219 protein-coding genes, 1 tRNA gene and 2 pseudogenes (2 of these 222 only partly in view) are annotated in these 228,547 nt (G+C 61.2%); 92 read left to right on the top strand and 130 right to left on the bottom strand.

From position 1 onward, the window contains the following. The 3 genes from BW989_RS05810 to BW989_RS05800 all read right to left on the bottom strand — a co-directional run. Positions 1-773: the 5' portion of an efflux RND transporter periplasmic adaptor subunit gene (locus BW989_RS05810; protein WP_076586232.1), read on the bottom strand. Its footprint begins 415 nt before the window's first position; 773 of the gene's 1,188 nt are visible here — the first part of the coding sequence; it begins with the start codon at positions 771-773; its stop codon lies off the left edge, out of view. Between the two features lie 79 nt (positions 774-852). Next, a complete protein-coding gene (locus BW989_RS05805) occupies positions 853-1,650 on the bottom strand; it encodes a hypothetical protein (protein WP_076586230.1) in 798 nt (265 codons plus the stop codon). Positions 1,651-1,712: 62 nt separating this feature from the next. Continuing rightward, the gene (locus BW989_RS05800; protein WP_076586228.1) at positions 1,713-2,501 is read right to left on the bottom strand and encodes a TatD family hydrolase; all 789 of its coding nucleotides are present in this window, start codon (positions 2,499-2,501) and stop codon (positions 1,713-1,715) included. Between the two features lie 61 nt (positions 2,502-2,562). Between BW989_RS05800 and hrpB the strand changes: the two genes are divergently transcribed. Then, positions 2,563-5,067: an ATP-dependent helicase HrpB gene (gene hrpB / locus BW989_RS05795; protein ID WP_076586517.1), complete on the top strand. Its 2,505-nt coding sequence runs from the start codon at positions 2,563-2,565 to the stop codon at positions 5,065-5,067. Between the two features lie 222 nt (positions 5,068-5,289). Then, complete coding sequence (locus BW989_RS05790; protein WP_076586226.1) at positions 5,290-5,610, top strand: hypothetical protein; 321 nt, start codon at positions 5,290-5,292, stop codon at positions 5,608-5,610. Positions 5,611-5,679: 69 nt separating this feature from the next. On the opposite strand, the gene BW989_RS05785 is transcribed toward BW989_RS05790, so the two are convergent. From BW989_RS05785 to BW989_RS05760, 6 genes are all read right to left on the bottom strand, one after another. Beyond that, positions 5,680-6,816, bottom strand: coding sequence for a hybrid sensor histidine kinase/response regulator (locus tag BW989_RS05785; RefSeq protein WP_083688276.1), 1,137 nt, complete (start codon positions 6,814-6,816; stop codon positions 5,680-5,682). A 78-nt stretch (positions 6,817-6,894) separates the two neighbouring features. Then, positions 6,895-7,455, bottom strand: coding sequence for a pseudouridine synthase (locus BW989_RS05780; protein WP_076586224.1), 561 nt, complete (start codon positions 7,453-7,455; stop codon positions 6,895-6,897). Between the two features lie 71 nt (positions 7,456-7,526). Next, positions 7,527-8,399, bottom strand: coding sequence for a class I SAM-dependent methyltransferase (locus BW989_RS05775; RefSeq protein WP_207551618.1), 873 nt, complete (start codon positions 8,397-8,399; stop codon positions 7,527-7,529). A gap of 119 nt (positions 8,400-8,518) precedes the next feature. Next, a complete protein-coding gene (locus BW989_RS05770; protein ID WP_076586222.1) occupies positions 8,519-10,747 on the bottom strand; it encodes an NADP-dependent isocitrate dehydrogenase in 2,229 nt (742 codons plus the stop codon). 193 nt (positions 10,748-10,940) lie between these two features. Further along, on the bottom strand, positions 10,941-11,420 hold the full coding sequence (locus BW989_RS13020) for a hypothetical protein (RefSeq protein ID WP_076586220.1): 480 nt from the start codon (positions 11,418-11,420) through the stop codon (positions 10,941-10,943). A 52-nt stretch (positions 11,421-11,472) separates the two neighbouring features. Further along, positions 11,473-11,757 (bottom strand): LysM peptidoglycan-binding domain-containing protein, encoded by a 285-nt coding sequence (locus BW989_RS05760; protein WP_076586218.1) that lies wholly within the window; start codon positions 11,755-11,757, stop codon positions 11,473-11,475. Positions 11,758-12,008: 251 nt separating this feature from the next. Here BW989_RS05760 and BW989_RS12585 point away from each other — a divergent pair, with 251 nt between their 5' ends. The 3 genes from BW989_RS12585 to BW989_RS05745 all read left to right on the top strand — a co-directional run bounded on the left by BW989_RS12585 (position 12,009) and on the right by BW989_RS05745 (position 14,658). After that, positions 12,009-12,374 (top strand): hypothetical protein, encoded by a 366-nt coding sequence (locus BW989_RS12585; protein ID WP_076586216.1) that lies wholly within the window; start codon positions 12,009-12,011, stop codon positions 12,372-12,374. Next, positions 12,367-14,004 (top strand): PA domain-containing protein, encoded by a 1,638-nt coding sequence (locus BW989_RS05750; protein ID WP_076586214.1) that lies wholly within the window; start codon positions 12,367-12,369, stop codon positions 14,002-14,004. The genes BW989_RS12585 and BW989_RS05750 overlap by 8 nt, the downstream gene beginning before the upstream one ends. 111 nt (positions 14,005-14,115) lie before the next feature. Next, entirely contained in the window at positions 14,116-14,658 is a 543-nt protein-coding gene (locus BW989_RS05745) for a hypothetical protein (protein WP_076586212.1), read from the top strand. Between the two features lie 29 nt (positions 14,659-14,687). On the opposite strand, the gene queF is transcribed toward BW989_RS05745, so the two are convergent. After that, on the bottom strand, positions 14,688-15,509 hold the full coding sequence (gene queF / locus BW989_RS05740; protein WP_076586210.1) for an NADPH-dependent 7-cyano-7-deazaguanine reductase QueF: 822 nt from the start codon (positions 15,507-15,509) through the stop codon (positions 14,688-14,690). A gap of 65 nt (positions 15,510-15,574) precedes the next feature. Between queF and BW989_RS05735 the strand changes: the two genes are divergently transcribed. Then, complete coding sequence (locus tag BW989_RS05735; RefSeq protein WP_076586208.1) at positions 15,575-17,407, top strand: monovalent cation:proton antiporter-2 (CPA2) family protein; 1,833 nt, start codon at positions 15,575-15,577, stop codon at positions 17,405-17,407. Here BW989_RS05735 and BW989_RS05730 read toward each other — a convergent pair. The 6 genes from BW989_RS05730 to BW989_RS05705 all read right to left on the bottom strand — a co-directional run bounded on the left by BW989_RS05730 (position 17,386) and on the right by BW989_RS05705 (position 23,656). Continuing rightward, the gene (locus BW989_RS05730) at positions 17,386-18,645 is read right to left on the bottom strand and encodes an amidohydrolase (protein WP_425476650.1); all 1,260 of its coding nucleotides are present in this window, start codon (positions 18,643-18,645) and stop codon (positions 17,386-17,388) included. The genes BW989_RS05735 and BW989_RS05730 overlap by 22 nt on opposite strands. Before the next feature lie 85 nt (positions 18,646-18,730). Continuing rightward, positions 18,731-19,450, bottom strand: a complete 720-nt coding sequence (locus BW989_RS05725) for an SIMPL domain-containing protein (protein ID WP_083688272.1) — start codon at positions 19,448-19,450, stop codon at positions 18,731-18,733. A gap of 35 nt (positions 19,451-19,485) precedes the next feature. Next, entirely contained in the window at positions 19,486-20,577 is a 1,092-nt protein-coding gene (gene zapE, locus BW989_RS05720; protein WP_076586202.1) for a cell division protein ZapE, read from the bottom strand. Further along, positions 20,574-21,248 (bottom strand): alpha/beta hydrolase, encoded by a 675-nt coding sequence (locus tag BW989_RS05715; RefSeq protein ID WP_076586200.1) that lies wholly within the window; start codon positions 21,246-21,248, stop codon positions 20,574-20,576. Before BW989_RS05715 ends, zapE begins: the two co-directional genes overlap by 4 nt. A 35-nt stretch (positions 21,249-21,283) precedes the next feature. Further along, positions 21,284-22,999, bottom strand: coding sequence for an ExeM/NucH family extracellular endonuclease (locus tag BW989_RS05710; protein ID WP_076586198.1), 1,716 nt, complete (start codon positions 22,997-22,999; stop codon positions 21,284-21,286). 138 nt (positions 23,000-23,137) lie between these two features. Beyond that, a complete protein-coding gene (locus BW989_RS05705; RefSeq protein ID WP_076586511.1) occupies positions 23,138-23,656 on the bottom strand; it encodes a c-type cytochrome in 519 nt (172 codons plus the stop codon). Positions 23,657-23,813: 157 nt separating this feature from the next. On the opposite strand from BW989_RS05705, the pseudogene aqpZ reads away from it, so the two are divergent. Then, positions 23,814-24,570: pseudogene (aqpZ, locus tag BW989_RS05700) on the top strand (aquaporin Z). Between the two features lie 54 nt (positions 24,571-24,624). Here the strand turns inward: aqpZ and BW989_RS05695 are convergent. Together BW989_RS05695 and BW989_RS05690 are read right to left on the bottom strand one after the other, a co-directional pair. Then, positions 24,625-25,635, bottom strand: a complete 1,011-nt coding sequence (locus BW989_RS05695) for an NAD-dependent epimerase (protein ID WP_076586196.1) — start codon at positions 25,633-25,635, stop codon at positions 24,625-24,627. Next, positions 25,632-26,915: a nucleotide sugar dehydrogenase gene (locus BW989_RS05690; protein ID WP_076586194.1), complete on the bottom strand. Its 1,284-nt coding sequence runs from the start codon at positions 26,913-26,915 to the stop codon at positions 25,632-25,634. Before BW989_RS05690 ends, BW989_RS05695 begins: the two co-directional genes overlap by 4 nt. A gap of 248 nt (positions 26,916-27,163) precedes the next feature. Between BW989_RS05690 and BW989_RS05685 the strand changes: the two genes are divergently transcribed. Continuing rightward, positions 27,164-27,240 (top strand) — tRNA-Arg (locus BW989_RS05685). 187 nt (positions 27,241-27,427) lie between these two features. Next, positions 27,428-28,174, top strand: a complete 747-nt coding sequence (locus BW989_RS12330; protein ID WP_083688268.1) for an ASCH domain-containing protein — start codon at positions 27,428-27,430, stop codon at positions 28,172-28,174. A gap of 157 nt (positions 28,175-28,331) precedes the next feature. On the opposite strand, the gene BW989_RS05670 is transcribed toward BW989_RS12330, so the two are convergent. The 3 genes from BW989_RS05670 to BW989_RS05660 are packed head-to-tail and all read right to left on the bottom strand — an operon-like array spanning position 28,332 to position 29,901. Then, entirely contained in the window at positions 28,332-28,613 is a 282-nt protein-coding gene (locus BW989_RS05670; protein ID WP_076586193.1) for a hypothetical protein, read from the bottom strand. Beyond that, positions 28,610-28,930 carry a WDGH domain-containing protein gene (locus tag BW989_RS05665; protein WP_076586191.1) on the bottom strand — a complete coding sequence of 107 codons (321 nt, stop codon included), beginning with the start codon at positions 28,928-28,930 and terminating at the stop codon, positions 28,610-28,612. The genes BW989_RS05670 and BW989_RS05665 overlap by 4 nt, the downstream gene beginning before the upstream one ends. Continuing rightward, complete coding sequence (locus tag BW989_RS05660) at positions 28,927-29,901, bottom strand: SOS response-associated peptidase family protein (protein ID WP_076586190.1); 975 nt, start codon at positions 29,899-29,901, stop codon at positions 28,927-28,929. Before BW989_RS05660 ends, BW989_RS05665 begins: the two co-directional genes overlap by 4 nt. Positions 29,902-30,067: 166 nt before the next feature. Between BW989_RS05660 and BW989_RS05655 the strand changes: the two genes are divergently transcribed. The 3 genes from BW989_RS05655 to BW989_RS05645 all read left to right on the top strand — a co-directional run bounded on the left by BW989_RS05655 (position 30,068) and on the right by BW989_RS05645 (position 33,334). Then, entirely contained in the window at positions 30,068-30,538 is a 471-nt protein-coding gene (locus BW989_RS05655; protein WP_083688266.1) for a LexA family protein, read from the top strand. Then, positions 30,531-31,829, top strand: a complete 1,299-nt coding sequence (locus BW989_RS05650) for a Y-family DNA polymerase (RefSeq protein ID WP_076586186.1) — start codon at positions 30,531-30,533, stop codon at positions 31,827-31,829. Before BW989_RS05655 ends, BW989_RS05650 begins: the two co-directional genes overlap by 8 nt. A gap of 68 nt (positions 31,830-31,897) precedes the next feature. After that, positions 31,898-33,334, top strand: coding sequence for an IS1182 family transposase (locus BW989_RS05645; protein ID WP_076586185.1), 1,437 nt, complete (start codon positions 31,898-31,900; stop codon positions 33,332-33,334). A gap of 111 nt (positions 33,335-33,445) precedes the next feature. Here the strand turns inward: BW989_RS05645 and ligD are convergent, their stop codons facing one another. The 5 genes from ligD to BW989_RS05620 all read right to left on the bottom strand — a co-directional run bounded on the left by ligD (position 33,446) and on the right by BW989_RS05620 (position 40,564). Beyond that, entirely contained in the window at positions 33,446-36,028 is a 2,583-nt protein-coding gene (gene ligD, locus BW989_RS05640; protein WP_076586183.1) for a DNA ligase D, read from the bottom strand. Positions 36,029-36,037: 9 nt separating this feature from the next. Then, positions 36,038-36,214 carry a DUF3606 domain-containing protein gene (locus tag BW989_RS05635; RefSeq protein ID WP_076586181.1) on the bottom strand — a complete coding sequence of 59 codons (177 nt, stop codon included), beginning with the start codon at positions 36,212-36,214 and terminating at the stop codon, positions 36,038-36,040. Positions 36,215-36,238: 24 nt separating this feature from the next. After that, positions 36,239-37,156, bottom strand: coding sequence for a non-homologous end joining protein Ku (gene ku / locus BW989_RS05630; RefSeq protein ID WP_076586179.1), 918 nt, complete (start codon positions 37,154-37,156; stop codon positions 36,239-36,241). Between the two features lie 305 nt (positions 37,157-37,461). Next, positions 37,462-39,855, bottom strand: a complete 2,394-nt coding sequence (locus BW989_RS05625; RefSeq protein ID WP_076586177.1) for a catalase — start codon at positions 39,853-39,855, stop codon at positions 37,462-37,464. A gap of 100 nt (positions 39,856-39,955) precedes the next feature. Next, on the bottom strand, positions 39,956-40,564 hold the full coding sequence (locus tag BW989_RS05620) for a spore coat protein (protein WP_076586175.1): 609 nt from the start codon (positions 40,562-40,564) through the stop codon (positions 39,956-39,958). A 74-nt stretch (positions 40,565-40,638) separates the two neighbouring features. On the opposite strand from BW989_RS05620, the pseudogene BW989_RS05615 reads away from it, so the two are divergent. Together BW989_RS05615 and BW989_RS05610 are read left to right on the top strand one after the other, a co-directional pair. Continuing rightward, positions 40,639-41,130: pseudogene (locus tag BW989_RS05615) on the top strand (DUF6766 family protein); the annotation flags it as partial. Positions 41,131-41,139: 9 nt separating this feature from the next. Continuing rightward, complete coding sequence (locus tag BW989_RS05610) at positions 41,140-41,697, top strand: cysteine hydrolase family protein (RefSeq protein WP_076586173.1); 558 nt, start codon at positions 41,140-41,142, stop codon at positions 41,695-41,697. A gap of 7 nt (positions 41,698-41,704) precedes the next feature. On the opposite strand, the gene xth (BW989_RS05605) is transcribed toward BW989_RS05610, so the two are convergent. Then, positions 41,705-42,499, bottom strand: a complete 795-nt coding sequence (gene xth, locus BW989_RS05605) for an exodeoxyribonuclease III (RefSeq protein ID WP_076586171.1) — start codon at positions 42,497-42,499, stop codon at positions 41,705-41,707. Between the two features lie 147 nt (positions 42,500-42,646). On the opposite strand from xth (BW989_RS05605), the gene BW989_RS12580 reads away from it, so the two are divergent. Continuing rightward, the gene (locus tag BW989_RS12580; RefSeq protein WP_165688562.1) at positions 42,647-42,823 is read left to right on the top strand and encodes a hypothetical protein; all 177 of its coding nucleotides are present in this window, start codon (positions 42,647-42,649) and stop codon (positions 42,821-42,823) included. A 1-nt stretch (position 42,824) separates the two neighbouring features. Here the strand turns inward: BW989_RS12580 and BW989_RS05595 are convergent, their stop codons facing one another. Further along, complete coding sequence (locus BW989_RS05595) at positions 42,825-43,829, bottom strand: magnesium transporter CorA family protein (RefSeq protein WP_165688561.1); 1,005 nt, start codon at positions 43,827-43,829, stop codon at positions 42,825-42,827. 29 nt (positions 43,830-43,858) lie between these two features. Here BW989_RS05595 and BW989_RS05590 point away from each other — a divergent pair, with 29 nt between their 5' ends. Continuing rightward, on the top strand, positions 43,859-44,122 hold the full coding sequence (locus BW989_RS05590; RefSeq protein ID WP_076586165.1) for a hypothetical protein: 264 nt from the start codon (positions 43,859-43,861) through the stop codon (positions 44,120-44,122). On the opposite strand, the gene BW989_RS05585 is transcribed toward BW989_RS05590, so the two are convergent. Continuing rightward, complete coding sequence (locus tag BW989_RS05585) at positions 44,123-44,395, bottom strand: hypothetical protein (protein ID WP_076586163.1); 273 nt, start codon at positions 44,393-44,395, stop codon at positions 44,123-44,125. It abuts the gene before it with no gap. A gap of 265 nt (positions 44,396-44,660) precedes the next feature. Between BW989_RS05585 and BW989_RS05580 the strand changes: the two genes are divergently transcribed. After that, on the top strand, positions 44,661-45,569 hold the full coding sequence (locus tag BW989_RS05580) for an NAD(P)/FAD-dependent oxidoreductase (protein WP_076586161.1): 909 nt from the start codon (positions 44,661-44,663) through the stop codon (positions 45,567-45,569). Between the two features lie 440 nt (positions 45,570-46,009). On the opposite strand, the gene BW989_RS05575 is transcribed toward BW989_RS05580, so the two are convergent. Genes BW989_RS05575 through BW989_RS05555 form a run of 5 tightly spaced genes read right to left on the bottom strand, consistent with a single transcriptional unit; the run spans position 46,010 to position 54,869 of the window. Beyond that, positions 46,010-48,046, bottom strand: coding sequence for an AIPR family protein (locus BW989_RS05575; protein WP_076586159.1), 2,037 nt, complete (start codon positions 48,044-48,046; stop codon positions 46,010-46,012). After that, the gene (locus BW989_RS05570) at positions 48,039-49,034 is read right to left on the bottom strand and encodes a PD-(D/E)XK motif protein (protein ID WP_341349902.1); all 996 of its coding nucleotides are present in this window, start codon (positions 49,032-49,034) and stop codon (positions 48,039-48,041) included. Before BW989_RS05570 ends, BW989_RS05575 begins: the two co-directional genes overlap by 8 nt. Further along, the gene (locus tag BW989_RS05565) at positions 49,015-51,753 is read right to left on the bottom strand and encodes a Z1 domain-containing protein (RefSeq protein WP_129582829.1); all 2,739 of its coding nucleotides are present in this window, start codon (positions 51,751-51,753) and stop codon (positions 49,015-49,017) included. The genes BW989_RS05570 and BW989_RS05565 overlap by 20 nt, the downstream gene beginning before the upstream one ends. Positions 51,754-51,766: 13 nt before the next feature. Beyond that, complete coding sequence (locus BW989_RS05560; RefSeq protein WP_076586153.1) at positions 51,767-53,263, bottom strand: ATP-binding protein; 1,497 nt, start codon at positions 53,261-53,263, stop codon at positions 51,767-51,769. Between the two features lie 19 nt (positions 53,264-53,282). Beyond that, positions 53,283-54,869, bottom strand: coding sequence for a DNA cytosine methyltransferase (locus tag BW989_RS05555; protein WP_076586151.1), 1,587 nt, complete (start codon positions 54,867-54,869; stop codon positions 53,283-53,285). On the opposite strand from BW989_RS05555, the gene BW989_RS12900 reads away from it, so the two are divergent. Beyond that, the gene (locus tag BW989_RS12900) at positions 54,756-55,148 is read left to right on the top strand and encodes a very short patch repair endonuclease (protein WP_341349901.1); all 393 of its coding nucleotides are present in this window, start codon (positions 54,756-54,758) and stop codon (positions 55,146-55,148) included. The genes BW989_RS05555 and BW989_RS12900 overlap by 114 nt on opposite strands. 304 nt (positions 55,149-55,452) lie before the next feature. Here the strand turns inward: BW989_RS12900 and BW989_RS05545 are convergent, their stop codons facing one another. Next, on the bottom strand, positions 55,453-55,704 hold the full coding sequence (locus BW989_RS05545) for a helix-turn-helix domain-containing protein (protein WP_076586147.1): 252 nt from the start codon (positions 55,702-55,704) through the stop codon (positions 55,453-55,455). A 124-nt stretch (positions 55,705-55,828) separates the two neighbouring features. Here BW989_RS05545 and BW989_RS05540 point away from each other — a divergent pair, with 124 nt between their 5' ends. The 5 genes from BW989_RS05540 (at position 55,829) to BW989_RS05520 (ending at position 59,450) form a co-directional block, all read left to right on the top strand. After that, positions 55,829-56,065: a hypothetical protein gene (locus tag BW989_RS05540; RefSeq protein ID WP_076586507.1), complete on the top strand. Its 237-nt coding sequence runs from the start codon at positions 55,829-55,831 to the stop codon at positions 56,063-56,065. Continuing rightward, positions 56,058-57,362, top strand: a complete 1,305-nt coding sequence (locus tag BW989_RS05535; protein WP_076586145.1) for an Arm DNA-binding domain-containing protein — start codon at positions 56,058-56,060, stop codon at positions 57,360-57,362. The genes BW989_RS05540 and BW989_RS05535 overlap by 8 nt, the downstream gene beginning before the upstream one ends. Further along, positions 57,349-58,227, top strand: a complete 879-nt coding sequence (locus BW989_RS12325; RefSeq protein ID WP_165688560.1) for an HD domain-containing protein — start codon at positions 57,349-57,351, stop codon at positions 58,225-58,227. Before BW989_RS05535 ends, BW989_RS12325 begins: the two co-directional genes overlap by 14 nt. A 3-nt stretch (positions 58,228-58,230) precedes the next feature. Beyond that, positions 58,231-58,575 (top strand): hypothetical protein, encoded by a 345-nt coding sequence (locus BW989_RS12400; RefSeq protein ID WP_129582828.1) that lies wholly within the window; start codon positions 58,231-58,233, stop codon positions 58,573-58,575. Positions 58,576-58,703: 128 nt separating this feature from the next. Then, entirely contained in the window at positions 58,704-59,450 is a 747-nt protein-coding gene (locus BW989_RS05520) for an HD domain-containing protein (RefSeq protein ID WP_076586139.1), read from the top strand. A 152-nt stretch (positions 59,451-59,602) separates the two neighbouring features. On the opposite strand, the gene BW989_RS05515 is transcribed toward BW989_RS05520, so the two are convergent. Continuing rightward, positions 59,603-59,908: a helix-turn-helix domain-containing protein gene (locus BW989_RS05515; RefSeq protein ID WP_076586136.1), complete on the bottom strand. Its 306-nt coding sequence runs from the start codon at positions 59,906-59,908 to the stop codon at positions 59,603-59,605. Positions 59,909-60,000: 92 nt separating this feature from the next. On the opposite strand from BW989_RS05515, the gene BW989_RS05510 reads away from it, so the two are divergent. The 8 genes from BW989_RS05510 to BW989_RS05475 all read left to right on the top strand — a co-directional run bounded on the left by BW989_RS05510 (position 60,001) and on the right by BW989_RS05475 (position 72,413). Beyond that, positions 60,001-60,843 (top strand): hypothetical protein, encoded by an 843-nt coding sequence (locus BW989_RS05510; RefSeq protein ID WP_129582827.1) that lies wholly within the window; start codon positions 60,001-60,003, stop codon positions 60,841-60,843. A 515-nt stretch (positions 60,844-61,358) separates the two neighbouring features. After that, on the top strand, positions 61,359-64,442 hold the full coding sequence (locus tag BW989_RS05505) for a UvrD-helicase domain-containing protein (RefSeq protein WP_083688256.1): 3,084 nt from the start codon (positions 61,359-61,361) through the stop codon (positions 64,440-64,442). Positions 64,443-65,276: 834 nt separating this feature from the next. Beyond that, a complete protein-coding gene (locus BW989_RS05500) occupies positions 65,277-65,972 on the top strand; it encodes a DNA-binding response regulator (protein WP_129582826.1) in 696 nt (231 codons plus the stop codon). Further along, complete coding sequence (locus BW989_RS05495) at positions 65,972-66,553, top strand: hypothetical protein (RefSeq protein ID WP_076586128.1); 582 nt, start codon at positions 65,972-65,974, stop codon at positions 66,551-66,553. The genes BW989_RS05500 and BW989_RS05495 overlap by 1 nt, the downstream gene beginning before the upstream one ends. Positions 66,554-66,650: 97 nt before the next feature. Beyond that, complete coding sequence (locus BW989_RS05490) at positions 66,651-69,974, top strand: UvrD-helicase domain-containing protein (RefSeq protein ID WP_207551617.1); 3,324 nt, start codon at positions 66,651-66,653, stop codon at positions 69,972-69,974. A gap of 87 nt (positions 69,975-70,061) precedes the next feature. Further along, entirely contained in the window at positions 70,062-70,817 is a 756-nt protein-coding gene (locus BW989_RS05485; RefSeq protein WP_076586124.1) for a multiubiquitin domain-containing protein, read from the top strand. After that, the gene (locus BW989_RS05480) at positions 70,792-71,967 is read left to right on the top strand and encodes a ThiF family adenylyltransferase (protein ID WP_076586122.1); all 1,176 of its coding nucleotides are present in this window, start codon (positions 70,792-70,794) and stop codon (positions 71,965-71,967) included. The genes BW989_RS05485 and BW989_RS05480 overlap by 26 nt, the downstream gene beginning before the upstream one ends. After that, positions 71,964-72,413 (top strand): ubiquitination-like system serine protease family protein, encoded by a 450-nt coding sequence (locus tag BW989_RS05475; RefSeq protein WP_207551616.1) that lies wholly within the window; start codon positions 71,964-71,966, stop codon positions 72,411-72,413. Before BW989_RS05480 ends, BW989_RS05475 begins: the two co-directional genes overlap by 4 nt. 198 nt (positions 72,414-72,611) lie before the next feature. Here BW989_RS05475 and BW989_RS05470 read toward each other — a convergent pair whose 3' ends face one another. From BW989_RS05470 to BW989_RS05455, 4 genes are all read right to left on the bottom strand, one after another. Then, positions 72,612-73,358 carry a hypothetical protein gene (locus BW989_RS05470; protein ID WP_076586120.1) on the bottom strand — a complete coding sequence of 249 codons (747 nt, stop codon included), beginning with the start codon at positions 73,356-73,358 and terminating at the stop codon, positions 72,612-72,614. A gap of 28 nt (positions 73,359-73,386) precedes the next feature. After that, positions 73,387-78,477: a hypothetical protein gene (locus BW989_RS05465; protein WP_076586118.1), complete on the bottom strand. Its 5,091-nt coding sequence runs from the start codon at positions 78,475-78,477 to the stop codon at positions 73,387-73,389. A gap of 709 nt (positions 78,478-79,186) precedes the next feature. Next, on the bottom strand, positions 79,187-79,738 hold the full coding sequence (locus BW989_RS05460) for an NADPH-dependent FMN reductase (protein WP_076586116.1): 552 nt from the start codon (positions 79,736-79,738) through the stop codon (positions 79,187-79,189). A gap of 31 nt (positions 79,739-79,769) precedes the next feature. Beyond that, positions 79,770-80,729 (bottom strand): pirin family protein, encoded by a 960-nt coding sequence (locus BW989_RS05455; RefSeq protein WP_076586114.1) that lies wholly within the window; start codon positions 80,727-80,729, stop codon positions 79,770-79,772. A 109-nt stretch (positions 80,730-80,838) separates the two neighbouring features. Here BW989_RS05455 and BW989_RS05450 point away from each other — a divergent pair, with 109 nt between their 5' ends. Next, positions 80,839-81,744 (top strand): LysR family transcriptional regulator, encoded by a 906-nt coding sequence (locus BW989_RS05450; RefSeq protein ID WP_076586503.1) that lies wholly within the window; start codon positions 80,839-80,841, stop codon positions 81,742-81,744. 39 nt (positions 81,745-81,783) lie between these two features. Further along, positions 81,784-82,692 (top strand): 4-hydroxybenzoate octaprenyltransferase, encoded by a 909-nt coding sequence (ubiA, locus tag BW989_RS05445; RefSeq protein WP_076586112.1) that lies wholly within the window; start codon positions 81,784-81,786, stop codon positions 82,690-82,692. Between the two features lie 55 nt (positions 82,693-82,747). Here ubiA and BW989_RS05440 read toward each other — a convergent pair whose 3' ends face one another. After that, positions 82,748-83,314, bottom strand: a complete 567-nt coding sequence (locus BW989_RS05440; protein ID WP_076586110.1) for an HdeD family acid-resistance protein — start codon at positions 83,312-83,314, stop codon at positions 82,748-82,750. 92 nt (positions 83,315-83,406) lie between these two features. Further along, complete coding sequence (locus BW989_RS05435) at positions 83,407-84,144, bottom strand: ComF family protein (RefSeq protein ID WP_076586107.1); 738 nt, start codon at positions 84,142-84,144, stop codon at positions 83,407-83,409. Between the two features lie 42 nt (positions 84,145-84,186). Between BW989_RS05435 and bioB the strand changes: the two genes are divergently transcribed. The 6 genes from bioB to BW989_RS05405 all read left to right on the top strand — a co-directional run bounded on the left by bioB (position 84,187) and on the right by BW989_RS05405 (position 89,796). Continuing rightward, entirely contained in the window at positions 84,187-85,236 is a 1,050-nt protein-coding gene (gene bioB / locus BW989_RS05430) for a biotin synthase BioB (RefSeq protein ID WP_076586105.1), read from the top strand. After that, positions 85,233-86,432, top strand: coding sequence for an 8-amino-7-oxononanoate synthase (gene bioF, locus BW989_RS05425; RefSeq protein ID WP_076586102.1), 1,200 nt, complete (start codon positions 85,233-85,235; stop codon positions 86,430-86,432). The genes bioB and bioF overlap by 4 nt, the downstream gene beginning before the upstream one ends. Next, positions 86,429-87,427 carry a multidrug resistance efflux transporter family protein gene (locus tag BW989_RS05420; protein ID WP_076586502.1) on the top strand — a complete coding sequence of 333 codons (999 nt, stop codon included), beginning with the start codon at positions 86,429-86,431 and terminating at the stop codon, positions 87,425-87,427. Before bioF ends, BW989_RS05420 begins: the two co-directional genes overlap by 4 nt. A gap of 2 nt (positions 87,428-87,429) precedes the next feature. After that, on the top strand, positions 87,430-88,194 hold the full coding sequence (bioH, locus tag BW989_RS05415) for a pimeloyl-ACP methyl ester esterase BioH (RefSeq protein WP_076586500.1): 765 nt from the start codon (positions 87,430-87,432) through the stop codon (positions 88,192-88,194). After that, complete coding sequence (locus tag BW989_RS05410) at positions 88,191-89,108, top strand: methyltransferase domain-containing protein (RefSeq protein ID WP_076586099.1); 918 nt, start codon at positions 88,191-88,193, stop codon at positions 89,106-89,108. The genes bioH and BW989_RS05410 overlap by 4 nt, the downstream gene beginning before the upstream one ends. Before the next feature lie 82 nt (positions 89,109-89,190). Further along, positions 89,191-89,796 carry a hypothetical protein gene (locus BW989_RS05405; RefSeq protein WP_129582825.1) on the top strand — a complete coding sequence of 202 codons (606 nt, stop codon included), beginning with the start codon at positions 89,191-89,193 and terminating at the stop codon, positions 89,794-89,796. 23 nt (positions 89,797-89,819) lie between these two features. Here the strand turns inward: BW989_RS05405 and BW989_RS05400 are convergent, their stop codons facing one another. Then, positions 89,820-90,248, bottom strand: coding sequence for a ketosteroid isomerase-related protein (locus BW989_RS05400; protein WP_076586095.1), 429 nt, complete (start codon positions 90,246-90,248; stop codon positions 89,820-89,822). A 3-nt stretch (positions 90,249-90,251) separates the two neighbouring features. After that, the gene (locus tag BW989_RS05395; protein WP_076586093.1) at positions 90,252-91,229 is read right to left on the bottom strand and encodes a pyridoxal-phosphate dependent enzyme; all 978 of its coding nucleotides are present in this window, start codon (positions 91,227-91,229) and stop codon (positions 90,252-90,254) included. A gap of 157 nt (positions 91,230-91,386) precedes the next feature. Here BW989_RS05395 and BW989_RS12665 point away from each other — a divergent pair, with 157 nt between their 5' ends. The 3 genes from BW989_RS12665 (at position 91,387) to BW989_RS05380 (ending at position 95,606) form a co-directional block, all read left to right on the top strand. After that, positions 91,387-91,971, top strand: a complete 585-nt coding sequence (locus BW989_RS12665; RefSeq protein WP_076586091.1) for a hypothetical protein — start codon at positions 91,387-91,389, stop codon at positions 91,969-91,971. Positions 91,972-92,454: 483 nt separating this feature from the next. Continuing rightward, positions 92,455-94,344 carry a tRNA uridine-5-carboxymethylaminomethyl(34) synthesis enzyme MnmG gene (gene mnmG, locus BW989_RS05385; RefSeq protein ID WP_076586498.1) on the top strand — a complete coding sequence of 630 codons (1,890 nt, stop codon included), beginning with the start codon at positions 92,455-92,457 and terminating at the stop codon, positions 94,342-94,344. A gap of 8 nt (positions 94,345-94,352) precedes the next feature. Beyond that, complete coding sequence (locus tag BW989_RS05380) at positions 94,353-95,606, top strand: hypothetical protein (protein ID WP_076586089.1); 1,254 nt, start codon at positions 94,353-94,355, stop codon at positions 95,604-95,606. Position 95,607: 1 nt separating this feature from the next. On the opposite strand, the gene BW989_RS05375 is transcribed toward BW989_RS05380, so the two are convergent. The 4 genes from BW989_RS05375 to glyQ all read right to left on the bottom strand — a co-directional run bounded on the left by BW989_RS05375 (position 95,608) and on the right by glyQ (position 104,405). Further along, positions 95,608-99,549 (bottom strand): translocation/assembly module TamB domain-containing protein, encoded by a 3,942-nt coding sequence (locus tag BW989_RS05375; protein ID WP_129582824.1) that lies wholly within the window; start codon positions 99,547-99,549, stop codon positions 95,608-95,610. Beyond that, on the bottom strand, positions 99,546-101,321 hold the full coding sequence (locus tag BW989_RS05370; protein ID WP_076586087.1) for an autotransporter assembly complex protein TamA: 1,776 nt from the start codon (positions 101,319-101,321) through the stop codon (positions 99,546-99,548). The genes BW989_RS05375 and BW989_RS05370 overlap by 4 nt, the downstream gene beginning before the upstream one ends. Before the next feature lie 82 nt (positions 101,322-101,403). Further along, positions 101,404-103,476: a glycine--tRNA ligase subunit beta gene (glyS, locus tag BW989_RS05365; protein ID WP_076586085.1), complete on the bottom strand. Its 2,073-nt coding sequence runs from the start codon at positions 103,474-103,476 to the stop codon at positions 101,404-101,406. Further along, complete coding sequence (gene glyQ, locus BW989_RS05360) at positions 103,476-104,405, bottom strand: glycine--tRNA ligase subunit alpha (protein ID WP_076586083.1); 930 nt, start codon at positions 104,403-104,405, stop codon at positions 103,476-103,478. The genes glyS and glyQ overlap by 1 nt, the downstream gene beginning before the upstream one ends. Before the next feature lie 60 nt (positions 104,406-104,465). Here glyQ and BW989_RS05355 point away from each other — a divergent pair, with 60 nt between their 5' ends. Next, positions 104,466-105,188 carry a glutamine amidotransferase gene (locus tag BW989_RS05355; protein WP_076586081.1) on the top strand — a complete coding sequence of 241 codons (723 nt, stop codon included), beginning with the start codon at positions 104,466-104,468 and terminating at the stop codon, positions 105,186-105,188. A 39-nt stretch (positions 105,189-105,227) separates the two neighbouring features. Continuing rightward, positions 105,228-106,142 (top strand): hypothetical protein, encoded by a 915-nt coding sequence (locus tag BW989_RS05350; protein ID WP_076586078.1) that lies wholly within the window; start codon positions 105,228-105,230, stop codon positions 106,140-106,142. A 23-nt stretch (positions 106,143-106,165) separates the two neighbouring features. Here BW989_RS05350 and BW989_RS05345 read toward each other — a convergent pair whose 3' ends face one another. Genes BW989_RS05345 through BW989_RS05325 form a run of 5 tightly spaced genes read right to left on the bottom strand, consistent with a single transcriptional unit; the run spans position 106,166 to position 109,128 of the window. After that, positions 106,166-106,882 (bottom strand): RDD family protein, encoded by a 717-nt coding sequence (locus BW989_RS05345; RefSeq protein WP_076586075.1) that lies wholly within the window; start codon positions 106,880-106,882, stop codon positions 106,166-106,168. Then, positions 106,857-107,621: a twin-arginine translocase subunit TatC gene (gene tatC, locus BW989_RS05340; RefSeq protein ID WP_129582823.1), complete on the bottom strand. Its 765-nt coding sequence runs from the start codon at positions 107,619-107,621 to the stop codon at positions 106,857-106,859. The genes BW989_RS05345 and tatC overlap by 26 nt, the downstream gene beginning before the upstream one ends. Further along, a complete protein-coding gene (tatB, locus tag BW989_RS05335; protein ID WP_076586071.1) occupies positions 107,614-107,973 on the bottom strand; it encodes a Sec-independent protein translocase protein TatB in 360 nt (119 codons plus the stop codon). Before tatB ends, tatC begins: the two co-directional genes overlap by 8 nt. A gap of 30 nt (positions 107,974-108,003) precedes the next feature. Further along, positions 108,004-108,228 (bottom strand): twin-arginine translocase TatA/TatE family subunit, encoded by a 225-nt coding sequence (gene tatA, locus BW989_RS05330; RefSeq protein WP_076586069.1) that lies wholly within the window; start codon positions 108,226-108,228, stop codon positions 108,004-108,006. Between the two features lie 60 nt (positions 108,229-108,288). Next, positions 108,289-109,128 (bottom strand): lipid-binding SYLF domain-containing protein, encoded by an 840-nt coding sequence (locus BW989_RS05325; RefSeq protein ID WP_076586067.1) that lies wholly within the window; start codon positions 109,126-109,128, stop codon positions 108,289-108,291. 129 nt (positions 109,129-109,257) lie between these two features. Here BW989_RS05325 and hemH point away from each other — a divergent pair, with 129 nt between their 5' ends. Then, a complete protein-coding gene (hemH, locus tag BW989_RS05320) occupies positions 109,258-110,235 on the top strand; it encodes a ferrochelatase (RefSeq protein WP_076586065.1) in 978 nt (325 codons plus the stop codon). After that, positions 110,232-111,086 carry an alpha/beta fold hydrolase gene (locus tag BW989_RS05315; RefSeq protein ID WP_076586063.1) on the top strand — a complete coding sequence of 285 codons (855 nt, stop codon included), beginning with the start codon at positions 110,232-110,234 and terminating at the stop codon, positions 111,084-111,086. Before hemH ends, BW989_RS05315 begins: the two co-directional genes overlap by 4 nt. Positions 111,087-111,114: 28 nt before the next feature. On the opposite strand, the gene acs is transcribed toward BW989_RS05315, so the two are convergent. The 4 genes from acs to BW989_RS05295 form a co-directional block, all read right to left on the bottom strand. Then, positions 111,115-113,076 (bottom strand): acetate--CoA ligase, encoded by a 1,962-nt coding sequence (acs, locus tag BW989_RS05310; protein WP_076586061.1) that lies wholly within the window; start codon positions 113,074-113,076, stop codon positions 111,115-111,117. Positions 113,077-113,751: 675 nt separating this feature from the next. Continuing rightward, the gene (locus BW989_RS05305; RefSeq protein ID WP_076586494.1) at positions 113,752-114,066 is read right to left on the bottom strand and encodes an EF-hand domain-containing protein; all 315 of its coding nucleotides are present in this window, start codon (positions 114,064-114,066) and stop codon (positions 113,752-113,754) included. A 26-nt stretch (positions 114,067-114,092) separates the two neighbouring features. Continuing rightward, entirely contained in the window at positions 114,093-115,028 is a 936-nt protein-coding gene (locus tag BW989_RS05300) for an MBL fold metallo-hydrolase (RefSeq protein ID WP_076586059.1), read from the bottom strand. Positions 115,029-115,105: 77 nt separating this feature from the next. Further along, positions 115,106-116,299: a DesA family fatty acid desaturase gene (locus BW989_RS05295; RefSeq protein ID WP_076586057.1), complete on the bottom strand. Its 1,194-nt coding sequence runs from the start codon at positions 116,297-116,299 to the stop codon at positions 115,106-115,108. Positions 116,300-116,444: 145 nt separating this feature from the next. On the opposite strand from BW989_RS05295, the gene mutM reads away from it, so the two are divergent. Genes mutM through BW989_RS05280 form a run of 3 tightly spaced genes read left to right on the top strand, consistent with a single transcriptional unit; the run spans position 116,445 to position 120,774 of the window. Continuing rightward, positions 116,445-117,257, top strand: a complete 813-nt coding sequence (gene mutM / locus BW989_RS05290) for a bifunctional DNA-formamidopyrimidine glycosylase/DNA-(apurinic or apyrimidinic site) lyase (protein WP_076586055.1) — start codon at positions 116,445-116,447, stop codon at positions 117,255-117,257. A gap of 35 nt (positions 117,258-117,292) precedes the next feature. Then, positions 117,293-117,871: an ECF-type sigma factor gene (locus tag BW989_RS05285; RefSeq protein ID WP_076586053.1), complete on the top strand. Its 579-nt coding sequence runs from the start codon at positions 117,293-117,295 to the stop codon at positions 117,869-117,871. Then, entirely contained in the window at positions 117,868-120,774 is a 2,907-nt protein-coding gene (locus BW989_RS05280) for a serine/threonine-protein kinase (protein WP_076586051.1), read from the top strand. Before BW989_RS05285 ends, BW989_RS05280 begins: the two co-directional genes overlap by 4 nt. Here the strand turns inward: BW989_RS05280 and BW989_RS05275 are convergent. Genes BW989_RS05275 through BW989_RS05265 form a run of 3 tightly spaced genes read right to left on the bottom strand, consistent with a single transcriptional unit; the run spans position 120,707 to position 122,959 of the window. Further along, positions 120,707-121,333 carry a thymidine kinase gene (locus BW989_RS05275; protein WP_076586049.1) on the bottom strand — a complete coding sequence of 209 codons (627 nt, stop codon included), beginning with the start codon at positions 121,331-121,333 and terminating at the stop codon, positions 120,707-120,709. The genes BW989_RS05280 and BW989_RS05275 overlap by 68 nt on opposite strands. Positions 121,334-121,359: 26 nt before the next feature. Then, positions 121,360-122,133: an SEL1-like repeat protein gene (locus BW989_RS05270; protein WP_165688559.1), complete on the bottom strand. Its 774-nt coding sequence runs from the start codon at positions 122,131-122,133 to the stop codon at positions 121,360-121,362. A gap of 55 nt (positions 122,134-122,188) precedes the next feature. Further along, on the bottom strand, positions 122,189-122,959 hold the full coding sequence (locus tag BW989_RS05265; protein ID WP_129582820.1) for an SEL1-like repeat protein: 771 nt from the start codon (positions 122,957-122,959) through the stop codon (positions 122,189-122,191). A gap of 73 nt (positions 122,960-123,032) precedes the next feature. On the opposite strand from BW989_RS05265, the gene BW989_RS05260 reads away from it, so the two are divergent. The 5 genes from BW989_RS05260 (at position 123,033) to BW989_RS05240 (ending at position 130,197) form a co-directional block, all read left to right on the top strand. Beyond that, entirely contained in the window at positions 123,033-125,009 is a 1,977-nt protein-coding gene (locus BW989_RS05260) for a UvrD-helicase domain-containing protein (RefSeq protein ID WP_076586492.1), read from the top strand. A 60-nt stretch (positions 125,010-125,069) separates the two neighbouring features. Next, a complete protein-coding gene (locus BW989_RS05255; protein WP_076586043.1) occupies positions 125,070-125,987 on the top strand; it encodes a 5'-nucleotidase, lipoprotein e(P4) family in 918 nt (305 codons plus the stop codon). 239 nt (positions 125,988-126,226) lie between these two features. After that, entirely contained in the window at positions 126,227-127,144 is a 918-nt protein-coding gene (locus BW989_RS05250) for a hypothetical protein (RefSeq protein ID WP_083688252.1), read from the top strand. Positions 127,145-127,152: 8 nt separating this feature from the next. Further along, a complete protein-coding gene (gene plsB, locus BW989_RS05245) occupies positions 127,153-129,879 on the top strand; it encodes a glycerol-3-phosphate 1-O-acyltransferase PlsB (protein ID WP_425476642.1) in 2,727 nt (908 codons plus the stop codon). 126 nt (positions 129,880-130,005) lie between these two features. Continuing rightward, on the top strand, positions 130,006-130,197 hold the full coding sequence (locus BW989_RS05240) for a hypothetical protein (RefSeq protein WP_076586037.1): 192 nt from the start codon (positions 130,006-130,008) through the stop codon (positions 130,195-130,197). Positions 130,198-130,310: 113 nt separating this feature from the next. Here the strand turns inward: BW989_RS05240 and BW989_RS05235 are convergent, their stop codons facing one another. Continuing rightward, complete coding sequence (locus BW989_RS05235) at positions 130,311-130,532, bottom strand: YdcH family protein (RefSeq protein WP_076586035.1); 222 nt, start codon at positions 130,530-130,532, stop codon at positions 130,311-130,313. Positions 130,533-130,600: 68 nt separating this feature from the next. Between BW989_RS05235 and ttcA the strand changes: the two genes are divergently transcribed. From ttcA to BW989_RS05220, 3 genes are read left to right on the top strand one after another with little or no spacing between them, the layout of a single operon-like run. Next, positions 130,601-131,521 (top strand): tRNA 2-thiocytidine(32) synthetase TtcA, encoded by a 921-nt coding sequence (gene ttcA / locus BW989_RS05230; protein ID WP_083688250.1) that lies wholly within the window; start codon positions 130,601-130,603, stop codon positions 131,519-131,521. A gap of 42 nt (positions 131,522-131,563) precedes the next feature. After that, entirely contained in the window at positions 131,564-132,475 is a 912-nt protein-coding gene (locus tag BW989_RS05225) for a recombination-associated protein RdgC (protein ID WP_076586033.1), read from the top strand. A 9-nt stretch (positions 132,476-132,484) separates the two neighbouring features. After that, positions 132,485-133,270, top strand: a complete 786-nt coding sequence (locus BW989_RS05220; RefSeq protein ID WP_076586031.1) for a M48 family metallopeptidase — start codon at positions 132,485-132,487, stop codon at positions 133,268-133,270. A 64-nt stretch (positions 133,271-133,334) separates the two neighbouring features. Here the strand turns inward: BW989_RS05220 and BW989_RS05215 are convergent, their stop codons facing one another. The 7 genes from BW989_RS05215 to BW989_RS05185 form a co-directional block, all read right to left on the bottom strand. Further along, positions 133,335-134,702: an FAD/NAD(P)-binding protein gene (locus BW989_RS05215; protein ID WP_076586029.1), complete on the bottom strand. Its 1,368-nt coding sequence runs from the start codon at positions 134,700-134,702 to the stop codon at positions 133,335-133,337. Between the two features lie 122 nt (positions 134,703-134,824). Beyond that, positions 134,825-134,989, bottom strand: a complete 165-nt coding sequence (gene rpmG, locus BW989_RS05210) for a 50S ribosomal protein L33 (RefSeq protein ID WP_076586027.1) — start codon at positions 134,987-134,989, stop codon at positions 134,825-134,827. Positions 134,990-135,001: 12 nt separating this feature from the next. Beyond that, positions 135,002-135,238: a 50S ribosomal protein L28 gene (gene rpmB / locus BW989_RS05205; protein WP_076586489.1), complete on the bottom strand. Its 237-nt coding sequence runs from the start codon at positions 135,236-135,238 to the stop codon at positions 135,002-135,004. Between the two features lie 192 nt (positions 135,239-135,430). Continuing rightward, the gene (locus BW989_RS05200) at positions 135,431-137,251 is read right to left on the bottom strand and encodes a DUF885 domain-containing protein (RefSeq protein WP_076586025.1); all 1,821 of its coding nucleotides are present in this window, start codon (positions 137,249-137,251) and stop codon (positions 135,431-135,433) included. 45 nt (positions 137,252-137,296) lie between these two features. Beyond that, complete coding sequence (gene cysN / locus BW989_RS05195) at positions 137,297-139,186, bottom strand: sulfate adenylyltransferase subunit CysN (protein ID WP_076586023.1); 1,890 nt, start codon at positions 139,184-139,186, stop codon at positions 137,297-137,299. After that, positions 139,186-140,106, bottom strand: a complete 921-nt coding sequence (gene cysD, locus BW989_RS05190) for a sulfate adenylyltransferase subunit CysD (RefSeq protein WP_076586021.1) — start codon at positions 140,104-140,106, stop codon at positions 139,186-139,188. The genes cysN and cysD overlap by 1 nt, the downstream gene beginning before the upstream one ends. 38 nt (positions 140,107-140,144) lie before the next feature. Continuing rightward, the gene (locus BW989_RS05185) at positions 140,145-140,900 is read right to left on the bottom strand and encodes a sulfite exporter TauE/SafE family protein (protein ID WP_076586019.1); all 756 of its coding nucleotides are present in this window, start codon (positions 140,898-140,900) and stop codon (positions 140,145-140,147) included. Between the two features lie 155 nt (positions 140,901-141,055). Here BW989_RS05185 and BW989_RS05180 point away from each other — a divergent pair, with 155 nt between their 5' ends. From BW989_RS05180 to BW989_RS05170, 3 genes are read left to right on the top strand one after another with little or no spacing between them, the layout of a single operon-like run. After that, positions 141,056-142,894, top strand: coding sequence for an assimilatory sulfite reductase (NADPH) flavoprotein subunit (locus tag BW989_RS05180; RefSeq protein ID WP_076586017.1), 1,839 nt, complete (start codon positions 141,056-141,058; stop codon positions 142,892-142,894). Next, a complete protein-coding gene (gene cysI / locus BW989_RS05175; protein ID WP_076586015.1) occupies positions 142,894-144,594 on the top strand; it encodes an assimilatory sulfite reductase (NADPH) hemoprotein subunit in 1,701 nt (566 codons plus the stop codon). The genes BW989_RS05180 and cysI overlap by 1 nt, the downstream gene beginning before the upstream one ends. Continuing rightward, positions 144,591-145,331: a phosphoadenylyl-sulfate reductase gene (locus tag BW989_RS05170; protein WP_076586013.1), complete on the top strand. Its 741-nt coding sequence runs from the start codon at positions 144,591-144,593 to the stop codon at positions 145,329-145,331. The genes cysI and BW989_RS05170 overlap by 4 nt, the downstream gene beginning before the upstream one ends. A 37-nt stretch (positions 145,332-145,368) precedes the next feature. On the opposite strand, the gene BW989_RS05165 is transcribed toward BW989_RS05170, so the two are convergent. Next, positions 145,369-146,352 carry a LysR substrate-binding domain-containing protein gene (locus BW989_RS05165; RefSeq protein ID WP_076586011.1) on the bottom strand — a complete coding sequence of 328 codons (984 nt, stop codon included), beginning with the start codon at positions 146,350-146,352 and terminating at the stop codon, positions 145,369-145,371. Positions 146,353-146,527: 175 nt separating this feature from the next. Here BW989_RS05165 and cysG point away from each other — a divergent pair, with 175 nt between their 5' ends. Continuing rightward, on the top strand, positions 146,528-147,973 hold the full coding sequence (gene cysG, locus BW989_RS05160; RefSeq protein ID WP_076586009.1) for a siroheme synthase CysG: 1,446 nt from the start codon (positions 146,528-146,530) through the stop codon (positions 147,971-147,973). Positions 147,974-148,030: 57 nt separating this feature from the next. After that, entirely contained in the window at positions 148,031-148,990 is a 960-nt protein-coding gene (gene cysK / locus BW989_RS05155) for a cysteine synthase A (protein ID WP_076586008.1), read from the top strand. A 37-nt stretch (positions 148,991-149,027) separates the two neighbouring features. On the opposite strand, the gene BW989_RS05150 is transcribed toward cysK, so the two are convergent. From BW989_RS05150 to BW989_RS05125, 6 genes are all read right to left on the bottom strand, one after another. Beyond that, entirely contained in the window at positions 149,028-149,351 is a 324-nt protein-coding gene (locus BW989_RS05150) for a lipid-A-disaccharide synthase N-terminal domain-containing protein (protein ID WP_129582850.1), read from the bottom strand. A gap of 41 nt (positions 149,352-149,392) precedes the next feature. Then, entirely contained in the window at positions 149,393-150,118 is a 726-nt protein-coding gene (locus BW989_RS05145) for a glycosyltransferase family 2 protein (protein ID WP_076586006.1), read from the bottom strand. 33 nt (positions 150,119-150,151) lie between these two features. Next, complete coding sequence (locus BW989_RS05140; RefSeq protein WP_076586004.1) at positions 150,152-151,081, bottom strand: ParB/RepB/Spo0J family partition protein; 930 nt, start codon at positions 151,079-151,081, stop codon at positions 150,152-150,154. Beyond that, on the bottom strand, positions 151,078-151,875 hold the full coding sequence (locus BW989_RS05135; protein WP_076586002.1) for a ParA family protein: 798 nt from the start codon (positions 151,873-151,875) through the stop codon (positions 151,078-151,080). Before BW989_RS05135 ends, BW989_RS05140 begins: the two co-directional genes overlap by 4 nt. 74 nt (positions 151,876-151,949) lie before the next feature. Next, positions 151,950-152,594 carry a 16S rRNA (guanine(527)-N(7))-methyltransferase RsmG gene (gene rsmG, locus BW989_RS05130; protein ID WP_076586000.1) on the bottom strand — a complete coding sequence of 215 codons (645 nt, stop codon included), beginning with the start codon at positions 152,592-152,594 and terminating at the stop codon, positions 151,950-151,952. Next, positions 152,591-153,184, bottom strand: coding sequence for a 4'-phosphopantetheinyl transferase family protein (locus BW989_RS05125; RefSeq protein WP_083688248.1), 594 nt, complete (start codon positions 153,182-153,184; stop codon positions 152,591-152,593). Before BW989_RS05125 ends, rsmG begins: the two co-directional genes overlap by 4 nt. Positions 153,185-153,258: 74 nt before the next feature. On the opposite strand from BW989_RS05125, the gene BW989_RS05120 reads away from it, so the two are divergent. Together BW989_RS05120 and BW989_RS05115 are read left to right on the top strand one after the other, a co-directional pair. Beyond that, complete coding sequence (locus BW989_RS05120; RefSeq protein WP_076585995.1) at positions 153,259-154,626, top strand: AMP-binding protein; 1,368 nt, start codon at positions 153,259-153,261, stop codon at positions 154,624-154,626. Between the two features lie 179 nt (positions 154,627-154,805). Further along, positions 154,806-155,078 carry a GlsB/YeaQ/YmgE family stress response membrane protein gene (locus BW989_RS05115; protein ID WP_076586487.1) on the top strand — a complete coding sequence of 91 codons (273 nt, stop codon included), beginning with the start codon at positions 154,806-154,808 and terminating at the stop codon, positions 155,076-155,078. A gap of 87 nt (positions 155,079-155,165) precedes the next feature. Here the strand turns inward: BW989_RS05115 and xth (BW989_RS05110) are convergent, their stop codons facing one another. Next, a complete protein-coding gene (gene xth / locus BW989_RS05110; protein ID WP_076585993.1) occupies positions 155,166-155,945 on the bottom strand; it encodes an exodeoxyribonuclease III in 780 nt (259 codons plus the stop codon). Positions 155,946-155,983: 38 nt separating this feature from the next. Here xth (BW989_RS05110) and ltaE point away from each other — a divergent pair, with 38 nt between their 5' ends. Then, positions 155,984-157,006: a low-specificity L-threonine aldolase gene (gene ltaE / locus BW989_RS05105; protein WP_129582819.1), complete on the top strand. Its 1,023-nt coding sequence runs from the start codon at positions 155,984-155,986 to the stop codon at positions 157,004-157,006. Between the two features lie 10 nt (positions 157,007-157,016). After that, a complete protein-coding gene (locus BW989_RS05100) occupies positions 157,017-157,568 on the top strand; it encodes a gamma carbonic anhydrase family protein (protein ID WP_076586485.1) in 552 nt (183 codons plus the stop codon). Here BW989_RS05100 and BW989_RS12785 read toward each other — a convergent pair. Genes BW989_RS12785 through aroE form a run of 3 tightly spaced genes read right to left on the bottom strand, consistent with a single transcriptional unit; the run spans position 157,565 to position 158,994 of the window. Further along, positions 157,565-157,819 carry a YkgJ family cysteine cluster protein gene (locus tag BW989_RS12785; RefSeq protein ID WP_076585991.1) on the bottom strand — a complete coding sequence of 85 codons (255 nt, stop codon included), beginning with the start codon at positions 157,817-157,819 and terminating at the stop codon, positions 157,565-157,567. The genes BW989_RS05100 and BW989_RS12785 overlap by 4 nt on opposite strands. Further along, positions 157,819-158,157, bottom strand: coding sequence for a hypothetical protein (locus BW989_RS12575; RefSeq protein WP_076585989.1), 339 nt, complete (start codon positions 158,155-158,157; stop codon positions 157,819-157,821). Before BW989_RS12575 ends, BW989_RS12785 begins: the two co-directional genes overlap by 1 nt. A gap of 3 nt (positions 158,158-158,160) precedes the next feature. Further along, positions 158,161-158,994 (bottom strand): shikimate dehydrogenase, encoded by an 834-nt coding sequence (gene aroE / locus BW989_RS05085; protein ID WP_076585987.1) that lies wholly within the window; start codon positions 158,992-158,994, stop codon positions 158,161-158,163. 35 nt (positions 158,995-159,029) lie between these two features. On the opposite strand from aroE, the gene BW989_RS05080 reads away from it, so the two are divergent. Next, the gene (locus BW989_RS05080; protein ID WP_076586481.1) at positions 159,030-159,920 is read left to right on the top strand and encodes a TolB family protein; all 891 of its coding nucleotides are present in this window, start codon (positions 159,030-159,032) and stop codon (positions 159,918-159,920) included. A gap of 7 nt (positions 159,921-159,927) precedes the next feature. Here the strand turns inward: BW989_RS05080 and BW989_RS05075 are convergent, their stop codons facing one another. The 5 genes from BW989_RS05075 to BW989_RS05055 form a co-directional block, all read right to left on the bottom strand. Continuing rightward, entirely contained in the window at positions 159,928-160,377 is a 450-nt protein-coding gene (locus tag BW989_RS05075; RefSeq protein WP_076585985.1) for a GNAT family N-acetyltransferase, read from the bottom strand. Next, on the bottom strand, positions 160,374-161,363 hold the full coding sequence (hemB, locus tag BW989_RS05070) for a porphobilinogen synthase (protein ID WP_076585982.1): 990 nt from the start codon (positions 161,361-161,363) through the stop codon (positions 160,374-160,376). The genes BW989_RS05075 and hemB overlap by 4 nt, the downstream gene beginning before the upstream one ends. A 40-nt stretch (positions 161,364-161,403) precedes the next feature. After that, positions 161,404-161,652 (bottom strand): hypothetical protein, encoded by a 249-nt coding sequence (locus BW989_RS05065; protein ID WP_076585980.1) that lies wholly within the window; start codon positions 161,650-161,652, stop codon positions 161,404-161,406. Between the two features lie 66 nt (positions 161,653-161,718). After that, on the bottom strand, positions 161,719-162,720 hold the full coding sequence (locus BW989_RS05060) for a chorismate transformation FkbO/Hyg5 family protein (RefSeq protein WP_165688558.1): 1,002 nt from the start codon (positions 162,718-162,720) through the stop codon (positions 161,719-161,721). Beyond that, the gene (locus tag BW989_RS05055; RefSeq protein ID WP_076585978.1) at positions 162,717-164,033 is read right to left on the bottom strand and encodes an NAD(P)/FAD-dependent oxidoreductase; all 1,317 of its coding nucleotides are present in this window, start codon (positions 164,031-164,033) and stop codon (positions 162,717-162,719) included. Before BW989_RS05055 ends, BW989_RS05060 begins: the two co-directional genes overlap by 4 nt. A gap of 121 nt (positions 164,034-164,154) precedes the next feature. Here BW989_RS05055 and BW989_RS05050 point away from each other — a divergent pair, with 121 nt between their 5' ends. The 9 genes from BW989_RS05050 (at position 164,155) to BW989_RS05010 (ending at position 171,208) form a co-directional block, all read left to right on the top strand. Further along, on the top strand, positions 164,155-164,424 hold the full coding sequence (locus BW989_RS05050) for a phosphopantetheine-binding protein (RefSeq protein ID WP_076586477.1): 270 nt from the start codon (positions 164,155-164,157) through the stop codon (positions 164,422-164,424). Positions 164,425-164,429: 5 nt separating this feature from the next. Further along, positions 164,430-165,146, top strand: coding sequence for a COG4648 family protein (locus BW989_RS05045; RefSeq protein WP_076585976.1), 717 nt, complete (start codon positions 164,430-164,432; stop codon positions 165,144-165,146). 42 nt (positions 165,147-165,188) lie between these two features. After that, positions 165,189-165,470, top strand: a complete 282-nt coding sequence (locus BW989_RS05040) for an ApeI family dehydratase (RefSeq protein ID WP_425476649.1) — start codon at positions 165,189-165,191, stop codon at positions 165,468-165,470. Further along, complete coding sequence (locus tag BW989_RS05035; RefSeq protein ID WP_076585972.1) at positions 165,467-166,480, top strand: lysophospholipid acyltransferase family protein; 1,014 nt, start codon at positions 165,467-165,469, stop codon at positions 166,478-166,480. Before BW989_RS05040 ends, BW989_RS05035 begins: the two co-directional genes overlap by 4 nt. Next, the gene (locus BW989_RS05030; RefSeq protein ID WP_341349900.1) at positions 166,371-167,039 is read left to right on the top strand and encodes a LolA-related protein; all 669 of its coding nucleotides are present in this window, start codon (positions 166,371-166,373) and stop codon (positions 167,037-167,039) included. The genes BW989_RS05035 and BW989_RS05030 overlap by 110 nt, the downstream gene beginning before the upstream one ends. Before the next feature lie 75 nt (positions 167,040-167,114). After that, positions 167,115-169,463, top strand: coding sequence for an MMPL family transporter (locus BW989_RS05025; protein ID WP_076585970.1), 2,349 nt, complete (start codon positions 167,115-167,117; stop codon positions 169,461-169,463). Beyond that, positions 169,456-169,899 (top strand): hotdog family protein, encoded by a 444-nt coding sequence (locus tag BW989_RS05020; protein ID WP_076585968.1) that lies wholly within the window; start codon positions 169,456-169,458, stop codon positions 169,897-169,899. Before BW989_RS05025 ends, BW989_RS05020 begins: the two co-directional genes overlap by 8 nt. Positions 169,900-169,940: 41 nt before the next feature. Then, positions 169,941-170,678, top strand: a complete 738-nt coding sequence (gene fabG, locus BW989_RS05015) for a 3-oxoacyl-ACP reductase FabG (RefSeq protein WP_076585966.1) — start codon at positions 169,941-169,943, stop codon at positions 170,676-170,678. 32 nt (positions 170,679-170,710) lie between these two features. Next, positions 170,711-171,208, top strand: coding sequence for a hypothetical protein (locus BW989_RS05010; RefSeq protein WP_076585964.1), 498 nt, complete (start codon positions 170,711-170,713; stop codon positions 171,206-171,208). Between the two features lie 63 nt (positions 171,209-171,271). Here the strand turns inward: BW989_RS05010 and BW989_RS05005 are convergent, their stop codons facing one another. From BW989_RS05005 to BW989_RS04990, 4 genes are read right to left on the bottom strand one after another with little or no spacing between them, the layout of a single operon-like run. Next, a complete protein-coding gene (locus BW989_RS05005) occupies positions 171,272-172,888 on the bottom strand; it encodes an NAD(P)/FAD-dependent oxidoreductase (protein ID WP_076585962.1) in 1,617 nt (538 codons plus the stop codon). 2 nt (positions 172,889-172,890) lie between these two features. Then, on the bottom strand, positions 172,891-173,700 hold the full coding sequence (locus tag BW989_RS05000) for a glycosyltransferase family 2 protein (protein WP_076585960.1): 810 nt from the start codon (positions 173,698-173,700) through the stop codon (positions 172,891-172,893). Positions 173,701-173,715: 15 nt separating this feature from the next. Next, complete coding sequence (locus tag BW989_RS04995) at positions 173,716-174,504, bottom strand: beta-ketoacyl synthase chain length factor (protein ID WP_076585958.1); 789 nt, start codon at positions 174,502-174,504, stop codon at positions 173,716-173,718. Next, positions 174,501-175,700 carry a beta-ketoacyl-[acyl-carrier-protein] synthase family protein gene (locus BW989_RS04990; RefSeq protein ID WP_076585956.1) on the bottom strand — a complete coding sequence of 400 codons (1,200 nt, stop codon included), beginning with the start codon at positions 175,698-175,700 and terminating at the stop codon, positions 174,501-174,503. Before BW989_RS04990 ends, BW989_RS04995 begins: the two co-directional genes overlap by 4 nt. Positions 175,701-175,830: 130 nt before the next feature. On the opposite strand from BW989_RS04990, the gene BW989_RS04985 reads away from it, so the two are divergent. The 6 genes from BW989_RS04985 (at position 175,831) to BW989_RS04960 (ending at position 182,273) form a co-directional block, all read left to right on the top strand. After that, entirely contained in the window at positions 175,831-176,517 is a 687-nt protein-coding gene (locus BW989_RS04985; protein ID WP_076585953.1) for a YdcF family protein, read from the top strand. A gap of 85 nt (positions 176,518-176,602) precedes the next feature. Then, positions 176,603-177,031 (top strand): hypothetical protein, encoded by a 429-nt coding sequence (locus BW989_RS04980; protein ID WP_076585951.1) that lies wholly within the window; start codon positions 176,603-176,605, stop codon positions 177,029-177,031. A 121-nt stretch (positions 177,032-177,152) separates the two neighbouring features. Continuing rightward, on the top strand, positions 177,153-179,510 hold the full coding sequence (locus BW989_RS04975; RefSeq protein WP_076585949.1) for a S9 family peptidase: 2,358 nt from the start codon (positions 177,153-177,155) through the stop codon (positions 179,508-179,510). Then, the gene (locus BW989_RS04970; protein WP_076585947.1) at positions 179,507-180,082 is read left to right on the top strand and encodes a biliverdin-producing heme oxygenase; all 576 of its coding nucleotides are present in this window, start codon (positions 179,507-179,509) and stop codon (positions 180,080-180,082) included. The genes BW989_RS04975 and BW989_RS04970 overlap by 4 nt, the downstream gene beginning before the upstream one ends. Then, positions 180,060-181,565 (top strand): GAF domain-containing protein, encoded by a 1,506-nt coding sequence (locus BW989_RS04965; RefSeq protein WP_076585945.1) that lies wholly within the window; start codon positions 180,060-180,062, stop codon positions 181,563-181,565. The genes BW989_RS04970 and BW989_RS04965 overlap by 23 nt, the downstream gene beginning before the upstream one ends. Before the next feature lie 75 nt (positions 181,566-181,640). Further along, a complete protein-coding gene (locus BW989_RS04960) occupies positions 181,641-182,273 on the top strand; it encodes a TIGR00645 family protein (RefSeq protein WP_076585943.1) in 633 nt (210 codons plus the stop codon). A gap of 9 nt (positions 182,274-182,282) precedes the next feature. Here BW989_RS04960 and BW989_RS04955 read toward each other — a convergent pair whose 3' ends face one another. Continuing rightward, the gene (locus tag BW989_RS04955; protein ID WP_076586473.1) at positions 182,283-182,978 is read right to left on the bottom strand and encodes a glutathione S-transferase N-terminal domain-containing protein; all 696 of its coding nucleotides are present in this window, start codon (positions 182,976-182,978) and stop codon (positions 182,283-182,285) included. Positions 182,979-183,031: 53 nt separating this feature from the next. Here BW989_RS04955 and uvrD point away from each other — a divergent pair, with 53 nt between their 5' ends. Continuing rightward, positions 183,032-185,206 carry a DNA helicase II gene (uvrD, locus tag BW989_RS04950; protein ID WP_076585941.1) on the top strand — a complete coding sequence of 725 codons (2,175 nt, stop codon included), beginning with the start codon at positions 183,032-183,034 and terminating at the stop codon, positions 185,204-185,206. A gap of 222 nt (positions 185,207-185,428) precedes the next feature. On the opposite strand, the gene BW989_RS04945 is transcribed toward uvrD, so the two are convergent. The 7 genes from BW989_RS04945 to BW989_RS04920 form a co-directional block, all read right to left on the bottom strand. Beyond that, positions 185,429-186,202: a hypothetical protein gene (locus tag BW989_RS04945; protein ID WP_076585939.1), complete on the bottom strand. Its 774-nt coding sequence runs from the start codon at positions 186,200-186,202 to the stop codon at positions 185,429-185,431. 118 nt (positions 186,203-186,320) lie between these two features. Continuing rightward, positions 186,321-186,614, bottom strand: a complete 294-nt coding sequence (locus BW989_RS04940; protein WP_076585937.1) for a DUF2782 domain-containing protein — start codon at positions 186,612-186,614, stop codon at positions 186,321-186,323. Next, on the bottom strand, positions 186,598-187,803 hold the full coding sequence (locus BW989_RS04935) for a TPM domain-containing protein (RefSeq protein ID WP_076585935.1): 1,206 nt from the start codon (positions 187,801-187,803) through the stop codon (positions 186,598-186,600). The genes BW989_RS04940 and BW989_RS04935 overlap by 17 nt, the downstream gene beginning before the upstream one ends. A gap of 32 nt (positions 187,804-187,835) precedes the next feature. Further along, entirely contained in the window at positions 187,836-188,246 is a 411-nt protein-coding gene (locus tag BW989_RS12570) for a hypothetical protein (RefSeq protein WP_165688557.1), read from the bottom strand. Between the two features lie 20 nt (positions 188,247-188,266). After that, entirely contained in the window at positions 188,267-188,437 is a 171-nt protein-coding gene (locus BW989_RS12565; RefSeq protein ID WP_165688556.1) for a hypothetical protein, read from the bottom strand. Next, entirely contained in the window at positions 188,434-188,688 is a 255-nt protein-coding gene (locus BW989_RS04925; protein ID WP_129582817.1) for a hypothetical protein, read from the bottom strand. The genes BW989_RS12565 and BW989_RS04925 overlap by 4 nt, the downstream gene beginning before the upstream one ends. A 5-nt stretch (positions 188,689-188,693) precedes the next feature. Continuing rightward, entirely contained in the window at positions 188,694-189,050 is a 357-nt protein-coding gene (locus BW989_RS04920) for a DUF3667 domain-containing protein (protein ID WP_165688555.1), read from the bottom strand. Positions 189,051-189,179: 129 nt separating this feature from the next. Here BW989_RS04920 and polA point away from each other — a divergent pair, with 129 nt between their 5' ends. Then, positions 189,180-191,939, top strand: coding sequence for a DNA polymerase I (gene polA / locus BW989_RS04915; protein WP_076585927.1), 2,760 nt, complete (start codon positions 189,180-189,182; stop codon positions 191,937-191,939). Between the two features lie 302 nt (positions 191,940-192,241). On the opposite strand, the gene BW989_RS04910 is transcribed toward polA, so the two are convergent. The 18 genes from BW989_RS04910 to BW989_RS04825 form a co-directional block, all read right to left on the bottom strand. Continuing rightward, positions 192,242-192,817, bottom strand: coding sequence for a hypothetical protein (locus BW989_RS04910; RefSeq protein WP_076585925.1), 576 nt, complete (start codon positions 192,815-192,817; stop codon positions 192,242-192,244). A 41-nt stretch (positions 192,818-192,858) separates the two neighbouring features. After that, positions 192,859-193,485 carry a TadE/TadG family type IV pilus assembly protein gene (locus BW989_RS04905; protein WP_242651320.1) on the bottom strand — a complete coding sequence of 209 codons (627 nt, stop codon included), beginning with the start codon at positions 193,483-193,485 and terminating at the stop codon, positions 192,859-192,861. 65 nt (positions 193,486-193,550) lie between these two features. Continuing rightward, positions 193,551-193,940, bottom strand: a complete 390-nt coding sequence (locus BW989_RS04900; RefSeq protein WP_076585921.1) for a DUF192 domain-containing protein — start codon at positions 193,938-193,940, stop codon at positions 193,551-193,553. After that, positions 193,937-194,827, bottom strand: coding sequence for a type II secretion system F family protein (locus BW989_RS04895; protein ID WP_076585919.1), 891 nt, complete (start codon positions 194,825-194,827; stop codon positions 193,937-193,939). The genes BW989_RS04900 and BW989_RS04895 overlap by 4 nt, the downstream gene beginning before the upstream one ends. Beyond that, positions 194,824-195,672, bottom strand: coding sequence for a type II secretion system F family protein (locus tag BW989_RS04890; RefSeq protein WP_076585917.1), 849 nt, complete (start codon positions 195,670-195,672; stop codon positions 194,824-194,826). The genes BW989_RS04895 and BW989_RS04890 overlap by 4 nt, the downstream gene beginning before the upstream one ends. Next, a complete protein-coding gene (locus BW989_RS04885) occupies positions 195,669-197,363 on the bottom strand; it encodes a TadA family conjugal transfer-associated ATPase (RefSeq protein WP_076586471.1) in 1,695 nt (564 codons plus the stop codon). The genes BW989_RS04890 and BW989_RS04885 overlap by 4 nt, the downstream gene beginning before the upstream one ends. A gap of 53 nt (positions 197,364-197,416) precedes the next feature. Then, on the bottom strand, positions 197,417-198,940 hold the full coding sequence (locus tag BW989_RS04880) for a type II and III secretion system protein family protein (RefSeq protein WP_076585915.1): 1,524 nt from the start codon (positions 198,938-198,940) through the stop codon (positions 197,417-197,419). Positions 198,941-198,945: 5 nt separating this feature from the next. After that, a complete protein-coding gene (cpaB, locus tag BW989_RS04875; RefSeq protein WP_076585913.1) occupies positions 198,946-199,776 on the bottom strand; it encodes a Flp pilus assembly protein CpaB in 831 nt (276 codons plus the stop codon). An 18-nt stretch (positions 199,777-199,794) separates the two neighbouring features. Next, the gene (locus BW989_RS04870; RefSeq protein WP_076585911.1) at positions 199,795-199,980 is read right to left on the bottom strand and encodes a hypothetical protein; all 186 of its coding nucleotides are present in this window, start codon (positions 199,978-199,980) and stop codon (positions 199,795-199,797) included. Then, positions 199,977-200,498 carry a hypothetical protein gene (locus BW989_RS04865; RefSeq protein ID WP_129582816.1) on the bottom strand — a complete coding sequence of 174 codons (522 nt, stop codon included), beginning with the start codon at positions 200,496-200,498 and terminating at the stop codon, positions 199,977-199,979. The genes BW989_RS04870 and BW989_RS04865 overlap by 4 nt, the downstream gene beginning before the upstream one ends. Positions 200,499-200,649: 151 nt before the next feature. After that, positions 200,650-201,471 carry a TadE/TadG family type IV pilus assembly protein gene (locus BW989_RS04860; RefSeq protein WP_076585909.1) on the bottom strand — a complete coding sequence of 274 codons (822 nt, stop codon included), beginning with the start codon at positions 201,469-201,471 and terminating at the stop codon, positions 200,650-200,652. After that, the gene (locus BW989_RS04855; RefSeq protein WP_076585907.1) at positions 201,471-202,343 is read right to left on the bottom strand and encodes a hypothetical protein; all 873 of its coding nucleotides are present in this window, start codon (positions 202,341-202,343) and stop codon (positions 201,471-201,473) included. Before BW989_RS04855 ends, BW989_RS04860 begins: the two co-directional genes overlap by 1 nt. Further along, positions 202,340-203,806 carry a pilus assembly protein TadG-related protein gene (locus BW989_RS04850; RefSeq protein WP_083688238.1) on the bottom strand — a complete coding sequence of 489 codons (1,467 nt, stop codon included), beginning with the start codon at positions 203,804-203,806 and terminating at the stop codon, positions 202,340-202,342. Before BW989_RS04850 ends, BW989_RS04855 begins: the two co-directional genes overlap by 4 nt. A gap of 75 nt (positions 203,807-203,881) precedes the next feature. After that, positions 203,882-204,166: a pilus assembly protein gene (locus tag BW989_RS04845; protein WP_076585905.1), complete on the bottom strand. Its 285-nt coding sequence runs from the start codon at positions 204,164-204,166 to the stop codon at positions 203,882-203,884. A 207-nt stretch (positions 204,167-204,373) separates the two neighbouring features. Then, the gene (locus tag BW989_RS04840; protein ID WP_076585903.1) at positions 204,374-205,375 is read right to left on the bottom strand and encodes an OmpA family protein; all 1,002 of its coding nucleotides are present in this window, start codon (positions 205,373-205,375) and stop codon (positions 204,374-204,376) included. Positions 205,376-205,460: 85 nt separating this feature from the next. Further along, positions 205,461-205,781 carry a hypothetical protein gene (locus BW989_RS04835; protein WP_129582815.1) on the bottom strand — a complete coding sequence of 107 codons (321 nt, stop codon included), beginning with the start codon at positions 205,779-205,781 and terminating at the stop codon, positions 205,461-205,463. Positions 205,782-205,999: 218 nt separating this feature from the next. Beyond that, a complete protein-coding gene (locus BW989_RS04830; protein WP_076585899.1) occupies positions 206,000-206,770 on the bottom strand; it encodes an ABC transporter permease in 771 nt (256 codons plus the stop codon). After that, positions 206,767-207,732 (bottom strand): ABC transporter ATP-binding protein, encoded by a 966-nt coding sequence (locus BW989_RS04825; RefSeq protein WP_076585897.1) that lies wholly within the window; start codon positions 207,730-207,732, stop codon positions 206,767-206,769. The genes BW989_RS04830 and BW989_RS04825 overlap by 4 nt, the downstream gene beginning before the upstream one ends. Before the next feature lie 81 nt (positions 207,733-207,813). On the opposite strand from BW989_RS04825, the gene BW989_RS04820 reads away from it, so the two are divergent. The 7 genes from BW989_RS04820 (at position 207,814) to BW989_RS04790 (ending at position 213,179) form a co-directional block, all read left to right on the top strand. Further along, positions 207,814-208,578, top strand: coding sequence for a ferredoxin--NADP reductase (locus tag BW989_RS04820; RefSeq protein WP_076585895.1), 765 nt, complete (start codon positions 207,814-207,816; stop codon positions 208,576-208,578). A gap of 98 nt (positions 208,579-208,676) precedes the next feature. After that, complete coding sequence (locus tag BW989_RS04815) at positions 208,677-208,889, top strand: hypothetical protein (protein WP_076585893.1); 213 nt, start codon at positions 208,677-208,679, stop codon at positions 208,887-208,889. Continuing rightward, on the top strand, positions 208,886-209,482 hold the full coding sequence (locus tag BW989_RS04810) for a hypothetical protein (protein ID WP_129582814.1): 597 nt from the start codon (positions 208,886-208,888) through the stop codon (positions 209,480-209,482). The genes BW989_RS04815 and BW989_RS04810 overlap by 4 nt, the downstream gene beginning before the upstream one ends. Next, entirely contained in the window at positions 209,479-209,673 is a 195-nt protein-coding gene (locus tag BW989_RS04805; protein ID WP_076585889.1) for a helix-turn-helix transcriptional regulator, read from the top strand. Before BW989_RS04810 ends, BW989_RS04805 begins: the two co-directional genes overlap by 4 nt. Before the next feature lie 67 nt (positions 209,674-209,740). Beyond that, on the top strand, positions 209,741-211,264 hold the full coding sequence (locus tag BW989_RS04800; protein WP_076586465.1) for an alpha/beta fold hydrolase: 1,524 nt from the start codon (positions 209,741-209,743) through the stop codon (positions 211,262-211,264). Continuing rightward, complete coding sequence (locus tag BW989_RS04795; RefSeq protein WP_076585887.1) at positions 211,261-212,016, top strand: ABC transporter ATP-binding protein; 756 nt, start codon at positions 211,261-211,263, stop codon at positions 212,014-212,016. Before BW989_RS04800 ends, BW989_RS04795 begins: the two co-directional genes overlap by 4 nt. Then, the gene (locus tag BW989_RS04790; RefSeq protein WP_076585885.1) at positions 212,013-213,179 is read left to right on the top strand and encodes an ABC transporter permease; all 1,167 of its coding nucleotides are present in this window, start codon (positions 212,013-212,015) and stop codon (positions 213,177-213,179) included. The genes BW989_RS04795 and BW989_RS04790 overlap by 4 nt, the downstream gene beginning before the upstream one ends. 63 nt (positions 213,180-213,242) lie before the next feature. Here the strand turns inward: BW989_RS04790 and BW989_RS04785 are convergent, their stop codons facing one another. The 16 genes from BW989_RS04785 to rpmH form a co-directional block, all read right to left on the bottom strand. Then, on the bottom strand, positions 213,243-214,295 hold the full coding sequence (locus BW989_RS04785) for an energy transducer TonB (RefSeq protein ID WP_076585882.1): 1,053 nt from the start codon (positions 214,293-214,295) through the stop codon (positions 213,243-213,245). 125 nt (positions 214,296-214,420) lie between these two features. Further along, the gene (locus BW989_RS04780; protein WP_165688554.1) at positions 214,421-215,089 is read right to left on the bottom strand and encodes a helix-turn-helix domain-containing protein; all 669 of its coding nucleotides are present in this window, start codon (positions 215,087-215,089) and stop codon (positions 214,421-214,423) included. A gap of 129 nt (positions 215,090-215,218) precedes the next feature. Then, the gene (locus tag BW989_RS04775) at positions 215,219-215,968 is read right to left on the bottom strand and encodes a sulfite exporter TauE/SafE family protein (RefSeq protein WP_242651317.1); all 750 of its coding nucleotides are present in this window, start codon (positions 215,966-215,968) and stop codon (positions 215,219-215,221) included. Then, positions 215,934-216,116, bottom strand: a complete 183-nt coding sequence (ccoS, locus tag BW989_RS04770; protein ID WP_076585876.1) for a cbb3-type cytochrome oxidase assembly protein CcoS — start codon at positions 216,114-216,116, stop codon at positions 215,934-215,936. The genes BW989_RS04775 and ccoS overlap by 35 nt, the downstream gene beginning before the upstream one ends. Then, positions 216,116-218,515, bottom strand: coding sequence for a heavy metal translocating P-type ATPase (locus BW989_RS04765; RefSeq protein WP_076585874.1), 2,400 nt, complete (start codon positions 218,513-218,515; stop codon positions 216,116-216,118). Before BW989_RS04765 ends, ccoS begins: the two co-directional genes overlap by 1 nt. 8 nt (positions 218,516-218,523) lie before the next feature. Continuing rightward, positions 218,524-219,036: a FixH family protein gene (locus tag BW989_RS04760; RefSeq protein ID WP_076585872.1), complete on the bottom strand. Its 513-nt coding sequence runs from the start codon at positions 219,034-219,036 to the stop codon at positions 218,524-218,526. Then, complete coding sequence (locus BW989_RS04755) at positions 219,036-220,595, bottom strand: 4Fe-4S dicluster domain-containing protein (protein WP_076585870.1); 1,560 nt, start codon at positions 220,593-220,595, stop codon at positions 219,036-219,038. Before BW989_RS04755 ends, BW989_RS04760 begins: the two co-directional genes overlap by 1 nt. A 10-nt stretch (positions 220,596-220,605) precedes the next feature. Continuing rightward, on the bottom strand, positions 220,606-220,902 hold the full coding sequence (locus BW989_RS04750; protein WP_076585868.1) for a hypothetical protein: 297 nt from the start codon (positions 220,900-220,902) through the stop codon (positions 220,606-220,608). Beyond that, positions 220,902-221,870, bottom strand: coding sequence for a cytochrome-c oxidase, cbb3-type subunit III (ccoP, locus tag BW989_RS04745; protein WP_076585866.1), 969 nt, complete (start codon positions 221,868-221,870; stop codon positions 220,902-220,904). Before ccoP ends, BW989_RS04750 begins: the two co-directional genes overlap by 1 nt. Then, complete coding sequence (locus tag BW989_RS04740; protein ID WP_076585864.1) at positions 221,867-222,049, bottom strand: cbb3-type cytochrome oxidase subunit 3; 183 nt, start codon at positions 222,047-222,049, stop codon at positions 221,867-221,869. Before BW989_RS04740 ends, ccoP begins: the two co-directional genes overlap by 4 nt. A 1-nt stretch (position 222,050) precedes the next feature. Then, positions 222,051-222,683 carry a cytochrome-c oxidase, cbb3-type subunit II gene (ccoO, locus tag BW989_RS04735; protein ID WP_076585862.1) on the bottom strand — a complete coding sequence of 211 codons (633 nt, stop codon included), beginning with the start codon at positions 222,681-222,683 and terminating at the stop codon, positions 222,051-222,053. Between the two features lie 11 nt (positions 222,684-222,694). After that, positions 222,695-224,137, bottom strand: coding sequence for a cytochrome-c oxidase, cbb3-type subunit I (ccoN, locus tag BW989_RS04730; RefSeq protein WP_076586462.1), 1,443 nt, complete (start codon positions 224,135-224,137; stop codon positions 222,695-222,697). A 147-nt stretch (positions 224,138-224,284) separates the two neighbouring features. After that, positions 224,285-225,634 (bottom strand): tRNA uridine-5-carboxymethylaminomethyl(34) synthesis GTPase MnmE, encoded by a 1,350-nt coding sequence (gene mnmE, locus BW989_RS04725; protein ID WP_242651313.1) that lies wholly within the window; start codon positions 225,632-225,634, stop codon positions 224,285-224,287. Between the two features lie 51 nt (positions 225,635-225,685). After that, complete coding sequence (gene yidC / locus BW989_RS04720) at positions 225,686-227,404, bottom strand: membrane protein insertase YidC (RefSeq protein ID WP_076585860.1); 1,719 nt, start codon at positions 227,402-227,404, stop codon at positions 225,686-225,688. After that, positions 227,401-227,853: a ribonuclease P protein component gene (gene rnpA, locus BW989_RS04715; RefSeq protein ID WP_076585858.1), complete on the bottom strand. Its 453-nt coding sequence runs from the start codon at positions 227,851-227,853 to the stop codon at positions 227,401-227,403. Before rnpA ends, yidC begins: the two co-directional genes overlap by 4 nt. Positions 227,854-227,920: 67 nt before the next feature. After that, positions 227,921-228,061: a 50S ribosomal protein L34 gene (gene rpmH / locus BW989_RS04710; protein WP_076585856.1), complete on the bottom strand. Its 141-nt coding sequence runs from the start codon at positions 228,059-228,061 to the stop codon at positions 227,921-227,923. Between the two features lie 229 nt (positions 228,062-228,290). Here rpmH and dnaA point away from each other — a divergent pair, with 229 nt between their 5' ends. Continuing rightward, positions 228,291-228,547, top strand: partial view of a chromosomal replication initiator protein DnaA gene (dnaA, locus tag BW989_RS04705; RefSeq protein WP_425476648.1) — the beginning only. Its footprint extends 1,048 nt past the window's final position; only the first 257 of its 1,305 coding nucleotides appear in the window; its start codon is at positions 228,291-228,293; its stop codon lies beyond the right edge, outside the window.

Raw genomic sequence — 228,547 nt, 5'->3', positions numbered from 1 at the left:
GGGCTGACCGCGCGAACGCGCCCTTCGACCGCATCACCTGTGGGCGATGTGAGACGAATGATGTCGCCCGGCTTGACCAACGCCAATTGCGAGGCAGGTAGTTCTGCGCGCCACTCCAGGCGGCTGTCCTTGATGAGATGCATCAAGGGCGTGCCCGCGGCGACCACTTGGCCCGGCTGTACGAGGCGCTTGCTGATCAGGCCATTGGCCGGCGCGCGCAAATCCGCGAAGCTGCGGCGCAACGCGACGGCATCGCGAGCGGCGCGGGCCGTGCCCAGTCGTGCTTCGGAGGCAGTGCGATTGGCGCGCAACTCATCCAGCGCCATCGCGCTGATGTACTTGCCCGAGGCGAGTTGTTGGCCACGCGCCAGATTGGAGCGCGCAAGGGCCGCGCCGGCTTCGGCCTCGCGCAGGGCAGCGTTTGCCTGCGCCAGATCGGAATCCAGCGTGCGATGGTCCAGCGTCAGCAACACCTGGCCGCGACGGACCGACTGGCCCACATCGACATTGAGTGCCGTCACGCGCAGGCCCGTGACCTCGACGCCCAGCTGCATTTCTTCCACCGGTGACACCGGGCCGGAGACGGTCAGGGCTCGCGGCATCTCACGGGTCACCACGGGTGCCGTGCTAACCGCCATCGCGGAAGCCGCAGCTTGCTTGGCAGCATCAGCTTCGGACTCATCCTTCTTGCAGGCCGGCAGGGCCGTGGCGATGGCCAGCGCCAACAGGGCGGCACGATAGGGGCGGAGGCGGGCGATGTTGGGCACGGACATGTCGGTTAGCGCACCGGGAGGGGACGCTAGTGTACCGACAAGTTTAGTAATTGTGCGTGCCGGCCTACGTGCGCCCCTTTTATGTCTTTTCGGCACCACGGGCGGCATTGGGCAACAGCCCGCCCGGATGACGCATGCGCAACCAGAGGGTTTGCGCTGCCATCACGATCGCGATGACCAACGCCGCCCAAGCCAAGGTCTCGGCACCCGTCAGCGACGACGAAGATTGCTTGATGTAGACCGCCACCAATCCCCACAACGCTGCGAGCGTGTAATCGATGTTGCCGCGCATGCGCTGGTTCATCCAGAGCAGCAAGGCAGCGGCGAGTGCGAGCAAGACCAGCGACCACACCGTCATGTCATCAGTCGGCATAAGCTTGAAGGCCACGATCACCTGCGCCAGATTGAGGAAGGCCGCCAACGACAGCCAGCCCGCGTGCAACGAGAGCGGCGTCCACGCCCACAGCCATTGCCCATGCTGGGGGGTGTCATCGAGCGAGAGGATCCGCGCGCAGCGCAGCAAGCAGAACAGCGCGCCGAAGATCACGACCAGGCACAGCCAGAAGATGCCCGGCTGCGTCGCGCCCATCGAGAACAGTGGCATCCAGATCGTGGTCAGGGCGAAACCTGCCGCGGCCCAAGGCGCGACCTTGGCCAGCGTCGGGTCATCACGCAGTGTGCGGCGTGATTGCCAGAACGCGTAGACAAGATCGAGCAGGAAGATCAGCCCCCAGATCGCGAAGGCGTAACCCGCCGCCACTAGCAAGGTCGGGTATTGATCGGACACCGTGCCATTGTCGGGACCGAAGCGCCCGCTGTTGGACAGCCACGCCACCAAGGGCATGGCCAGGGCGAACAGGATGACGAGGATGCGCATGCGACGGCTCCGGCGGGAATGCGCGGAGTATCCGCAGCCGCCGTGACGGCCAGATGGAAGCGTCAGCCCGGCAGGCGGAAGAAGGCCGTCGCGGCGCCGGTGGTCGCCGTCGCCACGGCTTCGAGGCTTTCGCCGCGGTCACGGGCGACTTCCTCAGCGATGTGCGCAAGGTACATCGGCTCGTTGCGCCGGTCCTTCGGCATCGGCTGCAGGTTGCGCGGCATCAGGTAAGGCGCATCGGTTTCAATCATCAATCGATTCGCCGGGATGTGTTTCACCAGTTCGCGCAAGTGCGCGCCGCGGCGCTCATCGCACAACCAGCCGGTGATGCCGATGTACCAATCCTGGTCGAGATAATCGAACAGCTCCTCGCGCGTGCCGGTGAAACAATGCACGACCGCGAGGCCCAACTTGCCATCGAAATTCTTCATCATCGCCATGAAGTCCGCGTGCGCATCACGCTGGTGCAGGAACAAGGGTTTGCCGGTGTCCACGCCGATCTGCAACTGGCGCTCGAACGCCTTGCGCTGCATCGGCCGCGGCGAGAAATCGCGGAAGTAATCCAGCCCGGTTTCGCCCACCGCCACCACCTCGGCGTGCGCGTGCAAGGCGCGCATCTCGATGTCGCATTCCTCGGTGTATTCGCTCGCGTGGTGGGGATGCACGCCGGCGGTCGCGAACAATTCGCCGGGATGCGTCTTTGCCAGCTCCAGCGCCTTGGGCGAATGCTCGCGCGAGGCACCGGTGATGATCATCCGTCCCACGCCCGCAGCGCGTGCACGCTCGATCACCTCCCCGCGGTCGCGGTCGAAGCTGTCGTGGGTCAGATTGGCACCGATATCGATGAGCATGGAGATGTCGCAAATTCGCAAGGCGCGAAGGATACCCGACCTGCCACGTATCCTTGTCCAGGTGAGCACACCCGCCTTCCCGATCAACGACGTCATCCCCGCCATCCGAGATGCGCTGGCGACGCAGTCGCGACTGGTACTGGAAGCGCCGCCCGGCGCCGGCAAGACCACGCAAGTACCGTTGGCCTTGCTGGACGAAGCGTGGCTGGGCGGCAAAAAGATTCTGATGCTGGAGCCTCGTCGCGTCGCCGCGCGTGCCGCCGCGGGTTTCATGTCCAAGCAACTTGGCGAGGCCGTTGGCGAAACCGTCGGCTACCGCATCCGTTTTGAAAACAAGGTGTCGAAAGCGACCCGCATCGAGGTTGTGACCGAAGGCATCCTGACGCGCTTGCTGCAAGACGATCCATTGCTGGAAGGCATCGGCGCGATCTTGTTCGATGAATTCCACGAGCGTCATCTCGCTGGCGATCTAGGCCTTGCGCTCGCGCTCGACGTGCAGGCCAGTGTGCGTGACGACCTGCGCATCGTGGCGATGTCGGCGACGCTGGATGGCGAGCGGCTTGCGAATTGGCTGGATGCGTCCCGCATCACCAGTGGCGGGCGAAGCTTCCCGGTCGACATTGCGCACTTCCCTGCACGTCGTGACGAAGCGTTGGCACCACTGGTCAAGCGTGCAGTGGAGCATGCGCTGATGTTGCATCCCGGCGACATTTTGGTTTTCTTGCCCGGCATTCGCGAGATCAGGCAAGTCGAAGCATCGCTCGAAGGCGTGGCTACTGCTTCCTCCATCGAGGTGCTGACCCTGCACGGCGACTTGCCGGTGGAAGCGCAAACCCGCGTGCTGCAGCCCGCAAGCGATGGCCAACGCCGTGTCGTGCTGGCGACCAATGTCGCCGAATCCAGTGTCACCCTGCCCGGCGTGCGCGTGGTGATCGATGCAGGTCTGGCGCGTGAGCCACAGTTCGACCCCAACTCGGGTTTCTCCCGACTGGATGCGGTGCACATATCGCAAGCCTCGGCCGATCAACGCGCGGGGCGTGCGGGGCGCCTCGGCCAAGGCTGGGCGTATCGACTGTGGCCGGAGTCACAACGACTGGCGCCGCAGCGTCGCGCCGAAATCGCGCAAGTCGAACTGGCGGGCCTGGCGCTGGAAATCGCCGCATGGGGCAGCGATGACTTGCGCTTTCCCGATGCACTGCCCCCGGGCGCACTGGCCGCCGCACGTGATTTGCTGTGCAGGCTGGATGCACTGGATTCAAATAACGCGATCACCCCGCTGGGTCGCCGCATGTTGTCGCTGGGCACGCATCCGCGCTTATCGGCAATGTTGCTGGCCGCACGAGACGATGCCGAATGCGCGTTGGCTTGCGACCTGGCGGCCTTGGTCGAAGCGCGTGATCCGCTGCGTACACGTAGTGATGCCTTGGCAGAGCGCTGGCAGGCGCTGGCCGCATTCCGGCAAGGTCGCGCCCCTGCCGATGCCAACCGCAGCACGCTGGCGGCGATCGATGCAGCGGCAAAGCAGTGGCGGCGACGTTTACGTGTGGAGGTCATGCCGCCGGCACACGTACCCGCCCATATGCTGGGTGATTTGCTGGCGCATGCGTATCCAGATCGCATCGCCTACCGGCATGCCAACGACCGCCATCGTTATCAACTCAGCAATGGCCGCATGGCGAAGTTGTTCGATGACAGTGCGTTGATCGGCGAGCCTTGGCTGGTCGCCAGCGAGTTGCGCTTCGACACCCGCGATGCGCTGATCATGCGTGCTGCACCGGTGGATGAGCAGCACCTGCGTGATGACTTCGCCACACATTTCCGTGAAGGTGATGAAGTGCGCTGGGACGCGGAGCGTCGCGCCTTGGTCGGTGAGCGCATCGCCCGCTTTGATGGAATCGTGCTGTCATCCAAGCCGGCTGGCAAGGTAGACCCTGCGCTCGCAAACCGGGCATTGGCCGATGCCGTACGCAGCTTGGGCCTGGGTGCCTTGCCGTGGAGTGAAGCCACATCGCAATGGCGAATTCGCGTCCAATGCCTACGCGCATGGATGCCCGAACTCGTCTTGCCCGACCTATCAGATGAGGTCTTGCTCGACACTTTGGATGATTGGCTCGCGCCCGCCTTCGCAGGCAAAACCCGGCTGGATGCGCTGTCCGCCGATGAGCTTGCCGAAGCATTAAAGTCCGGCATCGATTGGGCGACACGAAACCGCATCGACCAATTGGCCCCCACGCGCATCGACGTGCCCTCCGGATTGGCTCGCAACATCGACTATCGACTCGATGACCGTGGCGATGCCGCGCCGCCTGTATTGGCGGTGAAGCTGCAGGAATTGTTTGGCCTGGCCGAGACACCGCGCATTTGCGATGGACGCGTACCCCTGATGTTGCACCTGCTATCTCCTGCCCGACGCCCTTTGCAGGTTACGCAGGATTTGCGCAGCTTCTGGGAGCGCACCTATCCGGAAGTCAAGAAAGAAATGAAAGGACGTTATCCGAAGCATCCTTGGCCGGATGATCCTTGGAATGCGATGGCTACACATCGCGCCAAGCCTCGTGGCACATAAACCGGCCGCTGCAAGAATCGTCGCCCGTGGCGACGGCGGACGGTCGTCGTTGCAAGCGCGCTGACGGCGGGGCCACGCACCGCGCCAAGTCTCGCGGGTCTCGAGCAAGATCATTCAGCCATCAGCCGGTTTCACCTCCCAGCCCTCACGAAAATGCAACGCCGCGCCGCTCACACTCGACGGCAACATTCATCAATAGCGCAACGCGCTGACGGAGCCGACATGAGCAAGCTTGAAGACATCACCGGTCGCGCCACCCAATTGGCCAGCCAGTTGGGTGAAGGCCTGAAGGGTTCGTTGCCGGACAAGGCGATGAAACTGATCGAAACCGGCGCCGCGATTGGCGCGGTCAAAACCGGCACGCGCGTCGCCACGCGTTTCGTGCGCCGCAACCCGGCCATCGCTGTCGCCGCAGCCGCGGGTGCTGGCTTGCTTTGGTATGCAGCCCGCCAGCGCGCCAAGAAACAGGCCGAGGCACCGATCGAAGGCCAGTCCCGTCGCGTCGAAGCCAAGCGTGGTTCAGCACGTCGTCGCTCGTCCTGATCGCCCACACTTCGAAAAAAGAACGCCGCCTCTAAGGCGGCGTTTTTCTCTGCGCACTCACTGGCTATGTCAGGCCACGACCTCGGTCTGCACTTCAGCGATCACATTGTTGACCGCAGGCAACTCGATCACAAAGCGAGAACCGCCACCTTCGCGATCTTCGTAAAACAGGTGTCCGCCGGCGTTCATGATGATTTGGCGCGCCAGCGACAAGCCCAGCCCGCTGGAATTCTGGTCGGTATCGTCATAGCTCAAGCGGGTGAAGGGCTTGAACAACTCACGCTGCTTGAAGGCGGGAATGCCCGGCCCGCGATCAGACACCAACAACTGCCAATAACCTGGTGCGCCTGCGCGGATCTGGAAATCCAACTCGCCGCCGCCCGACGCATACTTGCCGACATTGGTCACCAAGTTCTCAGCGACTTGTCGGAGCACCATCGCATCGATTCCGACCTTGCACGGGCGATCCGGCACCTGGGTGGTGATGCGGATGCCGCGCGCTTCCAGTTGCAGGGCATAGCGCGCTACCAGCCACTCCACCGCTTCGCTCATTGAAGCGACGGGCGGCGGGCCTTGCTGGTCACGATGCTGCCTGCGCGATTGCGTTTCCAGATAGCTGCGGATGTAACCGATCGCGTCTTGCGTGGCTTCGTGGATAACTTGCAGGTAGCGTGGCGCGCGCTCGGGGTTGCAGTCGTCCTGCATCAGCATCTCGCTGGCAAACAACACGCTGGTCAGCGGATTCTTGAGATCGTGCGCGACCAGATTCACCAGGTTCTGGCGCTCCTGTGCGACGCGCTCAAGTCGATCACGCGTCAGCTTGAGCACAATGTGTGCGTTGACGCGGGCCAACAACTCTTCGGGGATGAAGGGCTTGGTGACGTAATCAACCACGCCTGCATCGAATGCGCGCAATAACATCTCGCGATCCTGCGCTGCGGTGAGGAACACCGTGGGGATCCGCATCAAGCCGGGATCCAATTTGATTTCGCGCATGAATTCGAAGCCATCCATCCCCGGCATCATCATGTCGAGCAGAATGAGATCGGGCTTGAAGCCGTGACAGCTTTCAAGCGCAGCATTCCCATCACTGGCCGTGGTCACGTGGTAACCCTGCCTCTCCAGCAGGGTGGTAACCACGCGCAGGTTCGCGGGCTGGTCATCAACCAGCAAAATGCGTCCTGCAATGGCAGTCGAGTTAGACAATCGGTATCCCCGCGGCAGACAGATGCGCCTGCATGCATTGGATTATAGGAAGGCTTTCATCGGGCTGATACTGCTTTCTTAAGCTGAATGGTTCATCGTACGACCGGTTTCAGCACGCCATTTGCCGGGTGAAAGCTCATTGAGGCGAATCGATCCCATCGCCACCCGCACCAATCGCAAGGTGGGCAAACCCACGGCGGCGGTCATCCGTCGCACTTGCCGATTACGGCCTTCGCGCAGGGTGATCTCGAGCCAGGCATCCGGCACGGTCTTGCGGAAACGCACGGGCGGATCGCGCGGCCACAAATCCGGCGCATCGATCTCTTCTGCCAGCGCAGGCAGCGTCGGCCCATCCTTCAACACCAATCCATTACGCAACTGTTGCAACTGGGGTGGCGTGGGTACGCCCTCGACCTGAACCCAATACGTCTTGGGTTCTTTGTGGCGCGGATCGGTCAGCCGGTGCGCCAACAGGCCGTCATTAGTCAGCAACAGCAAACCTTCGGAATCGAAATCAAGCCGCCCTGCCGGATAAACATCCGGCGGCAGTCCATACCCTGCGAGCGTGGGGCGCGGTGGATCGCTTTGATCAGTGAATTGGCAAAGCACCCCGAAGGGCTTGTTGAATGCGATCAGCATGGAGGTGGGCGAGGCGGGCAAGTCGTTGACGCGGGCCGCGGCGGCAGCATCATTGCCGTGGCGGCGGCACGTTAGCGAAGGCGCGGTTTGACGAACCGCAGCGTCATCCGGTCGCTTTCACCCACCGCGGCGTATTTGGCTGCATCCTTCTTGTCGTGGCGATTGGTTGGCGGCAAGGTCCATACGCCATTGGGATGATTGGCCGTGTCCTTGGCGTTCGCGTTGATCTCGCTGCGTGCATCCAGACGGAAGCCGGCGCGCGTGGCAAGCTCGATGACCAGGTCTTCGCTGAGGTAGCCGGACTTCTTCATGTCCGCAAGCGAAGTGCCAGGCTTGGCACGGTGATCGACCACGCCTAGCACGCCACCCGGCTTCAATACATCGTAAAACGCCTTGAAATAAGCATCCGCATTGTCTGCCGCGACCCAGTTGTGCACATTGCGGAACGTCAGCACCACGTCAACCGAGCCGGGCGCACCCAATGATGGCGTCTTGCCGTCGTATTCCAGGTATTGCGCACGGTCGTAATGTTCGGCATCGGCGGCAAACTTGGCTTTCAGACCTGCGTTGCGCTTGCCTGCGCCGGTGTCTGCCGGCGCGCTTGCCGTGGCCGCGATATAGGCACCCGAGTCACGCAGATAGGGTGCCAGGATCTCGGCGTACCAGCCTGCGCCGGGACTGATCTCGATCACGCGTGCACGGCTGCCAACTCGAAAGAACTCCAGCGTGGCTTGCGGATGACGATATTCATCGCGAACACGACTGCTTGCGCTGCGCCATGAATCGTTGATCGCCTCGGCAAGCAACGGGCCATCGGCCACCGCCCAGGCTTGGTCCACTTCCGCGGCGGCTTGAGCACGTGTTCCCGGCATTGAGGCGCAGGCCAGGAGCGAGGAAGCCAGCGCGATGCCGACGGCGATACGAATAGCATGATGTGCAGGCATGTCGATTCCCCTTGTCTGAAGTTGCAAGATTAGCGCGATGCTGATGGCGGCGTCGTGGCGGCGCACAAAAACGAAGCCCGGCATGTGCCGGGCTTCGTGTGCCACGCAATTAACGTTGATCAGCCTTGCAGCGATGCCAGGGCAGCGTTGAGCGTTGCGCTCGGGCGCATCGCTGCATCGGCCTTGGTGGTGTCAGGTCGGTAATAGCCACCGATATCGACCACCTTGCCCTGCACGCCGATCAATTCCTCGAGGATCTTCGCTTCGCCATCGACCATGGCCTTCGCGACCGGCGTGAACGCGGCCTTGAGTTCGGCATCACTGTCCTGCGCGGCCAGCGCTTCGGCCCAGTAGCGCGCCAACCAGTAATGGCTGCCGCGATTGTCGATGCCGCCCAGCTTGCGTGACGGCGACTTGTCGTTGTCCAGGAACCGACCGTTGGCGACATCCAGTGCATCAGCCAATACGCTCGCGCGCTCATTGCCGGTGGTGTTGGCCAGATGCTCCAGCGAGGCCTGCAGGGCGAGGAACTCGCCCAGCGAGTCCCAGCGCAGGTAATCCTCGGCGACGAACTGCTGCACGTGTTTGGGTGCGCTGCCGCCTGCGCCCGTTTCGAACAAACCGCCACCCGCCATCAACGGCACGATCGACAGCATCTTGGCGCTGGTGCCGAGCTCCATGATCGGGAAGAGATCCGTCAGGTAGTCACGCAGCACGTTGCCGGTGACTGAGATCGTGTCTTCGCCCTTGCGGATGCGTGCGAGCGAGAACTTCATCGCCTCGACTGGCGAGAGGATGCGGATATCGAGGCCACTGGTGTCGTGGTCCCGCAGGTAGTGTTCGACCTTCTGGATGATTTCGCGGTCGTGTGCACGATTCGCATCCAGCCAGAACACCGCGGGCGTGTTGGACAGGCGCGCGCGATTGACCGCCAGCTTCACCCAGTCGGCTACGGCGGCATCCTTGGTCTGGCACATGCGGAAAATGTCGCCGGCGTGCACGTCCTGCTCCATCCAGACCTTGCCCGTGTCATCGGTCACTCGCACGGTGCCGTCGTGCGGGATGCGGAACGTCTTGTCGTGGCTGCCGTACTCCTCGGCTTTTTGCGCCATCAAGCCGACATTGGGCACGCTGCCCATCGTCGCCGGATCAAACGCGCCGTTCGCCTTGCAATCATCGATCACCACTTGGTAGATGCCCGCATAGCAGCGGTCCGGAATCACCGCCTTGGCATCCTGCAGTTCGCCCTTCGCGTTCCACATGCCGCCGGAGTCGCGGATCATCGCCGGCATCGAGGCATCGACGATCACGTCGGACGGCACGTGCAGGTTAGTGATGCCCTTGTCGGAGTTGACCATCGCCAAGCCCGGGTTTGCTGCGTAGATCTCGGCGATGGTCGCTTCGACTGCGGAGCGCTCTGCCTCGCTCAATTCACCCAGCTTGGCGTACAGGTCGCCGATGCCGTTGTCCGGTTCGAAGCCGATGCGCGCAAGCAGCTTGCCATGCTGGTCATACAACTTCTTGTAGTAACGCTGCACGGTGATGCCGAACATGATCGGGTCGCTGACTTTCATCATCGTGGCCTTGAGGTGCAGCGAGAACAGCGTGCCCTGCGCCTTCGCATCGGCAATCTGTTCGTCGATGAACTGCGCCAGCTTGTCGGCGCGCATCACCGCGCAATCCAGCACTTCGCCCGGCAACACCTTGGTCTTGGCCTTCAGGATCACATCGGAGCCATCGGTACCCAAGAGTTCGATCTGCACCTTGCCATTGTGGTCGAAGGTGACGGATTTTTCGCTGGCGAAGAAATCGCCATCGTCCATATGCGCGACATGCGACTTGGATGCCGCATTCCACTTGCCCATGCGATGCGGATGCTTTTTGGCGTAATTCTTAACCGAGAGCGGCGCACGGCGATCGGAGTTGCCTTCGCGCAACACCGGGTTGACCGCACTACCCTTGACGCGGTCGTAGCGCGCCTTGGCATCGCGCTCGACGTCGGTCTGCGGGTCTTCGGGGTAGTCGGGAATGGCGAAGCCCTGCTTCTGCAACTCCGCGATGGCCGCTTTCAGCTGTGGCTCCGAGGCGCTGATATTGGGCAGCTTGATGATGTTGGCTTCGGGCGTCTTCGCCAGTTCACCCAGTTCGGCCAGATCGTCGTTGACCTTCTTGTCGCCCAGGATCTCCGGGAACTGCGCCAGGATGCGCGCGGCCAGTGAGATGTCACGCGTGTCGACATCGACGCCGGCGCTGCCTGCGAAGGCCTGCACGATCGGCAGGAAGGAATGCGTGGCCAAGAGCGGCGCTTCGTCGGTGAGGGTGTAGAGGATCTTGGGGGTGTCGGTCATGTGGGCCTCGTGGGCGTGGGCGATGCAGTCAGACTGCGTTCGCGTGAGGGAATCAGCAAGTAAACCGCCATTGTCACCGCTGCGGCGTTCACGGGCAAAGTGCGGCGGCGTATTGCCGAATGGCGCACTGGAATGTGCAGTGAAAAAAAAGGCGCGACTCGCGTCGCGCCCGGCTCGCCCTTGGGCTAAGTGATTACTTGACCTCGAATTCGCGGGTCTGCAGCTGGCTGCCATCAAGCGTCACATCGACCTTGTACTTGCCGACCGGCCAGCCCTTCGGGTTCTGGATGTGGAATTCGTAGATGGTGTCAGCGCCTTCCATCGCCTTGTCTTCCGTATGGACGGTTTGGCCATCCTGATAGGACCACTTGGCGTTGAGCTTGCTGCCGGCCGCGGCCGCGCCGCCGGTGTTGACCGAGGCGTAGATGGTGTCGGTCGTGCCGAATACGGCATTGGCCGAGGTCACCTTGTTGTCCGCGCCAATGGCATTGCCCAGCTCGATCGCAAGGATGGTGGCCGGGGCAGCGGCCGGTGCGGCCTCAACCGGGGCAGGTGCAGGCGTTTCGGCTGCCGGTGGCGCAACCACGGCTTCTTCTTTTTTCTTGCAGCCGGTGATGCCAACGGTGGCGATCAGGGCCGAAGCCAGTGCGATCGTGAGGTGTTTGCGATTCATGGGAACTCCTGTGGAAATGGGATGATGCGGATGACTAACCTGAAACGCGTACTCAGGGAATCTTGAACGTCTGCCCGGGGAAAATCTTGTCCGGGTCATCGATCTGGTCACGATTGGCTTCAAAGATACGCTGCCATTGACTGGCATCACCATAAACCTGCTTGGCGATCTTGGACAGCGAATCGCCGGATTGCACCGTATAGCTCTGCACGCCGCCGCCCGCACCGACCACAGCGCTGCTGCCTCCGGTCACGGCCGAGAAGTCGGCCTTGTCATTGGCGCTGCTGCTGCCGCCAGCAAGCGAGAGCTTGTTCGGGTCGTTGTTCGCGTTGGCCATGGAGCCTCCAATCTGGGATATCACGGCCGCAGGCTCGCATGACGCCTGTTAAGAAAACATCGTGCCCGGGTGAAGCGGCATGGGTTTTGCTGGCGCAGCCCAATGCTGCAAGGCAGCGTGAGCCGGATGAACAGCCTGTTTACTGTCTGAGTCGATATCGGGATCCCCCACCACGCGGGCTGCAGCAGCCGGCCATCGTTGACACCGCGATATCGACATCCCCACCCACTCCTCCAACCAAGGTGCTCAACATGTCCCCGAACCATTACAAACGCGTATGGGTGGCTATCGCCGCCATAAGCGGCATCGGTGCTATGACAACGGCTTTTGCCCAGCCACCCGAATTCGTCAAAGCCGAGCTGCAGCGCAAGGCGTTCGTTCGCGCACAGGCCTCGTCGAAGGCCTCACGCCCAGCCCAGCCCGCCAATGAGGCAGAGGCCGTTGCGCAAAAGAAGATGGTTCGTGAAGGCATCATCGAAATCCCGCTGCCTGAGGACCGAATGCTTTATACGCAGCGCACCGTGGATGCACAGGGCAAGGCTCATGTGGGTCATGTCGAATCCAAATCGTCCGCCCATACGCACTCCACCCACGCCGAGGAGAAGCCGAATGAATAAGACCCTCCTCGCGGCAGCTCTGGCCGTTGCGACATCCTTTGCAGCGCCGCTGTCCCAAGCTGCCGACATCGTCCCGATCAATAACGATCCAGCCGGCCAAGGCCTCAACGATCCGACGCCGATCAGTCCGCAAGGCGGCAACTCGGGTACGACGGTGGGCGAACAGCGCCGCATCGTCTATCAATTTGCTGCGGACCTGTGGGGCGCGGTGTTGCAAAGCGATGTACAGATCCGTGTCGGCGCGAGCTTCCGGCCTTTGCGTTGCGACTCCACGGGGACAGTGCTCGGCTCTGCCGGTGCGGCAGCGATCTACGTGCTGACCAGCAATAACGATCCCTCGACCGCGATGCTTTATCACGGCGCCCTGGCCGACGCCTTGATTGGCGAAGACCTGCAGGCTGGCGCCGGGTTGGACATCAATACCAACTTCAACTCCGCCTATGGCAATACCAATCCCGATGGTAGCCCGTGCTCACCGGGGGCTGGCTGGTATTACGGTCTGGATGGCAAGACGCCGGAAGGCAAAACCGACTTCCTCAACGTGGTCATGCATGAAATCGCGCATGGCCTTGGTTTCTCGGGGTTCGGCAGTGTGTCCACCGGCGCGCCGCTGGCTGGCTATCGCGATATCTACTCCAGCTACGTCTTCGATAACCGCACCAATCTGGCCTTCTACCAGCTGCCGACCAACGCCGCACGGCGCGAGGCGATCACTGGCGGCAACCTGGCCTGGACCGGTCCCATGGTGACCGCGCAAGTGCCCAACCTGCGTTCGCTGAAAACCGTACTGCGCGTTTCGGGAACGCTCTCGGCCGCCTACGATTTCGGCACGGCCGCATTTGGTCCGGAAGCTGCCGCGTCCAACTTCGATGGCGACGTCGTTGCGGTGAATGACGGCAGTGCGAGTCCCAGCCTTGGCTGCGCGGCCTCGCCTGCAGGCGCGTACCTGGGCAAGGTCGCCCTGGTCAGCCGTGGTGGTTGCAGCTTCGAGATCAAAGCCAAGCACGCGCAGGATGCCGGGGCTTCAGCGGTGGTGATCGCCAACAATGTCTCCGGCACCATCAATATGGCGGCCGATGACACGGTGGAGGCGACGGTGCCGACCATCATGGTTTCGCTGGCTGATGGACAGGCGCTACGTGCAGCGATTCCGGGTGTCCGGGTGGCGATAGGCACTGTTCCCGGGGTGCTGGCAGGCGCAGATCGTCGGGGCCGCGCCTTGCTGTTCTCGCCCAACCCGGTACAGCCAGGCTCAAGCTTCTCGCATTTTGATACCTCGTCTTCACCGAATGCACTGATGGAGCCGGCGATCACCCGCACCCTGATGTCGAATCTTGATCTGGACCTGACCCCATCGCTGTTTGCGGATGAAGGTTGGCAACTCAATCCCGGCAACGCCACGATTGGCGCCGACTGCGATACCGGCATCCCGGCCGTCTCAGCCGATGGCGTCATCGTCGGTGCCAATATCCAGGCTTGGGATCGTGTGTGCGCGGCAACCGCTACTCACCGTGGCGAGTACGTCTCCTGCATGGTGCAGCACCGTAATTTGCTCCGTGAAAGCGGCTTGATCACCAACCAAGATGCCCTCCGTCTCGCTCGCTGTGCGGCTAGTCGAAAGGGTTTGTAAACCAGCATGGCAACAGGCAGCCGTTCATTGCGAACGGCTGTCCTGCCCGAACGCTGATCAACCCAGGCTGATCAGCGTCACTCGTTGAATGCTGTTGAAAGGATCCATGAAATGAACCGCCCCTACCGACTTCGGTTGCAACCCCTGCTCATCGCACTCATCGCGCTACCCGTGGCGCTGCTCGCCAGTTGTACGCGCGCGCCCTCACAAGAAGACACTTCAGTGGCAGCCGGCAACGCACAAACCCCGGCAAGCGAAACGCCTGCCGAAGTCACAGGCAGCGATGCCGCTCCAGGCCCCGCTGGACCTGTGACCGTCGAGCCACCACGTCCTCAGGTGATGGAAGGGGTTCCCACCAAGATCAAGATGCCGCCGCCAACCACGCACACCCCGCCCGTCGCCTTGGGTGCGGCGATTGATTACGGCTGTGAAAGCGGCTCGACGCTGCGCGTACGCTATGGCAATGGCGTCGCTGAAATCGCCTGGACCGGTGGCGATCACCTGCGCCTCACCGCCCAGGCAGCAGATGCAGGCGGCGGAGAACTGTACGCGGGCGATGGCTACCAATTACGTCGATTGGGGAGCGCCGTGCAATTGCAGCCCAGCGGTGGTGGCAGCGAATGGCGCTGCGTTGAAACCAATGCCAGCGCCTGACGCAACATCTCGCCAACAACGAACAAGTGTTACTGCCTAAGCACGCGCAGATCAGGCGGCGGTAGCCGATCCGGGGTGCCGCGCCACGGATTGATATCGACACCGCCGCGCCGGGTGTAATTGGCCTGCACCGATAGCGACTGCAGGCGGCAATGAGTCATCAAATCGATGAAAATTCGCTCGACACATTGCTCGTGGAATTCCCGATAGTCTCGGTAGCTGGCCAGATACTTGAGCAGCCCCTCACGCTCGATCCGCGGCCCGCGATAATCAATCGACAGCGTCGCCCAATCCGGCTGACCGGTCACCGGGCAATTGGATTTCAGCAGATCGCTTACCAAGGTCTCGTTGACATGACTGCTGTCGTCAGCCTGCAGTAGGCGGGCATTCGGCGGCCCGTACTCGTTGATGTCTACGTCAACGAAATCGATGTTCTCCCCCGCAATCACACCCATCCCAGGCAAGCCGAACACCATCGAGACCGGCGCGCCCGCGGTGGCGGAGAGATCGCGCTCAATCCGAGCCTGCAGACTTTCGGCATCTGCCAAACGCTCGCTATTGAACGAGTTGAGATACAACTTGAGCGATTTGGATTCAATCAGATGCGGGGAGTCCGCCGGCACGGTGAGCCGACCCACGGCCACCTGCGGCTTGCCGCGCAAATCCAGCCAGCTGAGCTCGTAGACATTCCAGCCATCGTGGCCCGTGAACGGTAACGCCTGATCATCAACGCCGATCTGGGCGCGCGCAGCCGCGCGTGGAATCGGGAACAGGAGTGCGGGATCGTAGCGGTCGGGGTATGCAGTTTCGCGGCCCAACTGGCTGTCGGCGGGGGTGTTGAAGTTGCCCATCCACACATTATCCGCGCTTGTGCGCCTAACCGCCTGCATAATCGTCAGCCATACTGGAGAGAGCTATGCACGGTGGTGGTCTAGAGCTTGCGTTGGTATTTCTGCTGGCTGCGGTGATCGCCGTGCCGGTATTCAAGCGTTTTGGCCTGGGCGCAGTGCTCGGTTATCTCGCTGCCGGCGTGGTGCTGGGCCCGTATGCGATGAAAGTGGTGCCGAACCCCGAGCCGGTGCTGACCGCCAGCGAGATCGGCGTGGTGATGATGCTGTTTGTCATCGGCCTGGAGTTGTCGCTGCCGCGCCTTAAGCTGATGCGCAAGCCGATCTTCGGCGTCGGTGGCCTGCAGGTCTTGCTGAGCGCCCTGGCACTCGGCGTGATCGGCTATCTCTTCTATGACGTGCATTGGCGCGCGGCGATCATTGTTGGCGCGGCACTGGCGTTGTCATCCACCGCGGTCGGCCTGCAGCTGCTGTCTGAGCGTGAAGAGCTCAATGAAGACCATGGCCGGCTCGCCTTTGCGATTCTGCTCTTCCAGGACCTGGCCGCGATCCCGCTGCTGGCCGCGATCCCGCTGCTTGGCGGCGTGGCCGCTGCCGATGGCGAGGCGCAAGGCTGGGCGGTTGCGAAAGCCATCGGCGCGATTGCGCTGTTGGTAGTGGGTGGCCGCCTGCTGCTGCGAGAACTGTTCAACCGCATCGCGCGCCTGGAGATGCCGGAGGTGTTCACCGCGACCGCCTTGCTGGTGGTGCTGGGCAGCGCCTGGCTGATGCAACTGGTGGGCCTCAGCGCCGGCATTGGCGCGTTCATCGCTGGCGTGATCCTGGCGGATTCGGAATTCCGTCACGAGCTGGAATCCCAGATCCAGCCGTTCGAGGGTTTGCTGCTGGGCCTGTTCTTCATGGCCGTGGGCATGAGCATCGACCTGCGCTATGTGATCGATCATCCGCGCGTCATCATCACCGGCGTACTGGTGCTGATGGCAGTCAAATTCACCATCTTGTTCGCCTTGGGCAAGGGCCCGGGCAAGCTGGATACCCGCGGCGCGCTGCTGTTGGGCGGCGTTCTGGCACTGGGTGGTGAATTCGCCTTCGTGGTGTTCAGTGAAGCCAGTCGCGCCGGCTTGATCGATACCGAGCGCCGCAATCTGTTGACGGCCGTGGTCGGCTTGTCGATGGCGTTGACGCCGTTATTGCTCATCGGCATCAATGCCTTGGTCAAGAAACCCAAAGTCGTCGCCGCGCCCACGCGTCCGTTCGATGAAATCCCCGACGACCATCCGCAGGTGATGATTGCCGGCTTTGGCCGCTTCGGGCAGATCGTCGCGCGCCTGCTGTTTGCGCAACGCATCCGCTTTGTCGCCATCGATACCGATGTCGAACAGGTCGATTTTTTCCGTAAATTCGGCAGCCCTATCTATTACGGCGATCCAAGCAAACCGGATCTGTTGCGCGCGGCGGGCGCGGACAAGATCAAGGTCTTTGTAGTCGCCGTCTCCGATACCAAGGGCGCGCTGCGCATCGTGCGCTTGCTTCGCCGTCGCTATCCCAATGCGCGCATTCTCGCCCGCGCCAAAGACCGCATGCACTCCTGGCAGCTGATGGATTGCGGGGCAACGCCGATGCGCGAAACCTTCGGCACCGCGCTCGATACCGGCTTTGAAGTGTTGAAGGAACTGGGGATGTCGGAAGCGGCTGCTCGCCAGTCAGTCAACATCTTCCGCGAACACGATCAGCGCATGCTGGAGGCGCAGCACCTCATCTATGACGATGAAGATGCCTTGCGTCAGTCTGCGCAGGATTCGCGCAACGAGCTGGAACAGCTCTTCGCCGCGCAGATCGGCGAAGGTGAAATCGCCGATGTGCTGCGCGAAGTGGAAGCTCAGCGACCGGCTTCCAGATAATCGAGGCTGGCCTGCAGCATCGCGCGCAGGCCAAGATCCAGCGCCGATTCGTCCATCGTGAACAAGGGCGAATGGTTGGACGGCGCGGTGAGTGGGTCGATACCGGGCGCGGTCGACCCAACAAAGAAGAACAACGCCGGCACTTCCTTCGCGTACCAGGAAAAATCCTCGGCGCCAGTGATCAGCGGCATCTCCACCACTTTGTCTGCCCCGGCCACTGCCTGCAGGCTGGGCAGCACGCGCGTGGTAAGTGCCGGGTCGTTGTAGGTCACCGGGTTGCCGGCTGCCTCGCCAATCGAAAGTTCACCCTTTGCGCCATGCGCATGGGCGACCGACTCGATCACGTTGCGCATGTCGGCGACGATGCGCTTGCGTTGTCCATCATCAAAAGTGCGCAGCGTGCCGAGCATCTTCACGTCATCAGGGATGATGTTGTTGCGGATGCCGCCGTGGATCGAGCCAATCGTCAGCACTGCCGGCAGCGATGCGATGTCGGTGCGACGACTCACCACGCTTTGCAGGTTGTCGATCACCGCTGCACTCGCGACGATCGGGTCGATCCCGCCCCATGGCCGCGAGCCATGCGTTTGCCGACCGGTGACTTCAACACTGAAGAAATCACTGGCCGCCATGAACGGTCCTTTGCGATAACCAATCGTGCCGGCGGGCAGTGTCGAGAACACATGCAGGCCGAGTACCGCGTCCGGCTTGAAATCCTTGAACAAGCCCTCCTTCAGCATCAACGACGCGCCACCCTCTTCCGATGCGGGCGCACCCTCTTCGGCCGGCTGGAAGATCAACATCACCTGTCCCGGCAGGTCTGATCTCATCGCCACCAAGGCCTCGGCCACGCCCATCAGGATCGCGGTATGCGCGTCATGTCCGCAGGCATGCATGACGCCGGTTTGCTGGCCGTTGAATTCGGTGGTGACTTTCGAAGCAAAGGGCAGATCCGCCTTTTCGGTCACCGGTAACGCGTCCATGTCGGCGCGAAGCGCGATCTTCGGTCCCGGCTTGCCGCCTTCGATGACCGCCACCACCCCATGATGCGCAACCCCTGTTTGCGGCTTCAACCCCAGCTTACGCAAATGCGCGGCGACCTTGGCCGCGGTGCGTTCTTCGCGGTTGGAGAGCTCGGGATGTTGATGGAAGTCGCGACGCCAAGACACCACATCGGCTTTCAGGCGTTCTGCCGCGGCATCGACTTCAGGCCGGGTTTGGGCAACCAAAGATTGCATCGGCAGCGCGGCGATGACGAGGGCAGCAGCAAATACAGTGCGCATGAAGAATTCCTGTCGGGCGTGGGGCGGTTGATCCGGGCGATCAGGGTTGAATGTAGAACACCGCAGTGATCGATTCGTTGAATTCGATTTCCGGCTGTAGGTAGCGGCCTGGCTGGGCGCGCGAGCCAGAGACGGTTACGCGGTCCAAGCCGTTGGCACCATAACGAAAGTGCGCGGACAAGTCGTTGTTGGCACTGTTGATGCTGTAAACCGTGCCCAGCCGAGCGTTGAAGCCGGCGGCAATTTCGGTTGCCCGTTCTTGGGCATTGCGCGCGGCCTTCGCGCGGGCTTCGGCGCGCAGTGCATCCGCGCGCGAGGAGGTGAAGCTTGTGCCGCCAAAGCGGTTCATGCCTGATGCCAATGCCGCATCCAGCACGACATTCAAACGATCAAGATCACGCAGTTTAAAGCTGACGCTACGCGAAGCGTTGTAGCCATTGGAGACACGACGCCCATCGTCGTTGGTATCCACGTCCTCGTTGAGCGAAAGATCAGAGGCCTCGATATCGGCCTCTGCTACGCCCTGCTGATGCAAAGCATGCAGAAAGGCGCTCACCGCAGCATCTACCTTTTGCTTGGCTCGCAATGAAGCCACATCATTCACCTGACTAGACACGGTGATTTCCGCCATGTCGGGGGCCACGACAACTTTTCCGCTCCCCATGGCAACCACGTGCGGCCCATCCGGCAATGGCGTACCTGCCATGACAGGCAAGGCCAGCAACCCTGCCATCAACGCAATCATCCGCCATCCGCGCATCGCCGCACTCCTGTGTTGGATGCCTTGATGCTAAATCAAGTCAGGTGTTCGCGCCCGAGGTATTCCGCACTCTGCATCTCGATCAGGCGCGATGCGGTGCGCTCGAAGGCATGCGCGAGTCGCTCGCCGGCATAGAGATCCACGGGCGATGCCGCGGCCGTGCACACCAGGTTGACGTGGCGATCGTAGAACTCGTCCACAACGGTGACAAAGCGACGTGCCGGATCGTCATTGCTGCCATCGAAACGCGGAATTCCGCCCAGCAGCACAGTATGGAATTCGTGCGCGATCTCGATGTAATCGGCCGCCGCGCGCGGGCCTTCGCACAACGCGTCGAAGTCAAACCAGACAAAACCATGGCAACGTGCGCGTGTGCGAATCGGGCGACCGTCGACCATCAAATCAGTGGATATCAGTGGCGCATGCGTCAGCGTCTGCCAGCGATCCGCCAGCCAGGCATCGGCAGCATCGTCCGCGGGCACACGATAGACAGGCGATCGAGTCAATTCTCGCAGGCGGTAATCGGTGCTGCTCTCAATTTCCATCACCACGCAATGCTGTTCGATCAGCGCGATCGCCGGCAGGAAACGTGCGCGTTGCAGGCCATCTTTGTAGAGATTGGCCGGCACCGTGTTGGATGTCGTCACCAGCACCACACCCTCGGCAAACAGGCGCTCAAGCAGGCGTGACAAGAGCATCGCATCGCCGATATCGCTGACGAAAAATTCATCCAGCACCAACACGCGCATGTCGCGACGCCACTCCTTGGCGATGATCGCCATGGGGTCGCGTTCACCGGCGTGTTGTTTAAGGCGCGCATGAATTTCGCGCATGAAGCGATGAAAATGCGTACGTCGCTTTTCGGCGAAGGCCAGGCTGTCATAGAACATGTCGACCAGAAAGGTCTTGCCGCGCCCCACGCCACCCCACAAATAAAGTCCTTGCGTGGTCGATGTTGCATCCTTCGCGCCAAACAATCGGCCAAAGAAATTCGATGCAGCCACCGGCGCTGACAAGGCGTCATGCAGCCGATCCAACTCCACCAATACGGATCGCTGGGCCGGGTCGTCCTGCCATTCGCCGCGCGCGATGCCGGCGTCGTACAACTGCGACGGCGTACTGCTCATTCTGCGGCGGGCGGATTCGGTAACCAGCGACGCGCGGTGTTCTTGATCACGCCACGCAGATCCACCAATTTCCCGTGGAAGAAGTGCGAGGTACCCGGCATCTTCACCAAGGTCAACGCGGAGGGCTGCAATTTCTCCAGCCAGTCATATACGGCTTGCGGGTCGACGACTTCGTCTTCCTCCCCTTGCACTACCAACCATGGCATCGGCGGCACGGCCTGGTCAAAATCCCAACGTCCCGCAGGTGGCGCCAATGAGATCAACGCGGCGGGCTCAAGCGCGGCACTGGACTGGATCGAGACATAGGCACCAAAGCTGAAGCCGACCAGCCACAACAAGGCATCAGGACGTGCCTTGCGCACCCATTCGGCGACCGTGCGCAAATCATCGCACTCGCCCTTGCCTTCATCGAACTCACCTGCCGACTCACCCGTACCGCGGAAATTGAAACGCACCGTAGTGACACCCAACTCGCGCAACGCACGCCCGGCCATCGTCACGACCTTGTTGTTCATCGTGCCGCCCTCGGTGGGCAGCGGATGACAAATGATGGCGATGACCGATTGCGCGGCGACATCAGCTTCGGGAAATTCGACTTCGACCTGCAATGCGCCGACCGGACCGGTCAACGTCAATGCAGTGTCTTGCTGGGGAAATGCAGGCTGTTCCATCCGCCTAGTTTATCCGGGCAGGCGGAAAACCTTTTTCATCGCTCCTGCAAACGCAGGTCGACCACCAGCGGATCATGATCCGAGCTGCGCAAAGGCGTGACCGGCGCATCCAGGCCCTCCGGCGCATCGGGCTCGTCGGCATTGATATGCCATTCGGCGGCGCTCGCCAGCCGCACCGCCATTGCAGGCGAGAGCAGGGCATGGTCCAGGCGGCCGATTTGCCCGTCGTACACATAGGAATAAGGATGTTGGATGCCGGCTTCGGCAAATGCATCACGCCAACCGTTTTCACGCAGCCAGCGGGGTGGGTCTTCCATCGCATAGGCGTTCAGATCGCCCAATATGACGATCGGCGCATCCAGCTTGGCATCGATGCGTTGTCGCAGCCAACCATCCAGCAGTTTTGCCGATGTCAGGCGTGACGCATTCCAGCAACTCTGGCCGTCACGCTGGTCGGCATCGCCACCTTTAGCATCACGACAACCTTTCGACTTGAAGTGATTGGCGACCACGTTGAACAGCGGGCCGCGGCCCGCACGAAACGCTTGCAGCAACGGCGGACGGCTGAGACCCGCGAACGGGCCTTGATCGAACGTGGCGGAAGCGCCCACGGGCTTCACCTTGGATGCACGATAGATCAAGCCGACGCGAATCGCATCGGTGCTGGCATTGGTCGGCATCGATATCGCGCGCCAATCGCCTCCGTGGATGGCATTCAAGGCGAGGAGCAGCTGCGCCTCGGAAGACAATGGTCCCGCCCCATCATTCTCCAACTCCATCAACGCCACTACATCAGCGTCCAATGCTGCCAGTGCTGCAACAAGCTTGGCGCGCTGGTGCAGGTATGCGGCCTGGGTTTTTGCCCCGCGCTCGGTCGGGAAACCGCCACCCTGGCCATCCCCGTTAAACAGGTTCTCAAGATTCATCGCGGCGATGCGCACATCACCTTTTCGCATGGGTGCGGTGGGGCGCTTCGCCGCTTCCACCACGGGCGCCTGCGCTAATTGCAGCCGATAACCGCCGAAGCGTTCATCGACAATGCCCGTCACGCCTTTCATCAAACTACCCGTACGTGGGATGTCGCGGCGCATCACGGTATCGGCGCTGCTTCGCGCATCCCCATCATCCAGCGCGACCACGCGCGCACGATTCTGGCGGCCGAGTGCATTCGCGGCATCACCCGGCAGAACAACTTCAGTCGGTGTCCACACGCGCCCTTCTAGCGCCACTTGCCACTCGCCGAAGCGTGCGGCGTTATGGGTATCAACGATGGCCAGGTCCTGGACAAACCTGACCCGCATCGCCTCCAGTGACTCCCAGGCCGCAGCATCCACCGGAACATTCGCCAGTGCCTGCGCACTCGGCAATGGCGTCGGTGCCAAGGCCGACAAGCCGGTGACTTCCAGCACAGTGATGCTAGCGCCCTTGCCGGTATCGCGTTCGGCCACACGTCCCTGCACGCGCACGTGATCGCCGACAAGCAGGGGACCACCGACGCCCGACAGGAACAGGGCATCCGATGTCGCCGCATCGTCATCCGCCGTGCCTTGCAGCGTCCACAGACCAAGACCCGCGGCGAAATTCGCGGTCACGATGCCATCCACGGTGACTTCCCGACCCAACATCGGGCTGGTCATGCCGCTGCCTTGCACGGCCCCGATCGGGGTCACCTCGGGCGGTGGGGCAATGCTGGCGCAGGCGGCAAGCGTGAAGGAGAGCGCGAGCAAGGAAAGTTGGCGATGTCGTTGCATGGGGCGTCAGGCGTGGCAGGCAGATGCGCAGTGTTTCATGCCGATGCGAGATCCGCACTTCTCCATCCCCGAATCTTCAATAGCCAAAACGAAAAACGCCGCCCAAGGGCGGCGTTTGGACACGAAGCGACAGAGCGCTTACTTGCTCTGCTCGACCATCCACTCGACGGTCTTCTGCATCTGCTCGTCGGTGATCGCCGGGTTTCCGCCCCTCGCGGGCATGACGCCAGCGGTGCCGGTGAAGCCTTCGGTGGCCTTCTTGATCAGCTCTTCCAAGCCCTGCTGGGCTACGCGAGCCCCAATGCCGCCAGCATCCAGCTTCGGCGCGCCACCGGTACCACTGGTGTGGCAGCTGGTGCAGAGGTTGTCGTAGATGACCTTGCCATCCAGCGTGCCGCCGTAGGCCACATTAGCCGCAGCGGCGGCCTTCATGGCCTCAGCCGAGGCGACTTGCTCGGCAACACCGATTTTGCCGGCAAATACCGAACCGACGGGCGCGATGCGGGCATCGAGCTGCGCCTTGGCTTGCGGCGTCATTTCGTGCGGCAACAGGTGGTTGAGGTAGCGTGCAAACAGAATCAGGCTGACCGTCAAGACGCCCAAAAAGGCGATGATCAGCGAGAATTTCTTGAGGAATACGGTGTCGTGCTTGTTCACGTGGCTCTGTCCCGCATGGCCCAAGTGGCCATGTTCCAGCCGCACAGTATAAAGGCCGGCCCCACGAGCGGCCATAGCCCCGGCCGATCTGCATCCGCCCACCGGTCGGAGTAGCCTGCGATTGCGCCAGACAGGCGTGAATGATCGGGGAAACACCATGCAATCAAAGAAATGGGCAGCCGAGTTCATCGGCACCTTCTGGCTTGTCTTGGGCGGCTGCGGCAGCGCCGTGCTGGCGGCCAAGTTCGGCGGGGATGGCAACCCGCTGGGGATCGGGCTGCTGGGGTGTCGCTGGCTTTCGGCCTGACCGTACTCACTGGCGCCTATGCACTGGGGCACATTTCCCGCGGCCACTTCAATCCGGCAGTCAGCCTGGGGCTGTGGGCGGGCGGCCGTTTTCCGGCACGCGACCTACCGGGCTACGTCATCGCCCAAGTGCTCGGCGGCATCGCCGCGGGTGCGCTGCTGTATTTTATCGCCAGCGGCAATGGGACCGCCATCGGCCAAACCGTGGTTGGAGATACGGCGACGGCGGGCGCTTTCGCCAGCAATGGCTATGACAGTCTGTCACCGGGCGGGTATGCAATGGGCGCGGCTTTGGCCTGCGAATCGTGATGACTGCGATGTTCCTGGTGGTGATCCTGGGCAGCACCCACCATCGGGCGCCGGTCGGTTTCGCGCCGATTGCGATTGGTTTGGCGCTGACCTTGATCCACCTCATCAGCATTCCAGTCACCAACACCTCGGTGAACCCCGCGCGCTCCACCGGCGTCGCGCTGTTCGCCGGCAGCGGTGCAGTGTCGCAGTTGTGGCTGTTCTGGGTGGCGCCGTTCATTGGCGCGGTGATCGGCGGCGGCCTGTACAAATGGCTGGGCGCGGATGACGCGCCGGACATCGTCGGCAACGGCCGCTAAATAGGCAACAGCTTCCCCCGGCGCGGCGTGCCCGCGTCGGGGCTTTTGCCCCAGTCAAACCTTGTAGTAGTCGCGGTACCACTCGACGAAATTCGCCACACCCTCTTCGACCGGCACCACCGGGCGGTAGCCGACGTTGGCGATCAGGTCCGAGACATCGGCCTCGGTATCCGGTACATCGCCAGGCTGCAGCGGCAGCATCTCCAGCGTGGCCTTGCGGCCCAGGTTTTGCTCCAGCACTTCGATGTATCGCAGCAGTTCGACCGGCTGTTCGTTGCCGATGTTGTAAAGGCGGAACGGTGCAACGCCGCTGGTGGCCGGGTCCGGCGCATCGCCATTCCATTCCAGATCACGCGCAGGCGGATTGTCCAAGGTGCGAATGATGCCCTCGACGATGTCATCGATATACGTGAAGCTGCGCTTGTGCCTGCCATGGTTGAAGACGCGAATCGGCTCCCCGGCCAGGATCGCGCGGGTGAACAGGAACAAGGCCATATCCGGGCGTCCCCACGGGCCATATACGGTGAAAAAGCGCAGACCTGTCGTGGGGAAGCCATATAGATGCGCATAGCTATGCGCCATCTGTTCGTTGGCTTTCTTGGTCGCCGCATAGAGCGTCAGCGGGTGCTCGGCCGAGCCGTGCTCGGAGAACGGCATCGCGGTATTGGCGCCATATACCGAGCTGGTCGAGGCGTAGACTAGGTGCTCGACTTCGTAGTGTCGGCAGCCTTCCAGTACATGCAAGAAGCCAGTGACATTGCTGCTGATGTACACATGCGGGTTTTCCGCCGCATAACGCACGCCCGCCTGCGCGGCCAGATGCACCACCTTGCGCGGACGGTACTGGGCAAACATCGCCTCCAGCGCTGCACGATCCGCCAGATCAGCTCTGACGTGCTGGTAACCCTTCCGTGCCTCCAGTCGCGCCAACCGCGCTTCTTTCAGGCTGACATCGTAGTAATCGTTGAGATTGTCTAAGCCGATTACCCGCTCGCCGCGATCAAGCAACCGGTGCGCGACTTGCGAGCCGATGAAGCCTGCGCTGCCCGTGACCAAGACACTCATAGCCGTCCATCCACCCATTCGCGTGGCAAGACCGATTTGACGTCGTACAACACGACATCGGGCCTGCCCCAGCCGCGCAAGGTCGCGACATCCAAATCCAGAAATTCTTGATGCGCGACCGCCAACACGATCGCGTCATACGCGCCCTTGGCAGGCGCATCGATCAGCGCAAGATCGTATTCGCGCAAAGCTTCGTGCGCATCGACGCGCGGATCGTGCACATCCACCATCGCGCCCTGCTTGCGCAGGGTTTCGATCACATCCACCACCCGTGTGTTGCGCAGGTCCGGACAGTTTTCCTTGAACGCGAGACCCAACACCAACACGCGGGGCGCAATCAGGCTCACACCCTTGTCCGCCATCAACGTCATCACTTGTTTGGCAACGTAAATGCCCATGCCGTCATTGGTGCGGCGACCGGCCAGGATTACGTCCGGGTGATGGCCAACTTGCTCCGCCTTGTGGGTCAGGTAGTACGGGTCCACGCTGATGCAATGCCCGCCCACCAAACCAGGGCGGAACGGGATGAAGTTCCACTTGGTCGCGGCGGCATCCAACACGTCTTGCGTGTCGATGCCCAGCTTGTCGAACAACATCGCCAAGTCATTGACGAGCGCGATATTGAGATCACGCTGGGTGTTCTCGATGACTTTAGCGGCCTCGGCCACCTTGATGCTGGGCGCGCGATGCGTACCCGCGGTGATGATGCTTTGGTAAAGCGCATCGACGAACCCGGCGGCCTCGTCGGTGGAGCCTGATGTGACCTTGCGGATGTCGGTGACGCGATGCGCGCGGTCACCCGGGTTGATGCGCTCTGGGCTGTAACCGCAAAAGAAATCGTGATTGAAGCGCAGGCCAGAGATGCGCTCAAGGATCGGCACGCAGATCTCTTCCGTGCAGCCCGGGTACACCGTGCTTTCGAAGATGACGATATTGCCGCGTCGCAGCACACTGCCCACCGCCTGACTGGCCAATTCCAGCGGACCCAAGTCCGGGCGCTTGTGGGCATCGATGGGCGTGGGCACGGTAACGACGAAGATGTCGCTGCCGGCGATCGATTCCAGCTCGTCGGTGAACTGCAGATGCGCGGCCGATGCGAGGTCTTCTGGCGAGACCTCCAGCGTGCTGTCGTGGCCATCGCGAAGCTCCGACACACGGCGGAACTGGATGTCGTAGCCCGTGGTCGGGTAGCGCTTGCCAAACTCGACGGCCAGCGGCAAACCAACGTAACCAAGGCCGATGACGGCGATACGCGTATCGGGGGAAAGGGTAAGTGCCATGCGGCGGCAAAGATAACAGGTAGGCCCACTCGCCTCCGCGACGGCTCCCGCAATCAGGGCCAGCGTGCGACAATGTGACCCCGCTTGCACTGCGAGCGGCGGCGATTCGCCGATACAACGCGCCCGTAGCTCAGCCGGATAGAGTAGTGGCTTCCGAAGCCATTACTCAGCCCCAAAATGGGGTCCGGCAGGTGTCACAGCGCCAGTAGTCAGAGGGTTGCGTCAAACGATGTAAGTTGTTGATTTAAGCGCCTGTAGCTCAGCCGGATAGAGTAGTGGCTTCCGAAGCCATTGGTCGGGGGTTCGAATCCCTCCAGGCGCGCCACCCCTCCTGTGACAAATCTGTGCCGGATCAGTGCCAAGAAATTTTGGGTACAGGCTGGCGGATGAGTAATGGCCATGTGACGTATCCAAGGCCTCATTATGGCCCTCCGACGCTCATCCTTCTCGCCTCCTGAGACACGCGTCCCCTAAGCTGGACTGGTTGCAGCCGACCACAGGGGAAAGGGAAGTTGAAGGGACTGATCATCGACGAACCATGGATTTCATTGATCCTAGCCGGCAAGAAGGATTGGGAGATGCGCAGCCGCCCCACGCAGGTGCGTGGGCCCATCGCACTGATCCGCAAGGGAAGTGGACAGGTCGTTGGAACTGCGAATGTCACCGGCAACCACGGCCCCCTTGGACTGGAAGAGCTCCTATCAAACGCCTCGCGGCATTGCGTGCCCATGGTCGAGTTCGAGTCCGGGCGCGCCATGAAGTGGACGACCGCCTGGCAACTGGAACTCGCCACGCCATTGGCAGTACCGGTCTCCTACAAGCACCCGTCCGGTGCTGTCATCTGGGTAAATCTTGATCCCGATGTCGCGGTTGCGATCCAAGCGCAGCGAGCTTCCGGTTCGACGTATTCCGAAGTAGCCGGCGAGCCTCGAGTATCGCCACGGGCCCGAGCTGACGAGCACACTGCCAAATCGGCTAATACCGCTGCGAAAGCCATGGCAAACCGTGACGTGGAAGCGGCGCGTACAACCGTTGGCAAATTGGTTCGCGTGGCCAAGGACGGCTCATGGTTCGGTCCGCACGTCGGTCGCGGCGGCGTATTCCAGATCGGAGAAAAGGGCGCGGAGTTTCGCGTCTCCGGCTATGAAGCCGCGTTGGCTCAGCTCCGCACGATGAGTCCGCCTCGTTGGCGCCGCCCCAATGAAAAAGGGAATTGGGGAATCGTGTCGGGTGTTGACTGGATGGTGCCGCCTGCATGATCCAAGTCGGGTGCTTTGTCTGCTTGGAAAGGCGACTTCCGGCCAATAGCGGCCTCAATTGACGCAATCAAAGCATCCGGTTAATAGACTTATATACCCGTATCGATTTCTGCATCGCGGTAACCATCCAGCCTACTCATATATCGCAGCCAGTGATTTACTGGCTTCGCCGCACAAAATCATCCAGCCCTTCCTCATAGCGAATCCAGCCTCTGATGTCTTCTCCTTCGTTGATATCAAAGATTAGTTGTTCAATTTCTTCAGAGTGCTTTCCCTTCCAGTCGAAATTCCCCAGGCCTAATGCATCGACTTCTTGCTTGTAGCGCTCGGCGAGCTGGCGAAAGGTCATCGTGTCGGGGACTTTGAAGGTATCCACGAACACGCGCAGAGCTACCAACTTATCCTCAAGGGAAGTGGCAGTGGTTGATTGGTCCTTCATATGGCTTTCTTTATGCCGTCATTCCACAGTGCAGCAAGTCTCGCATGGACGTCATCCTTCGTATGCATGTCCCACGGGCTGATGTATGCAGGCAGGCCACTAAATAACGCCTCATGGCGGGTGTGGTAGTGGTAACTGATCTGTCCTGACGGCAGGTCGATATACACGCAGCCCTTCCAGTCTGAGGTCCAACCTGGTGTTGTCGTATCTCTGATTCCGGAAGGAAACAGCCTGGCAAGCGCAGCCACCAGATACATTCGTTCGTCGTAGGCAGCATCCCTCTTGCGCGTCAACCGCTCGACCTCTGTTTCCTTCACGCTGCTTCCTTGACGAGCTCGTAATACGGGTGCCGCCTGTCGTCGAAGATCGCGAACAACTCCTCATCCGTGCGACCTTCGGGCGTCAGCCACGCTTCCACATGCTCGGGTTTGATATTGATGATGGTTCGATCATGCCCTGCAGCAGCCACCTCAGGCTCCGGTTCATCCGTGATCGCAGCGAAAGACCATAGGTCTGGCTGCTTGCCCGTGGGATCCACCCAGTGCGAATACACGCAGGCGATATACATGGTCTCGCCTGTCCGCGGCCGGAACTGGATTTCCTTACTGCCGCCTTTGCCGTCGTCAACATTCTCATAGAAGGTTTCGGCCAGCACCAGCGCATGCGTACGCCCGAACTGTTTGCGCCAAAACCGAGTGAGGTTGTCACGGCGAGCGTTGTATTTTCCGGAAATGCGCCCTTCCTTAGTCACATCACTGGAAGCGGACATGCCTGCCGGACGGCAGTGATAGCGCATAGGGCGGATGATCTTCTTGCCGTTCTCAATGATCATCACCGGGGCGTACCAGTCCGGGAAGATTCTGTCGTCGCGGGCTGGCTCGTGGCGAGTGCGTTTTGCATCTTCGATCCACCGCGTCATCTGCTTGATCTTGTTGCCGGCGATGCGTTGCTCGTTGAGTGCAGTTTTGGTTTCTTTGACCTTGAGCTTCTCCACTGCAGCAGCAAGGCGAGCTTCTTGTTTGGCGAGTTCGGCTTCGCTCTCGGCCAACTTACGCCCATTCCATTCACCGATCAGGTCTTGGATCTTTCCTTCAAGCTCTGATTTCGGCCGCCGGAAGTTTAGATCCACGCCCTTGGGAATCTTGGTGCCATCGGACAGTTTCTTACGGATGCGGTACTTTTCATCGCGCTCTAGGTAGATTTCCCAGAACGCCTTGATGTCGATGTCTGCATCGAACTCTTGTACATAGGCGTCGTAGAGCGCCCAGCATTCAGCCGAGTAGCACATGAATCCTTCCTCCTGCTGAGAGTGTAAGGCTCACCCGCGTGAAACTTGCTCTGACGTTCCACAGCCCTGTTCAGCGAAGTACTAAATGACACGGGCCAGATTCGAGGCGTAGCCTCGTCACCCGTGTCTCAACTTGTGAGCCGCGGGCCTAGGAGGATCTCTCGCCATGCTCACCATTCCTGTCTCGCGCCGTCCACTGCCGACTCCAACGGGATTTCTTGGCTCGGTATCAGCACTCAGCCAGCGCTCCCTACCGATGCTTGCCACCTCGGCTGCTTGCGGCTTCCCAAGTCCCGCGGAGGATTTTTTCCGTGAGGATGACCGGCTAGACCTCAACGAGAAGCTGATCGCCAACCCCCCAGCAACTTTCCTGGTTCAAGCCGACTGCGGGGGGTCCATGGTCGACTTCGGCATTCATGACGGTGACCTGCTCATCGTCGACCGCTCCATCTCTCCACGCCCTGGCCACACCGTCGTCGTGCTGTGGGAGGGTGGTTTCGTGTGCAAGAAGCTCTACGTTCGGGGCAACCGAATCGTGCTGGCAAGCAGCGAGGGGCACACGTCGATATTCGTGCCTGAGGACGTCGAGCTCGACATCTGGGGCGTGGTGCGTAGCAGCGTGCACTTCCATGTCTGAGCCAGCGCCACGTTTTGCGCTTATCGATGGCAACACGTTCTACGTGTCCTGTGAGCGCATGTGGGATCCAAGCCTTCTTGGTGTCCCCACAGTCGTGCTGGGTAATGGCGATGGCTGCTGCATCGCCCTGTCGCCTGAGGCCAAGGCGCTGGGACTGAAGATCGGCACCCCTATCTTCCAGGTGCCAGAAGATATCCGGAAGCAGGTTCAGGTGCGCTCGGCCAATTTCGCGTTGTATGGAGACATGTCTGCCCGGATCGTGACCATCCTGCGTGAGATGTTTCCGCGAGTGGAGGTGTATTCCATTGACGAGAATTTCGTCGATATAGAGGGAATTGCCGACCCCGTCGCGCTCTGCCTTGAAGCAAGAGAAAGGATCCTCCAATGGGTGGGTATCCCGTGCTGCGTAGGCCTCGGCATCACCCGGACGCTTGCCAAGGCAGGCAACAAGCTCGCGAAGAACCAGTCCAAGCGAGCCATCCATGCCGGCCGACTGGCTGTTTTCCATGCCACACCGGACAACATTCATAACTTGCCGGTCGAGGATGTCTGGGGCGTCGGGCGACAGTTCGCCAAAAGGCTCGCCAAGGAAGGCGTCGAGACGGCTGCCGATCTTGCTGCCTTACCTGCCGAGCACGTACGTGCCCAATACGGGGTGGTGCTCGCGCGAACCCAAACCGAATTACGCGGAATCCCATGTGGAGATTTAGAGTTAGAAGAACCAGATCGCCAACAGATCATCGTTTCGCGAATGTTTGGTCGCGATGTGACAGATCCGATGGATGCTCTGGTGACATTCGCCACGGTTGCAGCAGAAAAGATGCGAGGCCGTGGCCTCGCAGCATCAGCAGTGTGGGTGTGGCTGGATGGCAACCCGCATAAGGGCAACGGCTTCCATGTCTCGCGCACGGTGCCGCTTCCGTTTCCAACTCAGGACACGCGTGATGTCTTACTAGCAGTGCGCTGGCTCGCAAAGTCAATCATTAAACCAGGGCAGGCGTTCAAACGTGGCGGCGTCGGGCTAGTTGACCTAGTTCGTGGTGGCCAGCGACAAGCGGATTTTTTCTCGGCGCCAGATCCTAGACGCGAGCGGGGTATGGAAGTACTCGATCGCATCAACGCCAAGTACGGGCGAGGCACATTGGGGCTCGGCGCTGCTGGTTGGAGGGTCGGTGGTGTGCGGCCTGATCAAGTGAAGCGACATGGCGGAGAAGCTCAATGGCGCCCGATGCTCAAGTCGCTGTCGCCCTCTTATACGACGAAGTGGGATGAGCTAATCAGAGTCCGCTAAAGGCCGAGGCTGTGTGAAAACCCCACCTTCACTGGCATGATCTGAGCACCGGTCAATGGGTGCTCTGCATGAAGCGATTCGTGGATGGCGTTGATCGTTCCCAGGGGCTTCTTCTCCCTGATCGGCTGGAAGACTACGTCCACGAAGACAACCCGGTGCGGGTGGTCGATGCCTTCGTCGAAGCGCTCGACCTGAGCGCGCTGGGCTTCGAGGCGGTCAATCGCGGGGCTGGTGGCCGTCCTGCCTATCACCCCGCCGCGCTGCTCAAGATCTACATCTACGGTTACCTCAATCGCATCCAGTCCAGCCGGCGCCTGGAACGGGAGGCGCAACGGAACCTGGAGCTGATCTGGCTGACCGGTCGACTGGCGCCGGACTTCAAGACCATCGCCGACTTCCGCAAGGACAACGGCGGCGCGATCACAGCCGTGTGCAGTCGGTTCGTCGCGCTGTGCCGGAACATGAAGGTCTTCTCGCATGCAATCGTCGCGATTGACGGCAGCAAGCTGAAGGCAGTGAACAGTCGGGATCGCAACTTCACCGTCGGCAAGATCAAGGGGCGCCGGCAACAACTGGAGGACAGCGTTGCGCGTTACCTAGCCGAGCTGGACCGGTCAGATCGCGATCCCACTTTGTTGCCAGAGGGCCGCGTTCCCCAGCTGAGAGACAAGCTGGCCAAGCTGCATGCGCAGATGGAGAAGCTCGACGAGATTGAAAAGCAGCTTGAGGCCACCCCCGATCACCAGATCTCGCTGACGGATCCCGACGCGAGATCAATGACCTCAAGTGGCCGTGGCACGGGCACGGTGGGCTACAACGTCCAGGCGGCGGTCGACGCCAAGCACCACCTGATCGTGGCATACGACGTGACAAACGACGATCACGACCGTGCGCAACTCTCACGCATGGCGATGAAGGCCAAGGACGCCCTTGGCGCCGAGCATATGACGGCGCTGGCGGACCGTGGTTACTTCAGTGCCCCGGAGATCCTGGCGTGCGAGGAGGCAGGCGTCATCCCGTTGGTACCCAAGCCTCTGACATCCAACGCCAAGGCCGAAGGCCGGTTCGACAAACGCGATTTCGTCTACGACGAAGCCGCTGATGAGTACGAATGTCCGGCGGGCGAACGGGCGATCCACCGCTTTACGACAGAGGAGAAAGGGCTGACCTTGCACAAGTACTGGTCCTCCGCCTGCCCCCGCTGCCTGATCCGGAAGCAATGCACGACTGCCAGCTACAGGCGTATCGGACGATGGGAGCACGAGCATGTGCTCGAACGAATGCAGATGCTGCTGGATGCCAGGCCGCAAACAGCGGTGGTGCGAAGGCAGACGGTGGAACATGTCTTCGGCACGCTGAAATCATGGCTCGGCACGACGCCGTTGCTGACGAAGACGCTACCGAAGGTCAAAACGGAGATCAGCCTGGCAGTTCTGGCCTACAACATGAAGCGGATGATCAAGATCATGGGCACCGAGGGCATGGTGCGGGCCATCGCAGCCTGAGCATCAAGTTCTTTTACTGCAGCGCTGGTTGCTCAAACTGGCTGCATCGTCGTCGGCAGCACCGCGCCCGGGAGTTTTTACACAGCCTCGGCCAGAAGCGGACATTGCCCTCTATTCGTTATGCGCCCAACGTGCGAGGTTCTGTTTGATTCTTCCGATGTCTTCCCATGGGTCTTTCCGCCTGCGCTTCAGTCTGGCGGGCACGTCCTTGATCGAGAACGCATTCGCCTTATCTAGCTTAGATAGCTCGCTCCAGGCCAGCGGCAGAGCGACGGGCGCACCGGCGCGCCCCCGCATAGAGTAGGAGGCCACCGCGGTGGCGCCCCGCCCGTTGCGCAGGTAGTCCACAAAGATCCGCTTGTTGCGTTTGCTCTTGGCTGCGGTGGATAGGAAGCGGTCCGGCTCCGAACGGGCCAGCGCGTCGGCGAAACCGTGCGCGAAGCGCTTGGTAAGATCCCAATCGCACCCCGGATTCAAGGGCACCACCACGTGGAGGCCCTTGCCGCCAGACACGCGCAGGAACGATTCTAGTTCCAGCTGTTCCAGCAGCTTGCGGATGTCCGTCGCCGCCTTCCTGATCTCCGAGAACGGCACGCCCTCACCGGGATCCAGGTCGAACACCACCCGGTCAGCGCGATCGGGTTCTTGGGCGTGCGAGCCCCACGGGTGAAACTCCAGCGCGTTGAACTGCACCAGCTCCATCAACCCCGGCAGGTCTTCCACCACCAGGTAATCCGCGTTAGCGCCGGATTCCTCCTTGAGCTTGACGGTGTCCACCCGCTCCAGCCCCGCGGTCAGGTGTTTCTGGAAGAAGCACGGCCGCTCGATGCCCGCCGGGCACCGGATGATGGACAGCGGCCGCCCAGCAATCTCCGGCAACAAGTGGTCGGCCACCGCCAAGTAGTAGTCCCACACGTCTTGCTTCGTGATACGACTATCGGGGAACAGGATCTTCGTGGGACTGGAGAGCTTGGGCAGATCCGCCGTTGTGGCGCCCTTCTTGCCAGCTTTCGCTGCTGTCTTGCCGGCCTTGGTGGACTTGGTCACCTTACTGACCTTGGCGGCTTTGGCCAGGCTCGGTGCCTTGGCGGGCTTTTCTGCCCGGTCGCTGTCGGCCAGATCCGCCACGTCCTTGTCGGGGCGAATGGCCTTGAGCGAGGGCTGGCGCAACAGGTCCTGCCGGCCGATGCCGCGAAAAAACACCTCGACCACAAAGCGCGGGGCAAACCAGGTGGCGGTGCGCAAGTCGGTGTCGGTGGTTCCCACGAACGCGGTGGGCTTTTTGCCCCCACGCTTGGCCAGCTTCTTAGTGACCTCGCGCATTAGTTCGTCGTTGAAACCGGTTCCCACACGGCCCACGTAGCGCCAGCCGTGCTCGGCATCCGGCTTGGCCAACAGCAGTGATCCGAACCCGGTTCGGCTGCCCTTCGGAGCGGTGTAGCCCACCACCGCGAATTCATCACTGACCAGCTGCTTGGTCTTGCGCCAATCCTCGCTCCGACCACCGTGGTAAGGACGGTCGGCGCGTTTGGAGATGATGCCTTCGAAGTGGCGATCCCCCGCGAGCTTGAAAGCTGCCTCCCCGTCGCCCTCAATGTGAGAACTGAACGCCAAGTGGGCCGGTGCGTCGTCCAGAAGTTCCTGGAGCAACGCTTTGCGCTCGAGGAGCGGTGCGCCCGAGAGGTCCACCCCGTTGAGGTGGAGCACGTCGAACAGCGCATAGGCCAGCTTGCCCTGGCGCTCGCCTGACAGTGTGGACTGGAGCAGGTTGAAGTCCTGCTTGGTGCCGCTGCCGGCGATGAGCTCACCGTCCAGCGCCCCGGACTCGAGGCCCAGCGCTGCAACCGCGTCGCGGATGTCGGGAATCTTCGCGGTCCATTCCAGCGCGTTGCGAGACCACAACCTCACTTCGCCCTTGGCGATGGTGGCCAGGATGCGGTAGCCGTCCCACTTGAGCTCGTGGATCCACTGCTCGCCTTCGGGCGGGGACTCGCCCAGTTTGGCCAGTTGGGGCTCGAACGGCCCTGCGGGGGCGGCGCCCTTTTTGGCCTTGGGCAAAGCGGAGGCTTTCTTCGCCCAATCCTTCTTGCGTCCCTTTTTTGCCGGGACCGCCGTCAGCTTCTTCTTGTTCGTCTTGCCGGAGCCCGCGCGCTTGAGATCCACGGCCGGCGCCTCTGCCACGTCGGCGAGCAGATCGTCGGCCTCCAGCGTGCCGGCGTAGTCGTCCTTGTCTTTGAACAGCAGCCACTGTGGTTGCTTGGCGGGTTTGCCTGAGCGCACCAGATGCCAGCCGCCCTTGAGCTTGGTGCCGAACAGTTCAAAGCGCAGGTGGCCTTTAACGAGTTGCTCTTCGGGATCGCCGTCGGTGGCCCACACGCCGTGATCAAACTGGGCAACGTGCCCGCCGCCGTATTCCCCCTTGGGGATTTCGCCTTGAAAGGTGGCGTAATCGATGGGGTGGTCTTCAACCTCCACCGCCATGCGCTTCACGCTGGGGTCGTAGCTGGGTCCTTTCGGAACCGCCCAGCTCTTTAGGGCGTCGCCCACCTGCAAACGGAAATCGTAATGCCGGCGGCTGGCGTGGTGGAGCTGGACCACGAAGATCGCCCGTTGCCCCTTCGGGACCGCCTTGCCCGGTTCCGGTTCGCGCGTCTTGTCGAAGCTTCGCTTGCGACGGTAGTCGGTCAGGCTCATGGCGTGGGGCTACTTGCTCAGATGCTCGCGAACCGCTTTGGAGGTATTGCCCACCGCCTGGATGACATCTCGCAGCTCCTTCTCGGAGATGCCCAATTCCTTGGTCCAGTATTGGACCTCGTAGTCCTCGCTCAGGTTGATGCGATCGCGGTCTGGGGAACCGGTCTTGCTCTTGTTGTCGGACATGGATATTTCTCCTTCGGTGGTGAATCAGGAAGCCTTGCGGGCACTGGATTTCTTGGTGGCCTTGCTGGCTTTCTTTGCGGGCGCTTTGGTCGCTTTAGCCGGGGAATTGGCTTCTGCTTTCTTGGCTGCGCCCTTGGCCGGCGTGCGCTTCTTCGTGTCCAAGCTCTGTTGGAGCAGCGACATGAAGTCCACCACGTTGGTGGCGGCGTCTTCGCGCGGCTCGGGCTCTTCGAACGTGGTGGTGGCGCCGGCGGACTTGATGCGCTTCTTGATGATGTCCGACAGCCGTGATCGGAACTCGTCGTGGTAGTCGGCCGGATTCCATTCGGATGTCATCGAATCTATGAGCTGCTCGGCCATCTCAAGTTCTTTGGGCGCCAGGCGGTAATCGGCCGGCTTGCCCTCGGGAAGCTTGTATTCGTCGAACTCGACCAGCTCTTGCGGGTAGCGCAGGAGGATCAACACCAGCGCGTCCCCGTCGGGCATGACGGCGCACATATACTCCCGCGTGCGTATGACCACACGGGCGATGCCCACCTTTCCTGACTTCTTCAGGGTCTCGCGCAGCAGCACGTAGCCCTTCTCGGCTTTCTTGCCCGGGACTAGGACGTAGGGCTTCTCGAAGTAGCGCAGGTTGATGCTGGACGCCTCCACGAACGTTTCCACGTCCACCGACTCATGCGATTCGGGCGCTGCAGCCGCGATATCCTCTTTCTCGATGACGACGTAGCTGCCTTTGTCATACTCGAAGGCCTTGACGATGTCCTTCCACGGCACTTCTTCGCCAGTGTCCGCGTTCACCCGCTCGAAACGGATGGGCTTTTTATCCCGGGAGTCGAGCATGCGAAAGCTCAGGTCCGTTCGGCGCTCGCCGGACATGAGGGACACAGGAATATTGAGCAGACCGAAGGAAAGCGATCCGGTCCAGATTGGGCGGGCCATGGCAGGCTCCAACGTGTGCGAGCATCACTTGTAGGTCCGGCCGCGTGAAATCGGTGTCACCCCGTCCGCAGATGCTGCAATATGGCAAGCCCGCTCGCGGGGGCTTCCGGTCGTCGGCGCTTGAGTGGGGGAAACTCCGGCGTCATGGTGGATGCACTCGCTGCATCGAGGCAAGGACTGAGCGGCCCCTTCTTTCTCAAGCCGCCCTTGGCAAAAGGCGTCCACGTCACAGAGCTGATGTTCGAAGAGAACTGAAGACACGCCGCCTGGTGGCCGAGGCACCTGCCTTGGCCACCTTGGTCTGTTCAGAGCATCGGCGGATCCGTCTCACGGCCAAAGTGCTTATGCAGGGCCAACGCCTCGAGGAACTGGTTCACCGCCGCGTCTTCCGGCTCGCTCTGAAGCAACAAGCCAGGATCGCCCTCATCCCTCAGCACGCCGGCCCCTTCGACGAACGCGACCGCTTCGCCCAGCGCCAGAATGGTCTTGAGATGGCGGAACTGGTCCTTCACGAACTCCGCCGCCCTCCCATCGCGAGCCCACACCTTCGCTGTTCCCTCGCCGTCAGGAATGATCACCCCGTCGAACAGGACGGACGGCTCGTTCTCAAAGGAGGCGTCCGCATCGATCTCACTGCCATCGGCTGCGGTAAAGATTCCCACGCGTGGTCCCACCAGTCGGCCGACGGCTCCGGCGTCCAGCAAGGCCTGCTGGGCTTTCGCCACCTGGTCGCCGTCGACGCCGTCGCCCACGAAGATGGCGACCTTGCGCGTTGCCACGCCCGTGTTGCCCGGGCGAGCAAACATCGACAACGGCTGGGAAACGTCCACTTCTGCCTTGGGCGGCTTCGGCAGCGCCCGGGGCATGGCATCCGGGAGCGGCATCCCCAGTCCTTCGGCTACCTGCGCCGCCAGCTCTTCCGAGGCATTGCGAAGCATAGAGACCACCCTCTGGCGAATCGCGGGCACTGTCAGCTTCGAGAGCTCGAAGCGGAACGCGGCCGCAATATGCGCTTGCTCCACCGGTGTCTGGCTGTTGAAGAACAGGGCCGCCTGATTGAAGTGCTCGGCGAACTTCTCGGGTTTGCCGCGCACCTCGTCCTGCTCCACCGGCTCAGGGAAGGAGACGAAGCCGGCCGCCCCGGCCTGGAAGGGACAGCCGCCCCCCAACGAGTTCGGCTCGTAGGAGACCTTGCCGCGGTGGATGGCCTGGCGATGCAACCCGTCGCGCTGGTTGTTATGAACTGGTGCGATGGGCGCATTGATCGGAATTTCGTGGAAGTTGGGCCCGCCGAGTCGGCTCAGCTGAGTGTCCACATAGGAGTGAATTCGACCTGCAAGCAAGGGATCATTAGTGAAGTCGATGCCGGGCACCACGTGGGCCGTGCAAAACGCTACTTGCTCTGTCTCGGCGAAGAAGTTGTCGGGATTGCGGTTGAGCACCATCCGGCCCAGTGGGGTAATGGGCACGAGTTCTTCAGGGATGATCTTGGTCGCGTCCAGGATGTCGAACGAAAACCGCTCGGCATCTTCTTCCGAGAAGATCTGCACGCCCAATTCCCACTCCGGGTAAGCGCCCGCCTCGATGGCTTCCCACAGGTCGCGGCGGTGGTAGTCCGGGTCGCAGCCCGAGATCTTCACGGCTTCGTCCCAGAGCAAAGCGTGTGTGCCCTGCAGCGGGGTCCAATGAAACTTCACGAAGGACGATTGGCCCCGCTCGTTGACGAAGCGGAAAGTGTGAACACCGAAGCCCTGCATCATGCGGTAGCTGCGCGGAATGGCGCGGTCGGACATCAGCCACATCAGCATGTGGGTGGACTCGGGCATCAGCGAGACGAAGTCCCAGAAGGTGTCGTGGGCCGAGGCGGCCTGCGGCATTTGGTGGTGCGGCTCGGGCTTGGCCGCATGCACCAGGTCAGGAAACTTCATCGCGTCTTGGATGAAGAAGACAGGCATATTGTTGCCCACTAGGTCCCAGTTGCCCTCGTCGGTGTAGAACTTCACAGCAAACCCGCGCGCATCGCGCGCGGTGTCCTTACTGCCTCGCTCTCCCGCGACCGTAGAGAACCGCACGAAGACTGGCGTGATCTTGCCTGCCTCCTGAAACGGCGCCGCGCGAGTGAGTTTTCGCTGGTTCTTATAGCTCTCGAAGAAGCCGTGTGCGCCCGAGCCTCGGGCGTGCACGATCCGCTCAGGAATCCGTTCGTGGTCGAAATGCGTGATCTTCTCGCGCAGGATGAAGTCCTTCAGCAGGGCCGGGCCACGCAGGCCTGCCTTGAGCGAGTTCTGGTTGTCGGCGATCGGCACGCCCTGGTTGGTTGTCAGGCGTTGGCCACTGCTGTCCACACGCACGCGATCGAGGGAACCGACAGTCGGATTTGCGCCTTCTTCAGCACGGGTTCCCAGTTTCTCGGACGTATTGCTCTCCGCCAGGGTGCTGGCCGTCACCAACGAGGACGGCGGAACGATTTGGGTGCCCTCGGGCGGATCCAGCGCCGCTTCGCGCCCGTGCTCGGCTGCCTTGTTCTCGTTGAACGGCATGGCGGCAGCCGTTGCCTCCACCTCCGCGCTCTGCTCAGCTGCCAAGTCATCCGAACCTTGCGGTGGGGCCTTGGACGCGGAACTCTCAGAGTTGCGAGCAGCAGCGGCACTAGCCACGCTCTTCTTGTCTTTGGGGGAGTTCTTGCGTGACGTCGCCATGGGACTGTTTTCCTGTCTGAATTGACAAAACCCCAGCCACCCTCAGGAGGTTGGGAAGTGCGTGAAGATGGTAAAAAGCCCGCCATAAGGCGGGCTTTGCTCACAACATGTCTTCTCGGGCTTGCTCGGCGCGGGCTGCGCCGATTGCGGTCTCGACCTTCTTGACCTCTTCGGGCGGGGGCAGCACGGCTGGCATCCCCAAGCTCTGGATCCACAGCTCCCGGCACCATCCCTTGGTGTGGTAGAGGTGGTGATCTTCGTCCTCCTCCACCTCGTCGTAGGCCGCTTTCAGGACCTGGGCTACCTTGTCATCGGCTGATTCTGCGACCTTGCCGATCAACTCCCAGTTGGAGTGATCTTTGGTCTCCGCTAGAACAACGCATTCGCACGCGACCAGCTCCGCTGCCGCGGGATCGGCGTTCGCCTTTGCCAGCTCAATGGCCGCCACCAGCGAAGCGCCGTTGTGCGCGCAGACTTCACGGCCCGGGCTCATCTCCTCGGTGTCCATCCCGAGCTCGCTGAATACGCGGGTGAGCACTTCCTCGTGGTGCTGGGTCTCTTCCAGGTATTCCTGCCATTCCTCGCGCAGGTCTTCATTGACCGCCGCGCTGATGGCAGTCGTGTAGATCTTGATGCCGCCGCGCTCGGTTTCCAGCGACTGAAGGAGCAATTCCTTGAGACCGCTCTGATCGTAACCCTTGCTTGCCATGACTGACTCCGTTAGTTGGGTGAACTAAGGAGCGCATCGTTAGCGCCATGGCGCTAACGCAACGTGAAAATGCCAGCGGTCACTTCGTGTCTGCCACGTTTGAGAACTGGGAGAGTGAGTTTCTTCAGATGGGCATGTATGTGCTGCTAAGTGTCTCCCTTCGGCAAAAGGGCTCGGCAGAGTCGCGCCCATTGGATCCCTCGCAAGAAGAGGATCGCGTTGAATACGGACCAACCCCTTGGCCCGTGCGAATTGGCGGAGTCTGGCTGAAGCTCTACGAGCACTCTCTGGCCATCGCATTTGGTGTGCTCTTCCTGCTCTCGTTCGCACTTCATTTGGATGGCAGTTGGCGCCTCGAAAGCGTCCAGCGTCAGCTCGACGGGAAACCTCCTGTTGAACTTTGGGATCACCTGGCTAGCGCCCAGTTCTGGTTCGAGTCCTTTCAGAACTGGAAAAGCGAGTTCCTCGCCGTGGCGGCACTTGTCTTGCTGACCATCTTTCTGCGCCAGAAAGATTCGCCACAGTCCAAGCCGGTCGAAGCACCTCATAGTCAGACCGGGACGTAAGGCGGATATATGCGTCCTGCGCTTCTCATCATCGACATGATCAACCTCTTCGACTTCGAAGGGGGCAACCAACTGGGTGTCCACGCGCTCAAAGCGTGCGGCCCTATTGCCACCCTTCGCCAAGCCTTCGCCGACCGCAACTGGCCGGTGCTGTTCGCCAACGACAACTTCATGGACTGGAACCAGGAGTTCACCGACCTCGTCGCGAAGTGCCGGCAGCATCCCGGCCCGTCAAGCGAGATTGCCGCCGTGCTGGGGCCTAAGCCGGGGGAATACTACGTGCTCAAGCCGAGGCATTCGGGCTTCCTCTGCACGACCCTGCCCGCGATTCTGGCGGACTTGAAGCTTCAGGAGCTTGTGATCACCGGTGTGGCCACCGACTCGTGCGTCTTGGCCACCGTACAGGATGCCCACATGCGTGGATACAAGGTGCGGGTCCCTCAGGATTGCGTTGCCGCGCAGACCCCTTCCCGATCCACCCGCGCATTTGCACTGATGCGCGAGTCAATGAGCCTGGACACGCGAGGGGCCAAAACCGTCCTGCGCAGCTTGGCTGCTGAGCAGTAGAGTTTCTTCAGGCGCCCACTTGGATCCACGTGGGCGCGTGGTCACTCGCCTTCTCTTGTAGCCGAACCCATCGGTCCACGCCCGCACCCTTCAGCCGCTTGGCGAGCACGGGATTGAGCAGCAAGTGGTCGATGCGCAAACCTCGGTCGCGCTCGGCGTGTTGGCGGAAATAGTCCCAGAAGGTGTAGACCCCGCTGTTCGACCCGTGAATCGTGCGAAGGCTGTCGGTCCACCCTTGCTCCAGCAGCTTGAAAAACGCTTCTCTGGATTCCGGCTGCAAGAGGGCATCCCGCCGCCACCCTTTAGGATCGTAGATGTCTTCGTCGGTCGGCACGACGTTGAAGTCGCCGATGAGGGCTACCGGATGGGGCAGATCCACCAAAGTCTTGGCGTGGCGCTGTAGGCGTGCCATCCATTTGAGCTTGTAGTCGAACTTCGGACCCGGCTGGGGATTGCCGTTGGGTAGGTATAGGCAACCCACGACGATGCCGTGGACGGCCGCCTCGATGTAGCGGCTCTGCTCGTCCTTGGGATCCCAAGGCAAGCCCCGCCGGCTCTCCACCGGGTCCTGGCTCTTGGCCAACAACGCGACCCCATTCCAGGACCTCTGACCCTGCCAGATGGCGCCATACCCCGCCTCCCGGATGGCGTCTTCCGGAAAAGCACCGTCCAGCGCCTTGAGCTCCTGCAGCCCCACGATGTCCGGCTGCTCCTTCTCCAACCACCCCAGCAGGTGCGCCAAACGGGTGTTGACCCCATTGACGTTGAATGTGGCGATCTTGAGCGTCTTCTTGCGTGCCATAGGAGTGTTCGACTAAGTAGGCATCAAGGGAAGAACCTCAGTCCACGCCAACCCTTGTAACCGCCCCGTGAACTCTCATGGGTGAGAACACCACGTCGCTTACACGCGGCAAGGACTTCAATGGGTCTAACCCTGAGGAGCACTGCCATGAGAGACCGTAAAGACACGCCCGCACCGGGTGAATCAGTGGACTGCGAGGAAAGCAGTGCCAAGCGCCAGGAGCGCAAGCAGCATGAGAGCGAGAACCAGGACCAAGCCCTGGAGGAAACCTTCCCCGCCAGCGACCCGGTGTCTCCCTTCGTGCCTGCCAAGGCCCCGGAGTGACCTAAATCCAGCGGCGATTCCGCCCCAAGATGACGGAGATGCCCGCCAGGATCAGCATCAAGGCGACCGCGACAGAAAAGCCTCGGACGCCCGTCTTGAAGAACGGCGCCTCGAAATTCATCCCCAGAACGCCACCGATGACGGCCAGCACGCCGACCACCACCGTGACGAAGGTCAGCACTTTCATCGTCTCGTTGGCAGCCAAGGCGGTTTGAGTGCTGAACAGCTCGAAGCTGCCCACCACCAAATCCCGGGCGTTCTCCACCATGTCCATGGCGCGTTCGTAGTGAGTGTCCAAGACTCGAAAGTGGCGGTCGGTCTGCTCATCTTCTTCTGGTCGGAAATCCGGGCGCGACAAGGCGGTGAACACGATCCGATGTGGGGCGAGCATCCGCCTCAGGCGGGAAGCGCCCTTCCGGAGCAGCCGAAGTTCGGCCAAGCAATCGCGCGGCTCCGTGGAGAGCACCTCGACTTCTAGTCGCTCAACGGCCAATTCAAAGCGCGACACCGCTTCGAAGTAGGTTCCCAGATGCCAGTCCAGCAGGGCGGCCACAAAGCTGCCGGATCCCAACGCTCCCACCCCACCTTTCGACGCCGTCCCTTGGCGGAACGTTTCTAGGAACGCGACCGGCGTGCGATGCAAGGTAGCCACGAAGTTGGAACCGGCGACGATGGTTAGAACGGTTCCCGTGAACTCGTGACCGGATGTGTCGGCCACCGCCACCACGCGAAGCCAGAAGCACTTTCCGCAGTTCTCCAGTGTGGGATTCGTCTCCGTCCCCAAGTATCCCTCCACCGCCGCAGAGGGTAAGGACAAGCGCGCGGCCAGCTCGTGGACGTCCTCTTCGCTTGGGTCTACTAGGTCGATCCACACCAGTTGGTCGCTCGACCGCTCCTGTCCGAACAGGTCATCCGCGCCGATTTCACGGTTTCCTCGTTGGGCGTCAAATAGCATGGCCTGCATTCGTACCTGGCGCTTCTCGGTGACTTCGGTGACGCCGGTCATTCCTTCCATCCACATTGAGGGGTTTCTTCATGTCGCCCGATGCCATCGGTTGGCTGGCGTCTGCCATTTTGCTCGCGACGTTGGTGAAGCAGATTCATAAGCAAGCGACCCAAGACAACGCGGAAGGGGTTTCCCGGTGGCTGTTTCTCGGGCAAATGGCGGCGTCGGTCGGATTCATCGTTTACAGCTGGTTGCTCGACAACTGGGTTTTCATCACCACCAACAGCCTCATTCTCCTGACAGCCGTCATCGGCCAATGGGTCGTGTGGCGGAAGAAACGAACCGCTGGCTGATCAAGCCCCATCGCCCGTCCCTTGCGGCTGGAGGGCGTCCAGCCACCCCCACGAGCGAATGACGATGTCGCGCACCTCGGGCCATAACTTGGTGGAATTGCCGCCAAGCTCGTCCCACAACACTTCCATCTCGGCGTCGTCTTTGGGAAGCCCATAGGTGCCCACCGAGATCAGGGCGAGTGCGTAGGCCGGGCACACATCCGCCCAATTGCTTTCCACCGACTTCGCATCCCGGCTGGCAAAGTCGTTGAAGCCGGCGGGAATGGGGGTCATGTTGGGATACGGAAGACACTTGCCCACCCCACCCGACCGGTGGAGAAATTCCACGAGGCGATGAAAGCGCTCAGAATCAAACCGTCCCATCGTTTCACTCCGTCCCGCGCTCCAGAGGCCTCCGCGTGGCCGCGCGAGCATGGGCCACGGATCATCACTACCCTTCCGCCCGTGAAACCTGCGTCACCTTTGCCACGCCTCATGCTTAGGCAGCCTTTTCATGACACTGTAGAACCTGGCCATCCACCCTATTCAGCAGGACGCCATGACGGACCTCGACTGCATCATCATCGGCGGCGGACCTGCGGGGCTGACCGCAGCCACCTACCTCCGCCGCTTGCATCGTCGCGTGGTCGTGTTCAACGACGGTCGGAGCCGGGCTCGCTGGATCCCCGAAAGCCACAACTGTCCCGGGTTTCCTTTAGGTGTGTCGGGCGATCAATTACTCAGCCGACTGAAGGTCCAAGCTGAAACCTATGGCGCAACGATTCAGCCCCAGCGCGTTGGCTCCTTACAAGCCACAACTGGCGGATGGCGCGTGGACACCCAATCCGGGCATTGGAGCGCGCCCACGGTGCTGCTGGCCACCGGCGTGGTGGATCGACTGCCGGAGCTTTCGTCCGGCGACGCTGAAGAAGCATTGCGGAGCGGATTGCTGCGATCGTGTGCGCTCTGCGATGGCTATGAAGCGACGGATTGCCGGATAGCCGTGGTAGGGCCTCTTGCCAAAGCCACGGCCAACGCTCACTACCTCAGCACCTTCTCGGCAGACGTCACCGTCGTTCCGATATCGCAAGAGGGAACGCGGCCGTCCGACACTCCTTCCACGCAAGGAATCGCGATCCTTGCTCCACTAAAAAGCTTGGCCTGCATCGACGGGGGCTGGAAAGTCATCGATGCGAACGGCCACGTCCATTGGTTTGACTTGGTTTACGCAGCCATGGGAGCGCCAGCCCGGGGCGACTTGGCGAAACAGGCGGGTGCGATGGTGGACGCCGACGGCGCGGTGCTGACCAACGAGCACATGGAAACCACCCGTCCGGGACTCTATGCCATAGGCGACGTGGTAACTGATCTTAATCAGATTGCGGTTGCCTACGGTCATGCGGCCGTGGCCGCTAGCGCGATACACCGCGCTCTGCCCGAAGCACGCCGAAATCGATCGAAGCCATAGACCCAACATTCCACTCGAAGAACCTAGGCGTCGCGTCCTATCACTCCTTACTGCTGAGACGTGGCAAAGCTCGGAAGAGCAGGCTTTTGGGGCAGCGATCGCCCAACTTGCGAGCGGTTTTCGCTTGCGGCGCATCAAAGCCTGACGTCCGCTTCGGGTCGTTAGCAGAACGTCTTAAAATTAGCTGGGGCCAGTTAAAATTAGCAAGCTCAAGAAAAGCTTGCTAAAGCGTCCGCATCGAGTCGAAAGCGACCCATGCGAACTCTTCCTACACCAATCGTCTGAAGATATCGCAGCACATTTTCGACATCACCGTTAGACACCTCTTGCTCGACCATCAGCCTCACAAGCAGTCGAATCGTGTTTCCGGAATGTGTTTGGCCACAGCCGTCAGGTCGGCATTCAGACCATGCATCGCCATTTTTTCCAGCAGGCATAACCTAGACGAAGCCGGCATCCACAGCCTTCTCCCATGCTTCGTTGAGCTTCTGCAAGCGAAAGCCCTTGAAGCCGAAGTTGTGTGTTATCGCGGCACGCTCAACCATGTCCCGCTCACCTTCACTAAGCACTTCCTGCGCAAGTGAAGAGTCTCTGAGCCGCGCCCAGCTGCCGTCCTTCCAGAGTGCATAGGCCCTATGCGACCATGTGGATCGCTCCCCACTTTGTTGGCTTGGCTTCGCCATGGCAACGAAGCTCTCAGTGAGACTGATATCGGAGGCTTGTAGTCTTAGCCAGCAGGCTTCCCGCTTTGCCCATTCGGTTACAAGGCGGTTTCTCACCTGTTCTGCAGGAATGTCCTGGAGATAAGGGACTACTTTCTCAGCTATGCGCAACGCCTCATCCATGAAGAAAGTGGGGGCTGCTTGGGTTTTCCACGCCGCCTCGTAGTCGATTTCCTTGCCTTCGGCACCGAGGCGATCCGAGATCAGCGAGATGGCATAGGTGACCAACTGTCGAAGCATGGAGCCTGGGTACCAGCTCTGGCCGGGGATAGCACCATCCAACGCGCGAGTGAGGATTGCTTTGGCTACAACCGCCTTGAAATACCCGGCATCGAACGTCTCGGGATTCTTGGACCATCGCTCAGTAATGAGCTTGGCAAAGGCAGCCGTGTTCTTCTGGGCGCCGGAGCACACACTGTGCGGAACGGCGGACCAAGTGACTTCGTAGCGCGCTATGTCTGTCTTGGTGATGCGTTGCTTGCGTGGATGGATCATCTCCCATGCCTTTGCGGCAACTCCCCGCTTGCGTTTCAACTCGACGTTGTAGCTGCCTTGCGTCCGTTCGAAGAACCAGTAACTACCTACCTCTCCGGACTTGATTGCCGGTGCCAACGTCTGGCGTGAAATGGTCTCGATCCGCTTGAAGTAGGGGTGGCCTGCGAACAAGTCGGATGCCGAAACCGCGTTCTGCGCATTGGCGAAGCGTGCGATGTCGTGCACAGCCTCCTCGAAACCTTCCTCGGGCAGTTGGGACAACTTCATCTGCACCGACACGCCATCCAATGAATAGCCTGCTTTTCGGGCCCAGTACAAAGACGCCGTCGTCTGCCCTCCGTTCACAACCTGGAAGTCGGTGACCGACCTGATCGAAAAGCCACCCGTCTCGTCGTGTTCCATCACAAGATCGGACACGGTGGCAGTCAGGCCATTGTTGTAAGCGAAGAACATCGAGGGATTCTCGCGAAGGGTCTGACGAATCCCCTTGTTGACTTTCCTGCCTTCGCCTAGAAAGGCGCGCACGTTCTGCTCCAGTATTCGCCCCCCGAAGCGGTCATAGAGGCTTGCCAGCATGTCGCCAGGCATGACGCACAGGAAGGATTTGTACTTGGCGTCATCGGACAATGCAGGGAGTGTTGCAACACCACGCCCATATTGTTCAACGAAGTCGATCGTGATGGCTTCACGGCCGGAGCTGGACATGTCAGCCCGCGCAAGTCGCCCGATGTCCCACAGTTGGACTTCGACTTCCCTTGTGCCAAGGCTTGGGACAGGAATCCGTCCAAGCTTGCTTCCCAATGGCCGGTCGGAAACCACATAGATGCGGGCCTTGGTGAGGAGGTCGTTCGTGAAGCTGAAGATCTCCTTGGAGAGCGCGTGGGCCTCATGACTGTCGTCCCAGAGTAGGGCGACATCTTCATAGGCACTTCCACGAAGGAAGTTGTGAGCGTGATCGACGAGACTCTTCACCTCTTCGGTCTTCAAATCCTCCGGCTCTTCGCTGCCCGAGAACTCGGCCACGACGAGGCTCAGGATTCCATCAGATTCCGAAAGGCTGTAGCCGTCGATCCGGACGCGGGACCGTTTCCACGCCGCATCTGCCCTGCAAAGTCCATAGTCCGTGAACTCCTCCCCCGTCTGAAGAATCTCGCAAGCACGTTCCACGAAGCGGGTGCGTTCATAATCCGCGCCGGCCACCGCTCCGGCATGTATCTCCGCCAGCAGCTCCGAACGGTAGCGCAGGATCTCTTCATCCATCAGACGACTCCGAGCCTGAGGGTGCAACGAGACTCTCGATAGACACCGCGAATGGACCGAGCCCCTGCAAACCGAGGACGTATCCTGCCTCAAGGATGCGGGCATCCACCTTGGAACGTATCAACTTGGGGAACTCGTCAGAGACCTGAAAGCCGATGATGGATTGCACAGTGAACCTGTGACGATCATAGCTGCGGGACGCAACATAACCCCACTCTGCAATGGCTCGCCGGGCCTGGTCTTCGACGGCTTGGCTGCAGCGGCCGGCTTCGTCCAGAAGGGCATGGACGACGTCATTCAACGACTGCCCGCCATCGGATTCGCTCGTCGGCATCAATTCAACCACGGCGAGCCTCATGCTCCCTGCCTGTACTTCCAGTTGGTCAAGCGAGGAAATGCGGACCTGAGGTCTGGACCCTGATACGCGGCTCTTGACCTCGATCACCAAGCCCCTGACAGCAAAGTCCTGGGAGTGGCGGAATGGCGCGACCCACGCGGTAAGCGCCTCCTCAAATCCGTAATGCGACGCCAACGGCCCTCTCAGTAAGGCGATCTCTCCGAACAGTCCTCGCATCTCTTCTTCAGAGAGCTCGTCCCCTCGTGCGAATCCAAGCAGGGACTGCCAGCGGCGTAAACGGCTGAACACGAGAAGTGCCGCATCGGTAGCATCATGACCCCCGCTAGAGTGACCTAGGATGTCTTCGCAGAGTCTCAGGAAGACGTCGCGATCTTCCGGAATGCGAAGATGCAAGAGGATACCGAGGGAATCATTCGCGTCCTTGCGAAGGGTGATTCCAAGTCCACGAAGCTTTGGCAGTTCACCAGGAACAGTTGTGGCCGGGATCTCCTTGAGAAGCAAGGCCGGAGACCCATCCGGGTGCAACATCCAGAAGGTCTCCAAGGGATGCCCCATTACGGCGCGGCTCCCAACCCATTCGTCGCCGTGCGGTTTCATCTGACTCCATGGATCAGTCCCAGTCTTTATCATCGTCCTCGTCCCCTTCCGCATCGGCGTCCCCGTACAGTTCACGGAACGCAATCAGGTTCGCCGTATACGTGACCTTCTCTTCAGTCTGCCCCTCCCGCAGCCCCGGAAAGCTGATGCCATAGGCCGCGTGACGTTCGATCTTCTCCTCGGAGTTGGGGTGCTGTACCCGCATGTCGAGGAAATGAACCATGAGCAGCGGCCGCTCCCTTACTTCGCGGTACTTGTAATCGGGAATGCTTGCCTCACCCTTCTCGGCTCGCCATGCGCTCTCCACGGACTCGCGTTGCGCGCGTGTCAGTCCAGCAACCTCATGACCACGAGAGGCGACCCTTCGCTTGTTTTTGGAAACCGAAAGCGCCGTATGCCCCCCCGTACCACGTGGCGTCGCGGCACGCGTCTGGAGACCGATCCGAAGGCCTTCGATATCCAGCGTCTGGCTCTCGTCCGCGCGTGTGCTGGATGCGACCAAGACATCCCAATTCTGGAAATCTCGCTTCTCCGAATAGTTGATGATCGGAGAGGCGGCCATCTCCGGGTTGCCGGGCGGAAGCGCGAAGCCTCCGACGAACTCGAGAACCTGCTCTTGGGGAACCTCGCGGAAGATCATCGACGCTCGTGGATTCGTGTCCTCCTTCAGCGGCTCACGGGGAAGGTGCGAACCGACGAGCTTTTTCACGAAGCTCTCCGTCCGTTCCCAGTTCAGTGCCGCTGTCTCCTTATTGGCGACAACCAACGAGGACTCGACGAGCCTGGCCGCCAGCCCAACCTTCCGGACCATCTGCTGGGCTGTCCGCATCTTGTTTCTCGCGGTCACGATCAGTGACCCCGGATGTGACCTCACAGCCAGCCCGAAGTCGATTGGGCGAAGACCATAGCGTTCCATCTTGGCGATCTCCGAGCGAAGCTCTTCGCTCGCCGATGCGATGTATGCGTACCAGTCGAACGCCTCGGGTGAGATGAACAGTCGGCAGAGGTCCTTGTAGCCATCCCGGTAGCCGAACCAACGTCCCATCTGCAACAGCGTGTCGTACATCTGGGTGTTGCGAAGGAAGTAGCTGACTGTCAATCCTTCCAGCGTGAATCCACGGGAGAGGGAGTTGCCGCCAACGGCGATCACGCTCAAACCAACGCCGTTGTATCTCCTGTAGTCGAGCGCGCTCGGACCGGACCGTGCGTTCACTTCTGCAACCTGTACGCCTGAAGCGGCTTGATGAAGAGCACCTTGGATATCCGCCCAACCCTCTTTTGCTTCGGAACCGTCATAGTGCTCCTGCCATCTCGCGTGAATGGACTTCATCAGCGGGTCACGCAACGCCTGCTCAGGGGACAGCTTGTGCCTGTTCTCCACGGCCATCGCAAGCGCCTGAATCCGCATCCGGATGAGGGAAGCCACCTGTCCCTGCACGCCGGTGAAGCGCGACACGTTCACCAACATTGAATGATGCTTTGCGCCTTGCCCCCTGAGAATCCGGATCGCCTTGGAAATCAGAAAGCAGTTGATCGCATCCTCGAGACTCTCCGGAAGCCAATCGACTTGGACATGCATCTTGTGATTGACTGGCAGCCAATCATGCGCGTCTTCCAGTAGGACCGAGAGGTTGTCCCCAGGTCCGTCTTCATCAAGGAAGTAGTCGGCGGCACCCACATAGTTCGAAGGCGCATCAAGTCCAACGATGAAGTCGCGGGGAAACAGGTCCTCCTTGTGCAGTTCGTCGTCGTTCTCTGGGTCCACGAAAATGTTTGCGAACGGCGTTGCCGTGTAGCCGATATACGTGTTCCTGGTCGAGCTTGCGAGCAACTTCCTGATTAAACCGTTGATCGTGTTGGGAAGGGTTGGATCCTTGGATGTGTTGATCGAGGCATTGTCGGCCTCGTCATCGATCACCAGAATTGGCATGGTCAGCACATCGCCGGCCGAGCTCGTGCTGCGAAGCCAGTCGATGAGATTGGTGAGGATCGATTTGTTCTTCTTGATTACGAAAATAGCCGGCTGGGACAGGCTGCCGATTGGAATTCCGAGCCCGTCCGCGCGTGGGCGGGTGAAGTCGTAAGCGCGACTTGTGAATGCAACGGCACTGAACGACTGGTTGATGTTGCCGACACCCAACCAGGTCGCATTGGTATTGCGCCCCAGGAGCTGGTCCGAATCGCGGCCCACAAACCCTTCGTCGATGCGCTCCTGTGTTTGTGATCGAAGGTTGCTATGGATACCAGCGATCAGGATGATCAGCTTGTAGCCCGCATCGGCCGCCTTGTTGATGAGTCCGGTGTAGTTCGCGGTCTTTCCGCTCTGTACATGACCGACCACGAGGCCTCGGCGACTCCACGTTCCTTCTTGGACCGGATCACCGGCCAAGTCGAGGATCTTGTCGGAGATGTCGTCGATCCCGTCCACGACCTGCTTCGGAAAGCCATGATGTACTTGAAGAAGCTGCTTGTAGCGACGCCAGTAGTTGAAGGAAATTTCATGCCGTCGCGCGTCCAGCCACGGCTTGTGTCCTTCTCCCGTCAGGGTATGGGCAGGCCCCAGCCGAACAGTGAATTCATGCTCCAGCTGCTCGATTACAGCTGCGACCTGTTCCTGCCCAGGCGTTTCTGGAAGCAGCGGAGGTGGCAGGGCCGCCAGCGCTTCAACAAGCTCCCGAACCTCTTCCCGCGTCTTGATTTCGCTTGAGGACATTCTGGCGCGGGCCATCTGCAGCAGGATTTCGGTACTCACTCACTTCCTCCTATCAGTCTTCAACTCTGCGGTGTTTCTCAATGAGGCGTCGAACTCGCACGTCCCCGGCAAACGGCACCGTACTCATGATCAGACTGGATGTCGCTTCGGAAATACGATCGCTGTTTGGAGCAAGCGCATGCATGTATGCGAGGAGCAGCTGCTCCAGGCCTTCGTCATTAAAGTCGGCTTGTCTTACATCCTGTGGATGTGAACCGATGTCCGAGAACATCGCTTCGAGAGGAAGACCTGCTTCGACGGCGACAAGGAGCGACTCGAGCGCCGATGTTTCCATGGCTGCAAAAGCTTGGGCAGCAAGCGGGTGCTCGCGATTGATCGCATAGCGGATGTTGCCCCGCTCATCCACTCGATGCCACAGCGGCAGAGGAGCGCTGCTCACTTGCTTGCGCCCGCGATAGGTGTATGGACGCTTGGCGCTCTGGGTCATTCTCTCTACAAGGGGGCGAAGGCGCGTCCTCACCGCTGCCGGAGGCCGAATACGCGACTTGCGCACGTCGACTCCCCAATAGGCATCCAAGGATGTCGGAACATCAACCTTGACCCGTAGCAGCTTCGACATCTCTGTCCTCTTGGACAGCCCAAGCCATGTTCCGCCGCTGATCAGACGTTTTGCCCGGTAGATATACAGCCCTTGCGTTTCCGCAAGTGTCGATCCCATGCACAGTTTGTCGAGCTGCTGGCTCGACAGGCGAGCATGGTGCGGCAGGGTGAACGCTTGTGCAGTGATCTGCGCCCCTCCCGCCCTGAGGTGCGCGATCTCGTGGCTATCGGAGGTGGGACTCATGTGGATGGCGAACGGATCAGCACCGTCGACCTCAAGACCGTTGATTGAGATGCACGCAGGCTTGATGTCGCTGTCATCCGGTTCTGGCCGGATGTAGCGGTGAAACGTCAGCGACAAGTGGCTACGTGCACTGGCGAAAAGTTCATTCAGGGCCACTAGGGACTGCTGGGGAGACGCGTCTTCCGCATCCAATCGGTCGAGTGATTGCCAGAGCACCATCGTGCCGATTTCAGGCAAAAACTCCGCACCGGGAAGTCCTCGTAATTCTCGCGGATCCAGCACCTGCAGCAGCCACTCGTCGCTTTCCAAGACGCGATCCAGATCCCACCTGCGCCCGTGGACATCGCCTGCGATGGCGCTCACAACAGTCAGCCTGCGGCATTGCGAGAAGGACGCCGTCTTCAGGCCGAGGCCAAAGCGGCCCAGATCCCCTTCCTGTCTCGCATCCGTTGGACTCCTGCTGCCATGCCGCATGGCGGCCGTGAGAATATCGGGCGCCATCCCATGTCCGTCGTCGACAACAGCGACGTATGGCTGGTCGTATTCGTCGAGACCATTCACTATCTCGATGCGACCTGCTCGCGCAGAGATACTGTTGTCGACAATATCGGCAAGCGCACTGTCGAACGAGTATCCGATGTCACGCATCGACTCGAGCAGCGTACCGGCACTTGGCCGAAGCAGGACTTCACTTGCGCTGGTCATGTCTCCATCCCCCTCGGCTCTAACCCGCCAGAATTTGCCACACGGCGCCGGCGATCTGTCGGGCAAGCAAAGGCGGTACGGCATTGCCTACCTGAACATATTGCTGGGTTCTGTTGCCAAGAAACAGGTAGTCATCAGGGAAAGTCTGCAGCCGGGCAGCCTCACGAACCGTTAGGCTGCGGCATTGCGTCGGATCCCAATGAATGAACGCGTGACCATCCTTGGACAGATGACTGGTAATGGTGCTGGAGCACGACTCCTGACGCTGAACACGGAAGCGGTCCGCAAACGCCCCAGTTGTCCAGTTCCTGTGCGCAGGTTGAAGCTGGGATGGAAACTCGCTACTAACGGGCGACTTCCCATGAAACGCTGCATAGGCCGCGCTGAACATGTAGCGCCCCAAATCGCCGGCCATGTGCCCACGCGTCTCATGGTTCAGTACCGGATGACTGGTATCAGGGCGTAGGACACTGGAAATCGCACTTGCACCCCGTACGTAGCGGGTGGAAATGCGCTTCAGGTATGCGGCCGGTTGCATGTGCTCGAGTTCATGGGCCACCTCGGGCATTCGAACACGCGTTGCCCGAATGACCTTACGCCGTTCCGACTCCATTGCTTCGAACCATTCATCAGCATCGTCCTTGCGACGGCTGAGGCCGCTCCGCAATGGCGGCAAACCTGCTAGCGCCTGCCTTGTGCTTACATCCGCAGACGCGCGTTGAAGGCCAGCGAAGTTTGCTCTCCGCTTTGACCAGATGTCAGCCCTGACCCCCAGAATGATCACACGATGACGTGCCTGCGGGATTCCATATTCCTCGGACCGAATGACGAACCGCGCCGGATCAAGCTCTTCCACTCCCCGTACGTCTTGCAGACTCCCATCATCCGAAAGTTGAAGCAGGCGGTATGTGGAATCCGGGCCTGAGCTTCCAACTCCCAGCGCTTCACCGGGGTTTGCCAAGTCGCGCAGGATCGATGTGAACATCTGCTGATCACCCACCTTCGAGGTCAGCAGCCCTTTCACGTTTTCCATGATGAAAGCGGCTGGCCTGAACTTCTGAAGGATGGCCAGATACTGACGATAGAGGAAGTGTCTTTTATCTCCGTCGGTCTTGAAGCCGACCCGGTTGCCCATCTTTGATCTGCCAACCAGCGAGTACGCTTGGCAAGGTGGTCCGCCAATGAGTACCAAGTCATCGAATCCGCCCTTCACTGATTCGATGCGTTGGTGGAGCATTTCGTTGTGCTCCGGGATGCCCAGCGTCAGGTTGAGAGACTCCTGTTGGGCTTGGGACCACAGCGCTCGATGCTCAGTGTTGCGGAAGTGGTCTGTGGGAGAAGCAGCCTGTCCGTTTGCCACGAGTTGAAGATAGTGGAGATACGAGGGTGGAGCAGGCCCCTCTTCTCTCGCGAGAAGTCGGTAGAACGATCTGAGCGTGAGGGTGGAGTGTGCAGAGGTCTCCATCTCAGCAGACACGGCAAGCTCGAAGGGATGCACACCGGAGCCGGCCACCCTCTCGAAGCTGCTGAAGCCCTCTCCCAGCCCCCCGGGGCCTGCGAATATGTCGATCACGCCGACGGTGGTGCGGTTGCGTACTGCTGCCAAGACTTGGACTCTGAAGACATGGTTGATGTTATGAGCGCCGAAAAGCGCTCCGCATTGATGTCACGTATACGGGGCAAGAGCACCGGCCCGGAGCTGCTTGTACGAAACCGGCTCTGGCGCGCTGGTTTCAGATATCGCCTGCACGCCAAGGGGCTGCCGGGACGACCTGACCTGGTTTTGCGCAAGTGGAAGGCAGTGGAGTTTGTGCATGGCTGCTTTTGGCATCGTCATGCTGGCTGCCGCTACTTTCGGCTTCCCAAGACCCGCTCCGATTTCTAGAACGAGAAACTGAGGCGCAACAAGGAGCGTGACGAGATGGCGATTGCGGCGCTGATGGGTCGCGGCTAGCGCGTTGCGGTCGTCTGGGAATGCGCTGTCCGCAGCGACCCTGACGCCGTTGTCAGCAACCTCGCCAATTGGCTCTGGCAAGGCGAAGGAAGCGTCCAGGTGGAAGGCTCCGATCAGGCAGTTCGAAGCCGACAGCTTCATTCTCCTCGGGTTTGAGCAGATGTTGATCCGGAGACTCATGCTCGCGCCTTGTCAGCGTTCAACCAGACGATCAAGAGCCTATGCCCTACTCGTCTCACTGGACGACATCCGGGTGCTCCGGCGGCGTGTCGGGAAGGTGTTCGACCAATTCTTCTATGCGACATCCAAAGAAGGTGCATAGCTTGTCGAGCACATCTGTCTGAACGTTTGCCCCGTGTTGGTTGACGAGCTTCGAGAGAGTCATCCGGTTTAAGTTCGTCGCTGTCGCAAGTTCTTGCAGCTGCAGCCTTCTCCTCTCCCGAAATTCGAAGTCCGCAATCTGCTCTTTGAGCTTGAACCTTAACATCAACTGAATCCGATAGTTTAAATAATCATACGATCTTGCTTTTCATCATTCGATAGCTATCATAGGCATCACATGATTGTTTAAATAATCGTGTGATCGCAGACACAAGCAAAGGAGAATGCTGATGGGCACGACGTACCTTACCACCGAACAGCTGGCCGAACGCATCCAGTACGACGTCCGGACCATCCGCGACCGTCTGAAGGACAGCGTCCTGCTGGAGGGCATCCACTACATCCGACCGTTCGGCGGCAGGAAGCTGCTTTTTGTCTGGGAGGCAATCGAACGTGACATCGCCAAGGCCTCGGCGGCGCACGCGCCACTGATCCCGATGGCCAATGGTGGGGTGGCGCATGGCTAAGGTCCGCGTGCGCCCCGAAACGGGCAACCTTTACCTCGACTTCCAGTGGCGTGGGGTTCGTTGTCGTGAGCAGACGTTGCTGCCCAACAACGCCCAGAACCGTAAGACGCTGGATTCGTTGGCTACCCGGATCAAACGGGACATCAGCAGGGGCAACTTCGAGTACGGAACCTACTTCCCCAATAGCTCGCGAGCCAAGGCATTCGAAGTTTCACCCCAGGCCAACGCCGCACTGCAGGCGCCCGCCAAAGATGCCAACGCGACGGTTGTGCGGTTTGCGGAGGCAGCGGAAGATTGGTTCGCCGAGAACGAGCCGCGCTGGCGCAGCACGAATGCGACCTCGACCCGCAGCATCCTCGATCAGCGCTTATTGCCGGCTTTCGGGGATGCCCCTGTCGCGTTGATCACCCGCGCGGAGTTGTTGGCATTCCGCGCGCAGACCATGAAAGCTACGAGTCGCAAAGAGCAAGAGGCCCTCTCAGCGTCACGCGTCAACCACATCATGGGGGTCGCGCGCATGGTGCTGGCGGACGCCGCCGACAAGCACGGGTTTGTGTCGCCTTACCGGAACATCAAACAGCTGCGGGCCAAGAAGGTCGACATCCAGCCCTTCTCGCTGGATGAGGTGCAGAGGTTGTTGGACACGGTGCGTACCGACTATCGCCCCTACCTCACCTTGCGCTTCTATACCGGGTTGCGTTCGGGCGAAGCGAACGCGCTGGAGTGGCAACACATCGACTTCGACAACGACGTGATTCGCGTGCGACAGCAAGTGGTCAAGGGCGAAATCATCCCAACCAAGACCGACGGTTCGAATCGTGACGTTGCAATGATCCCTCTCGTTCGCCAAGCGCTGCTGACACAACGTGAGAACACGCCTTCGGACAGTCGCTGGGTGTTCACCGCGCCGGAGGGTGGGCCGCTGAACCTCGTCAACTTCACCAATCGCGTTTGGCATCCGCTGTTACGACACCTTGGCCTCATTGCGCGACGCCCCTACCAGACGCGACACACGGCAGCGACGCTGATGTTGGCCGCTGGCGAGAACCCGGAGTGGGTGGCGTACATGCTCGGGCATACGACCACGGAGATGCTATTCCGGGTCTACTCTCGTTACATCCCCAATCTCACACGCAAGGATGGCCGCGCCTTCAATGGCCTGGTGCACGGCGCGCATGGCTTGAACATGCAGGGTAAAGGCGAGATGCCCGTTTCACTGTCCGTGCTCAGTAGGTCTGAGTTGGAAGCGCTTGTGCTTCGGTATGCGTCGCAGGAGGTGGCTAATGACGCCGAATAGTCTTGCCGGCCTGTTGGTACGGCGCACGTTTGGCGTCGTTCTTGATCCCTCTGAGGCGTTGCTGCCCGGAGCGGTGGAATCAGTCGTCGATGTTGCCATTAATCGCGGCACGCACAAACTCACTGTTCCCGGCGCACAGGCGCAGCAGGTTCTCGCCACCGGTGCGCTGGCTGTGTTCGACCTCCTGACCTGCGAGCTTCCCAGCGACCAGAAAGCGTTGCGAATGGTCGTTGAAGCTAGGGTATGTCCAAAGCTGGATCCGTACGACCACTTGCCACGAGAGCATTGTCCGATCGACGGACTCATGCAGGTCACGCTCGATCTCGTGGATGTGATCAGCACTAATCCGATTTGGCGCTTTGTACGTGACGTTCTGGCTCGACGCGATGTGTATTGGGGTTTCTGGCAGATGCGCGCTTCTGCGCGGCATCACCACGACTACGCAGGCGGATTGGCACTGCACAGCCTACAGGTGGCGCGCGATCTAGCCGCGCAAGGTGGACTCGACGATAGCGAGCGAGACCTGCTGATCGCAGGCGGGCTTCTGCATGACATCGGCAAGGTCTGGTCCTACCAACCCAACATGTTTCTTACCGCCGAAGCACGCGCCCTCGGACATGAGCAGGTCGGCCTCGTCAGGCTTTCCAGCGAGCTCGCCAATCTCGAAGTGGAGTATCCAAACGGTGCCTATGCCATGCGCCTGCTCTTAGGGGGTGCACGCGGGTACCGTCCTGACGGGACGCGCCCGTCTTCCCTGTTGGCGCGGCTCAAGGCGTGCGACCAGTACAGTTGCGAGCGTGACTTCGGCAACACCACGCGCAAAGATCGGAGTTGGATCCCGAAGCCCTGGAATCCGGTGGATTGAAGCTTGGATCTCAGGCTCTGCGATGCAGGTGCAATACGCTATCTGCAATCCATTCAGGAGAAGGTAGTGAAGGCTCGCCACATCTCGCTTCCAGCACTTCATTTGTTTCATCTCCTTGGCATCATTCGAAATGTTGAACCTTGCAAGGTGCACATTTTCGGTCGCGTGTATTGGAAAATTGTGGCGGAAACCCGGTGGAGCAAACGTGCGTTGCTTGATGATCCATTCCCTACGCCTAACCTGATTACCCCGAGCCGGAGAAATTCTTCCCGGCTCTTCTCGACGCGTCATGCCGCCATTGATTTCCTGCGTACCTCGGGGTTGCGATCAATCCACCGTGCGGGATGAAGATTTCGATCCTTGAATAACGCCAGTATTTGTAAGTGATTACTGTTCGCTGCAGCAATCCGACCAATCGCTGCCCCGCTCTAATACAGGGTAAAGCCCCATGCGCCACACACATACAGGAGACAGGCATGCACTCCTTTTCTCACCGAATTACTGATGCCTTCGACTACGCGCGCGTCGCGCTCGGTAGCCAAACTCGCAAGGGCAGCAACATGCCGTACGTTTATCACCCACTAGGAATCGCGAGCCTGATAATTGAGTTCGGCGGAGACGAGGACGAAGCAATCGCCGGATTACTGCACGACGTTGTCGAGGATTACGGAGTGGAACATCTCGCCGCGGTAAGGACAATGTTCGGTGAAAAGGTGGCCAGAATCTTGACCGACTGTACCGTTGGCGCTGCGCATGCCAAGGAAAGATTCGATAGCGCCGAAACGAAGCGGGAGGACTGGCAACAACGGAAAGAGCAACATCTCGCGCACTTGGAGCAGGCCAACGAAATGGCGCTCCTAGTTTCGGCTTGCGACAAGCTGCAGAAAGCGCGCGCCATTGTGAAGGGCTTGGAGTCTGACGAGATTGGAACAACGACCTTCGATCACCTATTCGGCGAGCGCGAAGAAACGCTTTGGTATTACCGAAGTCTCGCCTCAATCTTTTCCAAACGAGGTACACCTCCATCAGAGGCTCTGCTGGAAACGGTGATGCACATGCATGCCTTGCTTGGCGATGAATGGCCTCAATCGATCGAAGCCGGGAGCCTGCGACCGCTGCCAAGCCAGCGCTCCTTGCATGCTTATCGCGCCGGCATGCCCGCAGAACCGGTCAATGCACAACCTCTTCTTCCACACGCGGCAGAAAACCCTGCTCAGCTTTAGAGAAGATCACGTTGCGGTTGGATGCAGCTGTATTCTCAAGTGAGTACAGTACTTTTTGCGAATACAGTTGAGTGCGACGCACTGGTAGGCAGATGGCCATGCTTAGCGGCGCGACGTTGGCCTGACAGTAGCTACCCATCTGAGTGAAGTCCCTACGTCCTTCGACGAGGGACGGACGAGTCCTTCGGCTTCAACTTCTTTTTCTGAGGCTTTGGTCGGACTTCCGCAGACCATTCGGCGATTAGCTGAACGACGTCCAAGCCCACCAGCTCGCAGAGATCCAAGAGCTCAACCGGATCCAGCCGACGTATCCCCACTTCAACGTCGGAGAGCCAAGAGCTTGGACGACCCAAAGCAGACGCGACCGCGACTTGCGTCAAGCCTGCTTCCACGCGCCCCTCGCGTACACGCTTAAGTAACGCCTTGTATTCGGGTCGGTGAACGGTCGTGCGGGCCATGGCGCTCTTCTGAATAGCGCCTCGAACGTAAGGGGGTATTTCTTAATCCTGCTTTTTGTCTTTTAATGGACTAAATCAACGGAGGTGATCCGATGCGACATTGCTGCACTGCCTTGGTATTTATCCTCGTTCTCGCGCTCACGCCGGTATCCGCTCGCGCGGATCAAGAGCCGCCGCGCGCTGTCGTCGCTACGTTCGAATCCTCTTCCGCCGCGCTCAGCATCGCAGCACCAAACCCTGAAGACGGTCTACGATTGCACATCAACAAATCAATCGACTTGAAACAGAAGGGATTCTGGTCGATCACGGGCTACAAGCTCCGAATTGAACGCGGGGTCATTTCCGACCCACGTCGGGCCCACCTTGGAAACCGGGAAGTCGTACTCCTAAAGGCACAGCAGTATCTGGACAACCGGCGCACTGACGCTGGAGGACAAGACACGTGGGTGGCCCTTGATCTGAGCACCATGGAAGTGGCGGGACGTGCGCTTAATCGAATCGAGCAGGATCAACGTTTTGCCGCATCCGAGGGCCCAAAGGTGCACTTCAAATGGATCTATGGTCTTACGCTGATTGATAGTGGAGAAGTGGAAATCGAGCGATTCAGACGCGTAAGAGTCAGTCGGGAAGATCAAGAGGCTCAGAGCAGGAGGAGCTACGAAGCCTATGTTGCTCGGGAGCATGACAAGAAGGCGCGGGACAAGGAGGTTGCGGAGCGCACGCGGCCCCTGAAGAGTCAGATTGGCGCACGCCTTTGCCAGACCAAAGGCGCCATACGCTTGGTTGCCTTTACCGAAACAGCGGGAGTGGGCAACAAAAGGATTCAGTTACGCGTGCAAGAGGCATGGGAAGCTTGGAAGCCCGCGGCTCCCAGACTTCCTTTGACGCCCTACCTGTCGTGGGAAGATCCAGACCATTGGGAAGTCTGCAACTAAAGGAACGTTTGGCGCTAGTGTTCATCCCATCTCCGAATCCGTTGGAGTTACTTGGGCTTCGCATCTGCTCAAGCACGACATCTAATTGATGCTGTGGCTGAAATTGGAACGCAAGAGAACTAGCGGAGTGCTTTAGGTACTGCGTAAGTCGTCATAAAGATGTCTTTCGACGGCGGCTTCCGACCCGAAGCGGACGCTGAATCTTCGGCAGTAGTTTACGCTGTTGAATCTTTCATGCTAGGTGGTTAGGGGGTATTCGGGATGCGTGCCGCGCTGGTTTCACGTGTCGGTGAGAGCGTGCCCCATGTGAAAGGAGGGGATGACTTAATTGTTGCGTATCTAGGCGTAGGTCCACTCAGTGGCGCAAATCTTTGCCGTGTCAGAGGGAATGCGCGGGGACGCCGAAAAAAGAACGCCAAGAGTGAACTGCCGTATCGGCGAATGCCCCTGTCGGGTGGGCAAGAGCGCTCAGTTCAGCAAGTGGCGCCTGCAGCCGTCTGGGAGGCTAATGCTCCATGAACATCGGAGAGCGTGTCCGCCACAACAGCCGGCCCGAACTTGGAACCGGCCAGATATTGCATATGTATGGGGATGACCACTGCGACGTGGTGTTCCCAACGTGCTCTTTCACTTGGGTTGGGATTTCCGGATTTACCTCTGTCGAGGCTGAGCAGGCAATTGGGGAAATTAAGCTTTTGCTGCTCGAGGGCATGTTCGAGGATGCCGAAAGCGTCTATGAACAGCACGCCAGGCATCTGACACGTCAAGAATTCGACTCCCACCTTGCGCAAGCAAGAATCGCATATGAGGGACGCGTAGCACTGGAAGCGCAGAAGCGAATCGCGAGAGAGCAGGCGGAGTTGCGTGCTCGTGTGGAAGCGCATATCGAGGAATGGAAGTTTGATCTAGCTGAGGACCTGTACAAGGTCTCCTGCAAGGAATGGTGGCCAATCATCGAATTCGACGCGCTACTGACGGAGGCGATGCGCATCAAGAACTTCGTAGAAGCCTACCCGTCGGCGTCTCTGGCTGACCTGGATGCGCGCTACAAACATACATTTGATGGAAACCTTTCCGCCGATGACTACGCGCACCTCAAGCTCCCCAAGCTGCGCATGCGTCTGGCTCGTTTGGGTATGCCCTTGAATGAAGAGCAGCTGCTCGCGTGCTCACGTCCCGAGCAGCATCGCCTGATCCGTGCGCGCGCCGGATCAGGCAAGACCAGGACCCTAGCCGCGCTTGCAGCGTTGGCAATACACGACGAGGCACTCCACCCTGACCAGGTGCTCATCTTGGCGTTCAACAAGAAGGCCGCAAACGAGATCGGCGACCGGGTTCGTGGTGCAGCAGGGATCGACGAGTTCCGCAACGCCAGGACGTTCCACAGCCTTGCTTGGCAGCTTGCAGATCATGCTGGGCGGGAGCTGATCTTCGACGATGGCAGTCTGGCCCCCTCCCGCCGAAAGCAAACCGGCTTCGTGGAGCGGCTCATCGAGTCGATCATGAATCCCGCCTTCCGCGAACGGCTCTATGAGTTCTTTCGCCGTGAGCTGGAGCAAATGGATCGACTTGGCTCCAATCTGTCGAAGGATGAGTACGTTGCCTTCCGGCGGTCCATGGTGGACTACACGTTGGGTGGAGAGACCGTTAAGTCCAACGGCGAGAAATTCATCGCCGACTTCCTGTTCGAGCATGGCATAGCGTACAGGTACGAGAAAGTCTGGTCTTGGGACAAGCAGGATCGCTTGCGGGGCACCGCCTATCGACCCGACTTCTCCATCATCGATGGCGGTCGCGATGTCATCCTCGAGCACTGGGCGATCAATCCAGACGACCCTTCTGCGCATGTTCCTGACTGGTGGGATACCAAGACGCAGGATTACCTAGACCAAATCAAAGCTAAGCGTGAATTCTGGGCGAAGCACGGCGTTGCCTTGCTGGAAACCCATGCCGGCATGCTGGTCAATGGTCGCGAGGCGTTCGAGGATTCGCTGAAGATGCTGCTGGAGCGCGCCAATGTTCGCTGCCGCAAGCTCGAGCATGATGAGCTGATCCGTCGTGTCGCGGAGGCACCGAGAACCGTTTCAAGGATGGCAGAACTGTTCCTGCAGTTCATATCTCGGGCAAAGAAGCGCGGCTGGGAAGTGGACGATATGGCTCGGGTCGTGCGGGACGCGCCGGATCCAGAGCCTCGCAACCGTGCGTTCCATGATCTGGCTGTACATGCCTATGCTGCTTACGAGCGGAAGCTGGTCGCACAGTCGGCAATGGATTTTGACGACCTTTTGATCTCCGCGGCAGAGTGTGTGAAGAAAGACGGTGGTTCGGCACGTCTACAACTGGATCGGAGCGATTCAATCGCCATTCGTGACCTGCGTTGGATCTTGATTGACGAGTTTCAGGATTTTTCCGAGTTGTACTACCGGGTGATCGACGCGATTCTCGAGGCAAACCCTTTTATTCGCGTGGTCGCGGTAGGTGACGACTGGCAAGCCATCAATGGTTTCGCCGGCGCGCAGCTGACTTTCTTCAACCGGTTCGGCGAGCACTTCTCCGGCGCGGGTGCGGCGACCATCTCAAAGAATCGCCGTTCTGGCAGGGCCATTGTGGGCGCAGGCAATCAGCTCATGGATGGGCGAGGAGAGCCGGCGCTCGCCCATCACGGTTTTGACGGCGACATCGACGTCGTGGCGATCGACAAGATCTGGCTTGAGGATGGGACGCCTTATCCTGAAATTGCCACGAGCGTTCGTAATGATGGCCGCAAGAATGTCAACTGGGAACTCGCCCGGGCGCTAAAGGCATGTGTCGACTACATCGTGGCATCGGTGTTTGCCGACTCGAAGCAAGGGCTGCGCTGGATGCCTTCAGTGCTGATTCTTGCTCGCACTGGTCATGCCTACGGCGAGAGCTTGGCTGGATTTGGCGAGTGTCTCGAGCAGGCTCTGCGCCGGCATCCCGAGTTGCAGGATCTCGCAAGTGATTTTGCCGTGGTTGGTGGACGGCATAAGTCAGTATCCGACGGCACCGTGCTGATCGAGGTCATGACGGCCCACAAGGCCAAGGGAAAAGAAGCCGACACGGTCATCGTGCTGGAGGCAATGATGCGGCAGTTCCCCAAGGTACACGCTGAAAATCAGCTCTTCGGGCCATTTGGTGTCACTGCAGAGGACGTGCTGGCCGAGGAGCGACGATTGTTCTATGTCGCAGCCACTCGGGCTGAGCATCGTTTGATGCTTCTCACCGAGGCAGGCAAGGAGTCGCCTTATCTTGGAGCCATGATGGGGAGTCGCCCGGCTGGCAACCGATCCGAAGGCAAAGATGGACAGCTGGGTGCCGACGCACGGGCCATAAAGGCGCATTTGGATCGGATCGATCGTGAGTCGCTAATCCGGCAGAACGTCTCGCAACAGGCAGTATCCGCTTGGGATCGGCTGACCGGGCAGTCACTGGGCTTGCCCGAGGTTGGACATTCACTCTCAGATGCCTTTCATGCTGAACTTGCTTGGCCCAATAGCAAGCCACCAATCGTGATTCTTACCGGTAGATACCGAGCTAGTGCTGACGACTGGAAACAACAGGGTTGGGAGGTGTACTAAAGCGCAGGGGATTGACCGACGGCTACTGGCCGATCTGGACAGGCCAGATTTCGGCAGACGCTGAGCGTCCGCTTCTGGCCGTTAGCGACCCCAAGCGGACGCTGGTGACTCCCGGTCAAAATGGGAAATCGGCCAAAATTGCCTTAGCTGGCCCTCAATAGCGAGTCTAGTTCGGCCACCGATGCAAAGACGTAATGCGCGCCAGTCGCGCGGGGGCGCTGTTTCGCGAAGGAACGGATGGGCTCCTAAGGCGTGAAGTTGGGGGGGCTCGACCGCACTACATGGCCGGGACCGGTCCGACCGACGCCTAGTCGAGCCAGCTGCTACCGCTAGAGCGCGAGTATTCGGGGGGTGCCCGCCAAGGCTCGCGCTGGGGGCGCTTTACTGTGGGAAGCCGCCCGTTGCGCTGTCAATACCCGCTGGGGCAGGCTAAACGAGCTGCGCAGCGCCTTTGTGAAGAATTTACATTAGCGCCGGCGATCGCCACGTGGTTCCATCGCCTTATTTGATGCCGCATGCCGGGCCGGGCCGGGGCAGAATGTGGGTTCGGGAGCCCCGAGGCATAAAACCAGCGACGATCCATCAGCCTGTCGCTGGGTTACCGGTCGGGCCAACTGATATCGATGTATAGGGTAAGGCCATTTGTAACGACTGGTCGGACGGCCCATATCGGGTTGGTCCCGACCGAGGTTTAGGGCGCCTACGAGTATCAATCAGACCATTGAAATGCCTGCGGCACCACTTACGGGAGCGCTACCTTTGATCGAGCCACTGCGAAAACAAGATAAGAACGGTGCTCCATACAGTAGATTTTCCGACATCCAGAGCATGCTAATGACGCTAGATACTCTGCCGGACGCCGACATCGTGGCCCGGTGCAGGTTGGGCCGCGGAAACAGCGCCTTCGTGCCCATCGAGTGTGTGGTTCATATGTTGCGGCGCGGACTGCGTGCCAACAACAACGCGCTCACCAGTCCGCTGTTCACGGAGTTCCTTCAGCGCCTGCGCCGCCACATCCCCTTGCGTGAGGACAAAGAAAGCCACTTCCGCGTCCAGGTCTTCGAGCAGGTCCAGGATCGGCTGACCTCGCTTCTGGCCAAGGAATCCGTCGAATACCAGGACAAACTCGACTTCTGCGAGATCAAGTTCGCCGGGGCGCTGGCACGACTCCTGCAAGATGCCCGGAAAAAGGCCACGAAGGATAAAAACCGCAAGGCTCCCTTGATGAACGAGGAAACCGGGGAGGTAGACGCGCAGGTCGATCAGGCCGCAGGTTCGTTCAACCCGTTCGACCCGGAAAATATGTCCGAGGAAAATTACCGGACGGTTCTCGATGAAGCGATGGAAGAGTTACCCGCCACGCAGAAAAGGATTCTCGAGATGCTGCGCAATAATGTCCTCATTGACTCACAGGATCCGATCGTCCCGACCATTTCGAAGGCCCTGGGGAAGTCGGAGAAGACCATCCGCAACCAGCGCGACAAGGCTATCGCAGCCATCAAGGCGTTCGTGAACAAGGGAGAGCGATAATGTCGGCCCGTAAAAACAACCCGTCCCTGGAAGAGATCCTGGACTCCTTTGCAATGGAGCCAAATCCCAGTGGCGAAGTGTTGGGTCGCTATTTGGCCGACTTTCCTCAGTTTGCGGAGGATCTTGTCGATTTGTCCCAAGAGATGTTCCAGGTTGGCTTGGTGCAGGACCGGGAGCTTACGAGCCTGGACAGCAATCGGATCAGTTCGGCTTGGAGTGTGCTTCAAGCCAGTATCGGTCAACCCTTGGCCGACCCGCTTGCGAGCCTATCGCAGCAGGTCATGGGCGATCTTTCGGAGGTGCTGCAGGTCCCACGGCAAGTGATCCTGGCCTTTTGGGAAAGGCGAGTGCTGCCTGCGTCAGTGCCCCGTCAATTTCTCAACAGAATGGCGAGCGCTCTCGATGCGAGCGCACAATCGCTGATCGAGTCGCTCGCTCTTCCAAAGCAGGCACTCGCACGCAGCCACAAGGCCGACGAAAAGCCGACATCTGACGCCGACAAGCAGGCATTTGAGCAGGTGCTTCGAGACGCAAAAGTGCCTGAGGATCAGATTGCTGCCCTTCTGACAGAAGGCGCTTGATGTGGATGGGGTGGAGATAGGCCGACAAACTGCTCAAGCCCTCCATCTAGCGGCAGTTGCAGCCGGAGGCGATCCGTGGTCGCCTTTGGCCTTCGCGTTGGCCCAAGTAGAACGCGAGGGCCTGTCGGTTAATCCCGCCATGCCGGGCGCCGATATTTTGGACGGCGGTCTGGCCTGCTATATCCCCAAAGCCGGTCTAATCGTTTACGAAGATAGCGACACGGATTTTGATCGGGCGTTCCGGATCGCCCACGAGCTCGGGCATCTGCACCTTGGCGACAGTGAGGAGGAAGACTTCACCGGTCCGCCTTACGCGATCAACCCAGACAGGCCAGCCGAGGCCGCGCCGATAGGTGTCGAGCGCGTGATCGACTATGGGCGACGCCAGCGACGAGAGGTCCAAATGGACCTGTTTGCTCGTGAGTTTCTCTTGCCCCGGTCAGTTGCCAAGAAGCTCCATCTCGAAGACGGCATGACCGCCGCTCAGATTGCCGGCAAGCTCGGCGCCCCAGTCGCCGTGGTTGCCCAGCAGCTCTTCGATGCTCTGTTGTTGCCACCGGTCGCACTTCCCAGCGTCGGCAGTATCCCCGAGAAGCCGCTAAATGATCTTCAAGCGGCCGCCGCCAAGCACCAAGGCAGCGCCTTTCTGCTAGAAGCCGGGCCTGGCACTGGCAAGACCAAGACCTTGGTAGGGCGGATCAAGCACCTGCTGAGCCAAGGCATAGACCCACGGCACATTCTGGTGCTGACCTTTTCCAACAAAGCTGCCGCCGAGATTGTTGAACGCATTGCAACGGTGGACGCAAAGGCGTCCGCGGCCATGTGGATAGGCACCTTTCACGCCTTTGGGTTGGATCTGCTCCGTAGGTTCTACGGCGAGCTCGATCTCCCACCCGATGCCCGAATGCTTGATCGAACCGAAGCGGTCGAGCTCATCGAGAATGAGTTTCCTCGCCTGGGTCTGGTCCATTACCGCGACATATACGATCCAACCAAGATTATCTCTGACCTTCTCGCCGCGATCTCGCGGGCGAAAGATGAAGTTGTGTTTGCCGATGATTACGAGCGCTTGGCGAAGGAGATGCAGTCCTCTGCCAGCGAGGAGGAGCGCATCGCTGGTGACAAGGCCGCCGAGGTCGCTCGCGTCTATCACGCCTACGAGAAGCTCAAGCGCAGCGTGCAGGCTGTGGATTTCGGCGACCTGGTGTCTTTGCCGGTGCGCCTATTGGAGGATAGCCAGGAGATTGCGCATGCGCTCAGGCAAGCCCACCAACATGTTCTTGTGGACGAATACCAAGATGTGAACCGAAGCAGCGTTAGATTGCTCAAAGCGCTATGCGGCGAAGGGCAGAACCTCTGGGTTGTCGGCGATGCGAAGCAATCCATTTACCGGTTTCGCGGCGCGTCCTCGGTCAGCATGGACCAATTCAATACTCATGACTTTCCGAATGGCGCGAGGGCACAGCTGAAGGAAAACTACCGTTCGGTCCCGGAAATCGCAAGGACCTTTTCCCACTTCGCCTCAGCCATGAAAGCGGCGAGCGCCAAAAGCGAGGTCGAGTCCAACCAAGCGGAAAGCGGCCTCGTTCCTTCCATGCGGCGCGTCGATCGGAAGGTCGACCAGGTGGTGGCGCTTGCGGAGACCATCTTGGAGATGCGTTCTGCCGGCCACTCATTCCGCGACCAGGCTGTGTTGTGCACGGGAAACGACAAGCTTTCTGACTTTGGCGAACAGCTGGAGCGGATGGGTATTCCCGTCCTATTTCTGGGCAGTCTCTTCGAGCGCCCTGAGGTTAAGGATCTGCTGGCCGTGCTTACCTTGTTGGTCGATCGGCGGGCGACGGGCTTGCTGCGAACTGCCTGCATACCCGATTTCGCAATGTCCTTGGAAGATGTAGTCGTAGTTTTGAACTACCTGCGCACCGCAGAGCAGCCCCCGGGTGCCTGGCGAGAACTGCCCCCAGCCGTGGAAGGGCTCTCTGCGGCAGGTAGGGCCGCATTGGTGAGCTTGGACGCAGCATTGGCCGGCCTGGAGCGCGAAAGCGATCCGTGGGAAGCCATGTGCCAGTTCCTGCTTGGGCCTTCCAAGCTGGCGGCGCAGTTGGTTGCGTCGGGCGCGCCTGGCGATCGGGCCAAGGGTATCGCCGTCTGGCAACTGCTGAACTTCATGCGCGTGCAGCCGAAAGGGCAAGGCTTGCCCATCCAGCGACTGACCGACCGCATCCGCAGGTTGGTGCGCTTGGCCGATGAGCGTGACCTCCGGCAATTGCCCGCTGCCGCTCGCAGCATCGACGCCGTGCGGCTCATGACCATTCATGGGGCCAAAGGACTTGAATTTGAAGTTGTCCATTTGCCGGGAATGAATCAGGGAACCCTTCCGCGAACGGTGCCGCAAGGCCCATGTCCACCTCCGACGAACATGGTAGAGGGTGCTCATGGAGCAGCTGCGCAGTATCACAACGACGAGACGTTCAAGGAGCACGAGTGTCTTTTTTATGTCGGCCTATCCCGGGCGCGTACACGGCTGTTCTTCTATGCGGTGAATTTCACAGACAGTAGCGGCGACCGAAAACCATCCAAGCGCGCGCAATCGCCCTTTATCGACCGCATTGCTGGCTTCATCAGCAACGAAGTTGTAACGCCTAAGACAGAAGCGCCTACGGTCCCGGAAAGCATTCCTGTAGAACTGGTAACGGAGGGCGGGGTTATTCTCGAAGGCTATCAGGTGGGCCGCTACGGCCATGGGTGTGAACGCAATTATCTGTATGTTCATTTGTTGCAAGTGGGCGGAAAGTCCAAGGCAACCGCGTTCTTGCAGATGCATGACGCGGTGCGGAAAGGCTATCAATCGGTGGTGCAAGGGGACGATGCGGACCCGGCGGTCATAACAGCCGCATTGAGAGAGTCGTTTGCCGCCAGCGGATTGGACCAGCACGGGTATGTCGAGGACTATCTGGCGTTGGCCAATAGCATGCTCGCTTCTTTCCTGGCCAGCCGCGCGGGTCGCTCGGCCGAGAAGCCGGTCGCCCTTACGCTTTCCTTTGGTGATGACAAGATTTTGGTAACGCCCGACGACGTCCTGTTGGAGTCAGACGGCCGCAAAACCTACCGCAAAGTGAGCACCGGAAAGGCGCGCTCTGACGACGAAGCCGACATCGGGGTCGCCTCGTTGCTGCTCGCTGCGCGAGCCATCGATCCATCAGCTCAGGTTGAGCTGGTTTACCTTTCGGATGGCAACAAACTGTTTTTGGATCGGTCGGCAAAGCAGTTGGACAACAGTAAGCACAAGGTGCAAGGCGCGATTGGCCGCGTTCGCGCCGGTCGCTTTATGGCAAAGCCATCCAACTTCACCTGCCCCACCTGCCCAGCGTTTTTTCTGTGCGGCCCGCTACCGTTTGGGGCGTTGCACAAGTCGTTCTAGGCTGTGTTACCGGTCAAGCAATGTCGCTTCGATTAATAGGTGAGACCGAACAATTCGTTCGGCTAAATCTAAGAGGCGATACAAGACATGACTCCGAACGACCCGATTGATTTTGAAGACGTAGGCCAGGCCATCCGCGAGGACCGCGCTCTGCGCCCAGCCCCCCGTTACCGCATCCAGTTCGCCCAAGACGGCCTCGATTTCCGAGCCGTGGATGTCGAAAGCGCCATCCCTCTGGGTCAGCAGATCCTGGCCGCCGCAGGCCTGAGCATCGCCGGCGAGTTCAGCCTCTTTGCCATCCTGTCCACCGGAGACTTCGAGGACGTTCTCCTCAATGAACCGTTCGACCTGCGGGGAGCCGGTGCCGAGAAGTTCGTCGCTTTCCAATCTGATCGTGATTACAGGCTGATGGTCAACCAGGCTCAGGTGAGCTGGGGCAAGCCCGCCATTTCCGGGCGCACGCTCTATCAGTTGAGTGAGGCCAAAGAAAACGAGGTGGTCCTTCTGGAAGTGCCTGGCGGCGATGATCGGCTGATCGAAGATTCCGACCTCATCGATTTGACCGCCGCTGGCGTGGAGCGCTTCTTCACGGCCCACAAGCCCCAGCACGCCATCCAGATTGTGGTCAACGGGCGCGAAGTTGAAGTTGCCCAAAGCCACCAGACCTTCGAGGACCTGGTCGCAATCGCCTACCCGGGCGAGCCCCCGATGCCCAATGTCACCTACAGCATGACCTATCGAAAGGTCGCTTCCGTCCCCCACAGCGGCGAACTCGCTGCGGGCGGCTTCATGGAGGTCAAGAACGGGAGCATCGTCAATGTCGGACGCACTGTTCAGTCGTAATGATGACCTAAAGCGCCTGCGGGACGCCGGCTACCTGATACAGGCGGTCGGCGGTCTCCTGGTGATGCGAGAGGTCCCGTATGTAAATGCGCAGAAGGAGGTCAAGCGCGGTGTATTGATCTCCACTCTGTGCCTCTCAGGCGATCTGACCCAAAAGCCTGAGCCGCACACGGTCCAGTTCTGTGGCGATTTCCCATGCCAGGCCGATGGTGTGCCGCTGCAGGCGATTGCCGCGGGAACGGGACAGTGGGACCTGGGTCATGGGCTGGTAGCCCAGCACATGTTTTCCAGCAAACCCGACAACCGCGGCTATCAAAACTACTTCGACAAAATGACCACCTACGCCAACATCCTCGCCGGCCCTGCCGCAGTGCTGTCGCCGGGAGTGTCGGCTAAGGTGTTCAGGGAGCCAGACGAGGACGAGGAGAGCGTTTTCAACTACCTGGAAACAGCCTCTGACCGCGTCGGCATCGGAGCGCTGACGGCTCGCCTCAAAGGGGAGCGGGTCGCCATAGTCGGGGTGGGAGGGACGGGGTCTTACATTCTGGATCAGGTTGCGAAGACGCCAGTAGCTGAAATCCGCCTCATCGACAACGACGAGTTCCTGCAGCACAACGCGTTTCGGGCGCCGGGCGCTCCCAGCTTGGATAGCCTGCGGCAGGTCTGGAAGAAGGTGGAGTATTTCAAGGAAATCTACTCGCGCATACACCGGCATATCGTGGCGCATGCCGTCCAGCTCGATGCCAGCAATGTCCATGTGCTGGATGGCGTGACCTTCGCATTCCTGAGCATGGACGCAGGGGAGCCAAAACGCGCGGTCATCGAACGGTTGGAGTCGATGGGGGTGCCCTTCATCGATGTCGGGATGGGCCTGGAACTCAAAGGCGATTCATTGGGTGGGATCTTGCGCGTAACTACGAGCACTCCTGGCGCCCGCGAGCACTTGCGCCAACGCGTCTCCTTCGATGGCGGCGGCGACGATGTTTATGTCTCGAATATCCAGGTTGCCGAGCTCAATATGCTCAACGCGGCACTGGCAGTGATCAAGTGGAAGAAGATCCGCGGCTTTTACAGGGACCTGGAACAGGAGCATCACTGCTCTTACACCATCGACGGAAACATGCTGCTCAATGGGGACCAGACATCATGAAGCACGACGTCCTCGAACCTCGTTTCGTCAAGGCGGTTCCATGCGACTTGGAGCCCGGTGTTCTCTATGTCTCGATGCAATATGGCACCGTCGTACATAGTTGCTGCTGCGGGTGCGGCTTTGAAGTGGTGACACCCCTTACCCCCACCGATTGGCGCCTCACCTTCGATGGTGAAAGCGTGTCCCTATGGCCGTCGGTGGGAAGTTGGAATCTGCCTTGCCAGTCGCACTACGTAATCGAAAACAATCGTGTCAGGGAAGCACTGCAGTGGAGCACTGCCCGTATCGAAGCGGAGCGGACTAGGGATGGACAGGTCAAGGCGAAGTTCTACGCGCGACAGGCTGCCATCGAAGCGATCGATGCGCCCGTCATCGCTCCTGTGCCGCCTTGTCCAGAAGTCCGCCCGACTGGATTGCTTGCTAAGGTTCGCAGGTGGATCTTCTAGTGAAGCCCCAATGTGGCGCGTGAGGCCACCAAGCAAACTCGATGGCGCAGGTGCGAATTGAGATCGAAGTCGTATCCAGGGCGCGACATTGGTGAACAGCACCATCGCGCAATTTTTCGAGTGGCCGCTTCTGGCCGTTAGCGGACGGTCGACTCTCAAGATGCTTGTAATCCTCAAAGCCCAGTTGCCGTTTAAGGGCTATTCGCCCGGGTCATCCTCCAAATTGCCCACATCCAACAAGGGTAAGCCTATCGCTTCAGCGTGATGGTCATCAGGTGCGGAGCGGCTGAAATTGCCTTCAATGTAGGTTCGCATACTGACGATGGTGGTGAGAGAAAGTGGGACCGTCGCCCTAATCTCTGACACCTGCGCATCTACAACGAAGTACTTGACTTGGACTTTCGTTTGACTGAACAGCTCCAACTGACGTGCTCCCCCGACAACGTTGAAGCCCGACACAAGGAACTTCCCTGTAATGAGTTGCGGTTCCGGTTCGGATTCGATCAACCTAACGTCTGTCGGCGGTACCGACTTCAAGGATTGTTCCGAGCCGTCCTGCATTTCTATCATCGCGCGAATACCCGCTGCGCCCGCATCATGAAGTGCCTTATTGAGCGCCAAGAGTTTCTGGTCCCGCTTCAGTTCGGGAATAGCCAACCCCGTATTGTTCGCATCAAGTCGGCGTTGCAAGCAGAGAGAGAGCTCCTCGGCCAAGGCCCTATCAACGAAGCCTGTAGTAGCTTGATCTCTACCAAGAGGAGTCGTGGGGATCACCAGGGTCAGCATGATCGATTCGCCCTGCAACTTGGCCTCGTTATGCAATTTAATTTTTTTGGGCAAAGCTGAGCCGTAACTCGTAGCAATGGCGAGAGCGAGTGCTTGATGTTCCCGGCAGATGCGCAAGCCTTGATCTGTGGGTTGGTTGGTGGGTACCGAGATGCGCATGTTGCTTCCTTTCGATGAATGAAACGACTTAGACTTCCTTGTCCATTGAACACATGGAAATCACGACCTGTCCGCGGATCCATGCAGCGAAAGCCATCCACAGGAGTGATGGCCAAAACGAGTGCGCTCCGGGCTTAGCGCGATTTAGTTGGTAAAAATTGAGGTGGCGAATAGGCTTTGACACCCAGTCGAGGCTTGCTAGGGTTCCAACCGCTGTCACCTTTTCGCTCCACTCCTTTGATGAGGCGGTGATGCCCTCCATCTCGCGGGAGCGCCAATCCTCAAGCCAACGGCCGAATAGCCAAGCCAGTGCTTTCCAACTACCGGCATCGATGCGAAGCTGGTCGAAGACACTATCGGACTGACGACGCAACGGCGGATGTAGGTGTCTGAGACGTTCGTCAGTGACGGACCCCACTAAAACTCCGGCTTCCTCGAGCTCCACCAGAATCTGCGCCAGCGCGGATTCCAATTTCAAAGGCCACCCAACGGCTATCAAAGCGGAACGGAGCGAAATGCTGCTCGCCAAGGCATCGGTCAGTCGCTCAGCGTCACGAAGGGTCGGCTCGAATGAATTAGAGGAATGGCCAAAGATGGAAAAAGCATTTGCCGGAAATGCCACGGTTCGATCTTCTTTCCTCGGCGCTAGCCACGATGCTTTCTTGCAAAGCAGGTGCTTCGCAGACTTGGGTGCCATGCCAAGCAGCCAACCGGCCTCCTTGCTGTGGATGGCGGCGGCTCTAGGAATGCGCGCAAGAAAGACCACAGGATTGTGCAAGTAATAACCGAGCGTCACCGCAATTGATGCCTGACCGATTTCAGACAACATGTCGCGTGCCTGCCAAAGTCCATTGTCGCTTGGGTCAAGTGCGCCGAAGGCGCGCAGGGCCCAACTTTTTCGTGTGAGCTCAATGCCAGCATTGGCGTTGCCGACCACATAGCGGATATCCGCATTTACCTGCGCCAGTGCATCCGTGAGCAACGAGCCGCCTTCGCTGGATGAATCTGGATCAAAGAGTTTCTGGCGTCGTGAAAACTCTTCGAACAACTTATTTAACTCCCTCTGACTCGCAATGGCGGCACGGGCGAATTCGTAATGCGGTCCCGACAGGTGCGCGGCTCGACGCCCCGCTTGCGTCTTGACGAAATCTTGTCCGTTCGTGCGCAGCTTGATATGAGGGGCCACGCGTGGATCTGAACTCCAGTCATCAACCAAAGGAAGGCGATACTCCCTATCGCGCAAACTGGTGGCGAGGCCCGCCCCCAAGACGGCGCGGATACAGATCGCCAAACGCTTATCCGAAGGCGCGCCGTCGTTGCTTGTCTGTGCGACACGCAAGTCAGCCATCGTTCGACATGCCTTCTCTTCCGCGGCGGTCAGGAATCCCAGCTTCTGTGGCGGGCACGGCACATCCATCGCAGACAGCAACATCTGCATGCCTACCCTCGGTAGGCCATGGTCCCTGTGCATCACGTTCTGGAAATGCGCTAAATCGCCAGCGAGCCGCGCACGTTGCGAAGGCTCAGCGGTGAAGATGATTTTCGCGTAAACGGTTTGCCAAGCGGCTTGGCTCATCACATCCATCTGGTCCGGAAGTGCTGCCAATAGCGGAGCGCCCACCCTGTAAACCGCGTCGCGCACCGTGACTGGGCGCACCTTGTCCTTGTGCAGTCCTTCTGAGATGTAACCGGCCCCATACAAGGCGATAAGGTGTACGCCGGTCTTGGCTCCCTCCGCAGGGACCATGCGATACAATTTCAGCGCGGCTTGAGTCCGGACTTCATCGCTTTTGTCGGGGCGCCACTCGTCATCAAGCCAAGTGAGCACATCTTTGACGGCGTTGTAGCCCTCCATCGCTTTCAGCTTTCGAGCCTTGGCGGCGCCACCGACGACCTGCCTCTCTGCGGACTGGACTATCGTCGCTGAAGGGAAGATGGGTTCATCCTCCAGCAGCGCTCTTACCCTCTCGAGCGGCGCGAAGCGCGGGCTGATCCGGCCAACCGCTACATCGCGAATTAGCCCGGGTACCGTCAGCGCCAGATAGGAGCGCATCAGCATCTCTAATTCAGCACAGATCTCACTTTTCGAGATTGCGGGTGCCAGGGCATGACCAAGCACTGCAAGCAGTTCCGATTCCAGTTCTTCGCGATCCACCACTGCCGCATTGCCACTGCGATGCCATGCCCGTAGTGCCAAGGCGGCAAAACCTGAGTAAGCGACGCAGCCAAGGTGATCCGAAGAATCGCACGCGGCCTCAGCCGGCTCGATCAGCAGTACGTCCCTGCCATTCAAGTCATGGAGCTTGGCTCCGGGATGCATCAACCGCAGCACCAGTGCACTGTTGGCGATCCAACCATCCAGCAGCACGGCCAGAAATGTCCGTGCAGCTGCAGATAAAGATGAAGAAAGTGCCGCATTCCGGATTTCTTCCCGATGGTGGAGCGAGCGCATGCCCTCTGCGAGGAAAGGTGAAGGGTGGACCGGATAGGATTGAACAACGCTCCTTGGCAGGGGTCCCTTCGTGATCCCCGCCTTCCGTGAAGCTCCCAGCAATTGCTTGAGCAGCCTGCGGGCGACGATGGATCGTGCTTTTACACCGCCCATCGCCCTCAGCATTTCCGAATGATGTTGTCGTGTCAGCTCGACCGCTTTGCCGCCTCGCAATCCAATCAATCCCCCTTCGGTGGCTTCAAGCGGGATTTCGATGGCGCGAAAGTAAGCGTTGACGGCAGGGAGTGCGGCGGTCGCGAATTCCTGCAATCGAGATTCTTCCTCCGCCTGTAGCCGCTTGATACCTCGGCGGAAAGCTTCTTCATGCGCTTGGATTGCCTTGACCCATTGGATGCGCTCCGTCATCAGTTCAGGCCGTGGGTCTCGCTGGCCTGGGAGAGGTTTCCAACCACTTTCTGTAAGCATGGCGTCAATCGCCGTTCTGATCTTCAGTAAGGCGTTCAACGGAGAAATCGCAGAGAGTTCCGAGAAGTTTCCGGCGCGCGTCCCATGCCATCCGGCCGCGGAAACCCGCAAAGACTCTGGCAGCTTTACGCTCAAGGCATCCAGCGCGAATTGCCTTGTCCAGTTTCCAATGTGCTCTGACCCGTCCGGCCTCAGTGAGCTGAGGTCGGCAAGACTCATTGGTGCGCATGCGTCAGGGCCTTGGACCGTCAGAAACAGCGACTGGTGACCTTCGAGGATTCGGGAGGCTGCATCGCCGAGCGCCAATCCCTTGTAGCGCTCCCGCGCCTCCTCAAGCGCCGTGAGATAGCGCCGAAGTTCGAGCGCGACTTGCGTCCCTAGGATTCCCAGTCGCCCGGGATGGTCGACCGACACCCGCTTGTCCACGAATCCAACCAAGCCTTCCTCGAGATCCACTGTCTTCAGGCTCAGGGAATAGAAGTTATCCGTATGACGACTGAGGAGGGAAAGGGAAGCCCCGACCACAAAGTTGCGGGCACGTAGCCCAACCCGCTCCCAGAGCTCGAGCTCCTCTGCCCAAGTGGCACGAAGTGCACATGTGGACTTGACGACGTTTTGGCGCGGAACGACCCGCTGGGAGCCGATATTGTGGCTGGGAAGCCCATCGGCCCATGGAGTGGCTTTGTCGCCGAACCACGGATGCGTGACCCCGGCGACCATGTGCGCGAGGTGGCCCGCAGGGATCCGATCGTAGAACAGCGGCGCGGTGTCCAATCCGAAGCTGGTGTGGAGCACGTGCTGGGCAGCAGAAATTCCGAAGCGTTTGTCGCGCATCAATCGCGCTGCGGTCGTGGTTTCCCACGCGGAACTTTCGCGCGGAACCGCCTCACCCAAGATGGATGCTGGAATCACCAAGGTGCGGGGCCACGCCGCGGACCTTTGCTTTATTAGAAGATTTGTGAGAGTCGGTGGGACAGGAATGTACAAAGCCTTGGCATGGAATTCTGAGGAAGGCTCTTCCTCGTCCAAATCAGCCGAACTGGACCGGGGGTCAAATTCGCTCCGAACTAGGAACTTCGCGTCCGGAGTCAGGATCCCGGGAAATGACGGTGCCTCCGGCATCGGCTGCTTTGGGTCAGCCCAGCGGATGTCGAAGACATGTTGGGCGCTGGTGCAGGTACCGATGGCCAACAAGCTGGCGATCGCCTGCCGACCGCCATCGATCGAAGCCTCAAGCAACCCGCCGACAGCGCGCTTCATCTCGCCTTGCGTACGCATCAGGAGAGAGCCAGCGCAATACCGGGACAATGCGGTGATGCGCGTAAGCTCACTTGTCAGCAACTTCCGCTGGAGTTCTGGTGGAAGCTCGGCCTCGTAGCGGCTATTGAAGGGGAGCGTCCACGCGAGACCGTTCAATCCTTCGACGAGGGGAACAGCATCGCCGTCGGCCTCATCGTCTTCTTCCGGTCGCCCATCGAGCGAAGGGCTAGCTCGCCACGCCACGAAAAATTTCTTTGCGAGAGTCTTGAAGGCCGCTTTCGTGTGATTCCTTATCGCTCGGTGTTGGTCGACCCATTCAATGAGCTGCCAGACACTCGCCTGATCGATACTCCCGTCAGACGTCGGCGATTTGTGCAGACGCTCGATTAACAATCTCAGACCATCACATACCCTGCTGTAGGCGGACTCGCCAATAACACCCCCCGTGTTGGCAGCGAGGTCAACGAGGGAGAGGAAAAGGAGAGCGCGACTGCGCATTCCGTCCGATTCGATGAAGCCCTTCGCTTGGATTTCTACGCACAGGGCTAGGAAGGGGAGATTCCCGATATGACCTTCAACCGTTGAGCGCTTGCCAATCCCGGCAATCGCTCGCCGTTGAAACTCTTTGCCATGCTTCCGCAGGATGCTGCTCAGAGTTGGAAGCTGGTCCCAATTGCAAAGTCCCAAGGCTTTTTGAATAGCGCTGGCGATGATATCGCGCTCGCCTTCACGGGCCTGACCAGTCTCGCCCGCGAGAACTCCCAAGAAATCCCCGAGATTAAAGCTGACCGGCGCAGCGTGCCGAATAGGCTGCTCTTGTCCATCAAGCGTGGGCTGGGCGTCACTCGCCTCCTCTCCACCCTCTTGGGAAACATGGGCCTTGCCGCCTGCAAGCTGGTCGCACCGGAGTTGTTCGTCCCGAATAGATTTATAAAGCGTCATGGGACACAACGCTGCCTGACGGGAGCCCTCGTTGGAAGTGGACAAAGCGATTGAATTGGGTCGAAGCCACTTCAGCCCCGGCTGCTGATGCAGGTCAAGCTGTTGCAGAACCGGAGCCTGACCGTCTTTCTAGGCGCGAGTCGCTCTACCGACGCCCGAATCGAAGACATTTATCAGCGCAGCCCCGAGTGATCGCCGACGTCGCCACGGCCCTAGCCAACGACTTCCTATCTACCGACGACGAACCAATCATTCAAGGACTACTGGAGTCGACTGATCACTTGCTCGGGCGACACTGACCACAAGGCCCGGTCGCAGCCGCAAGTTACGTGCATGGCAAAATCTATAAAGCTTTTGTACTTCCCAAATCAGCTCTATTGTGGTCGCAAAGCCGTTTCCAGATGACTGCTACTACTCGTTTAGAATCAATTGCTTGTGACAACAGTGCGCTGATCTTCGTTGTATGTAGAGTGGTCTCGATGGATTTAAAAGGATTTCGTGTTTTCTTTTGAAATCAGATAGTTGCTAGGAATTAACCTCAATTGAGACCTTTCAGCGACCATCGAAATCTGACATCACAGCACTTCAAACAGAGCTTCCGAAGCCATTGGTCGGGGGTTCGAATCCCTCCGGGCGCGCCATCCTCCGGATGTCCCTTCGTCGTGATTCCCGGCCCTCATGCTCAGCATTCGGGCGCTCCACGATGCGCTTACTTGCTTCGCTGGGCGATAAACGCGGCAAATCCGGCAACAAACTTCTGCAAAGTTTCGATGGTGGCAACATCCGCCAATTCGCCTCGGTCATCCATCAATGTGTTGGCACGCGAGACCATCAGCCGATCACCGGTCCACAGCTCGGTCCCCAGCGTCTTCAATACCGGCAACCAGTGGTTTTGCGACAACACCGTGCCAAAACCGCCTGGCGATGCGCCGATCAACGCGACCGGCCGACCGAGAAACAAGTCCTTGGGCGTCCGTGACAGCCAGTCAATGCCATTCTTGAACACGCCAGGCATGCCGTTGTTGTATTCGGGCGTCACCAGCAGCAGTCCGTCGTGCTCAAGGATCTGTGCCCGCAGCGCCTCGACGGCCGCAGGAATGCCTTCCGATTTTTCAACATCGCCGTCGTAGAGCGGAATGCCGCACAAGGTTGCGACATCCACCACCACGCTTTCAGGTGCGTGCGTTTGCGCGGCGCGGGCCAAGGCTGTGTTGAAAGAGCCGGTGCGCAGGCTGCCGGATAGGGCAAGGATGCGGGTCATCCATCACTCCGAACAAGGTGGGGATGACTGTTTATCCCTGCGGCGCACGAATATGCAAGCCCGAGATGTCCGGTGCCACCAGGTGCGGCAGGTCGGTACCGGTCACCTGGCCAAAACGCCGGCCGGCATTCCAGTCTTCGGTGGCTTGGATCAATTCTTCCTGCGTGCGTGCGACGAAATTCCACCACAGCAGGATGTCTTCACCAAACGGCTCGCCGCCGATCAACAACACGCGCGCGGAATCTTCAGTGCTGATATCCAGTGCATCACGGCCTGTGCCGAGATACAGCAACTCACCAGGCACGATGTGTTGTCCGCCCACATCTGCCTCACCTTCCAGACACATCGCGGCGTGTTCGAAGTCGGAGCGAAGCGGCACGCTTGTTCGCGCCGCCGCGGCGGACGAGACATCCATACCAACCAGCGGCGTGAAGACTTCCGGCGCAGCTGTCCGTCCGAATGCCTCGCCCACCAGCACGGTGAAAACGAAGCCATCCTGTTCGACGCGCGGCATCTCGGGACAGTGTTGGAACGAAGGCGCACGGTGCCGCTCGCTGTCAGGCAGCGCGATCCACAATTGCGCCGCATGCACGCGACCTGGTTTGTCCAAAGCAGAGACTTCCGCATGACTGATGCCGCGCCCGGCGGTCATCAAGTTCACCTGTCCTGGCCGAATCCATTGATGGTTGCCAAGGCTGTCGTGGTGATGGACTTCACCTTCGATCATCCACGTAAATGTCTGCAGGCCGATATGGGGATGCGGTCCCACGGTCAGTCCGCCGCCAGCCTGGTAATCCATCGGTCCCGCGTGATCGAGGAAGCACCACGCACCCACCATTCGGCGCGGTTTGCCCGGCAATGCGCGGCGTACCGACAACGCCTCGCCCACGATGCTTGTGCGCGCTTGCGACAACTCCAACACCGGCTTGGAGATGCATTCGGCGGCATCATGCGAGTCGGAGGGGCGGGTTTGTTCATCGTGACGTGTCATGACGGTGGCTCCTTGCCTTGGGGGATGGGTGAATTATGCGGAGCCACGGATATGGGCGGGTGATGAAATCGTCGCATCATCTGCAACGCTTCGTCCTATCATCTGGGCGATGCAGGATCTCAACGACCTCTATTACTTCGTGCATGTCGTCGATCACGGCGGCTTCGCGCCGGCTGGTCGCGCATTGGGGGTACCGAAGTCGAAGCTGAGCCGGCGTATCGCGCTGCTTGAGGAACGATTGGGCGTTCGCCTGATCCAGCGCTCAAGCCGAAAATTCCACGTCACCGAATCGGGCATGGCCTATTACGGCCACGCGAAAGCTGCGCTGGTCGAAGCCGCGGCGGCGGAAGAAGCAATCCTCAGCAAGCAATCTGAACCACGCGGCATCGTGCGGATGAGCTGCCCGATCACCTTGTTGGACACCGATGTCGGGCCAATGCTGTCGGAATTCCTTAGCCTGCATCCGCAAATCACACTGTATCTGGATGCGACCAATCGCCGCGTAGATGTGATCGGCGAAGGCTTGGATATCGCCTTGCGCGTGCGCCCGCCACCACTGGAAGACTCTGATCTGGTGTTGAAAGTGCTGGCCAAACGTCAGCAATGCCTCGTCGCCAGCCCGCGACTCATGGCGCGACTAGGCAAACCCACCTCACCCGAATCATTGCTGGGCTACCCCAGCATGGATCTTGGCTTGCCCCAGAATCAGCACATGTGGGATCTGCACGGCCCCAAGGGCGAGCACGCCGCGATCCACCATCAACCGCGTTTCGTCACTCGCGGGATGTTGGCGTTGCGCGATGCCGCGGTGACGGGTGTCGGTATCGTGCAATTACCCCGCATGGTGACCCGCGGCTTGGTCGCCGATGGCCAGCTGCAACACGTACTGGATGGCTGGGCCCCACGCGAGGAATTGATCCATGCGGTGTTCGCCTCACGTCGTGGCTTGTTGCCCTCGGTGCGTGCATTAATCGATTTCCTGGCAGCGCGATTCGCCGCACTCCCCGAAGACTGACGCCGCCCACCGCCCGGCCCGCTGCTATACGCTTTCACGATGTACGAGCGTTACGACAACCCTCTCGACACTCGCCCCCTCTGGCAACGCAAGCTGGGTGCATACCTGCGCCTGATGCGCGCCGACCGACCGATCGGCTGGCTGCTGCTGTTATGGCCGACGTGGTGGGGCCTGTGGTTCGCGGCCGGCGGCCTGCCGGATTGGCATCCACTGATCGTGTTCACCCTCGGCGTATGGCTGACCCGCGGCGCAGGCTGCGTGATCAACGATTACGCGGATCGTTGGCTGGACGGCAGCGTGGAGCGCACGCGTGGCCGCCCCCTGGTCACCGGCGAAGTCAGTGGCCGCGAGGCGCTGATCCTGTTCGCCGTGTTGATGTTGCTTGCCTTTGCCTTGGTGCTGACCCTCAATCGCCTCGCGATCGGGATGAGCGTCGTCGGCGTCGTCCTGGCGGCCAGCTATCCCTTTCTCAAGCGCTATACCTACTTGCCGCAGGTCTATCTGGGCATGGCATTTGGCTGGGGCATCCCGATGGCTTTCGCGGCGATTCAAGGCGCGGTGCCGCCGATCGCCTGGTTGCTTTACATCGCCAACATCCTCTGGGCGACCGCCTACGACACCTGGTACGCGATGGTCGATCGCGAAGACGATCTGCGCGTGGGTGCAAAATCCACCGCCATCCTGTTTGGAGACTTGGATCTCATCGCACAAAGCGTGTTGTATGGCTTGATGTTCCTGACCTTGGGCCTTGTTGGCCAACGCGCCGAGATGGGCGTGTATTACTGGGCTGGTCTGGGCGTGGCGGCGATATTGGTGGCCTGGGAATTCCGCCTCGCACGCAGCCGCGAACGCGATGATTGTTTCCGCGCCTTCTTGCACAACAACTGGGTAGGGATGTCGATTTTTGCCGGCATCGCTGCGGATTTCGCACTCACTGCGCGCAGCTAAGACTGAAGCAAAGACAGCCGTGGCGTGGCCATGCCGCCGCCACGGCGATCAGCTTTTACGGCTTGGCCAATTTCTTGATGCGGAACGACGCAAAGATCTGGAACAGGCCGTAGGCCAGCGCGATGATGCCGATCCACAACGACGTGCTCACGACACCGACCATCGGCTCGGCGACGAACATCGCGCCCAGCAAGATGCCCAGCACGCCGCCCATGATCATCCACCACTCACCATCGATGACCTTGCGCACGCGGATGGCGAAAGCGATGCGATAGATGCCGGCGATGATCAGCCAGACGCCGAGCACCAGCACCAAGCTTCCGGCCATGGCCAGTGGGAACATCACCGCCATCACGCCGAACACGATCGACACCAGGATGTAGAAGGCCAACCAGGCCTTGGATACCGGCGCATCCTTGTTGAACAAGGCGACGATGCCGATGCCGGCCTCCACCAGCGCCATCACGCCAGCAGCCCAGGCCAGCGCGGCTGCGGCCTCCATCGGCCGCATGATGGCGATGAGGCCAAACACGACCGCGGCAATACCGTAAAGAAGAAACACCCGCCAACTGCGCCCGATGGATTGTGCAGCTTGTGAAACCGACTCTTGAAACGAGCTCATGATCACGACCTCACCTACCCGCTTGATGAGAATTGGATGGGATGAAGCGCACCGCAACTCCATCCTAGTCCCATCCAAGGGTCGGTGCAGGCCTAGGCGACCCGTGCGCAAACCCAGGCCTCGACTTTGGCCACGCCCGCTGCCCGCAGAGCCTGTGCAGCGGATTCAAGCGTCGCGCCCGTGGTCATTACGTCGTCAATCAGGATCACGTGGGGCGGCACGATACCTGCCTGGTTTACGACAAAAGCCCCGGACAAGTTGCGTTGTCGGGCGACCTTGTCCAGTCGTGATTGCGCCCCAGTCACCTTGGGTCGGGCTAGTAAATCAGGTGCCAATCGCAGCTGGAGCTGGCGTGCCAAGGGCCGCGCCAACTCCAATGCTTGGTCGTAACCACGCTGGCGCAAGCGTTGGCGATGCAACGGGATTGGGACCAAGGCGGCATCGCGAGCAGCCAACGCGGCTTGGAGCAGGGTTTCGGCCATCAATCCCACTGCCAGTCGGCCGGCGGCCATCGACTGATGGAACTTGAACATCGGCAGCAAGCGGTCCAGCGGCGCGGCGTAAGCAAAACAGGCGGTCACGGCCTCTAGTGCCGATTGACTGACCAGGCATGCCCCGCACAGGCCGCCCGCATCATCTTTGGACAAGGACAAGGCGCATCGCCGGCAGGCATGGCGATTCCATGGCAAGGCGTCATAGCAGGCCGGGCACAGATCTCGGCCCGAAGCCACATCCCCAGCCAAACCGCAGACGATGCAGGTCGGCGGCCAGAGATGATGCAGGGCGCCGTCAACCCAATGGCGCACTGAAAAGTTGACAGAGTCCTTCATGCTTTCCAGACTGCTCGCTTACCCGCTTCAGGTCTGTCAGAGATGTCCGAAATTTCCCTCGGCCAAGCGCCCGTTCGCCACGATTGGACGCGACCCGAAATCGCTGCCCTGTTCGCGCTCCCCTTCACCGAGCTGCTGCATCGCGCGGCCGGCGTGCATCGTCAGCACTTCAATGCCGACGAGGTGCAGGTCTCCACCCTGCTATCGGTCAAGACCGGCGGCTGTCCCGAGGACTGCGGCTACTGCCCGCAGGCGCAGCGCTACCACACGGGGGTCGATGCGACGAAGTTGATGGCCTGCGACGACGTGCTGGCCAAGGCGCGTGCAGCAAAGGATGCTGGTGCCTCGCGCTTCTGCATGGGCGCAGCATGGCGAAGCCCGAAAGACCGCGATATCCCGAAAGTCGCCGAGATGATCGCCGGCGTGAAGGCATTGGGGCTGGAAACCTGCGCGACACTCGGCATGTTGAGCGACACGCAGGCGCAGGCGCTGAAAGAGGCCGGCCTCGACTACTACAACCACAACCTCGACACCGCACCGGATTTCTATGGCGATGTGATCACCACGCGCGACTATCAGGATCGTCTCGACACGCTCTCGCACGTGCGTGATGCGGGCCTCAAGACCTGCTGTGGCGGCATCGTCGGCATGGGCGAATCGCGCGATCAGCGTGCGGGCCTGCTGCATACGCTGGCCACCCTGCCTGCGCATCCGGATTCGGTGCCGATCAACCGTCTGGTGCGCGTCGCTGGCACGCCGCTTGCCGAAGAGAAGGAGCTGGATCCATTCGAATTCGTGCGCACCATTGCGGTTGCCCGCATCGTCATGCCGAAATCCATGGTGCGCCTGTCGGCCGGCCGCGAGACGATGAGCGACGAGTTGCAGGCGCTGTGTTTCCTTGCCGGTGCGAATTCGATCTTCCATGGCGAGAAGCTGCTCACCACCGGCAACCCGGACACGGCAAAAGACGACGCCTTGTTTGCGCGTCTGGGCCTGAAGCCGATGCCGCCCACCGGTGCAGACCTAACCAGCTGCAGCGACACTGTCCACGCGGACATCGTCACTGCACCCTCGGAAGTGGCCGCTGCATGATGCGGCCCTCGCTGCAGGAGCGCATCGCCGAGGCACGAAGCGAGCGCGATGATCGTCGTCGCCGCCGGCAACGACTGACCATCAGTCGCCGCGATGGCGTGCGCGTAATGGCCAATGATCGCTGGCTGATCAATTTCTGCAGCAACGATTACCTGGGGCTTTCGCAGCACTTCGCCGTCGTCGGCGCGCTGCAGGACGAGGCTTCGCGCAGCGGCGCAGGCGGCGTGTCCTCGCACCTGGTTTGCGGCCATCTGGCCGTGCATGAAGCACTCGAGCGCGAGGTGGCCGACTGGCTGGAGGTGCCAGCTGCGCTGGCGTTTTCCAGTGGATGGCTGGGCAATTTGGCCGTGGTGCAATCCCTGCTTGGCGAACATGACCTCTGCGTGCAGGATCGGCTCAACCACGCCAGCTTGATCGATGCCGCGCGCTTGTCCGGCTGCAACCTGCGTCGCTATCCGCATAACGATCCCGAAGGTGCATTACGCCAGCTGCGCGCACAGGCCGATGGTGCGGCAATGATCGTCACCGATGGCGTCTTCAGCATGGATGGCGATGTCGCTCCCTTGCGCGATCTCGCCCTGGCAGCACATGTGCAACGCGCGATGTTGTATGTCGATGATGCGCATGGCATCGGCGTCGTCGGCCAAGATGGCCGCGGCAGCGTGGCGGCGGCGAAACTCACCGCCAACGAAGTGCCACTGCAACTGGCAACGCTCGGCAAGGCCTTGGGCAGCTTTGGCGCGGTGGTGGCCGGCAACGCGGATTACATCGCCCATCTCGCCGAAACCGCACGTCCTTACCTCTACACCACCGCCCTACCAGCTGCACAGGCCGCGGCGTCGCTCGCTGCGGTGAAACTTGCGCGTCGCGAGCACTGGCGCCGCGAAAAATTGCAGGCATTGGTCTTGCGCTTCCGCAGTGGCGCGCTACGCAATGGATTCGAGTTGCTCGATTCCGATACACCGATCCAGCCTTTGATCTGCGGCACCGCGGCGCATGCGCTGGCGATGGCGGACGCCTTGCGCATGGATGGCATCCTTACCACGGCGATTCGCCCGCCCACCGTGCCGGAAAACACTGCACGCCTGCGCATCACCTTGTCGGCATTGCATACGCCCGACGACATCGATGCGTTGATCAACGCCTTGTGCCGCGCACGCGACGAGACCCGACGGCGCGTCGGCAGCGCACTATGAGCCATTCGACAACCAACACTCGCACCGCCTTGGTCGCGGTGCTGATCGCGTTGGCATCTGCCCTCTTCTTCACCCTCACCTATGTGCTGAACCGCGCCACGGCTACCGAAGGCGGGCATTGGGCGTGGACGGCATCGTTGCGCTATCTCATCACACTGCCGTTGATGATCCCGCTGATGCGCGGCCGACTGCGCCCGCTATGGGCCGCGATGTGCGCACATCCCATCGCATGGCTGGGCTATAGCGCGCTGGGTTTCGTACTGTTCTACATGTTGATGGCCTACGCCGCCGACAGCGGACCCGCGTGGCTGGTCGCTGGCAGCTTCCAGTTCACCGTCATCGCGGGGATGCTGTGCGCGCCCTTCCTATACCGCGATGCAAGACGCAAAGTGCCACTCGCTGCCTGGGGCGTAGGCCTGTTGATCCTGGCCGGGGTGATGTTGATGCAGTTTTCGCACGCCGATGGCGGGCTGGACCGCGCGGCGTGGGTCGCGCTGGCCTGCGTGCTCGGCTCGGCGATTTTGTACCCGCTCGGCAATCGATTGTTGTTGCTGCACCTGGAACGCACGGGCGAGCAGCTCGATGCCACCCAGCGCGTGTTCGGCATGACCCTCGCCAGCCAACCCTGGTGGCTATTGGTAGCGATGTATGCGTTCTCGCAAGCGGGCACACCATCGGCATCGCAAGTGTGGATGGCTGCAGGCGTGGCGCTCTCAGCCGGCGTCATCGCCACCATCTTGTTCTTCAAGGCGACGGGCTTGGTCCGTGACAACCCGACCGCGCTCGCCGCCGCCGAAGCAATGCAGGCCGCGGAGCTGATCTTCGCCAGCATCCTGGGCGTGTTCTTCCTGCACGAAGCGTGGCCGCAAGGTGGCGCACTTGTGGGTAGCACGATGATCGTCGTTGGCATTCTGCTGTTTGCATGGGTCGCCGCGCGATCGCATCTCAATGACCCGCGTGAAGTACAGGCCATGCGCACGGAGCAGAGCCCATGAGCCTGCATGTCGACGTCACCGGCAGCGGCCCCGACATCGTCTTGCTGCATGGTTGGGCGATGCACGGCGGCGTGTTCACGCCGCTGGTCGAGCGTCTGCAAGATCGTTTCCGATTGCATGTCGTCGATTTGCCCGGCCATGGCGGCTCACGCGCCTGCGATATTCCGCTCACGCTGCCCGACAGCGCAACCGCCATCGCCCGCGTGGTGCCAGAAGATGCACTGTGGTGCGGTTGGTCGCTGGGGGGCTTGGTCGCCCTCTACGCCGCCAGCCACGGCACGTCGATGCGCTCCCTTGCCATGCTCTGTGCTTCACCCTGTTTCGTGCGCAAAGAAGATTGGCGATGGGGGATGTCGCCGGAAATTTTCCGCGACTTCGCCACCGGCTTGCGCGACGACTGGCGCGGCACGCTGGATCGCTTCCTGGCACTCGAGGCTTTCGGCTCAGAACACGCCAAGGAAGAATTGCGTCACCTGCGCAACGCCGTATTGGCACGCGGCGAGCCTGCAGCCAGGGTGCTCGCCGATGGCTTGCAACTGCTTGAAACCAGCGACCTGCGTGGCGATTTGCCATCGCTGACCATACCAAGCACATGGATCGCCGGGCGTCGTGATCGCCTGGTTGACCCGCGTGCGATGGAAGAGGCGGCATCGCTCGCCCCCAACACTCGTTTCAGCACCATCGATCACGCCGGACATGCGCCCTTCCTGACCCATGCGGACGCGGTGATAGGCGCCTTGCAACCCCTGCTGCATCCAAGCGAATGACCGACGACTTCTTCCCCGGCCGCGTGTTCGACAACCGACAAGTGCGTCGCTCATTTGGACGCGCCGCCGAAGGTTACGATGCTGCATCGCACCTGCAGCGTGAGATCGAATCGCGCCTGCTCGAGTCGCTCGATTACTACGCCCTGCGTCATGGGGATGCCACGCCCGGTGTCATTCTCGATGTTGCCTGCGGGCCGGCGCGCGCAGCCCGTGCCCTGCGTGCGCGGTGGCCAAAATCACGCGTTATTGCATTGGACGCCGCCTTGCCGATGCTGCATGCAGCGCAGGGCAACACCCGTGGGCGTTTGCTGCGCGAACGCGAGATTCCGCGGCTCAACGCTGACTTGCGCGCATTGCCTTTGGCTGATGGCAGCGTCGATTTGCTGTTCTGCAATCTGGCACTTCAATGGATCGAAGACCTGCCTGCGGCTTTCGCAGAATTTCGTCGCGTGCTGAAGTCGGGCGGCATGCTGTTGGTATCCACTTTCGGAAGCGAAACCCTGGCCGACCTGCGCGAGGCCTTTGCCGCCGCCGATGATTTTCCGCATGTCAGCCCTTTCACTGCCATCGCGCCGTTTGGCGATGCATTGGTTGCCGCAGGATTCCGTGACCCAGTCATCGACCGCGACATCCTGATCGAATTCAAACCCACTTTCGCCGACATCCTGCGCAGCTTGCGCGCGATGGGCGCGACCAATGCATTGACCGCGCGGCGCCATGCCTTGTCCGGACGGGCGCGTTTCAGTGCAGCCGAAGCCGCGCATCCGCATGACAACCGTGGCTTCCCGATGCGATGGGAAGCGATCTACGCGCAGGCCTGGGCACCTGAGCCCGGCACGCCGATGCGAGACGGCCTGGGTGAAATCGCACAAATACCGCTCTCGCGCATTCCAATACGCCGTCGAAGCACATAGCGCGATCACTGCCCCCGGGTGATCACCGCCGTTCATCCACTGCTGCCTAGACTGCAGCCGAACTTGTAACGGAGCGACCTCCATGTCCCCACGCCTATTGGCCATGTTGCTCACCACGGCGACATGCTTCACGGCGGCCCCGATCACCTCCCTCGCGCAAAACCGCATCGAAATCGCATCACAAGCCGATATCTTGTTGCGCAGCGCAAGCAACGATGCACTCGACAGTCTGTTTCAATCCGTGCACGCGATATCGACCTCGCCAACGGATTCCACCAAGGTTTGTCGCGCATTAGCTTCGCCGGACCGTGGCAGTGCAGACACTTGGCTCGCGGTGGCTCAGGAGCTGTCTGGCGACAACCGCGACCGTTTGACCAGCGCACTGGGCGAAGTTGCTTTATCTGGCTGGCAAGGACGGCCCAGCGCTTTTGACGAAAAGGCCGCGCGCACGTCGCTGCGTCAGGCAGGCGTGCGCGCTGCCATGCTCAACGACGGCTTCAGCGCATCGGCATTGAGTGTCGATGATGTGAATGCTACGAATGAGGCCGAAATGGAAGCCTTGCGCTGCCGATCACTCGGCTGGTTGCTCGATGCAGTGGCCAGCCAGCCACTCGACGAGCGCGCTGCCATCACGCGCCTGCTGCTTCGCGATGGCCTGGCTTCGGTATTGCAGAAATCCGCTGATTAAAGCGTCTCCGAAAATCGTCAAGGCTACTGGCCTACGACCTGCGCGATCCAATCCTGCAGGTTGTAGTAATTGGTAACGCGTGCGATGCGCGGCTCCCCCTCTACATCAACGACATCAAAGAACGCACCACCCGGCAACACATATCGCTGGCCATGGGCCGCCGGCAGGCCTTCATCGGTGGATAAATATTCGCCATGCACCACGTATTCGGCACCGGCACGCCACCCCTCTGCACTCACCGTGATGACGATGTCGGTCAATGCCTCGCGGTAGTGCGCATCCATCCTCTGCATGAAAACTGCAAAGGCGGGTTTGCCGGTTTCGCGCATGCCTTGGTTGAGGTCATGCGCGATGTCATCGGTGAGCAAATCCAGCATCGCCTGGCGATCTCCGCGATTGAAAGCGGCGTAGTAGGCGCGGACGAGGTCGTGTGTGCGGTTGAAGTCGGTCATGGCTCAGGCAAGAAGTACATGAAGTGAAGCGGTATCGATATTGCCACCAGACAAGATGATGCCAATACGTTGGCCGGAAAATCGCGTTGGATTGCCGAGTACCACGGCCAATGCAACCGCCGACGAAGGCTCGATGACGAGTTTGAGGTGCGTCCAGACCAGGCGCATCGCATCGCATATCGATGCCTCATCCGCCAGCAAAATTCCGTTGGCATCGCGTGCGATCAGCGCGAACGTGCGCGGCGAGAGATGACCACGCAGGCCATCGCAGATAGTGTCCGGCACGCGGTCGATGATGAGCTCGCCGCTGGCCAGCGAATCGAAGGCATCGCGCGCAGCCTCAGGCTCGGCACCCCAGATTTGCGTATCGGGCGATAGCGCACGCGTAGCGATACTTGTCCCAGACAACAGGCCGCCACCACCTACCGGCGCGATGATCGCATCCAAGCCGGATTCTGCAGCAATCAACTCCATCGCCGCCGTGCCCTGTCCTGCGATGACATCCGGATGATCGAAGGGATGGATCAAGGTCGCGCCGGTTTCCGCGATCACCTGCGCGACTGCGGCATCACGCGCACGCATGTTAGGCGCACAGCGGACGATGCGCGCACCCTCGCCAGCGATGGCGTCGAGCTTTACCTTCGGCGCACCTTCAGGCACGACCACCGTCGCGGGAATACCGCGTAACCGGCAAGCCAGCGCGATCGCAGCGCCGTGGTTGCCCGAGCTTTGAGTGGCAACGCCACGCGCCGCGATTGCATCGTCCAATGCATACACGGCGTTGCAGGCGCCACGAAACTTGAAGGCACCGGCGCGCTGCAGGTTTTCGCATTTGAACAGCAGTTGGGCACCGGCTGCAGTGTCCAGAGCGTCGCTGCGCAGGATGGGCGTCACACGGGCATGCAGGCGGATCCGGGCTGCGGCATCCAGCAGGCTGGGAAAAGTCGGCAAGGGGCCTGTCGATAAAGGTTGTGCATCCATCGGCAGAGCCTAGCCCAGCTTGGGGTGAGCCTGACTTTACCGGAAAGATGAATGGTTAACCCGAACAAGATCGACCCGCCCCCGGCTTAGCGAAAAATTAAGGGGGGGTTCAATTGTATGGGCCCATCGTGGAGCCATGTTCCAAGGGGGATTCCACATGATTCGCAAGATATCTTTGACCGCCAGCCTGCTGGGCTCCGCGCTGCTCCTCTCGGGCTGCGTCACGCCCTATGTGAGCGGCACCGTCGGCACCCAAATCGGCAGGGGCGGTTATGTCAGCGGCACGGTTGGCGGCTACCCGTATGGCTACGGCGGTTACAACCGCTACGGTTACGGCGGCAGCGCTGTCTACGGTTACGACCGCTACGGCAATCCGATTTATCGCCTGCCCGATGGCCGGTTGGTAGTGGGCAGCAACTACAACCGTGGCGGTTACGACCGCTATAACGGCGGATACCCGGGCTATAGCTATCCCGGCTATGGCTACCGAAATCCTTCCTATGGCTATCCCAGCTATGGCTATCCAGGGTATGGCTATCCCGGAGGCTATTACCGCCCACCGACCCATTCCCATCGACCACCGCCGGTAACCCGGCCGGGTGGCGATAGCGGCGTGCCTTCCAGGCCGATCAGCAGCAACCCGGGCGGAAGCTCCAGTGGCAGCGTGCTTCGCCAAGCTCGCGAACGGATGCAGACAAAGCAGGCATCATCAGGGCGAGAGGCCACATCGATCGAGCCTTGATCACGTAACCCGACAAAACTGCTTGCAACGCGCACGCGCGCAGCGCAAGCTTTACCCGCAGCGCCCGCCGAGGAATCAACGGATCCCCCCTGTTCCGTCCTCGCGCGGGCGTTGCGCTTTTCCGGCGCGTTGCGCCTGGCGCATAAAAAATGAGGGGCCGGATGTCCCCCGACATCCGACCCCTCTGCTCCCCCGGGATGTACAGAGCCGGCCCCTGCTCCAATACCGGCAGCGCATAAAGCGCCTGTCATTCCGAGTGCATAGGGATATAAGCAAAGTGCGTGCCAACCGCTTAGGTCTGTTCAAGCGGCATAATTGGGATCTTGTTCGCAGTTCATATGCTGAACACCCCTGCATCGCGCGCCAGACTTGGACAATTTCGGTCGCATCGTTCTGTCATGCGGCTTTTATCTCAGCGAAAGCGTCGCGCTGGCACAAACCCTGCCAAGCAACTCCATCTTCAACAGCCTCGCCATTGATTTGATGAACCAGGATTTCCACAACTTCGACGTGATCGTGATCGGCGGCGGCCATGCCGGGACCGAGGCGGCGTTGGCGTCGGCGCGCGCGGGGGCCCGCACCCTGCTGCTGACCCACAGCATCGAGACCGTGGGCGCGATGAGCTGCAACCCGGCCATCGGCGGCATCGGCAAGGGGCATCTGGTCAAGGAGATCGATGCGCTGGGCGGCGTGATGGCGCGGGCGGCCGATGCCGCCGGCATCCAGTGGCGCACCCTCAATGCGTCGAAAGGCCCGGCCGTGCGCGCGACGCGTGCGCAGGCGGATCGCGCGCTGTATCGCAGCTTCATCCGGCGCGCGGTGGAGTCGCAACCCCACCTCACCCTGTTCCAGGCAGCGGTCGATGACGTGTTGATCGAGGGCGATGCCGTGCGCGGCGTGGTGACCAACACCGGGCTGACGTTCAAGGCCCCGGCCATCGTGCTGACCGCCGGCACCTTCCTTGCCGGCAAGATCCACATCGGCGAAACCCAATACGCCGCCGGTCGCATGGGCGATCCGCCCTCGACCGCGCTCGCCCACAAACTGCGCGAAGGCCGCTTCGTGGTCGATCGCCTCAAGACCGGCACGCCGCCGCGCATCGATGGCCGATCGCTGGACACCTCGGTGATGACCGAGCAACCCGGCGACACGCCGCGGCCGGTGTTCTCGTTCATGGGCACGGAGGCGGATCATCCGGCGCAGGTGAGTTGCTGGATCACCCACACCACTGAGCGCACGCATCAGATCATTCGTGACGCCTTGCATCGTTCGCCGCTGTACTCCGGACAGATCGAAGGCATCGGCCCGCGTTACTGCCCGTCCATCGAAGACAAGGTGGTGCGCTTTGCCGAAAAAGCGTCGCACCAGATCTTCGTCGAGCCGGAAGGCCTCGATGTCGTGGAGATCTACCCCAACGGCATCAGCACCTCGCTGCCTTTCGATGTGCAGCTGGAACTCGTGCGTTCCATCACCGGCTTCGAGCGCGCGCACATCACCCGCCCCGGTTACGCCATCGAATATGACTTCTTCGACCCGCGGGGTTTGAAGGCCTCGCTGGAAACCAAGGCGGTCAACGGCTTGTTCTTCGCGGGCCAGATCAATGGCACCACGGGGTATGAGGAAGCCGCGGCACAGGGCCTCCTCGCCGGCGTCAACGCCGCACGCTTCGTGCAGGAAAAAGAGGCGTGGTCGCCGCGTCGCGACGAGGCTTACTTGGGCGTCTTGGTCGATGACCTGATCACCCAGGGCACGTTGGAGCCGTATCGCATGTTCACCAGCCGGGCGGAATATCGCCTGCAGCTGCGCGAAGACAATGCCGATGCGCGCCTGACGCCGACGGGCCACGAATTGAATCTCGTCGATGACGCCCGTTGGGCCGCCTTCTCGCGCAAACGCGAAGCCGTCGATGCCGAAATGGCGCGGCTCAAGGCTTTGTGGGCCGCGCCGAATAATCCGCTCGGTAGTGCGTTACAACGCGATATCGGCGTGGAGGTCAGCCGCGAAACCAGCGCAATGGACCTGCTGCGACGCCCGGAACTCGACTACGCCAAGCTGTCCACGGTCGAAGGCATCGGCCCGGGTGTCGATGACGCGAAGGTGGCGGAGCAGGTGGAGATCGAAGCCAAGTATTCCGGCTATCTCGACCGCCAGCGCGAGGAGATCGCCCGCGCCCGCCGCCACGAAGACACCACGATCCCGGCCGATTTCGATTATGCGCAAGTGCGGGGCCTCTCCGCGGAAGTGCTGCAAAAACTTGAGCGCGTGCGTCCGCAAACCTTGGGCCAGGCGCAGCGCATCCCGGGCATGACCCCCGCCGCGGTACAGTTGCTCATCGTCCATCTCACGCGTGCACGACGGGAGCGCGCGGCCTGAGGTCTTTCATGCGCGTGATGCTCACCGTGGTTCTGGGCTTGATGTTGACCGCTTGCGGACAACGCCCTGATGACACATCCGCCACACCGGCCAAGTCCGCTGCCCCTGCTCCGCGCGTCCAGTCTTGGACGCTCCCCACCCAAACCGGTGCATCCGCCCCGGATTTGCGGCAAGCGCCCGATGGACGGCTGCTGCTCAGCTGGTTGCAAGCAGAGGGCGAGGACGCGCATCGCTTCCTGTTTGCTGCCGCGGATGCACAAGGCGCGTGGCAACACGATCCGCGGGTGATCGCTGCCGATCGCCCGCTGTTCGCCAACTGGGCAGACACGCCACACATCCTGGCGACGCCTGACGGTGCGCTGTGGGCGCATTGGTTGCAGCGCGTGGGCAAGCGTGGCGGTACTTATGACGTCGTGCTCGCACGATCGGCCGATGCTGGCCAGACCTGGGCCACGGAAGCGAAGGTCAACGACGACGGCACCGAAACCGAACACGGCTTCGCGACGATGTGGGCCGAAGGCCAAGACCGTATCGGCATCGCATGGCTGGACGGCCGCCATACCTCCGGCCACGGGCATGGCAGTGATCATGGCGGCGGCCCGATGACCTTGCGCACTGCGACCTTCGACGCCGCGCTGGGCCGTCACGATGAAAGCGAACGCGATGCCTCGACCTGCGATTGCTGCCAGACCACGTCCGCCTGGGTCGATGGCGGGCCGATGCTGGCGTGGCGCGACCGCACACAGGACGAAATACGCGACATCGTCATGACCCATCGCAAGAACGGCGAGTGGCAGAAGGAAACGGTCGTGCACGCGGATGGCTGGCACATCGCCGGCTGTCCGGTGAATGGCCCATCGATGGCCGCCCACGACGGCCGCGTGCTGATCGCGTGGTTCACCGGCGCGCAGGACACGCCCAGCGTTCGCATCGCCATGAACACCGATGGCGCATTCGGCGCCATGCAGGAAGTCGACAGCGGCGCCGATGTATTGGGCCGTGTGGCGGTCGCATTGGATGCCCGGCAAGCCTGGGTCGCGTGGCTGCGCGAGGAAGCAGGCCAGCAATCGGTGATGCTGGCGCGCTACACGCCGGACTTGGCCCGCGAGCTTGAACGCACCGAAGTGGCAAAGTTGCAGGCACGCGGCCGCGTGAGCGGCTTCCCGAAACTGATCAGCGACGGCGCGACGGCGTGGATGGTGTGGACCGATGTCGAAGGTGACGCCACGCTGATCCGCGGCGCACGCATCCGGGCGAATTGATTCAGCGCTCAGTGCGCCAATTGACCGAGCCTTTGTTCTCTACCGTGCTCGACTCGATGGTGATGTCGAAGCCCTTGCGTAGCAGATACTTGAGCGTCAGCACCTGCCCGGTGCCCAAGAGCGACACGCCATAGCCCACGTACAAGCGCGGCGACAAATACTTGCCGACGCCGAACACGCTGCCACCGAGCGTGCTGGACTGGATCACCCCCGCATCGTCCAAACCGATTTTCGCGCCGAGCTGGGATGCCAACAAACTGCCCCCCGCGCTGAGCGCCGCCGATGCCGCGTTGAGTTGACGACCTTCGTCCGCACTGGCGGATGACAACGAGCGGCCCAGTGCGAGATACGCGAGTGCTTCGGACTGATCCATCGCCGGATTCGCCCACACATCGGCTTGCGGCGCCGTGGCCCGGCCACTGACGCGAATGCCCGCGGTGACATCACCCACTTCGCGTTGCGCGCGGATGTCCAGCACCGGGTTCGCGATGGCATCGTTGGTCCACACCAATCGGCCTGTATCGATCTGCAGCTTTTGCCCGTAAGCGGTGTAACGGCCATCGACGGTCAGCGTGCCGCTCGCGGTCATCTCGCGACCGGGTCGCGCCAACACGCGCAGGCCGCCGCCCAGTTGCCCATCCAGGCCGAAGCCGCGCAAACGCACGTCGTCACCGATGACTAGGCGCAGATCCATGTCCAAGGCCGTGCCTGCGGAACGCTTGGGATTGACCGGATCCAGCACGACGACATCGGATGAGCGCGTCACCCCATCGTCCAGGCGCTCCAGATCCATGCGCGCCGAAGGCACGGCGACGGTCCCGGTCACGCGCATCGGCTGCCCGGGCTGCAGGCTGACGACCACATCGGGATCCACCACTGCGCGCAGGTCACGCGTGTCCGACAACAATACGTTCTTGCCGCGAATGTTCAACACCACTGGCGTGTCCTGGCCGCGCCAACCCAGCGTGCCATCGATGTTGAGGATGCCGTCGCCCGAGCGCACGCTGCCTGCCAGGCGCGCATTGCCATCGGCTTGCGCACGCAGGGTGAGGTTGCCCTGCGTCAGCACGAGGCCGTAGGCAGGCACTTCGGCGCGCAAGTTGGCCAACTGCGCATTGCCGCCGATGCCCGGGTTGCCGCGCGTGCCGGACAACAGGATTTGTCCATCAATGACGCCCCTCGGATCGACCAGGTCGGGCACGAACACCTCCAGCCACGACAGGTCGCGCATGTCGAGGTCGATGTTGCCCGACAAGGGCGCGAATTCGTCCCACCCGGTGTCGATGCGTGCGGTGATGCGGCCGTCGCCGCTGATGCCGGTGGCGAGCGTGCCGCTGATGCGATTGGGGTCAAAGCGCGCATCGAGCGTGAGTGCGCGATACGTCATCAAGCCATCGGTGCGGCGATCCCCCAAGCGCAGTCCGCCCGATGCGGAACGCAATTGCGCCGTGCCCGCCCAGCTGGTGCCGACCGGTCGCACGCTGGCGTCCAGATCCACCAAGCCGTCGAGTTGCCAGGCCTTGCCGTCTTCGCGCGGCGGCAACCACGGCTGCGCCAAGGCCAGCGGCAAAGCGCTACCACGAATGTTCAGGCCGCGCCCGGGCCATTGGCCACTGGCGCACAATTGTCCACCGGCGTTGGATGCAAAGCAGCCTTGCGTCAGCGTCCACGCACCGCCTTGCTGGGCATATCCCACGGGCGCCTGCAATCGCCATGCGGCGCCCTTGGGCGGATCGAACTGCAACGTAGCCAGTTGTCCCGACCACGCTTGCCCACGTCGCAGCGCGGTGCCGCTCAGCTGCAAATCACCCATCGCCCCCGCGGCTTGCGCCTCCAGCCGCAAGTTTTCCATCGCGCCGGTGGCATGCGCTTGCAAGGTGTCGAAGGCCACGCCTGCCTGCACGCCGCGCGCATCGATGCGCAAGTCACCGCCGCCACCCTGCCAAGGCAAGCGTCCGCGCGCGGTCAACGCATCGGCGCGATAGTCGGCATAACGAATGCCGCGACCGGTGAGGTCGGCATCGATGTCGAAGGCATTGCGCGGCCCGGTGATCTTCACCTGTCCGTTCAACAAGCCTTGCGCATCGGGCAACAGATCATTCAATTGCAAAGGACTGAAGCGCGCATCCACGTCGATGCGTTGCCCGATCTTGCCGCGTGCATCCAGGCGACTGCTGCCCAGGCTCAGCGCGACATCACCCGAATATTCTTCGCCGCGCACCTGCAGCTGGCCGCGACCGCCCAGCGCACGGCCACGCAAGCGGCCACCCAGATCACGCACGTCGACATCCGCACTCAAGCGGTTGCGTGCATCGATACTGCCGTTCGTGGTGATGCGCCCGTTCACCGCCCCCGGCCAATCCGGCAGGAAGTAGCCGGGATCGAACCCCGCCAGGCGCGCATCCAGTTGCCACTGCGTGTTGGGCGTGACATCCACGCGACCGGTGGCGCTCAAGCGACCTTCCGGCATGGAAGCCACCAGATTCTTGATGGTCAGGCCACGCGCATCGCCGCGTCCATCCAACGTCACGTCAGCGCGCTGCTCGCCACGCTGCAACTTCGCCTTGCCGATCACGGCCCAGGCTTCACGCGTGCCGGCCACGCCGAAATCGCCATCGCCGGCGACTTGCGTGTTGCCGGCCGCGTCACTCCAGCGCAAACCACGCGCATTGGCGGCGAAATTGAAGCGCGCCATGTCCTGCTTGAAAGTGCCGGTGCCATTCAAGGTGACGCGGCCATCCAGTACATCCACCACCAAGGGCTGCGCATGCAGGGTCTTGTCTTCCAATCGCAACTTGGACGGCTGGATGACGACGCGGTTCGCCGCCTGCGCCCAGGTGCCTCGCAGGCTCCCGCTGCCGCCGACGCCGTCTGCCACGGCATCGAAGGTCATCAACTCGGCATCCGTGCGTTCCCCCGTAAACACCGCAGGATCCAAGCCTTCGCTTCTGGCCACCAGGGACCAGCGCGCATGGTCCTGCGCGTCCTCGCTGTCATCCGGTGCGCGCAAGGTGAGCGTCGCGCGCAAAGGCGCTGGCGCGCGTCCACCGACGAACACATCCATCGTTTCCAGATCGCCACGTGCGATCAGGCCCAGACGTCCTGCCGTGCTTCCTGCTGCGGCAGGAAATACAGCCGTGGCCGTCAGGTCGGTGGCGTAGTTGTTCTTGGGCGCGTACACACCATCGACATGAAAGCGACCACGGTCGCTATCGACATCGACAGACTCCAATGCCAATCGCCCGGTCTCGGCCCGCAAGCCCCCCTGCAGTCGCTTGATGTCGATGGTCGGCTCGCCCGCGCTGGTGACGCGCAGTCCGTTGATGTGGATGTTGTCTGCCTGCAGCGCGATCGGCGGTTCGATGCGGGGCAAGACTTCCGGCCATTCGGGCAGCTCGAAAGGCTTGTCGTCTTTCGCGAGATCGAGTGTGGCTTGTTCGATAACGAGTGCGTCCAGCAATAGTTTTCGGCCAAGCAGTGGACGCACGCTCGGATCGAGCGTCACCGTTTTCGCGGTGAACGTGGTGTCGCGACGATCCTTGCAGATCCTGAAAGGCGCATTGACCGGCCTGTCCTTGTCCGCACACGTCGCCCAGGTGAAGCGCACATCGTGCAGGCTGAGCGGCCCTTTGGCCGGGCCCTCCGCCGATGTCCAACTGAGCGATGCATTCGCCGGCAACATCGCCACGATGCGCGCCAACAGCACGTTTCGCCCGCCGACGGTGGTCAGCAGCCACCAGAGCAAGGCCACCACCAGCGCAGCGATCACCACGGTGCCCAAGGCACTGCGGATCGCCAGTGTGCGCTGGCGGCGACGACGCAATTGCTTCAGCTCCGCGACGCGCTCGTTGCGTTGCTCGTCGGTGGCATCGGGCGGCAACGGCTCAAGTCCGTAACGGCGATAACGGGCATAGCGATCGGCCCAGCTGCGCCGCGCACTCACAGGTCCGCTCCCAGGCCGATGTAGAGCTGGAAGGAGGAATCGGGCTGGTTCAAGCCACGCGCGATATCGATGCGCACCGGGCCGACCGGCGATTTCCAGCGCGCACCGATGCCGACGCCAGTACGCCAATCCGGCGTGTCATCGAATGCACTGCCGGTATCGACGAACACCGCCGCGCCCAAGGTCGGGGTGAAGTAACGCTCGAATTCCACGCTGGCGGTGGCGACATTCTTCGCGCCAATCGCGTAGCGACGCCCGCGCGTGGTGCCATCGACGCGCGGGCCGACTTCGCGCCAACCGTAACCGCGGATGCTGCGATCACCGCCCGCATAAAACCGCAGAGACGGCGGAATTTGCACCAAGGCATCGGTCCAGGTGTGGCCCAGCTCGCCGCGCACAAGCAATCGATTCTGTTCGCCCAAGCCTTTGAACCAACGGGCACCGAGATGGATCTGTCCGAAACTGGCATCCGAGCCGACACCCTCCACACCGCCGCGCACCATCAACGTGCCACCGAGCGCATTGCGCGGATACAAGCGATCATCCGCATCGATATATTCCGCGCGCAGCGACGGATAGGTGTAGGTGGCGTAGTTGTAGAGCGGTTCGTTGCCGTTCTGGTCGATCGCATAGGCCCAGCGCTCGCGCAGCGCATGCACCGAGGCGATCGCGGTCAAGTAGCGATTGATCTCGCCGCTACGACTGGCCACGAATTCCAACCGTCGCGTGTCGATGTAATCGTTCTGCTCATCGGCTGCCTGCAAGCTGCCGGTGTACCAGCCATCCAGCCATTTAAATGCGGGAACACGGTACTGCAGGGTCAACGTCTTGCGCTTTTGCGCGTAATCGAGCTGCGCTAGGGCCTTGTGGCCGCGCTTGTTGAGATAGCGCCGCTCCGCACCTGCGATGAAACCCGCGCCACTGTCGGTGCCGAACGACAAGCCCAGGTTGTAGACCGTGCGCTTGGCGGGCGCGAGCGTCACCGTCACCGGCACCAAATAGTCGACCGCCTCCTCGGGCTTGGGATCGATGTCGATGCGGGAAAAGTAATCCAGCGAGACCAGCGACTTGCGCAGGCGATCCAGTCGGCCTTGGTGGTAATACTCGCCCTCGTTCCAGTAGATCAGCTTCTGCAGAAGTTCCGGATGGATGATCTCGTTCGGATCCTGCACGAAGGTGACCTTGCCCATGTCATAGCGCAGGCCGCTGTCCCAACCCAGATCGATGTCGGCGGCGTTTTCGGCGCGCGTGACCTCGACACGACGCGCGATGAAGTCCGCATCGAAATAACCACGCTCAGCCAAGCGACGGGTGATCTGCGCCTTGCTGGCCTCGTATTCGGGATGGGTGAAGACGGCGCCCGGCTTGGGCGCGAAGGCCTCAAGCTCTTCACGCAGGTAGCGGTCTTCGCCGCCTTCGTTGGTGATGCGCACGTCCTCGTTGCGTACGCGCACCGGCTCGCCGGGCGTGATGTCCAGTGCGATCACGAGCGCATCGGGATTGCCACTGGGCGTGAGCTTGATCGTGGGCGAGTAGTAACCGAACGGTTCCAGCGCTTCGCGGGCCTCGTCCTCGGCGACTTCCAGCAGGTAATCAAGGCGACGCTGGGTAATGGTCTTGTCCAGCGAATCCTCGAGCGAGAGGTTGACGCGGACGTTCTCGGTCATCGCTTCATCCAGCCCGCGAATCTCGACACGGCTGATCTTTTCCGCCCGCGCGATGGCGGGCGTAAGCAGGCAGGCGAGCACAAGGCTAAGGCGGGGAAGCGTCATCCGAGGAAGGATACCGGCGCACGGTGAACGTTCCGCACATCCAGGCTGAATCCCGTGGCCGATCAAACCCGCACGCCCGTGCTCAGACGGACAGGTGCTCGATGGCGGCGACGCTGCCGAGACGGTCCGACAGCCTGCGCAGCAAGGCCAGGCGATTGGCGCGCACAGCCGGGTCATCGACATTGACCATCACGTTGTCGAAGAAGGCATCCACCTGCGGGCGCAGCCGCGCGAGGTGGGCCAACACATCGACGTAATCGCCGTGGGCCAGCGCGTGACCGGTTTCGCCATAAACCGCCTCGACCGCTTCGGCGAGGGCGAATTCCGCCGGCTCGCTCAGCAGCTTGGGGTCTTCGATCGCCGGGATCTCGCCTTCGGCTTTCTTGAGGATATTGCCGATGCGCTTGTTGGCCGCGGCCAGTGCCGCAGCTTCCGGCAATTGCGCGAAGGTGCCGATGGCGTCGATGCGGCGGTCGAAGTCGTACAGCGATTTCGGCTTCAGTGCCGCGACGGCGTTGAAGTGCGAGGCGGGCACGCCCTTGTCGGTGTAGTAGCCGCGCAGGCGGTCGAGGATGAAGTCGTAGAGTTCCGCAACATCGGCCTGCACATTGCTGGCCCTCAATGCCTTGTTCGCCGCCGTCAGCAACGCCAGCAGATCGAGATCAAACCCACTCTCAATCACCGTCCGCGCCAACCCCAATGCGTTGCGACGCAGCGCAAACGGATCCTTGTTGCCGGTCGGCTTCAAACCCGCCGCGAATCCACCCGCCAACGTATCCAGACGCTCGGCAATCGCCAGCACCTTGCCCGCGCCGCTGAGCGCGATGTCGTCGCCCGCGAAGCGCGGCTGATAGGCCTCGTCGATGGCCAACGCAACCTCCGACGATTCGCCCATCGCGCCAGCGTAGTAACGACCGGCAATGCCCTGCAGTTCCGGGAACTCGTTGACCATGCGCGATTGCAGGTCGGCCTTGGACAGAAGCGCTGCACGGCCCGCGACATCAGCATCCACGCCCACCTGCGGCGCGATGGTTTTGGCCAATGCCACCACACGCATCACCTTGTCCGCCACCGTGCCCAGCTTGTCCTGGTACTTCACCGTGGCCAGGCCGCCGTTCATCGACTCGAGGCCCTGCTTCAGATCTTCGTCGTAGAAGAATTTCGCATCGGCGAAACGTGGGCGGATGACGCGCTCATAGCCCTTGCGGACTTCGGCGACATCCTTCGATTCGATGTTGCTGGTGCCGATGAAGTGCTCGGTCAGGTGCTGATGCGCATCCAATACCGGGAAGAACTTCTGGTTCGCTTCCATCGTCGAGATCAGCGCTTCCTGCGGCACGGCGAGGAACTCGCGCTCGAAGGTGCCCAGCACGGCGACCGGCCACTCGTTGAGGCCGTTCACTTCTTCCAGCAGGTCCGCATCGATGCGGACGGCACCGCCGACTTGGCGCGCCGCCGCTTCGGCCTGCGCAACGATGCGCTCGCGACGCTCCGCCGGATCCACCAACACCTTGGCACTGCGCAAGGCATCGACATAGGCAGACGGCGATGCGATATCGACACTGCCCGCATGCATGAAGCGATGTCCGCGCGAGGTGCGCCCGGCGCGAATGTCCATCACCTCGCCTTGGACGACTTGATCGCCGAGCAACATCACAAGCCAATGCACCGGACGCGCGAAAGCGTAGCTGTGATCGCCCCAACGCATGGGTTTGGGGATCGGCATCGCCGCGATCGCCTCAACGACGATCTCCGGCAACAGCGCTTTGGTAGCCACGCCCGGCTTCACCGCGCGATGGACGAAGCGCTCACCCTTGGCGTCGCTGGTTTTCTCTAGCGCACTCCATTCCACCCCCGCCTTGGCTGCGAACCCTTGCAGCGCCTTGGTCGGCTGGCCATCGGCATCGAGCGCGATGTTGAGGTACGGGCCCAGCACCTCGCTCTTCTGCTCGGGCTGTTCGCTGGCGACACCCGGCAACAGCACCGTGAGGCGACGCGGCGTGTACAGCGGCTTCGCATCGCCGAGTTCCATGGCGACGCCACGCTTTTCCAAACCCGCGACCACGCCATCAAAGAAGGCTTGCGCCAGCCCCGGCAATGCCTTGACCGGCAATTCGTCGGTGCCCAGTTCAATCAAAAGAGGTTGCATCGTCATCACGCAACCTCCTGCTGGGCGCCGACATGCTTCAAACCCGGGAAGCCCAGCTTTTCGCGTTGTGCGTAATAACTCTCCGCCACCGCACGCGACAAGTTGCGCACGCGCAGGATGTAGCGCTGGCGCTCGGTCACACTGATCGCGCGTCGCGCATCCAGCAGATTGAAGCTGTGCGAGGCCTTCATCACTTGTTCGTACGCAGGCAATGGCAGGTTGGCGTCGACCAGCTTCAAAGCTTCGCGCTCGCAGGCGTCGAAACGATGGAAAAGCTCATCGACATCGGCATATTCAAAGTTGTACGTGCTCTGCTCGACTTCGTTCTGGTGATAGACATCGCGGTAATGCACCGGCGTGCCGTCGGGGCCGTACGTCCACACGAGATCGAACACGTTGTCCACGCTTTGCAGGTACATGCATAGGCGCTCAAGCCCGTAGGTGATCTCGCCCAACACCGGCTTGCACTCCAGGCCGCCCGCTTGCTGGAACCAGGTGAACTGGGTGACCTCCATGCCGTTGAGCCAGACTTCCCAGCCCAGGCCCCACGCGCCGAGCGTGGGCGATTCCCAGTTGTCTTCGACCAGCCGCAGGTCGTGCACTTCGGGATCCACACCCAGCGACTTCAACGAATCGAAATACAACTCGACGATGTTGTCGGGCGAGGGCTTCATCACCACCTGGTACTGGTAGTAACGCTGCAGGCGGTTCGGGTTTTCGCCGTAACGGCCATCGGTCGGGCGACGCGAGGGCTGCACGTAAGCGGCATTCCATGGCTCCGGGCCCAGCGCGCGCAGGAAGGTCGCAGGGTGGAAGGTGCCGGCGCCGACTTCGAGATCAAGCGGCTGGATCAGCACGCAGCCCTGCCCGCCCCAATAGGCGTTGAGGCGCTGGATTAGTTCCTGGAAGGTGATGGAAACGCGTTCGGCAGGCATTGCAATGGCCGTCAATTCAATTTGATTAGTATAAATGCGTACCCGTACAGGCTTTGGTCGATGTCGCTGCCTTTCCTCATTCTGCAAACCGGCACGCCGGTCGCCTCGATGCGCCGTCGCGGCGGTTTTCCGCACTGGATTCGCGTCGCGGCCGGCCTGCGCCGGGATGAAGTCGTGGAGGTGGATGTCGAGTCTGGCGACATCCCGCCATCTGCGAAAGGGTTTGCCGGCATCGTCATCACCGGATCGGCGGCGATGGTCACCGAGCGCCTGCCGTGGAGCGAATCGACCGCCGATTGGCTGCGCGAGACCATCCACGCCGGCATCCCAACCTTCGGCATCTGCTACGGCCATCAATTGATGGCGCATGCGTTGGGCGGCAGCGTGGGTGACAACCCGCTGGGTCGCGAGATGGGCACCGTCGAGGCGCGCCTCGCCCCGGCTGCGGCATCCGATGCCTTGTTTGCCGAGGCACCGACCGCCTTCCCCGTACAGATGACGCATCTGCAAACCGTGCTGACGCCACCCGCCGGGGCCGAGATCCTCGCCACCACCGATCTGGACGCCCACGCCGCCTTGCGCTTCACCGAGACGAGTTGGGGCACGCAGTTCCACCCTGAATTCTCCGCCCGTCACATGCACGGCTACCTCCGGGCGCGCAGCGAGGCATTGGCCGCCGAAGGGCGCGACCCAACCGCCCTGCTGCGAGCCGTGCGGGCCACTCCCGTTGCGCGCGGCATCCTGCGACAATTCGTGCGTGTCGCTTCACGCGCCACCGGCTAAGGTCAGGCCGCTCCTGCCCGCATTCCCCCGAGTCCCCCGATGACCATCCGTTCGCTTCCGATTTCCCGCGCCTGGGCGTGGTTCCTGCAGGCGGTGAATCTGGGTGTGCGCAATCCCCGTGCCGTGTTCGGCGCGGCCCTGCTGATGGTGGCCAGCCTCTATCTGCTGGTGATGGCCGGCGGCTTGCTCGGCAGCCTGGTGGGCGGAGGCGGCACCAGTACAGCGGCACTGGCGATGATGCTGCTGACCATCGTGGCGATCTTCATGTTGGTACCCGTGCTGGTCGGCGGATTGATGCACGTGATCCGTGAATCCGAAGCGGGCCGTCCCGTGCTGCCACGCGACCTCTTCGCCCCGTTCCGACAAGGGCGCGCGGGCAAGCTCGCAGCTTTCGGCAGCTTGCAGATCATGGCGATGCTGTTGGGTGGCCTGGTCACCACGCAATTGGCAGGCAGCGATTACATGACGGCGTATTCCGAAGCCGTCAACGCGATCCTGCAGCAGAAGACGCCTGCCCCCTTGCCTGCACCGGCGCATCCCGGACTGCTCTTCGTGTGGCAGATCGCGTTCAACTATTTCACCACCACGATCGCGCTCTTGGGCATCGCCTTGGTCGCGCTCTCAGGCAGCACATTTGGTCAGGCGATCCATGGCGGTGCGCGCGCGGCCCTGCGCAATTTCGCACCGAACCTGCTGGCGGCCGCGTTGTTTTTCGCAGCCGTGATGATCGCCGGGTTGATGTTGTCGATCGTCGGCAGCGTCGTCTTGCTGGTGCTGGGCAAAATTTTCATGCCGCTGGCATTGATTGTCGGCCTGCTGCTCACCTTTGCTTTCATCACTGCGGTGCTAGTGGTGGTCTGCGGTGGCGGCTATCTGATCTGGCGCGACACCTTCGCCGATACGCAGAACACCACCACAGCCACGCCAGCGTCACCGCATCAGATCGAAGCCTGATTCGAATACCCTCCAGCTCAGGCTTAAATCCCCAACGCTGCCTGCATGGCGGCGGATAGTGAGAATGCCGCCTTTACCGCAATGAGTAGCGGCAAGGTGCAGGCGACGACGACAAGCAACCAGCCCCACGCCGGGACGCTGCGCTTGGCGCCGTCATGCCAAACCACTTGCGTGTTCGCAATACGATCGTGCAACGCTTGATGACGCGGGGCATTCGCCGCCAGCAGGTGACCGATGTTCAGCGTGAGCCAGGACAGGCTACCCACCATGTGTCGATGAAAAGCCTTCCGAGGACTGAGCTGGCGCCCGCCCACAGCCAAGGCTTGCAAGCCAAGGACACGCTTGCCCAGCGTGGCGCGATGGTGCCCGGCTTCCTGTATCGGCCAATACAACAGACCGATCAACACAAATAGCGCGACCACCGGCCACAGGGCCGCATAAAGATCTGCCAGGAACATCTTGATCACAGGGCGCAATGGCCCCTCTGCCGACAGCCACGACTGCAACATCGCGCGCGGCGCTTCACCGTGGTCGATAGCTGCGGCCATCGTCTTGCCCACCGTTGCGCCCATCTCACGCCATTCGCTAGCCAACGCGTCGACGCGATCAAATCCCAGCAGCGACATCACCCCAAACACGGGAAGCGACACCAACCCAGCATCGACCAACCACGCGACCGCGCGCGGCCAGAAGCCGGCCGCATTATTCGATGCGTTAGCGGGGAGCGCCGGCGGATCCATCGCGCGACTTGGGCGCGATTATCCGCGCGGCAAGGATGCCCGCCTCGTAGAGGACACACATCGGGATCGCCATCATGATCATCGACACACCATCGCCGGGCGTGATGATCATCGCGATCACGAAGATGGCGATGATCGCGTAGCCGCGCGCATCCGCCAGCTGCTTGGGCGTCACCCACCCCAGCAACACCAAGATGATGGTGGCGATCGGCACTTCAAAACTGAAGCCCGAGGCGAGCGCGATGATCGCGACGAAGTCCAGATAGCGCGCGATGTCCGGCATCATCGCCACGCCTTCGGGCCGGGTGATCGCGAGGAACTTGAACATCGCCGGCAACAAAACGAAGTAGGCGAAGGCGCAGCCCGCGTAGAACAGCAACATCGACGACACCAGCAGCGGTGCGGCGACGCGCTTCTCGCGCTGGTAGAGCCCCGGCGCGATGAACGCCCACGCCTGATAGAGCAACACCGGCGCAGCGGCGATGATCGCCAAGTACAGGGCGAGGCGCAACGGCGTTGAGAAGGGTGTCAACGGATCAATCGCCACCAATTGGCTGCCTGGGGGCAACACTGCCAACATCGGCTCGGCAAGCAGGCTGTAGAGCCGGTCGCTGAAGAAAGCGAGCACGGCAAAGATCACGATCACCACGATCGTCACCGTCATCAGGCGCGTGCGCAGTTCGACCAGATGCGACATCCAGCCACCACTGGTACTTGATGTATCCCCTGGTTCAACCATCACGGCGTTCGTCGTGTCTGTCGGATGCAGGCGCGGCCTCATCCTTATTTACTTCGCTTTTTACATCGGACGATGCCGAAGCACTGCGCGCCACCGCATCCACTTCATCGATGCTTTCGTTCAAACTGGCCTGTGCTTCCTTGAGTGCGCTGCGCGTCGCCTCCAGGCTCTTGCGCAATTCATCATCGGCTAGTTCACGCTCGAAATCGGTCTTCACCGCATGCCAGTGCGCACGCGCACGACGCACCCACAATCCCGCGAACTGAGCGGCACGCGGCAAGCGTTCGGGGCCGAGCACGAGCAAGGCCACGACGGCCAGGATGATGAGTTCGGGGAAGCTGATTTCAAACATCGCGCAAACCTGCGACGGGTACGGCGTCGATCAGGAATCGCGCGGCGGCACGCGATCCTGCGATGCATCTTCGGGACGTTTCTCACCATTGGCCTTGCGATCGCTACCGTCCGGCAGCTGCTCGGGGTCCTTCATCCCTTTCTTGAAGCCCTTGACTGCACCACCCAGGTCTTCACCGATATTGCGCAGACGCTTGGCACCAAAGATCAGCAGCACGATGACCAGCAGGATGAGAAGTTCGCGCCAACCGATCATGACCAGGATCCCAGCAAAAAATGGTTAGGCGAAGGATACCGCAGCCTTCGCCCGTCGCGCTCACGGGATCGGCGTGGTGGTGACGCCACCTTCATCCTGTTTGGCAGGCGTCACGGGTGTCGTTGGCGCTGCAGGTGCCGTCACGGTCGACGTCGTTGCGGAAGGAGCGACCGGCTGGGCTGAACGCGGCGCTTCTTCACCTTCGCTGCGGCGGGCACGTGCGGTGGCCGTCGCTTCTTCCAATGCATTGGTCAGCGCGATGACTTCGGCGCTGCCTGATTGCGGCGCACGACCCTCGAAGATCATTCGCGGCGTGGCGCCACTGCCGTAAACGATCTGGTTGGCCTCGTCATCGATCTTGAGCACCGCACCATCCAGCGCGATACCGGCAAACAAGCCGCGCGCACGCGACCACGACCAGATTTCCGCCTTGAACTGGCCATCCGTCGCCGTGGCGGCGTTACGACCCACCGGCCCTGCGGCAACCCCTGCATCGGCGCCCAAGGTGAACTTGCCGTTGACGATGTCGGCCACGCCGCGATCGCTGCGGAATACCAGCACCACGTCGGCCGATTGCACGCCGGCCTGGAAACCGATGCTGCCGCCCACCAACTTCACGTAAGCCGGGCTGGACCAGGTGTTGTCCGGGCGTTTGACCGACATCAGGCCCAGGCCGCGGCGACCACCAAAGACCAAGCCAGCCTTGATGGTATCGGGCACGATCACTATGGCGCGGGCTTCATCGAACAACTTGTCGGGGATGGCGGACTCCGGAATCGCCAGGCTTTCGTTCAACACGCGCACGGCGTTGCGGGCACGCGCATCCTCGGGCTCGCCGGCGAATGCAGGCGCGGTAGCGAGAAGGATGGCAAGGGCCAAGGCGGCACGACGCATGGGCAAATCTCCAGACACGACAGGGTGTGATGGGAGGATAGCCCCAGCCATCACGCGCAAACCGGCCCGCGCATGAACATGGTTCGCCGATGACGCCGAGCATACGAACGCGGGCGCACGGTATCCTGCCCGCCCATGTCGACTCCCATTTCCCCTGTGACCCGCGGCCTGGTTATTGCGAACCTGGGCACGCCCCGTGCACCGACTGCCGAAGCGGTGCGCACGTATTTGCGCGAGTTCCTCACCGACAAGCGCGTGGTGCAGATCCCGCATCTGGTGTGGAAGCCACTGCTGGACTGGGTGATATTGCCGCGCCGCAGCCCCGTGGTGGCAGAAAAATACGCGGAAATATGGATGGGCGAAGAAGGCTCGCCCCTGCTTGCATACACCCTGCGCCTGGCGCGCGCGTTGCAAGCCGCAATGCCCGCGACGCGCGTGTTGCCCGCGATGCGTTACGGTCAACCGGCCTTGGGCGATGCGATCATGCAACTGCATGCCGAAGGTATCCGCGACATCACCTTATTACCGTTGTATCCGCAGTATTCGACGACGACGACCGCCTCAATGGAAGACGTTGCCGCCGTTATGCGCAAGCGTCTGCCTGATACACGCATTCATGTGGTGCGCGACTACCATGTTGATCCCCATTGGGTCGATGCAATCGCCAACAGCATTCGCACATATTGGGATGCAAACGGTCGCGGTGATCGCCTGATGCTCTCCTTCCACGGCATCCCCGAGCGACTGGTGCGCGCGGGGGATCCGTATGCCGCGCAATGCGAAGCCGGCACCGATGCCATCGCCAAAGCCCTCGACATCCCGCGCAGCGAAATTCTGCTGACGTATCAATCGCGTTTCGGGCGCGAGCGCTGGTTGCAGCCCTATACCTTGCAGACTGTCGAGGAGTTGGCGCGCGATGGCGTGCGTCGACTGGATGTCGTCTGCCCCGGCTTCGCGGTGGATTGCCTGGAAACGCTGGAGGAAATCGCGATGCAGAACGCCGATGCCTTCCGCGCGGCGGGTGGCGAGGCATTCCGCTACATACCCTGCCTCAACGACGCCCCATCGCATGTCGCGGCGCTCGCCGGCATCGCAGCCAATACCGACGCATGAGCATCACTCTCGAAGAAGCCATCCTGGACATCCCGCTCGGTCGATTGCATGCATTGCGCGGCGGGCGCGCAGGCGCAGCCAAAGTGCTGGCTTTGCATGGTTGGCTGGACAATGCCGCCAGCTTCGTGCCGCTGGCCCCGTATCTTGGCGACATCGAACTGGTTGCACTTGATCTGCCAGGACACGGTCGCAGCGTACACCTGCCATTGGGCGCGCACTACACCTTCGAAGTCGCTGTGCACCATGCGCTGGATGCGGCCGATGCATTGGGCTGGGACAGCTTCCGTTTGCTGGGCCATTCGATGGGCGCAGGCATCGCTAGTCTGGTCGCGGCATCGGCGCCTGAGCGAATCGAAAAACTGGTTTGCATAGAAGCGCTCGGCGGCCTGTCAGACACGCCCAACAACACCGCCAAGCGCATGCGCGAAGCCATCACTGCGTCTCGCACCTTGCGCGACAAACCGCTGCGCGTGTTTCCCTCGGCCGAGCCCGCGATCCACGCCCGCATGCGCGCCAACCACATGAGCGAGCCGGTCGCACGATTGATCGTCGAGCGCGGCATCCGACCGGCCGATGGCGGATGGGAATGGTCCAGCGATCAACGCCTGACCGTGCCGACCTTCATGCGTCCGGTAGATGCACAGATCGACAACCTTGTAGCCGGTATCGAATGCCCGACCCGCGTGATCTTCGCCGACCCCGCTCAAGTTTATTTGCCTGACGAAATTCGCCGTCGTTACGCGGCCTGCTTGCCGGATGGCGAACTCTTCGTCATGCCGGGCACGCATCACCTGCACATGGAAGCGCCGAAAGACGTGGCCAAGGTGATCGGCGACTTTCTCGCCAGCTAACGGGGTGGTGCGCCCACCGGCCGCTCGATCAAGTCTCGCCTGGCACTTGCCGTTCGCGCACCAAGGACTCCACCACAGTGGGATCGGCCAGGGTTGAGGTATCGCCCAACTGGTCCGGTGCGTTCTCGGCGATCTTGCGCAGGATGCGTCGCATGATCTTGCCACTGCGCGTTTTGGGCAGACCCGGCGCCCATTGCAAATGGTCGATGCTGGCGATCGGACCGATCTCCTGCCGCACCAACGCGTTCAACTCTTTCTTCAGCCCATCGCTGGGTGCCTCGTCCTGTTTGAGCGTCACGTAGGCATACACACCCTGCCCTTTGATGTCATGGGGGAAACCAACGACTGCCGCCTCCGCCACCTTGGGATGCGCGACCAGCGCACTTTCCAATTCCGCCGTACCGATGCGATGGCCACTGACATTGATCACATCATCCACGCGTCCGGTGATCCAGTAATAACCGTCTTCATCGCGGCGGCAGCCATCACCGGTGAAATACATCCCCGGATAGGTCTTGAAATAGGTATCGATGAAACGCTGGTGGTCGCCATACACCGTGCGCATCTGGCCGGGCCAGGAATCCATCAACACCAGATTGCCTTCGGTAGCGCCTTCCAGCCGTTCGCCCTGCGCATCCACCAATGCTGGCTGCACGCCGGGCAAGGGCAAGGTCGCGGAACCCGGCTTCATCTCGGTAACCCCTGGCACGGGCGATATCAATATTCCGCCCGTCTCGGTCTGCCACCAGGTATCGACGACCGGGCAACGTGCGTCGCCGACGACATCGAAATACCAGCGCCATGCCTCGGGGTTGATCGGCTCACCCACACTGCCAAGCAAACGCAAGGATTTTCGCGATGTCGCTTTGACTGGCGCATCGCCCTCCCGCATCAACGCGCGTATCGCAGTCGGCGCAGTGTAGAAAATAGTGACCTGGTGCTTGTCGATGACCTGCCAGAAGCGCGAGGCATCCGGCCACGTCGGCACGCCTTCAAACATCAGCGCTGTCGCGCCATTGGCAAGTGGACCGTAGACGATGTAGCTATGCCCGGTGATCCAGCCAACATCAGCAGTGCACCAATAGACATCGTCTTCCTTAAGGTCGAACACAGTCTCGTGCGTGTAACTGGCATAGACCAGATACCCGCCCGTGGTATGCAGCACACCTTTTGGTTTGCCGGTGCTGCCCGAGGTATACAAGATGAAGAGCGGATCCTCGGCATTCATGCGCGCGGGCTCGCACGCCTCCGGCTGATCTTCGACCGCCTCATGCCACCAACGATCACGCGGCGAATGCATGTCGATGTCACCGCCGGTGTGGCGCAACACCAGCACCGTTTCCACGCTGGCAGTACCGGATAATTTCAAAGCAGCATCAACATTAGCCTTGAGCGGCACGGCCTTGCCGCCGCGCCATCCTTCATCGGCCGTGACCACCAGTTTGCTTCCCGAATCCGCGATGCGATCCGCGATGGATTGCGGCGCGAAACCGCCAAACACCACCATATGCACGGCACCAATACGCGCGCAGGCCAGCATCGCGATGGCGGCATCCGGCACCATCGGCAAATAGATCGTGACACGATCCCCTTTGCCTATGCCGAGCTCGCGCAGGGCATTCGCCAGCTTGCAGACCCGGGCATGCAATTGACGATAGGTAATCGTTTGCGCAGACGCCGCCGGATCATCGGGCTCGAATACGATAGCTGCTTTGTCTCCGCGCGTTTCAAGATGACGATCCAGGCAGTTCACACTGGCATTGAGCTCGCCATCTTCATACCAACGGATGCGGAAATCATCGGCATCGAAATTGACATTGCGTATTCTTGTAGGCGACTTAACCCAGTCAATGCGCTCGGCGATGCGGCCCCAGAACGCATCCGGGTCACGTACGGACTGGGCATAGTCAAAAGCAACGCCTTCCTTGTGGGAATTGGCCTTGGCGGTGAATTCGGCCGAGGCCGAGATGTGGTCGACAGGCGTGGACATGTGTGCCCCTTTTGAGGTGTCTGATGGCCGCAGTGTGCCGCAACCATTGTTGCGATGTCGTCAGGCCGCCGCTCGCATCGCCAGCATCCATCCGCTTATTGGCGATGAGTTCGACTGAATACGCAAGACGACATCCTTGCAGACCTTTGATTCGCGTCGCGCACTTGTAGCCCTGACATCCATGCCGAGAATTTATTCGGCTTGTTCGTCGCGCAACCCTTCTTTGATCAGGGAATAAAGATCGCCAAAGCTCATGCCCATGTCGTCGACACGAAAGCTATCGACAAGACCAATAACCTATAGGTGATGGCGGACTGCACCAAGAATGCGCCGGGCATCGACTCAATTGGGTATTCGGTGTCGCAAGGTTGACCGGCCAGAAAGCGGCATTTCCCTGACAGCCGGATGCGATCAAGACGCTGTCGACGCCAGTCGCCTGCGAACCCTTGGACACCTGAAAAGGTTCCCGCACCTCCATGCCATCAACCACGGCGCCGCTTTGTTGCCGAAGGCCTATGCAGATCTCGGCTTGGGCTTCTACGGCAAGCAACTGGTGAACACCGCGTGTCACAAAACCCGAAGCTCTAAGACTGGTGATGATCTGGTAATTCGCTCCAATTCGTCGCATGAAAGCACCGAATTTTCTGGTGTTTCGTTGCCACATCAGCACTCGGATCAACGAGGAGGCGCAGCCAATTCTTTCGCTGACAAGAAGCCGTTACGATCAACATCCTGTTTGCGAAATCGCTCGACCAGGTTGGCATGGTGCTCCGCGCGCGTCAGTGGCTTGCCACGCCCACCCGGCTGCTCCAATGACTGCAATACGCCATCACGATTGCGATCCATCGCTTCAAAGCCGTAGCTCATCCACGCGACGTATTCATTCGCTGACACGCGGCCATCGCGGTTTTGATCCATGCGCCTCAGGTAATCGGTGATGCTATCGGCCTGCGCATGTACCGTCGGGCACACCACGCAAACTGTCAGCATCGCCAGAACTTTCGTGCGTGCAGCGCTCAAGGCCACTTCATCTCACCCTTGGCCACCTTGGCGCTGATATCCAGCGACCCTTCGCCGGCGAGACCCGGATAACGCTGCTTCATCGCGGCAATCAAGGCCTTGGCATCGGCTGCCTTCGGGGTTTCTTCATCGAAAGCGCGGATGTAGTCGCCAGTGAAACGCACGGCGTCCAAATCCTGCTTGGCTCCCTCGGCGAAATGACCGGGGACAACGCGCTCGGGTTTCAACGCGGCAATGCCATCCAGCAAGGCCAGCCAGTCGGTATGCGATTGTGGGGTTTGGGTATCGGCCATCCAGACATGTTCGCCGGCCATCACTGGCACGCCGCCTAGCACCGTGCGAATCGCCGGGACCCACAGCACCGTGCGATCCGGCGTCGGCCCCTCCAGATTGAAGATGTCGATATTGCCGCCATCGAAATTCAGCGTCTTGCCCTCGAAGACCTCTGGCGTCACTACGCGCGCGGGCGCCTGCTTGTCGAGGATCGGCCTCCAGTAGGCGAGCTTTGCTTCCGCACTTTCACGTATATGGGCAACCGTGGCCGGGGTGGCGATGACGCGCGCCTCAGGAAACGCCGCCAGCACAGTGTCGAGACCGAAGTAGAAATCGGGGTCACCATGACTGATGAAGATGGTCTTGAGCGGTTTGCCGGTGGCGCGAATTTCTTCGACCAAGCGCTGGGCGTCATTGGCAGCGAATTGCGCATCGACCAACAGCACTTCGTTCGCGCCCACCACCAGGTTGGACGCCACCTGGAAGATCGCGTTCTTGCCGGGGCTGAAGGTTTTCACTTGAAACGGCGCAGCTTGCGCTGCGGTGACGGCGGCAGGCGTGGCGGGCGTCTGCGCAGGATTGGACGATGTGTCGATGGTCGTCGGCTGGCAAGCAGTCAAGGCCAGCGATACCGCAAACACAAGAGCGCAACGTTTCATCGGGTGATCCTTGGGGCAATTTTTCCCACGATACCCAGCCATCGCCGACGCCGCTACTGGGCGTCGGCGATGTGCGCTCAAGCCGGCTGCAATGCGTAGCCGCGCAAGCGACCAGCGAACTCTTGCAGCGAGCGAATACCGCTGGCTTCGGCCTCGCGGCACCATTCCTGCAGACGATGCAGTGAGTCCGTTGCGTTCGCTGAACGCGCTTCGAGTACTGCAGCCAGACGGCGGCGATGTTCGACCAACGCTTGTACGCGCGGCGAAGCCTCAATCCACGCCTGCAACTGTGCACGAGATTCCGGCGTCAGCCAACGTCCGTCATCGACCAACCCCTTGCGCAGGCGGCGTGGCAATTTCTGTACCGTTTCTGCTTCGATCTCCTCGCGCATGGCAGGCTTCAGCACACGACGGTGGAAATCGGTCATGGCCTGGAAACGATGCGCGAGCAGCGCTTTCATCGTTTCCATGTCAGGCATCGGAATATTCGGGCGGATGTCGAGCGAGGGCGCGACGCGCAGCACCTTCGCCAAGCCGAATTTTTCGAGCGTCTTGATCGCAGCCCAGCCGATATCGAACTCCCACTTGCGTAGGGCAAACTTAGCCGACGACGGAAACGCGTGATGGTTGTTGTGCAGCTCTTCGCCGCCGATCCACACGCCCCACGGCGACAGGTTGGTGGCGGTGTCGCTGGTTTCAAAATTGCGATATCCCCACCAGTGGCCCAAGCCATTGACCACGCCGGCGGCCCAGAACGGGATCCACGCCATTTGGATTGCCCAAGCGGCCACGCCCTTGAAGCCGAACAAGGCAAACATGATGAACAACAACACCGTCGGGCCCATCGTCGCCCAACGCGTATAGAGCTTGCGCTCGATCCAGTCGTCCGGGCAGCCCTTGCCGTACTGGTCGATGCTGGCCCGGTCGGCGCGCGCCTCGCGATACAACTCCACGCCCCGCCAGAACACGTTGCCGATGCCTTTGAACATCGGGCTGTGCGGATCCTCTTCAGTCTCGCACTTGGCGTGGTGCTTGCGATGGATGGCGGCCCATTCGCGCGCGATCATCGAGGTGGTCAGCCACGTCCAGAAGCGGAACACATGCGCGATGGCCGGATGGAAATCCACGCCGCGATGCGCGAGTGAACGATGCAGGTACAGCGTGACCGAGAAAATTGTCAGCTGGGTGGCGATGAGCAGATAAACAGCGATGCCGATCCAGCCAATCTGGACCAGACCGCCGGATAGGAAGTCGAGCAACGAAACGGGCATGTGCGATGTCGTGGAGGCGCACCAAACGGTGCCCCCACATGATGGGGGCGCAAACCCGGGACGTCACCAGACGCCTAGGTATGGAATTCAGTTTTGTGGGCCAGTTGCGCTTTCTTCTGGGCCGCCCTGCCCCCATTCTTGTGGTATGCCCGAGCTCCCCGAAGTCGAAACCACCCGTCGCGGCCTGGCCCCGCATCTGGAAGGCCGCCGCATCGCCGAAGTGACGCTGTACCGCGACAGCCTGCGCTGGCCGATCCCGCCTGAGTTGCCGACGCTGCTGCATCGACAACCCATCACCGGCATTCGACGCCGCGCCAAATACCTGTTGCTGGACACCGGTGGCGGCAGTGCACTCTGGCATCTCGGCATGTCCGGCAGTTTGCGCGTGCTGCCCAACGACACGCCGTTGCGCGCGCATGACCATGTCGATGTGCAGTTGGACAACCATCGCGTGCTGCGCTTCAACGATCCGCGCCGCTTTGGCTGTCTGCTCTGGCAGCCTTCCGGCGAAACTCACGAGCTCTTGCGCGGCCTCGGTCCGGAGCCGTTGTCGGATAGCTTCGATGGCGACTATCTGTTTGCGATGTCGCGCGGTCGCAACGCATCAATCAAGACCTTTCTAATGGATCAGGCTGTCGTCGTCGGCGTCGGCAACATCTACGCGGCGGAAGCCTTGTTCGAGGCCGGTATCGCCCCCTTGCGCCCCGCCGGCAAGGTCTCACGGGAGCGCTATGAACGCTTGGCGATCGCGGTCAAGCGCATCCTGGCGCATGCGATTGAGCGCGGTGGCACCACGCTGCGCGACTTCATCAGCCCGGATGGCCTGCCCGGCTATTTCGAGCAAGAGCTCTCGGTCTATGGACGAGGCGGCGAGCCTTGCAAGCAATGCGGCGCCAGGCTCAAGGAAGCCAGTATTGGCCAGCGCACCAGCGTGTGGTGCCCACGCTGCCAGCGTTGAGGCAACGGCCAGCAACGCTCGGCTATCCTGACCCCATGCAATCGCCTACACCCCGTGACGGTATTACCCAATGGCTGGATGACGCCCGCGGCGGCAATCGCGAGGCCTTGGGCCGCGTGCTGCAATCGCTTTACGCCGAATTGCACACGATGGCGAAACGCCAGCTCGGCAGTGCTAACGAAGAGACGCTCGATGCCACGGCCTTGGTTCACGAGGCTTATCTGCGCCTGGTCGGCCAGGACGATGTCGAGTTCGCTGATCGCGCGGCTTTTTTCGCTTACGCCGCCACTGCCATGCGCAGCGTGGTGGTCGATCACGCGCGCGCGCGGCTTGCGCTCAAACGCGGCGGCGGCGACACCGTGCAACGCGTCGCCGATCTGCCCGACAACATCAACGATGGCATTCGCCTGGATGAGGACTTGCTCTCACTCGATAGCGCGCTTGAGCAATTGAACGATGTCGATCCACAGCTCGCCCGAATCGTGGAGCTGCGTTACTTTGCCGGCCTGTCGGAGTTGCAGATCGCCGAGCTCACCGAACGCTCCGAGCGTAGCGTGCGTCGCGATTGGCAAAAGGCGCGCATGTTTCTGCTGCAGATGCTGCAGGGGAAATGATGGAGCGCACCCGCTGGCAGCGTTTGTCGAATGCACTCGATGCATTGCTCGATCTGGATGGCGATGCACGCATCGCGCGTCTTGCCGAGATCGAAACCGAGGATGCCGACTTCGCACGTGACCTGCGCAACTTGCTGGCGCAGGAACACACCGAGGACACGTTGCTTGACTCACCGCTGGTCACCGCCCCACCCGGTCCGCGCGAGGGCGAACAAGTCGGTCCGTATCGGCTGGAAACACTGCTGGGTGAAGGCGGCATGGGCCAGGTCTGGGTCGCAGAGCGCGCCGACGGCCTGTACGAGCGCCGCGTCGCGCTGAAGCTGCTGCGCCCGGGCCTTGCCGATCCCAACCTTCGTTTGCGCTTTACCCGCGAACGGCAAATCCTTGCGCGCCTCGCGCATCCGCATATCGCGCGTTTGCTCGACGCCGGCATCAGCGCCAGCGGCCAGCCCTATCTGGCGCTGGAGGAAGTGCAAGGCGAAGGCATCTTGGAGTACTGCCGCAAGCGCGACCTGGGCCTGCGCCCGCGCCTTCAGCTGTTTCAACAAGTATGCGAGGCGGTAACTCATGCACACGCGAACCTGGTCGTGCATCGTGACCTGAAGCCATCCAACATCCTCGTGACCCCGGACGGCCAAGTGCGGCTGCTCGACTTCGGCATCGCCAAATTGCTCGATGGCAACGAAGCCGATCCGCCTGAGCAAACACGTACCGGCGTGCGCAGTTTCACCCTGCATTACGCCGCGCCTGAACAAATCCGCGGCGAACCGGTGACCACCCAAACCGATGTGTATTCGCTCGGTGTGGTGATGTACGAACTCTTGACCGGCAGCAAACCGTATCGCCTGAAACGCGAAACCAGCGCGCAGTGGGAAGAAGCGATTCTCGCGGGCGATCCGCAGCGGCCATCGAATGCGGTGGTGCGCGGCGGCGAGGATGAGGCTGTTCCCGGGATCGACCGCAAGCGCTGGTCGAAGATGCTGGTCGGTGACCTGGACAACATCGCACTCAAGGCCTTGTCGAAGCTGCCCTCCGAACGCTATCCGTCAGCAGAAGCCTTGTCGCTCGACATCCAGCGTCATCTCGATGGCCTGCCAGTGCTCGCGCGCGCACCCAGCTTCGGGTATCGCACGCGCAAGTTCCTGAGCCGACATCGCTGGCCGATCGCCTTGACATTGCTCATCGGCCTGACCTTGGTGGGCCTGCTGGGATTTACCTGGTGGCAGCGCCAACAAGCCATCCGCGAGACCGCGCGAGCGCAGGCATTGCAGACCTTCGTCGTCGGTTTGTTCGAGAACGCGGGCGTCGCACGCACCGGCAAACCCCTCGATGTCGAAACCCTGATCGATGCCGGCGAATTGCGCGGCGATCGCGAATTGGCATTGCAGCCGCGCGCGCACGCCGAATTGCTTGGTGTCATCGCACGCATCCGCATCGCGTTGGGCCAATACGAAGAAGCCCGCATCCTGCTGCAAAGACAGCAAGATTTGCTTATGTCGCTGACCGATGCGCCTCCAGGCTTGCGACTGGAGGCCGCAACCCAGCGCGGGCGAGTGCAACGACTACAAGGCGATGTCCACGGCTGCATCGCTACCTTGGCATCGGTAGAACCTCGCGCGGCGCGTGCACAAGCGCAACTACCTGCACTGGTCGCCGACTATTACTCGCAACTGGCGCGTTGTCGTCGCGCTCTGGGCGAGCGTGATGCCGCACGCAGCCTGTTTGAACGATCGCTGGCACTGCGTCGCAGCGCACTGGGCGATGACATCGGCGTGGTCGAGAACCTCACTGACCTCGCCGCACTCTCGGTCGATGCCGGTGATTCACCGCAAGCCTTGCGCGGTTTCGAGGGTGCGCTCGCTCAATTGCGCAAAATCGCGGGGCCACGGCATCCACTCGCCATCGACATCTTGCGTTCCATCGGCGCTACCCAACAACAGATGGGGCAAGCCGTTGCGGCATCGCGCTCTTGGGGCGAAGCATTGATGCTATCGGATGACTTGCAAGGCCCTAGCCATCCCGCCACGTTGTCGCTGCGCAGACAACATGCTTTGTTGCTGCTGGAAACCGGTCGGCTGCGTGAAGCGGAAGCCAGTCTGGAAGCCAATCGCCCATTGATCCAACAACGTTATGGCGCAACCAGCGTGGAAGCCGCCGCCGCATGGGATGCGTTGGGCCAGGTATCGCATGAACTGGGCGAGCTCGATCAGTCGCACGATCAATTCCTACGTGCAGCGCGCATTCTTCGCGATGCCAAATCGCAGGCGGCATTGGCCGACACCTTGCAACGCGATGCGGCGGTTCTGATCGAAGCCCATCGTGCGCAATCGGCACTGCGCGTTCTGGAAGACATTCGCAAGTTGCGCGGGCAGCCCAATATCGAGTGGCTGCAGCTGCAGGCAGCCGCACGACTTCAACTTGGCGACGTAACGCAAGCACTTGAGGAGCTGGGCATCGCTCGTCGCATCGCACCCGACTCCCTCGAACTGCGCAGTCTTCAGTCGCATCTGCTGTTGGCCGATGCAACAAGTGATGCTGTATCGCGTGCCAACGCGATGTCGACACTGGAAGAAGCCACCACCCTCACGCCCACCAACCGCACTTCGCCGCAAAGGTTGCGTGCGCAGCTGTGGCTGGCGCAGGCGCTCTGCACCACCGCCCCAGAGCGCGCCCAGTCCTTGTTTGATGATTTGCAATCCACCCTGGCCGAGGCCCAGCCGCAGGGCGGCGTCTTGAGTCGCCAGACCAAGGCAGCACACGATGCATGCCCAAGTCCGACTGCCACCACACCCATCACGGCGCCAACGGCCAGTACGCCTGCTCAGGCTTCGCCGATTACTCGCCCAAGGGGAGCGGCGGCTGCAGGGGCGCAATCTCGCCCTCGCCGCGCATCACTTTCTTGAATTCCCGCCGGCTGACCGACACGTAGCGATCGTTGCCGCCAATCTCGACTTGCGGCCCATCGGCAAGCGCACGACCTACTTCATCGACGCGCACGGTCATAATGGCCTTGCTACCGGTATGGCAGATGGTTTTGATCTCCTGCAATTCGTCCGCCCAGGCGAGCAACGCACTGCTGCCTTCGAACAATTCGCCACGAAAATCCGTACGCAAGCCATAGCAAAGCACCGGAATGTTTCGTGCATCCACCACTTCACTCAACTGCCAGACCTGCGATTTGGTCAGGAACTGCGCTTCGTCCACCAGCACGCAATTAAGCGGACCATGGATGTCGATGTTCGCGTCGATCGTGCGCAGCAAATCATCCTCGCGACCAAAGCGGATGCCATCGGCCTTGAGTCCGATGCGCGAGGCCACTGTGCCGCTACCTGCGCGGTCATCCAGCGCCGGCGTCAAAATCGCCACGCGCATACCGCGCTCGCGGTAATTGTGCGCAGATTGCAACAGCGTCGTGGTCTTGCCGGCGTTCATCGCCGAATAGTAGAAATAGAGCTTGGCCATCCGCTGATTCTAGCGAGGGGGCAAAGCTATTGGTTATCGTCCTTTCCCGTGGCAGGTGGCTTGTTGTTGGCTTCATAGATATCGCTGGCCGTCACCCGCCCCCGTCGGGCTCCTTCGATGTTCTGGTCCTTCCATATCCAGTATTCCTTCGGATCCCAATACTCGTCCCTGTAGAACATTTCGCCAGGCAGTTTGATGAAACTGGCAAAACCGCCGACAGGCCCTGGAATTCGTACTTCGAGAGTGCCGGCAAGCGCTTTCGACCCTGTGCGCGATCCGGTCATCTTGCGCAGTGTGCGCCGCATGATCAGATTCATACGTGGCTTGGCAACCTCATCCCCGTATTCGGCGTAGATTTTGCGGCCGATATCAAGCGCGGCCTTGCGTTGGGCTTCATCAAGACCCGCCCAGTAACGTTCGCGCACAGGCAGGAAGTCCTTGTAGCCTCGCTCTGCCGCCAGATCCATCCAGGCATATGCCGCAGGCTTGTCTTGCTTGACCCCGTTCCCGGTCCAAAGCATCTCGGCGTAAATGGCTTGCGAAGTCTTGTCGGCATATCGCGCGGCACGTCGAAAATAGTTTGCCGCCCGCACAGGCTCCTTGCGATTCTCCAGCTCATGGAAGCCTCGCAACCGATTCATCAAATCCGGATGCGAGCTCAGAAACGCTTCGCTGGTCATGATTTCCTGCTCCAGCATTGGCCGTTTCTGTTGTGCTTCGGCCGCACCGACCAAACAGCTTGCCGAAAACAGCCACATGAACAGCGGTATGCAAGGAATTTTGCGCTTTGACGACATCATTTCTGCTCCTTAACGCACACTCATTACTTGTCCCCGCCAACATGATGCTGGCGCGTCAGTCACCCGGGTCAGCCGACTTCTGTGATGACGCCGCTTCTCGCACCTGTACAAGGTCGCTCACGGTCACCGTGCCGTGCCGTGCACCCTCGACGACTTCTTCCTGCCAGTGCCAGTATTGCTTCGGCTCCCAGAAGCGCTTGTTGTAGTAGGTGCTTGCATTAATGGAGGTTCCGCCGCCGGGCCCTGGAATTATGATGGTCAATCCACCGACGAAGCCGACCCGGCTCCCGGTGATTTTCCTCAGCGCACGCTTGAGTATTTTTTCCATACGCGGCTTGGCTACTGCATCACCATATTCGGCGTAGATCGTCTCCCCCACTTCGAGTGCACGCAGACGCTCTTGCTCACTCAAGGCGTTCCAGTAGCGCTCACGAAACCCCAGGAACAACGTGTAGCCGCGCTCAGATGCCAGGTCCATCCATGCATAAGCCGCGGGACGGTCTTGCGGCACGCCATGGCCCTTCCATAGCAGCTCGGCATAGCCGGCCTGTGATTGCTTGTCGGCGTAGTGTGCGGCTCGCTTGAAGTAGTTGGCCGCGCGTTCGGCATCGCCTCGTTCAAGTTCTTGCATGGCGCGCATGCGATTGAGCATGTCGGGATGGTCGGACAGGAAGGCCTCGCTCGAGACCACTTGCTGCTGTCGTTGACTGAGCTTTCCGGGTTGTGGCTTTGACTTCTGGCCTACAGCCTCCGCTGGGGACAATGCAACCAGCGTGCAAGCCAATGTCATCGTCAACATCTTTGTCATCGGAGTCTGATTCTTCATTTAGCTGTCCATGTCCACTGCCATCCATCGTTACAATGCACTACGCACCACGCAGTCGAAACGTCACACATCCATGCAAGGTCTCAACCCGCCGCAACGCCAGGCCGTCCTTCATACCGAGGGCCCACTACTGGTTCTGGCCGGGGCAGGCAGCGGCAAGACGCGAGTCATCGTAGAAAAAATCGCGCAGCTGGTCTCGACCGGACGTTATCCGGCGCGGCGTATTGCGGCCATCACCTTCACCAATAAATCCGCGAAGGAAATGCGTGAGCGCGTGGCGCGTCGATTGAAGGGCGATGCGGGCGAAGGCCTGACTATCTGCACCTTCCATGCGCTGGGTTTGAAGATCGTGCAGATCGATGCTGCGAAGCTGGGCCTCAAGCGCGGTTTTTCCATCTTTGATGCCGATGACGCGACCGGGCAGATCAAGGACCTGATGCCGGGCGCTAAGCCCGATGCCATTCAGGCCTCCATGTCACTGATCTCCAAAGCCAAAAACGCTGGGCTTTCACCCGAGCAGGCGCTGGAAGTCGCAGGCTCAACGCGAGAGCTGGAGGCCGCGCGCCTCTACGCCAAATACCAATCGCGCCTGCAAAGCTTCAACGCCGTTGATTTCGATGACTTGATCCGCCTGCCGGTGCAATTGCTGGAAAGCGATGCCGAAGCACGCGATGCCTGGCGCGAGCGCATCGGTTATCTGCTGGTCGACGAGTGCCAGGACAGTAATGACGCGCAATATCGCCTGCTAAAGGCACTGGCGGGCGAGGCCGGCCAATTCACCTGCGTGGGCGACGATGACCAATCCATCTACGCTTGGCGCGGCGCCAACCCCGAAAACCTTTCGCAGATGTCGCAGGACTATCCGGCGCTTAGCATCATCAAGCTGGAGCAAAACTATCGCTGCAGCAATCGCGTACTGCGCGCAGCCAACCACCTCATCGCGCACAACCCCCACGAACATCTGAAAACGCTATGGAGTGACGCCGCCGACGGTGAGCGCATACGCGTTTGGGAATGCCGTGATAGCGAGCACGAGGCGGAGAAAGTCGCCGCCGAAATCCAATTCATCCACACCACCAAGCAAGCGCCGTGGAGCGACTTCTGCATCCTGTTTCGCGGGAATCATCAGTCGCGCTTGCTTGAGAAGGCGCTGCAATTGCTGCGCATCCCCTATCACCTGTCAGGCGGCACCGCGTTCCTTGAGCGTGCGGAAGTAAAGGACGCGCTGTCCTGGTTGCGCTTGCTGGTGAATCCCGAGGACGATGCGGCGTTCTTGCGTGCGGTGCAATCGCCCAAGCGTGAGGTCGGGCAGACCACGCTCGCGAAGCTCGCCGAGCTTTCACGCGAAGCGCATTTGCCGATGTCGCGTGCTGCCGAGTCGGTGGGCTTGTTGAAGCAGTTGCCCCCACGTGCCGCAAATGCCTTGCACGGCTTCACCGACATCGTGCATCGCCTGCGCCAAGAGGCCCGCGAAATGAGCGCCGCCGATCTTGTGCGCAGCCTCACCGTTCGCTCCGGCCTTGATGCTGCACTCAAAGCGCAATGCAAGAGCGAACAGCTGTACCAGATACGTCGCGGCAACCTTGAAGAACTGGCGCAATGGTTCGAAGGTGCGCGTGGGTCGGGCGTAGGGGACCTGGCCGCGCAGTTGGCGCTGGTTTCGCGCAGCGACAAGGATGATGCCGGCAACCAGGTTCGATTGATGAGTCTGCACGCGGCGAAGGGCCTGGAATTTCGCTACGTGTACATCGTCGGCATGGAAGATGGCACCCTGCCGCATGAAGCGAGTCTCGACGAAGGCCGCCTGGAAGAAGAGCGGCGCCTGCTTTACGTGGGCATCACCCGCGCCAAAGAGCAGCTATGGCTGTCGCATTCGGCCAAGGCAACGCGCTGGGGCAGCGTGATCAAACTCTCGCCCTCACGCTTCTTCGACGAGCTGCCAGCCGCTGAGTTGCAGCGCGATGGTGCCGACCCGGCGGCCGATGCCGAACGCAAGCAGGCGCGGGCCAAAGCCGGTTTCGCCGATATCCAAGCGATGCTCGGCGGCTGAACACGACACGCCGCGACATCGGGCTTCGTTAAACTCGGGTTTTCCCCACGAGTCGCCCCGATGCGCAACCTGACGCCCGCCTGCGCCGCGCTTGCCGGCCTTCTTTTGCTGGCCGCCTGCAAGCCAACGACTGCGCCTGCCCCAGCAAAGCCCGCCGAAGCCACATCGCCCACCACGCCTGCCGCCACCGCGGCCAAGCCCAATGGGGCCCACGACAACCTCAACGCCGTCATGTGGGTACAACGCTCGGCGGAATACGCCGCAGTCACCACATCACTGTATCGCGCCGCCACGGATCATCTGGACGGCCTGCTCAAGTCCAACGAGGACGCGCTGGTGCCGGCCGAGCGTGGCAACGCGGCCAAGGGTCTGCCCCCCGCGATCATCATGGATGTCGATGAAACCGTGCTAGACAACTCCCCCTATCAGGCCCGATTGATCCGCAACGGCAAGGAATTCGACGATCTGACCTGGGATCAGTGGGTGGCCGAGAAGCAGGCCAAAGCCGTGCCTGGCGTGGTCGCGTTCGCCAAGGCAGCCGACGCCAAGGGCATCACCGTGCTCTATGTCTCCAACCGCGCAGAACACCTGCAGGACGCCACGCTGGCTAATCTGAAAGCGGTCGGGCTGCCGGTGAAGAACGACGATGTGTTCCTTGGCCTTGGCACCTTCGTCGCGGATTGCGAGCAGCAGGGCAGCGAAAAGCTCTGCCGCCGCAAGCTGGCCGGGCAGAAATATCGCGTATTGATGCAGTTCGGCGACCAGCTGGGTGATTTCGTCGAAATCCAGGCCAATACGCCCGAGGCCCGCGCGGAGCTTTCTGCCAAATACGCCACCTGGTGGGGCGAGCGCTGGTGGATGTTGCCCAATCCGACCTACGGCAGCTGGGAGCCGGCCCTGTTCAATAACGACTGGAAGCAGCCCGGCGACGCCCGACGCCAAGCTAAGCGTGACGCATTAATCATTGAAAATCAATAATTTACACATGGTTTATTCAAGTGTTGCATAAAGTTTGCTGGGGCGTTAACCTGCCCCAGCCACAACACTGTCCTCCGGCACTGCCGGATTCGAAAGGAGACTTCGGTCTCCTTCTTTTTTGCCCGATTCCTTGACCCACGCCCCTTGCCGGGCCCTGCCGGCATGGTCAAGATGCTGGAAAGGGGCTTCCGACATCGATGCATATGCCAGTGTCCACTCGGCGGAACTGGCGGTTTCTGGTGAGCGTGCTGATCGGCGCCCTCCTGTTCTCCGCTTGCTCGCCTTCCAATCCACCTGACAGCACCGCCAAGCCCGGGGCAGTGGCACCGGTCCCGCATGGCGCCGCCACCCCCGATGCTGCGGTCAGCGATCTCATCGCCCATTTGCGCCGCAACGCCTTGGCCGATGTTGCACGCACGGCATTGCCAGCCTCACTGCATGCGCGCGTCGAAGCGGCCTGGCGCACGGGCAAAAGCCGTTGGCCGATGACCGAGCTGCCTTTCGATGACAATCTCCCCGGTCTGCTCAAAGCGCTGACTGCCAAGGACGCCGAGCGCAAGCTCAATGCCCGCTTCAAGCAGCAACTGTCCGGCCAGACCAGGGCCCTGCAGGATGCCGCGCGCGGCCTGGGCCTGTTCGGCAAGCAGTATCTTGGTCGCGAAGGCCAATACAACGCGCAGCAGCGTCAGCACTATGTGCAATTGATCGATGCGATGTCCGCCTGGGCCCAAAAGGCCCCGCTGGGCGACCCGGCGCGCGGCAAGGAAAGCATCCATCTTCTGGTCAACGGCGCCACCCGCACGGGGCTTAAGGGCGATGAAGACCTAAGCCGCTTGGGCATGGATGCCGGCCTCAAGGCCTTGGTGCCGCTGTATATCGCCGGCAAGCAGGTACTGGCCCTGTACGGCCTGGGAGTCGATGCAACTTTGGCCAGCCTGCGCGCCGAGACCGTAAAGATCGAGGGCAACAAGGCCGATGTCCGGGTCCGTTATAGCCTGGCTGACAAGGACATCGACACCGTGATGAAAGCCGTGAAGGTCGATGGCCGCTGGTACCTGGCCGATTATCTGGAAGATGCCGAGGCGTCCCTGCCCCCACCTGAGCCCGAAGCGCCGGCCGCCCTCGCGAAAGAGCCCAAGGCGCCCGCTGGGCGATAATGTCGGCAATGCAAAACCAAACACCCCTGCCGTTCCCGGAACCGGAAAAACCGGCCACCCCCGCCGCCGCCCCGGTGAGCGCCACGCCGCCCACCGATACGGACGCCGTAGCAACCGCTGACGAGTCTGTGATCGACACTGATATCGAAGCCGCATCGCCCACACCCGCCGACCCTGATGCTGAGGCAACTGCGCCGCCGCGCACGCCGCTGATCGTCTCCCGACCGCTATGGGCCAAATTGCTCGGCAAGCTGCTGGAGCCATGGATCGAGCTGCGCCTGGAGCCCGAAGCTCCATCGCAATTTGATGACGGCCGCCCAGTTTGCTACGTGCTTGAGGATTACGGGATCAGCAATGCGCTGATCCTGGACCGCGCGTGTCAGGAAGCGGGGATGCCCTCGCCGTTGACGCCGCTGGCCGGCGATCCGCTTGGCCGCAAGCGTGCGTATGTCGCGTTGTCGCGTCGTCACGCCAATGCGCTGGGCTTGGCACCGGGCGCCGAGCACAAGACCCATTCCGGTTCGCTTGCCCGTTTGCTGCAGGCGCATCGAGACAACCCATCGCTCGATGTGCAACTGGTGCCGGTGTCGATCTTCGTCGGCCGCGCACCGGACAAGCAGAGCGGCTGGTTCTCCGTACTGTTCTCGGAAAATTGGACGCTGGTCGGCCGTTTCCGCCGCATGCTGGCGATTCTCTTGAACGGACGCGGCACGCTGGTGCGTTTCTCGCCGCCGGTCTCCTTGCGTGGCATCGTCGATGAAGGCCTGCCGCCCGAGCGCACTGTGCGCAAACTTTCGCGCGTTCTGCGTACGCACTTCAATCGCATCCGTGCGGCGGTCATCGGCCCGGATTTGTCGACGCGCCGCTTACTCATCGACAAAGTGCTCGCCTCCGATCCGGTCAAGCAGGCGATTGCCGATCAAGCCCGCCGTGATGGCAGCAAGCCGCAGGACGCGTGGAAGAAAGCACATGCCTACGCCTGGGAAATCGCTGCCGATTACTCGCATCCCGTGGTGCGCTCCGCGAGTTTCATCCTCAAGCCCATCTGGAATCGCATCTACCGCGGCGTGCTGGTGCATCACCTGGAGAAATTGAAGGAAGCCGCACCCGGCCACGAAGTCGTCTATGTGCCAAGCCATCGCAGCCACATGGATTATTTGCTGCTGTCGTACATGCTCTACACCCGCGGCATCGTGCCGCCGCATATCGTTGCTGGCATCAACCTCAACCTGCCGGTTATCGGCACCTTGCTGCGCAAGGGCGGCGCGTTCTTCATCCGTCGTTCCATCCGCGGCAACATGTTGTACTCCGCGGTGCTGTCTGAATATGTCGCGCAGTTGATCGCCGGCGGCTACTCGGTCGAATACTTCATCGAAGGCGGCCGCTCGCGTACGGGCCGTTTGCTGCAGCCCAAGGGCGGCATGATCTCGATGACACTGCGAGCCTACCTGCGCCAGCCCATCCGCCCGGTGCTGTTCCAGCCCATCTACATCGGCTACGAGAAGCTGATGGAGGGCAACAGCTATCTGGACGAACTGACCGGAAAGCCGAAGGAAAAAGAATCGATCTGGCAGCTCATCATGGGCATCCCCAAGGTGCTGCGCAGCAACTACGGCCAGGTGGTGGTGAATTTCGGCGAGCCAATCCAGCTCAGCCGCGTGCTTGAAACCCATGCTGTTGGTTGGGACGGCAAGGCCGTAGGCGAAGACGACAAGCCCGAATGGTTGACCGGCACAGTCAGTGCGCTGGCACAGCAGATTCAGGTCAACGTCAATCGCGCGGCGGACGTGAATCCGATCAATTTGATCGCACTTGCCCTGCTTTCCACACCCAAACACGCGATGGGCGAAGCCGATCTGCTCGCACAGATCGCGTTGTCGAAGAAGTTGCTGGAAGAAGTGCCGTATTCCGACCGCGTCACGGTCACGCCGCACACACCGGAACAAATCGTCGCGCATGGCGAGGAAATCAACGTGCTCCGCCGCATACGCCACCCGCTGGGCGATGTGCTGGATGTCGATGACGAAAAGGCCGTGCTGCTGAGCTATTTCCGTAACAACGTGCTGCACCTGTTCACGGCATCGGCATGGATCGCGGTCAGCTTCCTGCACAATCGCCGGATGTCGCGCAACACGCTCAAGCGCCTCGGCCAGAACGTGTATCCGTTCCTGCAGGCAGAGCTCTTCCTGCCGTGGACGCCGGAAGAATTTGCCGAGCGCATCGATCGCACGGCCGATGTCTTCATCCGAGAAGGCATGCTGGAGCAAGTCAACGACGACGAAGGCGGCATGCTGGCACGCAATGCCGGACAGACCGACGAGGTATTCCGCTTGCGTGGCTTGGGGCATCCACTGCAGCAGGCATTCGAGCGCTATTACATCGCCATCTCGGTGTTGGCGAAGAATGGCCCCGGCGTATTGTCGGCAGCAGAACTTGAAAGCCTCTGCCATCTCGCGGCGCAACGCTTGTCGCTGTTGTACGCGCAGACGGCACCCGAGTTCTTCGACAAATCGCTGTTCCGCAGCTTCATTCAGAAACTACGCGAGATGCGTCTGGTCTGGCCGGACGAGAACAGCAAGCTGGTATTCGATGAGCGCCTCAACCAGTGGGCGCGCGATGCCAAGGTGATCCTGGGCCGCGAGTTGCGCCACACCATCGAAAAAGTCAGCCCGGAAGCCGCGAATCCTGACAACAGTGCGCCTGCCGCGACGGATGCGAAGCCACCGGCAGCTTGACTGTGGCTTGATCTTGATGCGCTGACCTCCAGGCGACATCCCACGAAAATCGCGTGTACAACACCGATTCCTTGGCTGCACCCATGGCCGTGTACCTGGCTGTGACCGTGTGGTGGGAACGCCGCGATGTTCGCTGCGATTTCGCTGGCCCCGATCACACAGGGGATCACCCCGCTAGGACACGTTGTCACGGCCGCCGCGGGCGCCATCTTGATGCCGCCGGCTTTTAGGCTTGCGATCACCACGTTGATCTGTGGCCTAGACCTGCATCGCCAACAACGACTGGACGACGCCGATGCCTGTGCGCTACGCCATTAAGGCCGCTTGCATCACGGCTGGCAGAGGGTATGACTGACGTTCTTGTCGATGACCGGTATGTCTTGGCTTAACGCGGCAATGATGATGCCTCTGCACAAGGCGAGGACATGTGGTCATGCATCCAGGTCGGGAATCAACGCGCTTTCCAAGCGCTCGATGGCATCCTTCAGCTGCAGTTTGCGCTTCTTCATCCGGCGCACCGAGAGCTCTTCGTGATCCATGCTGGCCTGCAGCCGGGCGATGGCGATGTCCAAGTCTCGATGCTCCAACTTCAACTCCATCACGCGCAGTGCCATGCGGGATATTTCGGCAGGATCGGCAGTGAGTTGGCTCATGCAGCGAGCTTAGCCGGATTACCGGAACCTTGTCATCGGCCGCCCGGGAGGAATGAGACAATAGGGGGATGAACCGTATTCCCCTGACCATCGTCGCCTCCGAAGCCCCGGAAGGACGCGCCAAGGCCGCCTCCGCCAAGCGCGAGGCCGACAAGCTGGCCAAGCGCCTGCGCCATCAGGTGGGCCGGGCCATCGCCGACTTCGGCATGATCGAAGAGGGCGACAAGGTGATGGTCTGCCTGTCCGGCGGCAAGGACAGCTACACCCTGCTGGACGTGCTGCTGCAGCTGCAGAAAAAGGCGCCGGTCTCGTTCTCCATTACTGCAGTGAACCTGGACCAGAAGCAGCCCGACTTTCCCGAGCACGTGCTGCCCGAATACCTTGCGTCGATCGGCGTCGATTTCCACATCATCGAGCAAGACACCTACTCGGTGGTCAGCCGGGTAATTCCGGAAGGCAAGACGATGTGCTCACTGTGCTCGCGCTTGCGCCGCGGCGCGCTGTACACGTATGCCGAGGAAAACGGCTTCACCAAAATCGCGTTGGGTCATCATCGCGATGATTTGGTCAACACGTTCTTCCTCAATCTGTTCTTCCACGCCAAGCTCAGCGGCATGCCACCGAAATTGCTCAGCGACGACGGCAAGCATGTGGTCATTCGCCCGCTCGCCTATGTGCGCGAAGACGACATCGAGCAATACGCCGAAATCAAAGACTTTCCGATCATTCCGTGCAACCTGTGCGGCTCGCAGGAAAACCTGCAGCGTGCGCAGGTGAAGAAGATGCTGCAGCAGTGGGAGAAGGACACCCCGGGCCGCGTCGAAACGATGGCGCGCGCATTGGGCGACATCCGTCCCTCGCAGCTTAGCGACCCGAAATTGTTCGATTTCCTGTCGCTCGGCCAACGTGGCGATGGTGCCCTGCCCGACGCGCATGCGTGGCTCTCGGGTAGTGAGACCGGGCCGCGCCAGACTGGCGACAACGGTTAACCCTTCCCCTTTTCCCGGCTGCGGCCGTTTGATGGACGTTCGATGTTCTTTCGCAATCTGACCCTGTTCCGCTTCCCTGCTTCGATCAATTTCGATGATCTTGAAACCCAACTCGCCGATGCGGCGCTCAAACCCGTTGGCCCAATGGAATTGTCATCGCGCGGCTTCATCTCGCCCTTCGGTCGCGCCGGTGGCGAAGACGCCGCGCTGATGCATCGCATCGACGATGCGATCTGGCTGACGGTCGGCGGCGAAGACAAGCTGCTGCCGTCATCGGTCGTCAACGATCTGCTGCAGAAGAAGGTGGATGAATTCGAGGCGAAAAACGCACGTCGCCCCGGCGGCAAGATGCGCCGCCAGATGAAGGATGATTTGGTTGCTGAGCTATTGCCGCGCGCCTTCGTGCGCCCGACCCGCACTGATGCATTGATCGACTTGAAGCATGGCGTCATCGTCATCGACACTTCTTCGCGCAAGGTAGCTGAGGCTGTCGTCTCGCAGGTCCGCGAGGCGTTGGGCAGTTTTCCTGCGCTTCCAATCAATGCCGAAGTGGCACCCCGTGCGGTCATGACTGGCTGGATCGCCGGCGATGAATTGCCCGAAGGCCTGTCCTTGGGCGATGAGTGCGAACTGCGCGACCCGGCCGACAGCGGCGCGGTGGTGAAAGTACAACGCATGGAATTGGCCGGTGAAGAAATCGATACGCATCTGGAAGCAGGCAAACAAGTAGCGCGCCTCGCGCTGACGCTGGATGATCACGCGGGCTTCGTGCTGGGCGAAGACCTGGTGCTACGCAAATTCAAGTTGCTGGACGGCGCTGTCGAACAACTCGAGTCAAGCGAGCGCGACGACATCCGCGCCGAGATGGATGCGCGTTTTGCGCTGATGGCGGGCGAGTTCAAGCGCTTGTTCACCGTACTTGAATCGGCGTTGAAGCTCAGCAAGGCGGATTGATCGCGCACCATGCTGCGCCTGTTCACCCGCAAGCCTGAAGTTCAAGAGCGACGTAACATCACGCTGACCCTGGACGATGGCGCAACGCTCGACGTGCTGATGCAACGCCACGCACGGGCGCGTCGAATCAAATTGTCAGTGGATGAACGTGGCGCGCGGCTCACCTTGCCCAGCCGCGCCAGCGAGCGTGCCGCGCTCGATTTCCTGCAGGCGCATACGGATTGGTTGCAAGCGCAATGGCGCGCACTGCATGTGGACGCGGCGCAACCGCTGCGGGTTGGGATTACCTCTGCTTTGCCGCTGCGCGGCGAAAACCATTCCATTGAATGGCGGCCCGCACGTCTCACGCGCCTGCTGGTCACTGATGAGGGTGTGCGCTTTGAAGTGCGTGGGTTGGAGGGGCTTTCCGGCCAACCGGCGACGCCTGCCGTGCACCGCGCCCTGCGTGATTTTTATGAGGCACAAGCGCGTGGCGACATCGCTCATTGGCTCCCAAAATACGCAGCCGGACTGCCAAGCCCGGTTTCGCGCATCAACATCAAGCGCATGTCATCACAATGGGGCTCGCTGTCTTCCAGCCGGGTCATGGCATTGGATCTTGCCTTGATCCTGGCGCGGCCCAGCGCATTTGAATATGTGCTGGTGCACGAGTTATGCCATCTGATCCATCACGATCATTCACGCGCGTTCTGGCGTGAGGTCGAACATCGCTTTCCTGATTGGCGCGATGAGCGCGATTACTTCCATGTGCAAGGCCGGCAACTAAAGGCGACGATGCGCATGCTCTGCGGCTAAGGCGCGACGTCACCATTTGATGCGACCATGGTGAATCGAGTCGCACCACATTCAGCAGCTGCGATTAGGCTTGGAATAACCAGCGCTTTGCGAGCCTGGCTGCATCCTCGCGTAGATCGGGAACGGCCGTGGTTTCCCACAAATTGCCGAGGCGCAAGCTGCCGATAGCTGCAAGCCGCGCACTGGTCGCACCGGATGCATCGATCACATCACCCGCCTCGTTGGTATCGATACCCAGCCCATGCGGCCCTGGCCGTGCATGTCCATCTTCCAGCAACTGCTGCAGCATGGGATTGGGAAAATGCAGCGCGCGGGTTTCGATACCCGTGGCATTGACCACCCAATCTGCCTGCAAGATTTCGCTGCCGATCAGCCTCTGCGCGACCTCGATCGAGAGGTGATCTTGCCTGCCCATGGCGGCCTTCACCCGGCCTGGAATCACTTGCAGAGCGCCAGATTCCTGCAGCGATCGCAGCCGCGTGGAGACTTCGCGCGGGATACGATGGCGATGCACATCCCAATAGCGAACGACATGGCGAAGGAATCGGCGTTGATCCACATCCGACAGGCTTTGCCATAGCTCGCGCACATGATGACGCAAGGCATCCATCAGGGACTGCCACGGCTGGTCTTGGGCATCAAGGCGACGCGCGATAGTGCGCAATGTACGCACGCGTTGACGCAAACCCTGCGCTGCGAACGATGCGATATCAACATCCACCGCCTGCTTTTTGGCGGCATGTGGCAACGGTAACAAGCCATGGCGCGATACCACGGTAATGCCCCCTTGATGCCCGCGCGCCTGCAAGCCCAGCACCACATCCACCATGCTGAGCCCGCTACCGACGACCACCACTTGATCATCGCGCCTTAGCTGCTCCAAGCCTGCATGATCCCAGGCAGAAAGTACGCGCGGATCTCCATCGTTATCGAATGGTGTCTTGCGTGGCCGATTCCCCGGGGTCAGCGCGACCCGCTTGGCGCGGTGCTGGCTGCCATCGGCCAGTGTCAGTGTCAGTGCAACACCATCGTCATCGCCTTGCGGCATCACCCGAAGCACATGTGAGCGCAGTTGCAGGAATTGTGCCTGCGATGCGGTGCGCGCTTCGCTCAGACGCTGGGCCAAATAAGCCGCGTAATCCCGCCGCGGCATGAACGCCGCCGGGTCCGCGCCGCCATCGCGATTGATCAGAAAATCAACAAAATCATTGGGTCGCTCGGCGAACATACTCATGCCGCCCGCCGGGACATTGAGCACATGCGCAGGATTGTCGCTGCCATATGCAACGCCGCGACCAAGCTCCCCCGCTTCAATCAGGGCAATGCGCGCGTCCTTGGGAGCATCTTGCAGCAGGCGGATCGCGAGTATCGTGCCGGCCGCGCCGCCGCCGACGATGGCGTAATCAAAGTCCTGGTCTTGCGTCGAAGTCATAAACGGCTCTTTCGCCAAGGTCGGCAGATGCTATCCATCGCGCGTTAAGACAAAGAAAAACCCGCCGATAAAGCGGGTTTCTCAGTGTTCGATGAGAACAGGTTCGGCAAGGGCCCGAAGGCTTACTTGATCTTGCCTTCCTTATAGATCACGTGCTTGCGGACGACGGGATCGTACTTCTTCATCTCCATCTTGCCGGGCGTGTTCTTCTTGTTCTTGTCGGTGGTGTAGAAGTGACCCGTTCCTTCCGAGGAAATCAGGCGGATTTTGTCGCGCTTGGACGGCATGGTCGGGGCTCCTTAGATCTTTTCGCCACGGGCACGAAGATCGGCCAGGACGGCATCGATGCCGTTCTTGTCGATGGTGCGCAGGGCATTGGCGGAAACGCGCAGCTTCACCCAACGGTTCTCGGAAGCCACCCAAAAGCGGCGTTCGTGGAGATTGGGCATGAAACGGCGGCGGGTCTTGTTCATCGCGTGCGAGACGTTGTTACCCGTCACGGTACGCTTGCCGGTTACTTGGCATTGGCGGGACATGTGCACCTCATCTTGTGTCCGTGGTGCCGTCCATAGCCCGGACGGCGGCGGCCCCGGCGGCCTTGCGGCTGCCGCGCGATACGGGTTGGTTTCCTGCGGCTGGGATCGCGCTGCCAGTCGATCCGCCATCCGGCGGACGCAGGGAGCCGGGCATCATGCCCGAAATCCCTGTCCTTGGCAACTTGCCCCGGCTCAGCCCTCGGCGGGCGCGGCCTTGGCTTTCTTGATGAAGGCGCGGATCTCCCCCTCCAGCACCGGCAGCGGCACCGAGCCCTGGGCCAACACCGCATCGTGGAAGGCGCGCACGTCGAACTTGGGCCCAAGCTCGGCCTCGGCTTCACGGCGCAGGCGCATGATCGCGATTTCGCCCAACTTGTAGCTCAGCGCCTGGCCCGGCCATGAGATGTAACGGTCCACCTCGGTGGTGACTTCGTGCTCGGACAGGGCCGTGTTATCGCGCAAATAAGCAATGGCCTGGTCGCGGGTCCAGCCCTTGTGATGCACGCCGGTATCAATGACAAGGCGGCAGGCGCGCCACATCGCATACGTCAGGCGGCCGAAGTCTTCATAAGGCGTCTGGTAGATGCCCATCTCCTTGCCTAGCCACTCCGAATACAGGCCCCAGCCTTCGCCATAAGCGCTGATGTATTCCTTGCGGAAGCCGGGCATCTCGCCCATCTCCATCACCAAGGACCCTTGCAGCGAATGACCGGGTGCCGACTCATGCAGGGTCAACGCGGGCAGGTTGTAGAGCGGGCGCGACGGCAAGTTGTAGGTGTTGAGCCAATAGGTACTGCTGCCGCCGCGGCCGGCAGTCCAGAACGGCGCGATGTCCGGCGGAACTTCGACGATGGCGAAGCGGTTGCGCGGCAGCTTGCCGATGATCTTGCCGATCTGGCCATCGACACGCTTGGAGATCCAGGCGGCGCGATCCAGCAGGTCTTGCGGCTTGCTCACGTAGAACTGCGGATCCGTACGCAGGAAGAGCAGGAAATCCTGGAAGCGGGTCTCTTCAGAATTTCCCTTGAAGCCGACCTGATCGATGATCGCGTCCATCTCGGCGCGGATCGAGGCGACTTCCTTCAAACCGATCTGGTGGATCTCCTCGGGCGAAGCATCCAGCGTCGTGTAGTGGCGAATCTGCTGTCGATACCAAGCCACACCATCCGGCATCACTTCTGCGGCCAGCGTCGTGCGCGCCTTCGGCATGTACTCGTTGCGGAAGAAGGTGAGCAAATCCGCATACGCAGGAATCACTGACTTGCTGATTGCGCGTTTGGCTTCCTCGCGCAGTTTGGCTTGCTCAGCGGCGGGGATGGATGACGGCATCTGTTTGAAGGGGCCATACAGCGCGGCCTCTTCCACATTCTTCAGCTCAGCCACTTGCGCGATGGATTGGTCACGGCCATCCAGCGTCGCGCGCGGCACGCTGAAGCCGCGCGCCAGTCCCACACGCATATTGTCGATGTGCTGATCGAAGTAACGCGGCACGTCATCCATCAGCGCGATGTAGTCGCGATAATGCTGAGGCGTCTTCAGCTGCTGCTGGCCCATGAAACCCAGCCACGACCAGAACGACGAATCCGCATTGAACGGCATCTCATAATCACGGAAGCGCGCCGAGGCCGCCAAGTCTTCTACCTGCGGTCGATATACCAGGTAATGGATGCGGTTTTCTGCACTCAATTTTTCAGGATTGATGGCGTCGAGCTCGCTCAACACGCCTTCCCAGACCTTGAGCCGCGATGCATACGTTTGCGGCCTGACATCCGGCAGGCGCATCCGTGTGGACTGACCGTCTTCTTCGCCTGAGCTGCCATTTTGCTCTTGCCGCCACTTCCATTCGCGCTCGTAAATGGCGCGAAACTTGGCATCGACCGCTTTCTCGGCAGGCTTGGATGTCTCGGCAACAGGTGCAGCGAACGCGGCGGGTGCGACGAATGCTGCGCTGGGCAGCACAAGCGAACAGCCGAGGAAAAATGCGTGGTGGTGCAGGCGTGATGTCTTGGTCATCGGGCCAGTCTAGGCGCTGCTGTCACACAGCGCCAACCATCGACTTCATGCTTGCCTGACCAGCCAATCCAACACTTGATCCGCAAGCGCCTGCGCATCCTGCAATGATGTGTCGAGATGAAGCTCGGGTGTCGATGGCGCTTCGTACGGCGAATCGATGCCGGTGAAGTTGGGTAGCTGTCCAGCGCGTGCTTTGGCATACAAGCCTTTGACATCACGACGCTCAGCCTCGGCCAAGGCGGTGTCGACGAAGACTTCGGCAAACTCGCCTGGTGCAAACAATGCGCGCGCGGCTTCACGTTCTGCACGGAACGGCGAGATGAAGCTGACCAGTACAATTAGACCTGCATCCACCATCAATTTCGCGACTTCGGCAACGCGACGGATGTTCTCGACACGATCCGCATCGGTGAACCCCAAGTCGCGATTCAAGCCGTGACGCAGGTTGTCACCATCGAGAATATAGGCGTGCAGGCCGCGTGCATGCAGTTGCTGTTCGACCCGATTGGCGATCGTGGATTTACCCGCGCCAGATAGACCGGTGAACCACAGGCAGCGCGGCGTTTGCCCGAGGCTTTGCGCGCGGGCCTGCTTGTTTACATCGACCGGCTGCCAATGGATGTTGCCGGCGCGACGCAGGGCGAAATCGATCGTGCCTGCCGCTGCAGTCGTATGGGTTTCGCGATCAATCAGGATGAAATTGGCAAGGCCGCGCTGTTGCTCTTTCGGCGTGAACGGCAGTGGCGCTTGCGTGGAAAGGTGGCAAACCGCCACTTCGTTGAGTTGCAGTTCGCGCGCTGCGACACTCGCCTGCGTATCCACATCGATGCGATTGCGGATCTCGGTCACCGTGGCATCGACCGTGCGCGAACCTAGCTTCAGCCAGTAGCGACGCCCAGGCAGCAAAGGCGCATCGTCCATCCACAACAGATGCGCGCTGAATTGATCAGACACTTCGCAGGGTTGTTGCGCGGCGACGATCACATCGCCGCGGCTGGCGTCGAGGTCTCGGTCGAGCGTGAGCGTGATCGCTTCGCCGGCGATCGCCACGCCACGGTCGCCATCGGCGGTCACGATGCGATCCACCATCGCGCGCTTGCCCGAGGGCAGCACGATGATCTCGTCACCTGGATGCACCTGCCCGGACACCAACGTGCCGGCCAAGCCGCGGAAGTCTTGATGCGGGCGGCTCACCCATTGCACCGGGAAACGCAGCGGCTCGTCCGATGCCGTGTTGGGCAGCGGCAGGGTTTCCAGCAACGCAAGCAGGCTGGGGCCTTCATACCAAGGCGTAGCCGGCGAACGCGAGGTGAGGTTGTCGCCATCGCGCGCGGAGATCGGTACGGCGTGTACGGAGGGCAGGCCGAGCTCTTCGGCCAGTGCGCGATAGCCTGTGACGATCTCGTCGAACACGCGTGGGTCGAAATCGACTAGATCCATCTTGTTCACCGCCAACACGACGTGGCGAACGCCCATCAGCGAGAGGATCCAACTGTGTCGGCGCGTCTGCGTGAGCAGACCCTTGCGCGCATCGACCAAGACGATGGCCGCGTCCGCAGTCGATGCGCCGGTCGCCATGTTGCGCGTGTACTGCGCGTGCCCAGGGCAATCGGCGACGATGAACTTGCGGCGATCGGTGCTGAAATAGCGATAAGCGACATCGATGGTGATGCCTTGCTCGCGCTCCGCGGCCAGGCCATCCAGCAGCAAGGCGAAGTCCAGCTTGTCGCCTGCGGTGCCATGACGGCGACTGTCGCGCTGCAGCGCGACCAACTGGTCGTCGAGCAAACGCTTGGAGTCGTGCAGCAAGCGACCAATCAAGGTGCTTTTGCCGTCGTCCACGCTGCCGCAGGTGATGAAGCGTAGGAGATCCGCACGCTCGTGGCGGGCCAGCAGGTCGGCGAGGGTCAGGTCAGGTTGTGTGAGTAGTGTCATCAGAAATAGCCCTCCTGCTTCTTCTTTTCCATTGAGGCGGAAGGATCGTGGTCGATGATCCGGCCTTGGCGTTCGGAGGTCGTGGTGCCGAGCATTTCGGTGATGACGGCCGGCAACGTATCGGCATCCGAAGCCACGGCCGCGGTGAGCGGATAGCAGCCCAATGTGCGGAAGCGCACCTTGCGCTTGACGATTTCTTCACCTTCGCGCAGCACGAAACGCTCGTCATCGACCATCAACAAGGCGCCATCACGCTCGACCACCGGGCGTGGCGCGGCCAGATACAACGAGGGCACGGGAATGTTCTCGCGATGGATGTACAGCCACACATCGAGCTCGGTCCAGTTGGAGAGCGGGAACACGCGCACCGACTCACCTGTATGCACGCGCGTGTTGAACAGGTTCCACAGCTCGGGGCGCTGCTGTCGCGGATCCCAGCGGTGGCCTGCACCACGGAAGCTGAAAATGCGCTCCTTCGCGCGGGATGCCTCCTCGTCACGACGCGCACCACCAATCGCCGCATCGTAGCCGCCCGCATCTAACGCCTGCTTGAGTGCCTGTGTCTTCATGACATCGGTATGCACGGTGGCGCCATGCGTGAACGGACCGATGCCGCGAGCGATGCCGTCGGGATTGGTGTGCACAACCAATGGCACGCCCGTTTCTGCGGCGCGACGATCACGAAAGCGGATCATTTCGCTGAACTTCCATCCGGTGTCGACATGCAACATCGTCATCGGCGGTTTGCTCGGGTAAAACGCCTTCAATAACAGATGCAAGAGCACCGCGCTGTCCTTGCCGATCGAATACAGCAGCACCGGGTTGCGGAATTCGGCCGCGACCTCTCGCAGGATGTGGATGCTTTCTGCTTCCAGTCGATCAAGATGACTGGGTTGTGAGAAGTTGTCAGATATAGCCATAAAATCAGCTGAAGAAAAAGTGAGGGCGGGGACCGACATCACGCCACCCCCAAAAGCGGCAACAAGGTGCGTAGGCTAAGCACGATCACCAGCAAGCCCACGAGGAAAAGCAGCGGTCGCTTCGGCACACGCTTGACCAGCCATGCGCCGAGCGGCGCAGCCAGGACACCGCCCAGCGCAAGGGCCAACACGATGTCCCAGTGCCCCAGCCCCAGGCTGACCAGGAACATCAGCGAGGCCGTCAAGGTGACGAAGAATTCGACGGCATTGACGGTGCCGACGGTGAGGTGCAGCGAGTTGCCGCGTGCGAGCAGATTGCTGGCGACAAAGGGCCCCCAACCACCACCACCGATCGCATCGATAAAAGCCCCGAAGAAACCGAGCGGGGCGGTGTGCTTGATCTCGTCGGTGCGCGGTCGGGCACGTCGTATCGCTTTGGCAAGAATCACCACGCCCATCAACAACAAGTAGCCCGCGACCCAAGGCTTGATCACGTCGCCCTCGATGCGCGTCAGCACCCATGCGCCCAGCGCCGCGCCCAAGATCCCTGGCAGCAGCAATCGACGGAACAGCTTCTTGTCGATGTTGCCGAAGGCATGATGAGAGGCCGCCGACGCACCCGTGGTGAAACACTCCGCCGCATGCACCGTGGCGCTGGTGACCGCAGGCGTGACGCCCATGCCCAGCAGCAAGGTGGATGCGGTGACGCCATAGGCCATGCCGAGCGCGCCATCGACCAGCTGCGCGGCAAAACCAATGGCAACGAAGTGCCAGAATTCCAGAGGGAGTGTCATGGGAAGCACGAGGTGGAACGGGTGCCAACCCTAGGTGTCGCCCCGGCTTGCTGTGAAATGCGCGCAGAGCATGTCTGCATAACCGACATGCCTTTCCGGTTATCTGGCGCCGCGCCTAGCCTGCAGTGCCTGCCATTCGATGCACGCGCCTGCTCATGTCCGCCGCATTTCCCTTATCCACCACCGCCGGGCCCTCCACGCTTCCCGATGCCTTGTTGCAACAACTGCAAGGACTAGATGGACACGCCCTGTGGTGGCTGTCCGGCTACACCGCGGGCCTTGCCCATCGCGGAGGCGCGGGTGATGTGGCTTCGCTCCCTGCACCGGCATTGGCCAATACGGCGCAAAACCCACGCATCAGCATCGTATTTGGCAGCCAGACGGGCAATGCCCAGCGTGTGGCAGAAAACATGGACCAACGTCTGCGCGAGGTCGGCCTGAGCACGCGCTTGTTGCGTGCGGATGCGTATCCGCAGCGTGAACTCAAGGATGAGAGCTATCTGATCATCGTCATCAGCACGCAAGGCGAAGGCGATCCGCCTGACGATGCCCGCGGCTTCGTTGAATATCTGCAGGGGCCGCGTGCGCCCAAGCTGCCCAATCTGCGCTACGCCATACTGGGCCTGGGCGATTCCAGCTATCCGTTGTATTGCGAAGTGGGTAAGCAGGTCGATGCACGCCTGGGCGAGTTGGGCGGACAACGCTGGCTACCGCGCGCCGATGCCGACGTGGACATCGACAGCATCGCGACGCCGTGGTTGCAGGAGGTCACCGCCCGCGCACGCGAATTGCTGGCCGAATCCCCGACACGCACCGCGACCGTCACGCCGCTGCATCCACGCACCACGGTTGCCGCACACGACAAGCAGAATCCGTTCGTCGCCGAAATTCTGCAAAACCAGCGCATCAGTGGTCGTGACAGCGAACGCGACATTCGCCACATCGAACTGTCACTGGAAGGTTCCGGCCTTCATTACACTGCGGGCGATGCCTTGGGGGTGTGGCCACGCAACCCGTGGTCTTTGGTTGAGGCGATCATCGACATGCTCGGTGTCGAGGCAAGTGACGAGATAGAACACAGCGGCAAGCGTCATCCACTCGGCGTATGGTTGCGTGATCACCGCGAACTGACACGCTTGACGCGACCGTTCCTGGTCGCGCACGCCGAGCGTGCCAGCAGCGAAGAACTTGATGCGCTGCTCGCCGCGGCACCCGCACAACTCTCCGACCTGTTTGCTACGCATCAAGTGATCGATGTGCTGCAACGCTGGCCAGCGACATGGACGGCCAACGATTTCATCGCCGTGTTGCGTGTGCTGACGCCGCGCATTTACTCCATCGCTTCCAGTCAAGATGCGGTGGGCGACGAGGCGCACATCACCGTCAGTCATCTCGCTTATCAACACCAGGGCGAGGATCGCTGGGGCGCCGCATCGCATGACCTGGCCGGACTGGCGGTGGGCGAGCGCGCGCGTGTCTTTATCGAGCACAACCCGCGCTTCTCCCTGCCTGCCGATACAAGCCGCGACATCCTCATGATTGGCCCGGGCGTCGGCGTCGCCCCGTTCCGCGGTTTCCTGCAATCGCGCATCGCTGGCGGCGGCGTGGGCCGTAACTGGCTGTTCTTCGGCAACCGTCATGCGCACAGCGAGTTCCTTTACCAAAGCGAGTGGCAACCACTGATCAAGGCCGGACAACTAAAGCTGGACCTCGCTTTCTCCCGCGACATGATTCGCGGCATCGACGGCCAGCACCAGCCAGCAGGGCCGAAGTATGTGCAGGACTGCTTGCTTGCCCGCGGCGAAGAGGTCCATGCCTGGCTTGAAGGTGGTGCACATCTTTATGTGTGCGGCGATGCCACGCACATGGCGCGCGACGTACATGCCGCGCTCACCCTCATCATGCAGCGCCATGGCGGCCTGGACGCCGAGGCCGCGCAGGCCCAACTCGATGCCCTGCAAACGCAGGGTCGCTATGCCCGGGACGTTTACTAATGAGCACCCATTCCGTTGAAAACATCAAGCGCGACAGTGCTGGCTTGCGGGGCACCTTGCTTGCCTCGCTGGTGGACGCCACCACTGGCGCGCTGGCTGAAGACGACCAGACCCTGATCAAGTATCACGGCAGCTACCAGCAGGATGACCGTGACGTGCGCGATGAGCGGCGTCGCCAGAAGCTGGAGCCTGCGCACAGTTTCATGATCCGCACGCGCACGCCAGGCGGCGTGACCACGCCGACTCAATGGTTGCAGCTGGACCACATCTCACGCACGTACGCGAGCTCGGGTTTGCGCATCACCACGCGCCAGGCTTTTCAATTCCACGGCATCATCAAGCGCGAGCTGAAATCCACCATGCAAGCGATCAATGCCTCGCTGATGGACACGTTGGCCGCGTGCGGCGACGTCAATCGCAACGTGGCGGTCAGCGCCAATCCGCTGGATGCTGAACTACATGCGCGCGTGCAGGCCGATGCGGCCGCGCTGTCGCAACGCCTGCTGCCGCGCACACGCGCCTATTACGAGATCTGGCTCGATGAAAAACCACTGGAAGACAGTGGTACTGAAGAAGACCCGATCTACGGCGAGGCCTACCTGCCACGCAAGTTCAAGATCGGTTTTGCCATCCCGCCTTACAACGATGTCGATGTGTTCGCGCAGGACCTCGGCTTCATCGCTATCGTCGCCGACGGCGTGCTTGAGGGGTACAACGTCAGTGTCGGTGGCGGCATGGGCGCGACCCATGGCGATCCGGAAACCTATCCGCGCATCGGCAGCGTGCTGGGCTTCATCACCCCGGACCAGGTCACCGCCGTGGCCGAGGCCGTGGTCACGACCCAACGCGACTGGGGCAACCGCGCACAACGCAAGCGCGCGCGCCTGAAGTACACGCTGGAGGATCGCGGCGTCGAGGCCTTCAAGGCCGAAGTCGAGCAGCGCAGCGGCCTGCACTTCGCACCGGCTCGCACCTTCGCGTTCGAACACAATGGCGACCGCTTCGGTTGGACCGAAGGCGGTGACGGCCGTTCGCACCTCACCTTGCGTCTGCTATCGGGACGCATCATCGACCGCGATGGCCAGCCGCACCAGACGGGCCTGAACGCGATCGCCGAGCGCTTGCAGCAAAGAGATGCTGGAAACGCGCATTTCCGATTGACCGCCAACCAGAACCTTGTGATCGCCGATGTGCCGAATGCCTTGCGCGCCGATGTGGATGCCTTGGTGAAATCGCATGCGCTGGATCTGTACGAAGCCGCATCGCCACTCCGTCGCAATGCGATTGCCTGCGTCGCGCTTCCCACTTGCGGCTTGGCGATGGCGGAGGCCGAGCGGTATTTGCCCGACTTCCTGACTCGAGTCGAGGCGCTACTGTCGCAGCACGGCCTATCCGATGTGCCCATCAACCTGCGCATCAGCGGCTGCCCAAATGGTTGCGCACGCCCGAATCTGGCGGAAATCGCCTTGGTGGGACGCGCGCCCGGTCGCTACAACCTGATGCTCGGCGGTGATCATCGCGGTGAACGAATCAACCTTCTGTATCGGGAGAACATCAACGAAGATCGCATCCTGAAGGAACTGGACGTGCTGTTTGCCCGGTTTGCACGTGAGCGCATCGAAGGCGAGCGTTTCGGTGATTTTTTGCATCGTGGCCGGATCGTCGGCCCCGGCGCATTCGCGGTAGAGCTGGTCGCATGAATGCCGTCGCGCCTTTGCATGGCCTGCCCGACCCTGACGCTATCGGCGACACGCTAAGCAAACACAATCACTTGTTGTCCCGTCTCGATGCAGAAGCACGGTTGGAGTGGGCGTTTTACGCCTTGCCAGGCGCGCATGTCATGTCTTCAAGCTTCGGCGCACAATCGGCCGTGCTATTGCATATGGCCACACGCCTATGGCCAGATTTGCCAGTGGTGGTGGTGGATACGGGTTACCTGTTTGCCGAAACATACTCATTCATCGACCAACTGCGTGATCGCTTGCGCCTCAACCTGACCGTCGCGCATGCCATACACAGCCCGGCATGGATGGAAGCACGCCATGGGAAATTGTGGGAAGAAGGCGTGGAGGGACTAACGCGCTACAACCAGTTGCGCAAAGTCGAACCGATGGAGGCAGCTCTCGATCAACTGCGTGCAGGCACCTGGATCGCAGGGCCGCGTCGCAGCCAATCCCATTCCCGGCATACGCTGCCTTTCCTGCAACACAAGAATGGCCGCTACAAGCTGCATCCAATCGCCGACTGGACCGATCGCGACATCGGCCGCTATCTACAGCAGCACGACCTGCCCTATCACCCGCTTTGGGAGCGCGGTTATGTCTCGATTGGCGACACCCATAGCACCCGTGCACTCGCCGATGGCATGAGTGAAGAAGACACTCGCTTTTTCGGCCTCAAACGCGAATGCGGCCTGCACGAGGGGTGGAGTATTTGAAGGATGGCGCCGCAGAGTTGCGCTGTTCCTCAAGCCCTCAAACCGAAATGGTCTGACTGAGTTCTGCCCACGAAGGCGTGTTCGGCCACGCAGGCGTCTGCACGCCATCGATCACCCGGCGCAGGTCATGCCGATCAAGCTGCGGCGCAAGTTCAAGCAAGAGCGATCGCGTGTAATCACGCAACACGCCGCCGCGCGGCACCACCGCCCAAGTCACGCATTCGGGCAATTCGGCAGGCGCCGGCCACACGCGCAAGTCCGCGTCATCGACCGGACTCACCGCCATTTCCGCCACCACGCCCATGCCGAGGCCCGCGCGTACATACGTCTTGATCAGATCCGCATCGCGCGCGGTCATCGCCAACTGCGGCGCAAGACCTGCGGCTTCGAAGGTGCGTCGCAATGATGATTCGGGAAAGTTGGCGGACTCATACGTCAATAGCGGCCACTCGGAGAGCGACTTCAAATTGGGCACACCGGACTCGGCCGCCGGATGCGACATCGGCACCAACACCTGACGTCGCCAGCGAAACAAGGGGATAGCAATGCCGTCACCGGGCTCCGCACCACTGGTGCTGATGATGGCCAGATCCGCCTTGCCTTCGCGCAACTGGCCGATCAGTTGCTCATCCGCGGTCGGCTCCAGATGCACGCTGACATTCGGGTAGCGTCGCTTGATCACCTTCACTGCAGCAGGCAAGACGTAGCGTGCCTGCGTATGCGTGGTGGCGATCACCAATCGGCCGGTGCTGTCTGCACGCTGATTGGCGGCGTGGGTGCGGATGTTGGCGACTTCAGCCAGTGCACGGCGAGCATGCACCAGGATCTGCTCGCCTTCCTCGGTCAGCGACTCCAGGCTGCGGCCCTTGCGGATGAAGAGCTGGAAGCCCAAGCGCTGCTCCAGTTGCTTGAGCTGCTTGGACAGGCCGGGCTGGGTGGCATGCACGCGCTCGGCGGCCAGCGTGATGTTGAGTCCGGCATCGACGATGGCGACGAAGTCGCGCAGCTGGGTCAGGGTCATGGGAGGGCCAGAACGATATATATCGTTTCATTCGAATATAGCGATAGGATATATTAAGACAGAAGCCATTGCGCCGCCTGGCTTATGCGCTTTGGTTATAGCAAAAGGTCTGCTGATTACTTCCGGATAGCCAAGCCGACCCGTAGCGTCGGCCACCCGTCCTGATGTTGCCGTCATGCCCGCGCCACTCTTCCCCTTGTTTGCCGATCTACATGGCCGTCCGGTTCTGGTGGTCGGCGGCGGCGCAGTGGCCGAACGCAAGACAAGGGCGCTTCGCGAGGCCGGTGCAGAGATCCGCATTGGCGCGCCGGCACTCACGCCAACGCTCGCCGAATGGGCCGAACTTGGCCTCATCACCCATCTCGAGGGCGAGTTCCAGCCCGCATGGCTAGACGATGTATGGCTGGTCACTGCGGCGACCGATCATGCAGACGTCAACGCCGCGGTGGCCGATGCAGCGAATCGTCGCCGCATCTTTGCCAATGTGGTGGACGATGCAGCCCTGTCCAGCGTGCAAATTCCTGCACGCGTGCAGCGCGGTCCGCTGCAGGTCGCGATCTCCAGCAGCGGTGCCGCGCCGATGTTGGCGCGCCACCTGCGCGAGCGGCTGGAATCCGAACTGGATGAGTCACTGGGGCCACTCGCCCTTTTGCTGCAGCGCTTGCGTCCCCGCATCACAGCGCAACTGCCCGACATCGCCACCCGCCGCCGTTTCTTCGACACGCTGCTGCAAGGCAACGTGCCCGGACTGATTCGCGCTGGCCGGCTTTACGGCGCTACTCGTCAACTGCTGTGCTTGCTCGGCGCACCACGCCAACGCCCCAAGCGCGGCCGTGTCGCGCTGGTGGGCGCGGGCCCTGGTGATGCCGGGTTGCTAACCTTGCGTGGCCTTCGACTGCTGAACCAGGCCGACGTGATCCTGCATGACCGTCTGGTCAGCCCTGAAGTGCTCGCGCTCGCTCGCCGTGACGCCGAATGCATCGAGGTAGGCAAACAGGCGGATGGGCCGTCGATGCGCCAATCAACAATTAACGCCCTGATGCTGGAGCATGCCCTCGCCGGCAAGACCGTCGTGCGATTGAAGGGCGGCGACGCCTTCGTGTTTGGTCGTGGTGGCGAAGAGCTGCAAGCCTTGCGTGCGCACGACATCGATTATGAAGTGGTCCCGGGGATTACCGCGGCCTTGGCCTGCGGCGCGTATGCCGGCATTCCGCTCACCCATCGCGATCATGCCAACAGCTTGCGCCTCTTGACCGCACACGGCGCCAATGGGCCCAGCGAACACGAATGGGCAGACTTGGCGCGGCCTGGCCAGACCTTGGCGGTGTACATGGGCGTGGCTGGATTGGCCAACTTCGCCCAACAACTCATCACGCATGGCCGCGCAGCTGCCACGCCCGCCGCGCTGATCGAAAACGGCAGTCGCCCCGAACAGCGCGTGATCTCCGCGACACTGGACACGCTCCCTGCGCTTGCCCGACAACACGCCGTCGCCAGTCCCGCCCTGCTGGTGGTGGGCGATGTCGCCGCGCATGCCGACACGCTGCACTGGTTTGGCGCAGCGCCGTTGCGCCCCGACCCTGCGGATGAAAAGAAACCATGGCCCGCCCGCGCCGCATAACGACATCCACACGCGCGGGGGCGTAATTTTTTCTTCCTCTCTCCACGAGACACCGACATGACCCGCTACAACAGCATCCTCGATACCATCGGCCGCACGCCCATCGTGAAATTGCAGCGCATCGCGCCTGCCCACGTCACCCTGTATGCGAAGGTCGAATCCTTCAACCCTGGCGGTTCGGTGAAAGACCGTCTCGCCCTCGCCTTGGTGCTGGACGCGGAACGCCGCGGCACGCTCAAGCCCGGCCAGACCATTGTCGAAGCGACCTCCGGCAACACCGGCGTCGCGCTGGCGATGGTGGCCGCCGCGCGCGGTTATCCGTTCGTCGCGGTGATGACCGAGACGTTCTCGGTCGAGCGCCGCAAGTTGATGCGCGCGTACGGCGCAAAGGTGATCCTAACGCCCGCCGCCGAACGCGGCAGCGGCATGGTGCGCAAGGCGCGCGAGTTGGCCGACAAGCACGGCTGGTTCCTCGCCCAACAATTCGATAATCCGGCCAACCCGGCCTATCACCGCCAGACCACCGGCCCGGAAATCCTGCAGGACTTCGCCGGGGATCGCCTCGATTTCTTCGTCACCGGCTGGGGCACGGGCGGCACGCTGACCGGGGCGGGCCAAGTGTTGAAACTGGCCCGCCCCGACATCCAGATCATCGCCTCCGAACCCGCAGGCGCCGCGCTCTTGTCAGGCAACGAATGGCAGCCGCACAAGATCCAGGGCTGGACGCCGGACTTCGTGCCGGGTGTGCTTGATCGTGAGATCGCCGACCGCATCGTGCCGGTGGATGATGCGACAGCCATCGCCACTTCGCGTCGGCTGGCGGCGGAGGAAGGCATCTTCGTCGGCATTTCCGCGGGCGCGACCGTCGCCGCCGCGCTCGAAGTGGCGAAGACCGCGCCGGAAGGCAGCGTGCTCTTGGCGATGCTGCCGGATACCGGCGAGCGTTATCTCTCGACGGTGCTCTTCGAAGGGGTCAACGAAGGGTCGGATGACGAGTGGCTCGCCAGCCTCGGCTAAGCGCCCCGATCACGATGTTGCTGACCAAGGCCTCGCCTCAGTGCGAGGCCTTGTCGCGATGCCAACCGCGATGCTTGATATCGAGCCACAGGCTGTAGCTGGCAGTGAACATCGGGAACAGGTTTTGCAGAATGCCGACCGAATCGTTCTTGCCCCACACGAAATAGCTCAGCGTCATGATGCTGCCGATGATGCTCATGTACCAGAACACGCGCGGTATCACCGGCTTCTTCGCGCGCTTGCTGGCGATGAACTGCACCAGCCAGCGGCTGCCGAACATCAGCGCCCCCACCCAGCCGATCAGCTTCCACGGGCTCATGTGGACGCCCGTCCACTCCAGCCACGAGATCGGCGTGTCCATCACGCTGGGCGCGGTTTGCGCGATGACGGCGAGCAGCGACATCACACTTCCTCGGTACCGCTACGGCGACTGCGGGTGATGAGCCACGCCACGCCGCGCAAATCGCGAATACCGACCAGTGCGCGGTTGAGGTTGTTGTATTTGGACACGCCGCTGGAACGATGGCGATGGTTCACCGGCACGCTCAGCGTCTTCCAGCCCGCACGCTGCATCAGCGCCGGTAGATAACGATGCATGTGATCGAAGTACGGCAGGTCGAGGAAAGCCTCGCGTTCGATCAACTTGATGCCGCAACCGGTGTCCGGCGTGTCATCGCGCAGCATGCGCGAGCGAATCGCATTGGCCCATTTCGACGCCCAGCGCTTGCTGCCTGAGTCTTGTCGGTTCACCCGCCAACCGGCGAAGAGCTTGGTGTCGGGGGAGGCGGCTTCGCGCTGCTCCAGCAGCTTCGGGATGTCCGCGGGGTCGTTCTGGCCATCGCCGTCGAGCGTGGCGATCCACGGCGCGCGTGCAGCCTTGATGCCATTGCGAATCGCGGTGCTTTGCCCGCTGTTGGACAGATGACGGATGACGCGCAATTCCGGCGTCGTCGTTTTTAGTTCGTTGAGCCGCGCGAGTGTCGCGTCCTTCGACAGGTCGTCGACATAGATGATCTCGAACGGCAAGCGTCCGCGCAGCGCGGTAACAATTTCGCCTACCAGCGGCGCGACATTGTCTTCCTCGTTGTAGACCGGCACGACGACCGACAGTTGCGGCGCTTCGCTCATCGACCCCTCACTTCATTGTCTTGTTGCGATGATTCAGGCCGGCTTGCGCAGGCGATCAATCACGCCGTCCAGCGCTTCCAGCGAGCCGTAGTGGATCACCAGCTTGCCGCGCCCGCCGCGTCCGTGCTGCACCGCCACCTTGCTGGCCAGGAGTTCCGACAGCTCATTCTCAAGCGAGGCGATGTCAGCCGATGCCGCCGCAGGCTTGCTGTTACCGCGCTTCTTGGGCATATCGGCGACTTTGCCTGCAGCGAGCTGCTGCACGCGATGTTCCACCTCACGCACGCTCCAGCCTTCGGCGGCGGCCTGGCGCGCCAGCGCGATAGCTGCTTGCGGACCGAGCGACAACAACGCACGCGCGTGCCCCATCTCGATCGCGCGGGTCTGCACCAACACGCGGATTTCGTCGGGCAGCTCAAGCAAACGCAGCAGGTTGGACACGGCCGCGCGCGAACGGCCCACCGCTTCGGCCGCCTGCGCATGGGTGAGATCGAATTCGTCGATCAGTCGCTGCAGGGCCTGCGCTTCTTCTAGCGGATTCAGGTCTTCGCGCTGGATGTTCTCGATCAGCGCCATCGCGACCACGGTGCGATCGTCCAGCTGACGCACCACCGCCGGAATTTCGATCAACCCAGCCAGCTGCGTGGCGCGCCAACGGCGCTCGCCCGCAACGATTTCGTACTTATCCTTGCCGATCGCGCGCACCACGACCGGTTGCACCACGCCCTGCGCTTTGATGGATTCGGCAAGCTCCTTCAGCTTGTCGTCGTCCATGGTGCGGCGTGGCTGGTATTTGCCCGGCTGCAATTGCTTGACCGGCAAGCGCTTGAGCGTGTCGCCGGGCTGCGCTTCCAGCGGCGGCGTCGCGGCAGCGGCCGATGGCCCCAGCAGGGCTTCCAGCCCGCGCCCCAAACCGCGCTTCTTCGTTGCGGCCGGCTTCCCTGTCTTCTTTGCTGCGGTCATTCCGCGTCCTCCTGCTTTCTCGCGCTATCGCGCTCACGCTGGCGGCGGAGCACTTCGCCCGCCAAACCGAGATAGGCCACGCCCCCGCGCGAGGCCTGGTCGTAACCGATGATGCTCTGGCCATGGCTCGGTGCCTCGGCCACGCGCACGTTGCGCGGGATGATGGTGCGGAACACCTGGTCACCGAAATGCTGCACCAATTCAGCCGACACCGCATTGGCCAGGTTGTTGCGCACATCAAACATGGTGCGCAAGACGCCTTCGATCTCCAGCGCCGGGTTGAGCTTTTGTTTCAGCGCATCGATGGTCTGCAAGAGCGCAGTGAGGCCTTCCAGCGCGTAGTACTCGCACTGCATCGGCACCAGCACCGAATCGGCGGCGGTCAGGGCGTTCAGCGTCAACAACGACAACGCCGGCGGGCAATCGATGATGATGAAATCGTAATCGGGGCGCACCTGGTCGATGGCGCGTTTCAGGCGCTGTTCGCGGCCTGCTTCGTCCATCAGTGCGATTTCTGCGGCAGTGAGATCGGTATTGCCGGGAATAAGGTCGAAGGCTTCCTCGCCCCGCACGATGGCATCGCGCACATCCACCTCTTCCAGCAGCACGTCGCAGGTGGAATGCGCGACCTCGCGCTTGTCCACACCGCTGCCCATGGTCGCGTTGCCCTGCGAATCCAGGTCGATCAGCAGCACACGCTTGGGCGTGCGCGCCAAGGCCGCGGCCAGGTTGACCGCCGTGGTCGTCTTGCCGACGCCGCCTTTCTGATTGGCAATCGCGATGACTCGCGCCATGAGGGGGTCCCGATGAAAGCAGCGCCAGCCGAAACCGGCGCAGGACTTTCCATTATGCCCTCGCCGGGCCGCGCTTACCTGCCGCGTTCGACCACGGCCAGTTGGCGGGTCGCATCCAGCCCCGGCACGTGCAGCTCGTGCACGGCCGCCAAGCGCCAGCCTGCGGGCAATGCCGCGGCTTCTTCGGCCACGGTACCGGCCTTCATGGCGAGTAACTGCCCGCCCGGGGCAAGCAAATGCCCGCCCACTTCGATGATGCGGTCCAGCGTTGCCAGCGCCCGCGCGGTGATCACGGTGTAGGCTCCGGGCTCGGCCAAGGCCTCGGCGCGGCTTTCGGCCACCCGAGCATTGGACAGCTTCAGCGTGCGCACCGCCTCACGCAGGAAGCGCGCCTTCTTGCCGTTGGATTCGACCAGGGTCACCGTGCAACCGGGCCGCGCGATGGCGAGCGGAATGCCCGGCAGGCCTGGCCCGGTACCGAGATCGGCCAGCGGCGCATCCGGCACATAGGGCGCCATCACCAGCGAATCCAGCAGGTGCCTGGTCACCATTTCGCGTGGATCGCGGATCGCGGTCAGGTTGTAGGTGGCGTTCCAGCGCACGAGCAAGGCCAGATAGACGAGCAGGGGCGGCGCGAGCGCAGCGTCATCCAGCGACAGCGCACGCAGGCCATCGCGGAGGGTCGGTTCGATGTCGGGGGGCAGGGTCGATGCCGTCATCCGGGCATTATCGCAGCGCCCGATTCAGGTGCGGGCAGCGGATGCCAGGCGATGGCGGCAATGAAGCCCGATGCCGGCACCAACTCCATGAACCGCCAATCCTCCGACCGGCCCAATGCTGGATCGCAATCAGCCAAACGCAGCCCGTGCGCACCTTCGACAAAACGCAGTCGGTCCAATCCGAACGACAGACCATGCCCATGCGCCTTCAGCACGGCCTCTTTTGCGCACCACAGGCGCAGGAACGCGCTTTCGGCCGCGTCATCCCCCAGCTCATCCAGCCAGACCTGTTCATCCGCGTGGAAGTAGCGCCGTGCAAGCGCGCGCGCACTCGGGCGCGGACGCAGACGCTCTAGATCGCAACCCAGGCGCAGACCTTCGCCGCAAGTGACCAGCAACTGATCGCCGCTATGGCTCCAGCTGGCGTCGAAATCCTGCATCGGCGCGATCATTCGAGGACGACATCGGCTATCCCGCCTTAATGGCAATGCAGCGACATCCACCTGCCATTGTTCAGCCAGCCAGGCGCTGGCAGCGGGCTCGGCAGGCGTACGCGGCGGCAGGTGCAGCAAGGTATGGCGAGGCGTCATCGCACAAGCCTAACGTGCGGCGGCGGCGGAAATGCGCGAAGCTTATGCACTTCTTGAAATAAACGGGACAGGGAATGTCGGCGCAGTGGCAGGAACAGGCGATGCCCATCGATGCGGGTTTGTCATTGATCACCGGCAACAAGGCGGACTTGCTGTTTTGTGGCGCGTCACCTCTGACCCGCGAGGAGTTCCTGCAACGCGTGCATGCGCTCGCCGTGCGACTGCCCGATGCACCTTATGCGATCAACCTGTGTGAGCGTCGCGATCATTTCATCGTCGGTTTTTGCGCCGCCTTGCTGCGTGGGCAGGTGACACTGTTGCCGCCGTCTCGCGCGGCGGGCGTAGTCGATGATGTGGCGATGCGTCACCCGGGCAGCTATCGAATGGGCGATGCGGGCAGTGCCCTGCTCTGCGATCTATACGTAAACGATGCGCCGATAGATGCCGACATCGCCGCTACCATGCAGGACATCAACCTATCAGTTCCACATGATCGCCTGGCGATGATCGGTTTCACTTCAGGCTCTACCGGCTCGCCTTCGGCAAATCCCAAGACCTGGGGCGCGTTGGTGCATACCAATACCGCCAACCTGCATGCACTCGACGAGCTGTTTGATGGCGGCAATGCCGCGATCATCGCCACTGTGCCGCCGCAGCATATGTACGGCATGGAGATGTCGGTGTTGATGCCGATGCTGGGCCCTTACGCCGTGCACTCGGGGCGCCCGTTCTTTCCGCACGATATCGCTACTGCTTTGTCGGAAGTGGAAGCCCCCCGTCTGCTGGTCACCACCCCCGTGCACTTGCGCGCGCTCATCGAAGCCGGCATCGACCTGCCCCCGCTCGCCGCCATCGTGACTGCCACCGCGCCTTTGTCCATTGACTTGGCAAGCCGCGCTGAAAACAAATTCGGCTGCGAAGTGCACGAGTTGTTTGGCTCCACCGAAACCTGCGTTATCGCCCAGCGCCGCACCTCGCGTGAGGAAGCCTGGCATTTGTTCGAAGACGTGCACCTCCACCCGCAACCCGATGGCACGCGTGTAGAGCGACCGTCGCTTCCATCGCCATTGCTATTGGCGGACTTGGTGGAACTGGTCGATGAAGGACGCGGCTTCCTCCTGCGCGGACGTCAAGCCGACTTGCTTGAAATCGCCGGCAAGCGTGCATCCCTGGGCGACTTGACCAGGCGCCTGCAGTCGATCGAAGGCGTGCGCGATGCCGCGATGTTGCAGGTCGATGCCGATGCCTCTGGCGTGCGACGACTGTTCGCGATCGTGGCCGCCGATGCCGCGGTGAACGATGCAGCGATTCTTGATGCGCTGCGTCAATCCACAGATCCGGTGTTCTTGCCGCGTCGCATCATTCGCGTCGATGCCTTGCCACGCAACGACACTGGCAAACTGCCACGCGATGCTTTGCTCCAATTAATCTCGCGGCGTTGAGTCTCCACGATTGCGGTACCGCTAGGATCAGCCTGACTGAATGCGTTGCTTTTGTTACGGCCGCATACAGCGATTCGTGACGCTTCCATCACGCCGCACGCAGCAGACTGTGAAGGCCCCGATTGACAGGGGTTACATCTCAAGCACCCTCATTCCTGTTGCGGAGAAAAGACACAATGATCAATTTCATCATCTGGCTGGTCGTGGGCGGCATCATCGGTTGGCTTGCCAGCATCGTCATGAAGCGTGATGCACAGCAAGGCATCTTCCTGAACATCATCGTCGGCATCGTCGGTGCATTCCTGGGCGGCTTCCTCGCCAACATGCTCGGCATTGGCGGTGGCGACATCAACAGCGGCAACCTCTCGGTTCCGAGCCTGCTGATCTCGTTCATCGGCGCCGTGGTGCTGCTCCTGATCGTCAACATGTTCACCCGCGGTCGCGCTCGCTGATCGCTGCATTGCTGATGAAACTAAGAGGCCCGGCAATGCCGGGCTTCTTTTTTGCGCGATGGTTCGACGCGCCATCGATCTCGCGGCTTACCCCAACAACCCCAACTCCACCCATGCGGGCGCGTGATCGCTCGGGCGCTCCCAGGTGCGTGGCTCACGATCGATGCCGGAGTCTTTCACATCGGCTTTCAACGCATCGGACACCAAGGTCAGGTCGATGCGCAATCCCAGGTTGCGCCGGAACGCCGCCTGCCGGTAATCCCACCAGCTGAACACGCCGGCATCGTCGTGATGCAGGCGAAAGGCATCGTGTAGCCCTAACGACTTCAAGCGATCCAACGCGTCACGTTCCGCGCGCGAGGTGAGTATGTGCTCGTCGTTCCAGACCTCGGCATCGGGCACATCGCGGTCATCCGGCGCGATGTTGAAGTCGCCCATCACCACCATGTTCGGCCAACGCTTGACATCCTCGGACAACCAAGCGTGCACGGCATCGAGCCAACGCAATTTGTAGGCGTATTTGTCGGTACCGACATCCTGCCCATTGACCACGTACAGATTGACGATACGCACGCCGTCCACGGTCGCGGCGATGACGCGGCGCTGTTCGTCATCGAAACCGGGGATGCCACGCTGCACGTCCTCCAACTCGCCCCGCTTGGCCAACAGCGCGACGCCGTTATAGGTCTTCTGCCCGCTGAAGGCGATCTCATACCCGGCCTCGCGCAGAGCATCGGCTGGAAACTTGGCGTCTTCCAGCTTGGTTTCCTGCAGGCCCACGACATCTGGCGCAAAGGTTTCCAGCCATTGCAACAGGTGCGGCAGGCGCACATTGAGCGAATTCACGTTCCAGCTGGCGATCTTCATCCCGTGAGTGTACGAAACCACGGTGGCATGATGTGCAAATGAATGATCGAAGCGACATCATCGACCTGCGCAGTGACACCGTGACCCAACCCTGCACGGGCATGCGCCAAGCCATGCTTGAGGCTGAAGTCGGCGATGACGTGTACGGCGAAGACCCGACCGTCATCGCGCTGCAAAAGCGCGTAGCAAACGATCTTGGTTTCGAGGCTGCACTCTGGTGCCCGACCGGTACCCAGGCAAATCTCGTTGCCATGCTTGCACACTGCGCGCGCGGCGATGAATACCTGGTCGGGATGGAAGCGCATACTTACAAATACGAGGGCGGCGGTGCGGCGGTGCTCGGCTCCATCCAGCCGCAGCCAATCCCGCAAGCAGATGACGGCACGATGGATCTCGGCGTGGTCGAACGCGCGATCAAACCCATCGACCCGCACTTCGCACGTACGCGTTTGCTATGCCTTGAAAATACCTGGATGGGCCGCGCGCTGCCGCTGGATTACTTGGCGGATGTGCGTGGGCTCTGTGATCGCCGCGGCCTGGCGCTGCATCTGGATGGCGCACGCCTGTACAACGCAGCCTGTGCGTCAGAGGTCGCTCCGCGCGAGATCACTCGCCATTTCGATAGCGTGTCGGTGTGTTTGTCGAAAGGCCTGGGCGCACCGGCGGGCTCCGTTTTGGCCGGCAGCGCGAAGCTGATCGATGTCACGAAACGCTGGCGCAAGGTATGCGGAGGCGGCATGCGCCAAGTCGGCATCCTCGCTGCTGCAGGTTTGTATGCGCTCGACCACAACGTGACGCGGCTGGCCGACGATCACGCACGCGCCGCGCGTCTTGCAGCAGGTCTGCGCGATGTGACCTCGATTCGCGTCGATGCATGCCATACCAACATGGTCTTCATCGAAGTGCCTGCGGACCGCTTGCAAGCGCTCGCCACGCATCTCGAAGCCCACGGCATCCGCGCCTCCATCGGTTATTTGCCGCAAGTGCGCTTGGTGACCCATCTGGATATCAGCGACGCCGATATCGACCGCGCCATCCACGTCTTCCAATCCTTCAACTGAATTGAACGCCATGCCCAATATTCGCTCTTATCTCGACCAACTCCCGCAGCTCGGCCAGCGCGTCTACATCGATGAAGCCGCGCGCGTGATCGGCGATGTGGTGCTGGGTGATGACGTGTCCGTCTGGCCATTCACGGTCATTCGTGGCGACGTGAATTATGTGCACATCGGTGATCGCACCAATGTGCAGGACGGCACGGTAATCCACGTCAGCCATGATGGCCCACATGCGAAATTGGGCGGCTTTGCCACGGTGATCGGCGCGGACTGCACCATCGGCCACAAGGCGATCGTGCATGCCTGCCGGATCGAGGATGCGTGCCTGGTCGGCATGGGCTCGGTCGTGCTCGATGGCGCGGTGATCCAGAAGCACGGTTTCCTTGGGGCGGGCGCATTGCTGCCGCCCGGCAAGGTGATGGGCGAAGGCGAGATGTGGCTGGGTGCACCGGCGAAATTCGCACGAAAATTATCCGATGCCGAGATCGAGGCGCTGTTCTATTCCGCCGGCCATTACGTAAAGCTCAAGGACGAATACCTGAGTGGAAAACGCCGCGAAATTTAAGGCGCGGTCGCGATTTCCAGTGCGACGAGAATCGACATCGCCTCATCACGACTGTCGCCGCACATCGTCACGCAGGGCTTAAGTGAAGCGCAAAAAGCCGGCCGCGACGGATCGCCAAACAGGCGACATCGCAAACCCTCATCCAGGTTCACGCACCGGACGCCCGCTGGCTTGCCATGCGGCATCCCAGGTAGTGGCGTGTTGATCGAAGGTGCGATGCAGCAGGCGCCACATCTTGCGCGGCACTCCATTAGCGTCGCTTGCCGCGACCCGCGGCCACCGCAAGCCCCAGCAACAGCACACCCACGAATTCCGCAATGGTCAATGCGCCGCCGATAAGCGCATGGCCAAGCGCTTGCATTTCAATGCCCGTCTCAATCGCACGCCAACGTAGCCAACCGTAGAGCAGGGGCGTTGCCACGACGACAAAGGCGTATAGGCCCAGCCCCGCCCAGGCCAACCGCCGCGTGCTGCCCTCCAACGACACACCACGCCAACACACCAGCAACACGGTGGTCACGATTGCCATCAACACCCACTTCGGTGCGTGGCTGACGACCAATGAGAAATACAGTGAGTCCGGCGACATCGCTCAGCCCCGCCCCGTCGACATGCGCAGCTGCGCATACACTGGCTCGGTATCCGGGCGCTGTCCATGCCAGACCTCAAAGGCATCAGCCGCTTGTTCGACCAGCATTCCCAGGCCGTCGAACGCTTGCTGCACGCCATGTTGATGCGCCCAAGCCATGAACGAGAGCGCGGCGCGTCCGTAGTTGAGATCCACGCAAACGGTATCGGCACGCGGCATGAGGTCGGGCAATGTCGGCAGCACGCCATCATGGCCGGCGGATGTCGCCTGCACGATCAAATCGAACTCACCCATACCGGTGATTTCGCGCAAGGTGCAGGCGCGCGTGCGCTCGGTGTCGCCCAGACGATCGATCAAATCGTAGGCACGGCTGCGCGTGCGGTTGGCAACGACCAACTGGCTTATGCCGGCATCCAGCAGAGCCGGGGCCACCCCTTGCGCCGCACCGCCAGCTCCCAGCATCAACACCCGCATGTCGTGCAGATCCAGGCCGCGACGATCGCGCAAATCACGCACCAGGCCGCTGCCATCGGTGTTGTCGCCGTGCCAGACGCCATCGCGCAGCACCAAAGTATTGGCGACACCCGCACGCCGCGCGCGCGGACTGAGGATGTGGGCAAGGCCTGCGGCCTCCGCCTTGTCCGGCACGGTCACATTCGCGCCCAATCCGCCGGCCGCGGCGAACCGCGCCAATGTCGCCGCCAACCCGATCTCCTCTGTATCCAGCGCCACATATGTCAGTGCCAGGCCGGTTTGCTGGCCGAAGGCCGCATGAATCCGCGGCGACAGCGATTGCGTTACAGGGTGGCCGAGGACGGCGTAATGGGGGATGCTCATGCCCTCATCGTAACCAGCCCGGAGCCCCCATGCCGATGGCGATTCGCCGCACCACCCTTCTGCTCGCACTGGCGGGCGCCACCGCCGGTACTGCCTGGGCCTTGGCTGCCTTTGGTATCGAAGGCCGTGGCGTGGTCTCGACCGCCGATAGTGAGATCCGCGGCAGCGTCCGCCCCGACGGCCAACGCATCGTCTGGGGCAGCCCCGACCGCAAGGGCGGCCCCGGTGGTTGGGATTTGTGGCAGGCGGACCTGAAGGACGGACGCTGGCAGGAGGCGCGACCCGTGCCGCTCAGCACGAGCGATAAAGACTTCGATCCGATGTTCAGCGCAGACGGCAAATGGATCTATTTCTTCTCCGATCGCCCCGGTGGTTATGGCGGGGATGATCTCTACCGCGCCGAATTGCTGGCCGATGGCCGTTACGGGCCTGCGCGCAATCTAGGTGCAACGGTGAATAGCGCGGGCAACGAATGGGCACCGACGCCCAGCTTCGATGGCAAGACACTGATGTTCTCCAGCGACCGTGCGGGTGGCGCAGGCAAGCAAGACCTGTATGCCGCGAGATGGGATGGTCGCAGCTTCATCAAACCCGAACCGCTGCCCGGCGTGAACACCGCAAATGATGAGTTCGATGCTGCCTTCCTCGACCACGGTCGCGCCCTGATTTACGCGCAGTCCATCGATGGCAACGAAGCGCCGATCCAGCTGTTTCTGGCCGAATGCGATGGCAAGACCTATGTCACCCGCGGGCCGTTGCCGCTCTCGTTCAACACCAATACCGACTACACCCTGTCGCCCGTCGTGGATTGGTCCAAGCCGAAGGAGATGCTGGTGTCTGGCGCCGCGCCAGAATTGCGCATGGGCGGGCGCGACCTCTACCGCCTTGCGGTGCCGCGCACGCAAGGCAAGGACGGCTGTATCTGATCGGCGCTCAGGCCAGCGAACGCTGGTAGCAATGCTGGGTTTTTTCGAGCTGGTAGCCAATAGCCGGATAGAAGTCATGGCTGCCGGAACGCGTCAGGCTGGAACGCACGCGAACGCGAGGCACGCCTCGTCGCGCGGCCCAGGCTTCGACCGCTGCCACCAATTGCGTGCCGACACCCTGCCTGCGGCAGTCATCGTCCACGACCAGTGACATCAACTCGATAAGCTCGCCGAAATGCAGCAGGACGCGATGCTCAGCGGCAACGAAACCACAAGGCTCACTCGACAAGCCATCATCACTGGTGTCGCGCTCGGCCACGAACACGGCGTGGTGTGCATGGTCAAGAATGCGCTTGAGCCGCTGCGGCATACCTTCCAGATCCACCGCGCCGCCCAACTGTTCGGCCAGACGCGTGATCACCGGGATGTCTTCGAGGGTGGCGCGACGGACCCTCATGCCTCACGCAACCAGCGCGCCGCATCCAGCGCGAAATAGGTGAGGATGCCGTCCGCGCCCGCGCGCTTGATGCTGGTCAGCGCCTCCAGCGCGGTGGCTCGTTCGTCGAGCCAGCCGTTCTGAGCCGCCGCTTTCAACATCGCGTACTCACCACTGACTTGGTAGACGAAGGTCGGCACGCCGAATTCGTCCTTCACCCGACGCACGATGTCCAGATACGGCAGGCCCGGCTTCACCATCACCATGTCCGCGCCTTCACCGATGTCCAGATCGACTTCGCGCAGCGCTTCGTCGCTATTGGCTGGATCCATCTGATAGGTGTATTTGTCCGCCTTGCCGAGTGCGCTGGCCGAGCCCACTGCATCGCGGAACGGGCCGTAGAACGCGCTGGCGTACTTGGCGCTGTAGGCCAGGATGCGCGTATGGATGAAGTTTTCAGACTCCAGCTCCGCGCGGATCGCGCCGATACGGCCATCCATCATGTCGCTGGGGGCGACCACATCCGCGCCGGCCCGTGCATGCGAGAGCGCTTGCTTCACCAGTGCGTCGACGGTTTCATCGTTCATGACGTAACCGGTCTCGTCCAGCAAACCGTCCTGCCCATGCGAGGTGTAGGGGTCGAGTGCGACATCGGTGATGACGCCCAACTCGGGGAAGTGCGACTTCAACGCACGCACGGCGCGTTGGCACAGGCCGTCATCATCCCATGCGGCTTCGGCGGTAAGCGATTTTGCATCCGGCGCAGTGACCGGGAACAAGGCGATGGCGGGGATGCCGAGTTCGGACATCTCCTCGCCCACTTTCAACAACTCGTCGATGGAGAGGCGTTCGATGCCAGGCATCGAGCCAACCGGCGCGCGGCCTTCAAGCTCATGGACGAAGACCGGATAGATCAGGTCGTTGTGGGTGAGGACGGTCTCGCGCATCAGGCGGCGCGAGAAAGCATCGCGGCGCATCCGCCGCGGTCGCGTGTAGGGATAGCTCATGCGGACATTTTACGCCCAGCGGGCGATGACGCGCCTCGCCTTAGAGCAAACCGCCGCCGATCGACAGGCGAATTGCGCCCACCAAGATGGCGATCAGGTTGATCCACAGGCCGGCCTTGGCGCGGCCACGGTTTTCCGCGCGGGTGAAGACCAGGCCGATCGCCGCGATGATCGCGCCGACGGCGGCGAACGGGATCATGAACCAGTTACCCCAACCCAGCAGCGGGATCAATGACAGCACCATCCACAGCAAAGCCACGACACCCCAAATGATGCTGATCACACCCATCGACCCGCTCCTGTTTGAATGATGTGTCGCGCGATGCGAAACCGCGCGATTGAAATTTTAAGTGCGTTAGCCGTGCACGCCGTCGATTTCGATGGCGAGTTCACGCCGACAAATCGCTGCATGCAGCAACACGCGCGGCACCCGATCACCGAAACGCGCGTCGAGGGCCTCGGCGACCAGCGGCAGGTCCGCGGCATCCCGCACATAGACCTTGAGGCGCGTGCCCGGCCCGAACATGCTTGGCAGCGCCGGTTGCCGCGTGCGTGCGGCCTCCAGCAAGGCATCAAAGTTGCGGAAGGTTTCCTCGATCTGTGCCTGCAGCTCGCCATCGTGTTGCGAGGCGTGCCCGACGACCGCGGCGGTGCCCGAGAGCAGCATCGGCATCTGGTCCACGGTCGGCGGCAACATCGCACGGGCAAAGCTGGGCGACTGCGGACCGTACTGGCGCGGATAACGGTAGGCGCTGACCTGACGCGGGTTTTCAACCGGCTTGCCCGGTGCTTTGGCCGCCAGCCAATATACCTGCAGCACGCGCTGGTCATCGCAACGACCAATCGCGGTGGCTGCAGGCAACAACTCGGTTTCGAATTGGCCCAGGCCCTGCGCGCGTCCGACACAAAACTGCCGATAGCGCTCGGCATCGCCTTCGCCCAAGGTGATTGCGTCAAGGTAATTCCAAATGCGCAGCATGTGCGGGAAGCCGCGCGCACTCACGAACCCGGTCATCGCGGCATAGGCGGTACGCGCGGCCTCGGCGATACCGCCAGCACCTTCCTCCACCTCAATCACACCGAACAGCAATTCACCATCGCTGGACCAACGGATCTCGCCATCCCACCCCGAGGCCACCTCGCCATTGCCGCGCCAGACTTCCAGCGGGGCCGGCCCATGCGGTGCCAGTGGCACCCGCAGATAACGCGGATCGTCCACGCCCGGCGCACCCGGGCCAAAGCCGAACACCGCCAACACGTCGGGCTGGGCCAGATGCTCATGCAACTGGGCCGCATCGACGTAATCCACCCGCAGATGTGGCACGGGCAACTGTGTGTGCATCGCGTGTTGCGTCATCCTTGCAGCGTCTCCTCGCGCATTTCCACGGCCACCTGGCGCCTACGTCGGCGCCAATCCCGCCACGCCGAGGGTGCCATGCCCAGTGCAGTCAGCGCGTAAAGGGCGCGGAACAGCCGCAGACGCCGCAGCACGGGCCGCGCATCGAACACATCCCCGGCCAACATCGACACCACTGCACGCTCAATACCCAGGAAATCGCGAGGATTGGAGAACAGCGACTTCATGGTCGGCGAGGTGAAGCGGTAGATAAACCATTTGAATTCATCCAGCCCCGCATCGAACTCACGCTGTAGCTTGCGCTGCAATTGGGCCTCACGAGCGGGCTGTTGCAGGATGGCATCCACCATCTCCGCGGATTTTTCCGCGCTGTGCATGGCCAGGAACACGCCGGACGAGAACATCGGATCGACGAAAGAATACGCATCGCCCATCAATGTCCAATGGCGGCCATGCATTCGCGTGCATTCGTAGGTGTAATTGCCGGTGACATGCACCGGCGCGATGCGCTCGGCACCCTGCATGCGCCAGGCCATCTCGGGGATCGTCTCAACGGTCTGCAGCATGAAGGTTTCGATGTCGCCGCGGCGGGTCTTCAAGTACTCCGGCTGGCACACCACACCCACGCTGGTGCTGCCGTCGCGCAGCGGGATCAACCAGGCCCAGCCATGCGCGTGCCGATAGATGCTGACATTGCCGGCATGACGGCCTTCTCGATGCGTCGCGCCTCGGTAGTGACTGAACACCGCGGCCGAGGCGTGCTTCGCGTTTTTGCGCTTGAGCTTGAGCTTGCCGCCCAGGAAGGTGTCGCGGCCACTGGCATCCAGGAGATACCGCGGCTGCCAGGTGTGATCGCCCGCATGCACGGTGATCTGACCGTCATCGGCAAAGTCGACGCGGTCCACGCCCAGGCCATCGCGTGCATCGACACCGGATTCGCGCGCATGCTCGAACAAGACCTGGTCAAACTCTTCACGCTTTACCTGGAAGGCGAACTTGGGCGACTCGCGCAAGGTGCGACCGAAATCGAACACGTTGAAGCTGCCGTCATCGGCCGGAAAATCCGCACCGAGCTTGAGCAAGCCCACTTCGCGGACCTTTTCCAGCACACCCAGGCGCTCGAGGATCGGCATGTTGAGCGGCAACAGCGACTCGCCGATATGGAACCGCGGGTGCACGGCTTTTTCCAGCATGACCACACGCCAGCCTTTTTGCGCCAGCAAGGTCGCGGCGCAGCTGCCGGCCGGCCCCCCGCCGATCACCAAGGCGTCGCAAGGCTGGGGCGAGGTATTTTTTTGTTCAGGATGTTGCATCGAAAACCTCTTCCCGCGGCGTCCTGGCATGCGGGGACTGGCGCGGATGATAACGTGCGCTTAACCTTTCACGATGGCGCAGCCTGCGCCTGTGTCACTGAATCCGAATGGAAGCCCGCTGATGTCCTCCCAAACCGAAGCCGAACGCGAACTGGCCGAACTCCTGGTCGAAAGCCTTAACCTGGACGATGTCTCGCCTGAATCCATTGATCCGGAAGCGCCGCTGTTCAATACCGGCCTGGGTCTAGACTCCATCGATGCGCTCGAACTGGCCCTCGCCATCTCCAAGAAGTACGGCTTCCAGTTGCGCTCGGACAACGAGGACAACCGTCGCATCTTCGCCTCGCTGCGCGCGCTCTCCGAGCACATCCAGCAACACCGCACCGCCTGACCGCCGTGTCGGGCCGCACTAGCGCAGCATCTCCGGCATGGTTCGCGGCGGTGCGGCCGGTACTGGCCTTTAGCTACCTCAGCCTGTCTCACCTGGCGACCGCACGTGACAGCCATGCGCTGGCAGCGCTGGCGGTGGGCATGATCGTGTTGCTCTTGCTGGCCGAGCCCCTATGGCATCGCCGTCCTTGGGCGATCGCATTAGCCGCCATCGCTGGCATCGCCTTGTGGCAACTGAAAGATTCGGCCCATATCCATATCGCGCTGTTGTTGATGCCGGTGATCTTCCTACTGTTGTTGGCGTGGTTGTTCGGGCGCACCTTGATGCCCGGCCACGTCCCGGTGATCAGCAAGATCGTTCGCGCGCTTGAAGGCGGCGATAGCGAGGCGATGATGGCCGAGCTCGACCGCTATACCCGCGGCCTGACCACCATCTGGACGGTCGTGTTCATCGCCATGGCCCTGATCAACCTGGCTTTGGCCCTGATCGCCAGCCCCGGCGGCTTGCTCGCCCGCGCAGGCATCGATTCGGCCTGGTCGATCAGCGACAGCCAATGGTCGTGGTTTGCCAACTGGCTGAACTACGGCCTGGTCGGCGCGGTGTTCGCCATCGAATTCGCCTACCGCAAGCGCCGTTTTCCCGGGCGTTACAAGAACGTCGCGGACTTCTTCCGTCGCATGGCGGCGCTTGGGCCGGCCTTCTGGCGGGATCTGTTCAAATGAGCGCCGTATCCTTGCCCCATGAGTGATGTCGCATCGATCCGCGTGCCCTTGTGCATCGCCGCCTCGCACCCCTGTCTGTCCGGCCACTTCCCGGGTCAGCCGGTGGTGCCTGGCGTCGTCATTCTCGATGCCGTACAGCAGGCAATCGAAGTAAAAGCCGGCGCGTTGCCGCCGCTGCGCCTGCCACAAGTGAAGTTCGTGCAGCCCCTGCTGCCGGGGGAATCTGCGGAAATCGTCGCCGATAGCACGGCACCGGGCCGATGGCGCTTTCGCGTGGTGCGCGGCGACAACCTGCTGGCTAGCGGCGAGATGGTCGTTACATGAACGCACCGGTGAACGACTGGAAGGCGCGCCCGGAAGGTGGAGGCTTGTTTGCCCTGTGGCTGATCCGCACCATCGCCAAGCGTCTGGGGCGCCGCGTTGCACGGCCGCTGTTGTGGCCGATCACCGCCTACTTCCTGATCAAGCGCGGCCCCGAGCGTCGTGCGTCGCGTGCGTATCTCACACGCGTACTCGGCCGCCCCGCCACGTGGTGGGATGGCGCGAAACATGTGCACACGTTTGCATCAACCATCCTGGATCGCGTGTTTTTGCTGGGAGGCGACCTGAACCGTTTCGACGTCACCATCAATCGCGTGGAGGAAGTGCACGATTTGTTGGATGAAGGGCGCGGCGTGTTGCTGTTCGGCTCACACCTCGGCAGTTTCGATGTATTGCGCGTGCTGGCCACGCGTCGCCCCGACTACGTGATCCGCGTAGTGCTGGACAAAGGCCAGAGCCCGGCCTTGATGAAGTTGCTCGACGCCCTGAACCCGACCCTCGCCGCCAGCGTCATCGATGCCGCACAAGATGGCCCAAGCGTGGTGATGGCGATGAAGCAGGCCCTCGACGAAGGCGCATTGGTCGCGATGCTGGTCGATCGCGCCCGCCCCGATGAACCCGCACTGTCCGCACCTTTTTTGGGGGGCGTGGCCCGCTTTCCAACCACACCGTGGTTGATCGCTGCCGCCCTCAAAGTGCCCGTGGTGCTGGGCTTTGGCTTGTACCGGGGCCGCAATCGCTACGACCTGTGCTTCGAAGCGTTCGAGCCGAATGCGCTGGATGTCCCGCGCAGCTCGCGGGCGCAGGCGCTGGCCTTGCTCATCCGCCGTTATGCATCGCGTCTGGAAACTATGACCCGTGATGCGCCTTACAACTGGTTCAACTTCTATGACTTCTGGGCTGATGATGAAAACCCGCAAGACGCGCCCTTGGATGATGCTGCCGTGCAGCGTCGCACTGCTTTGCGTCGCGACGGGAACGGCGTGGGCACAAGCAGCGAACAGCGTCGATAGCGGCTGGATCTTGTCCAAGCTGGCGCAGCCAACACCGATGCGCACCAACTTCGTCGAAGTGCGCAGCTCTCGCCTGCTGAAGAACCCGTTGCGTCTGTACGGCGAATACCGCCGCCCCGATGACAAAACGATGATCCGCGACGTGCGTGCGCCCTACGGCGAAACCACCACCATTCGCGGCGATCAAGTCACGATTGCGCGCGCCGCCAAGTCGCCGCGCACGTTTTCGATGTCGCGCGCCCCCCAACTGGCCGGCATGCAAGCAAGCTTCGGTGCATTGCTCAGTGGCGATGAGCGTGCCATCGCCCGCGACTTCACCCTGACGACGACCGGCACGCGCGCTCAGTGGCGGATGCAGATGCTTCCGAAGCAGGCCGCGCTCAAGCAATACGTCCGCGACATCACACTATATGGCCGGGGCAGCGAACTGCGCTGCATCGAAACGCGCGCCGTTAAGGGCGAAGAAGTGCAGCGCACGCTGCTGGCCAGCGCCGCACGCAGCGTGACCGCAGCTACGACACTGGATAAGCTGGTGATGCTCTGCCAACAAGGCAGCTGATAGGCATACATATCGCGACGGCAGCACCATCGCAGGTACTACCATGTGGGCTCCTTGTTGCCCCGGCCTGATCGGATGAAGCTGCTGCCCGCCAAGACACGTCTCACCCTCGCCCTCGTTTGGCTGGGCTTGTTGGCTGCAGTCGGTTTCTGGCTGTCATCGCAACTGTCCATGAGCGGTGACCTGCGCAAGTTCATGCCTGACCCGCAGACGCCTGAGCAACGCCTGTTGATGGATGAGTTGGGCGAAGGGCCGGGCTCACGTTTGCTTTTGCTGTCGATCTCCGGCGCAGATTCCGACACACTGGCCGCGCAATCTCGAGCGCTAGCTGCGACGCTCGCCGCCGATAATCGTTTCCTGCTGGTGTCGAATGGCGAGCCCGCCAGCATCGACGTCATTCCCGAGCGCCTGCGTCCGTATCGTTATCTGCTGACACCGAGTCTGGACTCGCAGGCGCTTGATCGCGATTACCTTGCCAGCGAATTGCAGGCACGCATTGAGGATCTTGGCTCCCCGGCCGCGGGCTTGCTGGAACCGTTGATTCCTTCCGATCCGACGCTCGAAACCTTGAAGCTGATGGAAGGCTGGCAGCCCGCCAACGGCCCACAGCGCTTGCATGATGTCTGGTTTGATCGCGCCGGAAAATCCGCACTACTCATCGCCGAAACGCGTGTGGCCGGGTTTGATCCGACCGGGCAGGAAATCGCGGTCAATGCCGTGCATGAAGCCTTCGCCAAGGCCAGCGCGGGCACGAGCACTTCGTTGGAGATGAGCGGCCCCGGTGCGATATCGGTGGAAATCGGCGGGCGCACCGCGCGCGAAGCCAGCCTGATTGGTTCGGCCGACACCATCGGCCTCATCCTTTTGTTGTTGATTGCGTACCGCAGCTGGAAGATGCCGTTGTTCGGCGTATTGCCGTTGGCTACCGCCGGCATCGCAGGTCTCGCCGCTGTCGCCTTGCTGTTCGATGGCGTACACGGCATCACTATCGCGTTCGGCTTCACCTTGATCGGCGTGGTGCAGGATTACCCCATCCATCTGTTTTCGCACCAACGCCCAGGCATCACGCCATGGCAGAACGCACGCAGCATCTGGCCCACGCTGGCCACTGGTGTAGCAGCCACCTGCATCGCGTACTTCACCTTTCTTGCGTCGGGCGTGGATGGCTTGAAACAACTGGCGGTGTTCACCATCGCAGCCCTGCTTGCGGCCGCGCTGGTCACCCGCCTCCTGCTGCCTGCGCTGCTGGACCCCGACCCGCGTGACCCGGCCGACTCCCCGTTGATGGCACGTTTGTGGCGCGGCATTGAACGGCTGCCGCGCCCGCGCGCGTGGATGCTCGCCTTGCTCGCCGTCGTGGCACTCGGGGTGATGAAATTCGCGCCGCCTCCGTTCTGGCAAAACGATTTGTCGAAGCTGACCCCCGTGCCTGCAGACACCATGGCCCGCGACAACCGCTTGCGTGGCGAGCTGGGCGCACCGGACGTGCGCTATCTCCTTGCCCTGCATGGCCGTGACATCGAAAGCGTGCTGCAAGCGAGTGAGGCCCTGCGTCCGAAACTCGACGCCATGCGCATGGATGGCGTGATCGGCGGTTACGACATGGCCGCGCGTTACCTGCCCTCCCTCAAGGTGCAGCGCGAGCGCCAAGTGCGCTTGCCGGATGGGGATGCCTTGCAACCTGAGTTGGATGCAGCACTTGTTGGCACGGACTTCGTGCCGGACGTATTCGAGGATTTCGTGCGCGATATCGAAACTGCACGAACCGCGCCGCCCCTCACGGCGAATGATCTCGATGGCACGCCACTCGCCACTACTCTTGCAGGCTTGTTGCGCGAAGAAAGTGGCCGCGCCACTGCACTGATTTCAGTATCCGGCATTCGTGATGACGCTACATTTCTCCGCGCTGCGAAAGCAGCCGGCCTGCAGCCTGTAGACATGAAGCGGGCCTCCGAATCTTTGGTCGTGCAGTATCGACAGCGCGTGCTGTGGTCACTCGCCGTGGCGGCACTGCTGCTGTCGGCAACGGTTTGGTTCTCGTTGCGCGACCCACGACGCACACTGCGCGTCTTGCTGCCGATGGCGCTGACCACGCTCGTCATCATCGCTGTGCTGCGCGCGTTCGGCGTCGAGCTCAACCTGTTCCATTTGGTGGCGCTGATCTTGGCGGCTGGATTAGGACTGGATTACGCCTTGTTCTTCGATCATGCCGGTGATGGCATGCGTGACCAGTTGCGCACCTTGCATGCTTTGATCGTTTGCAGTCTGATGACATTGCTGGTGTTTTCCTTGTTGGCACTTTCTTCCATACCAGTGCTGCGTGCGATTGGCGTCACCGTAACCTTGGGCGTAATGTCAAACTTCGTATTGGGCTTGCTCATTGCAAGGCAGCCGGCGACGCGTGCGGAGACGTCACATGTTTGACGTCGATGCCTTGGCCCGGATCGACATCACGACCCTTGTCCCGCACCAAGGTGCCATGTGCCTGTGGCAACGCGTATTGGCTGCGGATGAAACTTCGGTGGTGGTATCGACGGACTCCCATCGCCATACAGATAACCCGCTACGTAGCGATAATCTCCTGCGGGCCGTGCATCTGGCCGAGTTCGGCGCGCAAGCCATGGCCGTGCATGGCGGCTTGCTGGCGTTGGCAACTCATGCGCCTGTACGCAAAGGCTTCCTGGTGGCACTGCGTGGTGTGAGCCTCCACGTCACGCGCATCGATGACTTGCACAACGAACTGATCGGTCATGCCGAATTACTGATGCAAGGCCAGGATAGTCAGCAATACGCATTCCGCATCGAGCATGCTGGGCGACTGCTTGCCGAAGGCCGCGCCGCAGTGATGCTTCAAGACTGAGTGGCAAGCGTTAAAGTGTCGCTTTCCCAGTGGACGTCTGCATGGATGCCAATCACCCCCGAAAGCATGCTCTGGTCACCGGCGGCAGTGGCGACATCGGCGGCGCGATCTGCGTTGCACTTGCTGCGGCAGGTCATCACGTCATCGTGCATGCGAACGGCAACCTTGCCCGTGCCGCCAGTGTTGTTGAACAGATCACAAGCCAAGGCGGCAGCGCCGAAGCCATTGCCTTCGACGTCACCGATGCCGAGCTCTCCCGCACTGCCATCGAATCCTTGCTGGCCCAGGCCCCGATCCAAATCCTCGTCAACAACGCGGGCATTCATGACGACGCGCCTCTTGCCGGCATGACCGAGCCGCAATGGCGCAACGTCATCGATGTGTCTTTGCACGGATTTTTCAATGTCACCCAGCCGCTGTTGCTACCGATGTCGCGCACTCGCTGGGGCCGCATCGTCAATATCTCCAGCGTGGCAGCGGTGCTGGGCAATCGCGGGCAAGTGAATTACGCGGCGGCCAAGGCAGCATTGCACGGCGCGAGCAAATCACTGGCGCGCGAAATGGGTAGCCGGGGCATCAGCGTCAACGTAATCGCGCCCGGCGTAATCAAAGGCAGCATGACCGACAATGTATTCCCGCCCGAGCAAATCAAGGCTATGGTGCCGGCGGGGCGTGCTGGCTCACCCGAAGAGGTGGCCGCATTGGCCGCGTTTCTTTGCAGCGACGCGGCGGGCTATATCAATGGCCAAGTGATCGGCATCGATGGTGGCATGAGCTAACCCTGAACATTCATCAACAAGGAGAGTGTGGAATGCACAAGAAGACATTGGGATTTGTGTTGCTGGCCGCATGCGCGTTCGCGACACCCGTTCTGGCACAGCAAACCGTCAAGGTGCAAAGCACTATTCCCTATGCCGAGGACAATGACATCTCGGACACGATCAAGACCGAATGCCCCTTGGGCACCCAGCTTGCAGGTTTCATCAAGCAGTACAGCACTGTTCCAGTCGAACTGGTCGATGGTGAGGCCAGCAAGAGTAGCGGTCGCGTGCTGGAAGTGACCATCACCGATGCAGTCAGTATGGGCAATGCCTGGATGGGGCATCAGAAGTTCGCCAAGATCAAAGGCACGCTTTTCGATAATGGCAAGAAAGTGGCCAGTTTCAAGGCACGGCGCAACTCCATGGGTGGCGCCTTCGGTGGCTTCAAAGGCTCTTGTTCGGTGCTTGGTCGCACCGTCGAGGTGCTTGGTCAAGACGTGGGCGGCTGGTTGAAAGACCCACGAGACGGCGCAGCGCTGGGCGATTAAGTCCGCTCATGCCCCAAGTGCATACAAGAAGGGCGCCTCATGGTGCCCTTCTTCGTTCGCGAATCAAGTCGCGGCATACCAAGCTTGCGGCAACATCGGTTCACCGACTTCCACGTCGTCGAGCATCGCCATCAATTCGCCCGAGTCGATCTCGGAATGCATGGCACGCACATGGTCGACAATTTCTTTCGCTAAGCGCTCCATCAACTTCACGTTGCCGGCGATACGTTGTGCAAACGCATCATCTTCTTGCGCATCGCGCAAGGATCGGTTCATTTCATGGAACCAGCCAATCACGTATTGATCCAGCAGGCGCCCATCTTCTGGCGCACCGTAGTCATCCGCTTCGGCCCAGGCACGGAGAAAAGGCTGCATCGCTGCATTGAGTCCACTGGCTCGCTCCAGCTGCGAACGTAAACGACCAAGCATCGACAACGAAGTGATTCGCCCCGACATGTATAGCGGCGCAAGCGCGGCCCAGTAATAGGCGTAGTCCCAGATTACCTTCACCGGCATCACGCGTGCATTGCCGAACAATGGATACTGATCCTGATACAGCAACATGGTGTTGTCGTAGAAAGACTGCAGCAATTGCTGATACACCGCCGCATGGGCACCTATCGATTGCCCCGCGCGATCCTTGGCGATGAGGTCGGTAATGAATGTGTTGGAAATGGCGATGAAGTCGCTGCCAGGCGAGTAATACGGGTCGGCGAACAGGCCGGCTTCACCCGTGATTGCCCAGCGTTTGTCGGAATAGAGCTGCATGCACTCATGCGAAAAATGGCGCATGAACATGAAATCCAACAATCCATACTCCGGCTTGTCGAGCGTCGCAGCGAGCTGCGGCTGGTGCTCGCGCATCCACGCCATCGCCTTGTCATGCGTATTGATCGTGGACAGCGGATGCAACGCTTCATCAGCGACGATGCCGATCGAATGCGCGTTGGAGGAAAGCGGAATCATCCACACCCAATAACCCGGACCGCACAAGTGATTGGTCGAGCGCCAACGATCCGGCGGATCGCAACGCGACAGCCAAGCCTCATCACTGGACCACTGCTTGGGCTGCACGAAACCTTCCACGCGCCACCAGGATGAATTGACATCATGCGCATTCGTCTTGGCCAAGCCCAGCTTGCGCTTGAGCAAGCCCGCGCGACCTGAAGCATCGATCAACCAGCGCGATTCGACCTGATGCTCGTCTTCGCCTTGCGCGTAACGCACCTGGTGCGACGCCGCGCCTTCACCCAACTCGATGCCGCGCACAGTAGCGGCATCCACGAATTCGATGCCGCGTTCACGCGCCAACTCACCCAGATGGTTTTCGAAACGGCCGCGATCAATCTGCCACGATGGTGTCGGCAGCAAGCGACTGACGCCAAGCTCCGTGCATCGATCTATATTTTCGCTGCGGTCGGAGAAGAAGAACCTAAAGCCGAACTTGCGGATGTGCTCATCATTGAGGTGATCGCGCAGACCAAGCACATGGGCGAAATAATGCGCGCCAATCTCGACGGTGGATTCCCCCACCTTGAACGCCGCCTCGGGCACCGGATGCGAGCGTCGCTCGATGACGCGAATGCTCAGAGCGGCATCTTGTTGCTGCAGCTGCAACGCCAACGTCAACCCGGCCAGGCCACCGCCTAGGATGAGGACATCACGTGTTTCGATGGCCACGATCAGCCTGCCTGTCGTACATGCGCAGAAGGCGCAAGCAGCACACCATCCGCATCATCGATCACCGGAGGCTGATTGCGAATGCTGCGATACACCGCAGGCACACCGCCGCGCTTCAGGCACTGCCAGACGATGTGCGAAGTGATGCGGCTGAAATCCTTGAGCGGCTTGAAGTGGCTGGGGCGAAACTGCTGATCGCCGTGCACATCGGCATAGCGCGCTTCGATCGGGATCGACACGCAGCGCACACCGAGCTGCTGCGCGGCAGACATGAGAATCTGCGCCTCGTAGACAAAATCTTCGCCGGGCACATCGCCTAGCGCCATTACATTGGCGGGATACAAACGCTGCCCACTTTGGCTGTCGGCAATCTGGTAGCCGGTGCCCCAGGCCACGCCCCAATCACCGAATTCATTGGCAAGCCGTCGATACGTGGGTTGCTGCGACCGTTTACGCAAACGCGCACCAATCACGATCCAGCCCGGGCGACGATTGCCGGCATCGATCAGGCGTGGAATATCGTCAGCGCTGTGCTGTCCATCGCCATCCATGCTGATCGCTGCAGCCACGCCCTGACGCAACGCCTCTTCGAAACCATCGCGGAGCGAAGCTCCTTTGCCCTGCCTTGTTTCGTGGCGAAGCAAGGTGATCGGCAAATCATGGAGGGCTTCACCGGTGCCATCGTCGGAACCATCATCGATCACGATCACGCGCTCGGCGTGGCGCAGCGCGCCCTCCACCACTTCACGGATGCGCAGGCGCTCGTTAAGCGCGGGGATGATGATGGCAATGTTGTGTCGGTCGTAAGTCACGAAAGCATCCTGCGGTCAGGCCGGGCCGATGTCGATATGCAACGCGCGGCCCGCGCCTGCATCGATCTGGAGCGAAGCGGCATGGTCGTGCGCCAAGACGTCGAACACCGGCAGCATCGGGGGCATGGCATTGCCTGCTTCGCGGATCGCAAGCGCACCCTTGGCTGGCGATGCATCGGCATCCCCCAGGCGTACGGCAATGCTGCGCCCGGCGCCATCGCCGCCGGCCAGCAACAATGCGCCGCCCAATGTGCCGGTGGCCTGATGTACCGACATCAACGGGCCGACCGCCGCCGTGTCGTAGGCGACCAGCAACACGGCGTGGTTGCCGGTGGCCAGCTGCACCATCGCTTCCAGCAAACCTTGCGCGAAGCTGGCGTCGTATGCAGAAAGGGCGGTGGCGGGATGCATGCAGCCCGCGCCTATCGTCCAGTAACCGGCCGCGGCGTTGTGTACGGAGTTATGAAATTTGGTAGGCGAGATGGAGGCATGATCGTCGCCCGCCAAGATCTCGCTCATGTAATCGGTAATACCAAGATCGCCGTGAGTCGATGCGAATACCGATGGCAGCGTGGCCGGATCGCGGCCAGCTGCTTCACATGCAGCCAAAGCGACTTCCAATGCAACGGCGACGGATTCAGGTGCGCGACGACGCTCATTCGCGGCCAGCAATTGCGGCGAAGGTCGCGCGGGAGCGTTCTCGGGCAATACTCCGTCCTGCACGAACGCGACTGCATCGCGCCACGAAGGCAATCCTTTCGACCAGTAGCCGATGCCTTCGATGCGGGCACTGAGCGCGGTCATGGCACCACTCCAAACAAAAGCGAGCAATTGTTGCCACCGAAGCCGAACGAATTGTTCATCGCATAGCCAATCGGTTTGCTTTGCGATGCGAAGCGGATTTGCGGGCCGCATTCGGGATCAGGCTGATCGCTATTGAGCGTGCCTGGCAAGAAGCCGTGCTGCAGTGCCAAGAGCGCAATGGTGGATTCGACGATGCCCGCAGCGCCCAGCGTATGGCCGGTCCAGCCCTTGGTGGAGCTCGCATGCAAGCTGCCCGGGAACAGCGTCTTCACTGCCTTCGCTTCGACACTGTCATTCGCAGGTGTAGAGGTGCCGTGCAGGTTGAGGTAGCCCACATCGGCCGCGGCTACGCCCGCACGCGCGAGGGCGTCGCGCATCGTCAACTGTGCTCCCAGGCCTTCGGGATGTGGCGCGGACATGTGGTGGGCATCACTGGATTCGCCATAACCCAACAAGTGGAGAGAAGCCGCATCACCCACTCCTGCCCGCTCAAGTAGTGCGAAACCACCAGCCTCACCCAGCGACAATCCATCGCGGCGTGCATCGAATGGCATGCAGGGGTTCTTCGATACCAGGCCCAGCGCGTTGAAGCCGTACAGCACACTGCCACACAAGGTGTCGACGCCACCGACCAAGGCTGCATCGACGATACCGGCTTCAATCAATCGCGCCGCTTGCGCAAACACTTTCGCGCTGGACGAGCACGCGGTCGCCACGGTGATGCATGGGCCCGTCAGACCGGTCGCTACCTGGACGAAATTGCCCAGCGAATGCGGTGTATGAATTTTGGGGCGGCGCATCTGGGGCTGAAGCTGGCCATCGTCGGTCAGGTCCGCGTAAGCGTCCTCAGTTTCGCCGATGCTGGCGGTGGACGTGCCAACGACAACCGCCACGCGCGTCGCACCGTGGCGTTCACCTGCGGCTTTCGCGGCTTCAAACAGACCGTCCTGATTCAGGGCCAACCAGGCGAGACGGTTATTGCGGCACTCCCATTCTGCCAAGGCTTCTGGCAGAGGCGCAGCCTCGAGTCCATCTACGCGACCAATCCATGTCGGCAACGGCGCGCCCGCTTTCAAGGGACCGAAATCATTCGCCCGCAAGCCGCTCTTGCCTGCTTGCAATGCCGCCAAATGCGCTGCACGGCCACGCCCCAGTGCACTGGTCGCGGTGTAGTGGGTCACAGCAAGCGGCGCCATGACTGTGGTCGGCGCGAATGGGGTTTGAGACACGGAATTACCGAGTAGGCGTATGGCCGGAAGTATAGCGATGGCGGCACCGCGGCCAGTACTGCATTGCGCCGCCCGGGGGCTTAAGATTCACATTGAAATGAGCAGCCGCATCGCACACCGCGCTTCCATCATGATCGACCGCGACGTCTTGCATGTCGGCGGAGTTGCGCTGACGGCCTGCGTGCTCAGCGCAGGACTGGTGTACGCCGGCTATTTTGTTCATGCATTCAGGGTGGCGCGCAACACGCCTTGCGAACCCCGCGCCGGACGCTGCCTGCTGCTATTTGGCAAACATGCGCCGGGCGGGCGGATCGATGCCGATTTCAATGCACGCATCTCCCGTGCCGGCGAGGTTTGGCGCAGCCACGCACCCGAACGCATGGTGCTCTTGGGCGGCGGACCCGATGGTCAACCGACCGAAGCTGAATTGGCGCGCGCCGCGCTTATCGCCCAGGCCTCGGTGGACGAATCCGTGCTGCACCTGGAGCGCGAATCGCGCGACACCCTGCAGAACATGCGCAATGCCCGTATTTTGCTTCGCGCGGCTGCGTACCAGGGCCCCGTCGTCTTGCTCACCAGTCGCTATCACCTGGCGCGCTGCCGGCAGTTCGCCAAACAATTGGGTATCGAGGCCGAACTCTGCGCCGCCGAAGCCCGCTTGGCCCTTACTCCACGCAACCTGTGGCGCATCGCCGGCGAGGCCGGTTATCTATGCCTGCTGGACATCGGCACGCGCTGGGCGCGCCTGATCGGCTCCAAACGCATGCTGGAGCGTGTCACCTAAGGTTTCGGGGCTAGCTCGCCCTCAATACCTCGACTACCCTGAGTACAGGCCAGCAGGGGGCTGGCCCTTCATACAAGGGGATTTCATGCGCTTCGTCACGCTCATTCTTGTTCTTGCGGCGCTGTCCGCCATCGCGTTTTCCAGTCAGGTCATGGCGCGCTCCGCGCCCTTGGTCGACCCAGATCCCATCGACGTCCCGGCCGGCTTGACCGACAAGCAAATAGCCAAGGAAATCAAACGCGCCCTCCTCCAACGTGGCTGGGAAGTCACCGGGGACAAGTCCGGAGAGATCGAAGGCACGCTGCACCTGCGCACGCACATGGCCAAGATCCGCATTGGCTACGACAGCAAGCAGGTCAGCATCACCTACCTCGACAGCAACGATCTCGAATATGCCGAGAAGCGGGGCAAGCGCGTCATCCACCCCAACTACCTAGGCTGGATTGGCTTCATCGCCACCGATATCAAGGCGAACCTTGGCGTGACCGCACTGGACAACGAAAGCGAAGGCTGACTCACCGCTCATTTTCGCTTTCTGCGGCGGGCCTTGGCCCGCCGTAGCCGTTTTTGCACATGCTTGCATCACCCGACCGCGCTAGCATCGGGGTTTTCCGCGGCCGACACTGGATGCCCCGATGCCCAATCCCGCTCGACTCTCAGCTTGCGCTTCGGTGCTTGCCCTCACCCTCTTCGCTCCCATGAGCCACGCGCAGACACCATACGCACCCAAGCAGGTCACGGCCGAGGATTACGCACGCGCCGAATCGATGTTGGCGCACAAACTCAACCCCTTGGTCGATGGCGCGGCGCAGTCGCTGGCGTGGCAAAACGGCGATCGCGTCTTGTGGGTGGAAACCCGTGACGGCAAGTCCCGCTTGATGGGATTCGATGCCGCCAGCGGCCAGCCCGTGGATCTCGCCGATGCGACATCGCTCGCCAAAGCCCTGGGCGAAGCCAGCGGCAAACCGGTCGATGCCGATACCTTCGCCGCGCGTCTTCGTGGCCTGCGTCTCGCTGATGATGGCCTGCGCTTCAACTTCGGCGGTGACGACTACGACTGCAAGCGCGATGCCGTGTGCACCAAGCAACCGAAGGCCGCGCAGAAGGAGGGCGACGGCCCGGCAGTGAAGTCGCCGGATGGCAAGCGCGAAGCGTTCATTCGCGACTGGAACCTGTGGCTGCGCGACATCGCCAGCGGCAAGGAAACCCCGCTGACCACCGATGGCGTCACCGACTACGGCTACGCCACCGACAACGCGGGCTGGAAGCACACCGACAACGCGATCCTGGTGTGGTCGCCGGGCTCCGACAAGATCGCCACCTTCCAGCAGGACCAGCGCAAGACCAGCACGATGACGCTGGTCGCGACCGGCGTGGGTGCGCCCAAGGTCGAGCAATGGAAGTACCCGTTCGTGGGCGATGAGCACATCACCTTGATCGAGCGCGTCATCATCGACCTGACCGGCAACAAACCGAAGCTGGTTCGCCTCAAGATGCCGGCTGACCAGCACCGCTCTACCTGCAGCGACGACATCGAATGCAGCGACGGCTGGGAAGACGTGCAGTGGGCAAAGGATGGCAAGACCCTCGCCTTCGTCAGCACCGATCGCGGCCACAAGTCCGCCACGCTGCGGGTGGCCGATGCCGCGACCGGCACGATCCGCGAGGTGTTCAAGGAAACCGTCGCCACCCAGTACCAGAGCGCACCGGCACTCGATTCAGTGATGTGGCGCTACCTGCCCGAGAGCAACGAGTTCCTGTGGTTCAGCCAGAAATCCGACTGGGGCCATCTGTATCTGCACGACCTCACGAGCGGCAAGCTGAAGCGCCAGGTCACGCGCGGCGACTGGAATGCGACCAAGGTCGTGCGCCTCGACCCGGCCACGCGCACGGTGTGGTTCACCGGCGTGGGCCGCGAGGCTGGCCGTGATCCGTACTTCTCGCATCTCTACAAAGCGAGCCTTGATGGCGGCGACGTGCAGTTGCTCACCCCCGAAGATGCCGACCACAAAGTGCAACTGTCGGATGAGGGCCGCTTCTTCATCGACACCTATTCCACCAGCAGCGCGGCGCCGATAACGGTGCTGCGCAACCTGGACAGCGGCGCGAGCGTGAAGGAAATCGCACGCGCTGACACCAAGCGCCTCGAAGCCGCCGGCTGGCGCGCACCGGAGAAGTTCACGGTCAAGGGTCGTGACGGCAAGACCGACGTCTACGGAATGATGTGGAAGCCGTCGAATTTCGACAGCAAGAAGAAGTACCCGATCATCAACTACATCTACCCGGGCCCGCAGGTCGGCTCGATCCGCACGCGCAGCTTCGCCACTGCACAGATCGACCATCAAGCGCTCGCGGAGCTCGGTTTCATCGTGGTCGCCATCGACGGCATGGGCACGCCACTACGCAGCAAGTCCTTCCAGGATGCGTATTACGGCGACATGATCGACAACACCCTGCCTGACCAGGTCGCCGGCATGAAGCAACTGGGTGCGAAATATCCGTGGATCGACCTGGATCGCGTCGGCATGTGGGGCCACTCGGGCGGCGGCAACGCGACCGCCACCGCGATGTTCACCTATCCGGACTTCTTCAAGGTCGGCATCGCCGAGTCGGGCAACCACGACAACCTGACCTACGAAGACGACTGGGCCGAGCGCTACCACGGCCTGATGGAAAAGAAAGCCGACGGCAAGACCAACTACACCGGCCAGGACAACGCCTCGCGAGCGAAGAACCTCAAGGGCAAGCTCTATCTCATCCACGGCATGATGGATGACAACGTGCCGCCGCAGACCACACTGCAAGTGGTGGATGCGCTGATGAAGGCCAACAAGGATTTCGACTTGTTGATGTTGCCGCACGCACGCCACGGCTTCGGCAAGGATGGTTACTACGTGATGCGTCGTCGTTGGGATTACTTTGTCCAACACCTCTTGGGTGCCGAGCCGCCGAAGCAATACGAAATCAAAGTACCGGCCCCCCTGAGCCCATGACACCGCGCACCGCCGCCCATACCCGCTTGCGCGAAGCCACGGCCGTCGATCACGCCCGCGTCGACGGCTGCTTCCCGCACGGGCTGCAAGATGCAGCGGCTTACCGGCGCTATCTGCGCGGCATGCATGCGCTGTTGACGGCACTCAGCAACCGCGATGAACAGCTGAATGTCGGATACGCCATACATCGACAGCATCTTGCTGATGACCTGCTTGCCCTCGATGCACGCTCTGCGTCATTGCCCAGCGGTATCGACATCCTCGACCCTCATGCGCGCCTTGGCGTACGCTACGTGATCGAGGGCTCCGCGCTCAGCGCACGCCTGCTGCTGCGCCAAGCCGAGGCGCTCGGTCACCACGCTACGTCGGGCGCCACGTTTCTGACCCATCATGTGGACCGCGGCATCACCCATTGGCCGCGATTGATGCAGGCCTTGGCCCAGCATGATCCGGCGACTTCGGATTTCAAAACAGTGATCGCCTCTGCACGCAACACCTTCGCGCTGGCGGCATCATGCTTCGACCCGATGGGCTCAGCCGGGGATGTGGATGAAGGACAGGACCGCAAGTGAGATCGCACAGGCTACCGTAGCCTGCGCGAACGAGCCGATCCAATTCAGTGGCGGCATCCAGCCACACGGTTATCTCTTCAGCTGCCACCCCACCAGCGGCATCGTCCGCCACGTGTCCGCGAATTGTGGCCAGCTGTTCGAATGCGACCCCTCCGAGTTGATCGGGCAACCGATCGACGACTTCATCCAGCTGCCCTCTTCCGTGGCCGAACTCGCCGCCCTACAGGATGGGGCATTCGCGCGTTACGTCGGCAGTGCCAACATCGGAGCACAGGCCCGCTATTGCGATGTCAGCCTGCACTTGGCGCAAGGGCTCGCGCATCTGGAGGTCGAGCCACAGCCCGTGAACAGCCGGTCGCTGTCCGCAGGCGAACTGGCGCACGAGATGATCGTCCGTCTGACCGATGCGCAGGCGACCGAATCCCAGCTGCACGATGAAATGGCCAGGCAAGTCCGCCTGCTCACCGGCTTCGACCGGGTGATGATCTATCGCTTCCTCGACGATGACACGGGCGAAGTGATCGCTGAATCCTTGGCCGAGGGTGTGCAGTCATACCTCGGCGTGCGCTATCCGGCATCGGATATCCCGCCACAGGCGCGTGCGCTTTACCTGCGTAATCGCGTGCGGGTGATCGCATCGACCGATTACGTGCCTTCGCCCATCCAGCCTGCCGTCGTACACGACGGTGCACCACTCGACCTCTCGATGCACGGCCTGCGCAGCGTCTCGCCCGTGCATCTGGAATACATGCGCAACATGGGCATGGCCGCCTCGATGTCCATTTCGATCATCGTCGATGACCGCCTGTGGGGACTGGTCGCCTGCCACCACCGCACGCCCCGGCAGCTGCCGCCACGGCATCGCACGGCTGCAGATTTGCTCGGCATGTTCTATTCGCTACGCGTGACGTCGATGCAACATCTCAAATCCGCGACACGCAAGACCCGTGCCCGGGCGATCCGCACCGAGATGTTGCGGGCGCTGGCTTCGGTGGATGACCCTTCCGCGTATCTGGCGAAATTGTTGCCGGAGCTGCAAGAGATCGTGCCCGCCGATGCCGCCGTGCTGGTGACGCCACAGGACATCACCGTGGTCGGCGATGCCGTGACGGCGACCACGCTCGATGCCGCCCGCACCTGGTTCGAGGCACAACCCGGTGACGTCGCCGCCAGCCATGTCGCCAGCGAATGGATGGGCGATGCCGCATCGGAAGGCCACGCGGGCCTTCTGGGCATGCGCCTGACCGACGGCCGCTCGGTGCTGCTGCTACGCCGCGAAGAATCAGGCGAGGTCAGCTGGGCGGGCGAGCCGGTCAAACATCTGGTCACGACCGATGACGGCGTGCGCCTGGCTCCGCGACGCAGCTTCAACATCTGGCGCGAAATGGTCAGCGCGCAGGCACAGCCCTGGAGCCGCGAAGACCTGGAAGACGCCGAACCCACCGCCATGCTGCTGCGGCAGACCCTGCCTTCGGCGTCCTGATGCGGGCAAGGCCACGGTTGTCCCGCACGGCAGCAGCGGCTAACCTCGCGCCTCCTGCACTGATTCCCCGCACCGATGACTGATGCCCGCCAACAGCTCAACCCCTTGCCGCGCCTGATCTTCGCTTCACGTTGGCTGCAGCTGCCTCTGTACCTGGGCCTGATCGTGGCACAGGGCGTGTATGTGTTCCTGTTCCTCAAGGAGCTGCTGCACCTGGTCACCCACGCGGTGGGTTGGGGCGAGCAGCAAATCATGCTGGTGGTGCTCGGCCTGATCGACGTGGTGATGATCAGCAACCTGTTGATGATGGTGATCGTCGGCGGTTACGAAACGTTTGTTTCGCGCATGCGCCTTGAACGCCACCCGGACCAGCCGGAATGGCTGTCCCATGTCAACGCGAGCGTGCTGAAGGTGAAGCTGGCGATGGCGATCATCGGCATCTCTTCCATTCACTTGCTCAAGACCTTCATCGAGGCCGGCACGCTCGGCGACATGCCCCTATGCGGCACCACGGCGGCCTTCGCGTCTGCCGCCTCGGCCGCGGCGCAAGTGCCGGCCTACCTCGGCAAGACCTGCACCACCGTGTCCACTGATGGCGTGATGTGGCAGGCGATCATCCATGGCCTCTTCATCCTGTCGGCGATCGGCATCGCCTACACCGACAAACTGATGACTAACGCGGCCAGCAAGCGCGAACACGCCCACTGACCGCTACGCTCAGGCCGGTTTGGTACCGAACAAGACGCGCTTCTCTTCATCCGATAGTGGCTTGCCGGCGTCAGGATTGACCTCCGCGCCACGCGCGTAGGCGCGCTCGGTCGCCGGGCGCGCGCGGATGGCGTCATGCCAGCGTGCCAGTGCGGTGTAGGCGCTGCGGTCGATTGGCGCGCGCGCATACACATCGATCCACGGATACGTCGCCATGTCGGCGATGCCGTAGTCGCCACCGGACAGGTAGTCGACTTCCTGCAGACGCCGGTCCAGCACGCCCAGCAGGCGATCCACTTCGCGCGCATAACGCTCTTTGACGTAGTCGATCGCTTCCGGCGCGTACACGTGGAAATGCCCGTACTGTCCGGTCATCGGCCCTAGCCCGCCCATCTGCCAGAACAGCCATTCCAGCGTGGTCGTGCGCCCGCGCACATCGCTGGGAATGAAGCGCCCGGTCTTGTCAGCCAGGTACTGCAGGATGGCGCCGGATTCGAACACGCTAAGCGGCGCGCCGCCATCCGCGGGGGCGTGATCGACGATGGCCGGCATCTTGTTGTTGGGCGAGATGCGCAGGTAATTCGCCTCGAACTGCGCACCCTTGCCAATGTTCACCGGCTTGATCTGGTAGTCGAGGCCGGCCTCTTCGAGAAATAAGGTGATCTTGTGGCCATTCGGTGTGGGCCAGTAATACAGGTCAATCATCGCGTGCATCCAGGGTGGGCGCTCCAGTCTAGCCCGATGCGTAAAATGAGCCGATGGATGTTTCCCACTTGCTCGACGGCCTCAACACCGCCCAGCGCGAAGCCGTTTCCGCCCCGCCCGGCCACTTGCTGATCCTCGCAGGCGCGGGCTCGGGCAAGACCCGCGTGCTGACCCATCGCATCGCCTGGCTCAACGAAGTCCATGGCGTGCCGGCCCACGGCATTCTGGCGGTGACCTTCACCAACAAGGCCGCGGGCGAAATGCGACATCGCGCGGATGCGCTGTTGCCGAATGGCGGCCGCGGGATGTGGATCGGCACTTTCCACGGCATCGCCCATCGCCTGCTGCGCCTGCATTGGCAAGACGCCAAGTTGCCGGAGGGCTTCCAGATCCTCGACAGCGATGACCAGTTGCGCCTAGTGAAGCGCGTCGTACAGCAACTGGAATTCGACGAAGCGCGCTTCCCACCCAAGCAGATCGCGTGGTGGATCAACGCGCAGAAAGACGAAGGCCGGCGCCCGCATCACATCCAACCCAGCGGCGACGAATGGGGCGAGGTGATGCTGAAAACCTACACCCTCTATCAAGAGCGCTGCGATCAAGCGGGCCTGGTCGATTTCGCCGAGATCCTGCTGCGTGCGCACGAACTACTGCGCGACACCCCGGCCTTGCTGGCGCATTACCGCCAGCGTTTCCGCGAACTGTTGATCGACGAATTCCAGGACACCAACGCCATCCAGTACGGCTTCGTGCGCCTGCTCGCGGGCGACACCGGCAATGTCTTCGTGGTGGGCGACGATGACCAGGCCATCTACGGCTGGCGCGGCGCGAAAGTGGAGAACGTGCAGAAATTCCTGCAGGACTTCCCTGGCGCGCGCACCATTCGCCTGGAGCAAAACTATCGCTCCACCGCCAACATCCTGGATGCCGCCAACGCGGTCATCGCCAACAATCCCGATCGCCTCGGCAAGCAGTTGTGGACGGACTCAGGCGAAGGCGAGGCGATCGATCTCTACGCCGCCTACAACGAGATCGACGAAGCGCGTTATGTCATTCAGCGCATTCGCCAGTGGGTAAATGATGGCGGTAGCTGGAGCGAGGCGGCGATCCTGTATCGCAGCAACGCGCAGTCCCGCGTATTCGAAGAAACCCTGCTGGCCGAGCAGATTCCGTATCGCGTGTACGGCGGCATGCGCTTCTTCGAGCGCATGGAAATCAAGGACACGCTGGCTTATCTGCGCTTGATCGCCTCGCGTGTGGATGACGCCGCCTTTGAGCGCGCGGTCAACACGCCGACCCGCGGCATCGGCGAGCGAACAATGGATGAAGTGCGGCGCACCGCCCGCGGCGCTGGCGTGCCCTTGTGGGAGGCGACGCAACTCACGATTCATGGGGATACGCTGACATCCCGCGCCAAGAACGCCCTCGCCGGTTTCGTCCAGCTCATCGAGCAATTGGCCGATGAATGCGTCGATCTCAACCTGCAGGACAAGATCGACCACGTGCTGGTGCGCTCGGGCTTGCGTGCGCACTACGAGCGCGAATCCAAGGGCAGCATCGACTCCCGCGTGGACAACCTGGACGAACTGGTGAGCGTCGCCTCCCGCTTCAACCGAGGCGATGACGAGGAGTCCGCACAGCTGACGGAGCTCGTCGCGTTTCTTGCCTACGCCGCACTCGAAGCCGGCGAAGGCCAGGCCGATGCGGGCGAAGAAGGCGTGCAGTTGATGACCCTGCACAGCGCGAAGGGCCTCGAATTTCCGCTGGTCTTTCTCGCCGGCGTGGAAGAAGGCCTATTCCCCAATGCACGCAGCGTTGAAGAGAGCGGACGCCTGGAAGAAGAGCGCCGCTTGGCCTATGTCGGCATCACCCGTGCACGGCAGAAGCTGGTGTTGTCACACGCGGAAACACGCCGCCTGCATGGACAGGACATGATGGGACTGCCTTCGCGCTTCCTGCGCGAGATCCCGCATGCGTTGCTCAATGAAATTCGCCCGAAGGTGAAGGTCGCCCGGCCGTACTTGTCACCTGCGCGTCGCAACGCCGGTCATGCGCCCATCGAAACGCCGGGCATCGCGCTCGGCACAAACGTGCGTCACGCGACGTTTGGCATGGGCACCGTGACCGATATCGAAGGCAATGGCGCACATGCGCGCGTGCAAGTGAACTTCGACGAAGCGGGCAGCAAGTGGCTGGTGCTGGCCTACGCCAACCTGCAAATCATGTGATCTTCCGGGTAAGACAAGGGCCGCTTGCGCGGCCCTTGTTTTTCAGTGCAACGATTGGCTTATCGAAAGCCGTGGCTCAGCAGTCCGGGGCCTCGCAGGGCTCGGCTCCGCGCTTCGCCACGCGCGCCAATGGCGCGCAAACCGTGGCTCTTTAGCGGTCCGGGGCCTCGCAGCGCTCGGCCCGCGCTTCGCCACTCGCGCCAATGGCGCGCAAACCGTGGCTCAGCGCCCATCCCGGTCAAAGTCGCCGGGGAGCACACGCTCGACGCCGTGCCATGCATCCTTGACAGCGTACTTGGCATCGTTCCATGCCATCTTCGACGTGCCCTTGGCCTGCTCCCAACCGCGTTCCAGATCGGCTTCGAGGCGATCATCCCATTCGCGGCCTTCTTGCTGCGCACGCGCGAAGGTGCCGTAGCGGTAGGCCGGGCGATAGTCACTTTCGTAGCCGTAATCGGCCTTGTAGTAATCCGCCTGGCTGTAACGGTCGGCGTAGTAACGATCCGTCGCATCATAGGCACGATAGGTACGGTCGCTGCGGTCGAAGGCATCACGCACGGCGTCCTTGGCTTCTTCCCAGCTCAGGCGCGACTTGGCCTTGGTGGCTTCCCAGCCCTGACGGATATCCGCTTCCAGCGCATCGTCCCATTCACGACCTGCGTACTGGGTGCGTGCACTGTTGCCGTAGAGATACGCCGGCGCGTAATCGGCTTCGTAGTTGTACTGGCTGTTGTAGTACGGGCGGGTGGTGTAGGTGTTGCGCCAATATTCGGTTTCACCCGTCGGGTCCACGCCTTCGGCCACCGTGTGTCCTGCAGCGCCACCGGCCGCGGCACCGATCGCGCCACCGACCAAGGTGCCAATCGGCCCGAAGAGGGAGCCGATCACCGCGCCCGCGGCTGCACCGCCTGCGGCGCCCACACCGGTACCGACCGGATGCGAACCGGGCTCGCCGGTGATGGGATCGCGGTTCATGTCACGTGTTTCATTCGTCATCGCACTAGCTCCGATCTTGGGGGGAGCTTGCTACTTTCCCGAACGCCACGTCGCGAGCACGTGCAAATTTGGTTGTCGTTAGGTGAAGGCGCTTAACAGTTCATCTGCGAGAAGGTTTTCACCAGCTGTAGAGTTGGATGTACACGGGCCGTATCACATCCTGCGGCGGCTCGAAGCGCCCATCGCCGTTGCGATCGATCAGGTAATACGGCACGCCTCGTGCCGGCGTGATCTTGACCATGCGCAACAGGCTGCCTACTCGGTATTCTTCGACGAGATCGCTGTTGGCTTCCAAGCGTGGCTGTCGCTCCGCGCCCTCAGGCACAGCGGGCGATGTCGCACACGCCACCAGTAACGCGGCCATGATCACGACCGCGATGCTCTTGATGCGCGTGCTAGTCGAGCACGTCATAGCTGAAGCCCCATAGCTGCACGTTGCCTTGCATCACGCCTTGATCGGTCGTGAATTGGCCCGAGCTGTGCAGCTGCCCCACGAAGGTGTAGCGCTTGCCTTTTTGGAGGGCGCCACTCGGCATCACCGTCGCCGTTTGCGGTTGCAGGTAGAGCGTGACTTCGCGCCCTTCCGGTGTCTTCACCAGCACGCCCTGCCAGCGACCGTCCTTGACGATGTGTTCGTTGATCTTGAGGAACGCCGGCTTGCCCTTCGGGTCGGTCACCGTGGCGGTGAATCGCACAAGTGACCCCAGGTGTTGGTCCATGCTTTGATCGGGGTCTTTTCCTTGCTTGCGCAGCGAGCGGCGGGCATCGGCATCCTTGATGATGTCGTCGATATTGTCGTAGCGAATCTGCCAGGTGAGCTCGCGCAGCCGATTGAGCATGAAGTCGCTCGGCACCAGCAAGCTGGTGCTGCGATGGCACGCATCGGGATCGCTGCCCATGCATTTCATCGGCCAATCTTCCTTGATCCAGCGATCAATCGGGCGAAGCGGGTCATTGAATTCCAGCAACTTCGCTACGCCGGGCGCGAATGCAAAGGCGGATTGCCCCTGTGCCGGCGCGACCACGATCACGCCGCCATTGCCCAAGTCCAACTTGCCGATGCGCAACTGTCGCAGCATCGCCCATGCATAGTCCTGCGCGCTCATGCCGTGCAGGTCGTTCACGACGAGGAAGGCGAGCTCGGTGCCGTGCTGGCGGGCGATGTCGCGCAGCTTGCCATCCAGCTTGGCGAGTTCCGCAGCGTCGAGTTTGCCGGTTTCATCCACCACGAAGCGCCCGTACTTGAACGGCACGGCATTAGTCGTTGGCGTGGGCAAACTTGCCGTCACCGGTGGCGGCGAAGGCGTGGCCGCGGGGCTGGGTGGCGTCGTGGCGGTCGCACTGCATTCACCACCCGCCTGGCGACAGGCTTCGGCCCAGCCTTGGCGAATCGCATCGGCGCGCTCGGCGCGGCCCGGATGCGTGTGCGATCCCTTCTCGCCCACCAGCGCCATGATCGCCTTGGTCGCGGCGGTTTGCGTGGCGCCCATGCGATACAGGACATAGCCGCTGAACTTGTCGGCCTCCAACTCGATCGCCGGACGGCTGCCGCCCGAGGTAATCGTGTGGCCCGACAAGTGATGGCCGCTTTCGTGCGCCATGATGCTGACCGGCGCCCACGGATCGCCGCCCGTCAGCCGTTGCGAGGTCTGGATGAAATCGGGTTGAAGGCGATGACACGTTTGGGCTGGCGTTGGCTGTCGAGCATGATCAGCGCCGCCGCGTTTTCCACCGGGCCCGAGGTGACCACGAAGTTGGCAGGCAGACCGGTGAAGCCCATGATCTTGTCGACCATGCTGCGACAGTCGCCGGGTGCGGCTCCCCCCAGCGCAGACGGCTGCAATTGCTCGGTCTTGCCGCCGCAGGAGCACGCCTGCAGCGCTGAGGCCACTTCCTCGATTCTTGCCGCATCCGTCCATTCGCGATCCGGCGGCTCGGCGGCGGTGCTTTTTCCGGCGCCACCCTCTCCCCCGCCGCCACACGCGACCATGAGGGAAAGCGTGAGTAGACTCATGGTCAATTGGCCGGTTTTCCGTAAACGCATCGCATCCTCCTTGTTTGGCATCAGTCCAATTGCATCCGCACCATCATCAACACGAAATACGCATACACGCGGAGCAACACCCAGCTGGCCGCGAGATAGATCAACAAAGACGCCACCAAGCGAGGCCATTCGCGCCGCAAGTCCACCAGGAAGAACTGACGGAAAGCCACCGCGACAATAGCCAGCTTCACTCCATGTATAGCAAGTAGCTTGAAAACGTCTTGTATGTGCGCACGGCTGCGGGATCCGTCCACAGCATCGACGGCAACAAGGCCAGAATGATCGCGGCAAGGATCAATATCTGGCAGTAAACAGCGAGCACGAGATGTTCGATGCTGTTGTAGCCCAGCCGGTTCCGATAGATCGCCCATGACGCGATGAAGATCGCGTCTATGCCGGTGGTGAAGCTCCAGTTCGCATAGGCCTGCACCTTCTGGAACATCAGGTTCACTTCTTCATCTGCACGGCTTGAATACTGCAAATGCTCAAAAAACTGTTGCTTGAAATCACCAGAATCAGAATGACCACCAGAAACGCCAGCAGCTTCAGCGGATGCATGTGCTTCTTGCGCATCCCCATCACGTATTCACGTGCGACGTAGCCCGGCTGTGTGATCAAGCGCCGCAAGGTCTGTACCGAGCTGATCTCGAACAGCCGCCAGTGTTGCCACGTCTCCAGCCGCAGATCCTTCCAGCCCAGCCGGCGGGCACGCTTCTGCCCGCATTGCCCGCAGAACGGCGTTTCAAGCGGCGCGGCGCAATCGCGGCACACCGCGACATCGAAGTACGCGCTGTCCAGCCGCACGGGCTGCTTGGGTCCAGCAGCGCCTTGCGGCATTGGGCGTTGCGGCGCTGCAGCCGGCTGCTCCTGCATCGGCCTCTCCGGTGGGGGAACGGATGTCGCGATCTAAGCCCGAGCGCCTAGAATCACTGTATGAAGAAACTCGTGCTGATCGACGGCTCCTCGTACCTCTACCGCGCCTTCCACGCGCTGCCCCCCCTCACTAACGCGGCGGGCGAACCCACCGGCGCCTTGTTTGGCGTAGTCAACATGTTGCGCGCGCACCTGAAGGAGGCGCCGGATTACATCGCCTTCGTGATGGATGCGAGCGGGCCGACCTTCCGCGATGCACTGGACCCGGAGTACAAGGCCAATCGCCCATCGATGCCGGATGAACTGCGCGCGCAAATCGAGCCGTTGATGCAGATCGTGACGGCGCTGGGCCTGCCGATCCTGCGCGAATCGGGCGTAGAAGCCGATGACGTCATCGGCACGCTAGCCTTGCAGGCCGCCGATGCCGGCGTGGAAGTGATCGTCTCCACCGGCGACAAGGACATGGCGCAGCTCGTGCGCCCGCAGGTCGCGCTGGTCAACACGATGAGCGGCAGCAAGCTGGACAGCGATGCCGCGGTGATCGAGAAATTTGGCGTGCCGCCGGAGCGCATCGTCGATTACCTCTCACTGGTCGGCGACAAGGTCGACAACATCCCGGGCGTCGACAAGTGCGGGCCAAAGACCGCCGCGAAATGGCTCGGGGAATATGGATCGCTCGATGGCGTGATCGCGCACGCGGCCGACATCAAGGGCAAGGTGGGTGACAACCTGCGTGCGGTGGTGGACCGCCTGCCGCTCAACCGTGAGCTGGCCACCATCCGCACGGATGTCGCGCTGCCGGATGCTTACGATGCGCTCGCCATGCGTGAGCGCGACACCGAAGCGCTACGCACGCTCTATGCGCGATACGGCTTCAATCAAGCACTGAAGGAACTCGATGGCGGTGCACCGGCCGCAGTCGCGAGCGAAGAAAAACTGCCCACGCCGGCGCGCGGATTCGTTGCGGCTCCCGTGGCCACTTCAACAGGCCCTTTGGATCCTTTGCTGTCCAAGCCCGGCGAATACGAAGCGGTGCTGACGCGCGAACAATTGGATGCGTGGCTACAGAAACTCGATGCTGCCGATCGCTTCGCCTTCGATACCGAAACCGATAGCCTGGATGCGATGCAGGCCAATCTGGTCGGCATCAGCCTGTGCGTTGAGCCGGGTCACGCTTGCTACATCCCGCTCGCCCATCGCGCGCCGGGGGCGCCCGCGCAACTGCGGATAGACGAAGTGCTGGAGGCATTGCGTCCTGCCTTGGTTAATGCCCACAAGGCGAAGGTCGGCCAACACGGCAAGTACGATTTGCACGTGCTGCACCGCCACGGCATCGACGTGCAAGGCTATGCCGACGACACGATGCTGCAGAGCTTCGTACTGGATTCCAGCCAGCGTCATGACATGGATTCACTGGCGAAGCGCGTGCTGGGCATCGACACCATTCCTTACAGTGATGTGGCCGGCAAAGGCGCCAAGCAGATTTCGTTTGCCGAAGTGGCGGTCGAAGACGCCACCCGCTACGCCGCGGAAGACGCTGACATCACCTTGCGCCTGTATCGCGCGCAGGCCCCGCAACTGGCCGAGGTGCGCGCGCTCGAAGGCGTGTACCGCGACATCGAAATGCCTCTGGTGCCGGTGCTGGAGCGCATCGAAGCGAACGGCGTGATGATCGACAGCGCCGAGTTGCGTCGCCAATCCGCCGACCTTGGCAAACGCATGCTGGAAGCGCAACAGAAGGCCACGGAACTTGCCGGCCGCACCATCAACCTGGATTCGCCCAAGCAGCTGGGCGCGTTGTTGTTCGATGAGTTGAAGCTGCCTGCGCTGGTGAAGACACCGAGCGGCGCACCCTCGACCAACGAGGAGGCGCTGGAAGCGATCGCCGATCAACACGAGCTGCCACGGGTGATCTTGGAATATCGCGGGCTGGCGAAATTGCGCAGCACCTACACCGAGAAGCTGACCGAGATGGTCAATCCGGATACCGGTCGCGTGCACACCAGTTATCACCAAGCGGGCGCGGCGACCGGGCGTTTGGCCTCCAGCGATCCCAACTTGCAAAACATCCCGATTCGCACCGAGGACGGCCGCCGCATTCGTCGTGCTTTCATTGCGCCGCCGGGTCGAAAGCTGGTGGCCTGCGATTACTCGCAGATCGAGCTGCGCATCATGGCGCACCTGTCCGAAGACCCGGCCTTGCTGCGCGCGTTCGAATCTGGCGACGACGTGCATCGCGCCACCGCCGCGGAAGTGTTCGGCCGCAAGATGGATGAGGTCACCGCCAACGAACGCCGCGCCGCCAAGGCGATCAACTTCGGCTTGATGTACGGCATGAGTGCATTTGGCTTGGCCAAGCAGCTCGGCGTGCCGCGCGGCGAGGCGCAGGATTACATCGCGCTCTACTTCAGCCGGTATCCGGGCGTGCGCGAATACATGGAACGCACGCGCGGGCAGGCACGCGGGCAGGGTTTCGTCGAAACCGTGTTCGGCCGACGCCTGTACCTGCCCTACATCCACTCACGCAACCAAGCCCAGCGGGCGGGCGCCGAGCGTGCGGCGATCAATGCGCCCATGCAAGGCACCGCCGCCGACATCATCAAGCGCGCGATGGTATCCGTCGATGCTTGGCTGAACGAGCATCGCGATCACGCACTGATGATCATGCAGGTCCACGACGAACTGGTGTTCGAGGTCGATGCCGCCTTCGTTCCCACCCTGACGGAGGCCGTCACCACCCGCATGGCCGGGGCTGCGCAACTGCGCGTTCCGTTAGTGGTTGATAGCGGAACCGGCGAAAACTGGGACGAGGCGCATTGATCAAATCTATCGTTGCGGCATGGCCTTGCCGCCTATTTGAACGATGACTGAATCCGCAAAAAACCCAACTATTTCTTAACGGAGCGGTTCACGAATCATCCATGTGCGGAATGCTCAACTATCACCCGTGGCAGATGCAACGTCTGCCGCAGATCGCTCCCCTCCCCTGGAGTTGATCATAGGGACCGGATCCCTCCCCAGATCCCGTTCCCTCCCCCCCGCCCCGCCGGCCCCCTCCGGCGGGGTTTTTATTTGCTTGATTCGAGCGCCTTGGACAGACGCTTAGTCCAACCTCTGCAGATTCAGCGGCGGCGTTTTTGCCTGCTGCCTTCTTGCTCTGGCAACTCGAACAGGTCGTCCGGCTGCAATTCATAGCTGACGCGGTCCACCTGCCAGCGCACTTCTTGTCCGCCCAATGTCATCCCGGTATACGAGAGCAGAAGGCCGCTTTCGCTATCCACCCACATCTGCCCGGAATCACTTCCAGCGGGGCCAGCGCGATTGGCCCTGCGATACGCCCAGTGCACGGCATTGCGTCCGCTATGGATGCCCTCGGCAAGCTTACGGCAGTCGCTCATCATTCCCATGCCGCCACACGGGGTTGCCGGGTCGACGAACAGGGGGAGTTTGCCGCGCGGCAAAGGCAGCCCGCCGCCACGGTTGTCCAGCATCACCAAGGGTGCGCCAGCAACGACTTGTAACAAGCGATACTCACGCGCATCGACACCGGTGAATGTCAAGGCGAATTGATCGTCACGGAAGTGGACCGTGACCGGGATCCGCTTGCCGGCCGGCGAACCCGCGATGGGTGCGAGCACGTTGGTCCAGACCTCAGCCTTGCCTTCGCTGGCTTGTACGTTCGATATAGTCAACAGCATCACGCACACCGCAAACGCCACGCATCCGAGGCCTGCCCTCCTCATCGCAGGGTGCCGGTATAAATGGGCGACTGCATGCGGACGATGGCATAGCTTTCTATCGCCAGCCGATCATGTCTCCCCAGTGGTTCCGGGCGCAGCGTTACCTTGTCGAACGGACCGCTGGGTTTGATGTACTTCGACGCGCCTTTGATCACCAGACCAACAAATGGAACGATCAATGGATAGTGATAAGTCACTTTGATCTTGAGAATGTTGGCATCCTGCACGTTTACACCGGTGCGGCCCACCCGCGCGCTGCGGAACGCAAGGTTGTCATTGGGCAAGGCAAACCTTCCGTTGTACTGCCGCTCCCTATGCTCATTCACCATGGCGCGAGTCGGACTGATGATGTCCACGTTGGTGTAGATCGGGTTTTCTACTTCAAGCTCGGCCTTGATGCGTGCCTTGGTAATCCCGCCGATACTTGCCTCGGTGGCAAAGAGCGGGGTCAGGCCCATGGCCAGCTCTTGTTTGATCTCCGACATCTTGGCGCCGTTGACAGCCCCGGCACGCGCAGCTTCGAGCGTCGCAAAATCCAGCGTCGCCTTAGCTCGATACAACAACACCAATTGAATCGTGGATAAGATCAAAAACAGGATGACGGGAGCCGCGATGATGAATTCCACAGTCGACTGCCCTGACATGCGGCGCTTCGCTCCTCGTGGGTTTGCTCGTCGCTGATTATTGCAAGTCATAGCTCTTCTCCTCCGCTAACCGCAGGTTCTGCATCAGATTGCCAGCGCCATGTTTCTCCCATGCGTGGGTGGATGCTGGCGAGCGCGCCGGCTCTCAACTCCAGCGTCGCGAAAGCACCTCTACATCCCACCGTACGCCATGGTTTGACGCTGCTCCTCCATCCGCAAACTTGGCCCGCACGATCAAGAAAAAGCACATCAAGTGGATAGCGCATCCACATCGTGTGTACGCTCGCACAAGGGCGAATCAACAGTCCTTCAGGGCCTTCAACTCGAAGAGGCGCACGAAAGAGTAGCCCTCGCAAGCGTGTCCACCAACCGTCGGCCAGCCATGCGCTGGGAACTGCAACGCTGCCATCCTCGCGATGGATGATCCCAGGTTTCACAAAATCCCCTCCTGGATCATCTTCAAGTAAATGAAGTAGCCGATGAACAGGAAGATCAGCGGGAAGAAAAACATCACCAGTGGCAACATCATCTTGACTGGCGCTTCCAAAGCCAGCTTTTCAGCACGCAGGAAGCGTTCTTCCCGTCGCTGGTTCGCTTGGGCGCGCAATGTGTCGCTAAGGTTAGCGCCCACCTTGTCGGCCTGAATGAGAGAGCTGGTGAAGTTCGAGATCTGCGGAATGTCCATCCGCTCCGCCATGCGCTTCAAGGCTTCCGCACGCGGAAGACCTGCGCGCAGGTCACGCAGCATCCGCGAAAACTCCTGCGACAACGGGCCTGCTGGGCCCTTGGAGACTGCCTGTTCTATGGCGCCGGTGATATTCAGGCCGGCCTCGACAGCCATCGTGATGAAATCGAGAAAGATCGGCAGATCGCGAACCACGCTGCGCTGACGCAGCTTGCGGCGATCATTCAACCAAATTTCCGGATACAACCAGCCAAGCAAACCACCGAACGCCAAGGCCATAAAACCACTACCCAGAGACAACTTGCCCAGCATCAATAGACACAAACTAAAAAACGCGAAGGCGAGCAAAGCAGACACGGCCTTCAAACCGTAGAACTCTTCCGAGGTCAGCAAATAGTCTTGCCCCGCTGCCTGCAAGCGTCGATGGGTCTGCTCGAACTGTGCCGTCTTCATGCGTGGCGCGATAAAACGGGTTGCCACAGTCACCAGCGGCCACATCATCCGCAATGGTGCTGGTAAAGGATCCTGATAACTGCGGTCGTCAATTTCGACCTCGCGCAGAGCGCCACGCGAGCCCAGCATCACCAGCACCACCGCTGCTGCCGCCATTACCGCTATGAGAATGAGCATGATGTTCATACGTCAATCGTCATGATCTTGCGACACATGCGATAGCCCAGATACTCCATCACTACGCAAATGGCGATGACTAGATACCCGTGCCAACTGTGAAACATTGGCTGCATGGTTTCTTCATACATCAGCGTCAAATAGCCAATCAGGAACACCGGCAACAACGCCATTACAATGCCCTGCAAGCGGCCCTGCGCAGTCAGCGCTTTCACCTTGTTCTCCATGATGAGGCGGCGACGCAAGGTTTCCGCCAAGGTGGCGAGTGTGTCGGCCAGGTTGCCGCCTACCTCCCGCGAGATGTTCACGGCGGAGACGAACAACTTTGCATCCACGATCGGTACGCGGTCGCTGAAATGCTCCAGCGCTTCTTCCGTGCGGACACCCAGGTGCTGCTCGCGCAGTACCAGGGCGAACTCCTGAGCCAGGGGCGGCTGGCCATCGTGCACCATGACCTCTAAAGCAGGGGCAAAACCCACACCTGCCCGCAAACTACTTGACAGCATTTGCAATGCATCCGGCAGTTGCTCCTGGATTTGGTTCAACCGGCGCTGCTTCATCCACACGTAGACCTTGCGTGGAATGAAGAACAAGGCAGCTGCAGCCACAATCGCGATCAACAGCTTGCCCGTAATCAGCCAGATGAAGGCCGGAATGACCACCAAGGCCACCGAGTTGAAAACGAAGAGCTGGGTCGGATCCATGAACATGAACATGTCGGCCAGATTCAGCCGGGCCTGTTCCATGAAGTTTTCCCGATAGCGCCGCATGAATCGGTCGCTCGCGCGAACGGCCATGTACGCCGCAACCGCGAAGAACAGGAAAATTACGATCGCAACTACCCAGATATTCATCGGAAGCCGTCTTTCCCCGAGCCGCCTCGGAAGATGCCGAGATCCACTTGCACACCGCGTTGGGCCAACTCTTCGTAGAACTCGGGCACTGCGCCGGTGGCGATGAAGTTGCCCACCACCTTTCCATCGGGTCCGTGATACGTCGTTGGCTTGAACAGGAACACGTCTTGCAGCTGGATAGTTCCGCTTTCAACACCCGTGATTTCCGTGATGTGGCTGACCTTTCGCGAGCCACACGGATAACGCCTTTGATGCACGATGAGATCCACGGCCGATGCGATCTGCTCGCGCACCACCACCATCGGCAGCTCCATGCCTGCCATCATCACCATCACTTCCAATCTGGACAGGGTTTCGCGCGGGTTGTTGGCATGCGCCGTAGTCAACGAGCCTTCGTGACCGGTATTCATTGCCTGCAACATGTCGAGTGCTTCACCGCCGCGGCACTCACCGACGACGATGCGATCGGGGCGCATGCGCAGTGCGTTCTTCACCAAGTCACGAATGGTGATCTGCCCCTTGCCTTCCATGTTGGGTGGGCGCGCCTCCAGCGAGACCAAGTTGGGCTGCACCAGTTTTAGCTCCGCTGCATCTTCGATAGTGACAACACGATCCACATCGGGGATGAAGTTCGAGAGGATGTTGAGCAGCGTCGTCTTGCCGGAGCCCGTACCGCCAGACACGACGATGTTCTTGCGCTCGCGCACAGCAATCTCGAGAAATTCGAGCATTTCCTTGTTGAGTGAATCGAAGGTCAACAAGTCCTGGCCCAGCAGGCGGCGCGTGGCGAATTTTCGGATGCTGATGCTGGGGCCGCGCAAGGCCACCGGCGGGATCACCGCGTTGACGCGCGAGCCGTCCTTGAGTCGCGCGTCAACCAGCGGCGAGCTTTCGTCGATGCGTCGGCCCAAGGGCGTGACGATGCGTTCAATCGCCGCCAACGCGGCGCGCTCCGACGTGAAGGTAACCTCAGATCGCACGATGCGCCCGGAGCGCTCGATGAATATCTGGTCATGCGCATTGACCATGATTTCCGTCACGGTCGGGTCATCAATCAAATCTTCCAGTGGCCCCAAGCCGATGGCTTCATTCAGCACTTCCTTGGCCAACCGTCGTGGATTGATCGCCTTCGGTAAATCAGCGAAGTCGCGTTTGATGATGTCGTCAATCAAGTTGATGGTGGTGCTGCGCAGCGATTCGTCGCTCATGCTGCGCACGTCCACGCGACGCAAGTCCATTTGGCGCACCAGCGCAGCATGCACCTTGGTGCGCCAGTAATTGACATCCACCACGTCTGCGGCCGGTTGCAGCTGGGTAGAGGTCACTGGCGACACATCGCCCTCTGCCGATGACGTGCCTGTGTTGGTTTCAGCCTGGCTCCGGCCTGATGCCGAAGCTTCTCCGGTATTGAAATCGATCATCGCCTCGTTTGCGGCTTCACGCGCCACCGGTTCGTCTGCGTTGACCTGCAGCGTGTAATCACCAATGACGATGCGATCCTTGCCACGAATCGGTCCGTGCCGCGAGACCACTCGCGTGCCATTCACCGTGATCGGTGCACGACCGCCTAGCGAGAGGATGTAGATGCCATCCTCTTCGCGTACCAACGATGCGTGATTACTGGCGATTGTCCACCCTTGCAAGGTCACGAGATTGGCATCATCCCGCCCGATGCCGCACTCGCGGTGCATGCATTGAACGCGCCGCTGTTCACGACCAGGCGCATCGATTTGGATGTTGAACATCATTTGGTACTTGGCCGGATCAACTTGCGCTGACGCTTGCTGATCTCACCTTCCAGCGAATTCTTTATGTCCTCGCCGCGCTGCAGGTTCTCGCGATTTTCGGGCGAGCTCGGGGTTACGATGCGCGGCGTTACGAAGACCACCAGCTCAGTGCGCTGGCCGCGGAATCCATCCGAGCGGAACAGCTTACCGATGATCGGGATATCGCCAAGGATCGGAAACTTGTCTGCGCTCTTGGCAGCCGAGCTATCAATCAGGCCAGAAATCACCATGGTTTCACCGGTACGCACATTGATTTCGGACTCCGTCCTGCGCGTCAAGAACCCCGGGACACCCTGCACCGATACGGAAGGATCGATGCGGCTCACCTCAGCCATCACTGTGGTCAAGACTTCATTTTGGCTGTTCACCGAAGGCGTGATGTTGAGCCGCACGCCGTATTCCTTGAACTCCACTTGGGTCACGCCAAGCACGCTCGGAATCACGATCGGCACTTCGCCACCGGCCAGAAACGTAGCTTCACCGCCACTACGAACACTCAACTGTGGCGAAGCCAGTACCCATGCCTTGCCCTGGCTCATCAGAAGATTGATGCTGGAGGCAATAGAGGTAGCGATGCCGAAGTACGTCTGCGTACCCGGCAAGCGCATGGGCAAGCTGTCCTTGATGTCCTGGAACGTGTCGTCATCCTTGGGCAACACGCGGAAGTAAGGATTGGTGGTGAAGTCCTTGATCGAACCACCCAATGGACCTTTGATCATCGTGTCCCAGCGAATGCCCAGCTCCTCGAGCGCATTCCGGTTGAACTCCATGATCTGCACATCCATCTGCACCATCGGCCGCATGCCCACTGGGTCCGTGCTGGCGAAGTTGAGAACCTGCGGATAGAGCTTTTGAATCGCGCCAACCTTGGCGATCGTGCCTTCGTCCAGATCGCTGCCTGCCACAACCACGTTGCCACCGACCGGCGTCACGGTGAGCCCGGGCACTACGCCCAACAGAACGCGAACGGTTTCAGCCAGCGCCTGGCCACTATCTGCCGACACATCGACCGTGACATCCCGCTGGGTCCCATCCGCCATCCACAAATGGACGTTGGTTGCACCCTTCTGCGTGCCGATCAGCACGAGTTCACTGCTCCCCACCGTATGCACGCTGAGGATTTCGCCATTGCCCACCGCCACACGGCGGATGCTGCCGGGCACGCGGTGTACCACTGCCTGCCCCGCATACAACGCCAGCTTGTTGGGTAGCGGCGTCGCCGTAGAAGGACGGCCATCGCTTGCTCGCGCCGAGGCACGTGGCACCTGCGGCTGCTCCTGAATTTGGAAGGGCATCGCGCGAGGCGTCGTGCCCTGCTGTGCGCCTATCGGGGAGGCTTGTGTCGCTGCATTTGCAGCCTGCTCAGCTTGCTGGGCCTGTGCGAGCGACGCGCCTGACACCATCAATGCAATTGCCGTGGCGAGAGAAATTCCGCCCGTCTGCCCGCGCCTGAGGACGCTGCCTTTCTTCACACTTTCCATGTTGATCAGCTCCGTCCGCCGATGATGAATTCGATACCTTGACCACGGCGGCGTGCTGCGCCTGCTGGTTGGTTGCCGGGTACACCGCCCAACGCATTGAGCAGCTCACGTTCGCTTAGGCCCGTTGCCGCGCCCGGCGAGGTGTCGGTGATTTCACGAAGCAATACCCGCAAGCTGCCGACCTTGGAAGCCACCGCCAGCTGCTTGGCTTGGTATTGATCAAGTTCGAGGGTCAGGGTTGAATATGCATCATTGCCTTCTCCCACCTCGGCGCCTTCCGGGCGAATTTTTTCGCCGACCTGTGTGCCCGTCGCCAGCACCTTGATCTGCTGCAACATCGGGAACAGTCGTGGTCCACCCTTCGCTTCTTCGATTTCTTTCAGGAAGAAAATGTCGATCATGTCTCCTGGCGCGATCATGCCGGAGATCGAATTATTCTCGTCAACACTGAGGTTGTAGGCGACTTTTCCCTTTGGGATGATTCGCGAGAACTGATCGTACAGCGGAACCAATGACGAGGCGCTGAGTGGCGCACCACCGCGCACAGGCGCTCGCAACATGCGTCCCGCATATTCATCGTAGTTATCGGGAGTAAGCGCGTCGGCGGGCACCAAGTCCACCGGCACGCTTCGACTTGCCATGTCGCCGGGTGACAAGATCACGCCTTGTTCCATATCGTTATTGGCAACGGCGACTTCAACCATCTCGCGGTTATCGCGAGTTTTTTCGGCAACGGTTGTCTGCACGTAACGAACAGCCAAGCCCGAAGCAAAAAGTGCCAGCAGTCCAGCGGCGCCGATATAAAGAAAATTCTTGTTGAACTTGGGCTTTTGCATGTACCGATCACGTGTGGGTTAAAGGGGGATGGCTGAGAAAGAGATGGCGTAGACGAATGCGTCATAAACCTCTTTCAATGCCTTCACGATTTGGGAGATGACGTCGGGATTGGCGAGCAAGATGATTACCGCCCCCAGCAGAACGATCGTGTACTCGACCGTGGCCTGCCCCGACTGTTTCTTGGGCTGCGTGGTCTTTTTCATTTTCCTTGCACCATCATTACGATGGTCTCCTTCTCCATGCGCATGGTCGTAATGGCTGCCATGCCTGTGTTGCTTTGGTAGTAGCTGATGCACGATTGGCTGCTCGCGGTGCACTTGCTCGAGCTTTCGCTTTCCACATAGCCCTTCGCCCGCAGTGCACGCTCATAGAATTTTTGATTCTGGTAGGGCGAAAACTGGTTCCCCATGCGCAAGCTGCGCGGATTGCCGGGCACATCGCGGTAAACAATGTCTTCATACACTTTGGTGAGCGAGGGCTTGATCGCCCCCTGCCCCGCGGCGGGCGGCTTTCGCGAAGGCAGCTTGGTCATACCCAGCTGGCCCGTCGTCTTTCCGGCAGTTGAGGAGAGCTCGACGGTGACGTAATAGCCGTTTTCTTCATAGCCGAGAACGGTCTTGGGCCCGATCTTGTTCTGCACCAGTTTTTCTTTACGTGCCTTGTTGTAGAACGCGATCACTTCATTTTTGGTCATGTCCACGTCGAAACGAAGGATGCGCATCTCTAGTCCGTTGTAGAGCATGTCGCTGGACACCCATTGTGCTTGGGCATCTGCAGGCACAAGAACGTCAGGCCACCCCGTCGCCAAACCTTTGTGCGGAGCTAGACTCGCCACAGCAAGCAAGCAAAAGACAGCGCACCGAGGGAGCGTTTCAATTCCCACGGACCGGATACCTCTCCAACTTCTTGATCGGCACGATGTCCGGTTCGATGTACCCAATGTCGAGATCCTTCAAGCGCCTTGTAATCGGCAAAGGAATGCTGCCAATGGCATCCAATCCTTTGCTCAACTCCTTGAGATTCGATGTAGGCACCAAGGATTCGACTTGCTGTATTACGCTTCGCTTATGAGAGGAGCGCGTCCCGGGCGCACCACTGCCCGCGGCATTCCAAGCATCCACAAGCAAGCTTTGCTCTCGATTAAGTTGCAACCCTAGGTTATCGAATGGCGCCAAATATCTCGCCGGACTACCATCGCGACCTTGCAGATTGCGTATGTCGATGCGGGTTTTGACGGTGATATAGCCTTTTGCATTCGGCGGAAAATCTCCAGGCAACTCTTTAGGGAATTTTGATATCACCCCTGATATGAACCCCGGCGACGATTTTTCGCTTCTCCCGGTCACGCTCGCATCTTGCTTGAGCACCAGTTTTTTGCCTGAAAATGTGTTGAGCAGCGTGTCGTCGAAGTTACCCGTTGCGGAACCGCTCGAGTTGCTGCGAATCGGCGAATCCGCCCTGGCAAACGCACGATCGATCATCAACGCTTTCATTTTTGCTTGATTCGCAAGACCATGGTCTTGCGTTGCCGTCATTTCCCACGCCGCATTGCGTGTGGCCTGTTGGGCTTGTTGCTTGATATGGGTGTATTTGCCGATGATCGGTATAAGCAAGAACAAGGGCACAAGCACCGCACAGACGACTACGGCCTCGGTCAGTGCCTGACCCTTTTCATTGCGTCGAATTGCGCGCATCACTCGCCCTCCTTGTCAATGCCGTCGGGTGGCGTGACCGCAGCCCCGCCTATCGATATCGACGCCACTTCCAATCGGCAGCCGCTACCCGCTTGCACACTGTTGGAAGCTGTCAATGGCAATGCATCTAAAAAGGCTTCGCCCGTTTGTCCCAGCTGGCAATCATCGCCAGTCGCCGCTTCGGAAATCCCCCATGCCGCCCCGCCTGACCACATGCAGACTTCCGTTTCGTCTTTTTTCCATCGCGAGCAGGGCTGCCCCTTTTTTTGGCTTGTCCCTAACGCGGCCCAACCGATGCCCAGGCTGTCTTCTCGCGCTTGAGCCACATCTTCACTCGCCAACGCCATTCGGACGCCTGCATCCTGTTGCGTTTCGCTTTCCGCCTCACCTGGGAAATTGCTGCGCACGCGAACATCTTTGCCGTTGCTTTGCGTATCTCTACGATGTTCATAAAATTCAAACTGGCAGGATGTCTCCGGACTACCGGGGCTTGGCGTGCGCCAGCCCCACTCCACGTCGCTGATTTGATAACGCGCACCATCCGTCCAGACTTCGCTTTGATGCTTCCCCGCCTTGGCCAGTTCATCAGATGAAAGCGCCTTTACCGGCAAACCAGCACCGTTGCAGGCAATCACGCGCGCCTCATAGTCCTTGATTGCGAGCGGCTGTCCATCGTGAAGGCGTTCACGATGGACTACGAACTTCAAGGCTTGCTTGCCCGACGTGTCCTCGTCAGCGCTGCGCAGAGCACTATCCTTTTCAGTCTCGGCACGTAAGTCGCCGCCATCACATGCGACTGCAATGTTCATCACGAATGCGAGCAGGATTATGTTCGCCGCTTCACGCCCTGGAAATTTCGCAATGCTCTTCATGGCGCAGCCGATAATGCGTTGAAGCTGGCGCGCAGAGTGGCCGGCGTTTCCGTCAACCGCGCTTGCCAGTAGGGACTGAACAGGCTGCCCGCTTCATATCGGGCATCACTCCTGCCACGAACATAGCGATTGAACATGCGTCCGCCGTTGTAATCATGCGGGCGATTGAAATAGATCTGTGCACTCGACAACGCCTTAATCTTGTCGCCCGGCGGCGACTCCGTCACGTCCATGCGTCCGGTGGCCATGCCGATGTTGGAGCTGGTGCGGGTCTCCTTTGTCGAGGTGGCAACTTCGACCGTGAAGATCGGACCGTCTTCTGGTGTGCGTGCCTTGCCATCCTTAACGTCGTGATACTGGTGCGCGATGCCGTTCTTGTATTGGGTAAAGAACGCATGGTTCCGTTTGCCGCCCACCATGCTGCCGCCCGGGTCCGACTCCGCCATCTGCGATGTCATTTCCCAGGGTGAGAGGCCGTTGTATGCCTTAAGACGCTTGCGTTGGTAATCCGAATACCAACCACGGCCATTTCCCATCCCGGCGAAGAATCGTTTGTTTCGGTTGGGCGCAGCCTGCGCGCCCGCCCATCCCAGTGGCAAATCCAACTCAAGCAGCCAGATGTCGACCACGAAATTGTTGGTGTCTACGGCAGACCAGCGGTTGTAGTCCACCATGTCGGTGCCACCGTTGGCTTCGAAACCTATGATGAAAAGCTTGGCATCATCGCGCCGATCAACCGTGAACTTGTCGCGCGATTCCATCACCAGGTTTCTATAACGGTCTCCGCCTACCGAACCGCTGGAGCGCCCTTTGGGCACGTTGAACTGCTGCAGGTATTCGCTACGGGCTTGCTCCATCTGTCGAACCAGGTTGGCGTACGACAGCGCGGTGACTTTCGCGTTGGGGGAGTTCGCATCGACCACATCATGCGCAACCTTCATTGCGCCGGCTGTGCTCGCCTGTTCGATCGCGAGCTCGGCCACCTGTGCATAGCTCTGATTTAGTACTTGATCGATCAAGCCGATCGCCGGCCCGCTAGCCTCACGCAAGCCTGTGCGGATAGGCCGCATGATTTGATCGGCGGCTTTCGCGATTTGCGCAACAGCCTTGAAGATGAAGCCAACGTACGGAACTGCCGACAAGATGTTCGAGTAGGTCTCGGTCATCTTGGCCGAAACGTTGATTTGGGTCATCCAGGAATTCAGGCTGACCAGCTGGGCGACCGCCACTTCGTTGGCGATGCGTCCTCGATTCATGTACGCGGCTAGATTCCAGGCGCGCGCTTGCTCGACCGCCACGCTATACGCAGCGGCATCGGCGGCATTGGTCAACTCGACCTTCTTGTTGACCACTTGCCCGGTGTTGAACGTCACCATCAATCCGACGCACAGCACCAGCAGGAAAATGAGGGTCAGCGGCAGGGCCTGGCCTTGCTGCCGGGGGGAGCGGGGTATGGAAAGCATCTTTCTGGCCTCGGGGGAAAGGCTTGAGATAGACCGAGGCGGGCAATCGCTTGCCCACCCCGTAAAACCACCAAATTACTTGGCTTCGTTGCCGTTGTAGGAGTTCAAGCCCTTCTTGGCGTCCGACTGGCTCTGGGCTTCGCCCGCCTGGTTCTTGGCGCGGTTGATCTGCTGCTGGGTCTTGGATGTCTCACCCGCCAGCTCTTGCGCCATGCCCGACATCTGTGCGCGGATGGTGCCGCCAAAAGCGGTGAAGACGCCGATGGCCGCAATAGCGATCAGGGCGACGATGATGATGTATTCGGTCATGCCTTGGCCGCGTTGGCGACGGGCACCGATGTTGCGATTTTGAATCTTCATGATTGAACCTCACGGAGCAGTGGCTGGGTAATCCGCGCGGATTTCGGGGGAAACTCCGCGCAGGATTCGAAGCTAACCAGCTTTTTGTGACAGTTCAAGCATTTTATTTCGCAAATGGAACATATTGTTCCATTTTTGATTCTCTTATCGCAAAATCCATGCCACCCTTCAAAATCAATGAGTTAGGGAAACTCAAAGGTTTTTAATCTACTGCTTGATCAGCTCCACACGCCGATTCTTGGCCTTGCCTTCCTCGGTGGCGTTGTCAGCTACCGGCTGGGTGTCCCCCATCCCGCTGGCCTGAAGTCGGGACGCATCGATGCCTGCCTGTTGCAGGGCCGCAACTACAGCCTTCGCCCGCCCTTCGGATAGCGACTGGTTGTGCGCCTTGTCCCCCGAATTGTCGGTATGCCCATTGACCGCCAGCTTGAGCGCGGGATCTTCCTTCAACAACGCGACCACCTGCTCGATCTGCGGCATGGAGTCCGGCAGGATGTCGGTCTTGTCGGTGGCGAAATTGACCTGCAGCGCCACCTTGCCTGCACTATCAATTTGCTTCTTCAACTCCGAGGCCGGCACGAGCCCAGCGGTTTGCTGGAACGCCTTCTCTTGCCCGATGACATAGGCATAGTTGACGTTATCGGCGACCAGATGGATCCAGATGTTGCCGTCATTGCGGCGCACCAGATACGTGGTCGCCGGGGCGCTATACACATTGCCCAGGCCGTCTATGAAGCCTTGGGTAATCTCATCGCCCCATTCCTTAATCGTCTCGGTCGGCACACGCCCTTCCGACACCTTGACGCCGCCCATCTGCTTCACCAACTCGTCGAAGTTGCGCTTCACCTCAAACTCGGAGCCATCGTGCCCCGCTTCCGCGGCAAAGACTTCGCCATGAAACTTGCCTTCAACCCAATGTGTCTTGCCATTTACCCAAAACGGGAAGCGTGCGAACGTCTTGTTGGTCTGGCCGAAACCCTTGTTGCTGTAGCCGCTTGGCAGTGTGATGTAAGGGAAGTCGCCCAGCCCAACTTCCGAAACCGGATATTGGTTGATGTCGAATTCTTCTGCTTTCTCGGCAGCGCCCGGCGCAGTTGCCGTGTTGGCAGTGTCAGTCCCCGGATTTTCCGGCGCCGCCTCCTTCTTCTTGCAGCCGGCCATCAAGGCCACGACAAGCATGGGGGCGATAACGATGCGGGCACGAATCATATTTGCTCCTGAAATGAGAGAGGAGATCACCCGGCGCGCGGCCAGGTGATCGATCCTTGGTTGTCAGCTATCAAACGTCTGGGGATTAGACACCCATCGCTTTGGCCTTGGCTTCCATTTCTTCCGCGGCTTTTTGCCACTTCTTAATTTCTTCTGGGTCGGCCATTTGCTTCAACGGCCCGCAATCGGCCTGCGCCTTGGCCGGGTCGCTGGCCGCCTTGGCCTTGGTCGAGGCGTAGCCCTCATCAAAAAGGCGTTCGATCTCTGATGTAGATAGGCCCTTGGCCTTCATTTGCTTATCAAGATTGACCAAGGTCTGCGCGCGCGTTTGCTGGCCCGCCAAGCCACAGAACTCCGCCATCGCTGCCATGGAGCCTGCCATGGACACCATGCTGCCTTCGGCCATCCCGACAGCGGCGGCAGGTGTGGCCGCTTGGGGCTCGGCGGCGGCGGCCGTCTCAGTCGCACTCGCGGCAGGTTCAGGCGAAGCGCTATCAGGGCGCGAACACGCAACCACCAACAGAACCGGGCATAACAACAACAAGGGGCGAAGCAAGCGCATGGGGGAACTCCATTCGGGGGAGCCCGGAGTGTAACAATCTGTTCCACCCATGGGATTGCGGTTCAGCTACGCATACCGATGCCGCGCTTAAGCAGCCACAGGCCCAGTGCGCCCAGCGCCGCGACGAACACCAACATCAACGCGAATGCCGTCCATACCGGCACATCCGAGGTGCCGAGCAAGCCGTAGCGGAAGGCGTTGACCATGTAGAAGATCGGATTGAGGTGTGTCGCCGCCTGCGCCCAGGCCGGCAGCAGCTGTACCGAATAGAACACGCCGCCCAAGTAAGTGAGCGGGGTGAGGATGAAAGTGGGGACGATGGTGATGTCGTCAAACTTCTTCGCATAGACCGCGTTGACGAAACCGGCCAGCGAGAAGATCGTCGCGCCCAGCACGACGGAGGCAATGGTGATGAAGGGATGCGGCATCCGCACTGGGGTGAACAACATGGCGATCGCCATCACAATCGCGCCAACCAACAGCCCGCGCAGCACCGCGCCCGCGACATAACCGGTCAGGATCACCCAGTTCGGCATCGGGCTGACCATCAGCTCTTCGATATGGCGGCCGAACTTTGCGCCGAAAAAGCTCGAACTGATGTTGCCGTAGCTGTTCTGGATCACGCTCATCATCACCAGGCCGGGCACGATGAAAGCCATGTAGTCGACGCCATCCATCTGCCCGACGCGTGAGCCGATCAGCCCACCAAAGATCAGGAAGTACAGCGTCATCGTGATCGCCGGTGGCACCAACGTCTGCGGCCAGATGCGCAGGATTCGCATCACTTCGCGGCGGATGATCGTGCCGAGTGCGATGAGATTGGGATTGCTCATACGCGCACCTCCGCGTGGCCTGCTTCCTGCGGCGCTGAAATCATGCGCACGAATAGCTCCTCCAAGCGATTGGACTTGGTGCGCATGGAGCGCACGCGGATGCCCGACGCATCAAACGCATCGAACACGCGGTTGAGATCCATCGCGCGCGGCATGTCGACATCCAGCGTGTGACCATCCAGTGCGATCAGCGTCGCGCCTTCGATTTCAGGTAATTGCGCGGGCAGCTCGCCTTCGACATCGAACAGGAAGCCCTCGACATCGAGCCTGGCCAGCATCGACTTCATCGAGCCTTCGGCGACGATACGACCGTGATCGATGATCGCCAGATTGCGGCACAGCGCCTCGGCTTCTTCCAGATAATGCGTGGTGAGGATGATCGTGGTGCCTTCGGCGTTGATCTTCTTGAGCGTCTGCCACATGCCGCGACGGATCTCGATGTCGACGCCCGCGGTCGGCTCGTCCAGGATCAATAAACGCGGCTCGGTCATCATCGCGCGGGCGATCATCAGGCGCCGCTTCATGCCGCCCGATAGCGTGCGGCTCATCACGTTCGCCTTCTCCCACAACTGCGCATCACGCAGCACCGCTTCGGCGCGCGTGAGCGCCACCTCGCGCGGGATACCGTAGAAGCCCGCGTAGTTCACGCAGATGTCGATCGGCTTCTCGAACATGTTGAAGTTGATTTCTTGCGGCACCAGGCCCAGCTGGCGCATGGCCGCACTGCGGTCCGCATCGATGTCGATGCCGCAGACCTGCACCGTGCCCGCCGTCTTGTTCACCAGCGAGCTGACGATGCCGATCAGCGTCGATTTGCCTGCACCATTCGGGCCCAGCAGCGCGTAAAAATCACCCGGGGCGACTTCCAGGGAAACGCCTTTGAGCGCCTCGACGCCGTTGTCATAGGTTTTCTGCAGTCCCTGCACGGACAGTGCAGGCACGCTGGGGTCGAATGCGGTCATGGGGGAGCCGTCGGCCAAAACGCTAGTATATGGGCCCGCTCCAGACGCATCGGCCCCGGGTCACAACCGGCGCCGCCTCGCATGTCCAAGTTCTTCCCGATTCGCCTGACCTCGCGCCAGCTGGCCACGCCCTCTGTCCTGCACCTGAACTTCGTCCGTGACGATGGCGGCTCGCTCGATTACACCCCAGGCCAATTCATCCAGATCCACTTCCCTTTGGCCGATGGCACCACGGCGCGCCGCAGCTATTCCTGCGCCACCCGCCATGACCACCATATGGGCCCGGGCGAGCCCGTGGAATTCATCGCCAGTCGCGTACCGGGGGGCGCGGCGACGGCCTTGTTTGAGGGCATGGCGATCGGTGATTGCCTAGAGGCCAGTGGGCCACTTGGCCTCTTCACCCTGAAACCCGACGACACCAATGGGCGCTACCTGTTGATTGCGACCGGCACCGGTGTCGCCAGCTACCGTTCGATGCTGCCAGACATCGAAAAAATGATGGCCGAACGCCCGGTCGATATCGTGCTGATGCACGGCGTGCGCACTGCCGAGGATCTGCTGTTTGCCGACGAATTTGCCGATTTCGCATCACGACACGGTGATCGTTTCCGCTATATCCCCTGCTTCTCGCGCATCCAGCCGGATGCCGACATCTGCGGCAACGGCGCAGAACCACGCCATGGCTACGTGCAGAATTTCCTCGAAGCATTGGCCCCAGATCCGGAGCGCGATATCGCCTACATGTGCGGCAACCCCAATATGGTCGATGCCTGTGTCGAGGCGCTGAAAGGCTTTGGCCTGCCGATGAAGAACATTCGCCGCGAGAAATACGTCAGCTTGAAGTAAGCGCGATTGCGTCGGGGGCACACGCTGTCAAGGATGCTTGACAGCGCAAACCGGTGCGCTTAGTCTCGATGTCAAGCTTCCTTGACACGAGGTGCAGCATGAGCAACGACAAGCGCAAGCAGCTGGCTGGCACCGGCGGCGCATTCTTGGCCGTCGGCTTTACTTTTTTCGTCCTTGGCATCAGCGGGAACATGGCTTTTCTAAACATCGGGATCGCGTTCTTCGTCATTGGCCTGTCCTCCATTGCCCAGGGCAAGAAGGACGAGGCGGCTGCCCGCGACACCGATGACGACAAGGATGGCGCTCCATGACAATGCGCCGCATCACCTGGATCTTCGTCAGCATCGGTCTGGGTGCCTGGCTGCTGGGTGGACTAGGCCATTTCGCTTGGCACTGGAAGGGCGAGCTGGTCGGCATGTGGTTCGGGATCGGCGTGGGCTATCTCCTGGCCGGCGTGTTGATGATGCTGATGCCGCGCTGGTGGCGTGAGTACTGCGACGAGGAATATGCGCACCCCGCCGGCCGTCGTTATCTCCGCGCCATGTGGCCGATTCTGATCGGCTATTCGCTGATCTTGTTTTTCTCTGGCTGGATGATCAAGCGCGGGGTCGAACCGATACCGTTGCGAGCGTTGGTGGCCTTGCTGCCGGTCGTGCCTTTGGCTTTTCTACTTCGCATAGGCCTGCGCTACCTGCGAGAAACCGACGAGTTGCAACGTCGCATCGAGATCGAGGCCATCGGAATCTCTGCCTTGTTGGTGTCGCTTCTCTACTTTGCGGGCGGCTTGCTGCAGCAAGCCAAGGTGATCTCCCTCGACGCGGGCGCGGTGATGATCTGGGTCTTCCCGCTGCTCATGCTGTTCTACGGCATCGCCAAATTCTTCGCGGTCAGGCGCTATCGATGAACAACCACCTGCGTGAATTGCGCGAGCGCATGGGCTGGTCGCAGGCGGCGCTTGCCGAACGGCTGGCGGTGTCGCGCCAGACCGTCAACGCGCTGGAAACCGGCAAATACGACCCGTCGCTGCCACTGGCGTTTCGCATCGCCAAGCTATTCGACGAGCCCATCGAATCCATCTTTATTTACCAGGAATGACCATGCGCACATGCAAGGCACGTTCTATCCCGGCATCTTCAGCCATGACTTCACAGGGAACATACTGATGAGAAATTTCACCCTGCTGCCGCTGGCCACAGCACTGGCGCTGGCCTTGGCGGGCTGCGCCGAGCAAGCAACGCCGGGCGCGGACAAAGCCGCCAGCACTGGCGGCGACACCCAAGAACTCTTGGGCAGCCTGTCCTTCACCCCCTGCACCCTGCCCTCCGCTTTCGGCGGTGAGGGCGTCGAAGCCAAGTGCGGCGCGCTGGAGGTACCTGAGAATCGCGCTGAGCCCAACTCGCGCAAGATCCGCCTCAATATCGCCTGGATCCCGGCCAGCGAAGGCGCTGACTTGCAGCCGGATCCGGTCTTCTTTCTGGCTGGCGGCCCCGGACAATCAGCGGTCGATACCTATCCGCAGCTTGCCCCGATCTTCAATCGCATCGGCCGCCAGCGCCATGTGATCCTGGTTGATCAACGCGGCACCGGCGATTCACATCCGCTCAATTGCGATGTCGAAATGGACGCGATGGAAGACAGCGCCGCAGACGATCTGGACGCCCTGGCCCGGATGACCCAGGCCTGCCGCGATCGCCTCGGCAAGACCGCAGACCTGCGCCAATACGGCACTACCGCCGCCGTCGCTGATCTTGATGCCGTGCGTGCTGCCATTGGCGCGCCGCAGCTCAATCTGATTGGCGTCAGCTACGGCACGCGTGTCGCCCAGCAGTATGCGATGCGCCATCCCGATCGCACTCGCAGCATCACCCTGGATTCGCCCGTTCCCAATGCGCTGATCCTGGGCAATATCTGGGCGCGCAATCTGGATGACGCCTTGGCCAAACAATTCGCCCTGTGCAGCGCAGATGCGACTTGCCGCGACAAGTTGGGTGATACGCGCGCCGAGCTCGATACCTTGATGAACAAGCTGCGCGCAGCCCCGGTGAATGTCACTTATCGCGATGCCAACACCGGCGAAGAGCGCACCGAGCCCTTGACCGCCAGTGAGGTGGCCGGCCTGGTTCGCATGTATGCCTACATGCCTGCGATGGCAGCCCTGCTGCCGCTGCAAATCCATGAAGCCAGTCAGGGCCGCTACGGCAATCTCAAGGCGCTCACGGTGATGCTGACCCATGCCATGAAAGACCAAATGGCCAGCGGTATGCAGCTCTCGGTCGTGTGCGCGGAAGATGGCGATGGCATCGTCGGAGATGCTGCGAACGAAGGCACGGTGCTCGGCAACAGCCTGACCGATGGCATCGGCACGATGTGCAAGCACTGGCCACGTGGCGAAGTTCCGGCCGATTTCCACAAGCCGCTATCGACCAAGGTGCCCGCCCTTATCATCGCCGGCGAATTCGACCCGGTCACGCCGCCAAAATACGGCGAAGAAGTGTTGCGCACCCTGCCCAATGGCCGATTGCTGGTGCTGAAAGGCCAAGGCCATAGCGTGCTGGGTGCCGGCTGCATGCCGCGCCTGTTCGCCGAGTTCATCGACACCGCCAACGCCGCGGCGCTCGATGCCAAGTGCCTCACCTCGCTCTCGCCCATGGCGCCCTTCCAGAATTTCAACGGAGCACAGCCATGATCGTGGCCGAACACCTACGCAAAACCTTTCCCGGCAAGGGCAAGAATGCCGCGCCTGTGATCGCGGTGGATGATGTCAACTTGATTGCCCGCGATGGCGAGATCACCGGTCTGCTCGGCCCCAACGGTGCCGGCAAGACCACCACCATGCGCATGCTCTACACCTTGATGCAACCGGAAACCGGTCGCGTCCTCATCGATGGTCTGGATACCACGTCCCATGCCAACGCGGTGCGCCGCGCCCTGGGTGTGTTGCCCGATGCACGCGGCGTGTACAAACGATTGACCGCGCGCGAGAACATCCGCTATTTCGGTGAGCTACATGGCATGTCGCGCGCCGACATCGACGCACGCACCTTGGAACTGGCGCGGGCGCTGCAGATGGAAGACTTTCTTGATCGCCAGACCGAAGGTTTTTCGCAAGGCCAGCGCACCAAGACCGCCATCGCACGCGCACTGATCCATGACCCGAAGAACGTGATTCTGGACGAGCCGACCAATGGCCTGGATGTGATGACCACCCGCGGTCTGCGCAGCTTCTTGCGCCAGCTGCGCGATGAAGGGCGCTGCGTGGTGTTTTCCAGCCACATCATGCAAGAGGTCGCGGCGCTGTGTGATCGCATCGTCATCATCGCTCAAGGCCGCGTCATGGCCGAAGGCACGCCGGACGAGCTGCGCGAACGCGCCGGCATCGACAACCTGGAGGACGCCTTCGTCCGCCTGATCGGCAGCGAGGAGGGCCTGCACGCATGAACATGTTGAAGACTGTTATCGGCAAGGAATTGCTGGAAATTTCCCGTGATCGCAAGACCCTGGGCCTCACCTTGTTCATGAGCCCGCTGATCTTGCTGGTCTTGGTCTTTGGCCTAGGCAAGGTGGTGGAGAAAAAAATCCAGACCCAAAGCGACAAGCCACTGGAAATCGCCATCGTCGGCGCAGAACACGCGCCCAACCTGGTGAAGTGGCTCGCCGCGCAAGGCGTCACGGCCAAGACCGTCAACAATCCCGATGCCGCCATCCGCGCTCAGGACGAAGATGTTTACCTGCGCATCAGTGAAAAGTTCGCGGACAAGTGGTCGAAGGGCGAGCCGGCCATGGTCGAGATCGTCCATGACAGCACGCGGCGTGACGCCGAAATCCCGGTGCGTCGCCTCGACAAGATGCTCGAAGCCTATAACGTGCAAACCGGCTCGCTGCGCTTGATGGCGCGTGGTGTCAGTCCCGCCGTGGCGATGCCGGTCATGGTGGCGCGCAAGGACTTGTCGACATCAGCCCAACGGCGCGCGATGGCGATGATGTTCCTGCCTTATCTGCTGATCCTTGGCGGCTTTCTTGGCGCGATGGCTTTTGTCATCGACATCACGGCCGGTGAGCGTGAGCGCCAATCACTGGAACCTCTTTTAGCGACGCCCGCGCCGCGCGGCACCTTGGTCTCGGGCAAGATCATCGCGGCGACCGTCATCGGCATGATTACGCTCTTGCTCACCTGCTTGTCGTTCAAGCTAGGCGCGCAGTTGGCCGGTGGTTTCGCCCGGATGATGGATGTCAGCCCCATGGCGATCGTCAAAATGCTGCTGGTGCTGATGCCAATCGTGCTGGTGGGCAATGCGCTGCTGACCTTGATCGCCTCGGGCGCGAAGTCGGTGAAAGAGGCGCAAAGCTACATGACACTGCTGATGCTCTTGCCGATGCTGCCGACCATCTTCTTGATGGTGAATCCGGTGAAGAATCAGTTGTGGATGTTTGCCGTGCCTTTTCTGTCGCAGAACCAGCTGTTGCTGAAGATTCTACGCAGCGAAACGGTGAGCCCGATGGAGTGGCTGATCTACTTCAGCGCAGGCCTCGGCCTGGTTGCCTTGCTGTGGCTGGGCGCAGTCTGGCGCTATCGCCAGGAGAAGCTCGCGATCTCCGGCTGAGGTTTCAGCACCAATGCAACACAAAAAGCCCGGCATCTGCCGGGCTTTTTTTTACGTCTTCGCTCAGTTCGCGGGTGAGAAGCTGATCGTGCGCCGGCTGGTGACCGGGCTACCCACCGGTTGGAAGCGCCAGCGCTTCACGGCCGCCAGCGTTTCACTGTTGAACACACGCGGCGGGCTGGAGCTGACCACGCGCGCGGCGGTGACTGCACCATTCGTGCCCACCGTGAACTCGACTTGCACGGTGCCTGACTGTCCGTTGCGCAACGCTTCAACCGGATACTTTGGCTGCGGCGTACTGATCGCCACCAACTCGGTATTTGCGCGCGGTGCCGGTGCTGCCGCGGCAGGTGCCGGTGCTGCGGCCGTGGGGCGCTGGGCCGCGGCACGCTGTTCGGCCTGACGGCGCTCCTCAGCCTCGCGGGCTTGCTGGGCTTGCGCCTGCGTCGCCTGTTGTTGACGCGCAGTTTCGGCGGCACGCAAGTCCGCGATGCGCTTTTCTTCGGCCTGGCGAGCTGCCAACTGTTGCGCCGCTTGTTGCTGCATCTTCTGCTGCTCGGCCAAGCGCTCACGTTCGACCTGCGCTTGACGCGCGGCATCGGCTTCGTTGGTCACCGCTTCTTGCTGGCGCTGCGCCAGTGTCTGCTGTGCATCGGCAATACTTTGCTTCAGACGCGGCAAGGCCGGTGCGTTGGCATCGGTCTTCTCGAGCAAGGCATACAGGCGCTGGGCTTCGGCAAAGTCATCGCGAGTGATCGCCTGTTCGGTGGCGATCAAGGTATATGGCTGCAGATCGGTCAGCGCACCCGAAACCGCGGCATCGCCCGGTGCCTTGTCACGCAGGGCAAGGTAGTACTCCATCGCGTTGTTGGCGGCCGGCGCATAGAGGCGCTGTTCGGCCACGGCTTTGGTCGCGGCTTCGCGCAGCTGCTCGGGCGACATCGCGGCCACGGCTGCAGAAACGGCTTGCGCGGGCGCGGCTGCCGTTTCGGTTGGCGCAGCGCCCGGCGCGGCGGTTTGATCTTCCTGCTTGCCCCCGCAAGCGACCAGGCCACAGGCCAGCGCACCGACCAACGCAACGCGCAGGACGGCGTTTGATTCTTGATGACGCAACATCTGGTTTTCCCCCAAATCCGGCTGTTATCGCCGTGTGAAGCAGCATACAACGCCCCTTCGGCGCCGTTTGTCAACCTCCAGCGGCGATCGTTTTCCGTTTCTGTGGCGTCGATCCGTTATCCGGTTTACCCGTGACGGAGCTTTGGCGCTTCGACCAAGCCGTGCGCCAATCGCGCCAGGCCCAGGGTATCGACCAACTCAACCTGCCTTCCTCGCACCTCAATCAAGCCATCGTCCTGCAGGCGGGTGAAGCCTCTGCTGACGGTTTCCAGCGCCAATCCCAGGTAGTTAGCGATGTCGATGCGGCTCATCGGCAATTGCAGGCGCACCGGGTCGCGGCCGATGGCCTTGTAGCGCGCGGACAATCCATGCAGGAACAAGGCGATGCGCTCGTTCGCCTGCCGTCGCACCAGGATTTCCTTATGATCCTGGTCGCGCCCGACGCTCATGCCGATGACGCGCATGAGTTGCTGCTGCAGGCCGGGAATCTGGGCCGCGACCTCGCCCAATTGGGCGAAGGGAATCTCGCACAGGCTGGTTTGGGTCAGAGCGACCGCTTCGCACCGATGCTTGCCATCGGCCAACGCATCCAGGCCAATCAGTTCACCCGGCAGGTGGAACCCGATGATTTGTTCGTCGCCGTTCTCACCAAAGGTCACCGTCTTGACCGCACCATCGCGGGTCACAAATACCGAATCCAGACCTTGGCCCATGCGGAACAAGCGCGCGCCCGCCCCCAGTGGACGGCGTTGGCGAATGATGTCGTCCAGTTGATCCAGGTCTTCATGGCTCATGCCGCCTGCAAGACACAGCTGCTGCAAGGAGCACCGTGCACAGCTGCGGCGCAGGCCAGGCAGATCCAGATGAGTCACCGCTTCCATAACCGCCATTATGCGGCTTGTGGGTTGGCGGCGCTGATTTCACTACGCAGGCAGGCTGCGACAGCCTAATACGCTCAAGAGGCCATGCATCGCAGGCACATCCATCAACCATGGTGCCGCCAGTGTCAGCAGGCCCGCCAGCAACACCAAGCCGCCCAGTCCCCACTTCAATCCGCGCCGATCCAACCAACGCGTGGCGCGAGCGCCCGTCCAAGTCAGCGGAACCATCAGTGGCAACGTCCCTAAGCCGAAAGCAAGCATCGTCAACCCCCCATGCAGCGCCGAGGACTGCAGCCACGCGGCGGCGAGCATGCTGGTGCTGAGTCCGCAAGGCAGCCAGCCCCACAACATCCCCAAGGCAAATCGCTTGGGCCAGGTATCTGCAGGCAGCAGCACTCGTTGCAAAGGCTGCAGCTTGCGCCATAAGCCTTGGCCGGGCCGCGCGAGAAACGCAAGCTTTCCGGCAGGCAGCAACAGGCGCAGGGCCACCAAGACCAGCACCACGCCGACTAGCATTCGTGCACCAGTCGCCAGCCATTCAAGCCGCGCCAGCGCAAGCAAGCCGCCACCCAACCCACCTGCGATGGCACCGGCTAGCGTGTAGCCGCTGACCCGACCGAAGTTCACCAGGGCGGCATCAAACCCACCCGAACGCCGTGCACCAACACCAAAGCCCGTGGCGATGCCACCGCACATCGCCGCGCAATGCACGCCGCCCAACAGCCCGGCGAGCCAGGCCGAACCCAACACCAACCAATCAATCGGCATCGGCGTGGTTTTCCGAAGGCGCATGCGGCTCGTTGGGGTCGTCATGCAGGATGTCGAGCGCCGGTGTATCCAAGTCGTCGAACTGCCCGCGCCTGACCGCCCAGATGAAAGCCGAGACAGCGATGCCCAGCAGAATCAGGCTGATCGGAATAAGAGCAAGGAGGATGTTCATCAAACGGGAACCTTGGTCAATCGCAACGCATTGAGTGTGACCAACAGTGACGAAAGCGCCATGCCCAGCGCTGCCACCCACGGGGTGACGTGGCCCATCGCCGCCAACGGCAGGGCCAACAGATTGTAGGCCGTCGCCCAACCCAGGTTCTGCCGGATCACGGCGCGCGTGCGTCGTGCGATGTCGATCGCTTGCGGGATTCGGATAAGGCGTGGCCCGGTGATGACGAAATCCGCCGCGCGTTGTGCAAGCGCCGCACCTTCGCCCATTGCCAGCGACACGTCTGCGCCTGCCAACACCGGCGCATCGTTGATGCCATCGCCTACCATCGCCACGCGATGCCCCTCTACCTGCAGCGCACGCACGCGTGCCAGCTTGTCTTCCGGTGTTTGTCGCGAGGCATGTTGGGGGATATCTAGTCGTTGTGCCATCGCCGCGACCGCAGTCTCACTGTCTCCGCTGGCGAGCGCTATCGACATGCCTGCATCACGCAGGCGATGCATGGCTGATGCGGCATCGCACCGCATCTGTTCGGTCAACGTGAATCGCGCATGGAGTTGTTCGCCATCGCCCAACCAGATGTCGTGACCCTCCTCTTTGCCGTTGGTCGCGGCAAATGTCGCTTGGCCCAGCTTCCACCGCTGTCCTGCCACCATGCCTTCGATGCCCTGCCCCGGCCACTCACGCACAGCTTCGGCCTTCATGCCTTGTGTCGATGGCAACGCATTGAATGCGCGCGCCAACGGGTGCCGGCTGTCACGCTCAAGTGCTTGTGCGATGTCGATCGCCTCAGCTTCGTGCATTCCGCTCAAGACATCGACATGGGCGATGCGCGGCTGGCCATCGGTCAGTGTGCCGGTCTTGTCGAACACCACGGTATCGACCGCAGCAAGACGATCCAGCACATCTTCGCGAACGCATAGCACACCGATCTTCGACAGCGCGCCATACGCTGCGGCCAGTGCGGAAGGAATCGCCAGCGACAACGCACAGGGGCAGCTCACCACCAGCACCGCCAGCATGACCTCGAAGGCGCGCGTCGGGTCATGGATTCGCCACCCGATGTAAACCACTAGCGCCGACAAGAACAGCAGCACGACGAAGCGATGCGCGATGCGATCCGCCAGCTGCGCCATGTGAGGCCGCTCGGCCTGGGCTTCATCCACCAACCGGGCCAATTCGGACAAACGTGTTTTCGCACCGGTGGCAGTCACTTTCAGCCGAGCCGGCATATCGATGCAGATGCTTCCTGCGTACGCGACATCGCCCACTTGTTTCGCCACCGGCGTGGATTCTCCGGTCAAGAGTGCTTCGTCAAAAGCGCCTGCCTGCAGCAGTAAACCATCGCAAGGTGCCGGCTCACCCGGGGCCACCCGCACGGTGTCTCCGGGTTGCAGTTGCGACACCAGCACTTGCTCGCGACCCGATTCGGCATCGTTTCCCGTCTCGCGCATCGCCAGCAGCGGGCGCGCACGTGCGAGAGCATCCACTTGCGCGCTGGCGGCTTTGCGTACGCCTTGCTCGATCATGCGCGCCGCAAGTAAAAGGAATACGAACATCACCGCCGCGTCATACCAGACGTGCACGCCATGGCGCACGGTTTCAACGACCGATGCGCCCCAAGCCAAGAGTGTCGATGTCGCGATCAACGTGTCCATGCCCAAACGGCGATGACGCAATTCACGCCACATGCCCTCAAGAAATGGCCACCCCGAATAGAACACCACCGGAGTGGCGACCAGGAATGTGATCCAGCGGAAAAAATCGCGCGTAGCCGACGACATCTCACCCGCGGTATCGAGGTAAAGCGCTTCGGCGAACATCATCGCCTGCATCGCGCCCAGCCCCGCGATACCCATGCGCAGGATCCATCGATTGCGATCGCGCCGCCGTGCTTCTTCGCGCTCAAGCCCGGTCGCAAGGTAAGGCCGGTAGCCGAGCGCTGCCATGCGTTGCAGTGGTTTCGATAGCGGCGTTGCATCGGGTCGCCAACGGATACGTACGCGCCCGGTCACGGCATTGGCCACGATGTCTTCGACGCCTGATTCGTTACGCAGGCCTTTGTCTATCAGCCATGCACATGCCGCGCAACGCATACCATCGGTAAGCACGGTGATCTCGCGGCTGCCATCTTCAAGCCACCGTGCGTGCTCAACGATCACGTCTTCGCGATCCCAAGCCGCGTAGTCCGCCAACTTCGTGCCCACGCGCGCTGCAGCCTCGCTGCGCAATTGGTAGTAGTCGGTCAATCGCGCATCGCGTATCCATGCGGCTGCAGCCGCGCAGCCATCACAACAAAATGGGCGCGATGCGCCATCGAGGTGCGCATGTGTCGGATGTGTCGGCAGGGCTTCGGCGCAATGAAAGCATTGGCCTTCGTCGATGACGAACGCTGCCATGACGGCGCTCACTCTGGCTCCACCGCCGGTAGCAGCACGACCGCGCTTTGCTCCTTGGGCATCCGTCCGCGCAACCGCCACTGTTCGTTGCCCGGGATGAGACTGAACTTCCATGCATGTTGTCGGGTGGCCTCGAATGTCTCTTTCGACAGCCAGCCTTGGGCATGCGCTTGTGGCAGCAGCACCAACACGCGATCCTGCGTGCGGTCCGTCGGGTGTTCGGCCATCAGACGCAGTGATTGCTTTTGCGGGAAGTTGCCGGCCATCGGCAATACTTCGATTCGCCCCTCCCGCTCACGCAGCAATACTCGCAAACCCATCGCGCCTGCACGGGCATCGGGGCCCAAGTCAGTCTGCTGGATCTGTGCAGTGCGTTGCACCTGGTCGGTGACCTCGCCCCCATCGCGATGTTGAATCGCGATCACCAAGGTGGCGATGCCGGCGACCACTACCATGGCAGGCAATCCAAACACCAGCCAGACCATCGGTTCGCGATACGCCTTGTTCGTCCTCGTCTTCATCACATCGGCCCAAAGAACTTGCTGGTCACCTGCTCACTCACGCTGCCATCGCGAGACTTGACCGTAAACGCTACCGGCTTCGCCCCGGAAACTGTTGCCGATGCGCGCAACGTAAGTGGTACCGTCAATACTTCTTCGGGGCTCGCTTCGACCGTCAGCGGACCTTGTGCCATGTGGATGCCTTCCTTGGCCTCGACATCAATAACGAAGCTACGTGAGATGTTGTCCTTGTTGACCAGGCGCAAGGTGTAACCATTTTCCACTTTGCCGCCCTCAACCTCACGATAGAGTGCATTGCGATCACGCATCGCCTCGACGATCAAGGCCGTTCGATGGGTAACGCCCCAAGCCCACGCCGCAAATACCGTCAACAGCACCGCGCCATAGATGATCACGCGCGGCCGCACCACACGCGTTCGCTTGCCATCAATCGCATTCTGCGTCGCATAGCGAATCAGCCCGCGCGGATAGCCCATCTTGTCCATCACGTCATTGCAGGCATCGATGCAAGCGCCACAAGCAATGCATTCGTATTGCAGGCCATTGCGGATGTCGATGCCGGTCGGGCAGACCTGCACGCAAATCGTGCAATCAATACAGTCTCCCAGCTCGTCCGGCGGAAATTTTGGCAAGGGATCACGCGCCGGACTGAACTCCGCCATGCCGGTATGTCCACGTGCTTGCGCGGCGGCATCCGCCGCCACCGCGTTGCCCGAGGCACGGAACACGAAGTCATAAGCCAGCACCTTGTCGATCAACCCACGACTGCGCTCAAGCACCGAAGACAAACCACGCTTGCGCGGACCGCGCGGCTCGCCGCGCATCGGGTCGTAAGCGATGATGAGTGTGTTGCGATCGAACATCGCGCTCTGGAAACGCGCGTAGGGACACATGTATTTGCACACTTGCTCCCGCAGGAACCCGGCAAAGCCCCACGTGGCGAGCGCATAGAAGAAAACCCAGAACGTTTCCCAGCCACCCCATTGCCAGCCAGTGGCGATCAATGGCGCGCGCGTAAACAACTCCCGCACCGGAGTGAAAAAACCAACGAAAGTGAAACCCGTCCATAGCGCGAACAGCGCCCATGCCAGATGTTTTCCCCCTTTGCGCAAGACCTTCTCGCGATTCCAGGGCATCTTGTCCAGCTTCATGCGGCGACCACGATCTCCTTCGATCGCGTTTTCGATCCACATGAAAATTTCCGTCCACACTGTTTGCGGGCAGGCATAACCACACCACAATCGTCCGGCGATCGCGGTGACGAAGAACAGCGTCAGTCCCGCCATGATCAGCAACATGGCGAGAAATATGAAATCCTGCGGCCAGAACGTCAGACCAAAGATGTAGAACTTGCGCGCAGGCAAATCGAACAATACCGACTGGTGGCCGTCCCAGTTGATCCACGGGAACACATAAAACATGCCCAGCAGCATCCAGACCGCGATCTTGCGCAATGTTTGCAAGCGCCCGGAGGTTTCGCGCGCATAGATTTTGCGTTCGCTGACGTAGTACGAATTGCCATCGTCGTCGATGACGTCCAGCGGAATCTTGTTGCCCATCGGATATCCCTCAATCCAGAGGCAATGCGCGATTGAAGCGGCTAGGCGGTCGCAATAGGATCCACGTGAACAAGCTGGAAGATGCGGTAGCCAACCAGAACATGAAGAAGCCGATGCTGTAGCCCATCGCCCGCGTCATCGGCAGTTCCGGAAAGGTCTGGTCACGTAGCATCAACGGATCAACGAAGGCGAAGAACACCATCGTCGCCACGCACGCAGCGAAGAAACTTGGCCACAAGATCGCGCCGATACGCTGCGCAAGTGGCCGAGGCGGATGGTCGAATGTCGGCTCGGTGAAGTCAGTCATCACTGCACGCTGGTATCTGGCTTGCCTGTCTCCGCGCCACGCTTCTGCGACAACGACCAGACATAAGCACCAACCAGACGTGTACGAGTGTCGCCCAACAACTCCTTGTGCGCGGGCATTACGCCATGGCGACCATCACGGATGGTTTTCTGCAGTGCTTCATTACTGTCGCCATACAACCAGTAAGCATCAGCCAGACTGGGGGCACCCAACTGGGTATTGCCCTTGCCATCCAGCCCATGACAACTAACGCAGACGCCATCAAACAATTTCTTGCCTTGGCTGGCCATGTAGTCGTTGCGCAGGTCGGCTTGTGGTTGCGATAGCGTGCGCAAATAGGCGATGACGTAGGCGACCGCGTTATCACCGCCCATGCCTTCGAGGACCGTGCCCCAAGGTGCCATCACGCCTTGGCGGCCTTGCTGGATGCTGCTTAATACCTCGTCCGGTGCCCCACCCCAATGCCAGATGTCATCGGTCAGGTTGGGATAACCGATCGCACCCTTGCCGGCAGATCCGTGGCAGGTGGAGCACGTGTTGTTGAAGATGCCTTTGCCGATGACGACGGCCTTCGGATCCATTGCCAGTTTGTCGATGGCTTTTCCGGCATACGGCGCAAATGTCACTTCGAGCTTCTTGTTCTCGGCGGCCTGCTCGCGCTTCATCTCGCCAGCCGATGTCCACTTGGACACACCAGCGAACGCACCGAAGCCTGGGTAGTAGATCAGGTAGCCCACGCTGAAGAGGATGGTCAGCCAGAACAGGTTGATCCACCACTTCGGCATCGGCTTGTTGTATTCGGTGAGATCGCCGTCCCAAACATGGCTTGTTTCATTTGGGCCAGGATCGCCCGGCCGACGCTTGGCGTTCGACCACAAGAGCCATGCGCAGCCCACCACGTTGATGAGCACCAGCACGACGATGTAGATCGACCAGCCGCTGGTGAATGAAGTAGTCCAATCACTCACGACACGCGCTCCTTGTTGCGATGGTTTGCTTGGCTGGCGATGACGACGCTGGTTGCTTGCTCATCCAGTGGCAGCCGCGCCGCGGCGTCGAAGTCATGCTGGCGGCGCGGACTCCAGGCCCACATCCAGCCCACGATGAAGAGCACGAGCAAGATGGCGGTGATGATTCCAGACAACATCTCAACCTCCTCTCGGCGCGGCCTTGCCGAGCCCCTGCAGATAGGCAACCACAGCATCGAGCTCGGTCTTGCCATCGACATCACCCATTGCTGCATCGATCTCGGCTTGCGAATAAGGCACGCCGACCTTGGTCAGCCCACGCATGTTGGCTTGCAACTGCTTGCCATCGACCTGGTTCTTTTCCAGCCACGGGAACGAGGGCATGTTGGATTCCGGCACCACATCGCGCGGGTTAACCAGATGCGCGCGATGCCATTCATCCGAATAACGGCCACCCACACGTGCAAGATCCGGTCCGGTGCGTTTCGAACCCCACTGGAACGGGTGGTCATACACCGATTCACCAGCCAGGGAGTAATGACCGTAGCGCTCGGTTTCAAAGCGAAGGCTGCGCACCATCTGCGAATGGCAGTTGTAGCAACCTTCGCGGATGTAGACATCGCGCCCTGCCAACTCCAGCGCGGGATAGGGCTTGACCCCCGGCAGCGGTTTCACTGCTTCGGCCTGGAACATCAAGGGGACGATTTGCGCCAGCCCGCCAAACGAGACTGCGATGGTGATCAGCACCGCCATCAGAGCGACGTTCTTTTCGATCTTTTCGTGGGTGAAACCTGTGTTGTTGTCGTTGCTCATCGCTCAGGTCCTCAGGCGCGGGCTTCGGAAACATGGGGAGCAAGCACCGGTGTCGGCGTTGGTTTTTTCGCGGCTTGCAAGGTCTTCGCCGTGTTCCACACCATCACGCCCATGCCTGCCAGAACGAATAACCCGCCTAGCAAACGGCCGAAGTAATACGGATACGTAGCGTTGAGTGCTTCGACGAAGCTGTAGGTCAGGGTGCCGTCGGCATTAGTGGCGCGCCACATCAGGCCTTGCATCACCCCAGCAATCCACATCGAGGCGATGTAGAACACCACGCCCAACGTATGCAGCCAGAAATGCACATCAATCGCCTTGACCGAATACATCGACTTCTGATGCGTCAGCCATGGAAAGAGTGCATAGATCGAGCCCAGTGAGATCATCGCCACCCAACCCAATGCACCGGCATGAACATGACCCACAGTCCAATCGGTGTAGTGCGAAAGCGAGTTGACCGTCTTGATCGACATCATCGGCCCTTCGAAGGTCGACATCATGTAGAAGCTGATCGCGACGATGAGGAACTTCAGCACCGGATCGGTGCGCAACTTGTGCCAGGCGCCTGACAGCGTCATCACGCCGTTCAGCGCACCGCCCCACGATGGCGCGAGCAGGATTAGCGAGAACACCATGCCGAGCGATTGCGCCCAATCCGGCAGTGAGGTGTAAAGAAGATGGTGCGGGCCCGCCCACATGTAGATGGAGATCAATGCCCAGAAATGCACGATCGACAACCGGTAGGAATAGATCGGTCGACCGGCCACCTTGGGCACGAAGTAATACATCATCCCGAGGAAACCGGCGGTCAGGTAGAAACCGACCGCGTTGTGTCCGTACCACCACTGCACCATGGCGTCGACTGCGCCGGCATAGACCGGATACGAATTGCTCAAGCTGGTCGGAATGGCCAGGCTGTTGACGATGTGCAGCAGCGCGATGGCGAGGATGAAGCCACCATAAAACCAGTTGGCGACATAGATGTGCTTGACCTTGCGCGCGACGATCGTGCCGAAAAACAGCACCGCGTACGCCACCCACACCACCGCGATGGCGATGTCGATCGGCCAGATGAGTTCAGCGTATTCCTTGCTCTGGGTCATGCCGAGCGGGAGTGTGATCGCCGCTGCAACAATGATCAGTTGCCAACCCCAGAAGACGAATGCCGCCAGCTTGTCGGAGATCAATCGCACATGACTGGTGCGTTGCACGCACCACAGGCTGGTCGCGAACAAGGCGGAGCCGCCGAACGCAAAGATCACCGCATTGGTATGCAGCGGACGCAGGCGCCCGTATTGCAACCATGGGATGCCGTCCGTCATCGTCGGCCAGTACAGCTGTGCGGCAATGACGACGCCGACCAGCATGCCGACCACGCCCCACAACACGGTGGCGATGGCGAATTGCATCACCACTTTATCGTTGTAGAAGCCCTTGGAGTTGTTGTCCATTGCAGAGTCCTTGGTCACCGGCACCATTTTCGAGGCGCCGCCACCCAGGGCACTTGATCCAGGTCAAATGGCTCGATCGCTATCAGTGCGATACGGAGCCAAATCAGCAAGCCTTGCTGGCCGCAGGATTGCCGTCTGCTGGCGCGGCTATTTACCCACGCAGAAGGTCGAGAAGATCGCGCCTAGCAAATCGTCGGGCAAAGTGCGTCCCGTGATATCGCCCAATCCGTCCTGCGCCAGACGCAGGGCCTCTGCGGCTAGTTCAGGTTGACTGGCTGTCAACTCTGCTGATGCCTGCCCCAACCAGGATGCACAATCGGCCAACGCGCGAACATGGCGCGCGCGCGCCGTGAACGCCCCCTCACCTGCCGCCAAATCACTGCGGGCAATGGCAGAAATTGCTGCTTCCAGGGCTGCTAATCCCGTGCCGTTTCGTGCAGAGACCTGCAGCGTATCGGCTGATGTCGATTCCGATTTTTCATCCAGCAAGTCTGCTTTGTTTTGGATGAGGATTCGATGCGGCACATTGGCCAACTGCGTTTCGAACGGCGCGAGTTCATCCGGATATCGCGCATCGACCACCACCAAGGCCAGGTCTGCTTGCGCGAGTTCCGCCTGTGCGCGGCGAATGCCCTCTTGTTCGATCGCTTCGCCGGTTTCACGCAGTCCTGCGGTATCGACGAGGGTCAATTCGACATCGCCTATGCGTACGGTTTCGCGCAGCAGGTCGCGCGTGGTCCCGGCGATGTCGGTAACGATGGCGCGCTCGCTGCGAGCCAGCGCGTTAAGCAGCGAGCTCTTGCCTGCGTTCGGCGGCCCGACGATGACCGCGTGCAGGCCGTCGCGCAATCGTTGCCCGGCTTCGGCGCGGGCGCGCAGGCGCTGAAGGTCAACCTGAATGTCGGCGAGCGTTGCGCCGAGGCGCGCCTCCGACAAGGTTTCCAAGGGTTCGTCGGCGAAATCGATCGCGGCTTCGGCTTGTACGCGCAGCGCCATCAATCGCGCCGCGATCGCTTCGACTTCATGCGAGAACGCGCCATCCAGTGAGCGCCGTGCCGCGCGCGCAGCCTGCGCACTGCCTGCGGCGATCAGGTCGGCGAGTGCTTCTGCCTGGGCAAGGTCCAACTTGCCGTTCTCGAACGCACGCGCACTGAATTCGCCGGGCCCGGCCTGACGCGCGCCGAGCAATATCGCGACATCGACCAACTGACGCAACACCGCCGGGCTGCCATGTGCCTGCAGCTCGGCGACATCCTCCCCGGTAAAACTCGCCGGCGCGCGGAAAACCAGGGCGATGCCATCGTCGATGATCTCGCCCTCACGATCGCGAAAACGAACATAGCGGGCCTGTCGCACGGCTAGCGCGCGTTGGCAGATCGTTTCGGCCATGGCGATGGCGCGCGGGCCGGACAAGCGCACGATACCCACGCCGCCCGCACCCGATGCCGTGGCAATCGCAACCAAGGTATCGCGCATGGGTTTGTCGTGTTTGTTCATGAGGGCAGCATCGCAAAACATACGGGCCCGCGTTACGCGGGCCCGATGTCGTCATTTCTTGACTGTCTTGCTGGGTGCACCCTTGGCAGGGGTATCTGCGTACTTCTTCAACATGTACCACTGCTGCAAGAGGCCGAGGCCGCCGTTGGCGACTTGATACAGCACCAGGCCCGCGGGCAGGAAGGCGAGCAGCACGCCGAAGACCACTGGCATCAGCTTCAGCATCTTCTGCTGCATCGGGTCCATACCCGGTGCCATCGGAGTCAGGTGCTGGGTCGCCATCATGATCGCGGCGTTCAGCACCGGCAGGATGAAGTACGGATCACGCGCGGTCAGGTCCTGAATCCAGCCGATCCACGGCGCATGGCGCAGTTCCACCGCTTCGGACAACACCCAGTACAGCGTCATGAAGATCAGGATCTGCGGAATGATCGGCAGGCAGCCACCGACCGGATTGATCTTCTCGGTCTTGTACAGCTCCATCATCGCCTGCTGGAACTTCTGCTTGTCGTCGCCGTAGCGCTCTTTCAGCTGCGCCAGGCGCGGCTGGAACTTGCGCATCTTCGCCGCCGACTTGTACTGCGCGTTCGACAGCGGGAACAGTGCGATCTTGAGGATCACGACCAGGCCAATGATCGCCCAGCCCCAGTTGCCGATCAGCCCATGCAGCTTCGACAGGATCCAGAACAGGCCTTCGCCGAGCATGGCGAAGATGTCGAAGCGGCTGTAGTCGACGGCGCGATCCAACTTCGGCACGTTCTGCGCCTGAATCAGTTCGACTTCCTTCGGGCCTACCCACAACTTGGCAGTGGTCGTCGCACTCTGCCCGGGCGCGAGGGTGAACTGCGGACCGGTCGCCGAGATCGAGGCCGCACCACCTTGCTGATCGAGCGCGTACAGCGCCGGTTGATCGGCCTGCGGAATCCATGCGCTGAAAAAGTGATGCTGCAACATCGCCAGCCAACCACCTTCGATGGTCTGGTTGAGTTTGCCGTCATCCAGGAAGTCATCGAACTTGCGGCGCTCGTAGCCGCCATCCTGGCTATACCAGGTCGCGCCACGGAAGCTGTAGGACTCCGGGTGGAACATGCTGGCTTTGATTTCCTGCGGCACACGCACCAACTGGCGATATACGTAACCCGTCCAAGGCGTGGCACTGGCATTCTTCGCGACATCGCGCACTTCGATGGTGTAGCTGCCACGCTTGAGGATGTAGGTGCGCTCGATGCTGACGCCGTTCGGGCCGGTCCAGACGAAGGGGATGCTCAAGCTGTCCTGACCGTCAGCCAGTGTGTACGTCGTGCCAGGCGATACGGGGACGAAACCTGCCGCGTGCGTCGGCGCCGCCGCGCCGTTCTGCCCGACCCAACCACTCTGCGCCGCATAGAAACTCGCGGGATTGGGATCGAACAACATCACCGGCTTGCTGCCGGCGTCGCGTGTCTGCGGGAATTTGAGCAGATCCGCTTCGCGCACGCTGCCGCCATCGAGCGTCACTTGCAGCACGTCAGTGGTTGCGACCAAGCCTTGTGCAGCGGGCGATGCCTTGGTCACCGGCGCTTGCCCACCGACCACCGGCACATTGGCGGTCGGCACCGCGCCCGGCGTAGCCGGCGCCGCCTGACCGGGCACCATCGCCGGCGGGGCGGCGATCTGAGCAGCCGGGGTCACAGGCGCGCGTGCAGCTTGTTGCTCCTTGCCCCACTCCATCCACAAGAGCGTCGCCACCATCAGCCAGGCGAAGATAAGGAAAAGGCGGGTCTGGTTCATTCAGGCGTGCTCATGTCAGGCCGACCGGGGGACGGCCTGGAAGGTGAATTGAAAGAGTCGGGCATTGTGCCGGTCGCATCCGCTCGCGGCAACGCGCCAGCACGGCGCAAGGTATCCAGCAGGGCGACCATCAATGCCTCGTTATCCAGTTTGGCCGCGGCAGGTTTAGCCACGGCTACCAGAGAACGTGGTGCCAACTGGTCCCGATGCAAGCGGAACGTTTCGCGCCAGATGCGCTTGATGCGGTTGCGTCCCACCGCCCTGCCATCGACCTTGCGCGACACCGCGAGGCCAAGCGTTGCGCCATCGCTCTGATCGGTGGCAGGCGCAACATGCAAGGTCAGCGCCGGATGATGGGTGCGACGGGCATTCTCGAAGACCCGCGCATAGGCCGCACGCGAACGCACCCGCGCCGTTTTCGGGAAACGGGCGGGTGCGAGGGATATCATGTCAGCGTCAGGCTGCGGCCTGCGCGCCGGAAACCGCGACGGCGCAACAGGGCGCCGCTCGAGCGGATCAGGCGGACAGGACCTTGCGGCCCTTCGCGCGGCGGCGAGCCAAAATCTTGCGACCATCAGCAGTCTTCATGCGGGCACGGAAGCCGTGATCGCGCTTGCGCTTGAGGTTGCTGGGCTGGTAGGTGCGCTTGGTGGCCATGGTTCAGGACCGAAAGAGATAAACGGAACCCGAAATTCTAGCGCGGCCACGGATGGGCGGTCAAGCGATGGTTTTCCGGAGCAAGCATCGCCGCACGCCCGATGCTAATCTGCTGAGTCCAGCACGCCGCACCCCCGGCGCCTTTCGAGACCCCGGATTTACTCGCGCGATGACGTCTTCCCTGCAATCCCACCCCGCCGACGCTCTGCCCGACCCGTGGCCGCAGTGCATGGCTCGGCTCGCGGCCGAATTGCCGCAGGAAGAAGTCCACACCTGGCTCAAGCCCCTGCAGTCGAAGCCGCAGAGTCGCGGGCTGGTTCTGTTCGCGCCCAATGCTTTTGTGTTGGATGAAGTCAGGGCCCGTTATCTGCCACGCATCCGCGAACTGCTGAACCATTTCGCCGGCAGCCCCGAGGTGCAGTTGGAGATTGGCACCCTGCCCTCCTCCCGCCCCGCAAGCCCGTCGGCGTCCATGCACAGGCCAAC

The sequence above is a fragment of the Solilutibacter tolerans genome (assembly GCF_900155935.1).
In the GTDB taxonomy this organism is placed as follows: domain Bacteria; phylum Pseudomonadota; class Gammaproteobacteria; order Xanthomonadales; family Xanthomonadaceae; genus Solilutibacter; species Solilutibacter tolerans.
The sequence above is the reverse complement of the archived record's forward strand: the minus strand, read 5'-3'. Positions and strand labels throughout refer to the sequence as shown.

Coding starts and splice junctions, on each gene's coding strand:
- BW989_RS05805 (WP_076586230.1), bottom strand. CDS start 1,650: ATGCGCATCCTCGTCATCCTGTTCGCCCTGGCCATGCCCTTGGTGGCG.
- BW989_RS05800 (WP_076586228.1), bottom strand. CDS start 2,501: ATGCTCATCGATATCGGTGCCAATCTGACCCACGACAGCTTCGACCGC.
- BW989_RS05790 (WP_076586226.1), top strand. CDS start 5,290: ATGAGCAAGCTTGAAGACATCACCGGTCGCGCCACCCAATTGGCCAGC.
- BW989_RS05780 (WP_076586224.1), bottom strand. CDS start 7,455: ATGCTGATCGCATTCAACAAGCCCTTCGGGGTGCTTTGCCAATTCACT.
- BW989_RS05775 (WP_207551618.1), bottom strand. CDS start 8,399: ATGCCTGCACATCATGCTATTCGTATCGCCGTCGGCATCGCGCTGGCT.
- BW989_RS05770 (WP_076586222.1), bottom strand. CDS start 10,747: ATGACCGACACCCCCAAGATCCTCTACACCCTCACCGACGAAGCGCCG.
- BW989_RS13020 (WP_076586220.1), bottom strand. CDS start 11,420: ATGAATCGCAAACACCTCACGATCGCACTGGCTTCGGCCCTGATCGCC.
- BW989_RS05760 (WP_076586218.1), bottom strand. CDS start 11,757: ATGGCCAACGCGAACAACGACCCGAACAAGCTCTCGCTTGCTGGCGGC.
- BW989_RS12585 (WP_076586216.1), top strand. CDS start 12,009: ATGTCCCCGAACCATTACAAACGCGTATGGGTGGCTATCGCCGCCATA.
- BW989_RS05750 (WP_076586214.1), top strand. CDS start 12,367: ATGAATAAGACCCTCCTCGCGGCAGCTCTGGCCGTTGCGACATCCTTT.
- BW989_RS05745 (WP_076586212.1), top strand. CDS start 14,116: ATGAACCGCCCCTACCGACTTCGGTTGCAACCCCTGCTCATCGCACTC.
- queF (WP_076586210.1), bottom strand. CDS start 15,509: ATGGGCAACTTCAACACCCCCGCCGACAGCCAGTTGGGCCGCGAAACT.
- BW989_RS05735 (WP_076586208.1), top strand. CDS start 15,575: ATGCACGGTGGTGGTCTAGAGCTTGCGTTGGTATTTCTGCTGGCTGCG.
- BW989_RS05730 (WP_425476650.1), bottom strand. CDS start 18,645: ATGCAATCTTTGGTTGCCCAAACCCGGCCTGAAGTCGATGCCGCGGCA.
- BW989_RS05725 (WP_083688272.1), bottom strand. CDS start 19,450: ATGCGCGGATGGCGGATGATTGCGTTGATGGCAGGGTTGCTGGCCTTG.
- zapE (WP_076586202.1), bottom strand. CDS start 20,577: ATGAGCAGTACGCCGTCGCAGTTGTACGACGCCGGCATCGCGCGCGGC.
- BW989_RS05715 (WP_076586200.1), bottom strand. CDS start 21,248: ATGGAACAGCCTGCATTTCCCCAGCAAGACACTGCATTGACGTTGACC.
- BW989_RS05710 (WP_076586198.1), bottom strand. CDS start 22,999: ATGCAACGACATCGCCAACTTTCCTTGCTCGCGCTCTCCTTCACGCTT.
- BW989_RS05695 (WP_076586196.1), bottom strand. CDS start 25,635: ATGAGTGTCTTGGTCACGGGCAGCGCAGGCTTCATCGGCTCGCAAGTC.
- BW989_RS05690 (WP_076586194.1), bottom strand. CDS start 26,915: ATGGCACTTACCCTTTCCCCCGATACGCGTATCGCCGTCATCGGCCTT.
- BW989_RS05670 (WP_076586193.1), bottom strand. CDS start 28,613: ATGAAGGACCAATCAACCACTGCCACTTCCCTTGAGGATAAGTTGGTA.
- BW989_RS05660 (WP_076586190.1), bottom strand. CDS start 29,901: ATGTGCTACTCGGCTGAATGCTGGGCGCTCTACGACGCCTATGTACAA.
- BW989_RS05655 (WP_083688266.1), top strand. CDS start 30,068: ATGCTCACCATTCCTGTCTCGCGCCGTCCACTGCCGACTCCAACGGGA.
- BW989_RS05650 (WP_076586186.1), top strand. CDS start 30,531: ATGTCTGAGCCAGCGCCACGTTTTGCGCTTATCGATGGCAACACGTTC.
- BW989_RS05645 (WP_076586185.1), top strand. CDS start 31,898: ATGAAGCGATTCGTGGATGGCGTTGATCGTTCCCAGGGGCTTCTTCTC.
- ligD (WP_076586183.1), bottom strand. CDS start 36,028: ATGAGCCTGACCGACTACCGTCGCAAGCGAAGCTTCGACAAGACGCGC.
- BW989_RS05635 (WP_076586181.1), bottom strand. CDS start 36,214: ATGTCCGACAACAAGAGCAAGACCGGTTCCCCAGACCGCGATCGCATC.
- ku (WP_076586179.1), bottom strand. CDS start 37,156: ATGGCCCGCCCAATCTGGACCGGATCGCTTTCCTTCGGTCTGCTCAAT.
- BW989_RS05625 (WP_076586177.1), bottom strand. CDS start 39,855: ATGGCGACGTCACGCAAGAACTCCCCCAAAGACAAGAAGAGCGTGGCT.
- BW989_RS05620 (WP_076586175.1), bottom strand. CDS start 40,564: ATGGCAAGCAAGGGTTACGATCAGAGCGGTCTCAAGGAATTGCTCCTT.
- BW989_RS05610 (WP_076586173.1), top strand. CDS start 41,140: ATGCGTCCTGCGCTTCTCATCATCGACATGATCAACCTCTTCGACTTC.
- xth (WP_076586171.1), bottom strand. CDS start 42,499: ATGGCACGCAAGAAGACGCTCAAGATCGCCACATTCAACGTCAATGGG.
- BW989_RS12580 (WP_165688562.1), top strand. CDS start 42,647: ATGAGAGACCGTAAAGACACGCCCGCACCGGGTGAATCAGTGGACTGC.
- BW989_RS05595 (WP_165688561.1), bottom strand. CDS start 43,829: ATGACCGGCGTCACCGAAGTCACCGAGAAGCGCCAGGTACGAATGCAG.
- BW989_RS05590 (WP_076586165.1), top strand. CDS start 43,859: ATGTCGCCCGATGCCATCGGTTGGCTGGCGTCTGCCATTTTGCTCGCG.
- BW989_RS05585 (WP_076586163.1), bottom strand. CDS start 44,395: ATGACCCCCATTCCCGCCGGCTTCAACGACTTTGCCAGCCGGGATGCG.
- BW989_RS05580 (WP_076586161.1), top strand. CDS start 44,661: ATGACGGACCTCGACTGCATCATCATCGGCGGCGGACCTGCGGGGCTG.
- BW989_RS05575 (WP_076586159.1), bottom strand. CDS start 48,046: ATGGATGAAGAGATCCTGCGCTACCGTTCGGAGCTGCTGGCGGAGATA.
- BW989_RS05570 (WP_341349902.1), bottom strand. CDS start 49,034: ATGATAAAGACTGGGACTGATCCATGGAGTCAGATGAAACCGCACGGC.
- BW989_RS05560 (WP_076586153.1), bottom strand. CDS start 53,263: ATGACCAGCGCAAGTGAAGTCCTGCTTCGGCCAAGTGCCGGTACGCTG.
- BW989_RS12900 (WP_341349901.1), top strand. CDS start 54,756: ATGCACACCGGAGCCGGCCACCCTCTCGAAGCTGCTGAAGCCCTCTCC.
- BW989_RS05545 (WP_076586147.1), bottom strand. CDS start 55,704: ATGTTAAGGTTCAAGCTCAAAGAGCAGATTGCGGACTTCGAATTTCGG.
- BW989_RS05540 (WP_076586507.1), top strand. CDS start 55,829: ATGGGCACGACGTACCTTACCACCGAACAGCTGGCCGAACGCATCCAG.
- BW989_RS05535 (WP_076586145.1), top strand. CDS start 56,058: ATGGCTAAGGTCCGCGTGCGCCCCGAAACGGGCAACCTTTACCTCGAC.
- BW989_RS12325 (WP_165688560.1), top strand. CDS start 57,349: ATGACGCCGAATAGTCTTGCCGGCCTGTTGGTACGGCGCACGTTTGGC.
- BW989_RS05520 (WP_076586139.1), top strand. CDS start 58,704: ATGCACTCCTTTTCTCACCGAATTACTGATGCCTTCGACTACGCGCGC.
- BW989_RS05515 (WP_076586136.1), bottom strand. CDS start 59,908: ATGGCCCGCACGACCGTTCACCGACCCGAATACAAGGCGTTACTTAAG.
- BW989_RS05510 (WP_129582827.1), top strand. CDS start 60,001: ATGCGACATTGCTGCACTGCCTTGGTATTTATCCTCGTTCTCGCGCTC.
- BW989_RS05505 (WP_083688256.1), top strand. CDS start 61,359: ATGAACATCGGAGAGCGTGTCCGCCACAACAGCCGGCCCGAACTTGGA.
- BW989_RS05500 (WP_129582826.1), top strand. CDS start 65,277: ATGACGCTAGATACTCTGCCGGACGCCGACATCGTGGCCCGGTGCAGG.
- BW989_RS05495 (WP_076586128.1), top strand. CDS start 65,972: ATGTCGGCCCGTAAAAACAACCCGTCCCTGGAAGAGATCCTGGACTCC.
- BW989_RS05485 (WP_076586124.1), top strand. CDS start 70,062: ATGACTCCGAACGACCCGATTGATTTTGAAGACGTAGGCCAGGCCATC.
- BW989_RS05480 (WP_076586122.1), top strand. CDS start 70,792: ATGTCGGACGCACTGTTCAGTCGTAATGATGACCTAAAGCGCCTGCGG.
- BW989_RS05475 (WP_207551616.1), top strand. CDS start 71,964: ATGAAGCACGACGTCCTCGAACCTCGTTTCGTCAAGGCGGTTCCATGC.
- BW989_RS05470 (WP_076586120.1), bottom strand. CDS start 73,358: ATGCGCATCTCGGTACCCACCAACCAACCCACAGATCAAGGCTTGCGC.
- BW989_RS05465 (WP_076586118.1), bottom strand. CDS start 78,477: ATGACGCTTTATAAATCTATTCGGGACGAACAACTCCGGTGCGACCAG.
- BW989_RS05460 (WP_076586116.1), bottom strand. CDS start 79,738: ATGACCCGCATCCTTGCCCTATCCGGCAGCCTGCGCACCGGCTCTTTC.
- BW989_RS05455 (WP_076586114.1), bottom strand. CDS start 80,729: ATGACACGTCACGATGAACAAACCCGCCCCTCCGACTCGCATGATGCC.
- BW989_RS05450 (WP_076586503.1), top strand. CDS start 80,839: ATGCAGGATCTCAACGACCTCTATTACTTCGTGCATGTCGTCGATCAC.
- ubiA (WP_076586112.1), top strand. CDS start 81,784: ATGTACGAGCGTTACGACAACCCTCTCGACACTCGCCCCCTCTGGCAA.
- BW989_RS05440 (WP_076586110.1), bottom strand. CDS start 83,314: ATGAGCTCGTTTCAAGAGTCGGTTTCACAAGCTGCACAATCCATCGGG.
- BW989_RS05435 (WP_076586107.1), bottom strand. CDS start 84,144: ATGAAGGACTCTGTCAACTTTTCAGTGCGCCATTGGGTTGACGGCGCC.
- bioB (WP_076586105.1), top strand. CDS start 84,187: ATGTCCGAAATTTCCCTCGGCCAAGCGCCCGTTCGCCACGATTGGACG.
- bioF (WP_076586102.1), top strand. CDS start 85,233: ATGATGCGGCCCTCGCTGCAGGAGCGCATCGCCGAGGCACGAAGCGAG.
- BW989_RS05420 (WP_076586502.1), top strand. CDS start 86,429: ATGAGCCATTCGACAACCAACACTCGCACCGCCTTGGTCGCGGTGCTG.
- BW989_RS05410 (WP_076586099.1), top strand. CDS start 88,191: ATGACCGACGACTTCTTCCCCGGCCGCGTGTTCGACAACCGACAAGTG.
- BW989_RS05405 (WP_129582825.1), top strand. CDS start 89,191: ATGTCCCCACGCCTATTGGCCATGTTGCTCACCACGGCGACATGCTTC.
- BW989_RS05400 (WP_076586095.1), bottom strand. CDS start 90,248: ATGACCGACTTCAACCGCACACACGACCTCGTCCGCGCCTACTACGCC.
- BW989_RS05395 (WP_076586093.1), bottom strand. CDS start 91,229: ATGGATGCACAACCTTTATCGACAGGCCCCTTGCCGACTTTTCCCAGC.
- BW989_RS12665 (WP_076586091.1), top strand. CDS start 91,387: ATGATTCGCAAGATATCTTTGACCGCCAGCCTGCTGGGCTCCGCGCTG.
- mnmG (WP_076586498.1), top strand. CDS start 92,455: ATGAACCAGGATTTCCACAACTTCGACGTGATCGTGATCGGCGGCGGC.
- BW989_RS05380 (WP_076586089.1), top strand. CDS start 94,353: ATGCGCGTGATGCTCACCGTGGTTCTGGGCTTGATGTTGACCGCTTGC.
- BW989_RS05370 (WP_076586087.1), bottom strand. CDS start 101,321: ATGACGCTTCCCCGCCTTAGCCTTGTGCTCGCCTGCCTGCTTACGCCC.
- glyS (WP_076586085.1), bottom strand. CDS start 103,476: ATGACGATGCAACCTCTTTTGATTGAACTGGGCACCGACGAATTGCCG.
- glyQ (WP_076586083.1), bottom strand. CDS start 104,405: ATGCCTGCCGAACGCGTTTCCATCACCTTCCAGGAACTAATCCAGCGC.
- BW989_RS05355 (WP_076586081.1), top strand. CDS start 104,466: ATGTCGCTGCCTTTCCTCATTCTGCAAACCGGCACGCCGGTCGCCTCG.
- BW989_RS05350 (WP_076586078.1), top strand. CDS start 105,228: ATGACCATCCGTTCGCTTCCGATTTCCCGCGCCTGGGCGTGGTTCCTG.
- BW989_RS05345 (WP_076586075.1), bottom strand. CDS start 106,882: ATGGATCCGCCGGCGCTCCCCGCTAACGCATCGAATAATGCGGCCGGC.
- tatC (WP_129582823.1), bottom strand. CDS start 107,621: ATGGTTGAACCAGGGGATACATCAAGTACCAGTGGTGGCTGGATGTCG.
- tatB (WP_076586071.1), bottom strand. CDS start 107,973: ATGTTTGAAATCAGCTTCCCCGAACTCATCATCCTGGCCGTCGTGGCC.
- tatA (WP_076586069.1), bottom strand. CDS start 108,228: ATGATCGGTTGGCGCGAACTTCTCATCCTGCTGGTCATCGTGCTGCTG.
- hemH (WP_076586065.1), top strand. CDS start 109,258: ATGTCGACTCCCATTTCCCCTGTGACCCGCGGCCTGGTTATTGCGAAC.
- BW989_RS05315 (WP_076586063.1), top strand. CDS start 110,232: ATGAGCATCACTCTCGAAGAAGCCATCCTGGACATCCCGCTCGGTCGA.
- acs (WP_076586061.1), bottom strand. CDS start 113,076: ATGTCCACGCCTGTCGACCACATCTCGGCCTCGGCCGAATTCACCGCC.
- BW989_RS05305 (WP_076586494.1), bottom strand. CDS start 114,066: ATGCTGACAGTTTGCGTGGTGTGCCCGACGGTACATGCGCAGGCCGAT.
- BW989_RS05300 (WP_076586059.1), bottom strand. CDS start 115,028: ATGAAACGTTGCGCTCTTGTGTTTGCGGTATCGCTGGCCTTGACTGCT.
- BW989_RS05295 (WP_076586057.1), bottom strand. CDS start 116,299: ATGCCCGTTTCGTTGCTCGACTTCCTATCCGGCGGTCTGGTCCAGATT.
- mutM (WP_076586055.1), top strand. CDS start 116,445: ATGCCCGAGCTCCCCGAAGTCGAAACCACCCGTCGCGGCCTGGCCCCG.
- BW989_RS05285 (WP_076586053.1), top strand. CDS start 117,293: ATGCAATCGCCTACACCCCGTGACGGTATTACCCAATGGCTGGATGAC.
- BW989_RS05280 (WP_076586051.1), top strand. CDS start 117,868: ATGATGGAGCGCACCCGCTGGCAGCGTTTGTCGAATGCACTCGATGCA.
- BW989_RS05275 (WP_076586049.1), bottom strand. CDS start 121,333: ATGGCCAAGCTCTATTTCTACTATTCGGCGATGAACGCCGGCAAGACC.
- BW989_RS05270 (WP_165688559.1), bottom strand. CDS start 122,133: ATGATGTCGTCAAAGCGCAAAATTCCTTGCATACCGCTGTTCATGTGG.
- BW989_RS05265 (WP_129582820.1), bottom strand. CDS start 122,959: ATGAAGAATCAGACTCCGATGACAAAGATGTTGACGATGACATTGGCT.
- BW989_RS05260 (WP_076586492.1), top strand. CDS start 123,033: ATGCAAGGTCTCAACCCGCCGCAACGCCAGGCCGTCCTTCATACCGAG.
- BW989_RS05255 (WP_076586043.1), top strand. CDS start 125,070: ATGCGCAACCTGACGCCCGCCTGCGCCGCGCTTGCCGGCCTTCTTTTG.
- plsB (WP_425476642.1), top strand. CDS start 127,153: ATGCAAAACCAAACACCCCTGCCGTTCCCGGAACCGGAAAAACCGGCC.
- BW989_RS05240 (WP_076586037.1), top strand. CDS start 130,006: ATGTTCGCTGCGATTTCGCTGGCCCCGATCACACAGGGGATCACCCCG.
- BW989_RS05235 (WP_076586035.1), bottom strand. CDS start 130,532: ATGAGCCAACTCACTGCCGATCCTGCCGAAATATCCCGCATGGCACTG.
- ttcA (WP_083688250.1), top strand. CDS start 130,601: ATGAACCGTATTCCCCTGACCATCGTCGCCTCCGAAGCCCCGGAAGGA.
- BW989_RS05225 (WP_076586033.1), top strand. CDS start 131,564: ATGTTCTTTCGCAATCTGACCCTGTTCCGCTTCCCTGCTTCGATCAAT.
- BW989_RS05220 (WP_076586031.1), top strand. CDS start 132,485: ATGCTGCGCCTGTTCACCCGCAAGCCTGAAGTTCAAGAGCGACGTAAC.
- BW989_RS05215 (WP_076586029.1), bottom strand. CDS start 134,702: ATGACTTCGACGCAAGACCAGGACTTTGATTACGCCATCGTCGGCGGC.
- rpmG (WP_076586027.1), bottom strand. CDS start 134,989: ATGCCGTCCAAGCGCGACAAAATCCGCCTGATTTCCTCGGAAGGAACG.
- rpmB (WP_076586489.1), bottom strand. CDS start 135,238: ATGTCCCGCCAATGCCAAGTAACCGGCAAGCGTACCGTGACGGGTAAC.
- BW989_RS05200 (WP_076586025.1), bottom strand. CDS start 137,251: ATGACCAAGACATCACGCCTGCACCACCACGCATTTTTCCTCGGCTGT.
- cysN (WP_076586023.1), bottom strand. CDS start 139,186: ATGACACTACTCACACAACCTGACCTGACCCTCGCCGACCTGCTGGCC.
- cysD (WP_076586021.1), bottom strand. CDS start 140,106: ATGGCTATATCTGACAACTTCTCACAACCCAGTCATCTTGATCGACTG.
- BW989_RS05185 (WP_076586019.1), bottom strand. CDS start 140,900: ATGACACTCCCTCTGGAATTCTGGCACTTCGTTGCCATTGGTTTTGCC.
- BW989_RS05180 (WP_076586017.1), top strand. CDS start 141,056: ATGTCCGCCGCATTTCCCTTATCCACCACCGCCGGGCCCTCCACGCTT.
- cysI (WP_076586015.1), top strand. CDS start 142,894: ATGAGCACCCATTCCGTTGAAAACATCAAGCGCGACAGTGCTGGCTTG.
- BW989_RS05170 (WP_076586013.1), top strand. CDS start 144,591: ATGAATGCCGTCGCGCCTTTGCATGGCCTGCCCGACCCTGACGCTATC.
- BW989_RS05165 (WP_076586011.1), bottom strand. CDS start 146,352: ATGACCCTGACCCAGCTGCGCGACTTCGTCGCCATCGTCGATGCCGGA.
- cysG (WP_076586009.1), top strand. CDS start 146,528: ATGCCCGCGCCACTCTTCCCCTTGTTTGCCGATCTACATGGCCGTCCG.
- cysK (WP_076586008.1), top strand. CDS start 148,031: ATGACCCGCTACAACAGCATCCTCGATACCATCGGCCGCACGCCCATC.
- BW989_RS05150 (WP_129582850.1), bottom strand. CDS start 149,351: ATGGACACGCCGATCTCGTGGCTGGAGTGGACGGGCGTCCACATGAGC.
- BW989_RS05145 (WP_076586006.1), bottom strand. CDS start 150,118: ATGAGCGAAGCGCCGCAACTGTCGGTCGTCGTGCCGGTCTACAACGAG.
- BW989_RS05140 (WP_076586004.1), bottom strand. CDS start 151,081: ATGACCGCAGCAAAGAAGACAGGGAAGCCGGCCGCAACGAAGAAGCGC.
- BW989_RS05135 (WP_076586002.1), bottom strand. CDS start 151,875: ATGGCGCGAGTCATCGCGATTGCCAATCAGAAAGGCGGCGTCGGCAAG.
- rsmG (WP_076586000.1), bottom strand. CDS start 152,594: ATGACGGCATCGACCCTGCCCCCCGACATCGAACCGACCCTCCGCGAT.
- BW989_RS05125 (WP_083688248.1), bottom strand. CDS start 153,184: ATGACGCCTCGCCATACCTTGCTGCACCTGCCGCCGCGTACGCCTGCC.
- BW989_RS05120 (WP_076585995.1), top strand. CDS start 153,259: ATGTCGGCGCAGTGGCAGGAACAGGCGATGCCCATCGATGCGGGTTTG.
- xth (WP_076585993.1), bottom strand. CDS start 155,945: ATGAAGATCGCCAGCTGGAACGTGAATTCGCTCAATGTGCGCCTGCCG.
- ltaE (WP_129582819.1), top strand. CDS start 155,984: ATGAATGATCGAAGCGACATCATCGACCTGCGCAGTGACACCGTGACC.
- BW989_RS05100 (WP_076586485.1), top strand. CDS start 157,017: ATGCCCAATATTCGCTCTTATCTCGACCAACTCCCGCAGCTCGGCCAG.
- BW989_RS12785 (WP_076585991.1), bottom strand. CDS start 157,819: ATGGAGTGCCGCGCAAGATGTGGCGCCTGCTGCATCGCACCTTCGATC.
- BW989_RS12575 (WP_076585989.1), bottom strand. CDS start 158,157: ATGTCGCCGGACTCACTGTATTTCTCATTGGTCGTCAGCCACGCACCG.
- aroE (WP_076585987.1), bottom strand. CDS start 158,994: ATGAGCATCCCCCATTACGCCGTCCTCGGCCACCCTGTAACGCAATCG.
- BW989_RS05080 (WP_076586481.1), top strand. CDS start 159,030: ATGGCGATTCGCCGCACCACCCTTCTGCTCGCACTGGCGGGCGCCACC.
- BW989_RS05075 (WP_076585985.1), bottom strand. CDS start 160,377: ATGAGGGTCCGTCGCGCCACCCTCGAAGACATCCCGGTGATCACGCGT.
- hemB (WP_076585982.1), bottom strand. CDS start 161,363: ATGAGCTATCCCTACACGCGACCGCGGCGGATGCGCCGCGATGCTTTC.
- BW989_RS05065 (WP_076585980.1), bottom strand. CDS start 161,652: ATGGGTGTGATCAGCATCATTTGGGGTGTCGTGGCTTTGCTGTGGATG.
- BW989_RS05060 (WP_165688558.1), bottom strand. CDS start 162,720: ATGACGCAACACGCGATGCACACACAGTTGCCCGTGCCACATCTGCGG.
- BW989_RS05055 (WP_076585978.1), bottom strand. CDS start 164,033: ATGCAACATCCTGAACAAAAAAATACCTCGCCCCAGCCTTGCGACGCC.
- BW989_RS05050 (WP_076586477.1), top strand. CDS start 164,155: ATGTCCTCCCAAACCGAAGCCGAACGCGAACTGGCCGAACTCCTGGTC.
- BW989_RS05035 (WP_076585972.1), top strand. CDS start 165,467: ATGAACGCACCGGTGAACGACTGGAAGGCGCGCCCGGAAGGTGGAGGC.
- BW989_RS05030 (WP_341349900.1), top strand. CDS start 166,371: ATGATGAAAACCCGCAAGACGCGCCCTTGGATGATGCTGCCGTGCAGC.
- BW989_RS05025 (WP_076585970.1), top strand. CDS start 167,115: ATGAAGCTGCTGCCCGCCAAGACACGTCTCACCCTCGCCCTCGTTTGG.
- BW989_RS05020 (WP_076585968.1), top strand. CDS start 169,456: ATGTTTGACGTCGATGCCTTGGCCCGGATCGACATCACGACCCTTGTC.
- fabG (WP_076585966.1), top strand. CDS start 169,941: ATGGATGCCAATCACCCCCGAAAGCATGCTCTGGTCACCGGCGGCAGT.
- BW989_RS05010 (WP_076585964.1), top strand. CDS start 170,711: ATGCACAAGAAGACATTGGGATTTGTGTTGCTGGCCGCATGCGCGTTC.
- BW989_RS04995 (WP_076585958.1), bottom strand. CDS start 174,504: ATGACCGCGCTCAGTGCCCGCATCGAAGGCATCGGCTACTGGTCGAAA.
- BW989_RS04990 (WP_076585956.1), bottom strand. CDS start 175,700: ATGGCGCCGCTTGCTGTGACCCACTACACCGCGACCAGTGCACTGGGG.
- BW989_RS04985 (WP_076585953.1), top strand. CDS start 175,831: ATGAGCAGCCGCATCGCACACCGCGCTTCCATCATGATCGACCGCGAC.
- BW989_RS04980 (WP_076585951.1), top strand. CDS start 176,603: ATGCGCTTCGTCACGCTCATTCTTGTTCTTGCGGCGCTGTCCGCCATC.
- BW989_RS04975 (WP_076585949.1), top strand. CDS start 177,153: ATGCCCAATCCCGCTCGACTCTCAGCTTGCGCTTCGGTGCTTGCCCTC.
- BW989_RS04970 (WP_076585947.1), top strand. CDS start 179,507: ATGACACCGCGCACCGCCGCCCATACCCGCTTGCGCGAAGCCACGGCC.
- BW989_RS04965 (WP_076585945.1), top strand. CDS start 180,060: ATGAAGGACAGGACCGCAAGTGAGATCGCACAGGCTACCGTAGCCTGC.
- BW989_RS04960 (WP_076585943.1), top strand. CDS start 181,641: ATGACTGATGCCCGCCAACAGCTCAACCCCTTGCCGCGCCTGATCTTC.
- BW989_RS04955 (WP_076586473.1), bottom strand. CDS start 182,978: ATGATTGACCTGTATTACTGGCCCACACCGAATGGCCACAAGATCACC.
- uvrD (WP_076585941.1), top strand. CDS start 183,032: ATGGATGTTTCCCACTTGCTCGACGGCCTCAACACCGCCCAGCGCGAA.
- BW989_RS04945 (WP_076585939.1), bottom strand. CDS start 186,202: ATGACGAATGAAACACGTGACATGAACCGCGATCCCATCACCGGCGAG.
- BW989_RS04940 (WP_076585937.1), bottom strand. CDS start 186,614: ATGACGTGCTCGACTAGCACGCGCATCAAGAGCATCGCGGTCGTGATC.
- BW989_RS04935 (WP_076585935.1), bottom strand. CDS start 187,803: ATGGCGCACGAAAGCGGCCATCACTTGTCGGGCCACACGATTACCTCG.
- BW989_RS12570 (WP_165688557.1), bottom strand. CDS start 188,246: ATGCGTTTACGGAAAACCGGCCAATTGACCATGAGTCTACTCACGCTT.
- BW989_RS04925 (WP_129582817.1), bottom strand. CDS start 188,688: ATGTTCCAGAAGGTGCAGGCCTATGCGAACTGGAGCTTCACCACCGGC.
- polA (WP_076585927.1), top strand. CDS start 189,180: ATGAAGAAACTCGTGCTGATCGACGGCTCCTCGTACCTCTACCGCGCC.
- BW989_RS04910 (WP_076585925.1), bottom strand. CDS start 192,817: ATGCTGTTGACTATATCGAACGTACAAGCCAGCGAAGGCAAGGCTGAG.
- BW989_RS04895 (WP_076585919.1), bottom strand. CDS start 194,827: ATGAACATCATGCTCATTCTCATAGCGGTAATGGCGGCAGCAGCGGTG.
- BW989_RS04890 (WP_076585917.1), bottom strand. CDS start 195,672: ATGAATATCTGGGTAGTTGCGATCGTAATTTTCCTGTTCTTCGCGGTT.
- BW989_RS04885 (WP_076586471.1), bottom strand. CDS start 197,363: ATGCACCGCGAGTGCGGCATCGGGCGGGATGATGCCAATCTCGTGACC.
- BW989_RS04880 (WP_076585915.1), bottom strand. CDS start 198,940: ATGGAAAGTGTGAAGAAAGGCAGCGTCCTCAGGCGCGGGCAGACGGGC.
- cpaB (WP_076585913.1), bottom strand. CDS start 199,776: ATGCAAAAGCCCAAGTTCAACAAGAATTTTCTTTATATCGGCGCCGCT.
- BW989_RS04870 (WP_076585911.1), bottom strand. CDS start 199,980: ATGAAAAAGACCACGCAGCCCAAGAAACAGTCGGGGCAGGCCACGGTC.
- BW989_RS04865 (WP_129582816.1), bottom strand. CDS start 200,498: ATGCGCATCCTTCGTTTCGACGTGGACATGACCAAAAATGAAGTGATC.
- BW989_RS04860 (WP_076585909.1), bottom strand. CDS start 201,471: ATGCGCGCAATTCGACGCAATGAAAAGGGTCAGGCACTGACCGAGGCC.
- BW989_RS04855 (WP_076585907.1), bottom strand. CDS start 202,343: ATGAAGAGCATTGCGAAATTTCCAGGGCGTGAAGCGGCGAACATAATC.
- BW989_RS04850 (WP_083688238.1), bottom strand. CDS start 203,806: ATGCTTTCCATACCCCGCTCCCCCCGGCAGCAAGGCCAGGCCCTGCCG.
- BW989_RS04845 (WP_076585905.1), bottom strand. CDS start 204,166: ATGAAGATTCAAAATCGCAACATCGGTGCCCGTCGCCAACGCGGCCAA.
- BW989_RS04840 (WP_076585903.1), bottom strand. CDS start 205,375: ATGATTCGTGCCCGCATCGTTATCGCCCCCATGCTTGTCGTGGCCTTG.
- BW989_RS04835 (WP_129582815.1), bottom strand. CDS start 205,781: ATGGCCGAAGGCAGCATGGTGTCCATGGCAGGCTCCATGGCAGCGATG.
- BW989_RS04830 (WP_076585899.1), bottom strand. CDS start 206,770: ATGAGCAATCCCAATCTCATCGCACTCGGCACGATCATCCGCCGCGAA.
- BW989_RS04825 (WP_076585897.1), bottom strand. CDS start 207,732: ATGACCGCATTCGACCCCAGCGTGCCTGCACTGTCCGTGCAGGGACTG.
- BW989_RS04820 (WP_076585895.1), top strand. CDS start 207,814: ATGTCCAAGTTCTTCCCGATTCGCCTGACCTCGCGCCAGCTGGCCACG.
- BW989_RS04815 (WP_076585893.1), top strand. CDS start 208,677: ATGAGCAACGACAAGCGCAAGCAGCTGGCTGGCACCGGCGGCGCATTC.
- BW989_RS04810 (WP_129582814.1), top strand. CDS start 208,886: ATGACAATGCGCCGCATCACCTGGATCTTCGTCAGCATCGGTCTGGGT.
- BW989_RS04805 (WP_076585889.1), top strand. CDS start 209,479: ATGAACAACCACCTGCGTGAATTGCGCGAGCGCATGGGCTGGTCGCAG.
- BW989_RS04800 (WP_076586465.1), top strand. CDS start 209,741: ATGAGAAATTTCACCCTGCTGCCGCTGGCCACAGCACTGGCGCTGGCC.
- BW989_RS04795 (WP_076585887.1), top strand. CDS start 211,261: ATGATCGTGGCCGAACACCTACGCAAAACCTTTCCCGGCAAGGGCAAG.
- BW989_RS04790 (WP_076585885.1), top strand. CDS start 212,013: ATGAACATGTTGAAGACTGTTATCGGCAAGGAATTGCTGGAAATTTCC.
- BW989_RS04785 (WP_076585882.1), bottom strand. CDS start 214,295: ATGTTGCGTCATCAAGAATCAAACGCCGTCCTGCGCGTTGCGTTGGTC.
- BW989_RS04780 (WP_165688554.1), bottom strand. CDS start 215,089: ATGAGCCATGAAGACCTGGATCAACTGGACGACATCATTCGCCAACGC.
- BW989_RS04775 (WP_242651317.1), bottom strand. CDS start 215,968: ATGCGCCTTCGGAAAACCACGCCGATGCCGATTGATTGGTTGGTGTTG.
- ccoS (WP_076585876.1), bottom strand. CDS start 216,116: ATGAACATCCTCCTTGCTCTTATTCCGATCAGCCTGATTCTGCTGGGC.
- BW989_RS04765 (WP_076585874.1), bottom strand. CDS start 218,515: ATGGCAGCGTTCGTCATCGACGAAGGCCAATGCTTTCATTGCGCCGAA.
- BW989_RS04760 (WP_076585872.1), bottom strand. CDS start 219,036: ATGAAGACGAGGACGAACAAGGCGTATCGCGAACCGATGGTCTGGCTG.
- BW989_RS04755 (WP_076585870.1), bottom strand. CDS start 220,595: ATGGGCAACAAGATTCCGCTGGACGTCATCGACGACGATGGCAATTCG.
- BW989_RS04750 (WP_076585868.1), bottom strand. CDS start 220,902: ATGACTGACTTCACCGAGCCGACATTCGACCATCCGCCTCGGCCACTT.
- BW989_RS04740 (WP_076585864.1), bottom strand. CDS start 222,049: ATGTTGTCTGGAATCATCACCGCCATCTTGCTCGTGCTCTTCATCGTG.
- ccoO (WP_076585862.1), bottom strand. CDS start 222,683: ATGAGCAACGACAACAACACAGGTTTCACCCACGAAAAGATCGAAAAG.
- ccoN (WP_076586462.1), bottom strand. CDS start 224,137: ATGGACAACAACTCCAAGGGCTTCTACAACGATAAAGTGGTGATGCAA.
- mnmE (WP_242651313.1), bottom strand. CDS start 225,634: ATGAACAAACACGACAAACCCATGCGCGATACCTTGGTTGCGATTGCC.
- yidC (WP_076585860.1), bottom strand. CDS start 227,404: ATGAACCAGACCCGCCTTTTCCTTATCTTCGCCTGGCTGATGGTGGCG.
- rnpA (WP_076585858.1), bottom strand. CDS start 227,853: ATGATATCCCTCGCACCCGCCCGTTTCCCGAAAACGGCGCGGGTGCGT.
- rpmH (WP_076585856.1), bottom strand. CDS start 228,061: ATGGCCACCAAGCGCACCTACCAGCCCAGCAACCTCAAGCGCAAGCGC.